Source organism: Providencia sp. R33 (genome assembly GCF_019343475.1).
Lineage (GTDB): Bacteria > Pseudomonadota > Gammaproteobacteria > Enterobacterales > Enterobacteriaceae > Providencia.
This window is the reverse complement of record NZ_CP072453.1, coordinates 3,048,150-3,278,835: the sequence shown is the minus strand read 5'-3', so window position 1 is coordinate 3,278,835 and position 230,686 is coordinate 3,048,150. Positions and strand designations below refer to the sequence as shown.

At 41.6% G+C, this 230,686-nt stretch carries 200 protein-coding genes and 6 pseudogenes (1 of these 206 running past the window's edge); 128 read left to right on the top strand and 78 right to left on the bottom strand.

Annotated features, from left to right (window positions below; translation table 11 throughout):
• A protein-coding gene (locus tag J6836_RS15320) for a hypothetical protein (RefSeq protein ID WP_219244839.1) crosses the window boundary here: on the bottom strand, nucleotides 1–98 show its 5' end (the start). 229 nt of this gene lie to the left of the window's left edge; only the first 98 of its 327 coding nucleotides appear in the window; its start codon is at nucleotides 96–98; its stop codon lies beyond the left edge, outside the window.
• Nucleotides 99–1,158: 1,060 nt separating this feature from the next.
• On the opposite strand from J6836_RS15320, the gene lysC reads away from it, so the two are divergent.
• From lysC to J6836_RS15305, 4 genes and pseudogenes are all read left to right on the top strand, one after another.
• A complete protein-coding gene (gene lysC, locus J6836_RS23360; RefSeq protein WP_442959479.1) occupies nucleotides 1,159–1,404 on the top strand; it encodes an Rz1-like lysis system protein LysC in 246 nt (81 codons plus the stop codon).
• A gap of 432 nt (nucleotides 1,405–1,836) precedes the next feature.
• Entirely contained in the window at nucleotides 1,837–2,859 is a 1,023-nt protein-coding gene (gene istA / locus J6836_RS15315; RefSeq protein ID WP_219244838.1) for an IS21 family transposase, read from the top strand.
• On the top strand, nucleotides 2,856–3,632 hold the full coding sequence (istB, locus tag J6836_RS15310; protein ID WP_166697141.1) for an IS21-like element helper ATPase IstB: 777 nt from the start codon (nucleotides 2,856–2,858) through the stop codon (nucleotides 3,630–3,632). The genes istA and istB overlap by 4 nt, the downstream gene beginning before the upstream one ends.
• A gap of 1,448 nt (nucleotides 3,633–5,080) precedes the next feature.
• Nucleotides 5,081–6,308: pseudogene (locus J6836_RS15305) on the top strand (IS3 family transposase).
• Nucleotides 6,309–6,444: 136 nt separating this feature from the next.
• On the opposite strand, the pseudogene J6836_RS15300 reads toward J6836_RS15305, so the two are convergent.
• The 14 genes and pseudogenes from J6836_RS15300 to J6836_RS15235 all read right to left on the bottom strand — a co-directional run bounded on the left by J6836_RS15300 (nucleotide 6,445) and on the right by J6836_RS15235 (nucleotide 20,451).
• Nucleotides 6,445–7,177 (bottom strand): annotated as a pseudogene (locus J6836_RS15300) (integrase core domain-containing protein).
• A gap of 376 nt (nucleotides 7,178–7,553) precedes the next feature.
• Nucleotides 7,554–7,817 carry a helix-turn-helix domain-containing protein gene (locus J6836_RS23355; RefSeq protein WP_442959478.1) on the bottom strand — a complete coding sequence of 88 codons (264 nt, stop codon included), beginning with the start codon at nucleotides 7,815–7,817 and terminating at the stop codon, nucleotides 7,554–7,556.
• A gap of 97 nt (nucleotides 7,818–7,914) precedes the next feature.
• Nucleotides 7,915–9,009, bottom strand: coding sequence for a hypothetical protein (locus tag J6836_RS15290; protein WP_219244836.1), 1,095 nt, complete (start codon nucleotides 9,007–9,009; stop codon nucleotides 7,915–7,917).
• 32 nt (nucleotides 9,010–9,041) lie between these two features.
• Entirely contained in the window at nucleotides 9,042–11,666 is a 2,625-nt protein-coding gene (locus J6836_RS15285) for a fimbria/pilus outer membrane usher protein (protein ID WP_219244835.1), read from the bottom strand.
• The gene (locus J6836_RS15280; RefSeq protein ID WP_219244834.1) at nucleotides 11,663–12,430 is read right to left on the bottom strand and encodes a fimbrial biogenesis chaperone; all 768 of its coding nucleotides are present in this window, start codon (nucleotides 12,428–12,430) and stop codon (nucleotides 11,663–11,665) included. Before J6836_RS15280 ends, J6836_RS15285 begins: the two co-directional genes overlap by 4 nt.
• On the bottom strand, nucleotides 12,424–13,170 hold the full coding sequence (locus J6836_RS15275; protein WP_255586420.1) for a fimbrial biogenesis chaperone: 747 nt from the start codon (nucleotides 13,168–13,170) through the stop codon (nucleotides 12,424–12,426). Before J6836_RS15275 ends, J6836_RS15280 begins: the two co-directional genes overlap by 7 nt.
• Nucleotides 13,171–13,207: 37 nt before the next feature.
• Complete coding sequence (locus J6836_RS15270) at nucleotides 13,208–13,753, bottom strand: fimbrial protein (RefSeq protein WP_219244832.1); 546 nt, start codon at nucleotides 13,751–13,753, stop codon at nucleotides 13,208–13,210.
• 23 nt (nucleotides 13,754–13,776) lie between these two features.
• On the bottom strand, nucleotides 13,777–14,343 hold the full coding sequence (locus J6836_RS15265; RefSeq protein ID WP_219244831.1) for a hypothetical protein: 567 nt from the start codon (nucleotides 14,341–14,343) through the stop codon (nucleotides 13,777–13,779).
• Nucleotides 14,318–15,046: a fimbrial biogenesis chaperone gene (locus J6836_RS15260; RefSeq protein ID WP_219244830.1), complete on the bottom strand. Its 729-nt coding sequence runs from the start codon at nucleotides 15,044–15,046 to the stop codon at nucleotides 14,318–14,320. Before J6836_RS15260 ends, J6836_RS15265 begins: the two co-directional genes overlap by 26 nt.
• A gap of 70 nt (nucleotides 15,047–15,116) precedes the next feature.
• Complete coding sequence (locus J6836_RS15255) at nucleotides 15,117–15,659, bottom strand: fimbrial protein (RefSeq protein WP_255586242.1); 543 nt, start codon at nucleotides 15,657–15,659, stop codon at nucleotides 15,117–15,119.
• Between the two features lie 1,937 nt (nucleotides 15,660–17,596).
• Complete coding sequence (locus tag J6836_RS15250) at nucleotides 17,597–17,806, bottom strand: helix-turn-helix transcriptional regulator (RefSeq protein WP_219244829.1); 210 nt, start codon at nucleotides 17,804–17,806, stop codon at nucleotides 17,597–17,599.
• A 100-nt stretch (nucleotides 17,807–17,906) separates the two neighbouring features.
• Nucleotides 17,907–18,485: a YagK/YfjJ domain-containing protein gene (locus J6836_RS15245; protein ID WP_255586241.1), complete on the bottom strand. Its 579-nt coding sequence runs from the start codon at nucleotides 18,483–18,485 to the stop codon at nucleotides 17,907–17,909.
• Between the two features lie 478 nt (nucleotides 18,486–18,963).
• Entirely contained in the window at nucleotides 18,964–20,112 is a 1,149-nt protein-coding gene (locus tag J6836_RS15240) for a hypothetical protein (RefSeq protein WP_219244827.1), read from the bottom strand.
• 129 nt (nucleotides 20,113–20,241) lie between these two features.
• On the bottom strand, nucleotides 20,242–20,451 hold the full coding sequence (locus tag J6836_RS15235; protein WP_219244826.1) for a helix-turn-helix transcriptional regulator: 210 nt from the start codon (nucleotides 20,449–20,451) through the stop codon (nucleotides 20,242–20,244).
• Between the two features lie 1,310 nt (nucleotides 20,452–21,761).
• Between J6836_RS15235 and J6836_RS15230 the strand changes: the two genes are divergently transcribed.
• The 14 genes and pseudogenes from J6836_RS15230 to J6836_RS15165 all read left to right on the top strand — a co-directional run bounded on the left by J6836_RS15230 (nucleotide 21,762) and on the right by J6836_RS15165 (nucleotide 32,170).
• The gene (locus J6836_RS15230) at nucleotides 21,762–22,733 is read left to right on the top strand and encodes a hypothetical protein (RefSeq protein WP_219244825.1); all 972 of its coding nucleotides are present in this window, start codon (nucleotides 21,762–21,764) and stop codon (nucleotides 22,731–22,733) included.
• A gap of 482 nt (nucleotides 22,734–23,215) precedes the next feature.
• The gene (locus J6836_RS15225) at nucleotides 23,216–23,947 is read left to right on the top strand and encodes a DUF3944 domain-containing protein (RefSeq protein ID WP_219244824.1); all 732 of its coding nucleotides are present in this window, start codon (nucleotides 23,216–23,218) and stop codon (nucleotides 23,945–23,947) included.
• Nucleotides 23,948–23,993: 46 nt separating this feature from the next.
• On the top strand, nucleotides 23,994–24,683 hold the full coding sequence (locus J6836_RS15220; protein ID WP_219244823.1) for a helix-turn-helix transcriptional regulator: 690 nt from the start codon (nucleotides 23,994–23,996) through the stop codon (nucleotides 24,681–24,683).
• A 16-nt stretch (nucleotides 24,684–24,699) separates the two neighbouring features.
• The gene (locus J6836_RS15215) at nucleotides 24,700–25,197 is read left to right on the top strand and encodes a hypothetical protein (protein WP_219244822.1); all 498 of its coding nucleotides are present in this window, start codon (nucleotides 24,700–24,702) and stop codon (nucleotides 25,195–25,197) included.
• Between the two features lie 71 nt (nucleotides 25,198–25,268).
• Nucleotides 25,269–25,733: a hypothetical protein gene (locus J6836_RS15210; protein ID WP_210834137.1), complete on the top strand. Its 465-nt coding sequence runs from the start codon at nucleotides 25,269–25,271 to the stop codon at nucleotides 25,731–25,733.
• Between the two features lie 66 nt (nucleotides 25,734–25,799).
• On the top strand, nucleotides 25,800–26,018 hold the full coding sequence (locus tag J6836_RS15205) for a hypothetical protein (RefSeq protein WP_004916951.1): 219 nt from the start codon (nucleotides 25,800–25,802) through the stop codon (nucleotides 26,016–26,018).
• Nucleotides 26,019–26,115: 97 nt separating this feature from the next.
• Nucleotides 26,116–26,532, top strand: coding sequence for an antirestriction protein (locus J6836_RS15200; protein ID WP_181480623.1), 417 nt, complete (start codon nucleotides 26,116–26,118; stop codon nucleotides 26,530–26,532).
• A gap of 59 nt (nucleotides 26,533–26,591) precedes the next feature.
• Nucleotides 26,592–27,014: pseudogene (locus tag J6836_RS15195) on the top strand (DUF932 domain-containing protein); the annotation flags it as partial.
• A gap of 142 nt (nucleotides 27,015–27,156) precedes the next feature.
• Complete coding sequence (locus J6836_RS15190; RefSeq protein WP_219244821.1) at nucleotides 27,157–28,434, top strand: site-specific integrase; 1,278 nt, start codon at nucleotides 27,157–27,159, stop codon at nucleotides 28,432–28,434.
• Nucleotides 28,431–29,399 (top strand): tyrosine-type recombinase/integrase, encoded by a 969-nt coding sequence (locus J6836_RS15185; RefSeq protein WP_219244820.1) that lies wholly within the window; start codon nucleotides 28,431–28,433, stop codon nucleotides 29,397–29,399. The genes J6836_RS15190 and J6836_RS15185 overlap by 4 nt, the downstream gene beginning before the upstream one ends.
• Complete coding sequence (locus tag J6836_RS15180) at nucleotides 29,389–30,402, top strand: tyrosine-type recombinase/integrase (protein ID WP_004261448.1); 1,014 nt, start codon at nucleotides 29,389–29,391, stop codon at nucleotides 30,400–30,402. The genes J6836_RS15185 and J6836_RS15180 overlap by 11 nt, the downstream gene beginning before the upstream one ends.
• 120 nt (nucleotides 30,403–30,522) lie before the next feature.
• Nucleotides 30,523–30,927 (top strand): annotated as a pseudogene (locus J6836_RS15175) (DUF932 domain-containing protein); the annotation flags it as partial.
• Between the two features lie 126 nt (nucleotides 30,928–31,053).
• Entirely contained in the window at nucleotides 31,054–31,263 is a 210-nt protein-coding gene (locus J6836_RS15170) for a hypothetical protein (RefSeq protein ID WP_219244818.1), read from the top strand.
• A gap of 178 nt (nucleotides 31,264–31,441) precedes the next feature.
• Nucleotides 31,442–32,170, top strand: coding sequence for a hypothetical protein (locus J6836_RS15165; protein WP_219244817.1), 729 nt, complete (start codon nucleotides 31,442–31,444; stop codon nucleotides 32,168–32,170).
• Between the two features lie 310 nt (nucleotides 32,171–32,480).
• Here J6836_RS15165 and J6836_RS15160 read toward each other — a convergent pair whose 3' ends face one another.
• Nucleotides 32,481–32,987 carry a DUF6998 domain-containing protein gene (locus tag J6836_RS15160; RefSeq protein ID WP_219244816.1) on the bottom strand — a complete coding sequence of 169 codons (507 nt, stop codon included), beginning with the start codon at nucleotides 32,985–32,987 and terminating at the stop codon, nucleotides 32,481–32,483.
• Nucleotides 32,988–33,374: 387 nt separating this feature from the next.
• On the opposite strand from J6836_RS15160, the gene J6836_RS15155 reads away from it, so the two are divergent.
• Nucleotides 33,375–33,554 (top strand): SymE family type I addiction module toxin, encoded by a 180-nt coding sequence (locus J6836_RS15155; RefSeq protein WP_336432741.1) that lies wholly within the window; start codon nucleotides 33,375–33,377, stop codon nucleotides 33,552–33,554.
• A gap of 61 nt (nucleotides 33,555–33,615) precedes the next feature.
• Here J6836_RS15155 and J6836_RS15150 read toward each other — a convergent pair whose 3' ends face one another.
• A complete protein-coding gene (locus J6836_RS15150) occupies nucleotides 33,616–33,960 on the bottom strand; it encodes a DUF6572 domain-containing protein (RefSeq protein ID WP_219244815.1) in 345 nt (114 codons plus the stop codon).
• 331 nt (nucleotides 33,961–34,291) lie between these two features.
• Here J6836_RS15150 and J6836_RS15145 point away from each other — a divergent pair, with 331 nt between their 5' ends.
• The 3 genes and pseudogenes from J6836_RS15145 (at nucleotide 34,292) to J6836_RS15135 (ending at nucleotide 37,453) form a co-directional block, all read left to right on the top strand.
• Complete coding sequence (locus tag J6836_RS15145; protein ID WP_219244814.1) at nucleotides 34,292–35,326, top strand: IS110 family transposase; 1,035 nt, start codon at nucleotides 34,292–34,294, stop codon at nucleotides 35,324–35,326.
• Between the two features lie 305 nt (nucleotides 35,327–35,631).
• Nucleotides 35,632–36,804, top strand: a pseudogene (locus J6836_RS15140) (IS3 family transposase).
• A 361-nt stretch (nucleotides 36,805–37,165) separates the two neighbouring features.
• Nucleotides 37,166–37,453, top strand: a complete 288-nt coding sequence (locus J6836_RS15135; protein ID WP_219244813.1) for a hypothetical protein — start codon at nucleotides 37,166–37,168, stop codon at nucleotides 37,451–37,453.
• A gap of 89 nt (nucleotides 37,454–37,542) precedes the next feature.
• On the opposite strand, the gene J6836_RS15130 is transcribed toward J6836_RS15135, so the two are convergent.
• The 3 genes from J6836_RS15130 to bcsE all read right to left on the bottom strand — a co-directional run bounded on the left by J6836_RS15130 (nucleotide 37,543) and on the right by bcsE (nucleotide 42,811).
• Nucleotides 37,543–39,024 (bottom strand): sensor domain-containing diguanylate cyclase, encoded by a 1,482-nt coding sequence (locus tag J6836_RS15130; RefSeq protein WP_219244812.1) that lies wholly within the window; start codon nucleotides 39,022–39,024, stop codon nucleotides 37,543–37,545.
• A 409-nt stretch (nucleotides 39,025–39,433) separates the two neighbouring features.
• Nucleotides 39,434–41,083, bottom strand: a complete 1,650-nt coding sequence (bcsG, locus tag J6836_RS15125) for a cellulose biosynthesis protein BcsG (RefSeq protein WP_219249526.1) — start codon at nucleotides 41,081–41,083, stop codon at nucleotides 39,434–39,436.
• A gap of 204 nt (nucleotides 41,084–41,287) precedes the next feature.
• On the bottom strand, nucleotides 41,288–42,811 hold the full coding sequence (gene bcsE / locus J6836_RS15120) for a cellulose biosynthesis protein BcsE (protein WP_219244811.1): 1,524 nt from the start codon (nucleotides 42,809–42,811) through the stop codon (nucleotides 41,288–41,290).
• A gap of 430 nt (nucleotides 42,812–43,241) precedes the next feature.
• On the opposite strand from bcsE, the gene bcsQ reads away from it, so the two are divergent.
• The 10 genes from bcsQ to dmsD all read left to right on the top strand — a co-directional run bounded on the left by bcsQ (nucleotide 43,242) and on the right by dmsD (nucleotide 61,080).
• Nucleotides 43,242–43,976 (top strand): cellulose biosynthesis protein BcsQ, encoded by a 735-nt coding sequence (bcsQ, locus tag J6836_RS15115; protein ID WP_102139448.1) that lies wholly within the window; start codon nucleotides 43,242–43,244, stop codon nucleotides 43,974–43,976.
• Nucleotide 43,977: 1 nt separating this feature from the next.
• On the top strand, nucleotides 43,978–46,575 hold the full coding sequence (gene bcsA, locus J6836_RS15110; protein WP_219244810.1) for a UDP-forming cellulose synthase catalytic subunit: 2,598 nt from the start codon (nucleotides 43,978–43,980) through the stop codon (nucleotides 46,573–46,575).
• Nucleotides 46,576–46,618: 43 nt separating this feature from the next.
• Nucleotides 46,619–48,889 (top strand): cellulose biosynthesis cyclic di-GMP-binding regulatory protein BcsB, encoded by a 2,271-nt coding sequence (bcsB, locus tag J6836_RS15105; RefSeq protein WP_219244809.1) that lies wholly within the window; start codon nucleotides 46,619–46,621, stop codon nucleotides 48,887–48,889.
• 5 nt (nucleotides 48,890–48,894) lie between these two features.
• The gene (gene bcsZ / locus J6836_RS15100) at nucleotides 48,895–49,989 is read left to right on the top strand and encodes a cellulose synthase complex periplasmic endoglucanase BcsZ (RefSeq protein WP_219244808.1); all 1,095 of its coding nucleotides are present in this window, start codon (nucleotides 48,895–48,897) and stop codon (nucleotides 49,987–49,989) included.
• Nucleotides 49,990–49,991: 2 nt separating this feature from the next.
• A complete protein-coding gene (bcsC, locus tag J6836_RS15095; RefSeq protein ID WP_219244807.1) occupies nucleotides 49,992–53,498 on the top strand; it encodes a cellulose synthase complex outer membrane protein BcsC in 3,507 nt (1,168 codons plus the stop codon).
• 692 nt (nucleotides 53,499–54,190) lie between these two features.
• The gene (locus tag J6836_RS15090) at nucleotides 54,191–55,891 is read left to right on the top strand and encodes an EAL domain-containing protein (RefSeq protein WP_219244806.1); all 1,701 of its coding nucleotides are present in this window, start codon (nucleotides 54,191–54,193) and stop codon (nucleotides 55,889–55,891) included.
• 566 nt (nucleotides 55,892–56,457) lie between these two features.
• On the top strand, nucleotides 56,458–58,893 hold the full coding sequence (locus J6836_RS15085) for a DMSO/selenate family reductase complex A subunit (protein ID WP_219244805.1): 2,436 nt from the start codon (nucleotides 56,458–56,460) through the stop codon (nucleotides 58,891–58,893).
• A gap of 14 nt (nucleotides 58,894–58,907) precedes the next feature.
• On the top strand, nucleotides 58,908–59,525 hold the full coding sequence (locus J6836_RS15080; protein ID WP_206083314.1) for a DMSO/selenate family reductase complex B subunit: 618 nt from the start codon (nucleotides 58,908–58,910) through the stop codon (nucleotides 59,523–59,525).
• A 1-nt stretch (nucleotide 59,526) separates the two neighbouring features.
• Nucleotides 59,527–60,378, top strand: a complete 852-nt coding sequence (locus J6836_RS15075; RefSeq protein ID WP_219244804.1) for a DmsC/YnfH family molybdoenzyme membrane anchor subunit — start codon at nucleotides 59,527–59,529, stop codon at nucleotides 60,376–60,378.
• 63 nt (nucleotides 60,379–60,441) lie between these two features.
• Nucleotides 60,442–61,080 carry a Tat proofreading chaperone DmsD gene (gene dmsD / locus J6836_RS15070; RefSeq protein ID WP_219244803.1) on the top strand — a complete coding sequence of 213 codons (639 nt, stop codon included), beginning with the start codon at nucleotides 60,442–60,444 and terminating at the stop codon, nucleotides 61,078–61,080.
• Nucleotides 61,081–61,150: 70 nt separating this feature from the next.
• Here the strand turns inward: dmsD and J6836_RS15065 are convergent, their stop codons facing one another.
• The gene (locus J6836_RS15065) at nucleotides 61,151–62,557 is read right to left on the bottom strand and encodes a cytochrome c peroxidase (protein ID WP_219244802.1); all 1,407 of its coding nucleotides are present in this window, start codon (nucleotides 62,555–62,557) and stop codon (nucleotides 61,151–61,153) included.
• A 719-nt stretch (nucleotides 62,558–63,276) separates the two neighbouring features.
• Here J6836_RS15065 and J6836_RS15060 point away from each other — a divergent pair.
• The 11 genes and pseudogenes from J6836_RS15060 (at nucleotide 63,277) to hycI (ending at nucleotide 74,636) form a co-directional block, all read left to right on the top strand.
• A complete protein-coding gene (locus tag J6836_RS15060) occupies nucleotides 63,277–63,894 on the top strand; it encodes a 4Fe-4S dicluster domain-containing protein (RefSeq protein WP_219244801.1) in 618 nt (205 codons plus the stop codon).
• A 1-nt stretch (nucleotide 63,895) separates the two neighbouring features.
• Nucleotides 63,896–65,911 (top strand): hydrogenase 4 subunit B, encoded by a 2,016-nt coding sequence (gene hyfB / locus J6836_RS15055; RefSeq protein ID WP_219244800.1) that lies wholly within the window; start codon nucleotides 63,896–63,898, stop codon nucleotides 65,909–65,911.
• Nucleotides 65,912–65,922: 11 nt separating this feature from the next.
• Nucleotides 65,923–66,873, top strand: coding sequence for a respiratory chain complex I subunit 1 family protein (locus J6836_RS15050; protein ID WP_273803476.1), 951 nt, complete (start codon nucleotides 65,923–65,925; stop codon nucleotides 66,871–66,873).
• Nucleotides 66,874–66,886: 13 nt separating this feature from the next.
• A complete protein-coding gene (locus J6836_RS15045) occupies nucleotides 66,887–68,329 on the top strand; it encodes a hydrogenase 4 subunit D (RefSeq protein ID WP_219244799.1) in 1,443 nt (480 codons plus the stop codon).
• A gap of 12 nt (nucleotides 68,330–68,341) precedes the next feature.
• Complete coding sequence (gene hyfE / locus J6836_RS15040) at nucleotides 68,342–68,992, top strand: hydrogenase 4 membrane subunit (RefSeq protein WP_219244798.1); 651 nt, start codon at nucleotides 68,342–68,344, stop codon at nucleotides 68,990–68,992.
• A 4-nt stretch (nucleotides 68,993–68,996) separates the two neighbouring features.
• Nucleotides 68,997–70,577: a hydrogenase 4 subunit F gene (locus J6836_RS15035; RefSeq protein ID WP_219244797.1), complete on the top strand. Its 1,581-nt coding sequence runs from the start codon at nucleotides 68,997–68,999 to the stop codon at nucleotides 70,575–70,577.
• 1 nt (nucleotide 70,578) lies between these two features.
• Nucleotides 70,579–72,312 carry a hydrogenase large subunit gene (locus tag J6836_RS15030; RefSeq protein ID WP_219244796.1) on the top strand — a complete coding sequence of 578 codons (1,734 nt, stop codon included), beginning with the start codon at nucleotides 70,579–70,581 and terminating at the stop codon, nucleotides 72,310–72,312.
• Nucleotides 72,313–72,326: 14 nt separating this feature from the next.
• The gene (gene hyfH, locus J6836_RS15025) at nucleotides 72,327–72,875 is read left to right on the top strand and encodes a hydrogenase 4 subunit H (RefSeq protein ID WP_219244795.1); all 549 of its coding nucleotides are present in this window, start codon (nucleotides 72,327–72,329) and stop codon (nucleotides 72,873–72,875) included.
• Nucleotides 72,875–73,657, top strand: a complete 783-nt coding sequence (locus J6836_RS15020; protein ID WP_219244794.1) for an NADH-quinone oxidoreductase subunit B family protein — start codon at nucleotides 72,875–72,877, stop codon at nucleotides 73,655–73,657. The genes hyfH and J6836_RS15020 overlap by 1 nt, the downstream gene beginning before the upstream one ends.
• Nucleotides 73,650–74,021, top strand: a pseudogene (locus J6836_RS22795) (formate hydrogenlyase maturation HycH family protein); the annotation flags it as partial. The gene J6836_RS15020 and the pseudogene J6836_RS22795, both read left to right, overlap by 8 nt.
• A 162-nt stretch (nucleotides 74,022–74,183) precedes the next feature.
• On the top strand, nucleotides 74,184–74,636 hold the full coding sequence (gene hycI / locus J6836_RS22790) for a hydrogenase maturation peptidase HycI (protein WP_255586419.1): 453 nt from the start codon (nucleotides 74,184–74,186) through the stop codon (nucleotides 74,634–74,636).
• 52 nt (nucleotides 74,637–74,688) lie between these two features.
• Here hycI and hybG read toward each other — a convergent pair whose 3' ends face one another.
• Genes hybG through hydN form a run of 3 tightly spaced genes read right to left on the bottom strand, consistent with a single transcriptional unit; the run spans nucleotide 74,689 to nucleotide 75,883 of the window.
• Nucleotides 74,689–74,961 carry a hydrogenase maturation factor HybG gene (gene hybG, locus J6836_RS15010; RefSeq protein ID WP_219244792.1) on the bottom strand — a complete coding sequence of 91 codons (273 nt, stop codon included), beginning with the start codon at nucleotides 74,959–74,961 and terminating at the stop codon, nucleotides 74,689–74,691.
• A gap of 21 nt (nucleotides 74,962–74,982) precedes the next feature.
• A complete protein-coding gene (gene hypA, locus J6836_RS15005; RefSeq protein ID WP_219244791.1) occupies nucleotides 74,983–75,324 on the bottom strand; it encodes a hydrogenase maturation nickel metallochaperone HypA in 342 nt (113 codons plus the stop codon).
• 10 nt (nucleotides 75,325–75,334) lie between these two features.
• Nucleotides 75,335–75,883 carry an electron transport protein HydN gene (gene hydN, locus J6836_RS15000; protein ID WP_219244790.1) on the bottom strand — a complete coding sequence of 183 codons (549 nt, stop codon included), beginning with the start codon at nucleotides 75,881–75,883 and terminating at the stop codon, nucleotides 75,335–75,337.
• A gap of 401 nt (nucleotides 75,884–76,284) precedes the next feature.
• Between hydN and J6836_RS14995 the strand changes: the two genes are divergently transcribed.
• The gene (locus J6836_RS14995; protein WP_255586240.1) at nucleotides 76,285–77,901 is read left to right on the top strand and encodes a sigma 54-interacting transcriptional regulator; all 1,617 of its coding nucleotides are present in this window, start codon (nucleotides 76,285–76,287) and stop codon (nucleotides 77,899–77,901) included.
• A 281-nt stretch (nucleotides 77,902–78,182) separates the two neighbouring features.
• On the opposite strand, the gene fdhF is transcribed toward J6836_RS14995, so the two are convergent.
• On the bottom strand, nucleotides 78,183–80,330 hold the full coding sequence (gene fdhF / locus J6836_RS14990; RefSeq protein ID WP_219244789.1) for a formate dehydrogenase subunit alpha: 2,148 nt from the start codon (nucleotides 80,328–80,330) through the stop codon (nucleotides 78,183–78,185).
• 185 nt (nucleotides 80,331–80,515) lie between these two features.
• Nucleotides 80,516–81,337, bottom strand: a complete 822-nt coding sequence (locus J6836_RS14985; RefSeq protein ID WP_219244788.1) for a LysR family transcriptional regulator — start codon at nucleotides 81,335–81,337, stop codon at nucleotides 80,516–80,518.
• Nucleotides 81,338–81,446: 109 nt separating this feature from the next.
• Between J6836_RS14985 and J6836_RS14980 the strand changes: the two genes are divergently transcribed.
• The 10 genes from J6836_RS14980 (at nucleotide 81,447) to J6836_RS14935 (ending at nucleotide 91,290) form a co-directional block, all read left to right on the top strand.
• Nucleotides 81,447–82,178: an SDR family oxidoreductase gene (locus tag J6836_RS14980; RefSeq protein ID WP_219244787.1), complete on the top strand. Its 732-nt coding sequence runs from the start codon at nucleotides 81,447–81,449 to the stop codon at nucleotides 82,176–82,178.
• 97 nt (nucleotides 82,179–82,275) lie between these two features.
• Nucleotides 82,276–83,976 carry a lysophospholipid acyltransferase family protein gene (locus J6836_RS14975; protein WP_219249523.1) on the top strand — a complete coding sequence of 567 codons (1,701 nt, stop codon included), beginning with the start codon at nucleotides 82,276–82,278 and terminating at the stop codon, nucleotides 83,974–83,976.
• A 680-nt stretch (nucleotides 83,977–84,656) separates the two neighbouring features.
• Nucleotides 84,657–84,914, top strand: a complete 258-nt coding sequence (locus J6836_RS14970; RefSeq protein ID WP_219244786.1) for a helix-turn-helix domain-containing protein — start codon at nucleotides 84,657–84,659, stop codon at nucleotides 84,912–84,914.
• A gap of 74 nt (nucleotides 84,915–84,988) precedes the next feature.
• Nucleotides 84,989–85,507 carry a fimbrial protein gene (locus tag J6836_RS14965; protein WP_219244785.1) on the top strand — a complete coding sequence of 173 codons (519 nt, stop codon included), beginning with the start codon at nucleotides 84,989–84,991 and terminating at the stop codon, nucleotides 85,505–85,507.
• A 68-nt stretch (nucleotides 85,508–85,575) separates the two neighbouring features.
• Complete coding sequence (gene pefC, locus J6836_RS14960) at nucleotides 85,576–87,948, top strand: PefC/AfrB family outer membrane usher protein (RefSeq protein ID WP_219244784.1); 2,373 nt, start codon at nucleotides 85,576–85,578, stop codon at nucleotides 87,946–87,948.
• A gap of 4 nt (nucleotides 87,949–87,952) precedes the next feature.
• On the top strand, nucleotides 87,953–88,612 hold the full coding sequence (locus J6836_RS14955; protein WP_425299633.1) for a fimbrial chaperone: 660 nt from the start codon (nucleotides 87,953–87,955) through the stop codon (nucleotides 88,610–88,612).
• Nucleotides 88,613–88,622: 10 nt separating this feature from the next.
• Nucleotides 88,623–89,633: a fimbrial protein gene (locus J6836_RS14950; protein WP_219244783.1), complete on the top strand. Its 1,011-nt coding sequence runs from the start codon at nucleotides 88,623–88,625 to the stop codon at nucleotides 89,631–89,633.
• Nucleotides 89,634–89,645: 12 nt separating this feature from the next.
• Nucleotides 89,646–90,179: a spore coat protein U domain-containing protein gene (locus J6836_RS14945; protein ID WP_219244782.1), complete on the top strand. Its 534-nt coding sequence runs from the start codon at nucleotides 89,646–89,648 to the stop codon at nucleotides 90,177–90,179.
• 12 nt (nucleotides 90,180–90,191) lie between these two features.
• Complete coding sequence (locus J6836_RS14940; protein ID WP_255586239.1) at nucleotides 90,192–90,740, top strand: fimbrial protein; 549 nt, start codon at nucleotides 90,192–90,194, stop codon at nucleotides 90,738–90,740.
• A gap of 13 nt (nucleotides 90,741–90,753) precedes the next feature.
• A complete protein-coding gene (locus tag J6836_RS14935; RefSeq protein ID WP_219244781.1) occupies nucleotides 90,754–91,290 on the top strand; it encodes a fimbrial protein in 537 nt (178 codons plus the stop codon).
• Between the two features lie 62 nt (nucleotides 91,291–91,352).
• Here the strand turns inward: J6836_RS14935 and J6836_RS14930 are convergent, their stop codons facing one another.
• The 4 genes from J6836_RS14930 to J6836_RS14915 form a co-directional block, all read right to left on the bottom strand.
• On the bottom strand, nucleotides 91,353–92,177 hold the full coding sequence (locus J6836_RS14930; protein WP_206083340.1) for a MetQ/NlpA family ABC transporter substrate-binding protein: 825 nt from the start codon (nucleotides 92,175–92,177) through the stop codon (nucleotides 91,353–91,355).
• Between the two features lie 64 nt (nucleotides 92,178–92,241).
• A complete protein-coding gene (locus tag J6836_RS14925) occupies nucleotides 92,242–92,928 on the bottom strand; it encodes a methionine ABC transporter permease (RefSeq protein ID WP_219244780.1) in 687 nt (228 codons plus the stop codon).
• A gap of 2 nt (nucleotides 92,929–92,930) precedes the next feature.
• Nucleotides 92,931–93,929, bottom strand: a complete 999-nt coding sequence (locus tag J6836_RS14920) for a methionine ABC transporter ATP-binding protein (protein ID WP_219244779.1) — start codon at nucleotides 93,927–93,929, stop codon at nucleotides 92,931–92,933.
• 238 nt (nucleotides 93,930–94,167) lie between these two features.
• Complete coding sequence (locus J6836_RS14915; RefSeq protein ID WP_219244778.1) at nucleotides 94,168–95,436, bottom strand: cytosine permease; 1,269 nt, start codon at nucleotides 95,434–95,436, stop codon at nucleotides 94,168–94,170.
• Between the two features lie 557 nt (nucleotides 95,437–95,993).
• Here J6836_RS14915 and J6836_RS14910 point away from each other — a divergent pair.
• The 3 genes from J6836_RS14910 to J6836_RS14900 all read left to right on the top strand — a co-directional run bounded on the left by J6836_RS14910 (nucleotide 95,994) and on the right by J6836_RS14900 (nucleotide 99,449).
• Complete coding sequence (locus J6836_RS14910) at nucleotides 95,994–96,731, top strand: ABC transporter ATP-binding protein (RefSeq protein WP_425299575.1); 738 nt, start codon at nucleotides 95,994–95,996, stop codon at nucleotides 96,729–96,731.
• A gap of 62 nt (nucleotides 96,732–96,793) precedes the next feature.
• Entirely contained in the window at nucleotides 96,794–97,726 is a 933-nt protein-coding gene (locus tag J6836_RS14905) for an ABC transporter substrate-binding protein (protein WP_374446639.1), read from the top strand.
• Nucleotides 97,727–97,790: 64 nt separating this feature from the next.
• Complete coding sequence (locus J6836_RS14900) at nucleotides 97,791–99,449, top strand: ABC transporter permease (protein WP_219244776.1); 1,659 nt, start codon at nucleotides 97,791–97,793, stop codon at nucleotides 99,447–99,449.
• Nucleotides 99,450–99,494: 45 nt separating this feature from the next.
• Here J6836_RS14900 and yghU read toward each other — a convergent pair whose 3' ends face one another.
• Nucleotides 99,495–100,334, bottom strand: a complete 840-nt coding sequence (gene yghU / locus J6836_RS14895) for a glutathione-dependent disulfide-bond oxidoreductase (protein WP_219244775.1) — start codon at nucleotides 100,332–100,334, stop codon at nucleotides 99,495–99,497.
• A gap of 485 nt (nucleotides 100,335–100,819) precedes the next feature.
• On the opposite strand from yghU, the gene J6836_RS14890 reads away from it, so the two are divergent.
• The 7 genes from J6836_RS14890 to J6836_RS14860 all read left to right on the top strand — a co-directional run bounded on the left by J6836_RS14890 (nucleotide 100,820) and on the right by J6836_RS14860 (nucleotide 109,759).
• Nucleotides 100,820–102,337 (top strand): class I adenylate-forming enzyme family protein, encoded by a 1,518-nt coding sequence (locus J6836_RS14890; RefSeq protein ID WP_219244774.1) that lies wholly within the window; start codon nucleotides 100,820–100,822, stop codon nucleotides 102,335–102,337.
• Nucleotides 102,338–102,404: 67 nt separating this feature from the next.
• A complete protein-coding gene (locus J6836_RS14885) occupies nucleotides 102,405–103,973 on the top strand; it encodes an acyl CoA:acetate/3-ketoacid CoA transferase (RefSeq protein ID WP_219244773.1) in 1,569 nt (522 codons plus the stop codon).
• A gap of 26 nt (nucleotides 103,974–103,999) precedes the next feature.
• Complete coding sequence (fabG, locus tag J6836_RS14880; protein ID WP_219244772.1) at nucleotides 104,000–104,737, top strand: 3-oxoacyl-ACP reductase FabG; 738 nt, start codon at nucleotides 104,000–104,002, stop codon at nucleotides 104,735–104,737.
• A gap of 9 nt (nucleotides 104,738–104,746) precedes the next feature.
• On the top strand, nucleotides 104,747–105,931 hold the full coding sequence (locus J6836_RS14875; protein ID WP_219244771.1) for a thiolase family protein: 1,185 nt from the start codon (nucleotides 104,747–104,749) through the stop codon (nucleotides 105,929–105,931).
• 121 nt (nucleotides 105,932–106,052) lie between these two features.
• Entirely contained in the window at nucleotides 106,053–107,393 is a 1,341-nt protein-coding gene (locus tag J6836_RS14870; protein WP_219244770.1) for an MFS transporter, read from the top strand.
• Nucleotides 107,394–107,426: 33 nt separating this feature from the next.
• On the top strand, nucleotides 107,427–108,590 hold the full coding sequence (locus J6836_RS14865; RefSeq protein WP_219244769.1) for a glycerate kinase: 1,164 nt from the start codon (nucleotides 107,427–107,429) through the stop codon (nucleotides 108,588–108,590).
• Between the two features lie 14 nt (nucleotides 108,591–108,604).
• On the top strand, nucleotides 108,605–109,759 hold the full coding sequence (locus J6836_RS14860; protein WP_219244768.1) for a CdaR family transcriptional regulator: 1,155 nt from the start codon (nucleotides 108,605–108,607) through the stop codon (nucleotides 109,757–109,759).
• Between the two features lie 12 nt (nucleotides 109,760–109,771).
• On the opposite strand, the gene narL is transcribed toward J6836_RS14860, so the two are convergent.
• Nucleotides 109,772–110,428: a two-component system response regulator NarL gene (gene narL, locus J6836_RS14855; protein ID WP_219244767.1), complete on the bottom strand. Its 657-nt coding sequence runs from the start codon at nucleotides 110,426–110,428 to the stop codon at nucleotides 109,772–109,774.
• Nucleotides 110,429–110,449: 21 nt separating this feature from the next.
• Nucleotides 110,450–112,177 carry a nitrate/nitrite two-component system sensor histidine kinase NarX gene (narX, locus tag J6836_RS14850; RefSeq protein ID WP_219244766.1) on the bottom strand — a complete coding sequence of 576 codons (1,728 nt, stop codon included), beginning with the start codon at nucleotides 112,175–112,177 and terminating at the stop codon, nucleotides 110,450–110,452.
• 334 nt (nucleotides 112,178–112,511) lie between these two features.
• Between narX and J6836_RS14845 the strand changes: the two genes are divergently transcribed.
• The 5 genes from J6836_RS14845 to narI all read left to right on the top strand — a co-directional run bounded on the left by J6836_RS14845 (nucleotide 112,512) and on the right by narI (nucleotide 120,674).
• On the top strand, nucleotides 112,512–113,909 hold the full coding sequence (locus tag J6836_RS14845) for a NarK family nitrate/nitrite MFS transporter (RefSeq protein WP_219244765.1): 1,398 nt from the start codon (nucleotides 112,512–112,514) through the stop codon (nucleotides 113,907–113,909).
• A 69-nt stretch (nucleotides 113,910–113,978) separates the two neighbouring features.
• A complete protein-coding gene (locus J6836_RS14840; protein ID WP_219244764.1) occupies nucleotides 113,979–117,740 on the top strand; it encodes a nitrate reductase subunit alpha in 3,762 nt (1,253 codons plus the stop codon).
• Nucleotides 117,740–119,281, top strand: coding sequence for a nitrate reductase subunit beta (gene narH, locus J6836_RS14835; protein WP_219244763.1), 1,542 nt, complete (start codon nucleotides 117,740–117,742; stop codon nucleotides 119,279–119,281). The genes J6836_RS14840 and narH overlap by 1 nt, the downstream gene beginning before the upstream one ends.
• Nucleotides 119,278–120,000 carry a nitrate reductase molybdenum cofactor assembly chaperone gene (narJ, locus tag J6836_RS14830; RefSeq protein WP_219244762.1) on the top strand — a complete coding sequence of 241 codons (723 nt, stop codon included), beginning with the start codon at nucleotides 119,278–119,280 and terminating at the stop codon, nucleotides 119,998–120,000. Before narH ends, narJ begins: the two co-directional genes overlap by 4 nt.
• A complete protein-coding gene (gene narI, locus J6836_RS14825; RefSeq protein WP_219244761.1) occupies nucleotides 119,997–120,674 on the top strand; it encodes a respiratory nitrate reductase subunit gamma in 678 nt (225 codons plus the stop codon). The genes narJ and narI overlap by 4 nt, the downstream gene beginning before the upstream one ends.
• Before the next feature lie 120 nt (nucleotides 120,675–120,794).
• Here narI and J6836_RS14820 read toward each other — a convergent pair whose 3' ends face one another.
• Nucleotides 120,795–121,577 carry an IclR family transcriptional regulator gene (locus J6836_RS14820; protein WP_219244760.1) on the bottom strand — a complete coding sequence of 261 codons (783 nt, stop codon included), beginning with the start codon at nucleotides 121,575–121,577 and terminating at the stop codon, nucleotides 120,795–120,797.
• A 252-nt stretch (nucleotides 121,578–121,829) separates the two neighbouring features.
• Here J6836_RS14820 and J6836_RS14815 point away from each other — a divergent pair, with 252 nt between their 5' ends.
• Genes J6836_RS14815 through J6836_RS14790 form a run of 6 tightly spaced genes read left to right on the top strand, consistent with a single transcriptional unit; the run spans nucleotide 121,830 to nucleotide 128,102 of the window.
• The gene (locus J6836_RS14815) at nucleotides 121,830–122,825 is read left to right on the top strand and encodes a 2-dehydro-3-deoxygalactonokinase (RefSeq protein WP_219244759.1); all 996 of its coding nucleotides are present in this window, start codon (nucleotides 121,830–121,832) and stop codon (nucleotides 122,823–122,825) included.
• 32 nt (nucleotides 122,826–122,857) lie between these two features.
• Nucleotides 122,858–123,484, top strand: coding sequence for a 2-dehydro-3-deoxy-6-phosphogalactonate aldolase (locus J6836_RS14810; RefSeq protein WP_219244758.1), 627 nt, complete (start codon nucleotides 122,858–122,860; stop codon nucleotides 123,482–123,484).
• A gap of 18 nt (nucleotides 123,485–123,502) precedes the next feature.
• Nucleotides 123,503–124,939, top strand: a complete 1,437-nt coding sequence (locus J6836_RS14805) for an N-acyl-D-amino-acid deacylase family protein (RefSeq protein WP_219244757.1) — start codon at nucleotides 123,503–123,505, stop codon at nucleotides 124,937–124,939.
• A gap of 12 nt (nucleotides 124,940–124,951) precedes the next feature.
• Entirely contained in the window at nucleotides 124,952–125,347 is a 396-nt protein-coding gene (locus tag J6836_RS14800) for a RidA family protein (RefSeq protein ID WP_206083793.1), read from the top strand.
• A gap of 24 nt (nucleotides 125,348–125,371) precedes the next feature.
• Nucleotides 125,372–126,823, top strand: coding sequence for a sodium:solute symporter family protein (locus J6836_RS14795; protein WP_219244756.1), 1,452 nt, complete (start codon nucleotides 125,372–125,374; stop codon nucleotides 126,821–126,823).
• A gap of 22 nt (nucleotides 126,824–126,845) precedes the next feature.
• Nucleotides 126,846–128,102: an amino acid deaminase gene (locus J6836_RS14790; RefSeq protein ID WP_219244755.1), complete on the top strand. Its 1,257-nt coding sequence runs from the start codon at nucleotides 126,846–126,848 to the stop codon at nucleotides 128,100–128,102.
• Nucleotides 128,103–128,167: 65 nt separating this feature from the next.
• Here J6836_RS14790 and J6836_RS14785 read toward each other — a convergent pair whose 3' ends face one another.
• Both J6836_RS14785 and J6836_RS14780 read right to left on the bottom strand, forming a co-directional pair.
• Complete coding sequence (locus J6836_RS14785; RefSeq protein ID WP_219244754.1) at nucleotides 128,168–128,815, bottom strand: 3-oxoacid CoA-transferase subunit B; 648 nt, start codon at nucleotides 128,813–128,815, stop codon at nucleotides 128,168–128,170.
• Nucleotides 128,806–129,471 (bottom strand): 3-oxoacid CoA-transferase subunit A, encoded by a 666-nt coding sequence (locus J6836_RS14780; protein ID WP_219244753.1) that lies wholly within the window; start codon nucleotides 129,469–129,471, stop codon nucleotides 128,806–128,808. The genes J6836_RS14785 and J6836_RS14780 overlap by 10 nt, the downstream gene beginning before the upstream one ends.
• Nucleotides 129,472–130,787: 1,316 nt before the next feature.
• On the opposite strand from J6836_RS14780, the gene J6836_RS14775 reads away from it, so the two are divergent.
• The 14 genes from J6836_RS14775 to J6836_RS14710 all read left to right on the top strand — a co-directional run bounded on the left by J6836_RS14775 (nucleotide 130,788) and on the right by J6836_RS14710 (nucleotide 142,792).
• The gene (locus J6836_RS14775) at nucleotides 130,788–131,321 is read left to right on the top strand and encodes a fimbrial protein (RefSeq protein ID WP_219244752.1); all 534 of its coding nucleotides are present in this window, start codon (nucleotides 130,788–130,790) and stop codon (nucleotides 131,319–131,321) included.
• 79 nt (nucleotides 131,322–131,400) lie between these two features.
• Nucleotides 131,401–131,952, top strand: a complete 552-nt coding sequence (locus tag J6836_RS14770) for a fimbrial protein (protein ID WP_219244751.1) — start codon at nucleotides 131,401–131,403, stop codon at nucleotides 131,950–131,952.
• 20 nt (nucleotides 131,953–131,972) lie between these two features.
• A complete protein-coding gene (locus tag J6836_RS14765; RefSeq protein ID WP_219244750.1) occupies nucleotides 131,973–134,663 on the top strand; it encodes an outer membrane usher protein in 2,691 nt (896 codons plus the stop codon).
• Nucleotides 134,664–134,697: 34 nt separating this feature from the next.
• On the top strand, nucleotides 134,698–135,450 hold the full coding sequence (locus tag J6836_RS14760; protein WP_219244749.1) for a fimbria/pilus periplasmic chaperone: 753 nt from the start codon (nucleotides 134,698–134,700) through the stop codon (nucleotides 135,448–135,450).
• 13 nt (nucleotides 135,451–135,463) lie between these two features.
• Complete coding sequence (locus tag J6836_RS14755) at nucleotides 135,464–136,045, top strand: fimbrial protein (protein WP_219244748.1); 582 nt, start codon at nucleotides 135,464–135,466, stop codon at nucleotides 136,043–136,045.
• On the top strand, nucleotides 136,038–136,592 hold the full coding sequence (locus tag J6836_RS14750) for a fimbrial protein (protein ID WP_219244747.1): 555 nt from the start codon (nucleotides 136,038–136,040) through the stop codon (nucleotides 136,590–136,592). The genes J6836_RS14755 and J6836_RS14750 overlap by 8 nt, the downstream gene beginning before the upstream one ends.
• 11 nt (nucleotides 136,593–136,603) lie before the next feature.
• A complete protein-coding gene (locus J6836_RS14745) occupies nucleotides 136,604–137,089 on the top strand; it encodes a fimbrial protein (protein WP_219244746.1) in 486 nt (161 codons plus the stop codon).
• Entirely contained in the window at nucleotides 137,086–137,619 is a 534-nt protein-coding gene (locus J6836_RS14740; RefSeq protein ID WP_255586238.1) for a fimbrial protein, read from the top strand. The genes J6836_RS14745 and J6836_RS14740 overlap by 4 nt, the downstream gene beginning before the upstream one ends.
• A gap of 17 nt (nucleotides 137,620–137,636) precedes the next feature.
• Entirely contained in the window at nucleotides 137,637–138,479 is an 843-nt protein-coding gene (locus tag J6836_RS14735) for an MrpH family fimbial adhesin (protein WP_219244745.1), read from the top strand.
• Between the two features lie 14 nt (nucleotides 138,480–138,493).
• Nucleotides 138,494–138,766, top strand: coding sequence for a helix-turn-helix domain-containing protein (locus J6836_RS14730; RefSeq protein ID WP_219244744.1), 273 nt, complete (start codon nucleotides 138,494–138,496; stop codon nucleotides 138,764–138,766).
• A gap of 355 nt (nucleotides 138,767–139,121) precedes the next feature.
• The gene (locus tag J6836_RS14725) at nucleotides 139,122–140,090 is read left to right on the top strand and encodes a siderophore ABC transporter substrate-binding protein (RefSeq protein ID WP_219244743.1); all 969 of its coding nucleotides are present in this window, start codon (nucleotides 139,122–139,124) and stop codon (nucleotides 140,088–140,090) included.
• Between the two features lie 3 nt (nucleotides 140,091–140,093).
• Nucleotides 140,094–141,056, top strand: coding sequence for an ABC transporter permease (locus J6836_RS14720; protein WP_219244742.1), 963 nt, complete (start codon nucleotides 140,094–140,096; stop codon nucleotides 141,054–141,056).
• Complete coding sequence (locus J6836_RS14715; RefSeq protein ID WP_219244741.1) at nucleotides 141,043–142,032, top strand: iron chelate uptake ABC transporter family permease subunit; 990 nt, start codon at nucleotides 141,043–141,045, stop codon at nucleotides 142,030–142,032. The genes J6836_RS14720 and J6836_RS14715 overlap by 14 nt, the downstream gene beginning before the upstream one ends.
• 1 nt (nucleotide 142,033) lies before the next feature.
• A complete protein-coding gene (locus J6836_RS14710; protein ID WP_219244740.1) occupies nucleotides 142,034–142,792 on the top strand; it encodes an iron ABC transporter ATP-binding protein in 759 nt (252 codons plus the stop codon).
• A 723-nt stretch (nucleotides 142,793–143,515) separates the two neighbouring features.
• Here the strand turns inward: J6836_RS14710 and J6836_RS14705 are convergent.
• The 9 genes from J6836_RS14705 to dsdX form a co-directional block, all read right to left on the bottom strand.
• The gene (locus J6836_RS14705) at nucleotides 143,516–144,982 is read right to left on the bottom strand and encodes a hypothetical protein (RefSeq protein ID WP_219244739.1); all 1,467 of its coding nucleotides are present in this window, start codon (nucleotides 144,980–144,982) and stop codon (nucleotides 143,516–143,518) included.
• 42 nt (nucleotides 144,983–145,024) lie between these two features.
• Complete coding sequence (locus J6836_RS14700; RefSeq protein WP_219244738.1) at nucleotides 145,025–146,593, bottom strand: SLC13 family permease; 1,569 nt, start codon at nucleotides 146,591–146,593, stop codon at nucleotides 145,025–145,027.
• Nucleotides 146,594–146,679: 86 nt separating this feature from the next.
• Nucleotides 146,680–147,312, bottom strand: coding sequence for a hypothetical protein (locus J6836_RS14695; RefSeq protein WP_219244737.1), 633 nt, complete (start codon nucleotides 147,310–147,312; stop codon nucleotides 146,680–146,682).
• 10 nt (nucleotides 147,313–147,322) lie between these two features.
• Entirely contained in the window at nucleotides 147,323–147,793 is a 471-nt protein-coding gene (locus J6836_RS14690) for a CYTH domain-containing protein (RefSeq protein ID WP_219244736.1), read from the bottom strand.
• A 165-nt stretch (nucleotides 147,794–147,958) separates the two neighbouring features.
• Nucleotides 147,959–148,930: a LysR family transcriptional regulator gene (locus J6836_RS14685; protein ID WP_219244735.1), complete on the bottom strand. Its 972-nt coding sequence runs from the start codon at nucleotides 148,928–148,930 to the stop codon at nucleotides 147,959–147,961.
• 241 nt (nucleotides 148,931–149,171) lie between these two features.
• Nucleotides 149,172–149,672 carry a RidA family protein gene (locus J6836_RS14680; protein WP_206083380.1) on the bottom strand — a complete coding sequence of 167 codons (501 nt, stop codon included), beginning with the start codon at nucleotides 149,670–149,672 and terminating at the stop codon, nucleotides 149,172–149,174.
• 119 nt (nucleotides 149,673–149,791) lie between these two features.
• Nucleotides 149,792–151,210 carry an NAD(P)/FAD-dependent oxidoreductase gene (locus J6836_RS14675; RefSeq protein WP_219244734.1) on the bottom strand — a complete coding sequence of 473 codons (1,419 nt, stop codon included), beginning with the start codon at nucleotides 151,208–151,210 and terminating at the stop codon, nucleotides 149,792–149,794.
• A 1,084-nt stretch (nucleotides 151,211–152,294) separates the two neighbouring features.
• Nucleotides 152,295–153,629 (bottom strand): D-serine ammonia-lyase, encoded by a 1,335-nt coding sequence (dsdA, locus tag J6836_RS14670; protein ID WP_219244733.1) that lies wholly within the window; start codon nucleotides 153,627–153,629, stop codon nucleotides 152,295–152,297.
• A 12-nt stretch (nucleotides 153,630–153,641) separates the two neighbouring features.
• A complete protein-coding gene (gene dsdX / locus J6836_RS14665) occupies nucleotides 153,642–154,979 on the bottom strand; it encodes a D-serine transporter DsdX (protein ID WP_219244732.1) in 1,338 nt (445 codons plus the stop codon).
• Nucleotides 154,980–155,188: 209 nt separating this feature from the next.
• Between dsdX and dsdC the strand changes: the two genes are divergently transcribed.
• Nucleotides 155,189–156,142 (top strand): DNA-binding transcriptional regulator DsdC, encoded by a 954-nt coding sequence (dsdC, locus tag J6836_RS14660; protein WP_219244731.1) that lies wholly within the window; start codon nucleotides 155,189–155,191, stop codon nucleotides 156,140–156,142.
• Between the two features lie 80 nt (nucleotides 156,143–156,222).
• Nucleotides 156,223–157,245 (top strand): LacI family DNA-binding transcriptional regulator, encoded by a 1,023-nt coding sequence (locus tag J6836_RS14655; protein ID WP_219244730.1) that lies wholly within the window; start codon nucleotides 156,223–156,225, stop codon nucleotides 157,243–157,245.
• A 57-nt stretch (nucleotides 157,246–157,302) separates the two neighbouring features.
• Here J6836_RS14655 and J6836_RS14650 read toward each other — a convergent pair whose 3' ends face one another.
• Genes J6836_RS14650 through J6836_RS14635 form a run of 4 tightly spaced genes read right to left on the bottom strand, consistent with a single transcriptional unit; the run spans nucleotide 157,303 to nucleotide 161,329 of the window.
• A complete protein-coding gene (locus J6836_RS14650) occupies nucleotides 157,303–158,283 on the bottom strand; it encodes an NAD(P)-dependent oxidoreductase (RefSeq protein ID WP_219244729.1) in 981 nt (326 codons plus the stop codon).
• A 12-nt stretch (nucleotides 158,284–158,295) separates the two neighbouring features.
• A complete protein-coding gene (locus J6836_RS14645) occupies nucleotides 158,296–159,576 on the bottom strand; it encodes an MFS transporter (protein WP_219244728.1) in 1,281 nt (426 codons plus the stop codon).
• A 13-nt stretch (nucleotides 159,577–159,589) separates the two neighbouring features.
• Nucleotides 159,590–160,573: a sugar kinase gene (locus tag J6836_RS14640; RefSeq protein ID WP_219244727.1), complete on the bottom strand. Its 984-nt coding sequence runs from the start codon at nucleotides 160,571–160,573 to the stop codon at nucleotides 159,590–159,592.
• 3 nt (nucleotides 160,574–160,576) lie between these two features.
• Nucleotides 160,577–161,329, bottom strand: a complete 753-nt coding sequence (locus J6836_RS14635) for a sugar phosphate isomerase/epimerase family protein (protein WP_219244726.1) — start codon at nucleotides 161,327–161,329, stop codon at nucleotides 160,577–160,579.
• 501 nt (nucleotides 161,330–161,830) lie between these two features.
• Between J6836_RS14635 and J6836_RS14630 the strand changes: the two genes are divergently transcribed.
• Nucleotides 161,831–163,174, top strand: coding sequence for a phosphoethanolamine transferase (locus J6836_RS14630; RefSeq protein WP_219244725.1), 1,344 nt, complete (start codon nucleotides 161,831–161,833; stop codon nucleotides 163,172–163,174).
• A gap of 58 nt (nucleotides 163,175–163,232) precedes the next feature.
• On the opposite strand, the gene J6836_RS14625 is transcribed toward J6836_RS14630, so the two are convergent.
• From J6836_RS14625 to J6836_RS14595, 7 genes are all read right to left on the bottom strand, one after another.
• Nucleotides 163,233–164,708 carry an FGGY-family carbohydrate kinase gene (locus J6836_RS14625; RefSeq protein ID WP_219244724.1) on the bottom strand — a complete coding sequence of 492 codons (1,476 nt, stop codon included), beginning with the start codon at nucleotides 164,706–164,708 and terminating at the stop codon, nucleotides 163,233–163,235.
• An 11-nt stretch (nucleotides 164,709–164,719) separates the two neighbouring features.
• Nucleotides 164,720–165,583 carry an L-ribulose-5-phosphate 3-epimerase gene (locus tag J6836_RS14620; RefSeq protein ID WP_219244723.1) on the bottom strand — a complete coding sequence of 288 codons (864 nt, stop codon included), beginning with the start codon at nucleotides 165,581–165,583 and terminating at the stop codon, nucleotides 164,720–164,722.
• Nucleotides 165,584–165,602: 19 nt separating this feature from the next.
• The gene (locus J6836_RS14615) at nucleotides 165,603–166,637 is read right to left on the bottom strand and encodes an ABC transporter permease (protein ID WP_219244722.1); all 1,035 of its coding nucleotides are present in this window, start codon (nucleotides 166,635–166,637) and stop codon (nucleotides 165,603–165,605) included.
• Between the two features lie 13 nt (nucleotides 166,638–166,650).
• Nucleotides 166,651–167,640: an ABC transporter permease gene (locus J6836_RS14610; protein ID WP_206083400.1), complete on the bottom strand. Its 990-nt coding sequence runs from the start codon at nucleotides 167,638–167,640 to the stop codon at nucleotides 166,651–166,653.
• Complete coding sequence (locus J6836_RS14605; protein WP_219244721.1) at nucleotides 167,633–169,150, bottom strand: sugar ABC transporter ATP-binding protein; 1,518 nt, start codon at nucleotides 169,148–169,150, stop codon at nucleotides 167,633–167,635. Before J6836_RS14605 ends, J6836_RS14610 begins: the two co-directional genes overlap by 8 nt.
• 156 nt (nucleotides 169,151–169,306) lie before the next feature.
• The gene (locus J6836_RS14600; protein ID WP_219249519.1) at nucleotides 169,307–170,299 is read right to left on the bottom strand and encodes a substrate-binding domain-containing protein; all 993 of its coding nucleotides are present in this window, start codon (nucleotides 170,297–170,299) and stop codon (nucleotides 169,307–169,309) included.
• A gap of 213 nt (nucleotides 170,300–170,512) precedes the next feature.
• Complete coding sequence (locus J6836_RS14595) at nucleotides 170,513–171,325, bottom strand: DeoR/GlpR family DNA-binding transcription regulator (protein WP_219244720.1); 813 nt, start codon at nucleotides 171,323–171,325, stop codon at nucleotides 170,513–170,515.
• 454 nt (nucleotides 171,326–171,779) lie between these two features.
• On the opposite strand from J6836_RS14595, the gene araD reads away from it, so the two are divergent.
• A complete protein-coding gene (gene araD, locus J6836_RS14590) occupies nucleotides 171,780–172,478 on the top strand; it encodes an L-ribulose-5-phosphate 4-epimerase (RefSeq protein WP_219244719.1) in 699 nt (232 codons plus the stop codon).
• 198 nt (nucleotides 172,479–172,676) lie between these two features.
• Here araD and J6836_RS14585 read toward each other — a convergent pair whose 3' ends face one another.
• The 7 genes from J6836_RS14585 to J6836_RS14555 all read right to left on the bottom strand — a co-directional run bounded on the left by J6836_RS14585 (nucleotide 172,677) and on the right by J6836_RS14555 (nucleotide 179,056).
• The gene (locus tag J6836_RS14585; protein ID WP_219244718.1) at nucleotides 172,677–173,720 is read right to left on the bottom strand and encodes a tyrosine-protein phosphatase; all 1,044 of its coding nucleotides are present in this window, start codon (nucleotides 173,718–173,720) and stop codon (nucleotides 172,677–172,679) included.
• Between the two features lie 13 nt (nucleotides 173,721–173,733).
• Nucleotides 173,734–174,585 carry a PTS system mannose/fructose/sorbose family transporter subunit IID gene (locus tag J6836_RS14580; RefSeq protein ID WP_206083405.1) on the bottom strand — a complete coding sequence of 284 codons (852 nt, stop codon included), beginning with the start codon at nucleotides 174,583–174,585 and terminating at the stop codon, nucleotides 173,734–173,736.
• Nucleotides 174,582–175,373 carry a PTS mannose/fructose/sorbose/N-acetylgalactosamine transporter subunit IIC gene (locus J6836_RS14575; RefSeq protein WP_219244717.1) on the bottom strand — a complete coding sequence of 264 codons (792 nt, stop codon included), beginning with the start codon at nucleotides 175,371–175,373 and terminating at the stop codon, nucleotides 174,582–174,584. Before J6836_RS14575 ends, J6836_RS14580 begins: the two co-directional genes overlap by 4 nt.
• A 45-nt stretch (nucleotides 175,374–175,418) precedes the next feature.
• On the bottom strand, nucleotides 175,419–175,892 hold the full coding sequence (locus J6836_RS14570; RefSeq protein WP_219244716.1) for a PTS system mannose/fructose/N-acetylgalactosamine-transporter subunit IIB: 474 nt from the start codon (nucleotides 175,890–175,892) through the stop codon (nucleotides 175,419–175,421).
• Between the two features lie 9 nt (nucleotides 175,893–175,901).
• Nucleotides 175,902–176,333: a PTS sugar transporter subunit IIA gene (locus tag J6836_RS14565; protein ID WP_219244715.1), complete on the bottom strand. Its 432-nt coding sequence runs from the start codon at nucleotides 176,331–176,333 to the stop codon at nucleotides 175,902–175,904.
• A gap of 186 nt (nucleotides 176,334–176,519) precedes the next feature.
• Nucleotides 176,520–177,371: a MurR/RpiR family transcriptional regulator gene (locus J6836_RS14560; RefSeq protein WP_219244714.1), complete on the bottom strand. Its 852-nt coding sequence runs from the start codon at nucleotides 177,369–177,371 to the stop codon at nucleotides 176,520–176,522.
• 191 nt (nucleotides 177,372–177,562) lie between these two features.
• Nucleotides 177,563–179,056, bottom strand: coding sequence for a UxaA family hydrolase (locus J6836_RS14555; protein ID WP_219244713.1), 1,494 nt, complete (start codon nucleotides 179,054–179,056; stop codon nucleotides 177,563–177,565).
• A 238-nt stretch (nucleotides 179,057–179,294) separates the two neighbouring features.
• On the opposite strand from J6836_RS14555, the gene exuR reads away from it, so the two are divergent.
• Nucleotides 179,295–180,056 (top strand): transcriptional regulator ExuR, encoded by a 762-nt coding sequence (gene exuR / locus J6836_RS14550; protein WP_219244712.1) that lies wholly within the window; start codon nucleotides 179,295–179,297, stop codon nucleotides 180,054–180,056.
• Here exuR and J6836_RS14545 read toward each other — a convergent pair whose 3' ends face one another.
• The 3 genes from J6836_RS14545 to J6836_RS14535 form a co-directional block, all read right to left on the bottom strand.
• Nucleotides 180,057–180,791, bottom strand: a complete 735-nt coding sequence (locus J6836_RS14545; RefSeq protein ID WP_255586237.1) for a Crp/Fnr family transcriptional regulator — start codon at nucleotides 180,789–180,791, stop codon at nucleotides 180,057–180,059.
• A gap of 159 nt (nucleotides 180,792–180,950) precedes the next feature.
• Nucleotides 180,951–182,261: an MFS transporter gene (locus J6836_RS14540; protein WP_219244711.1), complete on the bottom strand. Its 1,311-nt coding sequence runs from the start codon at nucleotides 182,259–182,261 to the stop codon at nucleotides 180,951–180,953.
• 192 nt (nucleotides 182,262–182,453) lie between these two features.
• The gene (locus tag J6836_RS14535; protein WP_206083414.1) at nucleotides 182,454–183,566 is read right to left on the bottom strand and encodes a mandelate racemase/muconate lactonizing enzyme family protein; all 1,113 of its coding nucleotides are present in this window, start codon (nucleotides 183,564–183,566) and stop codon (nucleotides 182,454–182,456) included.
• Between the two features lie 343 nt (nucleotides 183,567–183,909).
• On the opposite strand from J6836_RS14535, the gene J6836_RS14530 reads away from it, so the two are divergent.
• Entirely contained in the window at nucleotides 183,910–185,226 is a 1,317-nt protein-coding gene (locus J6836_RS14530; RefSeq protein WP_219244710.1) for a polysaccharide deacetylase family protein, read from the top strand.
• A gap of 39 nt (nucleotides 185,227–185,265) precedes the next feature.
• On the opposite strand, the gene J6836_RS14525 is transcribed toward J6836_RS14530, so the two are convergent.
• The 9 genes from J6836_RS14525 to J6836_RS14485 all read right to left on the bottom strand — a co-directional run bounded on the left by J6836_RS14525 (nucleotide 185,266) and on the right by J6836_RS14485 (nucleotide 194,220).
• The gene (locus tag J6836_RS14525; protein ID WP_219244709.1) at nucleotides 185,266–186,369 is read right to left on the bottom strand and encodes a fatty acid desaturase family protein; all 1,104 of its coding nucleotides are present in this window, start codon (nucleotides 186,367–186,369) and stop codon (nucleotides 185,266–185,268) included.
• Complete coding sequence (locus J6836_RS14520; protein ID WP_219244708.1) at nucleotides 186,359–187,483, bottom strand: sterol desaturase family protein; 1,125 nt, start codon at nucleotides 187,481–187,483, stop codon at nucleotides 186,359–186,361. Before J6836_RS14520 ends, J6836_RS14525 begins: the two co-directional genes overlap by 11 nt.
• Entirely contained in the window at nucleotides 187,480–188,091 is a 612-nt protein-coding gene (locus tag J6836_RS23200) for a phosphatase PAP2 family protein (RefSeq protein WP_219244707.1), read from the bottom strand. Before J6836_RS23200 ends, J6836_RS14520 begins: the two co-directional genes overlap by 4 nt.
• Complete coding sequence (locus J6836_RS14510; RefSeq protein ID WP_219244706.1) at nucleotides 188,088–189,365, bottom strand: F390 synthetase-related protein; 1,278 nt, start codon at nucleotides 189,363–189,365, stop codon at nucleotides 188,088–188,090. The genes J6836_RS23200 and J6836_RS14510 overlap by 4 nt, the downstream gene beginning before the upstream one ends.
• On the bottom strand, nucleotides 189,362–190,165 hold the full coding sequence (locus J6836_RS14505) for an MBL fold metallo-hydrolase (protein WP_219244705.1): 804 nt from the start codon (nucleotides 190,163–190,165) through the stop codon (nucleotides 189,362–189,364). The genes J6836_RS14510 and J6836_RS14505 overlap by 4 nt, the downstream gene beginning before the upstream one ends.
• On the bottom strand, nucleotides 190,165–191,166 hold the full coding sequence (locus J6836_RS14500; protein ID WP_219244704.1) for an NAD-dependent epimerase/dehydratase family protein: 1,002 nt from the start codon (nucleotides 191,164–191,166) through the stop codon (nucleotides 190,165–190,167). Before J6836_RS14500 ends, J6836_RS14505 begins: the two co-directional genes overlap by 1 nt.
• A complete protein-coding gene (locus tag J6836_RS14495; protein ID WP_219244703.1) occupies nucleotides 191,163–192,161 on the bottom strand; it encodes a 3-oxoacyl-[acyl-carrier-protein] synthase III C-terminal domain-containing protein in 999 nt (332 codons plus the stop codon). Before J6836_RS14495 ends, J6836_RS14500 begins: the two co-directional genes overlap by 4 nt.
• A gap of 96 nt (nucleotides 192,162–192,257) precedes the next feature.
• Nucleotides 192,258–193,142 (bottom strand): LysR family transcriptional regulator, encoded by an 885-nt coding sequence (locus tag J6836_RS14490; RefSeq protein ID WP_219244702.1) that lies wholly within the window; start codon nucleotides 193,140–193,142, stop codon nucleotides 192,258–192,260.
• A 73-nt stretch (nucleotides 193,143–193,215) separates the two neighbouring features.
• Nucleotides 193,216–194,220, bottom strand: a complete 1,005-nt coding sequence (locus J6836_RS14485; RefSeq protein ID WP_219244701.1) for a nitrilase family protein — start codon at nucleotides 194,218–194,220, stop codon at nucleotides 193,216–193,218.
• A 1,293-nt stretch (nucleotides 194,221–195,513) separates the two neighbouring features.
• On the opposite strand from J6836_RS14485, the gene J6836_RS14480 reads away from it, so the two are divergent.
• The 6 genes from J6836_RS14480 (at nucleotide 195,514) to J6836_RS23195 (ending at nucleotide 201,371) form a co-directional block, all read left to right on the top strand.
• Nucleotides 195,514–195,750 carry a helix-turn-helix domain-containing protein gene (locus J6836_RS14480; protein WP_219244700.1) on the top strand — a complete coding sequence of 79 codons (237 nt, stop codon included), beginning with the start codon at nucleotides 195,514–195,516 and terminating at the stop codon, nucleotides 195,748–195,750.
• A 204-nt stretch (nucleotides 195,751–195,954) separates the two neighbouring features.
• A complete protein-coding gene (locus tag J6836_RS14475) occupies nucleotides 195,955–196,512 on the top strand; it encodes a fimbrial protein (protein ID WP_219244699.1) in 558 nt (185 codons plus the stop codon).
• 83 nt (nucleotides 196,513–196,595) lie between these two features.
• On the top strand, nucleotides 196,596–199,091 hold the full coding sequence (locus J6836_RS14470; protein WP_219244698.1) for a fimbria/pilus outer membrane usher protein: 2,496 nt from the start codon (nucleotides 196,596–196,598) through the stop codon (nucleotides 199,089–199,091).
• A 10-nt stretch (nucleotides 199,092–199,101) separates the two neighbouring features.
• Complete coding sequence (locus tag J6836_RS14465) at nucleotides 199,102–199,830, top strand: fimbrial biogenesis chaperone (protein ID WP_219244697.1); 729 nt, start codon at nucleotides 199,102–199,104, stop codon at nucleotides 199,828–199,830.
• A 10-nt stretch (nucleotides 199,831–199,840) separates the two neighbouring features.
• The gene (locus J6836_RS14460; RefSeq protein WP_255586235.1) at nucleotides 199,841–200,392 is read left to right on the top strand and encodes a fimbrial protein; all 552 of its coding nucleotides are present in this window, start codon (nucleotides 199,841–199,843) and stop codon (nucleotides 200,390–200,392) included.
• A gap of 13 nt (nucleotides 200,393–200,405) precedes the next feature.
• Nucleotides 200,406–201,371: a fimbrial protein gene (locus tag J6836_RS23195; RefSeq protein WP_219244696.1), complete on the top strand. Its 966-nt coding sequence runs from the start codon at nucleotides 200,406–200,408 to the stop codon at nucleotides 201,369–201,371.
• 114 nt (nucleotides 201,372–201,485) lie between these two features.
• Here the strand turns inward: J6836_RS23195 and J6836_RS14450 are convergent, their stop codons facing one another.
• Entirely contained in the window at nucleotides 201,486–203,132 is a 1,647-nt protein-coding gene (locus J6836_RS14450; RefSeq protein WP_219244695.1) for a fumarate hydratase, read from the bottom strand.
• A 989-nt stretch (nucleotides 203,133–204,121) separates the two neighbouring features.
• On the opposite strand from J6836_RS14450, the gene potA reads away from it, so the two are divergent.
• The 4 genes from potA (at nucleotide 204,122) to potD (ending at nucleotide 208,075) form a co-directional block, all read left to right on the top strand.
• Nucleotides 204,122–205,231 (top strand): spermidine/putrescine ABC transporter ATP-binding protein PotA, encoded by a 1,110-nt coding sequence (potA, locus tag J6836_RS14445; protein WP_219244694.1) that lies wholly within the window; start codon nucleotides 204,122–204,124, stop codon nucleotides 205,229–205,231.
• Nucleotides 205,218–206,081 carry a spermidine/putrescine ABC transporter permease PotB gene (gene potB, locus J6836_RS14440; RefSeq protein ID WP_219244693.1) on the top strand — a complete coding sequence of 288 codons (864 nt, stop codon included), beginning with the start codon at nucleotides 205,218–205,220 and terminating at the stop codon, nucleotides 206,079–206,081. Before potA ends, potB begins: the two co-directional genes overlap by 14 nt.
• Complete coding sequence (potC, locus tag J6836_RS14435; protein WP_219244692.1) at nucleotides 206,078–206,863, top strand: spermidine/putrescine ABC transporter permease PotC; 786 nt, start codon at nucleotides 206,078–206,080, stop codon at nucleotides 206,861–206,863. Before potB ends, potC begins: the two co-directional genes overlap by 4 nt.
• A gap of 162 nt (nucleotides 206,864–207,025) precedes the next feature.
• Nucleotides 207,026–208,075, top strand: a complete 1,050-nt coding sequence (potD, locus tag J6836_RS14430; protein ID WP_219244691.1) for a spermidine/putrescine ABC transporter substrate-binding protein PotD — start codon at nucleotides 207,026–207,028, stop codon at nucleotides 208,073–208,075.
• Between the two features lie 70 nt (nucleotides 208,076–208,145).
• Here potD and J6836_RS14425 read toward each other — a convergent pair whose 3' ends face one another.
• Entirely contained in the window at nucleotides 208,146–208,706 is a 561-nt protein-coding gene (locus J6836_RS14425; RefSeq protein WP_219244690.1) for an NADPH-dependent FMN reductase, read from the bottom strand.
• Nucleotides 208,707–209,020: 314 nt separating this feature from the next.
• Between J6836_RS14425 and J6836_RS14420 the strand changes: the two genes are divergently transcribed.
• The 18 genes from J6836_RS14420 (at nucleotide 209,021) to J6836_RS14335 (ending at nucleotide 224,348) form a co-directional block, all read left to right on the top strand.
• Nucleotides 209,021–209,593 (top strand): TetR/AcrR family transcriptional regulator, encoded by a 573-nt coding sequence (locus tag J6836_RS14420; RefSeq protein WP_219244689.1) that lies wholly within the window; start codon nucleotides 209,021–209,023, stop codon nucleotides 209,591–209,593.
• 58 nt (nucleotides 209,594–209,651) lie between these two features.
• Nucleotides 209,652–210,500 carry a transcriptional regulator gene (locus J6836_RS14415; RefSeq protein WP_219244688.1) on the top strand — a complete coding sequence of 283 codons (849 nt, stop codon included), beginning with the start codon at nucleotides 209,652–209,654 and terminating at the stop codon, nucleotides 210,498–210,500.
• The gene (locus J6836_RS14410; protein WP_219244687.1) at nucleotides 210,497–211,015 is read left to right on the top strand and encodes a FidL-like protein; all 519 of its coding nucleotides are present in this window, start codon (nucleotides 210,497–210,499) and stop codon (nucleotides 211,013–211,015) included. Before J6836_RS14415 ends, J6836_RS14410 begins: the two co-directional genes overlap by 4 nt.
• A gap of 616 nt (nucleotides 211,016–211,631) precedes the next feature.
• A complete protein-coding gene (locus tag J6836_RS14405) occupies nucleotides 211,632–211,910 on the top strand; it encodes a BMC domain-containing protein (RefSeq protein WP_004249182.1) in 279 nt (92 codons plus the stop codon).
• Between the two features lie 20 nt (nucleotides 211,911–211,930).
• Entirely contained in the window at nucleotides 211,931–212,215 is a 285-nt protein-coding gene (locus J6836_RS14400; protein WP_042845468.1) for a BMC domain-containing protein, read from the top strand.
• Between the two features lie 14 nt (nucleotides 212,216–212,229).
• Nucleotides 212,230–212,508 carry a BMC domain-containing protein gene (locus J6836_RS14395; protein WP_006658501.1) on the top strand — a complete coding sequence of 93 codons (279 nt, stop codon included), beginning with the start codon at nucleotides 212,230–212,232 and terminating at the stop codon, nucleotides 212,506–212,508.
• 69 nt (nucleotides 212,509–212,577) lie between these two features.
• Entirely contained in the window at nucleotides 212,578–214,191 is a 1,614-nt protein-coding gene (locus J6836_RS14390; RefSeq protein ID WP_219244686.1) for an acetaldehyde dehydrogenase (acetylating), read from the top strand.
• Nucleotides 214,192–214,217: 26 nt separating this feature from the next.
• On the top strand, nucleotides 214,218–214,475 hold the full coding sequence (locus tag J6836_RS14385) for a EutN/CcmL family microcompartment protein (RefSeq protein ID WP_047757248.1): 258 nt from the start codon (nucleotides 214,218–214,220) through the stop codon (nucleotides 214,473–214,475).
• An 8-nt stretch (nucleotides 214,476–214,483) separates the two neighbouring features.
• A complete protein-coding gene (locus tag J6836_RS14380; RefSeq protein ID WP_219244685.1) occupies nucleotides 214,484–215,614 on the top strand; it encodes a 1-propanol dehydrogenase PduQ in 1,131 nt (376 codons plus the stop codon).
• Between the two features lie 59 nt (nucleotides 215,615–215,673).
• Nucleotides 215,674–219,105, top strand: a complete 3,432-nt coding sequence (gene cutC, locus J6836_RS14375) for a choline trimethylamine-lyase (protein WP_219244684.1) — start codon at nucleotides 215,674–215,676, stop codon at nucleotides 219,103–219,105.
• A 77-nt stretch (nucleotides 219,106–219,182) separates the two neighbouring features.
• Nucleotides 219,183–220,133, top strand: a complete 951-nt coding sequence (gene cutD / locus J6836_RS14370) for a choline TMA-lyase-activating enzyme (protein WP_219244683.1) — start codon at nucleotides 219,183–219,185, stop codon at nucleotides 220,131–220,133.
• Nucleotides 220,134–220,146: 13 nt separating this feature from the next.
• Nucleotides 220,147–220,563: a BMC domain-containing protein gene (locus tag J6836_RS14365; RefSeq protein WP_219244682.1), complete on the top strand. Its 417-nt coding sequence runs from the start codon at nucleotides 220,147–220,149 to the stop codon at nucleotides 220,561–220,563.
• On the top strand, nucleotides 220,560–221,204 hold the full coding sequence (locus tag J6836_RS14360) for a phosphate propanoyltransferase (protein ID WP_219244681.1): 645 nt from the start codon (nucleotides 220,560–220,562) through the stop codon (nucleotides 221,202–221,204). The genes J6836_RS14365 and J6836_RS14360 overlap by 4 nt, the downstream gene beginning before the upstream one ends.
• Nucleotides 221,205–221,218: 14 nt before the next feature.
• Nucleotides 221,219–221,908 carry a hypothetical protein gene (locus tag J6836_RS14355; protein WP_219244680.1) on the top strand — a complete coding sequence of 230 codons (690 nt, stop codon included), beginning with the start codon at nucleotides 221,219–221,221 and terminating at the stop codon, nucleotides 221,906–221,908.
• A gap of 53 nt (nucleotides 221,909–221,961) precedes the next feature.
• Nucleotides 221,962–222,384, top strand: a complete 423-nt coding sequence (locus J6836_RS14350) for a DMT family transporter (protein ID WP_219244679.1) — start codon at nucleotides 221,962–221,964, stop codon at nucleotides 222,382–222,384.
• A gap of 22 nt (nucleotides 222,385–222,406) precedes the next feature.
• Nucleotides 222,407–222,733, top strand: a complete 327-nt coding sequence (locus tag J6836_RS14345) for a DMT family transporter (protein ID WP_004907976.1) — start codon at nucleotides 222,407–222,409, stop codon at nucleotides 222,731–222,733.
• A gap of 193 nt (nucleotides 222,734–222,926) precedes the next feature.
• Nucleotides 222,927–223,262 (top strand): tRNA-binding protein, encoded by a 336-nt coding sequence (locus tag J6836_RS14340; RefSeq protein ID WP_219244678.1) that lies wholly within the window; start codon nucleotides 222,927–222,929, stop codon nucleotides 223,260–223,262.
• 384 nt (nucleotides 223,263–223,646) lie between these two features.
• Nucleotides 223,647–224,348, top strand: coding sequence for a helix-turn-helix transcriptional regulator (locus J6836_RS14335; protein WP_219244677.1), 702 nt, complete (start codon nucleotides 223,647–223,649; stop codon nucleotides 224,346–224,348).
• A gap of 2 nt (nucleotides 224,349–224,350) precedes the next feature.
• On the opposite strand, the gene J6836_RS14330 is transcribed toward J6836_RS14335, so the two are convergent.
• The gene (locus J6836_RS14330; protein ID WP_219244676.1) at nucleotides 224,351–224,725 is read right to left on the bottom strand and encodes a DUF1992 domain-containing protein; all 375 of its coding nucleotides are present in this window, start codon (nucleotides 224,723–224,725) and stop codon (nucleotides 224,351–224,353) included.
• 516 nt (nucleotides 224,726–225,241) lie between these two features.
• Between J6836_RS14330 and J6836_RS14325 the strand changes: the two genes are divergently transcribed.
• The 5 genes from J6836_RS14325 (at nucleotide 225,242) to J6836_RS14305 (ending at nucleotide 230,641) form a co-directional block, all read left to right on the top strand.
• Entirely contained in the window at nucleotides 225,242–225,544 is a 303-nt protein-coding gene (locus J6836_RS14325) for a helix-turn-helix domain-containing protein (protein ID WP_219244675.1), read from the top strand.
• Between the two features lie 218 nt (nucleotides 225,545–225,762).
• Nucleotides 225,763–226,296: a fimbrial protein gene (locus J6836_RS14320; RefSeq protein WP_219244674.1), complete on the top strand. Its 534-nt coding sequence runs from the start codon at nucleotides 225,763–225,765 to the stop codon at nucleotides 226,294–226,296.
• A gap of 157 nt (nucleotides 226,297–226,453) precedes the next feature.
• A complete protein-coding gene (locus J6836_RS14315) occupies nucleotides 226,454–228,916 on the top strand; it encodes a fimbria/pilus outer membrane usher protein (protein WP_219244673.1) in 2,463 nt (820 codons plus the stop codon).
• A gap of 9 nt (nucleotides 228,917–228,925) precedes the next feature.
• Nucleotides 228,926–229,648: a fimbrial biogenesis chaperone gene (locus J6836_RS14310; protein ID WP_219244672.1), complete on the top strand. Its 723-nt coding sequence runs from the start codon at nucleotides 228,926–228,928 to the stop codon at nucleotides 229,646–229,648.
• A 9-nt stretch (nucleotides 229,649–229,657) separates the two neighbouring features.
• Nucleotides 229,658–230,641 carry a fimbrial protein gene (locus J6836_RS14305; protein WP_219244671.1) on the top strand — a complete coding sequence of 328 codons (984 nt, stop codon included), beginning with the start codon at nucleotides 229,658–229,660 and terminating at the stop codon, nucleotides 230,639–230,641.
• Nucleotides 230,642–230,686 lie beyond the last annotated feature (45 nt).

The window sequence follows — 230,686 nt, the reverse complement described above, 5'->3', positions numbered from 1 at the left end:
GTATCTTGCCAGCGAGGATTATTTGAGTTTTTCCATGGTCCTGATTGTGCAATCGCAATGATAGGGACTAATAGAAGTAGAGGGAATAACACTTTCATAATCTGACTCCTTATATTTCTAATGAATAGATGCTAGCTTGCCTTATTAGATTACTAAATAACCACTAGGAAAAAATGGAGATATCATGAGATATATTTGAAGATTTTATGATGATAGTTTATCTATGGGTTGCTTAGTATTGCTTTAGTGTATTTCTCATAATGAAAAGCTAACTTCAAGTGATAGGCCTGCGGCTCTTGAAATCCCCCTGTAAAGCTGGGAGTTACCTTTTCATTGTGGGGAGCGATAAAGCTTAGTGTTAACAGTTTTACTTATAATGTGAGTTCAGATTAAGTAATCATCAACTGTGTTCTATATGATATCTTGATTTCATGGAGCAAAAAGAGAGAGAATATGGACTACTATGTTGATACATTGGTTGATAAGATTGGCTTTAATCGAATACACGCTGATGGTTGTAAACACTTACCCAAAGGTGTGAGTAGGCTATTTTTGGGGAATTTTGAGAATATATCTTCTGTTATTGATTTTGCTAGAACGTACTTTTTCCCAAAAGCGATGTCGTGTAGTTATTGCTGCCCTGTTGCTGACAGGTTAGCTCATCCCGAACAACCAAATACCTTACTATAAAGTTCCGGTAGCATGGAACATGCCTGACTGAACTAAACCTGCCAATACTATTACAACAACAAAATACCCCAAAAGATATTCCAAGGGCTGCGCATTGCGTGACCTTTTTCGTATATAGCCCTATCAAATAAAATCCAACGTATTTAATTACGGCAAGTAATTTACTGGCGGTTTTCTATTAACTAAATATCGGAACACTCCGCAAGGGGGATATTGATATGCACGAAAAATACTCTAGTGGCTGTAACGCTTTATGACAACAATGTTTTAGTAAAAAAAGATATTGAGCGATTAGAAAATGAAGCGGCTACAAGTCAATTCATATTGTCCACGGTTTAGAACTATCGGTAACATTCAATGAAATCTCACTAAATAACTTTAGAGAACGCGACGCGGCAGCAGCGGCTTCTGAAACGGTTAAAACTATTATCAAAATCGTTATTGTGGGTGATAGGTGCCCTGCTATTGATGCTCCTCGTGATGCTACTGTCGAGCTGTACAACCACGCGGATAGAATACGTTCAAACGCCGTCAGTGCCCATTCCAGACCATTTACTCAATGATTGTTTGCCTGAGTACATCCCTGAGGCATTTCCTTGGGGTGACTCTTTATTGATAAATGAGTCACTACTAACAGTTATCGAGCAATGTAATTTAGACAAAAAGGCCATTCGAGAGATTGAAGCGGTTAGAAATAATTTAAAATTATATTGAGGTGAATGGCTTGTTAATACCAACCCGCATGCGCTCTTGCAAAAAAAACTAAATTGATTAAAACAAGAACGCTTAATAAGTAGATAGAGAATTTTACAAAAATTGTCATTGTATTTGGCTCTCTTTTGTCTTTAAAAACAGCAAGTAGGATGTATACAAGGATAGGGATGGTTATGAGTAAGACTTTAATTGGTTGATTATACATGTGCATGGGTTCTCAATCTTGGGCAGTAGAAAATTTTTCAACTAGTTAAAGACAATCTTGACAAGAAAGCAATACGGAAAATTGAAGGGAAAAGGGCAAAAAAATGGCCCATACCACCTCCTAGTGGAATATGGGTGTTACTGGCAGTGTAAAAATGACCCCATATTGGCAATTGAATCTTGACCCCTGACGTAATATAGCGGTTTTACTTGTGAGGCCGCTTTTCAATGTTAACTCAGGAGAGGGTTGTGACGATAAAAGTTCTCAAACAACAGGGCAAATCGATCAAAAGGATTGCTCGTGAAACAGGTCTAGCGCGCAATACTATTAAAAAGTATTTGCAACGTACTGATACAAAACCTGTTTATCAGCGTAAAGCTCATCGACCAAGTAAATTGGATCCATTTAAAGATTATATTCAGTCTCGGATTGATGCGGCTCATCCTGATTGGATACCTGCATCCGTTCTTTATGAAGAACTCCTTGCTTTGGGGTATCAAGGAAAACGTCGAATATTGAGTGGATATCTTGCAGCTTTAAAACCTAAAGCATTGCCTGAGCCACTTGTGCGATTTGAAACAGAGCCAGGAAAGCAATTGCAAGTTGATTTTACCATTATTCGGCGAGGTAAACAGGCATTAAAGGCCTTTGTTGCAACGCTTGGTTATTCTCGCGCCAGTTATGTTCATTTTTATGACAATGAACGAACTGATGCGTGGATTGATGGATTGGTACGTAGTTTCGAGTTTTTTGGTGGTGTTCCTCATGAAGTCCTTTTTGATAACGCAAAGGCGATCATCCTTGAGCGTGATGCTTACCGAATAGGAGAGCATCGTTGGAACCCTAAACTTTTATCTCTTGCTCAGGATTATGGTTTTAACCTAACCGTTTGTCGTCCTTATCGCGCTAAAACAAAGGGGAAAGTTGAACGTTTTAACCGTTACCTAAAATCAAGCTTTGTTGTGCCATTACAAGCAACATTAAGGATGTCAGAGTTACAACTCGATGTCCAAACTGCAAATGGTTATATCGGTTACTGGTTGACTCAAGTTGCCAATGCAAGAGTCCACGGTACAACTGGTGAAGTACCGAACCAACGATTAATCACAGAGCAGAATGGCTTACTGCCATTGCCGATAAAGTTTGGCAATGTTTATGGCTATCAGAGGATAAATACAATGCCGATGCCATTTGAAAGTCTACAGCATCCACTTAGCGTCTATGATCAACTTTTACAGGGGGCATTGTGAATTTACAATCTGAGCGGATTACTGATGCTTGTCGACAACTCGGGCTCTACGCATTACCGGAAAGTTGGCCTAGGATTGCTGAAAAACACCTAGCACAAGAAGGGTCGTATGCTGACTTTATTGAAAAACTTCTTACCGAGGAACTCAATGCTAAGATGCAGCGTACTAAGGCAGCATTATTGAAGTTTGCAGGGTTACCCAATATCAAAACACTTGAGGAATATGACTTTAACTTTGCTAGCGGTGTGCCTAAAGCCCAACTGATTGAATTATCAGGTCTCAGTTTTATTGAACGTCATGAGAACGTTGTTATGCTGGGCCCGAGTGGTGTTGGAAAAACACATTTAGCTATCGCGCTGGGTTATAAAGCGATCATGTCCAATGTAAAAACGCGATTTATTACCGCTGCAGATTTAATGTTGCAATTGGGAACGGCCCATAATCAAGGTAAATTAAAAGCTTACCTACAACGGGTCGTTATGAGCCCCAAGCTCCTCATTATTGATGAGATTGGTTATTTACCTTTTGGTCGAGAGGAGGCTAATCTCTTTTTCAACGTAATTGCAAAGCGGTACGAGAAAGGGAGTACGTTATTAACCAGCAACTTGCCCTTCAGTCAATGGGCAGGCGCATTTGCCAATGATACGACATTGACAGCAGCGATGTTAGATAGGTTACTACATCATTGCCATGTTATTCAAATTAGTGGTGAAAGCTACCGTTTAAAAGATAAGCGTAAAATAGGCATTGCACCAATAGTATCTGAAGTGTAGTCAATGGGGTCAATTTTAAATTGCCAACTGGATCCTTAAAGGGGTCAAAATTAAACTGCCATTGACATGGGTTAACTATATGCACATCTATATTTATTATTATGTGTTTTTAAGAATAGTATATTAACAGATAAATAAGTGTAATAAATATTAACGAGATATGACAATCTCGAAATTATGAGGCTTTTTCATATATACAGGATAAATAATATGGCAACACAAGGTTTCGATAAACCAGCTCAATTCCGTTAAGGATTGGATAAAGGTATTCCAAAAGAATAAAAAAAGCCCCTCGTTGGCGCGGGGCGGAAGATTCGATTAATAGAACCAATTTTTTGTTTATGAATACCCAAATGTCAAATGGGTGTGCGCATGGTACCAACATAGGTTAAATAATCTAGGTATAAATTGTTACGAAATACGGAAAAGAATATTGAAAAATGCGTATACAAATAAAAAAAGCCTACACAGAGGTAGGCTAAAGTGTTGCTTTACGATGAATATCAACGTAAAGCCTAGCAGGTTATTTCAAATGCGCAATTATATTGGTGATTATCAAATGACATAAAAAAAGCCCCTCTATAGAAGGGCATATTTAATGGAAATGTATCTTTATCATTATTGTTGTAGGACCAGTCATCCTTAACCAGCGGCAAGATATTATCACTACTTATTACTTAATCCAAATCGGAGTCTTTATTGATGACTAAAATTGAATTTACATCAGAACAAATCAACTCACTTCATGAGTTTGCACAGGAATAAGGACAACCGTCATGTACTATTGAAGTCAGTAAAGTCTTTGATGATGATGAAGTTGTTTATGAAGGTTTGATTACTTATTCAGATTCGTAAGATCATGGCATTCGACAACTGGAGAGCTAAAGATAAAAAATAGCCCATCAAAGATGAGCAAACAACACAGTGATTTCACTATATCCTTGTCACGGGATAGTAAACAATGAGTTAGCATAAATATTATTGTTATTCCCAATGACAATGGGTGTACTGCATGAGGTCAATGACAGTACGTGTTTATTCAAACAATAGCTATCTTATATTTGTAAAGGCTGATTGCCATCACCTAATCACTGATGTTTTTTTGTAAACGCACTTTCTTTATCTATCGCTCAGATGGGCAGCAACAAGACATTAGATTACTATCGTAAAGCGAATGTGTTCATTACAGACTGGTTTGGGTTTACAACGGGCGTAGAAGGTACTGCGTCCCACTGACAACAAACAATACACCTGCTTCACTTTGTATCCAGCCTTTTTCAGCTTCAGTGCGACTTGCTGCCGTTCATTTCCATGGAAAAAAAGCTGACGCTTTTTTTAACAGATCATTGTCACTTTTTAGACTGGCCCCTGAGATCTCCAGACAGCTGGTATCACTTAAATTAGTGATAATCTTAATACTAGTTTTTAGACTAGTTCTTGGAGATAACATGATCGAGATATTAGATCCTGAACGCAGAAAACGACGTTCCCCACAAGAAAAAATGGCCATTGTTCAACAAAGCTTTGAGTCAGGTATGAGTGTTTCCATGGTTGCTCGACAACATAGTGTCGCGGCATGCCAGCTTTTCCTTTGGCGTAAACAGTATCAAAAGGAATCCTGACCGCGGTAACAGCAGGTGAACAAGTGGTTCCTGCCTCTGAGCTAGCCTCTGCAATAAAGCAAATTAAAGAGCTACAGCGGTTGCTTGGCAAAAAAACAATGGAAAATGAACTTCTTAAAGAAGCTGTCGAGTAGGGTCGAGAAAAAAAGTGGATAGCGCTCGTGCCCTTATTACCCAAGGATGGAAAATAAGCTTAGTGAGCAGAACCTTATGTGTATCACGAGCACAGTTATACGTTCTAGCAAAACGGAAAAGTGATTGGAAAGTTAAACTAGGACGACGCCATCAAGATGATAGCGATGCGCTTGCTCGTATACACAACGTGATTGATAAGCTCCTTACGTATGGTTATCGTCGCGTCTGGGCGATGTTACGTCGTCAATCTGAGAATGAAAATATTGCGATGATTAATGCCAAACGTGTTTACCGTATCATGAAGCAATCAGCATTATTACTGGAACGTAAACCCACAATCCCAGTCTCGAAACGAGCTCATACAGGAAAAGTAGCGGTGAATGAAAGCAACCAACGTTGGTGTTCAGATGGTTTTGAGTTCCGATGTGATAATGGTGAAAAACTGCGCGTCACGTTCGCTTTAAACTGTTGTGATCGCGAAGCCCTTCATTGGGCAGCTAGCGCGGGAGGCTTTGACAGTGAAACCGTACAAGATGTCATGATGGGTGCAGTGGAGTATCGCTTCGGTAACGTGTTACCGACAAAATCAGTAGAGTGGTTGACCGATAATGGTTCAGCATATCGAGCCCATGAAGCGCTGTGGTTCGCTAAACAAGTTGGTTTATCCCCTAGACATACGGCGGTACGTAGTCCCCAAAGTAACGGTATTGCAGAAAGCTTTGTAAAAATCATGAAGCGAGACTACATAAGTTTAATGCCAAAACCTAATGGATTAACAGCAGTAAAGAATCTTGCGGCAGCCTTCGAGCATTACAATGAATGGCATCCTCACAGTGCACTGGGGTATCGTTCTCCGCGAGAGTACCTGCGGCGTCTAACTCATAATGAAATAAGTGATAAAAAGTGTCTGGAAATATAGGGTTAAATACACTTTTTAATTGTTCTACTTGGGCTTCCAGTTCCTGAATTCGTTGTTGTTCTGTGGTAATAGCAGATGCTTTAGGGGTTAGCTCCTTCAGATATGCCAAGCTGCGAAGCTATTTCTCGAAGTGATATCACGCCAACTCGGAGTGGGGGCGATGACAATTATAAAATGCCTCCCATTCAGCTAATTTTTCATGTAAATCAACATCATCCTTATAATCGATTAATTGATAAAACTCCTGTTTATCTGTTAAATGAGAACGCTCTACTTTCCCATTCAATCTGGGGGGAGCTGGCTTGATATAAATATGCTCCACTCCTAAATCATGAATATGCCAATTAAATTTCGATTAGAATTCGTGCCCATTATCCGTTCTAATCGTTTTGATTCTAAAGGGAAATTTATTTACAACATAATTAATAAAATCAATGGCATTAGCCTGATTGTGCCTTTCATAAATTTTAAGTGCTCTTATCCGTGTCGCATCATCAATCGCCGTATTTGGGGAAGCTGGTTTAATTTGTTTCTTAGCAATACATAGTAGCAGCCAGAACGTGATATTTTGATATTAGGAAACCGTAGAAGATATCAAGCGATACGTTGGGGACCAAAATGGTAAGTGGTACGCAGATAAATAACTAGCTCTTCAATGTGTTTTGCAACTCTTCTGGTTGGATTTTCAGGGCAGGGTTTATTGTTGATTAATCCTTTCTCGCCATCTCGTTCATAAGCGCTTTTCCAAGTATAAAAAGTTTCTCTACTGATCCCAAAATGACGACAAGTTTTAGTAATGTTTTACTCTCACGGGCACGATTTAAGATTTTTGTTTTATGTGCAATATCTCGTTTAGCTTTAATGTTCATCATATCTGACCTCCGGCTACAATTAGAAAAACTAATTATCAACCGAAGTCCAGACTTTCATACATACCAAATACCAAACAACAATTAGCTATGCTAAAACAGATAGTTAAAGGTAAAATTTAAACCTTACCTAGGACAGCCCCAAGAATTTTTCATCATCTAGCCCCTACTTGAGGGAAATAACTGGTTTCTAATTAAATTCTACTCAGAGCTGTATACATAAAAATATATATTGAATATATGCTCCTATTTTTCAAAAAGATCATCTATTCGATAAAAGTAATTATCATATTTCACATTAAAAATATGAGTATTCCCTGATGCTATAAGTTATTTTTTAAATTTACATCTTATTATAATTTAAAATTCAGACAATTTAGTTATTGTAAAATGCTTCGTATTTTTTAAGATTAAAATTTGGGACGTAAACGTCCTCTTGTTCAATCACCAATAAAAGTAAAACATTGACGTCTAAAATCATACTTATTTTATATAAACAGTCGACGCTAATTTGATTTATACCTCGTTCATATCGCGATATTTGTTGTTGGCTCAGTTGTAGCATTTTCCCAAGTTGTGCCCCCGATATCCCTTTTGATTTCCTAATATTCCTTACTCTCCCTCCAATAAGTACACTCATATTATTATCATTTTTCGACATTAATGTTTGCATAAAATATACCTCTACGACTTGCTACGGATGTGTGACTAAATATTGATACTCACTTTTTAATAAATTAACGTAAAACAATTGATAACTCTGCACTCCCTTTGACTTTACCCGTGATACCCGTCCCGCGGGAATAGAGGCTGTAGGTAATGGGGTAACTGAATGTTGCACTCGAATTACTAGCGTCGATAGTCCCAATATCAATCGGTGTGCGATTAAACGGAATATTGGTCGGCGTTCCATTAATATTAAGAGACATCGTCACATAGGCACCGGCGTTATTCTCGCTGTTGATTAAATTGGCTTGGTAGTTATCGCCCGAAAAATAAATCGGATTAATTCCTGCCGATAGCGAAAGTGTCGCAGACATAGGATTGGTATTTTGTTGACAATTGACCGTCAAATTACCGTCTGATTTTGTGGTTAATAGTTGACCATTTGTCGCATTGGCGGATTGTGGGCCAAAATCAATCACTGTAGGGGTAGTCAAGGTACACCCTAAATCACTTACCACAACCGAGTAGCCACCAGCAGGTATTAAATTGCTAGAGGAATAACCCCCAGCAGATCGAGGATCTCTGATCATTATTTTAAAAGGGTAGTCTAGATACCCTGTTCCTGATTGCTGAGTACCAGTACCATAAATAAGTACCCGTCCAGTCGCACTTACCTCATGAGTCACAAATCCATTATAAAGAGTCGATTGAAGCGGATACCACATACATCCTGCTTCACTGCCTAAATTTTCATTTGTGTTAGCACCATAACCATTCATTTGTCCAACGATGGTATTAGCATATGGTGTTGTACCTATAGTCCATGAACGATTATCTGTAAAAATCACCTCAGGCACTAACATAAGAGTTTTCTCGGCATTTAGCTTAATCCCTTTAACGCCATCTATCTCCATCAGGTAGTTCCCTTCAACTCCACAGTTAGAACCGTCATCATAAAATGTCATATGCACATAAGCATAAGGAAGAAAATCGTCATAATCACTGGTAACATTCATTAATGAAGTAGAAAACACTTCATTTGCAACCCCCACTAATCCACGACCATTTTGGATGATAATCGGTGCAGCATTTGCAGTCGATTGATACCCAATCAATGCAATGGTACTCATCAAACCATATGCACAAACTAGGGCTTTCTCTGTCATTATTTTTTTTATAAATCCAAATAAGTTTAATCTCATTTGTGTGCTCCTACGCGTGAAGTCCCTGTCATTGTATTGCAGGTAATCGTCAATTGACGTATTGAAGAATATGGACTATCAGTGGCCATTGCCAAGTTAAAATTCGCACGACAATATTGAGACGTTGTATTACCCCACTGCACCATCAAGGTTCCAGTCTCCGGTAATCCTGACAGATAAACTTGCCCATTATCCCCCACAATCCCGGTATTCTGATTGGGTGTCTCATCCTCATGATTGACGACAACCACCGCGCCCAACGGAATAACCTCGTCACTTTTTAAGGTCAGCAAGGCTTGATACCCTTTTTTCGTCTGAAAATGGGCTTTAACTACCGCGCCTTTGGTAGGGTAAAGATTGACCGCGGTCTCTTCACTCGCCACATTCTCCGGTAATGTATTCACATCCAAACTGACCACGTTTTTACTGTAATCCATTAAATAAGGTACCACCGCATAACCCCATCCCCCGACTGTGGCACTGCCGCCATTTAAGGTGGCTCCTTTTGCATCCGGGGCGTCTATCAGCGCGACTGAACTGCCCAAAAATCGGCTCAGTGTTATCCCCCCTGAGTGTGCAACAATTCCACCATTTGCACTGAGGTTTATCGACTGCATATCACTACCGTAACTGTATCCGCCCCCAAAATAACCGTTATCGCCCTGATAGCCGACATTCAGCGTGCTGATATTATGCTGAGACTGATTATCCCCACTTTCCGTTAATTGGTAAGTCAATGCATTATCCAACAATCGCCCATTGATCCCGAATTGTTGGTAAGTTCGCCCGTGGTTATCATGCGTCATTTGGTAGCTACTTTGGATATCTTGCAATAGTGGTTGATGACTAAATAAGTCAAAGGGAACATTGATATTCAACGCAATTTGCCGATTTTCGGGCCAATCCCCATCCCCTTCTGCGCGGCTAATACTGTAACTGAGGGCATAGTTCACGCCTTTAACACTTCCGTTGTAGCCAAAACCTAAAGTCGTGATAGTTTGCTCAGTTCCCCAATAATCTTCTCGCATACCCTGTAAAAAAATCCCCCCCCACTCCCCAAATGACTGGTTAATGTAGGTTTGAAAACTGCTGCGCTGACGTGACGTCAGCCAAGGTGCAAATCCTTGCTTCACCTGATAGCCCGCTTGGTTAAAATCCGCAAAACTGTAATAATCTTTCGTGGAATATCTCAGTGCAGTTAAATCAATAGAAGTGCCGGTTTCAAGCAGGTTTTTCGAGTAACGCAGTCGATACGACTGCCCCTCTTTAGTCGCCTCCGATAATTCAGCACGCGTGTGCGTGATATCACTTGACAACGCCCCGAATGGCCCTAACGATATCCCCGTTCCCAGCATCACAGCGTAGTATTGCCTCGCGGCTAGCGCACCTCCGTACAAGGTGATGGACTGCGGTAAACCATAGATAAGGGTCGCCTGCACAAAATCAGCCGCTTTCGAACCCACCGTGATCCCCCCATTATATTGGCCTGCTGTCATTTCATATTTAACACCACCAGGGCGTAACATGACTGGTAAACTGGAAAAAGCTTGGGTAAAAGTGCGGGTCGTACCATCTTCTTCCGTGACAGTGACCTCTAAGTCCCCTGCCGAACCAGTCGCATACAAGTCATTGATATTAAATGGCCCAGGTGCAACATAGGTCTGGTAAACGGTATTACCATTTTGACGGATAGTGATACGCGCATTCGATTGGGCAACTCCGCGGATATCCGGTGCAAATCCGCGTAAACTGCTCGGTAGCATTTGCTCATTGGACGCTAATTTAATCCCTTTAAAAGGTAGGCTATCAAAAACAGCATTCCCCGTACTGCTTTCACCCACTAAAAATTCAGCATCAAAGCGCTGAATATCCCGCATAAGATGCGTATTGTTAAAGTTGGTATGCCGCGCGCGTGTTGTGACCCCCGCCTGAGTGGTACTGGTATCGGTATAGGTCATGGTGCTACGCAGTCGCCATGCCCCTAAATTTAGACCGCCATTCAGGTTGACAAACGCATTATCATTTTGACTTTTAAGCCCATTCGATTTGCCACTCATCCATTGACGCCCACCACTCAATTGGTAATTTAAGAGAAACGCCGTGATCCCTTGATCCAATAACGTCGGGTCAATATAACCACGATAATCTGGACGCATAGCCACTTGGGGCACACTCAGGTTTAAACGCAGCTTTGCCATATCAAACTGCACCTGAGCGGCGGGGATCCATGCCGACAAATCCTCAATTTTGGTGTCAGAGGCTAAAGCGTTTAACTTCGGGATAGCCGCCACATTAACCCCGGATTCAGTGAGCAGTGCAGGGGTAATATCGGGGGTCACTCTTCCTTCAGGCGTTGCCGTAAAGGCAATTTCACGTTGTCCGATAACTTGTTGATTAATGAGCAATGTCACCATATAGCGTCCTGCCGGGATATGGTCCGGTTGACTGAACGTTGATAAATCAATTTGCTGCGGATCAACGCCTGCAGGCAGGTTCAATAACGCAGGGTCAAAATAGGTCTCCGCCTGCCCCCCAATCGATAACCCCATTGACACGCTTAGCGCACAGATATTCAGTAGAGTCCATGGCCTGCGGTTATTTTGCAGATGAAAATCAGTCATTGGGGCTCCTTGGCGGTCAGTCGACCTTGTTCAATTTTCGTGGCCAATCCATATTCATTGAGCGCCCGCCAGAAAACGTCACCTTTTGCATTTTTGGGCAACGGATAACGTTGTTCACTGAAAGGTGAAACCATCCGACTTAAGGCCGTATCCGGAATGGAATAGTCCCCAACTTGCAAACTGGCAAACGTCATCGATAACGGGGTGGGATTATTCACGACCAAGTATTCCCCTTGCCGTTCAAAGCGTAACTGACTGACGACATTATCGATGCGAGTATTCTCAAGACGTTGAGGGCGGTATAACATCTTGAGATAAATCACGGGGCTTAACACAAATTCGCCTGCTTGCCCTCCCTGATTGTTGGTCGTGGGAATGGCCTTTAGCGCGATGTAAAAAACGGATTCTTTATCCACGGGTAACTGCCCTTCATTTACCCGCTGAATGCGCCAACGATAACGCTCTCCCGGTGCTAAACGCGTGAGCGGTGGTGTCACCATAAACGGGGAGTCCATTCCTTCACCTCGTTGTGGATTAGGTAAGCCAGTGTCCGGGTCGACCGATGTTAGCCAACTTTGTATCAAATAAGGTGCTGCTGAACTATTTTCTAACTCTGCATACGCGCCCCCTTTGTCACTTTGTTGATAAACGACGCGGGCGGTAGAAAAGCGTAACCCACTGTCTTGTTGCGCAGATAAAGGCAGACTCACGGCCAAAATCCACATGCCAACCCCCCAAGTCCATCGTTGAAGGCGAATTAACATTTGTTGCCTCCACGTTGTACTTGGGTGTCAAATTGGGGGGTACTGCCGCCGTAATCATTCAGTGTACGCCACTGTATACGTTGAATAGGCTCAGAGACACCCAGTGTATAGCGACTAAATGGAGCCAACATCAAACCAGCCGGAAACGGCAATGGGCGCTCAGCCGTGTGCAGTGTACTGAACGTCAGATAATACGGGGTCGGATTATCAACGCAGAGGGTGTGACCCGATTGAGTAAAGGTGACTTGGCTCGATGCTTGCTCATACGTCATTGGTAACGTCTGTGGTCGATAAAACAATTTGACGACTAAGCGAGTAGCCACCGATATCTGGGCAACGGATGGAGCACCGTCCACCGGTTTGGGTATAGCCGGTAACGCCGTTGCACTGAAATAAAACAGGGATTCGCGATCCGTTGGCAGGCTTTCTATCCCCGCTTGAGGCAATATTTTCACCGATTGCTGGCTGTTAGACGCCAACCGAAATAACGGCGGTGTCACGAGCCATAAGCTCGACACCTCACCGTCAGGCGTTTTATCTCGCACGTTGGTTTGGATCAGATACAGCTTGTCACTGTCATTCTCTATCGTCACGGCCTGTTGCGGTTGATTTGCCTGAACGATGATCCGGCTTTGGTCTAAGCGCAATCCTGCCGCAAATACCGATGGTAGGGATAAGAGACTCATCAGTGCCAGCAGACTCAAACCTAACGTTGCCTGTTTACACAAAATAAAGGGCATCAATTTCACGTGCTTTCTCTCTTAATATCTATTCGCGCTAATACGTCAATACCGTAAACGTCATCGTGGCGCGCATATCGCCCACCGCCATGTCATTAACATTTGTGCAATGACCACAAGAAAGTGCCGCAGTCAACGTACGTGTATCATTTTCGGTACTCGTACTGTTTAATAACCACACTTCATCGCCGTCGGTTTTCGCGATACCATCGGCAAGCAATTGGATACCCACGCCTCCTGCAGTACCACTGGCTTTAAAAAGGGCATGCCCGTTGACGGTCACCGTTGGTCCCGTCACCACCACATGGCTATTCGCTAATGTCCCTGGACCACTGCACTCAGTGAGAGTTAACACGATATCGCGATTAAGACTCTGGGTTGTCCCAGCATCATTTTTGATTATCGTATCTACCTGAACCGACCCGTATTCAATTAAGGCATTAGGGCGAACGTCAATTTTACAGGTCTTGGTATACAAGGAAGCTTCGAACTGAACGGTCACGGAGTTAGTGCCTGCTGGTGCGCATAATGGCAGTAATACCCCCCAAACTCCGACGAAAGCCCGCGCAATTTTTAGAGCCATGTGAGACACTCCTCTTTTCGAAGTTATGGGGTGATATATGTCAAGGTGATAGTCGCGTTGACGTCACCGACGGTCACAGGGACACTGGCGTTTTGCTTCACAAAACCGACCGTGAGGAGCTGAGCGCCTTGTGTGTTGCTGGGTAGAACAAACGTATCGTTTGCCAGCAACGTGGTGCCTGCGGTATAAAACCCCACTAACTGTGAGACCTCGCCAAGTTTGAGCATAAACCCGCTGCCTGCCGCACTTTGACTTTGAGGCGGCGATAAAAATACGTGCGCATCAGCCACAGCCGTTTGCCCTGTCAATTTGACGCTCGGCAATGTTCCTGCAGAAAAACCCGCACAATCATAATTCAGATGAAGAGGGGCACTCTCAACCGCATTACCTGGCTGAAACTCACTGACAATGTGAGGCGATAAAAACGTCACGGTTGTCGGTGATACACTCAGTGCACACGTACCTTTTGTGATCGATGCCGTCATTTCCAAGGTGTCATTGGCAGCACTAACGTACAGTGAAACCATCATGCCGCTCATCAGTGTTAGGCTTAACCTCGCTGCCTTAGCGTGGGACTTGATGAACATCATAGCCCCCTAAATCATTGATTGTGGTCCACGCTATCGCCCCATTTTTTACCGTTGTCGGATAGGTGCGTTCACTGAAAGGAGCCAACATCGCTTCTTGCTGGCGAATAGTAATAGGCTGCATCCCCATCGTTAATCCTGCCAAAGTAACATGATAAGGCGATGGGTTAGTTACTGTTACTCCTCCCGGAGCGACTTCAAACAAGAGCCCGGCTTGTGCTTGCATCGGCGTAGAGGTTAGCCCTTTAGGGCGATAAAACACTTTAATCACATTTTCTAACGCAATTTTAACCGTGCCGTGGTTTTCTTCGTTTGGATTTATCACGTTATGTGCGTTATTCGGAATAGCTCGGGCATGAAAATAAAAAACGGACTCCCGGTCTGTTGGGAGACGCGTTGTCAATCCTGACTTCTTGACTAATCGTACTTCTTGCTGACTATTGGGAGCCATCTTTATCATTGGCGGTAATGCATCAAACGGTGCAGAGGCTGTCGATTCAGTATTATCCGCACTGAGATATGATTGTACTAAGTACGTCTCTTCATCAGTATTGTTACGTAACGTCACCGATGCGGCTTGGCTACCTTGGTTAACAATAATTCGAGTGGTATTAATCCCCACCCCCGCAGCAAACGATTGAGAAAGCCCCGTGAAGAGCAAGAATATAGGGATTAAACGGGTTGCGGAAAATGAAGGGAGCTGCATAATAACCTCAATAAAAAGACCTTCAAAAATACGATGGCATGGGATGATGTCATGCCATCGTCGGATTTAGTTAGTTATAAGCAATTGAAAACGTGATTGGAGCTTCAATTAACTGTGATGCAGGCGTCACAACGGTTGAATAAAGTGAAGCAGTCATTGGAATAGATGCACTTCCGCCAACGCTTAACGTCTTGAGCGAGGTGATGTTGCTCGCCACATTGGGTTCCACAGCCGTGGCGTCTGCCATTAATTTAACACCAACAGTTCCTCCGTCTTTGTTATTAAAGTAAGCGGTGTTAGCTGCTAAAGCGGTGCCTTTTGCATAGAGGTTAACTGGCGATGCAGTCCCGCCAGTGTTGTCATACGCTTTTGTACAATTGGTTAAATTTAAAGTAAAACTCTGGCTGCTGCTCGCAATTTCCCCACTAGTGGAAATGCTTGAGGAGGTATACGTACCTAAATCAATATTGTTTTTAGTCACACTTAAATCACAGGTAGCCGCCGCAATTTGGCCAGTGATAGTCACTTGCGCATCCGTTGCAGCGTGTGCTGTGCTGGCTAAAGTAATGCTGGCTGCGAATGCAGTCAAAAGTACTGTTTTGTTTAAAGACATTCTTTTTATTCCTTTTGGGTTGATGAATTACGCGCAATTGCGCAGGGGTAATACAATAGAAACTAAAATGAGAGGCTAAAATGCGTTATACTACATTCATATTTAAGCGAATTTTATATTCAAGAAATCATCATGAACCTAAAACGTTTAGGACCTAGGATAATTATTCGAATTTTTTATTTAACACAATGAATAATTCACCCTTATTATTTTAAAATTAGGGCTATAAATATTCAAAATTAGACTTCTTCTTAATAATCAATTTAATTCTTAAGACGAATTCACCCAGCTGTACTTAAGTATAGAGTGATGTAAAATTAAAAATCATCACCTACATCATTCATATCACAATAATAATAAATTTAGATTAAGTAAAATCGTTAATGTCGATCGAAAAGCACTCATTTGATAGCCCGTGACTATCGATATTTATTTTATGATCGTTTTAAACGATCGTTTTGGTTATTGACTTTTTATAAAAAAATAAAAATCAACGACTTAAATTGACGGTGAAATTTAAATCACTTAAAGAGTTACCCTAATTAGCTCCAGCGTATTTATATTAAATCATGTTTAAGTATCTCAATTTGGTTATTAGCTTTGATGAAGTGAATCATTTTTAAATATATTCCTTTTTTATACATAATTTAATATTTAAATGGACTCACAAAATACCCCTTCTATACCCAATCTAATTTTTTTGAATAGGTAATATCGATAACTGTATTTAACCAGCTCTTTAGTCGAATCCTAATTAAACTATCAGCTAATAGTATTTCAGCTCTTAATAAACGTTCATCGTTTATGGGAATAAAGACAAGCATTATAGGGATACGAACACCGAAAACACATAATAGGTGTATATTCTTAGCGAAATGTTGTGTTTCGTCAATTTAATATTATATACTCGCCAATATTTTTTACCTTTGTTACAATTAAATTGTGTAGGATATAAAAATCAAATAAAACAATAACTACATACTCATACCGCAGATTGAGTAGTCTTAAAACAATGGTGATTCTCACTAATCTTTACTCAAATAATGATTAAAAAAATTTTTAACTCTAAAAATAGCCAAAAAAAATATTTGGTTACACTTTGTCATAAATTAAACGTTCGAGAACAAGAATGTAAAGTCATACTTAACATTCCCAAATATAATTTCTTTATGGCAATTCGCTACCGAAAATAACTAGCATGAACATATGGATAAAAAGAACAGAAAAATGACTCACAACACCCTGTTTTATATTTATTTTTTAAAACTTCCACTTATTAATTCAAATTAAATAGTACCATATTTGATAAATTTCAAACTATCGCCATGTTATTAAGAATAATAACAAATCATAAATTAAATTAAATTAAATTAAATTAAATTAAAATCGCACTTACGATAACAACATTAATTATAGTTACCATTATCATTTAATTAATTCTCTTAGAGCCTATCTCAATAGGGATTAATTACCACATAAAAAATATATTATCACTGTAACCAAAACCTTATACAGCCTGACTTTTAAACATCGATATGGCTGGGTAAGGTGATGAATTTAGCTCCTATTTAGATAGGCTCTTAAACTTAGATAGAAGTCTGGCTTGTTCGCCTCTTGAGAAACATTAGGAAAATAGATGTTTTTTTGGATTTTTACAGAATGTAGTATTTTACTTATTGCTCAATAAATAAACAAAAAAATAATTTATGATAGAAATTTAGCCAGAATTTTAAAAACCGCAAAAATTAGCAAAGCAACCCATGCAAGATAAATAAAAACAGATTAAAATTCATACAGATAAATGATAACGAAAATCAATACTAACTAAGTAAAAAGCAAGAGACATTAAAATAATTAATTGGTTTCAATTTAAAATAAATTGCGATCAATATTTTAAAAATACAATTTATATATTTTTAACCAGACCTTACCCTATTCTATTTACGAGATAAATTTATTTTATTTTCCAACCACTGTTCAACCTCACTTTTAAACCACCGAGAGCTACGCCCTAACTTAATCGGCTTAGGAAACTCTCCTTCTTTAATTAATTTATAAAACCATTTATCGGTAAGCCCTGTAAATTGGGTAATAAATTTAATATCGACTAATTGATCGTCCAGTAAAGATGTTTTCATATTATTCATTGGGAAACTCCTGTCTTTGAAATAAAAAGGCAGAAGTGATATCGAGATAATTATCGGGATATGACTTCTCAAATCATATCCCCGATATGTAAAAAATTACTTATTGACTATACCCAAAACAACGATAACCATCGTGATAAGTTTTTGTATCATTCTTTGCAAAATAATTTAATGCGTTCAACGCATTTTTATAAGCATAATGATAATACGCCTTTTCTTTTTCTATATGATAGTAACCAGAAAAACGCACCAATCCCTCAGGCGGATCATTCACTAATTCTAATGCACTATTCCAAGCATTAATAATTAATCTAGCTAAATTATTAGCTTCATGATAATGCCCCGTACTATAATAAACATCTTTATTTAGGAATAAGGCAACATGGTAGTAAGTCTTACAATTAATGTCCCCAACTTCTCTTACCCAAACATAATCGACGTTTACGTTTAAATTCCGTTTCCACAATAAACTTTTATTTTTGACATCAGTTTTTATTCTTAACTTTAACGAATCTAAAAATCGAGTAATCACTTTATGGTCATCCTCATAGTCGATTCTTCCATAAGGGGATCGTAAATCAATTCTAAAGATAGATAGTCGTTTAAACTCACAGAGTGATTTATTAACAGCTTGTTCAATTCTTTTTTGGCAATAAGGATTATGAGTCCCCTTCGACATCATTATACCTCTCATATTTAACTGTGATTAGCACTTCATATAAGATGTTTTATATTCATTCAATTACATTATCTATCTAAAGTAATTAGTATTATCATAAATACACTATAATAATTAACATCATGAATATCATTTGTTTAATCACTCTATATATACTTATATACTTATATACTTATATACTTATATACTTATATACTTATATACTTATATACAATATTATATTTCTTTAATAACTGCAGCGTAACCTAGATAAACACGCGCTAAAATACGAGCTTGTATTATGGTAATCACTTAAAATAAATCCAAGTTTGACGTAAAAAAAGAAAAAACTCACCCGATGAAAATGACATTCTATTTTACCTCAATATCTCAACAACACTAAAACACCAATTCCTGCACACACATTGCCCCTCAAGCGCATCGGCTTTCTTTCCTGCCATTTTGTGTCATAAGGCTACTCATGCTCATTAATTGATACTCATTGGCGCTTTGGAAAAGAAAAAAAAGATGCGTAAAAGGCTAAACGCTGAGTCTCTGTTGCAATCTCCGTATCAAAATAAATGGATACATAACTCAAAATTTGTTGAATCCAATCATCTTTAATACGACTTAGGGAAACTTGTTGAAATGTCGTCCTGTCTAACGTATTCACTATCTGATAATCTGACAGCACCAATAATGCCTTTAATAAATCGCCCTCATCCCCCGATAATAGACTGTAGAACAAACAAATCGAAGATATCTCAATAAAATCATAATCAAAAACAAATATTTTTTGGATGAGATGCATTTTAGTCACAACATATGACAACTCGATTCGATGGCATTCATCAAGCAATAATTTGGTGAAAGGCATTTCAAGTAGTGCATGCGATAATGTAACTGGTAAGTTATTTTTCTTTTCTTTATCAAAATGAAATTCGCTCAGTCGACCAATTCGGTGAAATAAGGTCGTCATTTCACTCTCGCTGAACATCTCGATTAATCCATTGAACAAGGTTGTTTCGAGTTTAATCGCACTCTGCATTGACTTTACCCCATTAAGGGGCTCGATATGACTCTTTTTCGGCAAGTGATTTGAGCGTAAACGATTCACTTTTCCCGGTCCGATAAGGGTATTTGCAAGTGTATTCATACCGCCTTTAGAATTAGGGTAACGATGGCACACAGCTAAATCCATAAACGGCGTCAGTACATGGCCTTTTTCATTCTCATCATAATGGACATAGGATTTTTGATATCCTGCCTTTCTCACATATAAGTGAACCATGTCAGCAATATCATTAAGATGATTAATTGACGCCACCCCTTTCGGATTACGTTTAATAAAACGTTCTACATTTCGCCAATATGAGTGATTAATAATCCTGAAAATGACCTCATCATTAATTAATCGAGAAGCGAGATGCCGACATTCATTTGAGCAAAATTTTTGGTTATGCGTCCCTAAGAGGGTTTTATCACACCCCTGTCGTGCACAGTTTTGCGTGGCTTTTAGTAATCTATTTTGTTGATTGCGTAAGCGTGTTGAATAGTGGGTTGCGCACAAATAGGCGCGCCTCGCTTCCGGAATATCTAGCACCCTATTTTGGCAATCATTCCGTTTACACTTGACGAACTTCTTCATTAATAACCCTTTTATATCATCAAAAAAACAATGTTAAACCCACCATTTTCCATGCCATATTTTCATTGACACTTCTAAATTTGATGAGACTGTAAAACAATTTAGCCCGAATAAAAATCCACTGGGTTTTCAATTTCTAGACTCGAAAATTCTGGCTTGTAACCACATTTCAACTTCGCTCTTTAACCAGCGAGAACTACGACCTAACTTTATTGGCTTTGGGAACTCACCGTCTTTAATTAATTTATAAAACCATTTATCCGTTAGCCCAGTCAATTGGGTAATAAATTTAATATCAACTAATTTATCGTTGAGTAATTCTGTTTTCATCGTATTCATTGGATAACTCCTGTCTTTGGAATGGAAAGGCAGAAGTGATATCGAGATAATTATCGGGATATGACTTCTCAAATCATATCCCCGATATGTAAAAAATTAATTATTGACTAAATCCCAAACAACGAAGACCATTATCATGATTTTTACGGCTTATTATAACGAAATAACCCCCCGTTTAAGAGCGTGAGATAATGATATACGCATTCAATACGCAATCGAAGGTAGCAATAATGCGTTATTGCTAGTAAGGATAATAAGGGTATTTCATGATCATAAACTCCGGTTATTTATCGTTTAGCTTCCATTTTTATTCATCTCAATTCAGGATAAATACCCTCATACTAAAAAACTTAATGCCTCTAAATTCAATCTCGAGGATATTACTTAAACCTGTTGAAACTCAAAATCAATAATACAACACCATAAATAACACCTTGGTATATCGCATATCGCATTCTATATCTTTAAGATTAACGTCATTATTATCGACATTTTAAATATCAACCTAGATTACCTTTCGATATTATCATGAGCCACACTACTTACAAAATGAGCATTTTATTATTGAGAATAAATTAAACACCAAAATAGAAAGGCATGTAAATACTAAGCAAGCATTCTTCATTTACTTTAGAATGTGACTCATTGAAATAAATTTCATTTCAATATAAATAATTTCATTCATACCAATTCTCAATCGTGAATATAGGCATATTACATTGCATATACATTATCTAATACACTTCCTTTATTATTACAACACCCACCCAACATAGAAAAAACTATTATTAACTTAATGAATAGCAAGCCTTCATGGTCTTTCATGAAATCGTCTCATATGAACGTTGGAATTCTCAATAATAAAACATACCACCACAAAAATAAAAAATGACAGCAAGAAAATAGACTCATTATGGACGAATGACAACACATTGCTTTATCGATTAACGTAATGAATACGCTACAGGACTATTTTAAACTTCATTATATTGTCTGAGTCATGGACTCATTATCTTCCTGAAATCCTTAGGGACCTCTCTCCTGTCTTCGAATGACAGAGAAAGAGGTTCTGATTGTTCCCATACCTGGTAGATAAAAACACTGTTAAACGTGCCGTATCGAGCAAAAATGATGATATAAGTAGATTTTTTGACAAGAATAAAACCAACAGATAACATTCATCAAACTCAAGTAAAACCGTGTGATGACGACAATCTTTAAAATAAACAGACAACAAAACCATTGACGGCACACGGTATAACTACGAGAATGATGACTATGTAGTTTTTTTATTTTGAGCAAAAATTAATATGAAGACGAATACGCATCAACAAAACATGATTAAAAAATTGGATTTAAGAGCCTGTTTGTTTTATTTAAACTGGTTACAGTCAAATAAAAACATCACCATCAACCGAGTCAATAAACAAGAATGTGAAAGTTGCCGACGAGAAATAAGCCATGCACTCAATTCTTATTTTCCAAATGAACATGAGAGAATGGAAGTCATCGCACTGCTAGAAGCGGCCTATGATGAAAATATTCTGCCTATCGACAGTTTTGATTGGTTAACTAAAAATGAGCGTGCAACTTTTTGGTTATGGGCCTATATCTGTCAGATAGATGACTTTACCTTGTTCGGCTTATTTTTTTCAACCGACCCAGCACGGTATAAAAATTTGTATCATTACTTCACACTCAGCCTTTCCCCATCGAATCATCAGGAAAGACTCGAACTGATTATTCAATTCTTTGACAATGTTTTTATTTCGGCACCGCCAGTAAGTTATGTTAAAAAACACGTGATGGAAAAACTCAAAGAACACTGGAAAAGTATTTACAGTCGACCGATGCCATTAAAATGGTTACCGAATGAAGAGGAGGCAATACGATGGGCATGGGAACATCTCCAAAAATGCCAACAAAAAAAACTCTCCCCACCGGATGAGCTTGTCATCCGCACCCGTATTATTTCTCCGGGGTTAACAACCTGGTTTACGCCATTAAATTCTTCAGAACGCTTACTGGCTTTACGCGCGGCTTTAGATTTATGGGATGACGCACCGGATACAAAACATTTATTTTTATTGAATTTAAATAAGGCCTGGAATCAACAAAAACTACGTCAATCACGAACCGATAAAAAAGCCCTGAATACCTATTTAAAAAATGAAACGAAGCAACGATTAGATTTTATGGCAGCACAGCAAAATATCCGTATCAGTGAGATGCTCGAAAAACTTATTAATGAACGTTATTATACTGACTTTGATAATAGTTAAAAAATGAGGGGCGTTGTGTTAAGTCATATTACCCGCCCTTCTCCATTTATTTGATTTTTCAATCCTCGTTCTGACTGTTTATCATTTCCTATAAAAATGAAGTCATGATACAAATAATCCTATCTGTACTTTTTTGTATTTTTTGATGGATTGGGATTTTTTCTCCAGTCGATATTATGTAACCATACCAACGTGTCAGAGAGGTCAATACACAGAGAGTAGCCCTTATTACCGATTTCGCTTCATCAGTATAACGTTATTATTATATTCCATTATTTTTCACTTCTATATCATCCCCATGAAGTCACCGTGTCTCTTAATACTGAGTGGCTTCTTTTCTTACCTCATCATTGTGATAAAGATCAAAGACACACCTTGACCTGACTATTTATCGTTTTTGCTGAAAATAATTTTTTACGCGACATACCCTGTCCGGTCGGTTTGTTACGCTGTTGGCTCCTTAATTTATTGGAATCAACATCATGCCAAAATACCGTATTGACCCTGATTTAGCTTTTATTGCTCACTGCAATAATGACGACTTAAGCCTTTTAGTTTCCGTTCTGACTCATGACCATAACGATGGCAAAAAACGCTGGAGTGAGCGTTTGACACGGAAGCCGGAATATCAACTCTATTACCCTAACCATCAGCGTTATTGGACAGACATTTGTGCTGAACTACAAACCTATGGAGCCAACAGTTTAGTCAGCGCCGTACGTGGAAATAAAGGCGTGTTATATCGTGAAATTCTGCTTGATGTCTGTAAAAAGCTGAAAGTTAACTTTAATTCCAAAAGCGACATTGAAACACTGGAAATGAATTTGTTAATGACGGTGATGGAGAAAAGCTTAGATAAACTCAGTGAAGAAGAGCTCCGTACTCTTTCCCACGATTTACAACTGAATCTCACTAATCCCACTCCGCAATTGGTCATGATTGCCTTACAAGCCGCCGTTCGCACTTCCGGATTTGCGGCTCTGGAAATTGCCACGGTCGCTGCAATGAGCATCATCGAGCTACTTGGTGGCGTGGCGACATGGGGGACGGTATTTGTCGCTAATCGTGCCTTATCCTTCTTAGCGGGTCCTATTGGATTAACGCTCACCTCCGCATGGCTCATTGCGGACATTGCCGGTCCTGCGTACCGCGTCACGATACCCGCTTGCATCATTGTGGCATATCTGCGCCAAAAGTCCCTTTCACCGGCCTAAGCCCACGCTTAAGCCCTTTTGTGTTATCGCTGGTAGGAAACCGAATATGGCACAACCGTCACCTCGCCATGACCGATTAGTTCATCGGTTGGCGTATATCCTGACCCATTTATTTAAAGGAGAAACCCTATCACCCCGAGTTTTAGCGGCTGAGTTTAATGTATCCCTGCGCACCATACAGCGGGATTTTCATGAACGTTTGGTCTATTTGGACATTGAACAACAGGAGGAAGGCTATCGCCTTGCAGGCGGACAATCCGCCTTACGCACCGACAGTGATATTTTGCAGTTTGCCCAGATTACGGATATTACACCACTTTTTCCGGTGCTTGACCGCAAATTGCTGTCGTTATTACTGAGTCGGCACGCGCAAGGCTCCCCGTATGTGGTCTATCACGCACCGCCCAAAGCTTTGCCGTCCGTGTACGGCGGCTTTGCTTTAATCACACAAGCCATTTTGGATAACCGATTTATTCATTATGAGATTGGGGGAAAAACCACTCATTGTGTCGCACCGTATAAGCTCACCTATTTTAATGGGCATTGGTATGTCTGCGGCGTGATGAATGGCCTTATTCATGCGGTTGAGTTGTTACACCTGCGTGATGTGGGGCTCAGTGCACGGCACTTTAAGCCGGACACTGCCTTGTTACAACGCATGACTGAGCGCGCTTTTATACAAGCGTTACCTCACTTTCAATACATCAAGGGGATATTACATCCCCATCAAACTTAATCATAAAGGAGACACAATGACGTATCCATTAAAAACACGGGTTAACCTCCTGAAGTGGGGAGTGCCCTTTATCACCAGTACCTTACTCTTCTTATCGCCCGCCGCATACAGTCTGATTTTAGATGAAGAGTGGGGCGATTGGTATGGCAGTACCGCGATGGCATGGGCGCTGAACACGCAAAATGAAGCAGGTGAAACCCTGACGTTAACCTGCACGAATAAAGCGTTTCGTGTCCAACTGAACGCGCCGGATTTCACGGAGCCCGTGGGTTCTGATTATTTCGTTCAAGGCATGCAACTGCGTATCAACGATACCGCGTACGATTTTTTTCCTAGCGCATTTGAAGATACCGTTGGACCGGATAAAGCCTTATTCCATGCCCTTAAGCAAACGAAAGACACCGACATCTTACAATTTACATCCTTACCCATTGATTCCGAGCCTTTCTCGGCAAAAGGTCTCGCTGAAGCACTCGCCGATACCGATTATCAGGACTGTGTTGACCATATGTAAGCTTCATCCCTGAGTCAATCATTGCTTTATTAACAACCTCATTCCAATATATTCTAAAAGGAGTTACTTCAGTGATAAGTAAACTAAAATATCCTCTATTATCCAGCTTGTTACTGACCTTCGCCGTCAGTACAGCTGCTCAGGCCGTCCCGTTACGTGGAGAAATACAACCCGACCGTTATACCTACTATCTCACACCGGCTTATGGCAAAACGTTAAAGGCGTTAAATGATAAATCCAATCGCCCTTACTACCCCATTTATCCACATGGTGAGCTTTATCCTTATGGCTCTTACCAACAAACCAAAGATAAACCCGCCCCCACCGCCATGACCTGCGTCAGCAGTGTTTATTACAATCAAGGCGCAGCAGCAAATTGGTTAAAAATTGTCTGTGCCGATAATAACGGATTGGAATATACCGGCAATCAAAAGTGGCCTCCGAAGTCTGTTGCTACCCGCATTTGTAAAGTGGGAGAAGCCCGATGTGATTCCTTCTTGAGCTTAAAGAGTGACGGTTGGTCAGGTCCACAATAATGTGTCGTTAATCATTTATCCACATAAAGCCAACCTCACGGTTGGCTTTTTTCGTTAAGGAAAAACATGTCAATTTTAAAACTCATGGCCACCACCGCCAGTGTTGTATCACTAGTCTACGCGACAAAATATGCACAACAAACCATTGCCGAAAAAATGGCTCAAACGGGGCAGTATTCCGATGCAGAAATACAGGCAGCACGATTAGGCACAATATTGGCCTGTGCTGATTTGCTCGGCGGTGCACTGGATAAACTGCTGAATACCTTCTTTAAAGCACACTAGCCCCTTCGATTTACATTCTATCCAATAGACATACGGCAGGCGAGCGAGTCTGCCGTTTTTTATTCCCTTCAATATCACTAATATCAAGGTTATTTTTATGAATACTGACACAATCGCAGTCACATCGGTTCCTAACCACCAGCGCACGGATTTCTGGCAAACTCATTTTGGCAACGTTAAAGGCTTTTCAACCTTTGAAGTGGTCATTTTTACCACCATGGGCCAATTTTGTGAGGACTACCACGGCGGGTATTGGGAATATTGCACTTTATCTAATGGCGGCGCTTTTGTTTATCCCGATTTGAATCAAGAGGAGCTTACGCTATTCAATCCGCATAACGGCAATGAAGCGAACGTTAGCTGTGAAGCGGCAGGCATTGCTGTGTGTTTGATGATGTACAGCTTATGGTCATTTCAAACAGAAAGTGACACCCTCGTCGATCGCTTTTATCAATTGCGTGATTATGCGGCGCAACACCCAGAGCGTTCCGCCATTTTCCATCTTATCGACTAACTACGCCTTTATTTACGCCTCCGTCTTATCTATCTTTTTTATTTAAAAGGAAATTTACTATGACTCGCTTAGCGTCCCGCTTTGGTGCGGCGAATAGCATTCGCCGTGACCGCCCGTTAACCCTCGAAGAGTTATTTCGCACAGTACCCAGTGTGTTTTCAGAAGAAAAACATGAATCTCGTAGCGAAAAGTACACTTATATTCCTACGATTACCTTACTCGATAGTTTACAGAAAGAAGGTTTTTACCCGTTCTTTGCATGCCAAACCCGTGTTCGAGATGAAAGCCGTCGCGATCATACTAAGCATATGCTTCGCCTCAGACGCCATGACCAAATTACGGGCAGTCAAGTGCCTGAAATCATATTACTTAATAGCCATGATGGATCGAGTAGCTATCAAATGTTACCCGGCTTCTTTAGAGCCATTTGCTGTAATGGCCTCGTTTGCGGTGACACGTTTGGTGAAGTGAGAGTACCGCACCTATGTTGATCTCTTAACTATGTGTAGTTTGTTGTTAATCCGTCTCCATTTAACCTGTTATAGGTAGCTGGCTTAAAATTTCTCCTATACATAGTTTTCATTTTCGAACCAACCTGTTGTCTCCCATTTCAAGGAGATAATCATGAATACCGATCAACCTACTTTATGCAATCACGGTGACCCTACCGGTTATGTTCCATTATTGATTGAATACAGAAAGACATTTCGAGAGTACTTAGCATGTCGTGGATATTCGAACAGTTATATTCAGCGTTGCGGGGAGATCATGGCACAGTTTTCACGTTGGATGTCGGAAATGCGCCTGTCCTTGTGTGATGTAAATGAGACTCTGGTTGAAGAATTTTTGCACCAGCGCGTTCCCGATTATATTGAGCCTGTTTCGGGATATCGGCGCAACCATAGTCGCTCGCCCCTAGGGCACTTGTTAAACATGTTGCGGGCCATAGAGTTAATCCCACCTAAACCTATTGATATGCTCCCAGTGGCTGTAGAGTTACGCCGTTTTGACGACTATTTACTACAAGCCCGTGGATTCGCGCGAAGTACTCGGGAGACTTCCATACGAATTGTTGGCAGATTTCTTCGCGATAAATTCAACGATGGTGCCATCAATTTATCCACGCTCACCCCCGCACATGTTCGTGATTTTCTTGCCTCACAGGCTAATGTCTATAGAACACCGGTAAGCTTTAGCCTCGTTGTGTCCAGTCTGCGTGGCTATTTCCGGTGGCGTATAATGCAAAAGGATGATTTGTATGTTTTGATTGGCGCCCTTGCAAATCCGGCTAACTGGCAGCAGGCATCTTTACCTAAGTCACTCAGCACCGACGAAATTGAACAGCTGCTAAACTCACTTGGGCAAACAGATCCTATTGGATTGCGTGCTGATGCCATGGTGCGCTGTGCTCTGGATCTCGGCCTTCGTATTGGTGAAATCGCCCGCCTGAGCCTGGATGATATTGATTGGGTGAGCGGAACAATCACCCTGCGTCGGACAAAAGGCCGCCGGGACGATGTAATGCCTCTGCCCGTAACTACAGGCAATGCCATCGCTGCCTACCTACAGAACGGCAGACCGAAGACCCTGCATCGGGAGGTCTTTGCCAGCCATAAAACACCTCGTGAACGTCCCATTAGTAGATCGGTAGTCAGTATCGCTATACGCCAGGTATATACGCGTGCCGGGCTTCAGTACACCAGTGCCCATTTACTGCGTCACACGATGGCCAACAGGTTGCTTGCGACTGGTGCGTCGATTAAAGACATTGCTGATATTTTGCGTCACCGCTCGTTAAATGCCACACGCATTTATGCCAAACTCGACAGTCGTAATCTTGCACACGTAGCTCTGCCGTGGCCGGGCTTTTTTGACATGGATACTGCAGGGGGCCAGATATGATGGGCGATCTGACCATACAAGTTGAATGTTATCTTTCTGAAAAACGGTATCTCGGCTTCGAAATGAGTCATGCCAGTTATTGTTTACGTAGCTTTGCACGATACGTACAGCGAGCCAATCATCAAGGGCCATTAACTCTTGAATTGATGACAGAATGGGCATCAAAAGGCCGGTTTACCGAAGCTGTGCCCATTAGCATGGCCCACGGTCGCCTGAAATATTTGCGTACCTTCATGCGCTGGTTGCAATTCTCAGAACCGGAACACGAGGTGCCAGATGGCTCGGTCTGCGGACGAAAACCAGAGCGCGGAACGCCGCATATCTACAGTGAGCAAGAGATCGAGGATCTGTTGGCTGCGGCGAAGAGGTTGGGCCCGCACAACAGCATACGAGGTCTGCTCTACGAGACACTCTTTGGCCTTCTCGCAAGCACTGGATTGCGTATTTCTGAGGCTCTGTCACTTCGCATTAGCGATGTAGACTTACGTAGGAGCATATTGATAATCCGGAGAACCAAGTTTGGAAAATCACGTTCAATCGTGTTGCACCCGAGTACGAGCAAGGCATTACATCAATACCTGAACCAACGTAAATTAACGAGGGCAGCATCAGATGAAGATGCTTATTTTTTCATCGGATTACGCGCCGATGTATTAGGAAAACGATTAGGCGGACAACAAGTTTGTCAGGTATTCCGGGCATTACGCCGGGAATTGGGCTGGGTTAATCATGGTACTCATCATGCACCACGTATCCACGATCTACGGCATTCATTTGTGGTCAGGCGGATTATTCTGTGGCAACAACAAGGGATCGATGTTGCTCATGAGATGCTGTCACTATCGACTTATTTAGGGCATGCCAGCATAGCGGAGACTTACTGGTATCTACAGGCGGTTCCGGAGCTGATGGCGGCTTCGGCAAAGCAATTCGAAATGTGTATGCCGGAGGTGAATGATGCGTAAATCGATGTCTAAGCAATCAAGTTTCCCGGAAATTGTGCAGCAGTTTTTTACTGAATACCTGGTGGCGCAAAGGGCTCTCAGTCCGCAAACAATCGCCTGTTATCGGGATGCGCTCAAGCTATTTCTTGAGTTTGCAACTTCGCAGTTGCACAGACAACCAGTAGCCATGAAGTTGGAAGATATCACGCCAGATCTCATCTTGAAGTTTTTGGATAATCTGGAGTTAGAACGTCAGAATACGGTACGAAGCCGCAACCTTCGCCTGACTGCCCTACGAACGTTTCTCAGGTTTGCTGGCCGACGAGACATTACCGCGTTACACACGGTAGAACGGGCACTCAATGTACCAATGAAACGCTTTGATCAGCCACTAATCGGCCACTTAACTCGCCCAGAAATCATCGCCATACTCGGTGCCCCTGGTGATGACTGGACCTCACAGCGCGATCACTTGCTGTTTACGATTATCTATAACACGGGGGCTCGAGTGTCTGAGGTAATCAATATACGTGTTGTTGATGTCGTGCTTGATGGAAGCGCATGCGTTCATCTGAATGGAAAAGGGCGACGTAAGAGATCGATACCATTATGGAAATCCACGGTTGGAATTATACGGGCATGGTTGCGAACCAATCAGAACATGCACGGTGATGCGGCATTGCTTCCTGCCAGATCGGGGCAACCAATGACGCGAGCTAATGTGGCACAACGTTTAGCACTTGCAGTCAATCGTGCAGCAGCCACTCAACCCAGTCTGAAGACCAAGCGAGTGTCACCACATGTCCTCAGGCATACGACCGCCATGCACCTTCTGCAAAGTGGTGTCTCCTTCAATCTCATTGCTCTATGGCTTGGTCACGAAAGCGTGAATACGACGCATCGCTATGTCGAAGCCAACTTGCAGATGAAGGAAGAGGTGCTTTCTCGCCTTGATGCACCAGACACAACATTCAAGCGATTCCGGGCATCAGATGATCTACTCAACTTTCTGAAAACGCTGTAACTATGCAAATCAATTGTCGGCTCCAGGTCAATAAACTATAGGGGTCGACAATAGCTCCGCGAGCTAACTATACATAGTTGAGAAATTAACATAGATGAGGCTATGAGCATCTATTCATAGCCGCACAAGGGGGATGTGGTAGGTAAGGTAATTGAAGGCGCTTATGAGGTACTGGAAACCTTTGATACGGTAGCTGAAAAGCGCGAACAGATGCAGTCACTATTGTTACCGCCACCAGCACAGCAAGCCTTGGCGCAAGCGGCTTTGACGTATCGTTTTGGTGAGGAACATCAACCTATTACCGAGGAGCAAGTATTACAGCCTCGTCGTTGGGAGGATAAGAAAGATGACCTTTGGACGGTATACCAACGTTTACAGGAGAATTTAATCAAGGGAGGATTATCAGGTAGAAATGCAAAAGGTAAACGCGCTCGTACTCGTTCGGTGAATGGCATTGATGGGGATATTAAATTGAATAAGGCATTGTGGGTGATGACAGAAAAGATGTATGAGCATTTTTTGTAAATAAGATAAATGCTGTGGATTTTCTTTGAATACTTTGATGTGGTGCTAAATGTACGATTGATGCTCTTTGGTTGTTAATCTTTTTAGCATAATTTTAAATAATTATCCTTTATGAAGGGAAAGTTTATGGACAAAATTTATATTGACCGAGTAATCATCTGTGATTTTATTAAAAATCCAAATCTCTATGATTCAAAAACACCAGAAGGAGCTATATTGCGTACAGCATATAGTAATGGTATTAAGTTTCGTCACATAAAGGGGGGATGGACAGAATTTTGTGATAAAACACAAAGATGGATTGTATATAAAGTGTGGGTTTATACCTATAAATGATGTTTTTTAAGTAATTAATTAACTGTCACTTCCAGTAAGTAGGCAATAGCTTGATTCAATGTGTATTTGCCTACTTAATGAATTATTTAAAACCAGAGAGCAACTATTCCACAGTTTAAAAGCTGAGTTATTCACCATATAATCAAATTATTCAATGTGTTAATTTTTAGAGGTCAAGATGTTAAAAGCTATTGTATTCATACTTCAAGTAATAGTTGGTATTTATTGTCTTGGAAATATGGCACGTCAAAATCCTAAATTTGATGCATTTTTAATTTTGCTAGAAGATGGTTATGGGAGAGTTAACGAAAAGGTTAAAGAAACTAACGTTAAGGATGGGGTGGAATTTTTAAAAAAAATTTATGGGTATATGGTTTTGGTTTTCTTTTTACTTCTTTTGATAGGCAATTATTTAGCTTTAAATAATGAACAATACACCTTTATTTTTACTATAGGTTTTTGTATAAGCCTTCTTGGTTTGGGGGGTGTTTCATGGTGCTTTCAACATAAAAAGATGGTTGCAGGTAATCTTAGGATTGTGCTGTTGATAGTGGTATCTCCATTTTTTTTAGCATTTTTAGAGTCCCAGTCTGAAGTTTCATTATTGGGTCGATTTTCAGAACCTTTGCTAAATTTGTTAGAGCAACTCGGTTTTTCTAAAGATCTTAATGTAGAAACTTGGGCTCTAGCCTTTATGATTAGTGCAATATTATTAGGAATGATAATTGTTCAATATGTGTTTGCATGGGGTATATTTATTCCTATCTTGCTGCTCAACATTATAATTGTAGTTTTAATTATAAATTTTGCTAAGTTGGTTAATATATTTGCACCTAAAAAAGCATTTTCAGGGTTAATGGCGGCAATGTTTGTATTCTTAATGTGGCTACAAAATTATGCGCTCTAATCTATTGAGAAAAGGAATTAAAACAGAAAGTTGTATTCTTTCTTCTATTTCATAGTAAGAAAGAGGGCAATGATAGTAAATATAGTCTAATTCACTGAGTATACATTTAAGTATACAAAAAATTAATTATAAATTTATACCAAATAAAAACAATGCATTGCTTATTAAAAGCGAGTCCGGCCTTCGCACCAAAAATTAGACGTTAAGGCCTCTTTTTTATGTCTAAAATTCAGTGTATGTAAGGCTTTTCCCCGTTTTTCATTTTTCTAAGCAATTTGTATTAATTGCCTGAAACTACTTTTTATCAAATTTATTTAGTGTTTAAAATCATTTTTTCTTTAATATCAACAACTCTCTTGTCTAAAAGAATATGGCCTTTTAGTCTGATTAAATGGGCATTTGTATGCTTACTAAATCTAGCGTAATCACCAATGACAGCATGCGGAATTTGATACGCTTCGATGACATTATATTTTTCATCAAATATGACAGCGATTAGGTAGTCAAATTCATGGGCATCATAGTTACGCAATGCGCTCAATTGTTTGGAAGGGTTATCTGGGGTGACTCTGCGAGCTTTAATCTGAACCTTTTGTCCACTAGAATCGATAGCATCTACACCCGGGTAAGAATTATTGAGTAGCTCCATTTTAAAAGCTTGTGAAACTAACCATTCTGCATAGTCACCCACTGGATTATTCTTGGTACGTAAAACATTTCTTGAACGCAATTCGAGCAAAATATCTGAATGTATTGAAAGTAATTCAGTATTACTCAATGCTGGTAGAAGCTTTTTTATTAATTCATTATTGTCCATCGAATAGTTACCGACTTGATAGGTATCTTTAAGATAAAAATATCTAAAAGATAGGAAGTTTGGTTAGATGTTCCTTTGTAACATTCCTCACAGGAATACACCAAATTCCCTCATCACATTTTGGGCAACATTTTTAATTGTTTGTAAAGTATTCACTGACACTGGACACAAAACCAATCCGTGACCTTCAAAATCGGTGAAACTAGGGTGACTTTTTCACCACTGAGCTGGCTGCTTTTGAGGGGGCTGTCTAGCTGGAATCCAGCGTAGGTCAGACCTTTATCGACACTGCAGCCTTACGATGTTTGACGATTAGTGTGATTTTCTTTTTTGGAGTATTTGCTAGAACAGGACGACTAACCAGCCACCCCAACTGTTAAAGAAGAAGTGGTCAAAACCAAACAGTATACAGTGGGTTATTTACCGAACAGAGGAAAACCCAACCCCAGCTCACAACTGACTATTAGCGGTAATTGGTTGAAGGAACAGGGGTTTGAGGTGGGCAGTCACTACACCCTCACTCGCCAAGCCAGACAGTTGATTATCCGGTTGGCTGAGGGGGAGTAAAGCGGTTAAGTAGATCCCTGTGTGGGGCAGGGATCTACTGTTCTTAAAATAGTATAAGCACTTAATCTTTAATGTTTTTTTCTTCATATGTCAGTTGAATTTTAATAGACGACAAAATTTCACTAACTCGATTTATAAACTCAATACATTCATGAGGAATGCTATACTTAAAGTAAATTTTAAACATAACCTCCTTTCCAAAGGCATCTGGATATTTATCTAACATTTCTCCACTTTCAACAAATTCTATATATTTATTAATTTTTTCTTGTAATTTATATAAATGATCATTGGTATATTCTGACCACTGTAAATGATTTGTAATAACTAATATAACTTGTGGAGGCACTATGTCTTCGCAAGTAACTGTAATTAAATCGATTTTATTTAAATCTTCTATAGACATGTAATATCCTTAATTATCAGTTGCTTTTGGTCTAACAACTTCAACTTCTGTCGGTGATATTTTAGTTTCACATTCAAATCCAGGCTTTCCTTTTCCAACAATGGTTCTGCCTTCAGCTTTAAGTTCAGGAAAGCCTTTTTCTTGGTTTTTAGTGAATGGAGCCGTTTAAGAACTCTTACATTCTATACACTTAATATTTCCATTTTCATCTTTAGCCATTATATCAATTCTAACTTTAGTTCCTTTATTTTGTAGTGATGTGATGGACGTCCCTCTATGTAAGTTTTGCCATACTTATGTTGAGCGATTTTATTCACAGAGGTACTACATCATGAACGAGATAAAAGTTATCGGTATCGATCTGGCAAAATCTGTCTTTCAGGTTTGCGTCTGGATGAGTGATGGGAATATTGCATCTAACCGCAAGGTTTCTCGGGCTAAATTGCTGGATACTATTCGTCAATTCCCTCCTGGGTCGATGATTGCAATGGAGGCTTGTGCTACTTCCCACTACTGGGGGCGTACTTTTCAGTCAATCGGTTTTCAAGTCAGACTGATACCCACGCAACACGTAAAAGCATTAACACATCACCAGAAAAATGATGCCAACGATGCTCTCGCTATTTGTGAGACAGCTTTTCGCCCAGGTATTCATTTTGTCGCTATAAAAACTGTTGAACAACAAGATATTAAAGCCCTCAGAGCTGCCCGCCAGTTGATGGTGGAACAGCGCACTGCGCTGGCAAATCAGGCCCGGTCACTGGCGGCAGAACAAGGCGTTGAGATCCCTGTCGGGATTCATATTTTACAGCAACGACTGCCTGATATTATTGAAGATGCAGAACAGTTAATTTCCCCCGTGCTGCGCCAGTTGCTGTTATCGTTGTTAGAAAATATACATTCACTTAATGAACGTATTCTTTCTGTAGAGCACAGTCTTGCGGCTCTTTGTCAGCAACAACCCAAATACAAAGTACTGATGACAATACCAGGTATTGGTCCACTTATTGCCGCTGCATTTCTGAGTGAAGTTAACGCAGCGCAATTTACTAACGGACGACAATTGTCTGCTTGGTGTGGTCTGGTTCCCCGCCAACACAGCTCTGGAGGAAAAAATAGTCTTTCTGCGATGACCAAAAACGGCAATCGTGATCTCCGGACATTGATCATTCATGGTGCGCGGTCTGTTATGCACTGGGCTCATAAACGCGATGACGCACTGGGAATGTGGCTGAAACGGCTTATTGAACGAAGAGGAAAAATGAAAGCCACTGTTGCGCTGGCTAATAAGATGACACGCATTGTCTGGCGGTTACTGACAGAATCCACAAGTTTTAATATCGACAGGGCTTTTGCGATGAACTGACCGTAGTTGTATCCAGAGAAGAAGATTTATCCTGAGTTTGCAGGTACTGATGAGAAAACGGTAAACCGACCCTGTAATAGCCTGAACTATGCCATGGTAGTGACATACCGATGTAGTGATAAGGAAACAGGGTGCGGATGACATCATGGCGCGGGTCATTAGATCCACTAACGACGCCGAATATATGGCAGCAAACCGTATCAACTCAGAGCTTGCACAACACGGGACGTCCATATATGGCATAGTTAATTTGGTCACCAACTCAGAGGTGATATCATCGCCTCACAAACAGATAGGTGACAATTATGGCAAAACGAATAAGACGGCTTTTCAGTGCTGAATTCAAACTTGAAGCGGCTCAACTGGTGCTTGACCAAAACTATTCCGTGGGCGACGCCGCCAACGCGATGGGTGTTGGTAAATCAACTATGGACAAATGGGTTCGGCAACTCAAACTAGAACGCAAAGGTATTTCACCGAAAGCGTCTCCCATGACACCAGGGTAAGTCTAACAACTTGAATTTAAAAAGAAAATCGCACAACTTGAAGGGCGTAATGAGATCTTAAAAAAGGCTACAGCGCTGGTGATGTCGGACTCTCTGAACAATTCTCGCTGATCGTGAAACTCAGCGGCGCTTTAGTATTAAACAACTGTGTAACGTGTTCAGTGTTCATCGCAGTAGCTATCAATACTGGCGTCACCGGAACAAATTCGGCTTCGGGCCCTTGTTCGAGAAGCTCATGAAAGCAGTCACGGTTCTGCGGGTGCTCGTACTATTGCTGACATTGTATCGAAGACAAAACAGGTTCCTTTAACGCGCTATCATGCAACTCAGATTATGAAATCACTTGGCTTGGTGAGTAGCCAAACACCGAAGCATCGATATACAAAATCAACTCAAGAGCACGTTGAAATACCGAATCATCTCGGGCGACAATTTGCGGTCACGGAGCCAAACCAAGTTTGGGTAGGTGATGTAACGTATATTTGGTCAGGTAACCGCTGGATGTATCTTGCGGTTGTGATGGATTTATTTGCTCGAAAGCCCGTTGGTTGGGCGATGTCATTTTCACCCGATAGCCAACTAACGGGAAAAGCATTATCAATGGCTTTTGAATCAAGAGGTAGGCCAAGAAATATGCTGTTTCATTCAGATCAAGGAAGTCATTATACAAGCCGGCAATATCGTCAATTATTACGGCGTTATCAGATAAAGCAAAGTTTATCTCGACGAGGTAATTGTTGGGATAATGCGCCGATGGAGCGATTTTTTCGAAGTTTAAAGACAGAATGGGTACCCATTTTAGGCTACTGTAATTTTATAGAAGCACAGCAAGAAATAACACGATATATCATTGGGTATTATAGTCAGGTTAGACCGCATTAATATAACGGTGGCTTAACGGCCAATGAATCAGAACGATTATATTGGGAAAACTCTAAAACCGTGACCAATTTTTGTTGGCGACTTCAATAACGAAGCCCAAGCGATTGGAGGATTAAAGTGTATTTCAGATATTTTTAGTTTAACAATAAAACGGTCTATTTTAATCGAGTAATATATTACCTTAAGTGCTGGTTTTTATATTAAATGCTAATTCTGATGATTTGTTTTTATTTTGATATTTATACGTCAATGTTTCTTTTATTTTTTAGAATATTATCAATTAAACTAATCATAATATGACTGGTGTATTTAAATATAAAAATTAAATTAATTTAAAAATTGAAGTTGATATTTTTCAAAGGTAAAATGCATTTTTTATTCTGATGAAATTATACCCTCTTTTGTTGTCAGTATTTAGTTTGAAATGAATGAACACAAAGGAACTTATGCTATGCAAAATCCTTTTTCCGTTGCTTTAGGAAAACAGTTTTTTTTAATAAAAAAAGAATATGAAATACCCAATAAAATAATAAGTGAATTAATAGGAATACCCGAAAATGAGGTCATAAATAGTGTCGCTTTTATTGAAAAGCTCAATGCTGAGTCTATTATAAACTTTTTAGCACTATCTAATATTTCAATCGAGGATTTTTTCCATCGCGTCTTGATCTCTTTGAAAGAAATTGACGTAGAGAGCTATGAAAAATATCATTCAACTTTGAGTAAAAATAGCGTTTAAGTTATTCGTGCTCATTTATTCAGAAGGGCTAAGTTAATAGAATAATTGATAGGTTAACGTAGTAACCTATCAATTATAGAAAATAAAGATTATAACGATACGATATTATTTTTACCTGAAGATTTTGCCTTATAAAGTAACATATCAACTTGGCTTAAAATTTCTGATTCAGTTTGCCCTGACCAAGTTAGAAAGCCACCACTAAACGTTACTTTTAATTCACTAATATTAGACCAGTTCATTTTTTGCACGCTTTTTCGCCATGCATTGATGCATTGCAACGCTTCATCATTGGTTAAACTAAGGAAAATAACAATAATTTCCTCCCCGCCATAGCGGAACAATAAATTATTTTTTCCAGCATATTTTTTGCCTTTATCACATACACCTTGAAGGACTAAGTCGCCAATAGCATGGCCATATTGGTCATTAATTCCTTTAAAATCATCAATATCAATCATTCCAATTGAGAATGCTGTTTTAGACTCAATAAGTGATTTTAGGCAGTAATTAAATGCACGTCGGTTATACAGTCCTGTTAGTTCATCTTCTTGAGCAGCTTTTGCCGCAATACTTTTTTCTTGGTGCTGTTTATAAATTTCATCATAGATATTTAGCATTTCTTTTGAGTAATTTGTTTCTTTTTTTTCATAACCATTTTTTATGGAAGAAAGTAACTCACTCATCATGCGCTGGAAGTTTGCATTCCACAACATACTTACAGCGATATACAGAATAAAACTGATAATGCCTATTATGATAAATGAATGGCGATTATCATCTATAAGATTTTGAAATTGTTCATTTTTGACGACCAATAGCATTATCCAATCAGGATCTGTAAACACATAGTAATAGATATAACTCTTTGTGAGTGGGTCATAAAAATAGTTTTGAACAGAGTTAATATTATCTAACCACTTGAGATTTGATATTTCACTGTAAATTTGTTGTTTATTGGCACTCATGATAATACGGCCATCTTTGTGTGCTATGTATAACTCGCCATTCAATGGGACTTTGATTTGGTTTAGAGGTTTGCTCATCTCATATAAGTCAAGATCCATAGAGACAAGCCCATAGTTGTTGCCATTGGTGTCATAAAGATTTTTAGATGCACTGATGATAGGTTTATCAGTAAGGATATCTAAATATGGATAGGTAAAAGTGATTAAATTATTCTTATTGGTATCATTTTTAAACCACGGCCGCGTATGAGGGCGGAAATCCTCATTAGGAATTTCTGGGATACTATTAAATTTTTCGCTTTTGTCCATGAATAAAATATTAGAGATAAAGCGGCTTGAATTTAAGGTATATGAAATTAATTTTTTTAAATCGCCGGAATCTTTGAGTACAAAGTTAGACATCTCTTTCTGATTGGCGAAGCTGGACATAGTGACAATATTATTTTTAATATCACTAATTTGCTGGGTTGTCGACTGTATTGATGCATTATGCACTAATAGCGTAAATGTATCGTGTATATCCTTTTCTGTATTATTTTTGACATATACATAAAACCAGATGTTAGTAAGTAACATCGGGATAGCGAGCAATAAAATGGCCACGTAACTTTGTTTCTTAAATGACCAACCTGTTTTTTTTATATATAGCATATTTGGAATAGATATTTAAAAATAGTTATGTGACTGATTTGTTATATATTTGAAATTTTATAGTTTCATTATGAAACGTAATTACTGATTTAAGAGTGGTTCAACAGTACGAACAGCATCGAATCTTCATTCGTGAGAAAGAAGATGTTGTTAATATGGAGTGTCGGTTCAATTATATCCGTATTTCGTGTGGAAATGAATGTTTAAACTGTAATGACAATCAAATAAGATATAAATTTCAAATTTTTAATTTAGGTGGAGCTATCTATCGGCATTACTCGCTATGCTGAAAGCATCAATCGAATATATTTTATTCTGATGGTCGCATTTGGTCTTTGACCACCAGAATAAGCGTTAAGGGCTACGGTGTCGTTGGATAAGGCACCCATTTTTTGTTACTCATGCGAACATAAGACTTTCCTTTATAGTCTATGACAATGTAATTCGCATTCTCTGCCACCTTGGCGGTGATCGGTAAATTCGCAGTATATTTTGACCAATCTACCGTAGTATCAGAGAAAATTTTTCCATCAACAGCTCTTGCTACTAATTCGGAAATGGCTAAATAGCTGCTTGGCTGGGTTAAAATAATCTCTTCTTTTGGTGGTAATGATTTCATTCCAATAAATTTTATACCGACAGGAACATCCGTAATTGTTGAATTTGGGATATCCCTTAAACCAGATATCTGCATTTTATCTCCTTTTAATGCAGCACCATGTTCAGGCGCAACAATCACCATGACATGACGTTCTGACTTCTCTAATTCATCAAAGAAACTATTGAGTTGATCTAAGAGGATCTTCAAATCAGTATGATAGTTTGCAATTTTTTTATCTTTTACATTTCGATTACCGTCATGTAAGGGGATTAAGTTAAAGAATGTGGCAGTTCTTGGGTTATTTGAGTGTTTTATTGTATTCAACCATTCTCTAAGAATATCTTGGTCATTATATATTGGCGTTCCATCAAAAGCGGTGATTTGATGAGAGAGATTAGCTTGAGATTGCAGTGGTGCTTTTAACCCTGCATAGTCTCTTAGGCCGGATAAATAGTTACCATAATCACCTTTATGATCCATTATCAAATATTCTTCAAAACCAAGATTAGCTAAATTATCCAGCAGCAGGCACTGTTTATCGGCTTCTTCATAAAGACTTTGATGCGGATCTTGCCCACAGCTTGCTCGTAATAAGCGAATCGATGCTGGCCCACTGTAAGTGGTGGCTGAGTTAAAGTTTTTAAATAAGATATCGAACCGTTTCCAAATAGGGTGATTGATAAGCTCTGTATCATCAAAATCATCCCAAGAGAGAGAGCATATGTTTATCATCAATACATCAAAGGGCTGGGCTTCACTTGGTAACGATGTTAAAAACTGCGTTTTTCTTTGCTTTTCATAAAGATGAAATTGTTCTAACCATTTATTGAGTGTTTCATCGGTTGGTTCACCTGTTTGTAGAGGTTGAATATTGCTATTCGTTGTTTGCCTTTCCGATGAACCGATAGTGGTTGTGGCGACAGGTTGGGTAAACGACACTTTAAAATCAATCACATTTGAAATGTTAAGCCAGACTATTCCAATGACAACAAAGGTTGAATAGCGGATCCAATTCGCGGAAAAAATATAGATAACAAGCAGAATAAAAGCAGCCGCTAGCATTTTTACATTAATGAACCTAACGATGAGTTCATATAAATACTCAGCAGAAAAACCGGTAATTTGGTCTTTTTGTTGCCAAATACTCTCCATGCTAGGAAGCCAGCTATCTAAGTAGAGTAATGCTATTCCTATCGGAATTGCTATCCAATAGCGAAGTTTACTTATTTTTGCCCAAGGGATAGGGAGTAATAAGAATGCAATAAATAATAAATTCTCGAAGGCATTAAAATTGAGGTAGCCATACCACAATAGTCCAAATTTAAGAAGAAAATAGAAATTCCAGCCTTTTAAACCATAGTAATATGGACGAGTATCTGTATTTTTAGCGTGTAATGTTGAGTGATTCATTGTTATCTTTTTATTTTTACCCATAAAAATCGGCAGAAATTGATAAAGAGTCCTTTAAATAGTGGTATTGAGTACTCTCTAATCAATTAAATAGCATATTTGGATAAAAATAAGCTATTAAGCCTGCACGTCATGTTTTGGACGTATGATAAATATTAATCTTTTACGCAAGTAAAAGATTACTAATGTTAATCAATCCATGTTTTAGCTGAACTTGAGTGTCACAGGTTTTGGTGTATAAGGCTGTTTTCTTGACACTAAATTAGCGGGTATATCTTGTATTTCTGTATTGGCATTTTCTATAACATTTTGTATCAATTGGCTATTTCTGAAAGCAGTTACGTGTTTTCTGATATCTTTATCTCGATTAAATACCTGTTTATTTTTAAAGATATGTTCAATAGGTAATTGAAAAATATTACTTAAAGCCTTTTGTTCATCCACCAATCGGCATGATGAAAGGAAAAGATATATGTTATTGTCCAAAATAGTGAGTATGTCGCCATGTCGTCTTATCTTACATAACGGTAGGGCTTGTTTAGCTGGTAAACCATTTACGGTCGTAAAAATGAATAATAAACCACGGGCATCTTCAGGTAGAAATTCATTTCCCAAGAGGATGTTGATGGAATCCATAAAATTGTCTGGGGAGACAAAACCTTTGATGCGTAATGCTTTCATTCCTTCAATGACGGGATGAATATCATTAAGTAATGCTTTTGAATATGTTTGATTTTGAATGCTTTCCAATAGCGAAAGAAACTGTGTCAGTGTCGTACCGTATCGTATTACAAGATTAGCTCCGCAAGTCAGTAAAAGCCTTTCATCACTAGAGCGAATGCAAGGGGTGACTTCTGCGACAACGAGTTTAAGGTGTTTTCCTCTAATTGAGCGAATATGGTGTATTTTCTCTGCTAGCTCATCGATATCACCTATTTCATTAATAGATAAAACCAATGTGGCCGAATAGGAATGCTCCGCAATATTAATTATTTCTTTATTAGACTTAATTGATATCCAATTATCAGAATGCAGTATTTTATTAGCCATAACTTTTTCATGGATATAGTAAATATTACTGTCATTTCTATAGTTAATAGTATTTTCTGTTTTATTATCTAACATTAACTTGTTATCTCTAAGTGTTAATGCTAATTGCTCATTAGATAATATTGTATTCACACTGAACCAATAACAAATATCAAGAATGTAGCCTTGAGGGGGATGGGTGAGTAGTGAGAAGCCACTTAACAGCTTGAACTTATTAACTAATAAATCTTTCAATTGATGAGTGCTATTACTGTCACTGATGAAAAGAACGCTACAGTTATATTTAATGCAGGCTAACTTAATGTTTTTTAAGAAAACACCTAAAGATGCAGTGAGGTATTCATTTGGAATAAAAAAGACAACTAATGAGTTTTTATGCATCTTGAGTTGTTTTATATATTCTTTCAAATTTAAAGTATTACTGACTTTTCTACGATTGAACAGATTAATCCTATTATCTTCGTATGCATTATCAACTTTATTTTGATAATAGTTATGCACTTTGCTGTCAATATTAACATTTAATTTACAATCGTTATTAAAAAGCATTACTTGGTTTATAAAGTTTTTTATATCGGTTTTTTTGGTATTTAACCAATATATTTCTTTAGGCTTCATGTTTTGAGCATTGCCATCAAGATAATTGATGCCTAAAGCATAAGTAACGGTATTGTTCATATATTTATTCTTATTGTGACTAAGTGGATATCACTATCATCAATTGCATTTGATAAGCTTTGTAATAATATGTATCATATTTCACGCGTTATGGTAGTAACTGTAACATTATATATCATCGTGCGCAATTGCATGGCAAGTTACTGGCATAGGAATTAACCTGTTTTTTTCCACCCTAAGCTTTATTAATCCATGGCTTTGGTAAGTTTTATTTAACTAATAAAAATCAAAAAATGAAAACAAAAACATTATTAAAAACCGAGAACACATCATTTATCGAATATACGGACATAGAAAATCTAGAACATGAGTTTACTTTTAGTGATTTTGAATACCAAGAGATAAAAGATAATACCACCTATAATATTCTGAAAAGTAAATGGGCTTTATTAGCAGATAGTGCTGATATTTCTTCTCGGAGCTAGCCACGATGCCTATTATTTCTCTGAAAGGCCTTCGGGGGGGCGTGGGGACAACAACATTGTCTTCCGCCTTAGCGTGGGAATTAAATAAGCTTGGCGAAAAAGTTATCGTAATAGATATGTCGCCAGATAACTTGTTACGCTTACATTTTAATAGTGATTTTAGCGACCCTTCGGGTTGGGCGAACGCCATTTACGAAAATAAAAGCTGGGAAACTACGGCATGGGAATATAAGGATAACTTACTGTTTATTCCATTTGGAATATTAAGTAGTAAAGAAAAGGAAGCAATGCTGGTTAATCAGAATATATTTTCTTTTTGGACTTCTAATATTGATAAAATAAAGAACAGAACAGAATATAATTGGGTCGTTATTGATCTCCCAACAAACAGTTATTCTCAATGTTCCCCGATGGAACAAATTAGTGATATTGTTGTTAATATTGCTGTCCCTGAAACTAATTGTCATACCAGAATATTTCAAGAGTCTGAAATTAATGGTTATTTGCTTGCCAATAAGTTTGATGTGCGCAGTGAATTACAAAATGATATTTATCAGTACTGGACACATAGATTAGATAATCTTTTACCTATTGCGATTCATCATGATGAATCAATTATGGAATCGGCAGCATCTAAATGTCCAGTTGGGCAATATCGGCCTGAATCTTTAGGAGCGAGTGAAATTCATGCTCTCGCGATCTGGTGCTTAACACACGCTAAAAAAATGGATATTCAGTAATATGAAAGAAGTTAATTCTGATTTACTGAGCGGATTATCATTTTTTTCGCTTGTTGCACGTTATCGGATTTATCGCACACATCAAAGCTCTGTGCTTGCATCTGTGATGACTTGCCTAACATTATTAATATTGGGTATTTTTTTTAATTACAATTCTAACTCTTGGAAAAAACTAAGGAATAATCATCAAGATTATTATCCTAAAATAAACCCTTTAAGCCCTAAGCCTCTCGATTTTATTCGGTATGTGATCCAGTCTTGCGGGTTACTTGTCTTTAAAACGAATGCTGCACATAGATTACCTAAATGCATGTATCCTTTTTGGAAAAGCATGCAGTGTTACCGTTTGAAGTTTCATCATTGGCTGGCAGAGCTACCCAATAAAATGGCGTATGAACAGCCAGAAGATAAAGCGTTAGATCGAAAAATTGCTCAACCTAGCAGGCTTAGAAAAGTCATGTTATCGGTGATCATTCTTATTTGTACTCTTATTGCATTATTATGTATCACGCAACCTTTTGACCTTTGGTCACAATTTATCTTTGTACTGCTTCTTTGGGGAATTGCAATGGTGATCCGCAGGATCCCAGGGCGCTTATCTTCCCTTATGATGATCGTTTTATCATTAACGATTTCATGTCGCTATATTTGGTGGCGTTATACATCAACACTGAATTGGGATGACCCGCTTAGTTTGATCTGCGGCTTATTGTTGCTAGGTGCGGAAACATATGCATGGTTGGTTTTGGTACTAGGCTTTATACAAACCGTGTGGCCACTGAACCGTAAACCTGTTGCGCTTCCTGCGGATACAACCATGTGGCCATCAGTAGACATCATGGTTCCAACATATAACGAACCTCTTAGCGTCATTAAACCGACGATTTATGCCTGTTTAGGTATGGATTGGCCTAAAGATAAAATAAATATTTATATTTTAGATGATGGTGGCAGGGATGAGTTCCATCAATTTGCAAATGAAGTCGGTGTTAATTATGTTGCAAGGCCGACGCACGAGTACGCAAAAGCAGGTAACATTAACAATGCATTACGCTTTGCAACAGGTGAGTTTGTGGCTATTTTTGACTGTGACCATATACCAACCCGATCATTCCTGCAATTAACCATGGGTGGCTTTTTGAAAGAAAAGCGGCTTGCTGTTGTTCAAACTCCACACCATTTTTTCTCGCCTGATCCCTTTGAGCGTAATCTGCATAATTTCCGAGAAACACCAAATGAAGGCTCATTATTTTATGGATTATTGCAAGATGGTAATGATACTTGGGATGCCACTTTTTTCTGTGGCTCATGCGCAATTATTCGACGTGTCGCGCTAGATGAAGTAGGTGGTATAGCGGTTGAAACAGTCACTGAAGATGCTCATACTTCTTTGAAATTACACAGAAAAGGATGGAGTTCAGCCTATATTAGAATACCTTTAGCCGCGGGGTTGGCAACTGAAAGTTTATCTTCACATATTGGCCAACGTATTCGTTGGGCTAGGGGTATGGTGCAAATTTTCCGTTTAGATAATCCACTCTTTGGTAAAGGATTAAAACTTGTTCAGCGCTTATGCTACGCAAATGCGATGTTACATTTTTTATCTGGGATACCTCGAATTATTTTTCTTGTGGCACCTTTAGCTTTCTTGCTACTCCATGCCTACATTATTTTTGCGCCTGCTTTAGCTATTGCCCTGTATGTCATTCCTCACATGGTTCAGGCCAGCCTGACTAACTCTAAAATACAGGGGAAATATAGACATACTTTTTGGAGTGAAATTTATGAAACTGTTTTGGCTTGGTATATCGCAAGGCCAACGACGGTTGCTTTGTTTAGTCCTCATAAAGGAAAGTTTAATGTTACGCCTAAAGGGGGATTAATTGATGAAGAATATATTGATTGGAATATTAACAAGCCTTATGTCTTTTTAGCCTTATTAAATATAGTGGGGCTTTTGTTTGGAATATGGCGATTAGCGGTAGGTCCAGCAGATGAAATACCTACAGTCATCATGAGTATGTTATGGGTCGTTTATAACATGATTATTCTTGGTGGGGCAGTTGCTGTCTCTTTAGAGGCTAAACAGGTTCGTAATGCCCATCGTGTTGAAATCAATATACCAGCGATCATTATGACAAACTCTGGTCATTTATATCCTTGCACATTATCTGATTATTCAGATGGCGGTATGGGCGTTAAGTTACCTATGAGCAATCCAATTAAAGTTAATGAGAGCCTCCATTTAATTTTAAAACGTGGACAGCGTGAGTTTTCTTTTCCGATTACAGCCGTTCGTTTGAATAAACTCTATATTGGATTTCAGCTTAAAAAGATGTCAAAACAACAACATATTGATTTTATTCAATGTACATTTGCGCGAGCAGATACCTGGGCACAGTGGCAAGCTCAATTTAAACACGATAGACCAATTAGCAGCATGTGGGATATTTTTAAATTAGGATTTAAGGGGTATCAAATACTCTCCGAAAAATCTTCACCGATTGTTAATCTCCCGTTTAAAGGATTCATCAGTACGATTAGCTGGCTTAATAGTTTTGTACCGGAATTCAGTAAACGTAAACATTCAAATAATTAATCTTACTAATAAATTTTACATACCGTATATGATGGTTTTAAACATGAGAAAAACACCTTTATTAATGCTTGCTACTGCTCTGAGCATGACAAATTTAAGTTATGGGGAAACACTTCTAGCTAACGAAGATACAGAGCAAACGCGTATCGAAAAAAGCGTAAATGTTCCCGCTCACATAATCCCAACGCGAGACGTTAACGTAAGTTTTGCAAAAATTTATCCTACTCAGGGACCTATTCATCTAAAAGGTACCCGCCCAGATAGCTATATTGATTTTGGGGTTCGAAGCGATGAGCTGGTTTCGATGGCACGCTTAGATCTTGAATTTACACCGTCACCATCGTTATTGCCTATTGAGTCACAATTAAAAGTTTTTTTAAATGATGAACTTATGGGTGTTGTGGCGATTAAAAAAGAGGATCTAGGTGTAAAAACGCTAGCAAGTCTACCGATTGATCCGCGATTTATAAAAGATTTTAACCAAGTAAGAATGGAATTCATTGGTCACTACCGTGATATTTGTGAAAATCCAACGAATAGTACGCTATGGCTAGATGTTAGCCAGAATAGTAATCTTAGTATGCAAGTACAACCTCTTGTATTAAAAAATGATCTATCTCGATTCCCAGTACCGTTCTTTGATGCTCGAGACTCAGAAGCGTTAACACTTCCTATTGTGTTTAGTCAGTCGGTAAGTACAAAGCAACAAAATGCGGCGGCTATCTTAGCATCATGGTTTGGTTCTAAGGCGCAGTGGCGTGATCAAAATTATCCCGTATTTATGGATACGTTGCCTAAACAGCACAGTATTGTGTTTATGACAAATGAACATAGACCCCGTTTTTTAGCGGATTACCCAGTTGTTAAAGGCCCGATGATTGAGATGATAAGTCATCCTGATGACCCTTCCATTAAACTATTGTTAATTCAAGGGCGTAATGATGATGACTTGATCCAAGCGGTGAAAGGTATTTCACAGGGGGAACTGCTGTTACGTGGTGCTGCTGTCAGTGTTGAAAATGTAGAAACACTTGCACCGCGCGTCCCTTATGACGCACCAAATTGGGTGAAAACAGATAAACCTGTCAGTTTTGCAGAATTGGTTACTTATAAAGGACAGCTGCAATCATCGGGTTTAAATCCTAAGCCAATTAATCTTGAACTTAATTTACCGCCTGATCTTTTTACCTTCCGTAATTCAGGTATTGAGATGCAACTAAATTATCGTTATACAGCGCCAAATATTGAAGATGGTTCAAAGATGATGGTCAATTTAAATAATGAATTGATCCTATCTCAATCTTTAGTACCAAACAAAAAAGAGTCTTCACTGTTAGCTCGTTTACCCTTTACGCAAAGTTTATTTGACCCTGATAGTCAGCTGGCCGTTCCGGCGCTTAAGTTAGGTCAGCGTAACCAATTACAGTTTTCTTTTAATTATGCCAATCCGATCCCAGGTGGCACCGTTGATCAATGTATTACATATCAACCTGTTAATAACACAGTTGTGATAGATGAAAATTCTACTATCGACTTCTCTGGTTATCGACATTATATGGCAATGCCAAGTTTACAAGCATTTAGCAAGTCAGGATTCCCATTCTCTCGGATGGCTGATTTATCTGAAACTGTTGTGTTAATGCCAGAGAATGCATCCGCAGAACATATAACAACGCTGTTAAATACAATGGGAATGATTGGTGCGCAGACAGGATTTCCTGCAATTAATGTCACATTAACGAATGCATTAAATGAAGCAAAAGACGCCAATGCTGATTTACTCTTTATTGGTGAGATGTCTAATGCGTTGACAGATAATGAAAACAATCAGGAACTATTATTAGAGAAAACGAAAAGTTGGATAAAAATGCCGATGCGCCCAGCTTATCTAGATAGTAAAGCGCTAAGTGCGGCAGATAGTGCAGTGAGCAGTAAGACAACAGTCAATTCTCAAGGAAATATTGCGGCAATAGTTGAATTCCAGTCGCCGTACAATGATCAACGTAGTGTTGTTGCATTACTTGCTGATAGTTCCAAAGGGTTCTCTTTATTGAATTCGGCAATTACGGATAGTGGTAAGCGCAATTTTATGTCTGGTAGCGTTTCGGTGATCCGAGATTCAGGTATTAATAGTGTGCAAGTGGGGGATATTTATTATGTTGGCTATCTACCTTGGTGGGAGAAAGTATGGTCAATTTTTGCATCTCATCCTATTTTGTTAACGCTATTAACAGTGGCTATTGTTGTGATCTTTGGTCTCCTATTATGGCGATTAATGAAATCAATTAGCCGCCGACGTCTGCTATCTGAGTAAATAACATGAAATCGGTTAGGTTGTGTCTACAAATATTGTGTTTGATTGCAGGAATAGTATTTCCTGCACAAGCGATGACGGAATGGACTGAATGGGCGCAATTTAAAGCCAGTTATATTCGCGATAGTGGGCGTGTCGTTGATCCCAGCACCAGTAATAAAATAACTACCTCGGAAGGGCAGAGTTATGCCCTCTTTTTCGCATTGGTTGCTAATGATAAGGAAACATTTTCACAACTCATTGAATGGACGGAAAATAACCTTGCTGAAGGTGATTTAACACGGCATTTGCCTGCTTGGCTTTGGGGCCATCGAGAAGATAATTCGTGGGGAGTTATCGATAGTAACTCCGCATCTGACTCGGATACATGGATTGCTTATTCGTTACTTGAAGCAGGCCGTTTGTGGAATATTCGCGAGTATGAGTCGAAAGGCTATTTCCTTTTAAAAAGGATTGCCCAAGAAGAAACGGCAGATATTCCTGAACTCGGTTTGATGTTACTCCCTGGTAGAGTGGGTTTTGTGCATGGTAATCAATGGAAATTAAATCCGAGTTACCAACCATTGCAATTAATGAAGCGTTTTGCTCAAAACTCATCATCTTGGCAAGAAATTGAGAAAAATAGCCTTCAATTATTAGTCGATTCCTCCTTGAAAGGCTTTGTTCCCGATTGGATTAGGTGGCAATCCCCAAATGGTTGGCTGCAAATCGATGGCGTTGCTGGGATGGGAGGATATGATGCGATCCGTTCTTACTTATGGGCTGCCATGCTACCGGAAACAGATCCGAACAGAAAAAAATTACTGGCTCAGTGGCAACCGATTTTAGATGTCGTTATTTCATTAGGCTATCCACCAGAAAGAATTAATATTAATACAGGTAAAACAGAGGGATATGGTAATGCTGCCATTGCTTATGCCTTGTTACCTATGGCATTAGATAATGAAGCCGCAAGAACGATCTTAGAAAAAAAGATCGCGGATTCCCCCCTTAATGATGATGCTTATTATAGCTATGTATTAATGCTGTTTTCTAAAGGCTGGGTAGACAAACGTTTTTATTTTGACTCACAAGGTCAATTACACCCAAATTGGAAATAAGAATGAACAAGTTTGCCACTAAACTCAGCATTTTGACTGTCAGCGTACTGCTAAGTTCATCCTTATATGCTAGTAATTCCGCACAGCAAAATGTTTTATTACAACAAATTAGAAATGCGGAAGTCGCCTATCGGGATGATATTGTTAAGGATGCATTATTTAGGTTAGAACTTATTGATGCAAATAATCCAGACTACCTTTTTGCGAAAATTCGTTATGCCATTCGCCAGGGTGATGCGGCTCAGATTGAGGAAACCTCCGCATTATTGCAAAAAATTGCGCCGAATTCTCAAGCGTATAAAGAAGCGAAAATAAGCCAGTATTTATCCACAATAGAAGGCAGTAATTTATTACAAGAAGCGCGGACTGCCGTTAAAAATGACAATGATAAACTTGCTGTTGAGATTTATGATCGCCTCTTTAACGGTGTTTATCCAACGATTGAGCTGGAAATTGAATATCTCAACGCTTATTTTTATTTGCCTAATAAAAAACAAGAAACACTGAGCAAATTAAAAATGCTTTACAAAGATAACCCAGATAATGCACATATTATTGAAGCATTAGCTAAACGTTATTTTTATTTTGGTCAGCGAGCAGAAGGTTTTAATCTTTTGGCCACATTGAGTCATAAAGGGACTGAAAATGAAGCTATTGGTGCGAATGCTTGGGTTAAGGAAGTTCAAAGCTGGCCTGTTTCGACTGACAGCCTCTCGTATTTAGAGCGGGCGCAAACGGTATTCCCAAATGCGAAGTCACAGCAATCTCAAATTGCGACTCTACTTGCAGAGCAGCGTAATCAGATGAAGGATCCAAGCTTCTTCTCACGAGCAGAAGCTATGAGATCGTTAAAATCTAAAGAAAATAAAATACAAAGACGTGCATTGCCTTTGCTTCTTACAGCATTAAAAAATAATCCTAATGATGCCCAAATATTGGGTGAAATAGGTTTACAGTATTCAGAAAATGGGCAAAGACAATCTGCAATCAATTACCTTTCAAGAGCATTAAAAACGAACCCACAACATGAAGATAGCGAAGATTGGAAACGCAGTTTAGATAATAATCGCTATTGGCTACAGATAAGCCTCGGTGATAAAGACAAAGAGAAAAACGCACTTGAGAGTGCAAAGCGTGCGTATCAAGCAGCACTAAGTCTTAATCCGAAGGGGACTCAAGCGCTCATTGGACTTGGTGATGTTGCTGTATTAGAGAAAAATAATGAGAAAGCAGAGAAATATTATTTATCTGCGCTTAATCAAGAAAAAAATAACCTTAATGCAATGGAAGGGCTTACGCTTTATTATTTGCAGCAATCTCCCGAGAAAGCTTTTCAATATTTAGAGAGCTTATCGGCCTCACAGAAAAAAACGCTTCATAGTCAAGGCCGCTATTTATACAGTAAAACATTGGATGCGTTGGCAACAGAGGCGGAGCAGCAGCAAAATACTCTTCGTTTAATAGATGTTAGGCAAAAAATTGCCAGTTATGATCCAAACAATAAATGGAATATTTATCATTTAGCGAAAGGTTATCACGCACAGAATAATGACCTGCTTGCAGAAAAAACGATCCAATTACTCAATGCTCCTGCCTTGCGTGGAGCTGATTCTCATTATATTCAAGCCTTGTACTATAGCTCGATTGGTCACGCGAAAAAAGCATTGGCTCTGCTTGATGAATTACCCCAAAATCAATGGAATAAAGAGACTGTTGCGCTTTACCAACAATTAAAATTCACGGATGCGTACAATAATGCAATCGCATTGAAGCATGCAGGAAAAGAAAGAGAAGCCACCCTTCAGCTTGAAAATCTTCCAGATACTGAGCAAACGAAGCTCCCTAAGCGTCTACTGCTATCCGATTGGCACTTAGACGCGCATCAATATGCTTTAGCGCTTGAGGGCTATCAGCAAGTTTTATTGCAAGATCCTGAGAATAAGCTGGCGCTGATCGGTGAATTACATTCTTTACAGGGCTTGAATCAAACACAAGCACTGAGTGAGAAACTCCAGCGTTTTAACGATTTACGTCAACTGAATACATACTCCGTATACAGCCAGCGTAATATTGCGAATATATTTGCGCAATTGGGGGAAAATGCACAGGCGGAACGTATCCTGCAATCATTAGTTGAATCTCAGTCGCCATTGAGCGATGAAGAACGTGCTTTGATGTTGCGTGATTTAGCGAGAATTCAGCAACAGCAAGGACATATTCGATTTGCGCTCGATAATTATGCGAAAGGAATGGTCAGCGCTGGAATAACAGATGAATTACCGAAAAATAGAGAGCAGCTCACTTGGTTAACCAAGCACAATGCAGAAGATGGTTGGTTAAAAAGTAGTCTTCGCTCGGATGTTGCAAAGCTGGCAAAGCAAGATGATATTAGAGTAACCCTAGCATACGATTATTGGGGTTCTAACGGAAAAAGTGGCTATTCTAAACTGCGTGCACAGACAACGATGCTACAAGCGGATATGCCTGCTTATGACGGTGGGCTATTTTTTCGCCTTGATAATGTCAATCTTAATGCAGGAAAACTGAAAGGTTCAGACACAGAGAAATTTGGTGTTTGTGATGACTTTGAGTGTGACTCTTTTAAAAAGCAGCAATATAACGGTAATAGCCTCGCTTTAGGTTGGAAAAATGACCGATTTAATTGGGATATAGGTACCACTCCACTGGGTTTTGAGGTAACAGATTGGGTTGGTGGCTTCGAATATAACAATCAATTAGGGGATATTAATTGGGCATTAAATGCACATAGGCGTCCGTTAACTAACTCATTGTTGTCATTTGGTGGGCAAAAAGATCCATTATCCCGAATTATTTGGGGCGGGGTTCGTAAAACAGGTGTGAGCCTAAGCGGCAGTTATGATTTAGGTGGAAATGATGGATATTGGGCGGATATAACAGCAGATCAATTGACAGGAAAAAATGTCCCTGATAACCAAAGTGTAAGATGGATGGGGGGATATTATTATAAAGTTATTAATGAGGCAGACCGCCGAGTCTCTGTTGGACTCAACAATATGCTTTGGCACTACCAAAAAGATTTAAGCGATTACACTTTAGGCCAAGGTGGATACTATAGCCCACAACAATATATTTCATTTGGACTTCCGGTGACCTATCGTCAAAGAACAGAGAATTGGTCTTGGGAAGTTTCTGGCTCTGTATCGTGGTCTTACTCTCATACAAAAAATAGTCGAAAGTATCCGATTTCTCGTTTTTTTGATTCAAATGATGCTATTGAAGATAAAGAATATTTTAGACAAGCCGATAATAAAGGAAGCTATAGTCATGGTGTTGGATACACGACGAATTTATTAATTGAGCGAAAAATAACGCCGCACTGGTTTGTTGGGGCATCTGTTGATATTCAACAAGCAAAAGATTATACCCCAAGCCATGCATTAATTTATCTACGTTATTCCTTCGATGGTTGGTCTGGCGATTTAGACATGCCTCCACAGCCATTAATACCTTATGCTGATTTCAAATAGGATTGTTTTTTTATTCTATATTGATGATTAGGGTGCCCATTGTTGGCATCCTAATTTTTATCGGCAATAGATATATTATTAATACATCAATAAATCATTAATGATTTTACAAAAAAAATGCAAAATGGTTTATAAGTTAAATAAAAACAGGCGCATTTTGATAACAAATGGAATTGCTATGATTTATGATGGTTAATCATTCAATTGATTTATTTTTGTAAGGGTTATTACCTGTTCATGCGAGTGTTTTTTTTGTATTGAGTTGATAACATTGTAATTTTTCACTATATAGTCTACGATGAAGAGTAGGCATTTTTTCAGCTTACAGATAATCCTTAACTGATGTCGACGGCTTTAATAAGAATGGTTGTTTTAAGGAGATAGACTTGCGTGCACATAGATCGCTGACAAAAAAATATATAATAATCATGTCGATCGTATCGTCGATTTTGGTCTGTTTTTTTACGATTATCCAATTTTATGTTTTTATTGAGCAACGCAAAGAAATATATTCTAATAATTTAAAAAACATGTCGTATTTTGCGATACCTATCCTTTTGGATGCAATAGAGACTGACAATGAAGATAAAATTAAGAATCTACTCGCCGATCTAACTAAAATTAACGAAATAGATAAATTAGAAGTTATTGATCTCAAAAATAATAGACAGTATAAAAAAGAAATATCTTCCTTGCCGAAGGAAAAAGCATGGTACCTTACAATTATTGATATTGAGGTCTCAGTAAAATCCCCTATTTATTCTGGCTTGAAAGGCTCGTCGAGTGATGTTATCGGCTACGTCACCTTTTATACTAATACGATGCATGCCTATGAAGTATTTTGGTTTCGTTTTATTTCGCTGCTTTTAAGCTATACCATTCTATCCGCGATCATATTGTGTTTTTTAGCTTGGCAATTAAATAAAAGATTGGTTTACCCATTAAAGTCTATCATCTACCAATTAAAAAGCGTTCCTCAAAACGGTGAACAATTTCATCAGCTCAAGCTAAGTTCAGAAGAAGATAATGATGAACTTGGAATGTTAGTACGTAGCTATAACGATAATCAATTAGCACTGCAAAGAGCCAAAAAATCAATTAGTCAATTGTCAACGCATGATCCGATTTCATTGTTGCCAAATATGACGCTATTTCACCCCGTTTTTGAACAGCACTTGCTCTCTTCTTTTGGGGCATTTAGCAGTTTGATTATTATATCAGTAGATACGTTACAGGAAACAATAGGTGTCCTTAATGCGGAGCAGCAAAAAACCTTGATCCGTAAGCTCGTCGCTCGTATGAAAAGCGTTATTGACCAGACGGATTTGTTGGGTCAGCTTGCACCCGATCGGTTTATTATCTTGCTAAGGGAAGTTGATACCCCTTATCAAGTGATGAATACAGCTCAAAACTTGATGTCTGAAGTGACTGAAATTGTCTCTGTCGATGATATGACACTACGCTCTAGTGCCCGCATTGGCGTTTCCTATCAAAAAAGTTTGTCTGAAACAATTTCGAGTGCGGCTAAATTAGCGGAAAGTATGATTGCTCAGGCTACATCGGCATTGAATACGGCGATGCGTGAGGGGAAAAATCAGATAGTCTTCTTCCAACCAAGTTTAACGGATAAAGCGAAAGAACGATTAGTGCAAGAAGCTGAAATTGTTAAAGCACTTGAGGAGGGCGAATTTTCATTATACTTACAGCCGCAGGTGGATTTAAATACGAATCAGCTCAGTGGCGCTGAAGCGTTAGTCAGATGGACTACACTCGGTGGAAATGTGAACTCACCGGCAGACTTTATCCCATTAGCGGAAGAAATGGGGGGAATTGTGCCTTTGGGTGAATGGGTATTGACTGAATCATTTAAAGTTTTATCAAACTGGCGAATACTCGGAATTAACATTCCAATCTCTTTGAATATTTCAGGGGTGCAGCTTTCTCACGAAAATTTTGCTGCGTCGATAAAGGATAAGCTAGCTCAATTTGATGTACCTGCAGATAAATTGCATATTGAGATCACAGAAACTGCAAGTATTTCAAACCTTGCACGAGCGGCAGAACAACTGAAAGAGCTTCGTTCCTTAGGTATTAAAGTTGCATTAGATGACTTTGGTATTGGTTACGCGGGACTGAATTACTTGAATCAGCTACCTGTTGATATTATTAAAATTGATCGCAGTTTTATTCAGCAAATCCCAGATGAAAACTCACTTATTAAAGTTATTAGCTTAATCGGAAGCGCATTATCTATCGACATTATCGCCGAAGGTGTTGATTCACAAGCTAAATGTGACTGGTTATTAGCGAATGGTATTCATTATATTCAAGGTTATTGGTTCTCGCCTGCTTTACCTGTTGGTGAATTTAACCGTAAATATCAATATAAATGACATTCAATAGATAATGATTTTTAGTGGCGCTATCTTCTGTTTATTCGCGCCACGAGAAAGAGAAAATGATCTTCTTTTTTACTCATTGAATGACATCGTCATTCATCAATTATCATAACAACTTCAAAGCCCCTTTAGAATTTCAAAGACGAGAGGCACTTCATATTTCATCATGATTTCAAATTTAGATTATCTATAAATATTGATTTAATTAATATTAAATAATTACTTTCATATTTAAAGGTAGTTAATTATTTTCATGATGACCCATGATAAAAAGATATTTCAATTTATTGAAAGAACAGTTTTTCTGTCATTCTTTAATAACAAAATGAGGATTTCATACTTTTATATTATTTTGAAAAACAATAAAAAATCTGCCTTTTTTAAGTGAGTTATGAGCACACACAAAACCCTTGTTTTTGTATGGAATAATTGATCGCGCACAATACCTATCTATATGCCCGCTATAAAATAACGATTGAAATCAGAGAAGTGAAAATACCAAAAATAAATTACAAAAAATTATTTTATAACTTTAAGAAGCAATGTTAAGTGAGGCAGATATGGATAAAGCATTATCTGATGGGTTACTCCAATCGGAGATCAGCCGTCGAAAACTAATGCAAACCAGCACTGTGGGCGGGCTTGCGCTTGCTAGCGGTGCATTAAGTTTACCTTTTAGCAATGTCGCCAATGCTACTGAAGCGATGCCAACCCCTGAAGAAAAAATTGTCTGGAGTGCGTGTACCGTTAACTGTGGAAGCCGTTGTCCGCTGCGTATGCACGTGGTGGATGGTGAAATCAAATACGTTGAAACCGATAATACAGGGGATGACGTGTATGGTGATAAGCACCAAGTTAAAGCTTGTCTGCGTGGTCGTTCCATGCGTCGCCGTGTGTATAATCCTGACCGATTGAAATACCCAATGCTGCGTGTTGGTGCGCGTGGTGAGGGAAAATTTAAGCAAATTAGTTGGGAAGAAGCATACGACCTCATTAGCGGCAATCTCAAACGTATTATTAAAGATTACGGCAATGAAGCCGTCTATTTAAACTACGGGACAGGTACCTTGGGCGGTACTGTTGCGCGTTCATGGCCGCCTGCTAACTCGCCAATTGCGCGTTTAATGAACTGCACCGGTGGTTATTTAAACCATTATGGTACATACAGCACAGCACAAATTAGCTGCGCAATGCCGTATACCTACGGCAGTGGCGCGGGTAACAGCGTTTCTGATATCGAAAATTCTAAATTGGTGGTGTTGTTCGGAAATAACCCAGCTGAAACACGGATGAGCGGCGGGGGGATCACTTACCAATTAGAGCAGGCACGTGAGCGTTCCAATGCACGAATGATTGTTATCGACCCTCGTTATACTGACACCGCCGCAGGGCGTGAAGATGAGTGGATCCCAATTCGTCCGGGTACTGATGCCGCATTAGTGGCGGGGCTTGCCCATGTATTGATCACGGAAGATTTGGTTGATCAGCCATTCTTAGACAAATATTGCGTTGGATATGACGAAAAAACGCTCCCTGCGAATGCACCAAAAAATAGCCATTACAAAGCCTATATTTTAGGGCAAGGGGATGATGGCATTGAAAAAACGCCTCAATGGGCAGCAAAAATTACCGGTATCCCTGCCGATAAAATTATCAAACTAGCGCGAGAAATCGGTAGTGCGAAGCCTGCTTATATCAGCCAAGGCTGGGGGCCGCAGCGCCATTCAAACGGTGAGCAAACTGCTCGTGCGATTGCCATGTTACCGATTTTAACGGGGAACGTGGGAATTAGCGGAGGGAATACAGGGGCGCGTGAAGGTAATTACGATATCCCCTTTGAGCGGATGCCAACCCTTGAGAACCCTGTTAAAACCAGTATTTCGGTGTTTTTATGGACGGACGCCATTGAACGTGGCCCTGAAATGACGGCAACCCATGATGGTGTTCGTGGTAAAGATAAACTGGACGTGCCAATTAAATTTATTTGGAACTACGCCAGTAACAGCTTGATTAACCAGCATTCTGATATCAATAAGACCCATGACATTCTTCAGGATGATAAAAAATGCGAAATGATTGTGGTGATTGATAACCACATGACTGCATCGGCAAAATATGCGGATATTCTTCTGCCAGATTGCACCGCATCGGAACAAATGGATTTTTGTCTTGATGGTGCCGCCAGTAACATGGGCTACGTGATTTTTGCCAGCCAAGCCATTGAACCACGTTTTGAAAGCAAAACTGTGTATGAGATGTGTACAGAAATCGCCCGTCGTATGGGGGTTGAAGATAAGTTCACCGAAGGGCGTACACAAGAAGAATGGTTGCGCCATCTGTATGAAATTTCAAGAGAAAAACTGCCTGAGTTACCAGATTTTGAAACTTTCCAGCAGCAAGGGATCTACAAAAAAATGAACCCGCAAGGGCATGTCGTGGCACACAAAGCGTTCCGCGAAGACCCAATAGCGAACCCACTAAATACCCCATCGGGTAAAATTGAGATTTACTCTGACCGCTTAGCGGATATCGCGAAAACGTGGACCCTTGAAGAAGGTGACTTAATTTCGGCTATCCCGATGTATTCCCCGGGCTTTGAAAGCCATGAGGACAAACTGACCGAGCAATACCCGCTGCAATTGAGCGGCTTCCATTATAAATCCCGTGTTCACTCTACGTATGGCAACGTCGACGTGATTAAAGCCGCGTGTTTACAAGAAATGTGGATCAACCCGATTGATGCTGCGCGTCGCAATATCAAAAATGGCGATATGGTGCGTATTTTCAATGATCGTGGTGAAGTGCACATCAATGCCAAAGTGACACCGCGGATCATCCCAGGTGTTGTCGCAATGGGGGAAGGGGCGTGGTATGCGCCAGATGAAAACAAGATAGACCATGGGGGAAGCCTTAACGTTCTGACCACGCAGCGCCCGTCGCCGCTGGCAAAAGGCAACCCGCAGCACAGTAATCTTGTTGAAGTAGCTCGGGTATAGGGAGGGGATAAATCATGACAACACAATATGGTTTTTATATTGATTCAGCCCGTTGTACGGGGTGTAAAACGTGCGAATTAGCGTGCAAAGACTACAAAAATTTATCTCCTGAAGTGAATTTTAGGCGCATTTACGAGTACACGGGCGGTGACTGGCAAGAAGATAACGGCGTCTGGCACCAAAATGTGTTTAGTTATTACTTGTCAATTTCGTGCAACCACTGTGAAGACCCTGCGTGCGTCAAAGTGTGCCCAAGTGGCGCAATGCATAAGCGCGAAGACGGCTTTGTAGTGGTGGATGAAAGTGTTTGTATCGGTTGCCGTTACTGCCACATGGCATGCCCATATGGTGCGCCACAGTTTAATGCCGAAAAAGGGCACATGACAAAATGTGATGGCTGTTATGAGCGTGTGGCTGAAGGGAAAAAACCGATTTGTGCCGAATCTTGCCCGCTGCGTGCGTTGGATTTTGGCCCAATCGAAGAGCTGCGTAAAACCTATGGCACATTGGCAGAAATCGCGCCATTGCCAGAAGCGCATTACACCAAACCGAATATTGTCATTAAGCCGAATGCCAATAGCCGCCCAGTGAACGATACCACGGGCCACTTAGCTAACCCAAGGGAGGTATAAGATGGGCAACGGATTACATGAATGGCCGCTGATCCTGTTTACGGTATTAGGACAAAGTATTGCGGGCGCACTGATTGTCACAGGTCTCGCGTGGTTATCGACGGATGATAAACTACAAAAGCAACGTATTGTGAATGCGATGCTGGCTTTGTGGGTGCTGATGGGCTTAGGGTTCTTGGCTTCCATGATGCATATGGGCTCGCCGCTACGTGCGTTTAACTCAATGAACCGTGTTTTTTCATCGTCACTCAGTAATGAAGTACTGTTTGGCTCCCTCTTTTTTGCATTAGGGGGCTTATGGTGGCTGCTGGCGGCGCTGAAAAAAATGCCTGAAGGACTCGGCAAAATTTGGTTGCTGGTTACGATGGCGATGGGGCTGCTATTTGTCTGGGCAATGACTCGCGTTTATATGATAAGCACCGTCCCGACATGGAACACGCCACACACCACGATTGGCTTCTTTATGACGGCCTTTGTGGTGGGGCCGATACTCGGCACGCTGTTATTACGTATTGCCAAGTTCCCGTGTCACAGTGGGCGACTCGCACTGATTAGCATCGTGGCGTATGTGGTTACGATTGCATTTGTGCTGGTACAAAGTGGTGAAATTGCGCTGATAGCAACGTCGGTGCAAAGTGCGAGTGCATTAGTGCCTGATTTTGGTACGCTGCAAATGGTTCGTTTAGTGGCAACAAGCCTTGGTTTGATGTTATGGATTATACCGCTAATGAAGCAAAACCAGCCATCCGTTATCAGTTTGTTCATCGGCACATTATTAGTGTTGTTCGGTGAATTAATTGGACGCGGGCTGTTCTATGGTCTACATATGACAGTAGGAATGGCAGTCGCCTAATCGGTAAAACATCTCAACGTAGGGAGCCAGTTTCCCTACGTTGAAAACGCAGAGACAATCAATATGCATGATGCGCAATTTCTTGAACACGTTGCTGTAACGGGGCGGGTTTTGGGTTCTTTATTTTATTTTGCTCCAGACAGTGAAAATAACGCGGAGCTTATCGCGATTTTGCGAGAGCCAACATGGCATGAAGAGTGGCCATTTGCGTTGGCATCACTCAATGAAATTAACGCATTATTTGCAGATTCAACAAAACAAAATGAGCCACTTGATGAAGCGTGGCAGCGGTTATTTATCGGCCCCTATGCCTTACCTGCACCACCTTGGGGCTCAGTGTGGTTAGATAAAGAAAATATTATTTTTGGGGATTCCACCGTTGAGCTGCGCCAATGGATGCGTTCAAAAGGTATTGAACCTGCCACAACGCAAAAAGAGCCAGAAGACCATATTGGTTTGATTTTGATGTTAGCCGCATGGCTGGCGGAGCAAGATAGGCACAATGACCTTGAGGAATTGCTAGCGTGGCACCTTTTACCATGGTCAGCACATTTTCTTGATGTTTTCGCCACGCAAGCTAACAGCAATTTTTACCGTGGGCTCGCCATGCTAACGCAAGAAACACTAGCGGGAATTCAAAAGCAATTATCTTTACCCATTATGCAAAAAACGGTGTATTACAAAGGGAATGTGCCTGAGTAACACATCGTCTATCCAAAAAAATAGCACCGTAGCCTAGGCCAACGGTGCTATGCAACGATTATTCAATCAATCATTGTTGCGCTTCGTTTTGTGAGACATACGGTGTGTAAACACCCGTTAAGCTCTTCAGGAAGGCGACAATATCGTCAACATCTTTTTGTGGTAACTCTTTACCCACTTGATAACGCAGCATCAGTTTGACTGCTTCATCTAAGCTTGCTACATCACCACGGTGGAAATACGGTGCGGTTAACTCAACATTACGCAGGGTTGGGACTTTCTGGCGCAGTTTATCGCGTTCCTCAGAGGTGACATTCATGCGGCCAATGTCTTGTGCAGTGACTTCACCAAATTCATAGTCTTTCTTCAAACCTAACGGTTCAAAAGAACGACCACCGAGGATCACGCCACCGTGGCAGGTCGCACATTTATTCTCTTTAAATAATTGGTAACCATGCAACTGTTGCGCTGTCAGTGCAGTGCTATCGCCACGTAACCAATTATCGAATGGTGAATCTGGGGTGATTAAGGTTTTTTCGAATTCCGCGATGGCATCTGTGATGCTGTCGCCCGTAAACCCTTCAGGGTAAACCGCATTGAAATCCTGTTTTAATACCGGGTCTTTATCCAGTTTTACAATGATTTCATCCCATGATTTGGACGCCATTTCGATTGGGTTTAATGGTGGGCCACCCGCTTGTGCTTGTAAGTCAGGGGCACGACCATCCCAGAATTGCTCGACGTTAAACACAGAGTTGAACACAGTTGGTGCGTTGATTGGGCCAACGGCACCGCCAACACCGATAGAGGTTTTACGACCATCAACACCACCCGCGTTTAGTGCGTGACAGTGAGCACAAGAGATGGTGCTGTCCCCTGACAAGCGAGCGTCATGGTACAGGCGAAAGCCTAATGCCACTTTCTTATCATCCACATCCAGTGATTTTGGAATTGGTTGGATTGGCTCATTGCGGTGCTCCGCCGCGGTGTCCTCGGTGGCATAATGCTCTGCGCGTTGCTTCGCAATCCAACCGAGTAATTTATTGCGTTCTTCGTCACTTACGCTACTTGCCCAGTGCAGTGCGACATAGCGTGTTGGTGGCATGGTGTGGTTCTGCATCACCCACTCAATTTTATTCAATTCGCTTTGAGGAACCGGTTCCCCAGCAATTAACGCAGCACGAGCAGCTTCAAGGTTAAAGGACTTATAACCCAGCTGAATATCGTACTCCATCAGTTGTTTAGCAATTGGAAATGAGGCATAAGCAGGTAAGTCAGTTGACGGCGTGTGACAGTAATCGCATCCTTTTTCGGCAAAGAATTGGAGGACTTGATTATTTTCTGCAATTTTAGATGTCTGAATGTCATTATTTTGTCTTCGTTGATCATCGTGGTACCACACATATCCCGATAACCCAAAATAACCGAGTAAAAGCAAAAATATGACAGCGACCGTAATGCGAGTAAGTTTTTTCATTACACTATCCTTGGAAGATTGCGGTCAAATATAATTAAATATTTTTAGTTAATATAATTCTACAGCCGGACTATGATGGGTAAATAAAGCAAAATGGTTCTTGATTTTTATCAATAATAACCATTGGTTTAATCGATTGATGAAATAAGATTTACCTATCAATAAGAATAAAATATATTTTTATCGTTTTTTATTTATCGCAACTAGGTGATTTTATTGAGTTATATTTGTTTTTGTGATTTTATTTTTATTTGAAATTATCATTTATTGCTGACTGGTCATTAATGATGACTTTGCTATTAATTCAAATAAATTAAGTAAATCTAACCAATTTCAATATAATTTAAGTCAGGTTTTATATTTATTGCAAATCAAATGCATATTTAAAAGGAATCAAATAAAGAAATAAATAAAGCATAAATTAAAAATAATGATGTAAAAATAGCGCATTATTTTTATTTTATTACCGTGAAATCGTTAAAAATAATTCAGCCAGTAAATTCTCACCTAAAATTCATTCCCTCCGAAAATATTTTTTGATGTAGATGCGTGTCGATAATGGCCATTTGCCGCCCTCACTTCATCGTCATTAGTGTCGAACCTTCCAAGGTCTTTATTTAATCTATTGATAAATAACAAAAATAATCATGGCATGAAATATGCTAATACAACTCCATCAATATGAATAATTCGACCAATTTGATTGGAGGGTAAGGCGAATGAATCGCTTTGTGATTGCCGACCCGCAACTCTGTATCGGATGTAATACCTGTATGGCTGCATGCTCAGAAACACATAAAGCACAGGGATTACAATCACATCCGAGACTAAGTGTGGTGAAAGTAGGAGAGCTAACCGCCCCGATGCTGTGCCGTCAGTGTGACGATGCACCGTGTGCGCGGGTGTGCCCAGTGAATGCGATTACACATGAAAATGACATGATCGTATTGAATGAGAGCCTGTGCATTGGCTGTAAGCTTTGCGGCCTAGTGTGCCCGTTTGGGGCGATTACGCCATCGGGTAGTAAACCTGTCGATATGCCTGATTTCTTTGAGCAATATGTGCCGAAAGAAATGCTGCTCGATGTGCCAGACAGCTTGCCGACCATGAACCCATTCTTAGCGTGGAATGCGGGTATTCGCAATATCGCCGTGAAATGCGATTTATGTGATTTTAGCGAAGATGGCCCTGCATGTGTGAAGGTTTGCCCAACCGATGCCCTCCATCTGGTTGAGGAAAACCAATTGGAAAACGAAAGTGCGAAACGCCGCAATGCGTCTGTCGATGCGATGCCGCCGGAGTTCGACATTTTTGTCTCACGGCAGGAGAACCTCTAACATGACAGCGCTTCAATTACTTTTGTGGTCAATTGCCTTATATACCGTCGGCGGGTTCGCCTCGCTGCTGTTTAAGCGCCAAGAAAAAATTGCCATTTATGTGGCGGGGATTTCAGCCATTATTGGTGGCTTATTGGGGTTATGCAGCGCCATTCCCGTTTTAATGAATGGCGAAGTGCTGACGTATATGGCACAAGGGCCATTCCCCTTTGCCCATTTTGTGGTGCGAATGGATAGCTTAGCCGCCTTTATGGTGATGGTGATTTCGTTGTTGGTCACCGTCAGCGCCCTATATTCACTGAACTATGTTCAAGAATATTACGGACGTGGGGCGTGGAGCATGGGCTTCTTTCTCAATCTGTTTATCGCCTCGATGGTCGCCTTGGTGGTGATGGATAATGCGTTCTATTTCATTATCTTATTCGAAATGATGTCACTCGCTTCTTGGTTCTTGGTTATTGCTGACCAAGATGACAAATCGATTCGTGCTGGCCTGCTGTATTTCTTTATTGCCCACGCTGGGTCGATTTTAATCATGATAGCCTTCTTCTTAATGTGGCGACAAAGTGGCAGCTTAGATTTCGACTCCTTCCGTCAATTGACTCTTTCACCAACCATGGCATCGGTTGTGTTCTTATTGGGATTTTTTGGCTTTGGCGCCAAGGCAGGGATGCTCCCATTGCACAGCTGGTTACCGCAAGCTCACCCCGCAGCACCGTCACATGCCTCTGCTTTGATGTCAGGAGTGATGGTGAAAATCGGTATCTTTGGGATCATCAAAGTGGGTATCGACCTGCTAGGTGCCACCCAAGGCTGGTGGGGTATTGTGGTGTTGGCTTTCGGCGCGGTGTCTTCTGTCCTTGGGGTGATGTACGCACTGGCAGAGCACGATATTAAGCGCTTACTCGCTTGGCATACCGTTGAAAATATTGGGATTATTTTGATGGGCGTTGGTGTTGGCATGGTTGGTATGGCAAATAACATGCCAGTGTTAGCAACTATTGGCCTGCTCGGTGCGGTTTACCACTTGCTCAACCACGCGGTATTTAAAGGGTTGTTATTCCTTGGGGCTGGAGCGGTGATTTACCGTATTCATACCCGCGATATGGAAAAAATGGGCGGGTTAGCGAAACTAATGCCATTGACGGCAACCGCCTTTTTAATCGGTTGTATGGCGATTTCAGCGTTACCGCCTTTAAACGGTTTTGTCAGTGAGTGGTACACCTATCAATCCCTTTTCTCAATGAGCCACGAAGGCACATTCATCATGCGTATCAGTGGTCCTATCGCTATTGTGATGTTAGCCATCACAGGGGCGTTGGCGGCGATGTGTTTTGTGAAAGTGTACGGGGTCAGTTTCTGTGGTGGCGCGCGTAGCGAACAAGCCACCAAAGCACGGGAAGTGCCTTGGACAATGACCGCGGCGATGCTGATTTTAGCGGCTATCTGTGTGGTTTTAGGTGTGGGTGCCAGCGTGATTGCCCCCGTATTGGCGAATGTGGCGATGTCATTAACCAGCGCCACGGATATTACCGTTGCCCAAGGGGCGATGCTCATGCCAGATAGCGCGGCACAAGCGATGATCTCCCCAGCGATGACCTTCGTTCTGTTGCTCGCCTTACCGCTTATTCCGTTCATTATTTACTTGGCATTCAAAGGCAAACAAATGGGCTTTCGCCGTAAAGGTGATGCGTGGGCATGTGGCTACGCGTGGGAAAAAGACATGTCAGTGTCTGCGGGGGGCTTTACTCAACCGCTGCGTTCTATGTTTGCGCCGTTGTACCGTATGCGTGAGCAACTCGACCCATCGGCGCGGTTAGCACAAACCTTAGAAGTGACGAAAGCAGGGGCGGGGAAAGTTGAGCCTTTCTGGGATGAGAAAATTATTTACCCGTTCGTCCGTTGTATTAATCGAATTGCGAAGCGCATGCAGTGCTTACAAGGCGGGGACTTCAGGTTGTATTGCCTGTATGTCGTTGCTGCGTTAGTGGTGCTGCTCGTCGTGATCGCGGCGTAAGGGGAGAAACCATGACAATTCAAGAAACACCGACGTTGATGATGGGGTTCTTTGCCGTAATTCAAGCCGTTATTTTGCTGCTGTTAACCCCGTTATTCACCGGTATTTCACGGCAAATTCGCGCCAAAATGCACTCGCGCCAAGGCCCCGGTATTTGGCAGGATTATCGCGATATTATCAAACTGCTAAAACGCCAATCCGTTGCGCCTCGTGACTCAGGGGCTATCTTTCGTATCATGCCGTATGTGCTGCTTGGCAGCATGTTGTTGTTAGCGATGGCTTTGCCCGTTTTCACGTTGAACTCGCTGTTTAGTGGGGCGGGTGACTTAATTATCGTGCTGTACATTTTTGCGCTGTTCCGTTTTTTCTTTTCACTCTCAGGTTTGGACACGGGTAGCCCGTTTGCAGGGATTGGCGCAAGCCGTGAGCTCACGCTTGGGGTATTAGTCGAACCGATTTTATTCCTTGGCCTATTGGTGGTGGCGCTGATTGCTGGCTCAACCAATATCGGCACCATTAGCTCGGTGATGAGTGAAGGCTGGATTTCGCCCACCGCCACTTTTTTAGCCTTGTTAGCGTGTGGTTTCGCCACCTTTATTGAAATGGGGAAAATCCCGTTTGACGTGGCAGAAGCAGAGCAAGAGCTTCAAGAAGGGCCATTAACGGAGTACTCAGGTTCAGGTTTAGCGTTGGTGAAATGGGGCATTGGCCTCAAACAAGTGATTGTGGCGGTACTGTTTTTATCCATCTTCTTCCCATTTGGCAATGCCAGTGTGTTGACGGTGGGCAGCTTGCTGATTGCGTTAGTGCTGTTGCTGGTGAAATTACTGGTGATTTTTGTGCTGGCGTCGCTGGTGGAAAACAGTCTGGCGCGTGGGCGTTTTTTACTGACGCACCATGTGACGTGGTTAGGGTTCGGTGTTGCGGCACTCGGATTCGTTTTTTACCTCACTGGCCTATAAGGAGCGACACAGCATGTTAGAAAATATTGCACTCGCCACGCTACTTATTCCCTTTATTGGTGCATTTCTGGTGAGTAGCTTACCCACTCGTATGGCACCGTGGCTGAGCACCGTTGTTGCACTGATTGCCTCAATCGGTACGGGGATACTCGGCTGGTTGTATTTATCCGGTGGCAAAGTGGCCACGACGCTGACCCTGATCCAAGCAGGGGATGTCGAGCTATTCGGCTTCACCATTGACGGCGTTAGCACGTTGATTGCCTTTGCAGTCGTGTTCTTAGGTTTCTTAATCTGTTTATATTCAACGGGTTATTTAACTGAGGGGAACCGCGAGCACGCCCATGGGCCAACTCGTCGTTATTATGCATTCTTGCTGGTATTTATCGGGGCAATGGCTGGTGTGGTGTTATCTTCCACCATTTTAGGCCAGTTAGTCTTCTTCGAAATTACGGGGGGATGTTCTTGGGCATTGATTGGTTATTACCAAACTGAAAAATCCCAACGCAGTGCGATGAAAGCGCTGCTTATCACTCACATTGGTTCGTTAGGGCTGTATTTAGCTGCTGCCACTTTATTTATCAACACAGGGACATTCGCGCTGAGCGCCATTGGCCAGCTCAATGAGTCTGCAAGTTTGATTGTGTTTGGTGGGATTTTATTCGCTGCGTGGGGGAAATCAGCTCAACTGCCTCTGCAAGCGTGGTTGCCTGATGCCATGGAAGCACCTACCCCAGTGAGTGCTTACTTACATGCGGCATCAATGGTGAAAGTCGGGGTGTATATCTTCGCCCGTAGCTTGATGTCCTCGGATCATGTGCCTGAAATCATTGGTTGGGTAGGTGTGGTGATGGCAGTTATCACGCTGGTGTATGGTTTTATGATGTACCTGCCACAAAAGGATATGAAACGCCTGCTGGCATGGTCAACCATCACTCAACTGGCTTACATCTTCCTTGCCCTGTCGTTATCTGTCTTTGGGTCGAAAGAAGCTTTCCAAGGCGGTATCGCCTATATCTTCAACCACGCGTTTGCCAAAAGCTTGTTCTTCCTCGTTGCGGGTGCGCTGAGTTATAGCTGCGGAACACGGATGCTGCCACGTTTACGCGGCTTAGCAAAACGTTACCCGCTGTTGGGTGTTGGTTTCTGCGTTGCCGCACTGGCAATTGCAGGGGTACCACCGCTTAACGGCTTCTTCAGCAAATTCCCTATCTTCGCGGCAGGCTTCGCCCTTTCTGAACACTTCTGGATCCTCACACCAATTATGGTGCTGGTGTTGATTGAATCGGTCGCTAGCTTTGCATGGCTACTGTACTGGTTCGGCAAAGTGGTGCCCGGTGAGCCAAGTGAAGATGTGGCAAACGGCAGTGCTGTGCCATGGGCGATGCAGTGGGTGATCGGTTTACTGATCGTGATGTCCTTCGGTTCGAGCGTGATAGCCGTCATCTGGCTCAATTAAGGGAGAGAAAGTATGACTGGTTCCATGATTGTGAATAATTTAGCGGGATTGATGATGATCACCTCGCTGTTGGTTATCGGGGCGAAGCGTCCTGTGACCTCGTGTTGGTTCTATGCCTTGCAATCGCTGGTGTTAGTGGCGATTTTTGGCACCTTATCCTATACCTTGAATGCCCCTGAACTCGCTATGTGGGCGGGGTCGGCATTTATCACTAAGGTGATTTTAGTCCCTGTAATCTTAGGTTATGCATTTCGCAAGCTGTCAGACCCGTCAGCCAATGGCGGGGTGATTAGCCCTGCATGGTTGATGTTAGCCGCGGCGGTGATTGTGGTGCTGTGCTGGTTTGTGGTCGAGCCTATCAAATTGCCGATTGCCACAGAGCTAAAACCTGCGTTAGCGGTTTCCCTCGGTCACTTTATGTTAGGCCTGCTGTGCATCGTCACACAGCGCAATATCCTCAAACAGGCGTTTGGTTACTGCTTGATGGAAAATGGCTCTCACTTGACCTTGGCCTTACTGGCTTATAAAGCGCCCGAGCTGGTGGAAATTGGTATCGCCACCGATGCGATTTTCGCTGTGATTATCATGGCGGTACTGGCGCGTAAAATTTATCGCACGCTCAACACACTGAACGTGGATCAACTGACCGCGCTGAAGGGGTGATGAGATGAGTCAAAGTATGTTGTTAACGTTATTAATGGCAACGCCGTTGGTGATTTCACTGCTGGCCTTTGCGTGCCGATTGCTAGGCAGCGGCGCAAAACCCGCAGTTACATTGGTGCATACCGTCGGCATTGTGGCGCTATTGGTTTTGTCACTGTGGATGGTCAATACCATCAGTGAGGTCGGTGATTTGCTGATGGCGGGGAACTGGATCCACCTCGATAGCCTTGCAGGGTTATTTCTCGCTATTTTAGGTATTGTCGGCTTCTTAACGGGGTTATATTCCATCGGCTATATGAATCACGAAGTGGCAGATGGCGAGATCAGTGTAGGAACCTTATGTAATTACTATGGTTTCTTCCACCTGTTCTTATTTACCATGCTGTTGGTGATCACCAGTAATAACCTGATTTTAATGTGGGCAGCGGTGGAAGCGACCACACTGAGCTCGGCGTTCTTAGTGGGGATTTATGGGCAGCGTTCGTCACTGGAAGCGGCGTGGAAATACATCATTATTTGTAGCGTGGGCGTGGCATTTGGCCTGTTTGGGACAATTTTGGTGTACGCCAATGCGGTCAATGTGATGCCAAACCCTGAGCTCGCCATTTTCTGGACCGAAGTGCTGAAATACACTGAACTGCTTGACCCAACCCTGATGCATTTAGCGTTTGTTTTCGTGCTGATTGGTTTTGGTACCAAAACGGGCTTGTTCCCAATGCACGCTTGGTTACCCGATGCACACAGTGAAGCACCAAGCCCAACCTCTGCGTTACTTTCTGCGGTACTGCTTAATTGCGCGCTGCTGATCATCATTCGCTACTACATCATCGTAACCTCCGCGATTGGCGGTGAGTTCACTCAAACGCTATTGCTGGTATTCGGCTTGCTCTCAGTGGCCGTTGCCGCATTTTTCATCTTAGTGCAAAAAGACATGAAACGTCTGCTGGCCTATTCCAGTGTGGAAAACATGGGGCTGATTGCAGTGGCATTGGGTATTGGTGGCCCATTAGGGGTGTTAGCGGCCTTGCTGCACACCTTGAACCATAGCTTGGGTAAAACCTTGCTGTTCTGCGGTTCAGGGAACGTTTTACTGAAATACGGCACGCGAGATATCACCGTGGTGAAAGGCTTACTGCGTACTATGCCATTTACGGCAGTGGTGTTTGCCGGCGGCGCATTGGCTCTGGGCGGTATGCCGCCATTCAATATTTTCCTCAGCGAATTCATGATTGTGGTCGCGGGGATCGCCGCTAATCATTTCTGGTTAACCCTGCTGGTTTTGGTGTTGATCACTATCGTGTTAGGCGGGTTGGTGCGCATGATCTCGAAAACCTTATTTGGTGAGCAACCCGACTGTGTGTCTCGTGGTGAGCTGGGTATTTTAACGACATTGCCAATGGCAATTCTCATCGTATTGATGTTAGTGATGGGAACCCACATTCCACAACCGGTTAGCCGCTTACTCGAAAATGCCGCCACTATTGTATTAACCGATAGCGCGGCAACTTCAACAGAATCAACTCAATTACATTACCAATGGCCGTGGGGTGTTAGCGCCTCTACCGCATCAGTGCAGGAGAAATAACGTGAGCTATCAGAACTATACAGATACCCTTCAAGGCGTTCGCAAAGGCGTTGGCTATCTGGCACAAGTGCGCGAGAAATTTCCCCATGCGGTGCTGGATGAAGAGTGGCAAACCGCTAATCAGCTCACCATTACGGTGAAAACGGATATGCTGCCTGAGGTGGTGGAGTTTCTTTACTACGGCTGTGGCGGTTGGTTACCAGTTTTATGGGGCAATGATGAACGCCCACTCAATGGCCAATTTGCCGTGTATTACGCGCTTTCTATGGAAGAAGGGGAAAAATGTTGGGTGACAGTGAAAGCCTTTGTTAGCCCAATTACCCAAGAGTTCCCGTCTGTGACGCCGCGTGTCCCTGCGGCGGTCTGGGGGGAGCGCGAAATTCGCGATATGTACGGCCTGCGCCCCGTTGGCTTGCCCGATGAGCGCCGTTTAGTGTTACCTGATGATTGGCCGGAAGATTTATACCCGCTGCGCAAAGACACCATGGATTATCGCCAGCGCCCTGCGCCAACCACAGACACTGAAACTTACGAGTTTATTAACGACAGCAAAACCCAAAGCCGTGTTGTACCCATTGGCCCGCTGCATATCACCTCCGATGAACCTGGGCACTTCCGCTTATTCGTTGATGGCGAACGTATTGTCGATGCAGATTACCGTATGTTCTATGTCCACCGTGGGATGGAAAAACTGGCAGAAACCCGCATGGGCTATAACGAAGTCACGTTTTTATCTGACCGTGTTTGCGGAATTTGTGGTTTTACTCATAGCGTGGCATACACCTCATCGGTAGAAAATGCCCTTGGTATTTATGTACCGCAACGTGCGCACACCATTCGTAGTGTGCTTTTAGAAGTTGAACGCCTTCACAGCCACTTATTGAATATTGGCCTCGCAAGCCACTTTACAGGTTTCGACACGGGGTTTATGCAGTTTTTCCGCGTGCGTGAAAAATCCATGACCATGGCGGAATTGCTAACAGGCGCACGTAAAACGTACGGCACGAACCTGATTGGCGGCGTTCGCCGTGATTTCCTCAAAGAACAGCGTGTGAAAACCATTCAGTTGGTGCAGGAGATGCGCCGTGATGTAACCCAATTGGTGGACATGTTACTGAGCACGCCAAATATGGAACAACGTACTGTCGGCGTAGGGCGTTTAGAGCCACAAATTGCCCGTGATTACAGCCCTGTGGGGCCGATGATCCGCGCGAGCGGTTTTAAACGCGATGTGCGCTTTGATCACCCATTTGCTGATTATGGCAACCTGCCAAAAACCTTATTCAGCCTTGATGGTTGCGATGTCTATTCAAGGGTGATGGTGCGTATTAAAGAAACGCTGGATTCCTTGTCGATGATTGAATACGCGCTAGATAACATGCCAGAAGGGCCAATCCTCACGGAAGGCTTTACTTATCAGCCCCATAAATTTGCGCTGGGTTATACGGAAGCGCCGCGTGGGGAGGATGTTCACTGGAGCATGTTAGGGGATAACCAAAAACTGTACCGCTGGCGTTGTCGTGCGGCGACCTATGCCAACTGGCCAGTGCTGCGTTATATGTTGCAAGGTAATACGGTTTCCGATGCGCCGCTGATCATTGGTAGCCTTGACCCTTGTTACTCTTGTACTGACCGTGTGACGCTGGTGGACGTGAAAAAACGCAAAGCCAAAACCGTGGCATACAAAGAACTTGAGCAGCACAGCATCGACCGTAAAACGTCGATAATGAAATAGGCGGAGGGCATATTATGTTTAAACTGTTTAAAACCCTTCAAAATGCAGGAACGGCGACGGTGAAATACCCGTTCAAGCCTCTCGAAGTGGCTCACGGGTTTCGCGGTAAACCCGAGTATGACCCGCAGCAATGCATTGCCTGTGGCGCCTGTATTTCAGCGTGTCCTGCCAATGCGTTAACCATGGAGACTGACTTAGCAAGCGGTGAGCGTCGTTGGCAGTTATTCCTCGGGCGCTGCATCTATTGCGCCCGTTGTGAAGAAGTGTGCCCAACTCGCGCCATTCATCTAACGGAAGAATTCGAAACGGCAGTCATGAACAAGGCTGACTTGTACATGAAAGGCACCTTCCGCTTACAACATTGCCGCCAATGTGGCGAAGCATTCGCTCCTAAAAAATCGGTAGATTACGCGATGGCGTTAATGGTGGCGTCAGGTATCGAGGAAAGCGGCATTGAGGCGCTACGCCCGATGTATGAAACCTGCCCATCCTGTAAACAAAAAAACAATTTGCTGAACAATGGCCGCCAAAATTTCCGCTTGCACATTGAGGGAGATAAATAATGAGTCTGCCAGATATTCCTATTAATCATCATGTTAGTCGGCCTATTCAATTGGATGAGCAAGTGGCTAAGCTGAAAAGCACGCTGCTCAAAGACATCAAGCGTTCCGCCTATGTGTACCGTGTTGACTGCGGTGGTTGTAATGGCTGCGAAATCGAAATTTTCTCAGCAATTACCCCCGTTTTTGACGCAGAACGCTTCGGGATCAAAGTGGTTGCCTCTCCTCGCCACGCAGATATTTTGCTGTTTACTGGGGCGGTTACTCGCGCCATGCGCATGCCTGCATTGCGGGCTTATGAGTCCGCACCTGACCCCAAAATTTGTATCTCTTATGGGGCTTGTGGTTGTGGTGGCGGTATTTTCCATGATCTGTATTGCGTGTGGGGTGGCAGCGAACACATCGTGCCTATCGATGTGTGGATCCCAGGTTGCCCGCCAACCCCTGCGGCGACCATTTATGGCTTTGCTGTGGCGCTTGGCTTACTGAAACAAAAATTATCAGCGCAAGACCACCATGAAGCCGACGATGAGCGTGTTGAGCTTATATTGCCATCAATTCCATTAGCCACTCGGGTGATGATCGAACGTGAAGCACGCCGCCAAGCGGGTTATTACCAAGGCCGTGAAATTAGCGACCGGTTTTTATCTTTATTGGAGGGGGCGAGCCCAGCCCAAGTTCAAAGCACGTTACAAACGTGGCTCAACGAAGAGCAAGACCCCCGTTTGCGTGACATTGTTAACCATTTAGTCGCTGTGTTGAAGCAAGGAGGCATTCATGACTAGTCCAGCTTCGGCTAGCTCTTCGCCAACGGAAGGCGAAGTCTTTTTTTGGTCTTTGCGCCAAAAGTTTGTCGACAGTGACGATGACATTCCAGAAGATGCCCAGCAAGTGATGTATTACTCGTTGGCGATAGGCCACCACGTTGGGATGATTGATTGCCTGAAAACCGAGCTAGTCTGCCCGCTAACAGGCTATCAGTCTTGGGTTCAAGCCTTACCTGAGGGGGAGGCTCGTCGTAAGTTACAAGGCTTAATCACCTTTGGTGAAATTAATATCGACTCGACCCATACCAATATGTTGGCGTTGGCATTAGATGGTTTTGCCAAAGACCCGCAGTCCCCTTATCAAGCGTGGAGCAAAACGCTGATCCAGCTTCTCGGCGAAATTGAGCGGGAACCCGCGATTTATTTGATTGTAAAGCGGCAGGGCGTAGGGCATACAACCAGACAAGGTTCCCCATCATTAGACGATGAATTTACTGAAAACAAGGTATTAGCCGAACCAAACCAACCCTCTGTGCAAAACCTGATGTTGGCTGTTGGGAATAGTATGATGGGGGATGACGGTGCAGGGCCGATGTTATTCGATTTAATGGAAGCCAACCCGATTGATGGCTGGCAGGCGATTAACGGCGGGAGCAGCCCTGAAAGTGTGTCTCACCAAGTGCGTGCATTAAAACCCCAGCGCTTGTTGATTGTGGATGCCGCCGATATTGGCTTAGCACCGGGTGAAATACGAATTATTGACCCCGATGATATCGCTGAAATGTTTATCATGAGCACCCATAATTTGCCGTTAAATTTTTTAATCGACCAATTAAAAGAGGATATCGAAGAGATTATTTTCTTAGGTATTCAGCCAGACTTAGTGGGTTTTTATATGCCAATGAATGAGAAGGTGATTTCGGCAGTGCAACAAGTGTATGCCGCGTTACCTCAGTGGCAAGGGTTAGGCGGCTTTACCCTATTTGAGGGGGAATAAATGCCTAGGGGGCGGATCGCAGTGCGGTGAGGCGCTGCGATTTGTCCTCAACTTAAGCATTGCCTCGTAAAAAGTAGCCTACATCTTCCTCGACTTCTTCCATCGCCATGAGTGCGGCAAGGGTATCGTGCGCCTCTTGTTCATCAATGATGCTCATCGCAAAGCCCACGTGGACAAGCACCCATTTGCCAATCATTGCTGCGGTTTCCCCTTCACACACTAGCGCAATATTCACATCGCGTTTGACACCGCAAACTTCAACTTGGGCGGTATCCATCGGGGACTCGCCTACGCTGACCACTTTTCCGGGGATGCCTAAACACATAACAAACTCCTACATAGAATATTATTCAACTTCAATCTGTTTGACCTGCATGCTACTGCTGCTATCCACGTGCAAGTTTCGGCTGCCACAGTGTGGGCAGCCCGCTTCAAATTGGGTGATTTGCACGGTACGTTGGCAATCGCGGCATTGTGCCTGTGCAGGCACGGTAGACACATGGAGCGTAGCACCCTGCGCAAGGGTATTGCGGCAAATAATGTCGAAGCAAAAATGCACAGCAGACTCTTCCACACAAGAGACAGCACTTAATTCGAGCCAAACCCCTGTGACACGCTGGGCATGGTTTTGCTTGGCGTGTTGTTCAATGATTTCAAAAGCATTTTGGCATAATGCAACTTCATGCATAGCACGCTCCTTACAGCAGGATATCCGGCGGAATTTCAAAGGCAGCACGGCGTCGGCGCTCTTTAACGATTTCATCCATACGGTTTCTATCGACAACCATCAACGCTTCCGTTGGGCACACTTCGACGCAAGCAGGGCCACCTTCTCGGGTATGGCATAAATCGCATTTATGGGCTTCTGCACGGTATTGTGGGATGGTATTGAGAGCGGTCACTTGCTGGTCGACTTGTCGACTAATCACTTCCATGGTGCCGTAAGGGCAGGCAATAACGCAGGTTTTACAACCAATACATTTTGATTGGTCAACATAGACAAAATCGTCTTTGCGGCTGATTGCGCCATTTGGGCACACATTAGCACATGGCGCATCTTCACATTGGCGACACACCACTGCCGTACTGACGGTATAGCCTTTTAATACATGAATTCGTGGGAAAAATTCATCTTTGACGACAGTGGCAATCCCCGTTTCTTGTTCTTGGTGGGACACCACACACGCGACTTCGCAAGTATGGCAACCAATGCATTTTTTGGGATCTGCAATGATGAAACGGTTCATCCTACTCTCCTGAATAATAGATGATGACAATACATTCAACGTTCCGATGTACTTGTTTTCAATTTAGATACTCAGGTATAAGCATGGATCGTGCCAAATTGATGGAATAATTAAATTCAGTTAAATCAATATATTAATAAACAATTAGGTATTTCATTTGTAGAAAATAAATATATTCGACACGCTTTCGACAATAATGACGACGTTTAATATTGAATCGTTATATAATAATATATATTACAGTTTAATTTACCGTGAAAAAATAGGGGATTGGATCAAAGTTAAATCAGTCAATGATATTATTTTTCTTTAGAGTCATTACAATAATCTTATTTGGTGTCGTATTGATGTTTAATTATATCAATGGCCATTAGTTTGAGTGTTTATAACATCTCAAGGAAATGATTAAAAAGAATGGGGTATTTGTGGGGATCACTGAAAGTAATGAACGTATACGCCATGAACGCGACCAATATCGAATACTGGTAGATATTACTAATTCCGTTTTATCACATTTAGAAATGGATGGATTAGTTGCCGAAGTTTCCCGGGAAATTTACCGCTTTTTTGGTATTAGCCAAATTAGTATTGCCCTGTGTGATAATTATAGCTCAGCGGTATACCTTTGTTATTCAAGCCATCACCGCCGCGGAAAACCCGTCGAAAAAACTCAATATCATTTAAACGAACTACACCCTGATTTAACGCAAGTGCTTGAAAGTAATCAGTCTATGCGCTTAGCTCTTGACCAATCGACCCAAGACCCACTGTATCAGCACGTGTGTGCTCAAGGAATGACGGAAACACTATTATTGCCGTTGGCATTTAACCATAAGCCCCTTGGCGTTTTAGTCTTATCCCACGAAGATACCCATATTTTCACCGATGATAACTGCAATTTACTCAAACAGATTGCGGCGCGCTTTGCTATTGCGGTAGACAATGCGGCGGCATATGGCGAAATTACTCGCCTAAAAGACAGTCTGAAAAATGAAAACCTCTGGCTCAATGAGCAAATTCACGGTAATGAGAGTTTTAGCGAAATCATTTTTCAAAGTGCCGCCATGCGTAATGTGCTCGACCAAGTGGATTTGGTGGCACGCAGCGACAGTACCGTATTGATTTTAGGGGAAACGGGAACAGGTAAAGAGCTAATTGCCCGCGCTATTCATCGGTTAAGTGACAGACATCGCCGTGCAATTATTAAAATGAATTGTGCGGCGATCCCGTCTGGTTTGTTGGAAAGTGACTTATTTGGTCACGATAAAGGCGCATTTACTGGAGCAACCACTACGCACATTGGCCGTTTTGAAATGGCAGATAAAAGCACGCTGTTTTTAGATGAAATCGGCGATATGCCATTGGAATTACAACCAAAATTACTTCGTGTGCTACAAGAGCGTGAAATAGAACGTATCGGTGGTAACAAAGTTATTCCTGTGGATGTACGGCTGATTGCGGCAACGAATCGTGACTTAAAGGGCATGACGGATGAGCGTGAGTTCCGCGAAGATCTGTATTATCGGCTGAATGTGTTCCCGATTATTATCCCGCCGCTACGTGAAAGGCCTGAAGATATTCCACTACTTGCCACCCATTTTACGCAAAAAATTGCGCAGCGTATGAACCGTAAGATTGAGTGTATTCCCCGTGAAGCACTGGCACAGTTATCATTGTATCCGTGGCCAGGTAATGTCCGTGAGTTGGAAAATGTCATTGAGCGAGCGGTGATTTTAACCCGTGGAAATACTTTGAATTTACAACTACATGAACTCAATATCCCAAAGCCTTCACGCCTTAAAAATGCCTTTGAAAAGCCCAGTGCCATAGAAAAACGCATGCAAACCGCAGCCCCTGAAAGTGACGATGAAGAGAGAGATAGAATTATTGCGGCGCTACGAGCGACAAACGGCGTGGTGGCTGGTGCGAGGGGGGCTGCAACCCGCTTAGGGTTAAAACGCACCACATTATTATCACGTATGCAGCGGTTAGGGATCTCGGTTCAAGATTTATTTTAATTGTATGTTTTTTGATTATATTTATCAGGTTGCTTATTACTGTTTTTATATAATTGATAGTCATATAAAATGAACAATAATAGCCTTAATGAAATTAATTATTATTTATATTTGAAGGTCACGACTGTGATTAAATTTATTCAAATATAATTTAATTTTTTTGAAATCAGACTGAATAACAGATTATCAATATTTTATTAATATACTTATTATTAATTAACTAAATAAAAAAGCCAATGGTTTGACTGGAACCATTGGCTTAGGTGATTATTTAACGAAAATTAAAGGCCTTCGGCCGCCTCACGTAACCGACGTTTAATCCCTGTGTATTCCTGAACAACGAAATACTCAGCTTTTTGTTGGTCTGCAATGGGCTCAACGCGTACCGCACAGTACTTATATTCAGGAGTTTTGGTAATTGGACTGAGGTTTTCTGCTACTAACTCATTACAGGCACCAATCCACCACTGATAAGTCATGTATACCGCTCCTTTATTAGGTCGGTCACTGATATTGGCTCGGGTAATGACTTTACCTTGCCGTGATGCCACCCAAACTAGCTCTTGGTCTTTAATTCCTAACGATTTTGCATCTGCGGTATTGATTTGTACAAAACCTGGTTCATCCGCTAACGCCGCCAAGGCCTTACAGTTACCCGTCATTGAACGGCACGAGTAATGGCCCACTTCGCGCACTGTTGCTAAAACCATCGGGTATTCTGTGCTAACTTGGTCAATCGGTGGGCGCCAATCGCAGGTAAAGAATTGGCCTTTGCCATTTGGCGTGTCGAATTGACCACCTTCGTACAAATATTCCGTGCCGGGGCTGTCTAATGTCTTACACGGCCATTGAATATAGGCTAAGTCCGCCATTTTTTCATAGGTCGCGCCATAATAAATTGGGCACAATTCACGTAACTCATCCCAAATTTCTTTGGTGTTGTTGTAGTGCATTGGGTAACCCATAGCGGTTGACATTAAGCTAATGATTTCCCAGTCTGTTTTTACGTCACCGACAGGCTCAACTGCTTTATAGAAGCGTTGGAAACCACGGTCAGCGGCGGTGTACACACCTTCATGTTCCCCCCAAGACGTGGCAGGGAAAATCACGTCGGCAATGGACGCGGTTTTGGTCATAAAGATATCTTGGACAATCAGCAGCTCGAGCTTATCGAAAGTACGGCGGATAGTAGCAAGGTCAGGCTCCGTTTGTAGCGGGTCTTCCCCCATCACATAGTGAGCTTTTAACACACCTTCATCAATAAAGTGTGGCACTTCGCTCAGGGGAATGCCGTTCTCTGCTGGCATGCTTTCAATGCCCCAGAATTGAGCGAATTTTTCCAGTGCAGCGGTATCCGACACATATTGGTAGCCCGGCAGGGTATTTGGCAGTGCACCCATATCGCAGGCGCCTTGTACGTTGTTTTGACCCCGAACAGGGCCAACGCCAACATGCGGCTTACCTAAATTCCCTGTGAGTAGCGCAAGGCTAGTGAGGGATTGAACAGTTTCAACACCTTGATAGAACTGGGTGACACCCATGCCCCACAAAATCGTCGCGCTTTCTGCTTTGGCATACATGCGGGCTGTTTTGCGAATGTCTTCTGCTTTGATACCCGTGGTTTCTTCCACTGATTCAGGGGTATAGGGCGCGACTAAGGTGCGATATTCTTCGAATTTTTCAGTATGTGCATCAATAAATGCTTTGTCATACAGGTTTTCTTCGATGATCACGTGGGCAAATGCATTCAGTAACGCAATGTTTGACCCGTTTTTCAAAGGTAAGTGAATATCTGCAATGCGCGCAGTTTCAATATAACGCGGATCGCAAACAATAATTTGAGCCCCTTTTTCTTTCGCTTTTAAAATTCGGCGAGCGACAATAGGGTGTGAGTCTGCGGCATTGTAACCGAAGACAAAAATGCATTTGGTATCCTCAATTTCGACAATTGAGTTGCTCATTGCGCCATTACCGACCGAACGCTGCAGACCTGCAACCGAAGGGCCGTGTCAGACACGTGCGCAGCAGTCGATATTATTGCTACCGACGGCTGCACGAACAAATTTTTGCATCACAAAGTTGGCTTCATTACCCGGGCCACGGGATGAACCCGTCGTCATGATGGCTTTAGGGCCATATTTTTCTTTAATTGCCAGTAACCGAGAACTGGCAAATTCAATCGCTTCTTCCCATGAAACCACTTCGAGCTTGCCACCACGCTCACGACGGATCATCGGGTTTTTTAAGCGAGGCGTTAATATTTTCGTATCGTGAATGAAGTCCCAGCCATAATAACCTTTTAGGCAGAGCTCCCCTTCATTGGTGTGACCATTTGCGCCCTCTGCGCCGATGATCTTCCCGTTCTCCACCTTCAGGTATATTTTACAGCCTGAGGCGCAATACGGGCAGACGGTGATGACTTTTTCCATCAACATTGCTCCTGTGTTTTTATGTAGCGGTTATTGCCGCCTTAACACCTAAGCTAATGCAGGGTTTATGCCAATTTTTAAGGTAAATTTATTGATATCTAACTGATTGAATTTATTGTTTTTGATGTGACTAACGCTGTGTTGTGCCGTTTGGCGAACAGCGTGATCGTCAAAAGTGTCGACGGCTATTGACGAGTTAAATGGTTGATAAGCTGCTCTACCGCAGGGGAAGACAATGATTGGATGGCATAACACACGCCGATACGTCGTGACAGTGCATGGACAGGTAAAGGGCGGGAAACGATGTTTGCGTGTTCACTGGCAAGGGATTGGGGCACGATTGCCACGCCTAAGTTGAGTGCTACCAGAGCAAGCGCGAGGGAAAAGGTGCTGGCATGGGCGGAGGGGGAATTTGCTGTCGCGCCGTAAATCGGTAAAAAACGCTGGTGCCAAGTGAGCTCAGGGCACATAACCCAACTCAATCCGTGTAACTCAGCGGATGTCATGGCCTTTTTACTGGCGAGTGGGTGCTCAGGTGACATTACTAAAACAAATGGCTCACTAATGAGTGGAATAAACAGCTCATCTTCACAGCGCATTTCTTCGCAAGCAAGACGGATATCTCCTTTGCAACCTGACTCCAAGGAGATTAATAAATGAAAATCAGGGTCTTGAACTTGTTTTAGGAACGCGCAAATGTGTTGATTAGCGATATCCTCTTCAATGCCAATTTGCAGAGGCTGGCGGTTTTTTTCACGTTTAAAGCTGCTTGCCAGAGTGTCTAACTCAGCCACCATGCGTTGTGCATGCGGGTATAAAATTCGCGCATCTTCAGTGACATCAACGCCTCTTGGTAAGCGCTTAAACAGCTGGGTGCCTAAGCTATCTTCCAGCGTTTTGATCGTCGCTGAGAGCGCAGGTTGTGTGAGGAATAACCGCCGTGCAGCCGTGGTGATATTGCGTTCTTCGAAAACGGCGATAAAGGCGTGAAGTTGGCGATAATCCATAGATTTTTTTGATGTCTGTGAGAAGAATAAACCATTTTAATGTAACTTTCGGATGAAATATAGTCTGCCAATGGTTTTAGATATCAATTAAATTTATATGGGATGCAATATGCAAAACGTAAAATCATTAGTGGTCATTACTGGTGCGAGTTCAGGCATTGGCCTTGCCACGGCAAAAATTTTGTCTAATGAAGGGCATGCACTTTTATTGCTGGCACGGCGCATTGAACCCATGTTGGCATTAAATTTACCTAATACGTTATGTAAGTCTATAGATGTTACGGATAGAACCGCCTTTGTTAATTCCGTTAAAGAAGCAGAGGCACAGTTTGGCCCGGTTGATGGCCTAATAAATAATGCGGGCGTGATGCTTTTAGGTGACATCACAAATCAAGACCCTAACCAATGGGATACTATGGTGGATGTGAATATTAAGGGCGTGTTGAATGGTGTTCATGCGGTTGCTGGTGGCATGGTAGCGCGTAAAAGTGGCACGATTATTAATATCAGTTCAGTCGCAGGGCGAAAAACCTTTCCAAACCACGTGGCGTATGTGGGCACTAAATTTGCTGTTCACGGCATTTCTGAAAATTTACGCGAAGAGCTTGCCCCGCATAATGTTCGTGTGATCACCATTGCACCAGGGGCGGTTGAAACAGAATTACTTAGCCACACGACGGATGAAGGGATTAAATCGGGCTACCAAGAGTGGAAAAAAGAGATGGGCGGTTTAGTTCTGTCTGCGGAGGATGTCGCCAATACCATTCGTTTTGCCTATCAACAGCCGCAATCGGTGTGTATCCGTGAAATTGTTTTAGCGGCAACTCGCCAACAGGCTTAGTTTTCTATCGCTTCATTATTTCGTCATAAAATTGTCATCATGTTGTCACGTATCTGACTTAAGTTCGCAGTAACTCAGCTCGGATGGAGATAACATGATGTTCAGTATCGATGCCTTACTCCACGATATATACCCACATCAAGCCCCACCTGCATGGAAACGCAATGTATTAAAACGCCTTCTTTTCGAAAAAGAATTTAGCCAATTTGCCCAAGATTACCCCCATTTGAAAGGGTTGGATCTTATCGAACAAGTTATTGAGCATTTCAATATTCGCTGTGAATTAATTGATGGTGATTTAGAAAATATCCCCGCAGAAGGCCCTGTTGTTTTGGTGGCAAATCACCCAATAGGCTCGTTAGATGGGCTAGCGTTATTACGCACCGTGGCAACCGTACGCCCTGATGTGAAAATCGTTGCAAACCAGTTTCTTAACTATATTGAACCACTAAAAAGCCTGTTTATTGCCGTCGATAATATCAGCAACCGCACCAATCGCCAGCAAGTGGAAGCCATGCAACAGCACTTGGACAACCGCGGGGCATTGATCGTATTCCCTGCGGGGGAAGTGTCGCGGCTCAGTAGTAAAGGCATTCGCGATAATCACTGGCGCACGGGTTTTTTACGCCTAGCTGCAAAAGCACGCGCCGCGATTGTGCCTATTCATATTCAGGGGCGAAATAGCCATTTATTCTATTTTGCCTCACTGGTTTACAAGCCATTGTCCACGTTGATGTTGGTCAGGGAAATGTTCAAACAGCGGGGCAAAAAACTCAAAATTTGTATTGGGGGGCGGATCCCTTTTAGTCATTGGTATGATGGCCACACCAAAGCCCACGAATTAGCAGAACGTTTTCGCCGCCACGTTTATTTATTAGGAAAGAGTAAAGACGGGTTGTTTACCAGTGAATCGGCAATTGCTTTACCTGAAGACCGGCTTGAACTGAAAAAAGCCTTGACGGCTTGTGAGCGTTTGGGAACATCACCAGATGGTAAAGCCATTTACCTTTATCAACGTCATCAAGAAGTCCGCTCGCCCATATTGCGTGAATTAGGGCGGCTACGTGAGATATCGTTTCGTGCGGTAGGGGAAGGTTCAGGAAAGCGCCGTGATTTAGATAGCTATGATGACGATTATTATCACTTAGTGTTGTGGGATGAAGATGAGCTCGATATCGTTGGCGCTTATCGTTTTATTCCTACAGAAAAGCAAATTAAAACCAAAGGGTTAGCGGGGATCTACAGCGCTAGTTTATTCCACTATGACGAAGGCATGCTTCCCATTCTTGCTCAAGGTATTGAGTTAGGCCGCAGTTTTATTCAACCTAAATATTGGGGAAAACGCGGGCTGGATTATCTGTGGTTAGGCATTGGGGCCTATTTAGCGAAATACCCCCAATACCGTTATTTATTTGGCCCCGTCTCCATTTCGGGCGCGATGCCGATTGCGGCGCGTGATTTATTGATCACGTTTTATCGCTTATATTTTTCCGCTGAACAGTCAATGGTGCAATCCCACAAACCCTATCCAGCTTCTTTACCGCAGGTGTTAGCGCAATTCGCCGGTGATAATTACCAAGAAGACTTGGTGAAACTCAAAAGTTTATTAAATAACATTGGGTGTTCTATTCCCACGCTTTATAAGCAATATACCGAGCTGTGCGAGCCCGGTGGCGTGCAATTTATGGATTTTGGTACAGATCCATCATTCAATGATTGCATCGATGGTTTGGTACTGGTGGATTTAACCAAACTAAAACCCGCACGTTACCAGCGGTATGTTGGGGTGCATCTGTAAATTTTTATTTCTGTACTGTTATTTTGTTGGGCAAATTGTAGTTTTTATTAGTGATTATCATTTAATAAAATGGTAATCACTAATTATATTAATCTTTGCGTAATAACTTAATTTGTTTTCATTATGGAACAAATACTCCACTATCTTATTCCCCTTAAGTTAAATATACTCATTTAATAAGTTAATTTTTTTATTTTTATATTACCCATAAAATGAGTTATGAGGTTGTATATCTTATTGTTATTGAATTTTTTATTTGAAAATATTGTTATTTTATAATGGATAATATGGGTTTAATGCTATTTCAATTTTATTGAAATATTATTATCTTGTCTTGTTTCTATATAAAAATAAATGTAACCATATGTAATATTATATTTCATAATTAATTTAAAATATCAATTCATATGTTAAATTATGTAATTAAAAAATTAAAAATATAACATTAAATATATTGTTAAAAAATAAAATAACCGTTTATTATCAATTGGTTGATTTTGTTTTGCTCACCTTTGTGATCGGTATTTCCGATCAAATATTAAAATGCGATAGGTGGTAACTATCAATATTATATTATCGATCGGCACAAACGTTTTTACTCTAATATCATGTGCCAATATATTATGCGAAATCCTACTTATGTTGAATATTTGAATTTTATAATTAAATAGGGGGTAGGAATGAATGAGCACTCTAGTTTTATAAGACCAAATATTTTTAATAAAAAAATCGGATGTTTTATTAGAAATAAAAGAAAACGCATGGACATAACCGGGAGGGACTTGGGTGTTATGTTAAATGTAAGTCAGCAGCAAGTATCTCGGTATGAGAATGGAATAACAAATATTACCGTTACAATGTTAAATGACATATTGGAAATACTGGATGTATCTTGGGAAGAGTTTTTATCATTTAATGAGTTAAATGATAATGCCTAATATTTAAAATTTGATTACGTAGTTTGACTGTTAATTAAGAAATTATTATGTGTACAAATATGGAGAGTTATTTAATGAAAAAATTATTATTACCATTAATGGTAAGTGGCGTGCTATTCAGTGGATATACTTTTGCTAATACCGGTGAAGTTCAGTTCATTGGCGCAGTGACATCAGAAACCTGTGATATTGATACAGAAGTGGGTGGATTAGTTAAATCAACCATCGATCTAGGTCAAATGACTACAACAGATAAAAACGGTGATTATGTTGAGTTTGATTTAGTCCCTCGTACTGATGAATGCTTGAAAAAAACCAGTGGGCAAGTGGGTTGGCAGAGCGCAGGGTTTACTAACTCAGGCCTTGCAAACATGAAAGGGACTGCGAATGGCGTGTCAATCCAACTGACAGCCACCAACTCGACAACGCCTAACCAGGATGTCACGTATAACAGCCAAACCGTTGATTTTGGTAATGGTACTGATGCTATTGGGAACATGAAATTCAAAGCAAGAATGTTAGCGACGACAGGCCAAACTGTGACTGAAGGTACAGTGATTTCAAGTGCAACATATGCCGTAGCATATAAGTAATTAATATTAATAAATAAAAAGGGTCTTTGACCCTTATTTTAACTTACAAATAGCTATGGATAATATCAATGCGTTTAAAACCGATTAATGCTTTTATGTTATCCCTGTTAGTAAGTCCATTTTACGCAGATGCAAATTTAAATATGGACTTCTTACATGGAGGAGTTCAACCGCAAGCTGCAAGCGTTTTTGATGAAAGTGTTAAGTACCCTGCAGGTCATTATATTGTTGAAGTCATTTTTAATCGCCGTTCTGTTAATCGAAAAGAACTCATTATTTTACCAGAGGATAAAGAGGTCTTATGCTTAAACTCAGAATGGATATCAGAATTATCATTGCCTATCAACCTGACTTTGCTTGCAAATAATTTTGACGCAGCGAGAAATTGCTACAAGATTAGTCAGTACCCAGGTGCCGAGGTTGTATTTGATAATGCAAAGCAGACCTTGTCTTTTAGTGTGCCTCAAATCGCTTTGGATGAAACTAAAAACCAGCAAGAATGGGATTATGGTATTCCAGGCATTAAGGTGAATTATTCAGGATATATATCAAAAACGTCTTCTGCAAAAACCCAAGTTTATGGTGATTTTGATTTATATTCTAATGTTGGCCGATGGGTGGCCTATGTCCGCAGTAGTTATCTTAATGATTCAGGCACTGAAACGTCTGAAGCAACAATATCCACCGCAATTAAGCCAATACAAGGCAGTTTTATTGTAGGTAAGACATTAACGTCTTTATCTATTTTGCCTAATTTTGTTTTTTATGGTCTATCTTTACGCTCAGAAAGGGATATGCGTCCTTGGGAGATGCGAGGCTATGCCCCTATTATTTCTGGTGTTGTTAATTCGAATGCAAAAATTACCATATCGCAAAATGGGTATATTTTAAGCTCACAAGTGGTCCCTGCAGGTGCCTATCAGTTAAAAGATATATCTCCAGTGAGCAATGGTGATATTACGGTAACAGTTGAAGAAAATAACGGAACAAAAACAGTTCGCTATTACCCTGTTGCAACGCTTCCGTCTTTACTGCGTGCTAATGAGATTAATTATAACGTCGCAGTAGGAGAAAGAGAGGTTACGGGAAAGCGAGAAAATCGTTTGTTTTTTCTTGGTGCGTTTGATTATGGACTCACTCACTTTACCTTTCATACCGCAGGTATTTTGCATAACGATTATAAAAGTGCAGGGTTAGGCGCGAGTAAAGACTTAGGGCAATTTGGGGCGATTTCATTTAACTTAAATACAGCTGTTAGCACGTTTCAAAAGCAAACCCCAACCATGTCAGAATCTCGACAGTCTGGGATTAGTTATATGCTTAAATATGCTAACTCATTGTCTAATAATACAAATTTACAGTTATTAGCTTACCGTTATACAGGTAAAGACTATGTTGATTTTAATGAGTTTAACTCAAACGCGTTATATCATCGAAGTAATCGTAAAGAACGTTATGAAACTATCTTATCGCAGAACTTTGATAATAGTTTTGTCAGTGTTTCAGGTTGGGTTCAAACATACCGCAGTCAAATACATAATGAAGTCGGTGCGAATATTACCTACAACACAACTTTGAAAGGTGTGGATTTATCTGTATCGGCAGATTACCAAAAGTTAAATGATTATGACCGTGATAACTATGTTTTATCTGTTGGTGTGAATATTCCATTTAGTTTATTTGATAAAAACCATTATTGGACAAACTCGGTGAATTACGACCGTAGAAATAAATCGAGTTTTAACTCAGGTGTTGCGGGGAATATTAATGAGAAAATCAACTATAGCGTGAATACAAATAAAGATCGTGAAAGTTGGTCTAATTCTGCTTATTTCGGGGTTAATCAAGATATTGTTAATACGGGCTTCGCAATTTCGAAAAATGAGAATAAAACAACAGGTTCAATAAATGCATCCGGAAGTTTACTTGCGACTCAGCAAACGGGATTGTTATTGAGTAATGTTCGTCGCGATACAGTTGCCATTGCGAATATTAGCAATATTAAAAATATTACCTTTAATGATTCACCACCCACGGATAGAAATGGCAACACAGTTATTGGGATATCTCCTTATGTTGAAAATAACTTAAAAATCAATACAGAAGAAGTTCCTAATGACATTGAATTGTTGGATTCCGTACAGGGGTTTGTGCCAACCGATAAGGCAATTATTTATCGTGAGTTTAAATTCTCAACGATTTATAGATATATTTTAAGACTGAAAAAACCAGGCGGTCAATTTGTTTCAGCGGGCAGTTCGGCGAGAACAGAAAGCAATGAATATGTCGGGTTTGTTTCTAATGGTGGAGTGTTGCTTTTAAATTTACTCAACAAACCAAAAAAGATTTTTATTTCTTCCTCAGATAATGAGGTATGTACATTAAATTTGGAAAACATAGAATCAAATGAAAATAAAATTATGGAAGTCGAATGTAATTAATAAAATGGTATCACATTTTATTATACTGATATCGTTATTTGCCAGCGTAAATGCTTATTCTGCATTTACGTTGAATGGGACTCGATTTATCTATGATGAAGGGCGTAAAAATATTGCTATTGAAGTAAAGAATAATAGCGATAAAACTTATGGTGGTCAGGTTTGGGTTGATAATTTAAGTGGCACTGATGTTTTTTTTATACCTGCACCTAATTTATTTAAAATTGAGGGTGAAGAAAAGCAGTTAATTCGCTTACTTTATGTGAATGATATTTTGCCCAAAGATAAAGAATCTTTGTTTTGGTTAAATGTTCAGGAAATACCCCCTATTGCTTCTGCTGATGAAGGTAATGTCCTTGCTGTTGCTTTGAATACACAAGTGAAATTGATTTATCGCCCCAAAGCACTCGCTGATGCCCGTGAAGATGCAGAGAAAAACCTCACGTATTCAGGATCTGTGTTGAAAAACCCAACACCTTATTATTTTGCACTGACTCAAGTATCCGTGAATGGTCGCCCATTGGCTTTATCAAAAGAAATTGAGCAATCAATGAGTTTATTCCCCCCTTTCAGTGAAGTGAATTTACAGAAATCGTTATCTGGGAAAGTCACGGTTGAGGCAATTGATGATTACGGTGCTCGGCGTGTTATTGAGCTTCGTTAAGGACGTTAGCATGAATAAAAAACCTTATTATTTCATCGCATTAATGATTTTTCTTTTTTCCCTTGATGCCTCTGCTGCACGGTGTAGAAGCTTATCGTTGAAATATAACTTTCCAGCGCAAATTGATGTTACGAATAAAAAAGTCGGTGACCAACTCTATTCGTTTGGGAACCCTGGAGCGCCAATTACTTTTGCAGGGCAATGTTTACGGGCATCAAGTGGAGCAGGAAATACAACCGGAAACTTTATTTATATCGTTGATAAATTTGGTGCGTCTCCTAATGACTGTTCTTACGGAACTGTAGATAAAAACTCGACGGATGGTTATTTAAGGTTTCGTTCAACAGGAAGTTGCGGGAATACGGTTTGGTTATTACTGGCTGATTATAAAACAAGCGGAACAGGCTATACCAATTTATCGGGGCCTGGTGGCAGTACAGATTCTGGTGTTGTCTATTTACAAAAGAAGCCACCTCCAGGAAAAACAACCGTTAACCCAACCTATATGTTAACCCGAAATTTTTATTCGCGAATTGGTGAAAATAGCCGGACATTACAAAAAGAAACTGTGGCTTTTAGTGCACCAACATCGATGACACTGATAAACAATGCCTCCTGTGCAGTTTCTGTCAATGATGTTGCTTTTGGAGAGCAAACAGCGAGTTCAGTAAGAGCGAATTCGATTGCCGCTAAAACAATCAATATTGCATTTACCTGTAATGCAGTGCTCCCTGCATACACTTTAAGTTTTTCAGGTAGAGACGGCGTAAACAACGCAACGACTGGGATTATTAATGTGAAAGATAATAGCTCGGTTGGTTATCAATTTACGTGGGGAAATAACACTGTGAAGCCTATTAATAGTGCGGTGGTGATCAATGGCACGGCAATTGCCCCTAATTCAAAACCCACAACCAATAACTTTACGATCCCTGTGACGGTAAAGCCTGTTGCTTTATCAACGCAGCCCATTCCCGGGCTAGCGAATACCGCATTAACGATTAATGTGAAATTAAATTAAAAGGAGTGAATCATGATAAAGGAAACGTTATTTATTTCTCTTGGCTTTCTATTTTCTGTTTCTGCTAACGCGACCAGTTTTGCCTCTAATGTGACTGGTGGAACCGTTACATCAAATTTAAGCATGACCGTAAAAGCGTCTTGCAGTGCAAGCGTTGCGGATGTGGCTTTTGGTGACCAAGCTGCGGGGGATATCAAAAAGGGAACTGTGGCAGATAAAGTGATGACCTTAACAGTGACCTGCGATACAACGCTCGCAAATTATACGTTAGCGTTTACGGCAGCGGATGGCGTGAAAGATGTGGCTAATGGAATAATGAATACAAAAGGGAATGCAACGGTTGGATATCAATTAAAATGGGGAAGTTCTACGGTTAAGCCAGTCGATACCGCTTTAGCGATTAATGGCACTGTGATTACGCCAACCACTAAGCCCACAGCGGCAAGTTTCAGTGTGCCAATTAAAGTAAAGCCTATCGCATTGGGCGATGTTGTTTCTCCCGGGGCAGCAAATACGGCTTTGAATATTAAGCTGACATTTAATTAGTTAAGGGTAACTATGCTCAAGTCTATTTTGCTTGCTGGTTTCTTCATACTCAGTGCGCCACCAAGTTATGGTGAAGTGCCAAAGCAAACATCGATTGTTGGTGAAGCAATTCAATCGCAGTTTAGTATGAATGTGAGAATAGCGACTTGTTTACCTGCAACTGTTGATGATGTGAGTTTTGGATCTCTCGATGCTGCAACGATTTTATCGGGTGAAATTGAAGGGCATTCGATACTTTCATTAGATTGCTCAGGAACGATTAAGCCACAGCGGATATCAATACGGTTTGAGCCAGCAAACCCGCATTTAACAATGGCTTCCTCGGGGTATATTGGCTCAAAAAATACGACACTGGGTTACCTTGTTTCATGGGAAGATGACCAAGTCGGTACTGTTGGCTCGGGGGTTCCTATGGGACAAGAACTCTTTTTTAAAAAAATAGGCGCGTCTTTGATGAAGGTAAAAATCAAGGTAAAGCCTGTTGTATTACCGCTTGGTGGGCAGTCTGTTAATTTAGGCAGTGGGAATACACATATTACAATTAAGATTAAATATATTTAATGTGGATAATAATATGAATAAAAAGATATCAGCTTCTTTAATTGCCACTATTCTGATTGGTTATTCACATTACGTTTTTTCTGATGAAGTGTTACCGGACACAATACTAAAAATTTCACTCGATATCGTGAATATTACCTGCGACATTAATGATGGAAAGGGGTTTAACAAAGTTGTTGATTTTAAAATCATTAATGAAGGGGATTTATTGGCAGGAAAGCAACCTGCGGTAAAGACACAATTTATTGTTGATTGCCAAAAAAGTGGTTTTAAACCTAGTCATATCGATATTAAGTTCCGGCCTGGTAGCCAAGGTGCCCTTAATAATGGGATAGGCGGCGAACTAAAAACAAATTTATCAGGTGTTGGTATTTATTTATCGTGGTTAGATGCAACACCCATTGATTTATCTGGGGCAAATACGCGATTCAGTGCAAATAATAACAATCAGTTTGATATTAGCTTTTATGCAAAGCCTTATGCTCAGGCTCAGAGTATTGAAAAAGGTGTGATGAAAAGCAGTGTGATCATCGATATGCTTTATAAATAAGATTAAGTTGAATGAAGTTTAGCTAAAAGATTTCATTCAACTTAATCAATAGAGTTGGGGAATTAAGGAACTGGTACTGCTTCACCCTTGTAATTATCTAAAATAAATTTCTTCGTTTCATCGCTTTTCAGTGCAGCCATAAGTTTTGTAATTCGCGGGTCATTTTGGTTATCTTCGCGTGTCACCACTACGTTGGCAAATTTGCTGTTAGCCGCAGGTTCACTGTAAATGACGTCTTTCGTTAAATCTAAACCTGCATTAATCGCAAAATGGCTATCAATTGAGGCAACATCAGCTTCGCCATTTTTATAAATTTGTGGCATTAATGGCGCATCATAGGTAAATAAAAACTGTAAATTGCGTGGATTTTCAACAATATCGTCAATGGTTGCATCATCAGGGTCAATATCACTGCGTAATTTAATTAAACCTTCATCTTGGTACAGTTTTAGAATATGACCATGTTGGGAAATATTGTTGCTGCTCAGCACTTTTGCCCCATTGGGTAAATCTTGCAGGCTTTTGTGTTTTTGCGAGAAAAAGCGGTACGGGTGCATATGCACTGCACCAACAGACACGAGTTTCCAATCAGGGTGGTCCGCCAATGTTTTATTTAAATACGGCACATGCTGGAAAAAGTTTGCATCCAGTTCTTTGTCTGCCAGTGCTTGGTTCGGAATAATGTAATCATTAAACACACGGATATCTAAATTAATCCCGTCTTTTTCGAGCTGTGGTTTGACGAATTCTAATATTTCCGCATGGGGTGTTGAAGATGCCCCAATCGTTAGTTTATTACTTTTTTCTTGTTGGTCTGGTTGGCAAGCAGTGAGCGCTAAACTGGTAATTAATAATGCCCCGAAACGCGTTAATAATGATAATTTCATACTGTTATTCCTAATTAGCTGAGTGTAGATAAAATTAATAATTTGTTGGTCTAGGTTGATGTTATTAACGTTTATCAATCCACCGAACTAGGGTGTCTCCTATAACTTGAATACATAAAACAATGGCTAAAATCACTAATGTAGCGACCCAAACGACATCCATATGGCTGCGTTGGAAGCCTTCTAAATAGGCCAGATTTCCTAACCCACCTGCGCCAATCGCACCAGCCACAGCGGTACCACCCACTAATGAAATCAATGTGACCGTTAAACCTGAAATCAAAGCAGGGGAAGATTCGGGTATCAACACATTAAAAATCAAAGTGTGCAGTTTTGCCCCCATGGATTGGCTGGCTTCTATAACCCCTTTATCTACCTCACGTAAGGCAATTTCCACTAACCTTGCATAGAAAGCGCTTGCTGAAATTACCAAGGCGGGAAGCGCAGCATTAACCCCTAAAATAGTGCCGACGATCCATTTGGTCACAGGGAATAATAAAATGATTAAAATAATAAACGGCACAGCACGGAAGATATTCACAATAAAAGAAAGCGTACGGTAAACAGCGATATTTTCTTTTTTACCCTCTTGCGCGGTTAAAAATAAAAAGGTGCCAATTAAAATTCCAAAGATGCCAGATAACGCACCAGAGACTAATGTCATATATAATGTATTGAGGGTTTCAATGCCCAAAACATGTAATTTTAAATAGGGTAAATAGCCACTAACCCAGCGCTGTATTTCATCCATGACTAAATCACCTCAACAACGATATTTCTTTTATTTTTAAGATACGCAACGGCATCCGTTAACTTTTCAGTTTCAGGCAAAAATTGCAGATATAAAAAGCCAGCACCTTGGTTAAATACGCCTTTTATCAATTTAATCGGCTCATTAAATTGTGAAATTAAGTCATACAGTAAATAGTGACTTTGCTTTTCTTCATCTAAAACGACGCGAATAATCGGGCCATCAGCCAATATTGCCTTTAAGTCTTCTTGGTTATCTGCGGCAATCTCACTTTGTGATAAAAACTGCCGTGTAATTGCATGTTGTGGGTTATGAAATACTTGGCTAACCAATCCTTCCTCAACAATACGGCCTTTATCAATGACCGCCACTTTATTGCAGATGCTCTTGACGACCTGCATTTCATGAGTAATTAACACGATGGTGATGTTCAGCTGGCGGTTAATACGCGCTAATAATTGCAAAATAGTTTGCGTCGTTTTTGGGTCTAATGCAGACGTTGCTTCATCACACAATAAAACATCCGGGTTGTTGGCAAGGGCGCGTGCGATACCCACCCGTTGCTTTTGCCCACCACTAAGCATGGATGGGTATTCATCAGCTTTATCGGTTAGCTCAACCAATGCCATTAACTCATCAACACGTGCTTTACGTTTCTTTTTATCGAACCCTGAAATCTGTAATGGAAACTCAATGTTTTCCCGCACTGTCCGTGACCACAGCAAATTAAAATGCTGAAAAATCATGCCAATAGATTGGCGTATTTTTAAAACTGCTTTCTCGTCACTGTGAGTAATATTATGTTGCCCAACAATCACTTCACCACTGGTAGTGTCTTCTAACCGATTTAGCAAACGGATGAGGCTACTTTTGCCCGCACCGCTATAACCGATGATGCCAAAAATATCCCCAGCGGCAATATTGAGGTTGATGTTATCAACCGCCACGGTCTGCTTTTTATTGCGGCTGTAGATCTTGCTGACATTTTTAAGTGTTATCACGCTGATCCCCTTGGATGAATTGGTTATATCATAGATCCAAAGATGGATATCTAGACGTCTATACTGCCAAAGTAATTGGAAATGTGATGAATGTCAAATAAAAGATAGGGATGAGTTAGATGAAAACAGTCTAATTAATAAAAAATATTAATAATCATGTGGTTATTTTTTTAGAGAGGCTTGGGATGAGGGGGCAGAATGAAATTGAGGGAGTAAATACCCCCTCAAACATTAGAAATTATTTCGAAAATTGATGACCAATAAAGTAGATAACAGAGGAAGAAACTAACCCAGCTACGACAACGGAAAGTTCAGGGGCGTAAGCATTCACTATTAACGCAATACCAGAGGCGAGTACCCAAGCAATGAAAGCTAATGGTTGCCAGTTCTTTGTTTCATCATTTTTACGTTTGAGGACTAATTGATCCATGATGATAATCGCTGCAATCGGTGGAACAATAAGACCCAGTAGATTTAACCACGTTTGGAATGCGTTCCAAATGCCAGTGATGGCAACAATAATCCCGATAACACCCAAAATAATGGTTAAGGTTCTCATTTTGCCTTTGGTAATATGAGACCAACCCACCGCACCATTGTATAAACAGTGAGTACAACCCACGCCCAAGTTAACAAACACAAAAATAATCGCGAGAACAGACAGTAATGGGCTTGAATTTGCCAATATGGTGATAAAGTCACCGCCAGTCACTTCAGGGTGTAAAACGACGCCAGTGGCAACAATAATCGCACCGATCACTTCCGCAAAAAATTTGGAAATCGGGAAGGCGGTAAAGGCAGCGAGAAAGCCTTGTTTACCGTTTTTTGCCCAGCGGGTAAAGTCAGCGGTCATGGTGCCAGAATCAGTAAAGGTGGAGAAAATCATCGTGACGGCAACGCCAAATGATAGCGCTCCAGCACCGACGGCAGGTTGATAATTGATAATATCGGATGAACCATTTTCCATGGCAATTATCACAGAAATAACACCTAAAATTAAATACATCGGAGCTGCGATATAGCCGAGGACCGCAAGCGCTTTAATACCGATAAAGGTCGCTGCGACATATAATATTCCGCCGAGTAATGTCATGAACAATAAATTTTGCCCGAATGAACGGAACATCGTATCACCGGTGAGGCCAACCATCAGGGCGAACCAACCGATAACAACGGTAGCAAGTAAACCTGAGACAGCGATATAACCTTGTTTACCAAATGTTTTTTTAGCGGAAATGGCAAAGTTCTCGCCAGTTTTCCCTGCTAAGTAACTTAAAGAACCGATTACTAAACACAGCAATAAATTCCCCACTAAAATAGCCGTCACTCCCATTTTGAAACCTAAAAGTGCAGTGACGATACCGCCAATAACCGCACTGGTTAAAACCAACGGAAAGCTATACCAAACAGCGGAAACCGAGGCAAAACTTTTTCGGTGTTCGAGGGGAACGGGAACATGTTCATATTCAGAATCTAATAAAACATTGTCTTTTTCTTTATTGGACATATTAGGTGAACCTCATTTTAATTAAAATTAATTGGCGTACCTATAAAAATTAATAATAAAATTTTTATATTTTAAATTTTATGGATGTGAGTGAATTAGCGAAAAAAATAAAATAAGTCTCATGGTGAATAAATTATTTTATTAACCTGTAATTTATTGATTTTTTTGGTTTGTTTTTATGGTGTAGCAAGCATAGCAACAGTGAGAGCAGAATAGAATCCATTTAAAAAGCATTCATCAATAATGTGGTCAATTGTTGATTTGTTTTCAATAAAGGCACTTTTATGTGATTGCACACATCGTTAATGAGTGGATTAATGTTGTTTTTAGATGATATTTAGGAAATAAATTTTAAATTTAATTTTTTCATTAAATAATAAATTTGAATTTGTGATTTCAATCAAATTGAATGTTTTATATTTGTTAAAATATTATTTATATAAATATAACGGATTTATTAGGTTGTCATTTTCCATTCACAAAACCTTCATCAAACTGACGTATTACCCCCGTAGCATCATCGGCAACGATTAAGTCCCAAAGAGGATACCAAGATGATGCAACATGCTCTCTCTTCATCGAGTGAGTGCTCGGCTATTTTGCCTTTCAGGCAAGTCGCGAGCGACTTACCCATGATCGCAATACAAAATTTGTCACAGGCTTTTTCACAACAATATGTCCTTAATGGCATCGATTTAACAGTGGAAAAAGGTACGGTTTTAGCGCTGCTGGGGCCATCTGGCTGCGGTAAAAGTACCTTGCTCAAACTGTTAGCGGGCTTATTGCAACCCACTGATGGCACTATCCAATTTGCCGGCAAGACCGTCGCAAGTCCTCACCACCTCGTCCCTCCAGAGAAACGCAATCTTGGCATGGTATTTCAAGATTATGCTTTATGGCCGCACATGACTGTTGCGCAGAATGTCGCGTTTCCCTTGAGAATGCGGGGCGTTGCAGGGCAACAGATTGAAGCTCGCGTGACTCAAGCCCTTGAGCGTGTTGGGTTAATTGATTTTGCCAAACGAAAACCCGCGGATTTATCCGGTGGGCAGCAACAGCGCGTTGCACTCGCTCGAGCCATTATTGCTGAACCTGAAATTTTGTTATTCGATGAACCCCTTTCCAACCTCGATATCGCACTGCGCCAATCCCTTTGTGAGGAAATGGCACAATTGTTGAGAGCTCTGGAAATTACTGCGGTGTATGTCACTCACGATCCCGCTGAAGCCAATACGTTAGCACACCAAATTGCCCATATGCGTAATGGCAAAATTGACCGTTTGACGACCTTATGAAGAGAGAAAATTCCATGCAAAAGTTAACCGCAAAACACGTTTTTTCATTAAAGGGTATTACCATGAGCCTTGGCCTTTCCTGCGCACTATTTTCTGTTTCAACTCAAGCCATTACCGTCTATACCGCAGGGCCTGGCGCGATGGCTAAGCAACTGGCTGCAGGGTTTGAAAAACAAACGGGCACGAAAGTGGATGTATTCCAAGCCACAACGGGCAAAGTGATGGCAAGGCTTGAGGCTGAGCAAGCCAATCCACGAGCGGATGTGTTGATTTCTGCTTCATGGGATACCGCGGTTGATTTACAACAAAAAGGCTGGTTATTGCCTTATGAAAGTCCAAATGCACAGCAAGTCCCTGAGCGTTTTAAAACGCCTTATTATGTCGCCCAAGGAATTTCAGCTCTCGGTATTGTGTGGAACAGTAAAAGTGGTACGCCAAAACCAACGGATTGGCAAGATTTAGCGCAGCCTGCATTTAAAGATAAGGTGACGATGCCAGACCCTGCATTATCAGGGGCATCGTTGGATTTAGTTTTAGGATTACAGAATGCCAAAAAAGAGGCTGCGTGGGCACTTTTTGCTGATTTAAAAGCCAACGGTATGGTGATATCGGGGCCAAATGCGCAGGCGTTAACCCCAGTCTTACAAGGGGCTAAAGCCGCTGTATTTGGTGCGGTGGATTATGTGGCCTATGGCAGCATTGCTAGTGGCGAGTCCATTGAGGTAATTTTCCCGAGTAGCGGTACTGCAATAGCCCCGCGCCCAATGATGATTTTAAAAAGTAGCAAGCAACCTGATGAAGCGAAAGCGTTTATTGACTATGTGCTGTCACCTGAAGGTCAAGAAATCGTTGCCAATGCATGGTTGATGCCTGCTCGTGCAGATATTACGGGGAAACGCCCTGATTTCTCAACACTTACATTATTGCCAGAAGCCACGACAGACAGCGCTGAGCGTAGCGATGTTCTTTCTCGTTTAAGCGCCTTGTTCCGTTAGTTTTCTAGATAATAATTAGCAAACCGCTGGGTAGGTCTCTTACCCAGCAGGAGTGTTGTTTCTAATGATAAAAATTCGTTTTCTCCCTTTAATGGTGGTGATTGCACTAGTCATTTTAGTGGTTATTCCGCTGTGTTTTATTGTGTTACAGGCGCTGTTTCCACAACTAGGACAAGGGCTGTTTTCTCAACCTTTTGAACCGATTATTCATCTAATCAATGAGCCAGAACTCCCCGAACTATTACAAAATACATTATTGCTCGGCGTCGGCGTTGCAATCATCAGTGCTGTGATAGCTATCCCTTTGGGGGCGTTACGTGGCTTATTTAACCTCCCGTTTGCCAAGGTTTGGGATTTACTTTTTTTGATCCCATTTTTGATCCCACCTTATATTGCGGGTTTATCATGGATGTTGACATTGCAGCCGAACGGGTATTCCCAACAGCTATTTGGAGTTAGCCCAGGAAGCGCAATATTTTCCTTAGGGGGAATGATGGGAATTATGGCGCTGAATTTATTTCCAGTGCTGTATTTTGCGGTCTCACGCAGTATGGCAGCGAATGGTAACCGCCTTGCTGACGTGGCGAGGGTACATGGCGCCCCACCTTGGCAGGCCTTTTTCCTCGTTACTCTTCCGTTATCATTACCCTCAATAGCGGCTGGGTTATTGCTCGTGTTTACCTTAGCGATTGAAGAATATGGCATTCCCGCGGCTATTGGCGCGCCAAATGGGATCCGCGTACTCACAACAGACATTGAACAGCGTTTAGCGGATTGGCCGATTGATTTACCCGGTGCGGCATCGTTATCACTGATTTTGGCGAGTGTGGCAATTTTTGCTTATACCTTGCAACGCTCGATAGTTTCGGGGAAAAACGTCGCGACGACGACAGGGAAAGCTGCAGCGTTGGTGACGCGTTCCTTAGGGGTATGGCGCTGGCCTGTTGTCGGGGTATTTGCAGTGGTGAGCTTTTTCGCCGTCGGGATGCCGCTACTGGCAATGTTTGGTACGGCATTTTCGTCGACAGTTTCAGGCGGTCTAGTACTAGACAATTTAACACTAAGGCATTTTTCTGGCTTGGTTGACTCCCAAACTGAAGCGCTAGATGCGTTATTCACCAGTGTGTCATTAGCCAGCGCAACCGCGGTATTGACGGGCGTGTTAGGCTTTTTATCTGCGTGGTTGGTGGTTTCTCAACGTATCCGTGGTGCCGTTATCATTGATGCCTTGTCTTTATTACCTATTTCCATTCCAGGGATCGTGATTGCGGTAGGGATGATTTTAGCGTGGAACCAGCCATTTTGGCCTGTTACTCCATACCATACTTGGGGCATTTTACTCCTCGCCTACAGTTGTTTATTGTTGCCATACCCTGTTCGCTATTGCAGCGCAGCGCTCACTCAAATTGGTGGCAGTTTAGCGGATGCCGCACGAGTACACGGCGCATCTGCAATAACGACATTACGTTTGGTGCTGTTCCCATTAGTTTTACCAAGTTTACTGGCAGCGATGATGTTAGTGTTCGCGGTGGCATCGCGTGAACTCGTTTCGTCACTGTTGCTCGCTCCCGCAGGGATGCAGACGGTATCTATCTTTGTGTGGCGGCAGTTTGAGCAAGGCTCCATCGGTAGCGGCATGGCGATGGCCTGCGTTGCCGTGTTGATCAGTTTAAGCTTGATGCTGTGCGCACAATGGGTGCAGGGGCGTTATAGCAGAGAATAATGTGGAAGAACTCAAGGTGGCAATACGCCACCTTGATGATATCGACTAGCTTATATCACTCGCGTCGTGGCGCTCGCGCACTTGCTGTGCGGGGTCGCCTTGTAAGCGATTGACGCGGCGGCCGCGTTGTACCGCAGGGCGTGCATACACTTCATCTGCCCAGCGAATGACATTTTTGTACTCATGTACCGATAAAAACTCGGCGGCGTCATACAGCCAGCCTTTGACTAAAGCACCATACCACGGCCAAATGGCCATATCGGCGATGGTGTAATTATCACCTGCCACGTATTTATTATCTGCTAAGCGTTTGTCTAACACATCAAGTTGGCGCTTAGTTTCCATGGCAAACCGATTGATTGGGTATTCATATTTTTCAGGGGCGTAGGCGTAAAAATGCCCGAAGCCGCCTCCCGCAAAGGGAGCTGAGCCCATCTGCCAAAATAACCACGATAATGTTTCGGCGCGTTCAGGTTGAGTCGTCGGTAAAAAGACAGAAAATTTTTCTGCTAAATAAGTGAGAATCGAACCTGACTCGAATATACGAATGGGGTCTTTACCGCTTCTATCAACCAATGCCGGGATTTTTGAATTCGGGTTGATATCCACAAAGCCAGACCCAAACTGGTCACCTTCGCCAATATTAATCAACCAAGCATCATACTCCGCTTCTTGAATGCCCAGCGCTAACAGCTCCTCAAGCATAATCGTCACTTTTTGGCCATTAGGCGTGCCGAGTGAATAAAGCTGTAGTGGGTGTTTGCCAATCGGGAGCTCCTTTTCGTGCGTAGCACCAGAAACGGGGCGGTTAATATTGGCAAACTTGCCGCCATTACCTTGCTGCCATTGCCATACTTTGGGTGGAATATACGGTGTATCTGCCATTGATTATCTCCTTAATCGTGTCAAAGGATTTGCTTCAATAATCCCATTATTAACGCTTCCACTGTAGCAATCTGCCATCAATTCGCCACCTTTTTTATCGGTTTTTGCTGTGTTCAGGGATCGAACAGCACAGAGTGGATGAAATATACCACTTAAATAGAGTGAGTCTTTCTCTTTGCATAAAATCTGATTGGAGAGGCTGTGGAAGGATTGTTAATACGCACAATCATTAATTAAAGAATTGCCCTTAGGTATTTATATCTTAAACATTAAGTTGGTAACTAAAGGTAAATATTTATCGTTGAAATCAAAATGGCACGTTTATACGACACTTAAGCAAAAAATATTTAACAAATAGATTATGCAAATAACTAACCCAATTCAAAAAAGGATGTGAACAATATGTGAACATTGGCACTAATTTCATAAGGTGCATTTTATACATTGAATACCAATAAGAGATACCCGTTGGTTGGAGTGTGCCCATGCTTGCGTCAAATTCAAATATTTATCAAAGCCTACTAAACAGGGCAAATACACAGCCTGATGCTGTAGCCATTGTTTTTGAAGAGCAAAATTGGAGTTATCGCCAGTTATTGGTGAAGGTCAACCAAACGATGTTTTGGCTAACATCGACCCTGCAATTACAAAAGGGCGACCGTATTATTTTGGGGTGGGGAAATACCATTGAGTTTTGCCAGCTATTTTATGCGGCGGTGGGACTGGGCATTCAGGTTATTCCGTTGAGCACCAAAATGAAGGAGTTTGAGGGCAAAGAGCACCTTTCACGTATTAATGCCGATGCTATTTTTTGGGATGATAGCTACCAGCCGTGGTTGGGAGCATTAAGTGCGAAGGGGATTAGCCTTTCTCAGTGGAAAACATTAACGCTGGCAGACGAAATGACGTTTGTTAATCAGGTGAGTGAAGAAGACCCAGCCGTAATTATTTTCACCTCAGGCACAACGGGCGCACCAAAAGGTGCGGTCATTACGCATAAAAATATATTGTCAGCCATTAGCGCTTACCAACAAACGTTAAAACTGACTGAAAATGATAAAACAATATTAGCGGTTCCGATTTACCATATTACTGGGCTGTCTGCGATTTTAGCCTTATTTATTCACATTGGTGGAACGATTTTCCTGCATAAAAAGTTTAATGCTAAAGAGATGATTTCAATTATTGCAAAAGAAAAAATTACCTTTTTACATGGTTCACCAACAGTCTTTATTTTATTAATTCAAAAAATAAAAGAAAATAAGAGTATTAATTTAGAGAGATTTAATTCATTAAAAATGATTGCATGCGGTGCTGGGCATTTAAATGAAGGGACTATTAAAGAGCTTTCATATATTTTTTCGAAAACATCAATTCATTCGATATATGGTTTAACAGAAACGTCATCCCCTGCAACGGTATATTTAGACGATATCCGAAATAGCCCCAAAAAAGCCAGTTCAGGGACGCCAGTTCCGGGGCTAAAAGTATCGATTAGAAGCGAAAAAGGTGAAGAGAAATCAGCCAATAAAACGGGGAACATCTGGGTTAAAGGGGATGTTGTGATCCAACGTTATTGGCCTGATAGCCCTGCAAATACCACCTCATTTCAGGATGGATGGTTTTTTACTGGGGATATCGGTTACCTGGATGACGATGGCTTTCTTTATATTCAAGACAGAATTAAAGATATGATTAACCGAGGCGGTGAAAAAATCTATTCCATTGAAGTGGAAGATTTGATTTCTAATTACCCTGGTGTGAATGAAGTTGCTGTGATCCCAATCGAAAGCCCGATTTATGGTGAAGAGCCTATCGCGTTTATTATTCCAGAAAGCCAAGTTTGCTTAACCAGTAAAGAAATTATGGAATGGCTAAAAGAACGTATTCCGAATTATAAAGTTCCTGTGAAAATTATGTTCACCCGTAACTTTCCAAGAACATGGAATGGGAAAATAAGTAAGAAAGATTTAAAACAACGATATTACTCTTTAAATAGCTAACAGCTAATTCGTTTTTAATTCATCAAATAAAGGGCTATGAAAAATTAGCCTTTAGGTAGGTTTTATCATGAATAATAAGTTTATCTCTAAACAAGAAGCCGCTGAATTAATTAATGATGGCGATACGATTTGTACTGTGGGAATGACATTAACCAGCGCAGCAGAATCTATTTTGTCTGCCATTGAACAGCGTTTTTTATCTGAAGGCTCACCGACACAATTAACGTTAGTGCATGCTGCGGGGCAATGTAACCGTATTCGCGGTAATCAACATTTTGCTCACCAAGGTATGGTGAAGCGCATTATTGGCTCTCACTGGGGGCTAGCACCGCGCTGGATGCAGATGATCAACGACAATGAAGTAGAGGCTTACTGCTTACCGCAAGGGCAAATGGTGCATTTATATGGTGCGATGGCAGCGGGCCTTCCCGGTCGTTTATCCAAAGTGGGTTTAGGGACATTTATTGACCCTGACCTAGAAGGCGGCCGAATGAATGCGAAAACGCTAGTGCTGCCACCGTTAGTCGAAAAAGTAAATTTCAAAGGGGAAGATTGGCTGTGGTACCCCGAAATTCCACTGGATGTAGTGGTAATCCGTGGAACGCACGCAGACAGTAAAGGTAATTTGACCACCGATGAAGAAGCGATGTCGTTGGAAGTGTTGCATGCGGTTTTAGCGGCAAAACGCTTTGGTGGAAAAGTTATTGCTCAGGTGAAGTATTGCGTGGAAGAAGGCACTTTGCACCCGAAGCGGGTTACTGTTCCTGCCAGTTTTATTGACCACATTGTGATTTGTGATAACCCAGAAGAAGACCACCGCCAGTCTTCAAGTTGGTTCTTTGACCCAACACTGTGCGGTGACATCCGCACGCCTGTACAGCAAGCCACACCATTACCTCTCGATATTCGCAAGTTGATCGGGCGTATCGCTTGCCGTTACCTCACTGAAAACTGTGTGATTAATTTAGGGACAGGGATCCCGAATGATGTCATCGGTTCAATTATTCAAGAAGAAGAAGCCACCAAACGCGTTGATATCACTGTGGAATCTGGCATTTGGGGTGGTGTGCAAGCGGGTGGTATTGATTTTGGTATTGGGCGCAACCTGTCCGCAATGATCAGCCACCAAGACCAAATGCTGTACTACAACGGGGCGGGGGTAGATATCACCTATATGGGCGCGGGAGAAATGGATGCCAGCGGTCATGTGAATGCCACTTTGCTTGGCAATATCTGCCCAGGAGCAGGTGGGTTTATTGATATCACACAAAATGCGCGTCACGTGGTTTTTTGCTCAACATTTACTGCCAAAGGGTTAGATATTCGCTGTGAAAATGGGCAGTTAAAGATTATTCGTGAAGGGGATATTCGTAAGTTGGTGGATAGCGTTAGGCAGGTTTCTTGGAACGCAGATGTGGCACGCCAGATTAACCAAACCATGCATTTTGTTACGGAGCGCGCGGTATTTACTTTGGGTGGAAAAGTGCCTGTATTAGTTGAAATCGCCCCGGGTATTGACCTTGAGCGTGACATTCTTGCCCATATGGATTTCGTGCCAGAAATCTCCCCTGATTTGAAAGTGATGTCGTCTTCATTATTTGAAGAAGCCCCTTTTGGTCTGGTTTCGTATTTATAGTTTCAATATTAAAGAAGGATTTATTTATGTTAGTCAAAGACAAAGTTGCCATCGTCACAGGTTCTGCAAGAGGTATTGGTTTTGCTATCGCACAGGTGCTGGCAGAAGAAGGCGCCAAAGTCGTGATTTCTGACCTCGCCATGTCCTCTGGCGAAGAAAGCGCAAAACAGTTACAGGAGCAAGGTTTTGAAGCCGTGTTTATCCCGTGTGATATTTCCAAACGCGAACAAGTCAACTCGCTGTTTTCCCAAGCCAAAGAACACTTTGGCGGCATTGATGTGATTGTGAATAATGCAGGGATCAACCGCGATGGCATGCTGCATAAGTTAAGCGATGACGATTGGGATAAGGTTATCGACATTAACTTGAAAGGTACGTTTAACTGCATGCAAGAGGCAGCCAAACTGATGCGCGAGCAAGGCAGCGGCCGTATTGTGAATATCTCTTCAGCGAGCTGGTTAGGAAATGTGGGGCAAGCTAACTATGCGGCCTCAAAAGCAGGGGTTATTGGCTTAACGAAAACGGCTTGCCGCGAATTGGCGCGTAAAGGCGTCACCGTCAATGCTATCTGCCCTGGGTTTATTGATACTGATATGACCCGTGGTGTGCCTGAAAAAGTGTGGGACATCATGATCAGCAAAATCCCAGCAGGTTTTGCAGGTGACCCACGAGATGTTGGGCAATGTGTGGCGTTTTTGGCGTCAGATAAAGCGCGCTATATCAATGGTGAAGTGATTAACGTTGGCGGCGGCATGGTGCTGTAGGAGAACAGAATGAAAAACGCAAATGATATTGTGATTGTTAGCGGTGTAAGAACGGCGATTGGTACCATGGGTGGCAGTTTTGCGAATACGCACCAACACGATTTAGGGGCTGAAGTGATCCGCGAAGCCGTAAAACGTGCAGGGATCGCGCCAGAAGATGTGGACGAAGTGATCGTCGGAAACGTGGGGCAAATCGCAGAAAGCGGTTTTATTGCACGGATCTGTCAATTACGTGCAGGTTTACCAAAAGAAACAACGGCTTACTCCGTTAACCGTCAGTGTGGATCGGGGTTGCAAGCGCTGGCAGATGGCATGATGTTGCTGCAAACAGGTCAGTCAGATGTCGTCGTGGCATGCGGAACAGAAAATATGACCATGCTGCCGTACTACTTACGTAAAGCGCGTTATGGCTACCGTATGGGTAATGATGTTTTAGAAGATGGTTTGACGTCGATTTTAACTTGGCCAGAAGGCCCGTATCACAACGGGATGACGGCGGAAAATGTCGCGGAGCAATTTAATATTTCTCGCGAAGAAATGGATGACTTTGCATGGGATAGCCAGCAAAAAGCATTGAAAGCTATCGAAGCTGGCTATTTTAAAGATGAAATTCTGCCGATGGAAATTCAAGAAGGGCGCAAAGGGACGCGTATTTTTGATACGGATGAACACCCTCGGGATACCCCAAGAGAAAAACTGGCAAAATTACGCCCGGCATTTAAAGCCGATGGTGTGATTACTGCGGCTAACTCTTCAGGGATCAATGATGGTGCCGCGGCATTGGTGATGATGCGCCGCGAAGAGGCCGAAAAACGCGGTTTGAAACCACGCATGAAAGTGGTGGATTGGGCGGTAGCGGGTTGTGAAGCTGCCATTATGGGGTTTGGTCCCGCCCCTGCGACACGCCGCTTGATGGAAAAACTAAAGATGGATGTCAAAGACATTGATCTGATTGAGTTAAATGAAGCTTTTGCTGCTCAAGCGATAGCTGTTATGAATGATTTGTCATTAGATAGTTCACGGGTCAATGTGAATGGCGGGGCGATTGCTTTAGGTCACCCAGTTGGGGCGAGTGGGGCAATTTTACCGGTTAAATTAATGTATGAAATGGAACGCCGTCAGGTTGCTACAGGGTTAGTGACGATGTGTATCGGTGGTGGTCAAGGGATATCAATGTTGTTCGAAAGAGAATAAGAAATACTGCAAGCAAAAAGCCCGACGTGGGGCGTCGGGCTGTTGCTGAGGTAATAACAACAGGTATTGGTAACGCTATGAAGCACCAAATCTGTTTCACTGCAACATGAGGATCTTATCTATGTTTTCTACAAATGCAAAGTTAGATTATGCGGCACAGGGTAAAAAGACCAACGCAAAGATATATCGCAACCTGATGCCGCTATTGATTTTGGCTTATATTATTAGTTTTATTGACCGTACCAATATTGGGATGGCGAAGCATGCCATGTCGATTGACCTCGGATTATCTGCAACTGCATTCGGGATTGGTGCGGGGTTATTTTTCCTGACCTATTCAATTCTTGAGATCCCAAGTAACTTGATCATGGAAAAAGTGGGTGCGCGTTTTTGGATCACGCGGATCATGATCACGTGGGGGCTTTTATCGGCTGCAATGGCATTTGTCACAGGGCCAACGTCTTTTTATGTGTTGCGCTTATTACTAGGCGCTGCAGAAGCGGGTTTATATCCTGGGGTGATCCTGTATATGACCTACTGGTTTAGCCAAGAGGAACGGGCTAAAGCGACGGGGTTATTTTTATTGGGTGTGTGTCTCGCCAATATCATTGGTGCGCCATTAAGTGGTTTATTGTTAAGTATGGATGGCTTATTAGGCTTCCATGGTTGGCAGTGGATGTTTGTGATTGAAGGCTTACCTGCGGTTATTCTTGCGTTTGTTGTTTGGTTTGTTTTACCGAATAAACCCGAAGACGCAAAATGGTTAGATGAAGACGATCGGAATTATATTAAATATAAACACGAGCAAGACCAAAATAGTATCAGCGTCAGCAATAACAAATTCTCATTAAAAGCAGCGTTTAAAAACAAAGCATTTATGATGATTGTTGCGATTTATTTTACTCACCAATTCTCAGTATACGGCTTAAGTTATTTCTTACCGACTATTATTGGTGAATACGGCAAATTAACGCCAATTCAAATTGGTTTATTAACGGCAATTCCTTGGATTTCAGCAGCCATTGGCGGTGTTTTTGTGGCAAGAAAAGCCAACACACCACGCCGTTCATCCCGTATCTTGGTTTCAGGGTATGCCGTGATGGCTGTCGGTCTGGTAATAGGAGCTCTAGGTGGCCCGGTAGTTGGGTTAATTGGTTTTTGCTTAACTGCCTTTATGTTCTTTGTGGTGCAATCCATTATTTTCTCACTCCCACCGACTTATATGAGTGGTAGTATGCTGGCAGGAAGTTTGGCATTACTGAATTGTTTGGGGCTGTTTGGTGGTTTCTTGGGGCCATTTATTTTAGGGTTCTTTGAAGATTACACGGGGACAGCCACCTCTGGATTATGGTTTGGTGTCGGTCTGTTGGTTATTGGCACACTTATCGCTTCAAGGGTAAACACTAACGGTATGAGTAACAGTGAAAAGGTGGAAACGCTAGCATCGGTACAAGCGAAATAACTCAACATCGCCATTTACAATAGGAAAGTTTACATGAAAATTGTTATCGCACTTGATTCCTTTAAAGGAAGTTGCTCAGCACAGCTTGCATGCCAAGCAGTTGCTGAGGGTTTCAAGCGTGTATCCTCCGATTTGGATATGACATTATTGCCCATATCTGATGGCGGAGAAGGCCTGTTGGAGTCACTAGAGCATAGTCCGGTTTTATCTGGTGTAACGCCTTACATATTGACGTGTACTGGGCCCTATGGCAGCAAAGTTGATGCGCGGTTATTAGTGTTGGAAGGAAAAACCGCCTTTATTGAAATGGCTCAAAGTAGCGGTTTAGAGCTTGTCAAACCTGAGCTTCGCCATGCCGAAAAAGCCTCGACATACGGTTTGGGGGAGATGGTTAAATACGCCCTCGATTTGGGGTGCAACCGCATTATTATTGGCATTGGCGGAAGTGCAACAAACGATGGCGGGGCGGGCTTTGCACAAGCACTAGGCGCTCAATTTTACGATGAAAACAATCAATTAATGAGCTCGCCAATAAATGGTGAGAATCTCATTAATATCGCAAAAATTGTGTTGGATAAGTTTGATCCCCGTACGAAGGCCGTTGAATTTAGCGTATCTTGTGATGTAGAAAACCCGTTGCTGGGTAAAAATGGGGCAACGTATATCTATGGCCCACAAAAAGGCGCTGATAGTGCAATGCTCGACCAGTTGGAAGCGGGTATGAGGCACTATGCCCAATTAATGTCGAACACCCTAGGGAAAGACGTCTCTGCCGAGGCGGGTAGTGGGGCGGCGGGGGGCTTAGGTGCTGGGCTACGTTGGTTCGTGGATGCCAAGCTCGAAAAAGGTATCGACCTTGTTTTGGGGTTATTGGGGGCAGAGGCTTATATCCAACAAGCAGATTTAGTCGTGGTTGGAGAAGGGCGAATGGACAGCCAAAGTGCGAATGGTAAAGCCCCTGTCGGTGTTGCTCGAATGGCAAGTCGCTATGGCGTGCCGACAATTGCTTTATGCGGTGGATACAGCGAAGATAGCCGAATTTTGTACCAACATGGCATCACCGCGATGTGGTCACTGTGCCCAGGCCCTGTCTCTTTAGAACAAGCAATGGTTAACGGAGAACGCTACTTGGCGGATACCGCTGAAAACTTGCTAAGAACGGTATTATCAAGCCAAAAGAAGTCAATAAAACAATAAGATGAGGCGGTAATATGCTACTGACTGAAAAATTAGCCAATGATATTGTCATGCGTGCAATGGGGATTATCCACCACAACGTCAATGTGATTAACAGTCAGGGCGTGATTATCGCCTCAGGTGAAAAAAAACGTATTGGTGAAACTCATGAAGCCGCAGTGGAAGTGATCCGTTGCGGCAAACGGATCACCATCTACAATGAAAATGAAGCGCGCGCATATTCCAATGTTGCACCGGGGATCAATCACCCGATCATCGTGGCAGACAAGGTGGAGTTAGTGATTGGTGTTAGCGGCGATCCTGTGGTTATTCAGCGTTATGCTGAGCTAGCCATTCTCACGGCAGAACTATTGATTAAGCAAGAGATTGAACGTCGCAGTATCAATTGGCAGCACCGTTTGCGGGATATGTTATTTGTACAGTTTATTGAAAGTACCACGCCCATTCAGGGGCGAAGTGCATTATTAAAGCTGCATAATTCTGGTTTTTCGTTTTCGCTACCGACTATTCCAGTGATTATTAATATTGAAGCTATACAATATCGCCCTGAAATTCTAGATACCATTATTACCGAATTATCGGCGATGGAAAAAAGTGATGTACTGCTACTCAACAGCCGTGAAGTTTTGATGTTATTTCCCTCAAAACACTATCAAAATGAATCGTTTATCCCTAATTTACATTTTATTTTGGATAGCCAATTGAGCCAGTATTATATTGGCGTTGGCGTGCAAGCAGATAGCGAAGAACATGTACGTGATGCAGTGCATTTTGCGCGCTCAGTAATTGATGTTGGCCGCCAAACCGTCCCTGAGAAACAGGTTTTCTTATTTAAAGAAATGGCCTCATTTTGTTTGTTTAATGAGTTAGAAAACAGTTACTTATTTAATTTCTTTTTGGACATTTGCAACAAGATTTTATTGCATGACTCAGGGGAAAGCTTGTTAGAAACGTTAGAGCTGTTTTTATCGCAAAATGGTGAAATTGGGAATACCGCTTTGCAGCTTGGCATCCACCGCAACACGCTAAGTTATCGGTTACAACAAATCAAAAAGCAAACGGGGCTCGACCCGACAAAATTTACTGATTTAATTCAATTGTCCGTGGCAATGCATGGCTACCGTCGGCGTTATCCAAAACAGCAGCCATGGCTAGATGCATTAACCTAATAAATCAGTCGGTTACTTTTGCTGTAAAACCCAAATCGCGGCTTCAACGCGCGATTTTAAATTAAGTTTTTTCAGCAAATGCTTCACATGCACTTTAACGGTACTTTCCGTAATAGTTAATTTATTGGCAATTTGTTTATTGGATAAACCCTGTGAGATTAAATCCAATATATGGGTTTCTCTTGGGGTGAGCGCCGTTAAATTATGATCTGTCGATGCGCGGTTATCTCTTAATGATTCAGCTAAAACAGAGGCTAACGTTGGGCTGACTACCATTTTACCGCTGGCGGCTTCTTTCAATGCAACAATCAGTTTTTCGGGTTCCATATCCTTTAATAAATAACCATCAGCACCGTGTTTTAGTGCATTAATTAAATCTTCACCATAATTAGAAACGGTGAATAAAATAATGCGGCCAGAAAGTTCGCGACTACGTAAATTACTGAGAACTTCAAACCCGTTCATTCCTGGCATATTTAAATCTAATAGGATTAAATCAGGGTCATATTCTTCGGCAAGTTTAATACCTGTTTCGCCGTTATCTGCTTCTCCTATCACCTGCAAGGTTGGTTCTAAACTGATTAGTTGTTTAACGCCATTGCGCAGCATAGGATGATCATCAATGAGTAAAATAGTGGATTGCCCAGTCGTGATATTTTTGCTTTCCATCAACACGTAACTCCAATTTAATTAAGCCACAGCGAGTGGGAATGTGACGCTGACTATCGTTCCCCCCTGAACGCGAGGTGTAATTTGGTACTCCCCGTTTAAGCTCAGAGCCCTTTCCCTCATGATAATCAGCCCATAATGGTTATTTTTTGTGGGCTGGGGTTGAATGCCATCACCATTATCTTCAATGGTGATGGTGATAACGCCTGAATTTTCGAATAACGAAACTTGCGACCAATTTGCATTGGCATGCTTGAGAATATTACTCAAGGCTTCTCGGATTATCTGTATGATATGAATAGCTTGGTGCGGCGAAATACTTTTCGCTGGAATTTGGTAATTCAAATCTATTTTAAAGCCAACACGTTGGCTAAATTCACTGAGGGTACTTTCCAAAGAGGGTAATAAACCCGGTTCAGTGAGTTTTAACCTAAAGGTGGTTAATAATTCACGTAATTGGCTATAAGCAGAATTAATTTCATTGCGCATTTCATTGAGTAAATCTTGCTGTTTATTAGGCAAGGATTCAGGCTGCATTTGCAGATAACTAATTTGCATTTTTAAACATGATAACGATTGAGCAATAGAGTCATGGAGTTCTCTGGCGATTGCCGAGCGTTCATCCATAATTAGCAATTGTTGTTGCTGCTCTAATTGGTGCGCCATTGCTAACATGCCAGTGATTTGTTTGACCAACATCAGCACTAAATTATTTTGCTCATCAGATAAAGGCCTATCTATTGGGATCTCGGCTAGAATAGCCCCATAGCGGTGTAAATTATCGGAGATATCCCACGATAATACTGTTGAATGTTCCACGCTTTCAGAGGTTGGAAATTCACCACAGTGGATGTCATGAAAATAGGTATCGTTATTTTCTTCATATAGCCGCAAGCTGATATTTTTAAGGGGTGTTAGGTTTTGCAGCTCCACCAGTACTTTTTCCAGTCGTACCGCCAATGGGTCAATGGAATGCAAAGTACGATTCGATTGATACAGGTACAGCAATACTTTGTTTTTATTCTGTAAATCTGCTGTTTTTTCTTCAACGCGAGATTCTAATTGATGGTAACTTTGTGCTAATTCGTCAGACATTTGGTTTAATGTTTGCCCAAGGGCGCTAAGCTCATCGTGTTTTTTATACGTTGGATAACGTTGGCTAAAATCCCGATGGCTAATCGCATTCACCATATTTAACAGTTTCAGCCAAGGGTAATAAATTTTCTTTCTAAAATGGCAAATAGTGAAGAGTAATAATAGGGAAACGAGGCCGATAAATACCATTTGCGTCATGGCAACATAGGTCATTTTACGTTCTGTTTTTTCGTCGATACTTTTTACTAACTCATCGATTTTATTAACAAAAGTGATAACCTCAAAGCGTGCATCATTGGGGGAAGTGGCTTTTGCTAGCGCAGGTCTTAAACCGTTTAGCCAATATTGGTGAAGCTCGCTAAATAGGGGCGTTAAATTTTCAATTTCGACCACTTGGGTTAATTCAGGACTTAATAAATCACGTTCAAGTTCATTCAGATAAACATCCGAATAGGTATTGAGTGGCGTTAATGAAAGCAAGTGATAACTTTGCATTCTTAGCGACCCTGATTTATTTATTGCGTGAGCGTTCCCTTGCACGCTAATAATCATTTGGTTGGAAATTGTCATGCCAATAATACCGAGTACGGCAATCAATAACATTAAGCCAATAACTTGGTTAATGATTGAAAATCGACGGTTCGCAGTTGGCATACATAATCCTTAATTCCATTGCATCATTATTCAATATTTTTTATAACGCTATTATTGTTCCTCTATTCGACAAAATTGAATATGCCACTTCGGTATTACTCCCTAATATCTCACTGAGTATTTTTGCTAAAAATCTCATCAATAAGTGTTTTTAATGATTAATGTTATTTGTTTATATTCAATAAGTTAATTGATACTACCCCTAGTACTCCTCTGGTGGGCTGTCTGAATTTTACGCCAAATTTGATTTAAATCTCCCTTGATTTAGATCAGCTTCATGCAGGCTTATTCGCCACACACTGCGCTCAGAAAATCGTATTTATCGGGGTGAGTTATGTCTCAACGAGAGAGTGTTAATCATACTGCTGTGCAGCCAAAAGGCGTTATTCAGGATTGGCGCCCTGAAGAAAGCCAATTTTGGCAGCAAACCGGCCAGCGAATTGCTAAGCGCAATTTGTGGATTTCAATTCCGTGTTTGTTGCTCGCATTCTGTGTATGGATGTTATTTAGCGCGGTTGCCGTTAATTTAAATAAAGTGGGTTTTAATTTTACCACTGACCAATTATTTCTATTAACCGCACTGCCTTCCGTTTCAGGTGCATTATTACGCGTGCCTTATTCTTTTGTTATTCCTATCTTTGGTGGTCGTCGTTGGACGGCAATTAGCACCGTATTCCTGATTATTCCGTGTATTTGGTTGGGCTATGCGATTCAAGACCCAACAACGCCATACCAAGTGTTTGTGATTATTTCCCTGCTTTGTGGCTTTGCAGGGGCAAACTTTGCCTCAAGCATGGCGAATATCAGTTTCTTTTTCCCTAAAGCTCGTCAAGGTGGCGCACTGGGCTTAAATGGTGGCCTAGGAAACCTAGGCGTTAGCGTGATGCAGCTAGTTGCACCGTTTATTGTCGGCGTAGGTGTGTTCACTTTTGCAGGGGGAACCGGGGCGGTTCAGCCTGATGGTTCAGTGCTGTGGTTGGAAAATGCGGCGTGGGTTTGGGTGCCATTCCTGCTGTTTTTTACGGTGATGGCGTGGTTTGGCATGAACGATTTGGCTGCCAATAAAGCCTCTTTAAAACAGCAACTTCCTGTTTTGAAACGGGGACATCTGTGGATTTTAAGCCTGTTATACCTCTCAACATTTGGTTCATTTATCGGTTTTTCCGCGGGCTTTGCCATGCTGTCGAAAACCCAGTTCCCCGATATTGTTATTTTGAAATTTGCCTTCTTTGGCCCATTCCTTGGCGCATTAGCCCGTCCACTTGGCGGCATGCTGTCTGACCGTTTTGGCGGCGTCAAAGTGACGTTCCTGAACTTTATCGCCATGGCCATTTTCTCAGGTCTGCTGTTCTTCACCTTGCCAGAAAACGGCCAAGGTGGCTCCTTCGGCGCATTTTATGGCGTGTTTATGGTGCTGTTCTTAACGGCAGGGTTAGGCAGTGGCTCCACATTCCAAATGATTGCGGTAGTTTTCCGTAAATTAACCATGGACAAAGCCTTATTAAGAGGCGCTTCAGAGCAAGAAGCGCAAAAAGAAGCAGTAACAGAAAGTGCGGCAGCACTTGGGTTTATCTCTGCCATTGGCGCAATTGGTGGCTTTTTCATTCCAAAAGCCTTTGGGACGTCTTTAACCCTGACGGGTTCGCCCGCTGATGCCATGAAAGTGTTCTTTGTGTTTTATCTCTCTTGTGTGTTTATCACGTGGCTAGTCTACGGGCGTACCCACAAATAATAACAAGTAATAAAAACCCTTTTTAAGCAATGTACGGCGGCGGTCGCCGTCTCTTTGGAGGCAATCCGAATGAGCAAATTTTTAGACAGATTTCGTTATTTTAAGCAGCTGGGTGATACCTTCGCAGGCGGTCATGGGCAAGAGCTCAATGTTAATCGTGATTGGGAAGATGGTTACCGCAGCCGCTGGCAGCACGATAAAGTCGTGCGTTCTACCCACGGCGTTAACTGTACAGGTTCATGTAGCTGGAAGATTTACGTCAAAAATGGCCTTGTGACGTGGGAAACACAACAAACCGACTACCCTCGCACTCGCCCAGATTTACCTGACCACGAACCACGTGGTTGCCCGCGTGGTGCCAGTTATTCATGGTATTTATACAGCGCAAACCGCGTGAAATACCCGATGATGCGTAAGCGTTTACTGAAATTATGGCGCGATGCAAAAGCGGAGCACCAAGACCCTGTCGCGGCATGGTTATCCATCATTAGCGACTCAGAAAAAGCGCAGAGTTACAAACAAGCCCGTGGCCGCGGTGGTTTTGTGCGCTCAAGCTGGCAGGAAGTGAACGAATTAATCGCAGCCGCGAACGTGGCGACGATTAAAGAATTTGGCCCAGACCGCATTGTCGGTTTTTCACCAATCCCTGCGATGTCGATGGTGTCTTATGCATCAGGCGCCCGTTATTTATCCCTCATTGGTGGTGCTTGCCTGAGCTTCTACGATTGGTACTGCGACTTGCCGCCAGCATCTCCAATGACGTGGGGCGAACAAACGGATGTGCCTGAATCCGCGGACTGGTATAACTCATCCTATATTATTGCTTGGGGCTCGAACGTCCCGCAAACCCGTACGCCAGATGCTCACTTCTTTGCAGAAGTCCGCTACAAAGGGACGAAAACTGTTGCTGTCACGCCTGACTACGCAGAAATCACTAAATTCTGCGACCATTGGCTGAACCCAAAACAAGGGACAGACAGCGCAATGGCGATGGCGATGGGGCATGTCATCCTTAATGAGTTCCACGTCAAACGTGAAGCGGAATATTTCCGTGAATATGTTCGCACCTACACCGATATGCCGATGTTGGTAATGCTCGATAAACATGAAAACGGTAGCTATGTTGCTGGGCGCATGCTACGCGCTTCAGATCTGGTTGATTCTTTAGGCGAAGAGAAAAATGCCGAATGGAAAACTATCGCGATTGATGAAGAAACTGGGGCACTGTGTGCACCTCAAGGTTCGATGGGATTCCGTTGGGATGACAGCCAAAAATGGAACTTAGAACCGCGCGCAGGGCAAGATGCGCACCAGATCAAAATGCAACTCAGCCTTGCAGACACGCACGATGAGTTTGTTGAGGTTGGCTTCCCATACTTTGGGGGCTTAGAAAGCGAACATTTCCAAAGCGTTGAACTGAAAGACGTTTTACTGCACAAATTACCCGCGAAACGTATTCAGCTTGCCGATGGCAGCGAGTCACTGGTCACTAGCGTGTATGATTTGATGCTCGCTAACTACGGTATTGACCGTGGTTTCGGTGATGAAAACTGTGCTGTTGATTACGATGATATGAAAGCGTATTCCCCTGCATGGGCTGAAAAAGTCACAGGAGTGAGCCGCCAAGATATCATTCGTATCGCCCGTGAATTTGCGGATACCGCAGAGAAAACGCATGGTCGCGCCATGGTGATTGTCGGGGCGGGTATCAACCACTGGTACCACATGGACATGACTTACCGCGCCATTATCAACATGCTGATTTTCTGCGGCTGTGTGGGGCAAAGTGGCGGCGGTTGGTCACACTATGTTGGGCAAGAAAAATTGCGCCCACAAACAGGTTGGATGCCACTGGCTTTTGGCCTTGATTGGCAGCGCCCACCACGCCATATGAACAGCACATCATTTTTCTATAACCATTCAAGCCAATGGCGTTATGAAACCGTAGGGACGGAAGAATTACTTTCACCTTTAGCGGATAAAAAAGCATTCAGCGGCAGTTTAGTGGACATGAACGTGCGTGCGGAAAGAATGGGTTGGTTGCCATCAGCACCGCAGTTAAGTGTTAACCCAACCAATATTGCTAAACAGGCACAAGACGCAGGGCTTTCCCCTGTGGATTACACCGTTAAGCAATTGAAAGACGGCAATATTCGTTTTGCGGCAGAACAGCCAGATGACCCACAAAACTTCCCACGTAACCTGTTTATTTGGCGCTCAAACTTATTGGGTTCCGCAGGGAAAGGCCATGAATATTTATTGAAATATTTGCTAGGTACTGAAAATGGTATTCAAGGCAAAGACTTAGGTCAACAAGGTGGCGTGAAACCGGAAGAGGTGGAATGGCAAGATACAGCGGCACAAGGGAAAGTGGACTTAGTGGTGACTCTCGATTTCAGAATGTCGAGCACCTGCCTGTTCTCAGATGTGATTTTACCAACTGCCACTTGGTATGAAAAAGACGATATGAATACCTCGGATATGCATCCGTTTATTCACCCGTTATCCGCTGCGGTTGACCCTGCTTGGGAATCAAAAAGTGATTGGGAAATCTACAAAGGCATCGCTAAAGCTTTCTCCGACGTCAGTGTTGGCCATCTAGGCAAAGAAACCGATGTCGTCACATTGCCTATCCAGCACGATAGTAAAGCCGAAATGGCTCAACCTTTTGATGTGAGAGATTGGAAAAAAGGCGAATGCGACCTGATCCCAGGGAAAACGGCGCCGCACATTATTTGTGTTGAACGTGACTACCCTAATACTTACGCGCGTTTTACCTCCCTTGGCCCATTAATGGACAAATTAGGGAACGGCGGGAAAGGTATTAGTTGGAATACACAAGATGAAATTGATTTTCTGAAAAAACTGAACAAAACCCAGCCAGAAGGGGCTAATGCGGGGCGCCCTAAAATTGACACTGCTATTGATGCTGCCGAGGTGATTTTAACCTTAGCCCCTGAAACCAATGGGCAAGTGGCTGTGAAAGCGTGGGATGCGCTAAGCAAAGTCACAGGGCGCGACCATACGCATTTAGCGCGCTACAAAGAAGATGAAAAAATTCGCTTCCGCGATATTGTGGCACAACCACGTAAGATCATTTCTAGCCCAACGTGGTCAGGTTTAGAAGATGAACATGTCTCTTACAACGCTTGTTATACCAACGTTCACGAGATGATCCCATGGCGCACACTCAGTGGCCGTCAGCAGTTATATCAAGACCATGAATGGATGCGTGCTTTCGGTGAAAGCCTTGTGGTGTATCGCCCGCCAATTGATACGCGTGCGGCTCAGCCATTAATGGGTAAAAAATCCAACGGTTACCCTGAAAAAGCGCTGAATTTCCTGACGCCACACCAAAAATGGGGCATTCACTCCACTTATAGTGACAACTTATTGATGTTGACGCTCGGCCGTGGTGGCCCTGTGGTTTGGCTCAGTGAGGACGATGCCCGCGAGTTAGGTATTGAAGATAACGATTGGGTTGAAGCATTTAACAGTAATGGGGCGCTGACGGCAAAAGCGATCGTTAGCCAGCGGATCCCTGATGGCATGATCATGATGTACCACGCGCAAGAACGGTTGATCAATTTGCCGGGGTCAGAAATTACGGCACAGCGCGGGGGTATTCATAACTCAGTAACACGTGTTTGCCCGAAACCAACCCATATGATTGGTGGTTACGCCCATCTGGCCTATAGCTTCAATTACTACGGAACCGTGGGTTCTAACCGTGATGAGTTTGTGGTTGTTCGCAAAATGAAACAGGTCGACTGGCTGGATGGGGAAAACGATGCCTATCAGCAGACCCTGAGCGGAAAGGAGAAAGCATAATGAAAATTCGTTCTCAAGTCGGTATGGTGCTAAACCTTGATAAATGTATTGGTTGCCACACGTGCTCAGTGACCTGTAAAAATGTTTGGACCAGCCGCGAAGGCGTTGAATACGCATGGTTTAATAACGTCGAAACTAAACCGGGTATCGGCTACCCCCATCACTGGGAAGATCAGGAAAAATGGAAAGGCGGCTGGATCCGCACCATTAAAGGTAAGCTGGTTCCACGTATGGGGAACAAAGTCGGCGTACTGTCTAAAATCTTTGCTAACCCTGATGTACCTGCTTTGGATGATTATTATGAGCCATTTAATTATGACTATGGCCATTTAAAAAATGCCAAAGAAGGCAAACATGTGCCAACTGCGCGCCCACGGTCGTTGATCACCGGCGAACGGATGAGCAACGTGAAAATGGGGCCTAACTGGGAAGATGACCTCGGTGGTGAATTTGCGAAGCGTGCCGCAGATAAAAACTTTGAGCACATCCAAAAAGAGATGTACGGCCAGTTTGAAAATACATTCATGATGTATTTGCCACGCCTGTGCGAACACTGTTTGAACCCTGCTTGTGTTGCAACGTGCCCAAGTGGTGCGATTTACAAACGCTCTGAAGACGGTATCGTCCTGATTGATCAAGACAAATGCCGTGGATGGCGCATGTGCTTAACAGGCTGCCCGTACAAAAAAATCTACTTTAACTGGAAAAGCGGCAAGTCAGAAAAATGTATTTTCTGTTACCCACGGATTGAATCTGGCATGCCAACAGTTTGCTCGGAAACCTGTGTTGGGCGTATTCGTTATTTAGGTGTGTTGCTGTATGACGCCGATAAAATTGAATCGGCGGCGAGTGTGGAAAAAGAAACAGATCTGTACCAAAGCCAGCTCGATGTATTCCTTGATCCACACGACCCTAAAGTGATTGAAGAAGCGCAAAAACAGGGGATCCCATTAAGTGTGATCGACGCCGCGCAGAAATCGCCAGTGTATAAAATGGCGATGGAGTGGAAGCTAGCGCTGCCGCTGCACCCTGAATACCGCACATTACCGATGGTGTGGTATGTGCCACCTTTGTCACCTATTCAATCTGTCGCTGATTCGGGTTTATTGGCGAACAATGGTGTATTGCCTGATGTGGAAAGCCTGCGTATTCCAGTGCAGTACCTCGCCAATTTATTAACCGCGGGGGATACGGAACCTGTGCTGTTAGCACTAAAACGCATGTTAGCGATGCGCCATTATAAACGTGCTGAAACCGTAGAAAACCAGTGTGATACCAGTGCGTTAGAGCAAGTGGGGTTAACGGAAGCGCAAGCCCAAGAAATGTACCGTTACTTAGCAATTGCTAACTATGAAGACCGTTTTGTGATCCCATCCAGCCACCGTGAATTAGCGCGTGAAGCGTTCCCAGAAGCCAAAGCCTGTGGCTTTAGTTTTGGCGATGGTTGCCATGGTAGTGATAGCAAAACCAACCTGTTTAATAGTAGACGTATTGATGCCATTGATGTAACACCAAAAACGACACAGGAGAACACACTATGATTACGTTAAGAGTGATTTCTCGGTTGTTAGAGTACCCTTCAGAGGCGCTTTGGCAGCATCGTGATGAGTTAATCGAGGCGTTAGAGCAGGCGGATGAATTACCGGTGACCCGAGCGGTTCAATTGATGATGTTTGTGCGTGAATACCTCAATGAAAACTTGCTGGATATGCAGGCGCAATATTGTGAGCTGTTTGATAGAGGACGCGCGACATCGTTACTGTTATTCGAACATGTTCATGGGGAATCCCGTGACCGCGGCCAAGCGATGGTCGATTTAATGGGGCAGTACCAGCAGCATGGTTTGCAAATTGATTGCAAAGAGCTACCTGACCATTTGCCTATTTACTTGGAGTATCTCACTGTTTTACCACAACAAGAAACTGTGGGGGGCTTGCACGATATCGCGCCAATCTTAGCATTATTAGGGGAGCGATTAAAACAGCGTGAAAGCCGCTTTGCGAGCTTGTTTGAGATATTACTCGAGCTATCCAATAGCGAAATTGCCACTGAGCAACTTAGCGAAAAAGTGGCATCAGAAGCGCGGGATGACACGCCTCAAGCCCTTGATGCAGTGTGGGAAGAGGAACAAGTGAAATTTTTTGCGGATGAGAAAACCTGCGGCGGGGAAGTCACCGCCCATCAACACCGTTTTGCCAATGCCGTCACGCCACAATACTTGGATCTCGGCACGAGCAGCCATGTAGGAGTGCAAAAATGAATTTTCTCAATCAATTCTTCTTCGACATCTACCCATATATTGCGGGTACCGTGTTTATTGTCGGCAGTTGGCTGCGCTATGACTACGGCCAATACACGTGGCGTGCGGGTTCGAGCCAAATGTTAGATAAAAAGAATATGCGTCTGGCATCCAATTTATTCCACTTGGGGATTATTGGGATTTTTGTCGGCCATTTTCTGGGGATGTTAACACCACATTGGATGTATGAATCTTTCCTACCAATGCATATCAAGCAGTTGATGGCGATGATTGGGGGCGGTTCTGCGGGGGTGATGATGTTAATTGGTGGTGCGATGTTATTGAAACGCCGACTGACTAACCCACGTATTCGTGCGACATCTTCCTTTGGTGACATCATGATTATGGTGTTGCTGATGGTGCAAGTCTGTTTAGGGTTACTCACTATTCCATTCTCTGCGCAGCATATGGATGGCAGTGAAATGTTGAAATTAGTGGGATGGGCACAGTCTGTGGTGACATTCCATTGGGGCGCATCGAATTACCTTGAAGGCGTTGGCATCGTGTTCAAGTTACACATCGTATTGGGGATGACGATATTTTTACTCTTCCCATTCTGCCGTTTAGTGCACATTTGGAGTGCACCTATCGAATACCTAAGTCGTCGGTATCAGTTGGTGAGAAATCGCCACTAAGTTCGGGTTTCACAGGGAAGTGAGCCAGTACATTGCTCTTGTGTAATTGATTCTTGTGTAAACAACAAATATGGCTATTTTGGCACCCCATCTAACATGTTAGATGGGGTTTTTTTGTGTTTATTTGCTGACGGCGGGTTCGATATAGCCAAGGCGGCGAGAAATAAGCAAACAGACATGGGCAAGTTCATCATTGACTCGGTCTATTTTGGGCAACATACGGTGTGTCGGGCCTGCAACGCTGATAGCCCCAACAATACTGCCGGTGTAGTTGAATATTGGCCTTGCAACACACGTTAGCCCTTCTTCGTTTTCTTCATCATCTAAAGAAAAGCCTTTTAAACGAATATCGGCCAACAATTCATACAGTTTCATTCTATCGACAACGGTTTTTTCCGTGAATTTCACCAGTGGTTTATCCAGAACCTCATCAATTTCTTCCAAAGGCTGGAACGCTAAAAGCGCTTTCCCAATCCCTGTGCAATAGGCGGGTAACCTTGCCCCTAATTTTGCCGTTGTTTGAATCGATAGGGTGCCTTCGCTTTTATACAGGTACACCACATGCCCACTGTTATAGACTCCCAAAAAGCAGGTTTCGAATGTTGAGCTCGATAGTGTTTTTAAGTAAGGGATTGAAACTTCAACTAAATTAACATTCATTAAGCCTTTAATTCCAAGTTCAAGGCTTTTTAAATCAAGGTTGTAACGCTCTGTAAGGTGATCGATGCTGACATATTGGCGTTCTTTTAACGTCTCTAATATCCGAAACGCCGTTGTTTTGGCGATCCCTGTGTTTTTCACCAATTCTGCCAATGAAATTCCATCGGAATGATTACTTATCTCTTCAAGGATGGTCAGTACTCTATCAATGTTTGATGAGTTTGCTTGGCTCTCTTTCGTCATTGTTGGCTCCTTACCTGCGCTGGGGTCATTGTACGCATAATTTCATGTGAATTAAACGTCGTTCCATTTTCTCCTTACACTCACCACTTTTGTGCGTAGGGACAGGTGATTTGTAATTAATTGATAAGCCTTATCTTTACGTTATTGATTGTGATCTCGATCGTCATTTTCATAAAAACGGAACGACATTCCTATATTTTAATGTATGTTATTAAAAAAGGAATGACGTTCCGTTATTTTAAAGGGATAAATATGTTGATAGTGACCATTGATACAGGGACAACAAATACCCGCGTGAGGGCATGGCGAAACAATACGGTTGTGGGGGAGCTGAGCGCGGAAGTCGGAATTCGGGATTGTGCGAAAAATGGAAGTAATACGCATTTAATTCAATCAATAAAAACGCTTTTGGCACAGCTGTTGGCAAAATTTAGCGATGAAGAAAGGGAAAACTATCGCTTGGTGGCTTCAGGTATGATTACTTCAGAAATTGGGTTGTGCCATTTGCCCCATGAAATAACGCCAGTTTCGATGAAGCAACTCGCACAAAAGGTGAGCGCGTGCGTGATAAATGAAATTAGCGAAAAGCCCATTATTTTTATACCGGGCATTAAAAATAAAACTACGGAGTTAACATTTGATTCCATTGAAAGCATGGATGTAATGCGTGGTGAAGAGGTTGAAATCTTTGGTATTTTGGCACAACAGCCAGATTTAGGCGCTTCGCTGGTTATCTTACCGGGTTCGCATTCAAAGTTTGTTCGCATTGATGACAATAAAAATGTGATTGCATTGGCAACCACGATGGCAGGCGAAATCTTCGATACGCTGACGCATCAAACGATACTCGCCAGCTCATTAGAGCATCAATTTGCTGAACAACTTGATGATGAATACTTACTTAAGGGCGCGGCGTTAAGCCAGCAAGTGGGGATTGCGAGGAGCTGTTTTTCAGTCAGGTTATTAGACCTCTTTACGGAGGCCACACTTGACCAAAAATCAAGTTTTCTATTAGGTGCAATTTTAGCATCGGATTTGCTTGCGATAAAAAACAGCCGAGCTTTGTGTGTGACTAACGATATAAAAATTGTGATTAGTGGAAAACCTATCTTAGCGAATGCACTTCAATTATTAATTAAAAACGATAGCTATTTCACGGGTGAAATCAGCGTATTAAAAGATAAAAAGGAACAGCCATATTCTGGGTTAGGAGCAATTTCAATATTAAACCTCACAGAATATAGATAAACATTTTTAATAATTTGTTATTAGGTGATTGTATGAATCTTGAAAATGAAATTCCTTTAATTGCAATATTGCGTGGAATTAAACCCGAAGAAGTTTTAGACCATGTTTCAATATTGGCTGAGGAAGGTTTTAAATATATAGAAATTCCATTGAATTCCCCTGAATGGGAAAAAAGTATTCCATTGGCTATTCAACATTATGGCAACCAATTAAAAATAGGCGCAGGAACTGTCCTGAATCAACAAAATGTTGAAAAATTAGCAGCAATGAACGCAAAGATTATTGTCACACCAAATATTAATGTTTCAGTGATCAAATCATCTTTAGCAAACAAGATGGAAATATACCCAGGTTGTGCAACAGCCACTGAGGCATTTACAGCGATTGATGCAGGTGCTTGTAATTTAAAAATATTTCCAACCGCACCACTGGGTGCTAACTATATTAAGTCACTGATGTCAGTGATCCCTAAAGAGATAGCTATTTATGCCGTTGGTGGCGTGACGCCACAAAACTTACATGAGTACCTAAGCATTGGCTGTTATGGCGCAGGGCTTGGGAACGACCTTTACCGAGTAGGCCAAACACCAGAGAAAACCAGAGAAAACGCGAAAGCATTTATATCTGCATATATCGCATTTAAAAATCAAAATGATTAAATTAAAAGAGATATTAAAATGAAATTCGATTATGTTTTTAAAAATGCCACTGTTATTGATGGCAGTGGTAAAAATGAATTTATCAGCGATGTGGCAATTAAATATGACCGCATTATTAAAATCGCTGAAAATATTAACGAAGAATCTGAAAAAATAATTGATTGTTCTGGATTGATTTTATCACCAGGGTTTATTGATGTTCATACACATGATGATTTAATTGTTATAGATAAACCTGAATATATTGAAAAAACATCACAGGGTGTTACCACCATTATTGTGGGTAACTGTGGGATTAGTGCAGCATGTGCCACGTTAAAAGGTGAAGTACCTGACCCAATTAATTTATTGGGTGAGTTAAATGAATTTAATTTCTCCGATTTAGCCAGTTATAAACAAAAAATTAATGAAATCGCACCGACCGTTAATGTAGCGACATTGATTGGCCATACTACATTAAGAAATAACTGTGTTTCGGATTTATTAAAACCTGCGACCCAAAGCAATATCGAACAGATGAAGCAAATTTTGAAGTCTGCATTAAATGAGGGGGCTTTAGGGCTAAGCACAGGGCTGTCTTATGGTAATGCCATCAACTCATCCACAGAGGAAATTTGTGAGCTGGCTGAATTATTAGCTGAGCATCAGGGTATTTACACCACGCATATGCGTACTGAATATGATGGGATTATTGATGCAATGCATGAAGCTTTCCATATTGGTCGTCATGCAAAAGTCCCTGTACAAATTTCCCACCATAAGTGCGCTGGAGCAAAAAACTGGGGACGAACTAAAGAAACACTCGCGTTAATCGAAAAGTATCAATCAATGCAAGATATTAACTGTGATTGTTACCCATATAGAGCGGGCTCTTCCAATTTAGATATCACTCAAGTCACTGAGGATTATGACATTTTAGTGACTTGGTCAACGCCATTCCCTGATGTGGCAGGTAAGACACTGAAAGATATTGCCACAATGTGGAATATCGATATTTACCAAGTGGCGGAAAAAATCGTCCCTGCGGGCGCTATTTATTTTCAAATGCATGAGGACGATGTTCGCCGCGTATTGCAGCACCCAAGCAGCATGGTGGGTTCCGATGGCTTACCTCGTGATCCTAATCCACACCCACGTTTATGGGGCACCTTTCCACGCGTTATTAGCCACTACAGCCGTGATGAAAAACTGTTCCCAATGACCACCGCGATTTACAAGATGACGGGCATGTCGGCTCAGCGTTTTTCTTTGAAGGATAGAGGGCTTATCCAAGAAAACTTTTTTGCAGATATCGTCTTATTTGACCCAATAAAAATCAATGAAACCTCGACGTTCCAAGATCCAAAGCAAAAAGCAGATGGTATTGAATATGTTTTTGTTAATGGTGTTCTGACCTATACCGCAAAAGAAATGACTGGGGATAGAGCAGGTAAATTCTTAGAAAGAAATAAATAAAAGAGAGAAATAATAATGATTAAACGATTTGGCGTTGAAGGTTCAAAAGGGACTGGTGGGCAATCATTACCTTTTTCAAAAGCTGTGCTGGCTGACGGCTGGTTATATGTATCAGGGCAAACACCGATGGTTGATGGCGAAGTAATTGATGGCGGCATTATTGCACAATCGAAACTGGCTATCGAAAACTGTTTAAACATCATGAAGGACGCGGGCTTTGAGCGCCAAGATATTGTGCACATGAAAGTGGTTTTGAGTGATGCTCGATACTTTCAGTCCTTTAATAAAGTGTTTCAGCAATTCTTTGCGGAGCATCCACCAGCAAGAGTCTGTTTTGTCGCGGATCTTGTGGTTGATTGCATGGTTGAAGTGGACATCACCTGCTTTAACAGCAAGTTCAAATCTTAATCGCTGAGACGATAGGGGGCTATTATGGAACATAATAATTTCTTAATGTGGTTTTTGTTGTATGCGTTCGTCATGATGTTCATTGGATGGTATGTGACAAGGCATCAAAAGACGGGTGAAGACTTCATTCTTGGTGGCCGAAAATTACCGATGTTACTCACCTTAGGGTCGACTGTCGGAACGATGGTGGGAACAGGGTCAAGTATTGGTGCGGTGAGTTTCGGTTATTCGAATGGTTGGGCCGGTATGTTATATGGTATCGGTGGAGCGACGGGGATTTTACTGACGGCTTGGTTATTTGCGCCCGTGAGAAACTATCGCTTTATGACAATGAGTGAGGAAATTTGTTACTACACAGGCGGAAGCCGCTTAGTTAAAAACCTAGTTGCGATATTAATTTTCTTAGCATCAATTGGCTGGTTAGGGGCGCACATCCTTGGCGGCGGTTTGTACTTGGCGTGGGCCGCAGACATTGATATCACGGTTGCGAAGATCATTATTGCTGTTGGGTTTGTATTTTATGTAGGTATTGGCGGTTATAAAGCTGTGTCATGGATTGATACCTTACAATCTATCGTCTTATTCCTCGGGTTTATTATTCTTGCCGTCGCCTCAGTAAGCTATGTAGGTGGATGGGATGTTGTGGTGCAAAATACGGATCCGAAAGCGTTTACTGTTTTTGGGATTGGTAAGCTTGGTATGCTACCGGCTATTTCACTTGCTATCGTGATTGGCATAGGTGTATTGGCAACACCGTCATATCGCCAGCGTATTTATTCAGCGGCATCGACAAAAGCCATTCGTCAATCATTCATTATTACTGGCGTCTTGTATATGGGGTTCTCGTTCTTGCCTGCCATTATCGGTATGGCAACCCATGTAATGGAGCCTAATCTAGAAAATAGCAGCTTTGCATTCTTATATGCGACCAATGCATTACCGCATGTACTGGCAATGGTGGTATTGATTGCAGGTATGTCTGCCAATATGTCATCAGGTAGCTCAGATGCCATCGCAGGGGTTTCAATAATATTACGTGATATCTATACGATGGTGACAGGGAAAATGCCACCACCAGAGAAAGCAATTAACTTATCTCGGATATTCTTACTTGGCGTAATATTGCTTGCACTGGTATTCGCATTAACCTCAAATGACATCATTGGCTATATCACTAAAATGATTTCAATGATCATGTCAGGGCTCTGTGTCACGGTGTTATTAGGTAAATTCTGGCATCGCTTTAACTGGCAAGGTTGTATTGCCGCGCTGGTGGCAGGAAGCTCGACATCGTTAACGATTATTTTAACACCGGAGTGGTCAACAAAATTAGGTAACCCAGTAATCCCTGCATTATTGATTAGCTTTGTTTGTGCGGTGGTTGTGACCTTAGTAACGCCAAAAAATAAACTCAGCCGTGAAGAAGTTTTAGAAAACATTACTCACGAAAGAGAAAACACCGCGAAAAGTAAATAAATGTTCAAATTGAGAGATGCAAATGACTAAACATAATTTTCTCGAAGCGATAAAGCATAAATCGACGAAGTTGCCTAATTCAGAAAGTGTACAGGTAAACATTCTGCACGAAGATGTGTGTTTACCCGCCGTGGTCGTGAAACAGCGTGAGTTAGAAAACAATATTGCATGGATGCAATCTTATGCGAATACCGCGAATGTGTCGTTATCACCCCATGGTAAGACGACGATGACCCCCGCGATTTTCAAACGCCAAATTGAACAAGGTGCGTGGGGGTTAAGCGTTGGAACGGCTTATCAGGCAAAAGTGGCAATTGAATCAGGTATTCAGAATATCGTGATTGCTAATCAGGTTGTTGGTAAAACCAATATTCGGTTACTTGCCGAACTGGTTAAACTCAATCAAGCTAACCTGTATTGTTGTGTTGATAGTATTCAAAATGCAAAACAACTTGCCGAGGTTTTTTCACACGAAAACCAACAGCTGAATGTTCTGATTGAGCTGGGTGTTAATGGTGGGCGTTGTGGTTGCCGTACAGAAGGTGAGGCGCTATTACTTGCTGAAGAATTAAAAGCGTTACCCTCTTTAGTCATCGCTGGAATTGAATTTTATGAAGGTGTTATTCATAGTGATGATGCAGGAAAAGACATTCATGATGTACAGCAATTTTTGCATCGAGTCCTAGAAACGAGCCAAAAGCTCGATAGCTTAGGGGCGTTTGATAAACATCAAGGTGAAATATTACTCACAGGGGCGGGTTCTGTTTGGTATGACCTTGTGAGTAAAAAAATGGCTGATTTTACCTTTTCAAAGCCTTTTCGCTTTGTCATTCGCCCTGGTTGTTATATTACACATGACCATGGCATTTATGATGAGGCTCAAAAAGCCCTCAAAGCAAGGGACAGTATTGCTTGTCAGTTAGAGGGAGACTTGATGCCTGCAATGGAAATAGTGGCATTAGTGCAGTCGATTCCTGAAAAAGGGCGGGCAATCGTTAATTTTGGCAAAAGAGATGTTGCATTTGATGCTGGATTACCCCAACCGATAGCGCAATATCGTGATAGTAAACAGCTTTCTTTTCAACGAGAGAATGCAAAAACGATAGGTTTAATGGATCAACACGCCATTTTGTCTTTTGATGAAAATTGCCACTTTCAAGTAGGGGACATCTTAGTTTTTGGGACTTCCCACCCCTGTATTACTTTTGATAAGTGGAAAATTATTTATCTAACTGATGATGAATACACGGTGCTAGAAGAGATGCCAACGTATTTCTAAACGATATTTTTCCGATGAATTAAAATCAGCCACGTTTTAAGTGGCTGATTTTTTTAGTTATTGCATTAAGGTATTTTTCGTAACTCATCAGCAACCACAAACTCAGCTTCAGTACAGACTTTGATAGTCTCAATATCTGTATCTGCTGCATGTTCAACTAAAGTCAGCTGCCCATCAATAAAGCGAAAAACAGCTAACTCAGTGACGATTGTTGAGACACATTTTTCTGCGGTTAAAGGAAATTGACACTGTTGCACTATTTTTGCTTTACCTGCTTTAGTACAATGTTCCATCGCGACAATCACATTTTTTGTTCCTGCCACTAAATCCATTGCACCTCCCATTCCAGGTTTCATTTTTTCTGGGATCATCCAATTGGCAAAATTACCGTGTTGGTCGACTTCAAGGCCACCTAGTATACATGCGTCAAGATGGCCACCTCGAATTAAGGCAAAGGAAAATGCACTATCAAAGGTGGCTCCTCCTTGAATAATCGAACAAGGTTGTCCAGCCGCATTTGTTAAATCGGGGTCTTGTATGCCAAAGCTATTATCACAAAGGCCAAGAATGCCATTTTCAGAATGAAATAAAACGTCAATATTATCAGGAAGGTATTGTGCGACGAGGGTTGGTAAACCCGCGCCAAGATTTACGATGTCGCCATCGTGCAGCTCCTGCGCTACTCGGCGGGCAATACGATTTTTTATTTCCACAGTGACTCTCCTTGAAATACGCCTGTCACTAATATGCCAGGTGTCATAATTGAATCAGGGTGAAGTTCTCCAACATCCACCAATTGTTTGGCTTCAGCTAAGACAGTATTAGCCGCTAGGGCTATTAGAGGGTTAAAATTGCGAGTGGTTAAGCGGTATGAGAGATTGCCTGCTTTATCGCTTTTATCTGCATGAATGATCGCTAAATCTGCACGTAAGGGAAGCTCAAGTAAATAGTCTTGATTTTCAATATGGAAGCATTGTTTTCCATTTGCAACTGATGTCCCCACTCCTGTTGGAGTTAAAAAACCGCCTAAACCAGCTCCACCACAGCGAATACGTTCCACTAAGGTACCTTGTGGGATAAATTCTGCGGTAAGTGTTCCTGAGCGGATTTGTTTTGCTGCTTCTGGTAATAACCCTATATGAGAGCTAATAATGTGTTTAACTCGTTTGGCTTCGATTAAACGTGCAACACCGATATTGGGCAAACTGGTATCGCTGCCGATAAGTGTTAGGTTTTTTATGCCAGACTCTAAAATAAGCGAGATGAGTGTATGAGGGGTGCCTTGCCCCATAAAACCGCCATACATCACACTCATTCCATCACTGAGATAGTTTATTATTTTGCCCTTTTCGATGAGTTTGTATTTCATTAGTCACCTTTCGATTAAGAGTGTTATTTCACAATATCGGAGGGCGCGGTTTTCTTATCTACATAAATAAGAGTAGTGGCTAAGATTTTTCGCATAATAAATTAAATATCTTGTCTTATATCGATATGTTTGATCTAGATGAATGCTTGTTTTGATTTTAATCAATAGTTACTTTGTGAAATAGAATAAGTATGTCTTGAAATTAACAATGGGTAATTTCAGTATGCTATAAAAATCTATTTTCTAGTGCGTAATTTTGCGTAGGAATTAGATAAGGAAGAGTTAGTAACATGGCGTGATATTTTAATTTTTGTGGTATGGATCCGTGCTAAAAACCTTTACCTGTTATAGGCTTTATTTGTTCTGTATATAACAATAAAAATGATAATGGTTAAAATTTTAACTGTCTAAATAATTTAAATGGAAGGTTGGCTTTTTTTTTAGTTTCATTTTTTTATCGGTAATATGATGAATTATATTTTTTATACTATGAAGATTACCAGTAATTACATTTTGAAATATTTTGAAATGTATTTTTTTAATTTGTTGAGTAGTTTTGTTTGTTAGTTTCTTTAAATAATCATTAGCTTTTAGTCGGTGAGTTTTCTGTTTGCATTCTTTTCTAAATTGTATGTTGTTTTTTTATCAAATAGTTAATTATATTAATAATTCATTCCGTTATTTTAATTAAGTGCATGTATTTTAATGTGTTTTTTATACTTGCGTGGTTTTCTTTTGCCTGAAGAAATGTAACAAAAAGTAAAATAAGAAACATTGTGACATTATTTAAAAATTAAAATTAAGATATTTCTCATTAAGATTGGAATATAATTGATTGGATTTTAATTAAACATACTTAAAGTTAAATAAAAACATTTAAAGAATAATTTTTTATACTAATGAAAACCCGTTTTATGAGTATAAAAAACTTTATTAATGGCGAATGGGTTTATTTTGTGGTCTTTTGCTAAAAATACAACATATCAATTAGGGTTTATTCTCTTGTTTATCCTGTATTGGAGTATAAGTTTGTGTTGATTTTGTATTTATTATATATATTTCACTAACTTAACGAGTAAGGCTTTAATTATCGGTGCGATTTGACATAACTAAAATGAGATATAATAATGGCTTCGCATTGATACATTATTAATTATCTAGTTTATTGACGGAGTTTGATAAATAGGAATGGTTATAGTATCAATCCTTAATGTTTACTAACCAAACATATTTTAAGAAAAAATTAAAATAATCAGATTAATAATAACTCGTTATTTTAATTTGTGTTGTCTTTTTATCTAATGGAAATGTATAAAATGAAATTAAATAAACTTGCTTTAGTATTAGGTTTAGGTCTGGCAGTTGTTGCAGGTTCAGCAGCTGCTGCAAACCAAGGTTCTGGTACTATAACTTTTAAAGGTTCAATCATTGATGCTCCTTGCTCAATTCCACCAACATCAGAAAAATTTGAAGTTAAGATGGGTGCTATCGCAACTTCTGCATTAAACGGCGGCGGTAAAAGTGTTGCTCGTCCTTTCAATATCGAATTAGAACAGTGCGATATCACTACTCTGAAAACTGTACAAACTACATTCACAGGTACACCAAGTACTTCTGTTAATGGTGGTTTAGCTATCGCTGGTACAGCTAAAAACGCAGGTATCGTTATCACTGACGTTAATGGTGACAAAATTGACTTAGGTGCTAAGTCTCCATCTCAAACTCTGTTTACTGGTGCTAACACACTGCGCTTCACTGCATTCTTACAAGGTGATGCAGATGCAACAAACAAACCTGCTGTTCCGGGTGAATTTGATGCAATCGCAACATTTGCTCTGAGCTACCAGTAATTGGTATCGCCCGTACAAGGATGTATGGGCACTAATTTTAATGAATTGAAATTGGTTATTAAGTTGAAATGGAGTCGCTATGAATCACTTTGGCACAATTGTCATGGTGCTTTCAGGAATAATATTTGCCCCAATAGTTAGTGCGCAAAATCAAATTTCTCGGGCGCAAGGTCCGTTTGAAGGGACTGTCACAATGGGAGGTTCAATTATTGAAACCCCCTGTGCAATTGATGCAGATAGCCGAGATCAATCAGTTAGCATAACTACTGTACCTGTTAGTCAAATAATTCATGATAGAGAAAGTCCTGTTCGTAATTTCTCAATACGTCTCATTAATTGTGTTCTAACACCGGCAACTCCTGGAACCCCTAATTGGCAAACTTTCAATATTACTTTTGATGGCCCGACAGATGGCCGAAATTTTGATGTTTTCGGTCACGCAAATGGGTTGTCAGTAAAAATTTCTGATGCTGATGGAAATGTTGCAATACCTGGTAAGGCGATGCCTGATTTACCCATCAAAGCAGGTGAAACAACACTTAACTATAACGTTCGTGTTGTATCAAATAATAAACGCTTAAAACCAGGGAATTATCAGACCACTATCCGTTTTAAGATGGATTATTACTGAGTTATTACTAAGGGACTATTATGGCTCTGTTATTAAAAAGTAAAAATAAAGTATCTAATAACTCAGTAAGTTATTTTTTAACACCTATAGCTACTATGGTGTTTATTGCAATTGCTCATATAAATTTAGCTAATGCGAATAATGATAGTATTGAGTTTAATACAGATGTTTTAGATCTTCAGGACAAAAGTAATATTTCGCTAAATGAGTTTTCTAGGGCTGGTTATGTGATGCCAGGAAAATACCCATTTAAGATTAATTTAAATAACCGTGATCTCGCAGATAGTTTTGACATTGAATATATCGCGGATCCCAATGATCCAAGCATTACTACGCCATGTTTGACAGCAAACATTGTTGACAGCATTGCTTTACGGGATGAATGGAAAAAAAAGGTTCAGTTTGATAGCAAAGGGCAATGCTTAATACCAGAAAGTATTCCTGGAATGACGGTTGTTGGCTCATTGGCTAAAGAAACAATTACGTTGACCGTACCACAGGCTTATATCGAGTTTACTTCTGATAATTGGGATCCACCATCTCGTTGGGACGAAGGTGTGCCTGCCTTACTTTTTGACTATAACTTGAATGCTAACGTCACAAGACCTGCTGATTCAGCAAATACCCAGTCATTAACAGGGAATGGAACCACAGGTTTTAACCTAGGCGCATGGCGTTTTAGAGCAGATTGGCAAGCAAGTTATAATCGCACTAATGGGCAATCTACAGACCGTCGTTGGGACTGGAGCCAATATTACGCATACCGCGCTGTGAAAGAACTTAACGCTAAGCTGACAATGGGTGAGCAGTTCTTGCGTTCAGGGCTTTTTGATTCATTCCGTTATATGGGGGCTAGCTTGATCTCTGATGAGAGAATGCTACCACCAAATTTACGTGGTTATGCACCTGAAGTAACAGGTGTTGCAAGAACAAATGCCAAAGTCATTGTGACTCAACAAGGACGGGTGATTTATGAAACCCAAGTCGCGCCGGGACCTTTTCGTATCCAAGATTTGAGTGATGCAGTTAACGGTAAGCTAGATGTCCGAGTTGAAGAACAAGATGGTTCTATACAAGAATTCCAAATGAATACCGCATCAATACCGTATTTGACGCGACCAGGTTCAGTGTTATTTAAAATCGCTGGTGGTCGTCCCAACAATATGGATCACAAGACTGAAGGGCAAGGGTTCGTCATGGGCGAATTCAGTTGGGGGGTCTCGAACGGTTGGTCATTATTTGGTGGTGGGCTTGCAGCCGGTGACTATAACGCATTATCGCTCGGTGTTGGTCGAGATTTGTTAGCCTTTGGTGCGATTTCTTTTGACGTTACTGAGTCACGAGCAAAGCTTAAGACAGATAACAAGATTTATACGGGGGCATCGTATCGTTTAAGTTATTCAAAACGCTTTGAAGATTATGATAGCCAAGTGACGTTCGCAGGGTATCGATTCTCTGAACGTGACTTTATGAGTATGAACCAATATTTAGACCGTCGCTACAGAGGCGTGGAATTTGATAACAGTAAAGAGCTGTATACCATTACGTTTAATAAATATTTCACAAGTGCGGATCTGACTGCATATCTGAACTATAACCACGAAACGTACTGGAATAAGCCAGCGGCAAAACGTTACAACCTCTCTATTGCGAAATACTTTGATATTGGTCGTTTTAAAAACATTAACATAAGTTTAACGGCGTTCCGTAACAAATTTGATAATAAAAACAATGATGACGGTATGTATATGAACCTGTCTGTGCCTTGGGCTGATAGAGCGTCCATAAGCTACAACAACATGATCACAAAAGATGGAAACTCGCACACTGTCAGCTATTTTGACACCGTTGATGATAAGACAAATTATCGTGTTGGGAGTGGGGTAAGTAGCCGAGGTCGTGGAACTATCGATGGTTTCTATACTCGTTATGCAGATTTAGCAACAGTGACCGCGAGTACGAGTTATATCAATGGGGATACGTCTTCAGCGGCATTCTCCTTACAGGGCGGGGCAACTGTAACAGGACATGGCGCTGCATTACACCGTATTAATACTCCTGGCGGAAGCCGAGTAATGGTTGGTACTGAAGGGGTAGGGAATGTACCTATTCAAGGGTTTGGGCCAAATACAGAAACCAATATGTTTGGTAAAGCGGTCGTCGCAGATATTAGTGACTATTACCGTACCAGTGCGCGGATTGATGTCACTAATTTGCCTGACAATGTAGAAGCAGTTCGAACATCTCAGCCAATTACACTAACAGAAGGTGCCGTAGCATATCGTGAGTTTGAAGTGCTATCGGGTATTAAAACGATGGTAAGGCTTGCACTTGCAGATGGTAGTTATCCACCATTTGGTGCAACTGTACGAAATGAGAAAAATAGAGAGTTAGGGATCGTTACAGATAATGGCTCTGTGTATATCTCAGGTGTGAATCCAAACGAAGTGTTAGATGTTTATTGGGATGGTAGCGTGCAATGTAAAATTCAGGTTCCTGAAAATATTAGCACGGCGGAGTTTAATTCCCTGTTATTACCATGTACTAACAGTCCGAATGCCAAGCCTGGATATGTGCCGGCAAAAGCAGTACCAGTGGGGAAACCTGCTCCAGCTTATAAGCCTGCACCAATTCAGCAGGGAGTTGCACCTAGTCAGCGTTGGTTATTAAAGCCACCGGATCTTGCTCAGAATATCGATTACACCGAGTAACCGGATTATTAGAGTTTAAAAAGAGTTGGTACTTATGAATATTAAAAAAATTGCGTTTTTTACTACAACAATCACGTTGTCGACTGTGCTGTGTGGTCAAGCATTAGCTGCCATTGCTCTGGATCGAACTCGTGTCATTTATAATGGAGCTGAAAAGACCATTAGTTTAAATATTAAAAATGAAAACACAGAATTACCCTACCTTGCACAAGGTTGGATTGAAGATGCGAATGGCAACAAAATTGAAAGCCCATTAACAGTTTTGCCACCAGTTCAACGTGTGGAAGCAGGGGAAGGGAGCCAAGTTAAAATTCAATCGCTCCCAGATGTATCTGCATTACCACAAGATAGGGAAAGCGTTTACTACTTTAACTTACGTGAGATTCCACCACGTAGTAAGGAAGCTAACGTATTACAAATTGCATTGCAAACGCGCATTAAGTTGTTTTATAGGCCAAAAGCGTTGTATGCCACACGAACAGATCTCGAAAACCCATGGCAGGAAAAAATTACGTTAACACGTAAAGGTGATGCTTATGAAGTCACCAATCCAACGGCTTATTTTGTCACCATCGTGGATGCAAGTTCAAGAGTAGGTGGTGATACGGTTAAACAATTTGAGCCAGTTATGATCTCGCCAAAAAGTAATGGAATGCTAAAAGGCAGTGCAAGTGCAATGGGTGCAAAACCCGTTCTAACGTATATCAATGATTACGGTGGAAGGCCAAAGTTGACGTTCGGCTGTGCGGGCACTACGTGTAAAGTTGAATCTTCGACGGATAGATAACGGAGAATAATGTATGAAAAGGACTCTCCTGTTTAGCGCTATTATATTCAGCGTCGCGCCAGTGTTTACGAGCAGCGCAGATAGTTGGGATATAGAGGGTTTACATGGAAAATTGACAGTCAATGGCATGATGACAGAAGCTCCTTGTACGATGGATGTGACTAATTCAATGCGCCAAGAAGTGTCTCTTGGGGAGATCCCTTCTTATTCACTCCGTAAACCTGGTGATCGAGCGGAACCTGTCTCATTCGAATTAGAATTTAGGCACTGTATTCGTACAGAAAGCAGAATGAGAGATGTGAGAACAGATACGCCGATCTGGGACGCGATGCAGCCTGTCATAACCGTTTCTTTTGTTGCTGTTTCAGATAAGCATTTCCCAGAAATGTTGAGCGTTAAAGGTGTTTCTGGTCTGGCATTAGAAGTCACCGATGCACAAAGGCAGGATATCAGGCTTGGAAGCCAAGGTCGTCCTCAGTTTCTTGATGCACCACAAGGTACCCTTCAATATTTTGTCACGCCAGTGAGAACACCCGAAAAACTAACGGAAGGAAGTTTCAGCGCTGTAATGGACTTTAAGGTGGATTATGAGTGATTTAAATAAGCAGCGGTACCTGCTGGCATTCTGCCTTGCTGGAATATTTTCAACATCAGCTTCATATGCAGGGCTACCCGACTCACGTATTAGCCCTTCAGCAGGTACAAGGGCAACAATAACACCCGGTATGGTGACAGTTCCGATTAAAGGTGTGGTTTTAGCACCGCCCCCTTGCGTCATTAACAACGGTAATATTGTAAAAGTGGACTTTCAAGAAGTGATGAGTACGCGGATTGATGGCTCAGCTTACGCCAAGCCCGTTAATTACAATATAAAGTGCGACAAAAGACCCACAGAACAAATGAAAATGACCCTTGTTGGCATCCCAATATCATTTGATTCAGAGGCAATTGAAACGGATATCCCAGGCTTAGGTATTGCGTTTCGTTATAACGGGAGCAAACTTCGTTTAAATCAAGAAATTAAATTTGTTTATCCAAATGCGCCTCAATTTGAAGCGATACCTGTTCGTGATTTATCGAAAACACTGACACAAGGTGGTGCTTTTCGTGCAGGCGTCACTATCAAACTTGATTATCAATAAGGGGAAGGACAATGCAAAAAATCATAAAAAAACTTCCTTTGGTAATGAGTTTGTTAGTTATACCTACGGGTATGGCTATTGCTGATAATGTGGAGTTTACAGGCACTTTATTAATACCGCCTCCGTGCACTGTATTTGAAGATAAAGTGGAAGTTATTGATTATAAAGATATTGGGTTGCACAAGATTGATGGAACTAACTTCACAAAACCGATTAATTATGCGTTGAAATGTGATGCTAATTTAAAAGGTTGGGATTTGATACTGACCATTAAGGGAGCCGCAACTGATTTTGATAAAGCTGCTCTGCAAACCAATATTCAAGACTTAGGAATGCGCATTACGCAAAATGGCCTCGGTTTTGAAATAAATAAACCAATGAAAATTGTTTATGGGCAAGCACCTGTTCTCGCGGTGGTGCCCGTGAAGAAACCGGGTGTTACGTTGCCGGAAGGAAGCTTTACCGCAACAGGGACATTGCTCGCGGAGTACCAATGATGAACAAATTAATTCAATGTGTAGTTGCTGGTGCTTTATTCATGAATGTGAATGCGGCTTTTGCTGTACCAGATAACTTAAAAATTATCGGTAACTTAGTGGAAGAACCCTGCACAATTTTACCTGGTGATGAAAATGTTCCGATGGATTTTTTTGATACGCCAGAAAAGAACTTTTATGCGTATGGCGAAACGGTGCCGAGGGAGTTTGCGATTAAATTAGCAGATTGTGATACCACAATTGGCAAATCTGTTGAGGTTACCTTTTCAGGAACACCCAATCTCGCATTACCTGGTTTCTTAGCGCTTTCAACAAGCAGTGTGGCATCGGGATTTGCTGTGGGTTTGCAAAATAGCGATAAAACAGCTCTCGATATCGAAAAAAAGGGCGCGAAGATCACACTACAAAATGGGGCTAACCAACTGCGTTTTTATGCCTATTTAAAAGGTGAGCCTGAAGCGATCAAGAACAAGACAATTAAAGTGGGGCCATACAGTGCAGTGGCAACATTTAAATTAGATTATGAATAATAAGGCTGTGAACTAATATGAAAGTTTTCTTATCTCTATTAATTGGTGCAGTCATGTTTTCATCTTCTGCATCGGCATCTATATTCTCCTATATCACAGAATCAAGACCAGGAAGTAGCCCTGCTAATGGGGATGCGGACTATAAATATGTGATAGCACGTTGGGATCCTGAATCACCCAGTGTGATGAACCCTTGTTATGGCTGGTCTCAATGTTACCTCACCGTTAGCCATAAACATACCGCGAGTGGGACACCTGGTGCGGCGACAGTAAATATTGCTGAAATTTCCAAATATCGAACGATGAGAGAGGTTCAGAACATCCCTGGTGTGATGGATAAAGCACTGGCTCCGGCAACACAATGGGCTGTACACACAGGCGTCAGATTACAGAATAACCAAGAGTGTGTAGGGTTATTTTATCAAGCAACGACGGGTGTGACGAGTAGCGGAGGGCTAATCCCTGGCTCACTATGTGGTATTGCGCCACCGCCAATAGGTGCTTGTAAAATTAATAACAGTATTCCCGATATTAACTTTGGTTCGATTAGTGAAGCCGATCTCGCGGGACAATCAAAAGAAGTGCCTATTACTGTGACATGTAACTTAGCGATGGATGTGCTGGTTGTGGCAACAGGAGTGAACGTTACAAATGGTCGAGTTAACTTAAAGTCAGATGGTAGTTTATATGCCAACTTATATTTGGGGAGCAGTAATACTCCAGGAGAAAATGGTTACAAATTTTATGTACCTGCTGGGGGAACAAATACTGTCAACCTGAAAGCCGTGTTAGGGACGAATGGTCGTGTTCAACCCGGCACGTTTGAAGGCGCGGCAGCCCTTATTCTAACTGTACCTTAATAAATGGTGAAAATATGTATTCAGAAAACGGTAGTGAAAAAATCCATTATATGGTCGGTCAAAGGATCTTAGAGAAACGCAGAGAGTTGGGTTATACTGGCTTTCAATTGGCTCAACTGTTAGGCGTCAGCCAGCAACAAATCTCTCGTTATGAAAGAGGGAAGATCAAAATTGACCTGTTCCATCTATTTAAGCTTTCATTTCTGATGGGAACACCGATTGATTGGTTCCTAGAAGATATCAGCTCGCAGCTCACCGAGAATGGGCAGCTAGATGATATTCATTAATGAGGTTTAAATTGGTATTAATGATAAATAGGCTGGGATTATAATTTCTGTCGTTCGTTGTAATTAACCTGTCAGAAAGCAAGTGTAGTTGAAGACTCAGCCTATTTATTTTTGCCCGACATCAGGGGCGTGAGTATCCATCATTTCAATAGTTTCCTTTCGAATAATTCCATAAATATCCTTATCTTTATTGTCCTCCATTCGTGGAATTGGTGATTTTGTGCGTTCAAACACCTTTTTAGCAAATGCAAATGCAAACTAATATCATTAGCGCTTAATAACGTGTAAGATACCTCCTCTTCGAGACGTTGATATTTTATCGTCAGCACTTTTATAGATGGATGGAGGAAATGAGATGTTTGCAAAATCATTAGTTTCAGGCCTTGCCTTATTATCTGCTTTAGTTTTAGCGGGTTGTGATAACACAAAAGAAACGCCAGAGACAACCCAAGCGGCAGAGAAACAAACCATTACGATTGAACATGTGCAAGGCAAAACTGAAATTCCTCGCCATCCACAGAAAGTGATTGTCATGAACATGGAAACACTGGATATCATGGATGCACTAGGTGCGCCAGTGGCAGGTGTTCCACAAACCAACGTCCGCTTTCCTGAATTCTTAACCAAATACAGTGGCGCTGAATATGTCAATGGCGGAACCCTGTTCGAACCTGCTTATGAAACATTAAGTAATGCAAAACCTGACCTGATTTTAGGTGGTAGCCGTGCCCGTGACGCGTACGACAAACTGAGCGGCGTTGCTCCAACAATTTCTTTAGATATTGACAACAAAAACTTTATCGGCAGCTTAACTGAGCGTACTAACGAGCTTGGCGCCCTGTTTGGTAAAGAAGATGAAGCAAAAAAACTGATTGCTGATTTCAATACCAAAATTGATGGTATCAAAACTAAAGCGCCGACTGCGGGTAAAGCAATGGTGATTTTAGTCAGCGGTGGCAAAATTTCAGCCTATGGCCCAGGTTCACGTTTTGGCTTTATTTTTGACGTGTTAGGTTTCGAGCCTGCATATGTCTTTGAAGAAAACACGGGTCGTCACGGTAACATCGTCAATGCTGAATTACTGGTAAAATTAAACCCAGATTGGCTGTTTGTGATTGACCGCGATAGCGCAATTGGCAAAGCAGATGCACAACCTGCTGCGGAAGTTCTCGATAACGCATTAGTGAGAAAAACAGCAGCTTGGGAAAAAGGTCAAATTACTTACCTTGACCCAACAGCGGTATACATCGCAGGCGGTATCCAAACCTATTCCAAATTAATGGATGATATCAATACTGCACTAGAGAAGAGCCAAGCAAAATAACCAATGAAAACGCTTTATCTTTTTTGTGGAATTATCGCGTTATTGGTTTTAGCGGTATTAAGCTTGTTTGTAGGAGCGGGTGACGTGTCACCCGTTTCGCTTTTTACCGACCCAGAGATGCAAGACATCTTTTTTATTAGCCGAATTCCCCGAACCGTCTCCTTAATTCTAGCCGGCAGTGCCATGAGTGTTGCAGGGCTTATTATGCAATTACTCACCCAAAACCGCTTTGTTGAGCCTTCCCTCGCGGGTACCACTCAATCTGCCAGTTTAGGTTTACTGGCCGTAATGATCCTGTTCCCAGCGGCAAGTATTATGACCAAGATGGTCGTTGCCAGCGGATTTGCCTTGGTTGGTACGATGCTGTTTATGATGTTATTGCGTCGTGTCATTTTAAAATCAGCCTTGATAGTGCCATTAGTGGGTATCATGTTAGGTGCGGTTATCAGCGCGCTAACTATTTTCACTGCCTATTCTTTTGATTTACTCCAGTCCCTTGGCGCATGGATGAGTGGTGACTTTTCTAGCATCATTCAAGGCCGCTACGAATTATTGTGGCTGGTGGGCATCCTAACGTTAATTGCCTGCTGGATTGCAGATAGCTTTACCGTTGCAGGTATGGGGCGTGAATTTTCCATTAACGTAGGCCTCAATTATCGCAAAGTCATGACCATCGGTTTATCCATTATCGCTCTGATTAGCGGAGTGGTGGTTGTCGTAGTGGGCGCGTTACCTTTCCTTGGCTTAATTATTCCAAATCTTGTGAGCTTAGTGATGGGGGATAACATTCGCAAAACCATCCCGTGGATATGTATTGCGGGCGGCGGTTTAGTCTTACTGTGCGACATTATTGGGCGTTTAATCCGCTATCCATTTGAAATCCCAGCAAGTGTGATTTTAGGGGTAGTTGGGGCGGTTATTTTCTTATATTTACTGTTGAAGCAACAACGTTATGCAAAAAGTTAACTCCGCAATTGCGTTAGCAAAACCTAAAAAAGGGTTAACGCCACTGCAAAGAATATGGGTCTTGCTGGCTTTATCGCTGCTATCCATTGTGCTTTATATGACAATCAACCTAGGCAATAACCTCGCGTATATTCTGCCGCATCGTGGCTATATTGTGTTGACCATGATTGTTGTGGCGTTTGCTGCGGGGGTATCGACGGTACTATTCCAAACTATCGCAAATAATAAAATACTGACGCCATCAATCATGGGGCTTGAAGCTCTGTTTGTCTTGTTGCAAACCATCTTTATTTTTTATACCGATAGCTTCCCCGCTTCATGGCTGTTAAATATCGGTAAATTCCTGTTGGAATCGACGTTGCTCGTGCTGTTTTCGGTTCTGCTTTATCGCTGGTTATTTGTTTCTGTAAAAATGAATATCAACCTTGTCTTGATGGTCGGTATTATTTTAGGCACCTTATTTCGCAGCGTGGCAACGTTACTCCAGCGTTTAATGGACCCAAATGAGTTTTCCATTTTACAAAGCCGCATGTTTGCAACGTTCACACGAGGCACGCCAGAGCTTATTTTCTTTACCTTGCTGATTACCGTTGTAGTTGGTGTTCTCTTATGGCGGATGCGTTATTGCTTTGATGTTTTGGCATTAGGGCAAGCCAATGCCGTGAATCTAGGGATTAATTACCGCCAGCAAGTTACTGTTATTTTACTGCTGATCTCCATTTTAGTGGCTATTTCAACCGCCTTGGTTGGGCCTTTAACCTTTTTAGGGTTGATGGTGGCAAACCTTGCTTACTTTATTAGCGGTAGCAGTCAACATCGCTATTTATTACCTGTTTCTTTCTTATTAGGTGTTATCGCGCTGATTGGTGGGCAACTTGTTCTTGAATATGGTTTAAATATGGCGGGAACGTTGTCTGTTGTTATTGAGTTTGTTGGCGGAATATTCTTTATTTACATGGTGTTAAGAAGGTTTTAGTATGATTGAAATTAGTCAGATATCGAAAAGTTATCAGGATACTAAAGTCTTAGATAACGTCACAACAACGATCAAAAATAGCGGTATCACCTCGATTATCGGGCCTAATGGTGCAGGCAAATCAACCTTATTGTCGATTATTGGGCGCTTATTAACGCCTGATGAAGGTGGCTATGTTAAGGTCAATGAATTAGATGTTTCGACAACGCCAAGTGATAAGTTAGCCAAATGTTTATCGGTTCTGCGCCAAGAAAATCAGTTTGCGAGCCGTTTAACGGTGGAAGAGCTAGTTGGCTTTGGGCGCTATCCCTATACTAAAGGGCGTTTAAACCTTGAAGATAAACAGAAAATTGATGAATCACTGTCTTTCCTGAATTTATCTGATTTACGCCACCGTTATTTAGATGAATTGTCAGGCGGGCAACGTCAACGTGCTTATGTCGCAATGGTTTTGTGCCAAGATACAGAGTACGTATTACTGGATGAGCCCTTAAATAACCTCGATATGAAACACGCCGTGATAATGATGAAGTTATTGCGCCGCGCTGCGGATGAGCTGGGGAAAACCATTATTTTAGTGATCCACGATATCAACTTTGCATCGGTATACTCAGACTACATAGTGGCGCTAAGAAACGGACGATTGTCTTATCATGGCAAGCCCGAAGAGATTATGAAGTCAGATATTATTGAGGATATCTTTGATACGCCAGTTGAGATTAAGCAGGTGGATAATCAGTTCATCGCCCTCTATTACTAAATTTTCGTCATCCTTCGCGCTGTGGCGGTGTTGGCTTCATTCGGCTACTTGGGTCACATACTTTTGTATGCGCCCAATTTTCGTCATCCTTCGCGCTGTGGCGGTGTTGGCTTCACTCGGCTACTCGGGTCACATACTTATGTATGTTCCCCAAGCTATCCTCATTTTGCCGCCTAGCCACAACACGAATGATTTAGAAAATTAAATGGTTGTTATCCTTAATGCGGTGGCGGTGTTGGCTTCACTCGGCTACTTGGGTCACATACTTTTGTATGCGCCCAATTTTCGTCATCCTTCGCGCTGTGGCGGTGTTGGCTTCACTCGGCTACTCGGGTCACATACTTATGTATGTTCCCCAGGCTATCCTCATTTTGCCGCCTAGCCACAACACGAATGATTTAGAAAATTAAATGGTTGTTATCCTTAATGCGGTGGCAGTGTTGGCTTCACTCGGCTACTCGGGTCACATACTTATGTATGCTCCCCAAGCTATCCTCATTTTGCCGCCTAGCCACAACACGAATGATTTAGAAAATTAAATGGTTGTTATCCTTCATGCGGTGGCGGTGTTGGCTTCATTCGGCTACTTGGGTCACATACTTTTGTATGCTCCTAGGGATTAGCTTCACTAGCCGCCTTGCTACAACCTAAATTAGTTAGAATATTTTTTGTGTTTTGTGTTTTGTGTTTTGTGTTTTGTGCTAATGAGATAAAAGCCATAAATTATGGCGGAGAAATTTCAATATCTTCTTCTGTATTCAGCAAATCTAACGACTGAAGCACTTCCAAGCGCTTAATTCCGTCAGCATTAACGACTAAGCGCGCTAGCTCATTGTAGGTCTTTTTATCCATTGTCACGCGGCGGCATAAGTAAATATGATAGACCTTTTCACTAATCATGGCGGGCTCTTCGTCATTCACCGTTAATTCTTCATAGCTAATATCAATGTATTTTAAAAAATCTGAAATATTAAAGCGGGTGATATCTGCTATCGACGATTGGTTCTTTTCAAACACCGCTTGACGATTGTGCAACAGGACATCTTTTCGGTAGTACAAAATATCTTCCACGCGCTGCACATTCACTAAATTCACCCAGTGGGATTGTTGGCGCATCTCGCGAATATCGGGCGATAACATGGCTTCACTGATAAACCGAAAAGACTCTTTACACACCCCCACAGGGGCTTTGACACCTTCGCGATAAATGCGTAACTGTCTATCAGGTATCCATTTTTGAAAAATGCGATATAGCTGCTCGCGGCCGATTTCTTTTAGTCTATCTTTGAAAATATAACCAATGACCATGGCTAAAAAGAGATTAGCGCTGAGTGCACCATATTTCCCCTGCCAAAGAAACGCAATTAAGGTGGCGAAAATCATCGAAATTGCCGCTGCAATACCATAAATAGAATGCAAAAGTAGCGGTAAGCCTCGCTTATGGCGAATATCCAGATACAAATAGCGATTAATGTACTTTTTGAGTAAGTTGCGGCGGTAAGTCACTAACTCTGCATCGGTTTCGTTACTGGGAAAACAATCTGGGTAATGTTTTTTTAAGTAGCGCATTTCTTGATACCAAAAATGGCGCATCTCTTCGCGTAATGGCAATTGTTTATCTGCCAGTAAATCGTGCAGGTAATTCATGGTGTAGTAGGTCATGAATTCGTCGCAGTACGAAAACGCATTTGAGTGAATTTCAGTTTCAATACTGGCAGTATAAATGGAAAGTGTACGATAGCAGTTAAGGCACTTTTCAATATCAGCAAGTAGATCAGTTAAATACTCAGGCGTTTGTCGCTGTGGGTTTTGGCTCACCATTTTGAGATTCAAACGCACAGTGCGTTTAAAGGTTAATGCGTACCGTTTGAGTTTATTTTCATATTCATCCAGTGACGGAGGGTTTTGCGGTTCGCACTTCTCTAACCACTGTTTAAGCTCATCGAGTTCCCCATTTTCAGTGGCTAATGACGACAGTTTTACTGTGGGTGGGCGCAATCTAATATAGTTTTTTAGACTGCGCTGGAGGCTCGATGCGGTGTAAAGATCTGGATTGACTTGCAGTGAAGAAGGCAAAAAGAAAAACGTTTCAACTTGATAGCGGATCTCCTTAGATTTGCGCGGAAATAAAACCTTTTGTTTGATTTCAAACTGTTTTTTTCCGTGGATCTTGAGAGACTCTTTAATCATATTATTCCTTTATGCTTCTTCACATTAATGGCATTCTCTTTTTTACCAAAGATAACTGTTAAAACCCATGAGTGGCATTACGTAATGAGTCCACAGAATTAGCAGTATCCAGATAAGGACAAGTTGAATCATACCATATTTAAATGAGTCACCAGTTGAATATTGGTCTGTTAAATAGCTGATATTGGCAGGCTTAGAATTAAAATACAGGACATACACTTGGTTAATCATAAACGCCATCGGTAAACAGAAGCCAACTAAATCCCAATCATACCGTTGTGCAATTGCGATAATAATCGGGAATAGAATAATGGTACGGGCGGTTTTACTTTCACTAATCAATGTTGTCAGGGCAAAAACAGCACTTAATATAGCAAAGACGAGCAGCTTTCCTGCACCTTGAGGGTCAATATTCCAATGGTCAAATGCTTTGTGAACATATAAACCTACGATATCAGTTTGGTCCATCATGCCGCCTAAGACGTATGCACCAAAGCTAAACATCAACATATGCCACGGAATATCCGCATCATTCCATTTCATGACGCCCATTGCAGGTAAGCGAGAAAACGATGGCATGAGTACGATACATGCACCAGCAAGAGCGACAACTTCAGCACGTAGACCTGTCCATTTTCCCGTAGACCACAAGAGTAAAACTAAGAGAAAAACGATACCGGCTTTGATTTCACTGATTTTGACTTTCCCAAGCATTTCGTATTCTGTCTGCAGGCGTCCCATACCGCCTTCTAATTTCGGCGTTTTTTCTTCATCTGTAATGCGGAAAATAACGCGTGTACCCGTCCACCATGCAACTAAACACTGGATCACAGCGAGTGGGAAGAGGGCAATAAACCAATCTTGGTAAGTGACTAATGCACCTGCTTTTTCTAACATTGCGGCAGCCAGTAAATTAGCTGCCGAACCAGTTAAAAATGCGCTGGCAGAGACGTTATTTGCTAGCAGGTTTAGTAGCACCATATTCCGGCCTACGTTATTGCGTTGTGCGCCGCCTGTTGCACCATAGATGGCAGAAATTACCATAAAGAGAGGCAATAAAAGGGCAGTTTTTGCTGAGGTTGCACTGATAAATGCACCAAAAATCAGGTTGAGTGCGACAAAACAGAGAAACAGCATGGTTAAGTGATTTTTGGTTTTTAAAACTAACATCAACGAAATTCGTTTTGCCAGCCCTGTAGTGACGAGTGCACTGGCAAGAATAAAGCTCGCGATGTTTAAGATCATGACAGGCTCACCCAACATAGCAAAAGCAGGTCGCATCTTCATGACACCAGTTACAATAACGACCACCACGACAATCAAGGATGTGAGGTAATTTGGAATGGCCTCTGTGAGCCAGAGAATTAATGAGGCAACGAAGATCCCCATTGCGCTATAGCAGTGGGCAGCCGGTACTTTAGTTTGAGATTCAAACACATCAATTGTACCGCACCATTGTAATTCGAAAAAAAGGAATGAGAGAATAGCTAAGGGGACACCAATTAATTTGAGATTTTGCATTAGTGGACCCGCTTTAATATCACGGAATTTTTCTAAGGAATAATTCCGCATATCAAGGGGATCAAAACTTGGCTTACTATTCGCTGACATACCTATCTCCTTTTATTATTATCATTTAAGGGCCGATTGGTAGAGCCGCGGCCCAGTGAGATGAATAACGATATGCATTAACCGAACTACATGCCAACAACCCGTTTGGCGGCTTTTAAGTAATTTACGTTGGGTTGATTTTCAATACCTAAGGCTTTGACTACGCCTTGCATTTTTTCATAGTCTTCACTTTCACAGCAGGCAGTTTCCATTAATGCGCCATTGAACCAAACACGGGCAAATTCACAGATGATGCCATCGACCATAAATCCATAGCGCATTTTTTCGACAGTTACTGCGTTTAATAGAGGGTGTTGGCGAACAAGTTGTTTAAATTCCTCTAGTTCGTATGTCTCTTTCTCAAGAGAAATATCGACTTCAAGGTGTGACAAGATAATGGCGAGCTCTTCTTTTTTTACAGGAAATTGAAACTTGCCACGGGGCTGAAATATTTCATATCCTTCTTTGGTTTCGCCGACTTTGACTTTGATATCTAATAGGCCATCGCGGACTTTTACGTTGGAATTATTTGTTTTTTCAGACAGGAAATAAGTTTCCAGTGGTATTTTTCGCGCAGCGTACAGCGTTGCTTTGACATCCCAAATTTTGGCTTCAAGATTATGGATTAAGTCATGACCGAAAATTCGAAATTCAGCACGAGGAATAATTTTACTGGCCTCTTCTTCAGAGATAGCGACATTTTTTGTGAGCGTATTCATGGGGTTCCCCTTATTTTTTCCAAGTAGTATAAGGATTAGCAACGAGATTAGAGTTAAAGTATTTCGGATCTGACGAAATCTCCTCACCTACCCAATCTGGTTTTTTGAATGCTTGGTTTTCATCGCTAAGTTCAACTTCGGCGACAATTAAGCCTTCATTCACCCCAAAAAATTCATCAACTTCCCACACCAATCCGTCATAAGGTATTTTGTAGCGTTTTTTATCAATAATGGGCTGCTCTGCCAGTTGAGTCAGCATGGCAACACAGTCAGCGTAGGGGATTTCATACTCATATTCTGTGCGAGTGATACCCACAGTGAGTCCTTTAATTGTCAGGAATGCTTTATCATCGATAGTTCTTATTCTAACGGTACGCTCTTTCTGACTATTTAAATATCCTTGGGTATAACGAACTCCTTTTGCTAATTCTCTCCATGAATCACCCGATACTAAAAATTTACGTTCAATTTCTTTAGCCATAATGGTTACTCCTGAGTAGGGCGAGGATTTTAAAATCCTATTTTTGGGATGAATTTTTATTTAAATTCATCTTTGCACACTCAAAGAAGAACCAAAAATCAGCAAGTTGTATGCGTATAATAAGCAATTCTTATTGTTGCGATTATGTTATTCAGTTGCGGTTTTTTAGATATTTTCTGCATGAATAAGTTGCTCAATATCACTGTTTAACCGAATTTCATTCGAGATTTCGCGTAATAACATAATAAATTGAAAAGCAGCAGCAGATAAGGAACGATTGGTTTGATAAGTTAAATAATAATCCGCATTCATATCGAAGCCATTTATTTGTAATTGGATTAATTTTCCTGCGCTAATATCGTCAATAACACTGAGATAAGGTAAAGCAGTGATCCCAAAACCCGTTGCGATAAGCCGCTTAGTTGCTTCTAAATTTGTCACGGTAATGACAGGGGCTGTTGCATCACTTTGTGGCGAATTTATTTTTAACCAATCTTCAATTTTTGCTCGCGTTCGGGTGCCTTTTTCCCGCATAACGAGCGAGGAATTGGTGAATTCATTGATGGTCAAGGGGCGTTGAAGTTGTAATAGCGGTGAGTTTGTTCCTACAACAGCCACATAAGGTTCCCGATGCAAAAACACCTGATTGACGTTTGGTACAATTGGCACTCGGCCAGCTAAACCAATTTCGGCCTCTTGATTAGCCACCCAATCCATCACTTGTTGGGAATTACCGATTTTAATTTTGATATGAATAAGTGGGTAACGTGCATTAAATTTTTTGAGGATATCGGGTAAGTAATAACCTCCCATGACGGCAGTGGCGGCAATAGTGAGAGTGCCTGTTTGCAATAAATTTAGGTCTTGAAAAACGTGCTCAATTTCATCAAATAAAGCGAATAACCTCTCGGTATAACTGTAAAGTACTTTTCCTTCACTGGTTAGAGTGATTTTTTTTCGTGAGCGATCAAACAAGGACACGCGAAGTGAGTTTTCTAGACCTTGAATTTGTTGGCTAACAGCGGGTTGGCTGAGAAATAAAATATGTGCAGCTTGGGTAAAACTGCCACTTTTAGCAACATAATGGAATGTTTTTAGGTGGTCTAAATTCATGCGGCTGACGGTGTTGTGTGTCATGATGATTACCTGCAATGCGATAGTTTTACCGAGCTAAGAGGTTATAAATGATTATAAAGAGCGGGGGTTGGCTTGCACAGAATATGAATGGTAATTTGTGAGCGAAACAAGAGTGTATGCAGTAAAAAGATTAATTAAACAAAGGTGTACATCGAAAAAAGAGGAAGGTAGGAGTGAAATAAAGAATATAACGAGGCATATTGCTATGCCCCATTATCGATTTGCTATTCGCTAGAATAACTTATTTTTTTGCAGCAGGACGAACTGCTGTTACTTCAATTTCCACTCTCCAAGCTGGGTTAGCCAGTTTAGCGACTTGGAAAGTTGAACGAGCTGGCAGATTAGTGACTTTCTCAGACTCATAGAACTTGTTGTAACCAGCCATAAAGCCAGCAAAGTCCATAGTACCTTGAGTTTCTTCACCACCAACTAAGAATACTTGCATTTTAACAACGTCGTTCATGGTCAAACCCATACCTTCGAGGTTAGCTTGGATTTGTTTTAACACGTTGATAGTTTGTGCTTCGGTATTACCGTAAGACTCTAAAACGCCTTCTTTTGCATCTGCAGAGATTTTAGAAGGTACTTTTCCGCTTAGAAAAATAAGGTTGCCCGCGCTGATTTCTACTGATTCAGAGATAGGGAATCCTTTCACTGGAACGCGTTTAACATCTTCAGCTGCATTCGCACTTGCTACACCTAAAATTAAAGGCAGAGAAAGCAATAAAGTTTTATAGCGCATGTAAACTCCTTAACATTATCAAAGTAAACGGGATCTATCGGTTTCACTTAAGACTAAATTTTAGTCTAGTTCCATTGACAGAGAGATCCCAGTAAAAAAAAACGCGACTTTTTCGTTTATTAGTTAAAACGAGAAAGTTTGTACGGCGTTGGGTCGATAAATGGTGTTTCGCCCATCAACAATTCAGCCGTTAAGCGACCAGATGCAGGGCTTTCTGTCATACCCCAACCTGTTGCGGTATTGATGACTAAGCCTGGGTACTGCTCGACTGTTGAAATAATTGGAATTTCATCATCCGTTGGTGCAACGGTACCACCCCAACGTTCAACCACTTTAGACTCTTTAAAGACTGGGAATTCATTTCTCAGTCTTTCCAGAACGCCATCTAAGTGTTCGTTGTTTGGTGTATTGGTTGCAGTACGGAACTCTTCAAATGGTGTCTTCTCATCTAAGTTCCAAGATGTCGACATCATGAAGGAGTTAAATAAGTCTTTACCAAGAGAGAATTCTAATGGTAATTCGCCGCCGCCTAATACGTGCAGGAATCTTGGTCCTAACAGGAAGCTGTCTTTAACGACAGAGCTGGTAAAGATACGTGGTGCAACCGCGTAGGTACCATCAGCTTGTTCACGGAAGTGAATACCGTTAGGTAAGTGGACGTTACCTTTTGGTGCACCCGGAACGCCTGAGATGCGTTGCTGTGACAGGTAGACGTTCAGCGTTGGAACATCAATACCTAAGTTGCCCATAAACAGACGAGACCAAATACCACCAGTCAGAACGACACGAGAGGTTTTGATAGCGCCTTTTTCAGTCACAACATCGGAAATTTTACCGCCCGCTGTTTCAATGCCGCGTACTGCACAATTGGTATAGATACGGATACCGATTGATTTTGCGTAGTTCGCCATTGCTGGGGTAACAGTTTCTGGGTCAAGGCTACCTGAGTCTTCTTCAAATCCACCGATTTTCCATGGAGTTTGAGCATCAACCAGACGATTCGCCAGTTCAGTACCTTCGATCATACGAGTACGTAATGGGGTATCGAAACCTGGGTTTTCAGACGCAGCTTTGATCCAAGCTCTTGAAACTTCTAAATCTTCTTCGCTTGAAGGAACTTCAACACGGCCTTGAACACGGTAGCTAGTATCAGCACCGATTTTTTCGTTCATACCGAGCCATTGGATTTTTCCGTAGTGGTGTAAAGGGAAAATCGCTGGTGAGGTTTTATAGCTGATGATTTGGCTGTATGCACGGCCTGATTGCTCACCGCCGACAACGCCTTTTTCACAAATAACAACATTCAGACCTTTTTCAGCAAGGTTAATTGCTGTCATGATCCCTTGAAGGCCAGCACCGATGATGACTGCATCTGCAGACTCAGGTAATTTGCCTTCAGTGCCAGCAACAGCTGGTACGCGCGATGGTGTAGATTCGAAACGGCCTTCACGACGGATCATCGGAACAACTGTTGCACCCCCTGCCAGAACACCAGCAGCACCAACCCCTAATAATAGCTTTCTTCTCGAGATTTTCATCTATAACCTCAATAACAATCTTGTTTTTTATATAGTAAATAATTTCAAATTGAGATGATGATCTTATCATATATTTTGAAATTGTTAAGTGGGGGTAGCATTTGTTAATAAAAGTCGATGAAATGAATGTGAACGTAAATTGGTGTGGTCAGTGCTGTAAAGGGTTTGTCGAAGATTTCTCTATTTTATTTATTGGCTAATTAATAATTTTGAAATGCAAGTGTCATTAAAAGTGTACGGGTGTAAACTTTATTATTTTGCCTTAAGTATTTTTTTCTGTACTACATTAATGAAAAATAAAAATAATGGGTTTCAGAAGAAAATGCTAAATATGAGTTAAGTCACGCGAGGGGTCTGAAAATATAAAAATAATCTTTTTATTAAAATTTGATTTTATTTCACCCAATTAATGATGAAATAATCAACAAGTTTTATCTTTCTAACTTTAATACACCAAAAGCACGACTTGGTCTTTTTATTTTCAATATAATATTGAAATATATGGTATTTTTATGGTTTTTTTGGTTTGATGAAATAACTTATATTTATTAAGGTTAATGATGATAAATTATTTTAAATTTATTTATTTTAGAGTGAGAAATAAATATACCCAATAAGATGTTTATTTAATTAGGTAAGTAGATATATCAGAATGACAGAGATGTAGAGGAAGTGGGGAAATTAAAAGTCAAATTGTTTCATTAAGTACAATTAATATATCTATACATTAATAATATTCTTGCGAGATGGTTAATAATAAAAATACTGGAATTTTAATTACCTATAAATTAGCTTGTTAAATAACCGCCTAGTAATGGGGTGTATATTATTTAGCTATTTTACTTTATTAGTGAATATACACCGTACTGAGGTCAATTATTAGCGATATATTCATTCTTAGTGGGAATTTGAGCGAAAAAGTTAGCATAATCCTCGGTACGAACCTGTTGAGGAATGGTCATGAGTGTTCTGTTTAGGGACATTAGGCACGCAGGTAAGGCGTTATATTGAAAGGAATTTAGTCCCACTCTCAGGGTAATAATCGATAAAAACCCCCTCCAAAGCTTTGAAGGGGGGAGAGTAATTAACCCAGTTTAGCCTGTGATAAATATTTTTCCATTTCGTCACTCGGCACCATACCGCCGCCTGTTGCCCAAACAAGGTGTGTGGCATTTGCCATCTGCTGCGCACTGAGCGCTTTAGACTGCTGGTAATCGGTGTTTTGTGTGACATGCACGCAGCCCGTCATACCCGCAAGGGCTGACGGTTCTAGTTTGATAGCTTCTGTTTGGTTGAGTAACCCTAACAGGTTATACATTTCTGAGTCATCAAGGGTGTAGTACCCATCGATTAACCGCTCCATCGCACGACCCACAAAACCAGAGGCTCGACCAACAGCAAGGCCATCTGCGGCAGTGATATTATCAATACCAATTTCTTGAACAGAGATACCATCGTGTAACCCAGTGTGGACGCCCAAAAGCATGCACGGTGAATGTGTTGGTTCTGCAAACAGGCAGTGCACTGCATCGCCAAACGCCAGTTTTAATCCAAAGGCGACCCCACCAGGGCCACCGCCTACGCCGCAAGGTAGGTAGACAAACAGCGGATGGTCTTTATCAACAATAACACCTTGTTCTGCAAATTGTTTTTTTAGACGCAGCCCTGCGACGGCGTAGCCTAAAAACAACGTTGTGGAGTTTTCATCATCAATAAAGAAACAGTTTGGGTCTTGTTCTGCTTCTTTGCGACCTTGTTCAACGGCAATGCTGTAATCTTGTTCATATTCAACGACATTCACACCGTGTGAGCGTAGTTTGTCTTTCTTCCACTGGCGCGCATCCGCAGACATATGCACGCTGACGCTAAAGCCTAACTTGGCACTCATGATGCCGATAGACATCCCTAAATTACCCGTTGAGCCTACCGCGATGCTGTATTGGCTGAAAAATTGGCGGAATTTATCAGAAAATAAAACTTCATAATTATCATCAATGGATAGCAGCCCTGCCTCAAGTGCCAGTTTTTCGGCGTGGGTGAGCACTTCATAAATTCCCCCACGCGCTTTGATCGAGCCCGAAATCGGCAAGTGGCTGTCTTTCTTTAATAACATTTTCCCGGTGATTGGCGTTTGGTAACGGGCTTCGAGCGCGGTTTGCATATTGGGGATTGCCACCACGTCAGACTCGATAATCCCTTGAGTGGCTTGCGTTTCTGGGAACGCTTTCATCAAGTATGGTGCAAAACGGTTTAAACGCGCTTCGGCATCTTGAACATTCTCAAGGGTTAATCCCACATAAGGTAAACCTGCTTCTGTGGTGGTGGCATTAGGGTTGAACCACGCCACGTGTTTTAAATTGATTAAGTCCTGAACTAAAGGGTAGTCAGCAATTAACTTATTCACGTTTATCTGAGTCATAATTACTCTCTTCTAAATCACAAATGAAAGTGCAAAGGTGCCTGCCAGCGCAACAAGGGATGCGATAAGGGTGGCGACACTGTAAAAACGGAATGTTTCAGCCAAGGTGGCATTACAATATTGTTTAACCAGCCAGAACAGGGAGTCTGTGACGATAGTACAACCAATCGCGCCAGAACCGATGGCTAATGTCATAATTTCTGGGCTGATATGTGGGTACATTGGCATTAGCGGTGCCACAATGGCGGTGGCGCCCATCATAGCAACGGTGGCGGAGCCGACTGCTGCGTGCAGAATAATCGCCACTAACCATGCCAGTAAGATTGGGTGCATGTCGATACCAGACAGCACCAGCGCAAGGGAATCACTCAGTCCGCTACCTTTTAAGATACCGTTAAATGCACCACCCGCACCAATAATCAGTAAGATATTGGCGATTGAACTAAAGCTTTCTTCGGTTTTACTGAGTAATACGCTCATGCCCATGTTACGGCGAATACCAAGCATGTAATACGCGACAAACGCGGCAATAAACATAGCGGTAATAGGGTTACCGATAAACTGCAGGAAGGTATATAACTGATTGTCTTTGCTCATGTTTAAATCAGCCGCTGTTTTGATTAACATGAGAATAATTGGCAGTAAAACGGTAAATAATGTGGCGCCTAAAGAGGGTAAATCTTTTTCGTCACGCACTTCGAGGTCCGAAAATGCCTCTGGCACCGTTTTGAACGGTAAACGCTCACCTAAGAATTTCAGGAATAATGGCCCACCTACTAATGAAGCTACAAGCCCCACAGCAAGCCCAGCAACAATCACCGTTCCAATATCTGCACCTAGTTCATTGGTGACAAACAGCGCTGCAGGGTGTGGTGGCACGATGCAATGCACCGCCATCAGTGCGGTACATAGCGGAATGGCGAGTTTTAATAACGACGTATTGGTTCTTTTGGCAATGGAAAACGCCAGTGGGATCAATAACACCACACCGACTTCAACAAACAGGGTGATACCGCAGATTAAACCGATTAACACCATCGTGACATCGGGGGTTAACCAGCGGCTTTTTTGTAAGGTGACACCGATACGTTCCGCTGCCCCCGAGATTTCCATCATTTTTCCGAGGATAGTCCCTAGCCCGATAATGGCGGCGAGGAAACCGAGTGTACCACCAATCCCATTTTCAATGGCATTCACCATTTCTAACGGGTTCATTTTCATGGAGATACCGACAAAGAAGCTGGCGAGTAAAAGGGCTAAAAAAGGGTGAAACTTAAATTTAATAATCGAAACGATGATCAGCAAGATACTAATAACCAGCGTGCCGAGCATCCACATTGTAGAGTCCATATCCTACCCCTAATCATTTTGTTGTTGTGCCTCTATTGGATAATAAATATTCAGAGGTGACAAACGATGAAATTGGGGACTTAGATGAATTAAATTAACTCAACGGCGTGATGTTTGTCATAAAAAAGGGCAATTTACCGATTTGCATCATAACAATTCATGTTAAACGCGTTATTCTAGAAAAATGCAGGACACGCCTAGGAGGTTCGATGTCACCTAATCATAATCCCTTTGAACAATCAGGCTTTATTCAATGGCATAAACGGTTGTCGAGCCATCAGCTATCCCGCTTACATACTTTTGAAGCGGCGGCTCGTCATCGCTCTTTTGCCCTTGCATCACAAGAATTGGCGTTAACGCCCAGCGCCGTCAGCCACCGAATCAATACTCTTGAAGAGGAATTAGGGTTTAAATTATTTGAGCGTTTTCATCGACGTATAGAGTTAACCGCAGATGGTGAGCGAATTTATTGGGCATTGCGTAAAAATTTGGATGATATCAACCAAGAAATTTTAGACATTAAAAACCAAGAAATTTCAGGGGAATTAACGGTGTATTCACGGCCTTCTATTGCCCAGTGTTGGCTTATTCCCAAAATTGCTGACTTTACTAATCAATATCCCTCCATTCAGCTCAATTTATTGACGGGGAATGATGATGTTAATTTCCGCGGTTATGGTATTGATGTCGCGATTTATTACGATGATATCACGCGGCCTAATTTGTATTGTGAAGACTTAATGCCTGAATCTATTGTGCCTGTATGCAGCCCACAATACGCCAAACAGCACGATTTGATGGACAATATTCACCAACTCAAAAACTGTACCTTGTTGCATGACAGGCAGGCTTGGAGCAGTAACTCCGACTATGATGAATGGAAAGCGTGGAGTGAACACTACCAATTATCGCTATTTCCGCACCGTCGGAACCTGTGTTTTGACCGTTCAGATTTGGCGATTGTGGCGGCAATGAACCACGCGGGTGTGGCGATGGGTCGTAAACAATTGGTTGAAAAACGCATTAAGTGCCAAGAGCTGGTGATGCCTTTTGGGGATATTGCACTCAAATGCCAACAACGCCATTACTTTGCGATGCTAAATGAAAAACGTAACCCCAAAGCCGATATTTTTATTCAGTGGCTAAAACAGCAAGTTAGGTGAATATGGCAAGTAAATTGCTGTTAATTCGAGTAAGATAAGGCATTAGCCTTTCTTTTCAGCACATGGAAAAAACGCGCGCGATGGCACCGAAAACTCAAAAAGTAGCAACAATTAAAGATGTGGCTGCCAAAGCACAGGCAGGGAAAACCAGTATCTCACGTTATTTAAACGGTGAATTCCATTTGCTGTCAGATAACATGCGCCAACGTATTGAAGTGGCAATCCAAGAACTGAATTACCGCCCAAACCAAATGGCACGCAGTTTAAAGCATGGCCGTACCGGGTTGATAGGGTTGATTATTGCCGATATCGGAAATCCATTTTCGGTAGAAGTGCTCAAAGGCGTTGAGTCAGAGTCCATCAAGCAAGGGTTTATGACGGTGGTGTGCAATGCAAATAATAGCATTGAGCTGGAATGCCAATTTATTCAGTTATTAAAGGGCTATCGCGTTGATGGGTTAATTATCAACTCTGCGGGGGTAAACGCACAATTTATTGATGTGCTGAAGCAAACCACATTGCCTTTTGTGTTACTCGATAGAAAAATCGAAGATTTCCCGTGTGATATGGTCGGTTTAGACAACCCTGCATCGGCTGAAATGGCATTTAACCACTTGATAGAGCAAGGGTTTGAGGCGATTTGCTTTGTGACTGAACCCATCGAATATAACAGCGCGCGTAAAGAGCGCCTGCAAACCTTCCAACGCTTGCTGAACCAGCAAGGCCAAGTCAAAGGTGAGTTTCACCAAATTACCTTACCGAACCCAGCGGAATTAGATTCCATCGTTGCTAACTTTTGCACATCTCACCGCGGTATGCGTAAAGCCATTGTGGCGGCAAATGGCGTGTTAACCTTGCAGCTTGCCTACGTGATGAACCAACAAGGGCTACGTTGGGGGGCGGATATTGGTTTTCTCAGTTTTGATAACCTCGAATGGGCGGCCTTTGCTGGGCAAGGGATCACCTCTGTTTCGCAACCCACCGCTGAAATGGGGCACAAAGCCGTTGAGTGTTTATTAGAAAAGCTGAAAAACCCCGAAAAAGCCCCAACACAGTACCTGTTTCATGGGGAGTTAGTCGTGAGAAATTCAACCACACTATAAGTTAGGGTTGCAAAAAGAGGGGAATTTCAGCTCCCCTCTTTTTGTCTTGTGAAGAAACTAGTGTGTTTGTATCGCGCTTAAATTAGCGCAATTTTCGCTAAAGTCACCGTTTAGTGCGGCAATTAAGTTATCGACTGCACATTCCACCATGGCATAGCGCGTTTCATGGGTGGCAGAACCGATGTGGGGTAGGGCAACAACATTTGGTAAGGTAAGCAGTTTAGAGTCAGCAGGCAGTGGCTCAACTTCAAACACATCTAATCCTGCGCCGCGAATTGTACCGTTTTCTAAGGCGGTTATTAGCGCCGCTTCATCAATAATTTTCCCACGAGAACCATTGATTAAAAACGCACTCGGTTTCATTTTCGCCAATTCGGCTTTACCAATTAGTTTTTCAGTGGATGGCAGCAATGGCACCACGACACAAACAAAATCAGATTCTTTCAGTAGTGTGTCTAAATCACAGCGTCGGGCGTTAAGTTTGGTTTCTGCCTCTGCATGTGCATGGTTACTGTAGTAAAGTACAGGCATACCGAACCCTGCATTGGCTCGCTTCGCTACCGCATAACCAATGCGGCCCATACCTAAAATCCCGATAGTTTTGCCATTCACGTTACTGCCGTAATCACTTTCGCCAATGCTTTTGGTCCATCGACCATTTTTCACCATTTCCGCCATTTCGATAATGCGGCGGGCACTGCAAAGCACTAAGGTGAAAATGGTGTCTGCAGTGGTTTCTGTGAGCACATTGGGGGTGTGCATCAAGGCAATTTTCCGCGCATTCATTGCGTCAATGTCAAACTGGTCAACGCCAACCGAAATGGTTGATGCCGCTTTTAGCTGTGGTGCAAGGGCGAGCTCTTCTGCTGTAATCGGGTAGCTTGCACCAATGATGCCCTCTGCGGTACTTAACGCTTGCAGGAAACTTGCCCTGTTTTCGTCCGTAATTTCATCAAAAACAGTGACATTAAATTGCTGTTGTAAGCGTGCAAGTTGCGTATCGGGGATTGTCTTATACAAAATAACATTCTTTTTCATGGTTGCCCCTTATTAAGCGTGTTTGGCGATAGCGGAACCGCTGCTCGGTTCTTGGTTGGGTTTCACAATTAGCGTAAAGAACACTGAGGCTAACAATGCCAGACCCATAAACATATAGGAAGCGCTTGGGCTACCTGTGGCACCATTGAGGTAACCGACAAACCATGAGCCGAAGAATGACCCCAAGGCACCCATGCTGTTGATCAGCGCCATTGCGCCCCCTGCGACATTTTTTGGTAACATCTCAGGAATGATTGCGAAGAATGGGCCATAAGGTGCGTACATGGCGGCACCCGCAATCACCAGTAAGGTATAGGATAACCAGAAATTTGAATTGCCTAGCATGTATGAGCCAAGGAAGCACACAGCACCGATTAAGAGCATTGGCCAGACAAATAATTTACGGTTATGCATACGGTCTGAAGCCCATGATACCAAAATCATCGCCAACGTGGCGGCAAGATATGGCACCGCAGAGAGCCAGCCTGTTTCCACCATGCCTAAGTTTGATGCACCGCGAATAATCGAAGGCAGCCATAACACAAAGCCATAAACCCCGATACTCCAACAGAAATACTGTGCGCACAGTAGCACAACGTTACGGGATTTGAACGCCTCGCGGTAATTGCGTACGGGCTTGATATTTTTCTGTTCATCACTGAGTATTTTGTCTAAATCCGCTTTTTCTTGCGGACTTAACCAATTGACTTGACTTGGTTTATCACGGGCAGTTCGCCACCAGAAGAAGGCCCATAGAACCGCGGGAACCCCTTCAATAATAAACATTTCACGCCAGCCAAAAGCTTGAATTAAGTAACCCGATAACACTGACATCCATAACACCGTCACTGGGTTACCTAAAATTAAAAAGGTATTAGCACGTGAACGTTCGGATTGAGTGAACCAGTTACTGATGTAGATAAGCATTGCGGGCATAACCGCAGCTTCGACGACGCCTAAACTGAAGCGGATAATCACCAACATCGGTATGTTACTGACCATCCCCGTTAAGCTAGCAAATATGCCCCATAAGAAAATGCAGGCAAAAATCAGTTTGCGAACACTGCGTTTTTCTGCGTAGATAGCCCCAGGGATTTGGAAGAAAAAATACCCTAAGAAAAATAAGGAGCCGAGCAGGGAGGACATCCCCTTGGTAATGCCTAAGTCGGCGTTGATCCCTGCGGCGGCGGCAAAGCTATAGTTAGCGCGGTCGAGGTAAGCAAGGCTGTAAGTGATAAACACGATTGGCATAATGCGCCACCAACGTGACATCGCAGGAGCTCTGGTTGTCATAATCTATTCCTTCTTAGCACGCAGCATCTGCGGTAGTTGAGGGGGAAAATGCCATCATTTCTTGCTGTAACTGTGCTTTCGTCGGTAAGCCTTCACTATCACCAATCACTTGGATAGCTCTAGCACCAATAAAGTTACCTCTTTCAACGGCTTGAGGTAAAGATAACCCTTCAAGAAGCGCGCTAATAACTCCAACGGCAAAGCCATCGCCAGCGCCAACGGTATCCACTACATTTTTGACTAAGCAAGCAGGGACGATACCTTGCTGATTATTCGATGTTTTATAATAAGCACCTTGTTCACCTGTTTTGATGACAACGGCTTCCACCCCTTGAGAGAGGTAAAAATCGGCTATCGCTTCGGGCTGGTCAAAACCAGTGAGAATTTTCCCCTCTTTTAAGCCCGGCAAGACCCAATTGGCGTGAAAGGCTAACTGATTTAATTGCGCCACCATTTCACTTTCACTGCGCCATAACGATGGGCGTAAATTAGGGTCAAAAGATAATGTTTTTCCCGCATTTCGCATCCATTTTGCCGCATATAGTGACAATTGATAGCTGGTGGCAGAAAGCGCTGCGGCGACACCGCTTAAATGCAAGTGGCGGGCAGAGGAAAAATAATCTTCATTGAAATCAGTGAGGTCTAAATGACTTGCCGCTGAGCCCTTACGGAAATACTCCACTTTGGGATCGGTTCCATTTTCAGCTTTAGATTTGAGCTGAAAGCCCGTTGGGTAATTTCTATCGAATTTAACACATTGATGATCAACGTGTTCTTTATCTAATGTACTTTGGATAAAACGCCCAAAAGAGTCATTGCCGAGGCGACTTACCCAACCGCTTTTTAAGCCGATACGGGAAAGGCCTATCGCCACATTCAGCTCTGCGCCTGCGGCACGGCGAACAAAGCTTTCAACCTCATGGAGCTCACCCGTATTGGTCGCCACAAACATCATCATGGCTTCGCCGAGAGTTACAACATCTAATTGATTTTTCATGAATTAAATCTCCTTTAACAGAGAAACATAGTGTTCAGTTACTGCACGTAGGTCATCACCCTCAAGCGGGAATTCAATCCCGCGGGGAACGTTACTAGGAAGTAAGTTTAAGACGGCTTTCCATGACCCGTCGCTATCATCAAGGGCAACAGCAACGCGTTTATTATCTGCACGTAACTGGCAGGCTTTTACGTGGATATAAGCGACTAAAGGGGCAAAGTGCTGTGCGGCAACGACAGGGTCTTCACCGAGCCAGTGCCAATTGGCCATATCGAATGCCATTTTAATTGGCAGCTCTTTTTCCACGACATCCACAAAAAAGCGTTTGAGTGGTGCAATGTGCCCACCAACCTCAGTTTGGTCATTTTCGATAACTAGTTGGGTAGAATAATGCTTGAGTAGGTTGATAACGTTCGTTAAATCATAATGTTCTGGTAGATCACCTAATGAAAGCTTAAGGAAACGGGCATTCAATTTTTTTGCATCGTCGAGGTAATGCTTGAGTTTTGTCATTTCAATCGGTGCATGATGCTGAAATAAGGTATCTGGCACAGAATAGACCGTGCTAAGTTGCCTTGTTTGTAGCCCGTTGGCGATATTATCAAGGTTATCGTTAGGCTGTAATAACTCTTGGCGGATCTCTATGCCATCAGCGTTTGCTCCTTGAATAGCATCAAATAAAGCCTGCTGGCCGCCAAGTTGTTTTACGGTTTGCGCGCCATAGGCGGCGGTGACGACAATAATTTCTTTGCTCATGACTTTCCTCTGTCTTTTTGGAGGGGTGAACCCTATTGCCATTGCGAATGGCTTATTATGGAATCGGTTCCATTTTGGTTTCTAGCGAGGAAAATCGAAAATCAGGGCTATATCACTAATCCATGCTTGGTAAACGCTGAATTACCGATCTCCATCACAACTCTCTATGTAATGAATGAAAGTGAAAAGAATGGTGAATAGGAGGGGGGTATAAATAAATAATTGTTTGTTTAATAAAGAAATTAATAGCTAATTAAAGGCGGTGGTAACACTAACAAGCTCTTTTTTTCTTCCATTTTAGATATTTTTTATTGGTACTTGTATCCCAATTTCTCAACCTAACGCTTTCAATGAAATATTATTTCAATATATTAATTGAATGATGAAATTTTGGTGCATTCTTTTATGGAAAACAGTTATGGAAAAGCGCTATGGAAAAAATTTTATCAGTTTGTTTCACCAGTATAGAAAAAATAAACGATAAAAATGAAGGATCTGGAGATGAAATTAATCAATACCACCGCACTCTACAGCACGCTGTTACTGACCACGGTTTCATGGGCACAGGCGAATACCAGCGAAAATGCAGGGGTGTATACCAAAGCGTGTACGCCTGAACTAATACAAGCAGCAAAATCCAACGCCGACCTTTGTTATGGCGTGAATAGCAAAACGGATATTCAAATTACCAAGAAAAGTGCGGACAAATACAAGATAAAAGTCGTCATCATCGGGGAAAGTACCAATAAAAACTATATGCACACCTATGGTTATCCATTAGAAAACACGCCGTTTTTGTCTTCAGTCAATGGCCGTTTTTTTAACCACTTTATCAGTGCTGCGTCGAATACCGTGCCAACACTGACGCGTGCATTAGCTAAAAATGATCTTAGCACTATCACGGAGCACCACGAAAAGCCGTATTACAACAATAATTCCATTGTTGATCTTGCCAACCAAGCGGGCTATGAAACCTATTATATTGGTAATAACGGTAGCTTTGGGGACGACGAAATCGGCTTCACAAATTACTTTTTAAAAGCCAATTATTTTTTACCTGTAAGGGACAGCAAAGCTGGGTTTGAAAACTTGTTTGTGCAAGAGAAGTTCACGGTTGATGACAGTGTCAATAAACTGACTAATGACTTCAAAATGCTGCCTGCTTTTAAAGCCGCGTTAAATAACCCGTCAGATAAAGAAAAAGTCATTTTTGTGCATATGTGGGGGCCACATCATGATGGCTGGCCAAAAGGTGCATGTGGGCTTATCAAAGAGAATTACAACATCAACCCTGAGCAGTTTGATACTGGATGGGGCAGTCTGGTGAATTGTTATGTATCAGGGATAAAACTCAGTGATGATTTTATTGGTGATGTGTATAACATTTTGCAAGAAAACAATAAAAATGGTGAAAACCCATTCTCTATTTTGTACTTTGCTGACCATGGGCAAGGCTTAGTGAAAGCGAATAAGCAACACGTTGCTGCTTTGGAGGCAGAATATAAAGGCTTCATTAAAGAGGGCAACTTGTATCTACGCCACGGACAACTGGTGAAAGGGGCGTATCAAATTCCATTAGTGGTGATGAATTCGGACGATACACAGCGTGAATTCCGTGATGAAACATTAAGTGAGTGGAATTTATTTGATTACTTCGCGTCTTGGTTAGGTGTTGAAACAAATCTGACATCGCCAGCAAAAAGCATTGTCTCGGGCACCATCACGCCTGAAAAAGACATCGATGTGTTTGTTTTCCCACGAGATGAGTTTGTGAAATATGACAGTTTACCGCAGGATACTGTGCTTTCCCCTGTAACGGTTAATACAAAAGTTGTTGCGGATTAATTGAACAAAAATAAAGGCAGGGCTTAATGTCAGCACTGCCTTTATTATTTTCGTGTATTTAATGACGACTTAATGCATCCGCGACCGCTTTAAAACGGGCGAATTTATCACGTAATTGCTGGTGACCTAGTGCATTAGGTTGATAAGTAGTGATTTTTGGCGTACTCGCTGCAATCGCCGCATCAAAACCTGAATAATACCCCGTTCCCACCGCAGCACACAATGCCGCAGCTTGGCAGCCTGATTGCTGCACGTTCACAACATCTAGCGGCAAGTTACTTGCATCACAGAACATTTGCATCCACAGTGGTGATTGTGTTGGTCCTCCCGTAAAACGAATGGACTCAGTGGCATTATCAAGGCCCACAATGCGGTCTTGGTGCAGTAAATGCGAGAACACGATACCTTGATAAATGGCATACACAATGTCAGCGTCAGTATGGTGTGAGCTCAACCCTAATAACCCGCCATGCAAGTTACTGTGGTAGTTTGAGCCGTACAGCCATGGGAAAAATAATATGTCATTTTTCCGTGTTGCTCCTTCAGCGACGCAATGGTTCAGCACGTCATAGTCTTGTAACCGTTGGTTGAAGAAATGGCGGGTAAACCACGCTAAATTACTGGCTGATGTTGGGCTGCCTTCGTGGACAAAATAGGTGCCTGGAATACAGTATTTACTCCAAACATACGGGTAGTCTGAGGGAACAATTTCGTCGAAAACGCGGGTGGAAATCGTCCATGTCCCTGCAACGGCGCTGAGTTTGTCTTTTTGACTGACACCAGATGCTAATGCCGCACCAACCACATCAAAGAAGCCGCCAAATACAGGGGTTCCTTCCACAAGACCGGATTCTTCAGCGGCTTGGTGTGTGACAGTCCCTGCAAGCTCTGCGGAATTGATTACAGGGGCAAGCTTATCATTCACCTCATCAATGCCAAAAAGTTGACAAAGTTTAGGGTCATAACTCGATTGGATTTGGTTAAACAGCTGGCTGCCTGAAATATTGGTTTCTTCGCAAGCGATTTGGCCTGTTAGGCGGTAACGAATATAGTCGTGCACCATCAAAACATGGCCTGTATCACGGTAGTTATCGGGCTCGTTTTCTTTTAGCCAACGCAATAATGCGACAGGGTGGGAGGCCCACAACTGCTGCAAGCTCAGCGGATAAGCGTTGTCTGCAGTACCATTTTGATGCCATGCATCGACAATGGCTTGAGCCCGTGAATCTGAGGACACAATCCCTTTACGAACAGGTTTGCCGTGTTTATCCAGTAAATACAGGCCTTTCCCGTGTGAGGAAAAACTGACCCCAGCAATTTGGGATGCATTTAATCGGCTGTTTTTGATGGCATCACGGATAACATGGCAAGCGGCTTGCCATAGTTCGTCCATATTCCGTTCGCTGAAGCCCGCTTCAGGGCTTTCGGTCGGGAATGGGTGCTCAGCAACGGTAATTTCTTGGCCTTCTGGTGTGTAGATCCCCGCTTTAATGACTGTTCCGCCGAGGTCAACACCCATAAAAAATGTGCTCATTTTGGGCTCCTTTACGCGTTGTTCCAACCCGCTTGCTGCATTTTATCTTCCATCCACTGACGTGCCTTAATAATTTCGACGAGTGGCTCATCCGCTTTTTCCGTCCACATTTCAATTAAGAAAGTACCACGGTAATTTAGACGTTTTAACAGTTTGAATAAACTCACAAAATCGACACAGCCTTCACCAAATGGCACATCGCGAAATTGCCCCTTGCAGGTTTCAGTAACGGCATAAGTATCTTTTAAATGAATCGCCGCAACATGTTCAATCCCTTTTGTGAATTCTTGCTCCACATCATTGCCCCAAGCGGTCAGGTTGCCAACATCAGGGTAAACGCTGAACCATGGAGAACGAATTTTGTCGGACAATGCTTGCCATTTGCTAATGGAATTCATAAATGGTGTATCCATGATTTCTACCGCACACATCACTTGGGAAGCCGCTGCGATTTCACTGACCCATTGCATACCTTTTTCAAAATTGGCAATGGTTTGGGCATCTTGCTCTTCATAATACACATCGTATCCAGCCAACTGAATAGTGCGGATGCCTAGGTCTTGAGCCAGTTTGATGGCCTTTTCCATTAAGGTATATGCCATTAAGCGAGTGGCTTCATCGTGGCTACCAAACGGAAAGCGGCGATGACCAGATAAACACATACTTGGGATGCGAACGCCAGTGTCTTGCATGGCTTTGACGAGTGCTAGGCGTTCTGCTTGGCTCCAGTCTAATCGGGCAAGGCGCTCGTCAGTTTCATCCACTGACATTTCAACAAAATCAAATCCCGCGGCTTTGGCTATGGCTAACTTTTCTAACCAGCTGCTGTTTTTCGGTAAGGCTTTTTCGTAAATTCCAATCGGATGCTTGCGCATAATAATCTCCCTGAAAAATTTAACTTTGTGACGATGCTTTATTGAGTTTTTGGTTACGGGTCATAGCACGTTTGGCGCTCCATTTTTCTTTGAAGAATTTGAACGCTAACGCCAAGATTAAGGTGATACCCCAAACCGCAAGGTTAAAGTGCAAGCTGATACCGAGCAGGCTTAAACCCGTTGCAATCACCTGCAAAACCAAGAGCGCACAGAACACACGGCTCACCTTACCGACTCCCCCGAATGGGTTAGTTCCGCCTAATACGATGGCAAGGATGGTCAGTAATAAATAAGAATCACCATATCCCATACGCGCCGAGTTAAAGCGCGCCATCATAATCAGCCCTGCCAGTACACACAGCAGGCTCGAAATGGTGTAAATCGCAATCATCACACGGTCAGTTCGAATGCCACTGAACCACGTTGCGTTGATGTTGCTGCCGCTCATGTAGATATTTTTGCCTAAGCGGGTGCAGCCTAAGAACAGCGCCAATAAAATAGCGGTGACAATAAATATAATCATGGCAATCGGCACACCAAAGACGGTATCAGAACCGATAGCGCGTACAATCGGTGGCATCCCACTGAGCGCCGCACCTTTAGTTAGATATACGCCAATACCGCTGATGATGGTCATTGTCCCTAAGGTCACGAGGATTGGGTGGGCACCGATATGGGAAATCATTAACCCCGTTAAGCTGCCGATAATCACCGCTATCACAGTAGCACCGACTAAAGCAATCACGAGCCACATAATCTGCGTACCTGTGCCTGCATCGACAGGGAGGTAATTGATAAACACCCACGCCATAAATAACCCTGTTAAGTTGGCAGTACTGATAATCGCAAGGTTCAAGCCGCCGCTTAACATAGGCACGAACATAGCAAATGTCAGTAAGCCCAACTCAGGGAGCTGGAAGGTAATACTCAAAAAGGTATTTTGAGTGAAAAAGTGCCCCGGCATAGCGATGCTGAAGGCCGCGATAGCCAGTACAAAGATTGAAAGCAGTCCGATAACAGAGCCATCAATTTTAAAAAAAGCTTGTTTTTTCATGGTGATATTCCTGTTAAACAAAACCTACGTCCGTCTCTTTGCGTTTCTTATAGTGGGTAATACAAATCGCAATGAGGATAACCATACCGATGACGATATTGACGAAGTAGTTTGAGACACCAATCAGGTTAAGGCCATTTTTCAAGATACCGATGAGGAATACCCCCATCAGCGTACCGATAACGCTTCCGCGCCCACCCGATAAGCTAGCGCCACCTAATACAGCCGCTGCGAGCACATCTAACTCTCCACCAACGAGGGCGCTTGGTACAACTTCGCTCATACGGTAGGTTTGCAACATGCCACCAATGGCTGCCATTGCACCGAGATAACCGTACGCAAACAGGTAGATAACCCATACCCGAATACCGATACGAGATGCCGATTCTTGGCTACCCCCAACCGCATAAAGTTGGCGGCCAATATGGGTTTTATTCATTAAAATCCACGTTAAACAGGCGATCCCCAACATGACAACTAGTGGTAAACCAATTTGGTAATATTCCCCGTCTACCTCGAAAGGTAAGATGGTCACAGGGTCGACCCACCAATCAGGCAGGTCATAAATGCTGTGCCCGTTGGTTAGCCACATCAACATACCGAATAGCAGTGATTGCATACTGATGGTGATAATGATCGACACCACATTCAGAGAGTAAATCAAAATCGCGTTGATTAAACCGAAAGTGATCCCGATGATAATCGCTAGCGTGATACTTAATGCAGGGCTGGCAATAAAGCCTTGCAGTAGCCACGTGGCAATGACGTATTGAACGACGGAGGCCACAGCTGCGAAGGAAATATCAATCCCGCCCGTGACCAAAACAACAAATAACCCTAAAGCAAAGATACCGGTGACTGCATAGCTTTCACTTAGGTCGAGTAAGTTTTGGATCGTCAGAAATTGTGGGCTCATGGTGGTGAAGAAAATCACCATAATCAATATGACCCACGTTAACCAACCTTCAACAGATTGGGGGCGAAGTTTTTGCCAATTAGCCATTGATGATTTCCTCCAATTGCTGCTCATTGATGGAATCCGTCACAATTTCTTTGACGATAGAGCCTTGTTTCATATGTAAAATTCGGTCGCAGTTGTAATAAGCTTCGGAGGCTTCATCGGTAATTAACAAAATGGAAATACCGACACCGGATAAACGGTGGATCAGTTTATAAATACTGTCTTTTGCACCAATATCGACCCCAACAGTTGGCGAATCGAGAATCAACACTTTAGGGCGTGTTAAAATCCATTTCGCCAGTACCACTTTTTGTTGGTTACCGCCAGATAACGTTGAGAGGGCGTTATTCGGGTCAGTGACTTTGATGTCTAAGTCGGTAATCCACTCTTGCACAATATCTTGGCACTGTTTTTCATCGATTAAATGCAGTGGAGTTTTGAGGCGATCCAGAATTGAAATCACCATATTGTCCGCGATGGATTGCTGCAAAATCGCGCCTAATGTCAGGCGGTCTTCAGACACATAACCAATACCGTGTTTAATCGCATCGGTGTTGTTTTTTAACTTAACTGGCTTGCCTTCAATGTTCATTTCACCGCTATCGGGGTGGGTGATCCCAAACAATGATAAGGCGAGCTCAGTACGGCCAGAACCTAACAACCCACATAAACCCAGTACTTCACCGCGTTTGAGGTTCAGTGAAACATCGCTATATTGCCCCGCACGGCTTAAATTTTTCAGTTCTAACACTGAACGGCGGTCTTCGGCATTATTTGGTGGTTTACGCTCATGGACGATGTCTAAACCTGTCATGAGTTCAGTAATTTTACGGGTAGTCAGGCCTTCAGCAGGCCATGTGCCAATTTTTTGCCCATCACGGATTACCGTAATACGGTCTGAAATTTCTTTTACTTCTTCCAAACGGTGGCTAACAAATACGACCGTAATGCCTTTATCTTTTAAATAGTTAACGGTAGATAAAAGCTGGTTTACTTCGGTACGGGTTAATGACGCTGTTGGTTCATCCATAATCACTAGACGTGCGTCTGCGACTAATGCACGGCAAATTGCCACTTGCTGGCGCTGGGCGATAGGTAAAAACTGCACGGGGGTATCTGGATTGATGGTAAAAGACAACTCGTTTAAGATTTCTAACGCTTTCTCACGCAGTTGTTTTTTACGAAACCAGCCAAAATAGCCTTTGAGATTCAGCTCAAAAGCGATATTTTCCGCAACGGTTAAGTTCGGAAATAACGATAAATCTTGGTAGATAACTTGCACGCCTAATTCACGCGCTTTGTCTGGCGTTAAACGGTTATAGCTTTTGCCGTCTATCTCAATTTTACTACCGTCATCAGGGGCATAGACACCACTAATGGTTTTGATCAGTGTGCTCTTCCCGCACCCATTCGTGCCCGCTAAGCAGTGCACTTCACCTTTGTTGAGCGTCAAATCGATATTGCGTAGCGCGCGGTGGCCGCCAAAGCTTTTGGAAAGGTCGCGCAAGGTAATGAGTGGATCGGATTTGTCAGCTTTTGAGGTGGTTGTCATAAGTACAATTCCTACTGCAAATAAATTGGTGTTGGCTTGTTCTTCAGCGTTCGAGCTGCCGCGCTATTGGGGCAACTCGAACGATTTGAAAACAGAAAATTTAAAATCTGGGTCAATCTTATTTTTTTGTTTTATATGACATTTTATAGATAGTAATTACAGGCCGACTTCAACCAGTTTTTTGGTATTTTCAATATTCAGGTTGACTGGGTTATCGCTTAAAATTGTGTTGCCACTGACTTTAATTTCACCCATATCACCGATTGAAACGCCATCTTTGATCTCTTCGCCATTCATCATTGCGGTCGCAACTTGAACGAAAACTTGTCCTGCCACTTTTGGATTGGAAATATAGCCGCCATCAATGGCGCCTTTTTCCAGTAATTTGATACCTTGGCCTGGGGTGAAAGTACCGAATACACAAGTTTCCGCATTTTTACGGCGTTTATCGATAGCACGGCCCGCACCGATAGGGCCTTGTGAACCGAATGACATGATGCCTTTTAGGTCTTTATGTTTGGATAACAGGTCATTAGCGGTACGCATTGAGTCATCAACGGATTCAGCTACGCCGAAACGGTCATCGACCATTTGCATTTTCGGGTAGTTAGCTTTTTGGTAAGCGATAGCGGCATCTGCCCACTCATTTACCAGAGGAACAGTTAAGCTACCAACAAACATGGCGTATTTACCTTCTTCACCCATACAGGCCGCCATATCTCTCATATGGTTAGCGCCCATGCTTTGGGTGTCGAGTAATTCAAAGTCCCAGTCTGCGTTAGTTTGGTTTGGTGATTCGTGGGTGATAACTTTGATACCCGCTTCTTGTGCACGTTTCAGTACAGGCTCAAGCACTTTTGCATCGTTTGGCACGACACCGATTACATCCACTTTTTTCGCGATTAAATCTTCAATTGCACGAACTTGTTCCGCAGGGTCAGCTGTTGTTGGACCAACTTGGAATGCATTCACACCGAGTTTTTTACCTTCTTCGGTAATCCCTTGTTCCATCACGTTAAACCAAGGAATACCACCGACTTTCACCACAACGCCCATGGTAAATGGTTTTTGTGCTTTTTGAGATTCAGCCATCGCAACATTTGAAAACAGTGCAACGCTCATTAAACAAGGTAAAACTAGCTTCTTCATGTTCATAGTTGTATTCCTTAGTGTAGATGGATACTAAAATCGGCTATCTCATCAACGTAGGGTCAATGGTATTATCGAATTTAGGTATGCCTATAATTAGGTGCTCAGGAATTATGGGTGCATAATATCCCCGCACTTTTTTAATACAGAAAATAAATCAACAATTATTATTTTACTTACATCACGGTTACGGACTTTTTATATTTTAATAAATTACTTATCGCACTCGATAATATTTAAATTCGGAAATTGCGTTTGAAAATTAGTATCATTCAGCTTATTGGTAATGAGTACGTTAATATCATCGAATGTACAAACTTGGCTAAATGCATATTTCCCAAGCTTACTGTTATCTGCGAGCAAAACGGTATTCTCAGATACTTGCAACATAATATTTTTGAGTTTTGAGTTTATTTCGCTGCCATCACGAATACCATTTTCAATATTAAAACCTTGGCATGATAGAAATAATGTTTTTATTTGAAAGCTACGAATAATACTTTCAGCGATTGGGCCATGGAAATCATCATGGCGCTCTGAATATTCACCACCAATCCCAATGACACGTACTCGGTCGCGGCACGCTAAGGCTTGGATAATTTTGACGGAATTTGTGACCACCGTAATATCGATATCTGGAATTTGCCTTGCCAGAAACCAGCATGTACTACTGTTATCTAACATAATACAGTCGCCAGGCTGGATAAATTTCAGCGCAGCTTTGGAAATTTTCATTTTCGCATCAGGGTGTTCTTCAGTTCTTTTGCGAAAAGACTCTGCACCATCAACCATTTGACTGAGTTTGACCGAGGATGGCATTACGTTGACCATCGGCATTTCTTCTTGGTCAATAGCAACGGCGCCGCCGAAGCTACGAATAATCCGGTTTTCACGTTCTAGCACCGTTAAATCGCGGCGAATTGTTTCTTGGGAAACTAAGCATAACTGAGCTAATTCACGCACTAACGCCGAACCATTTTGCACAACATGGGAACAAATTAATTTATGTCGTTCGGCTTGTAACATTTTTAGCTCCTATTCTTTCCACGATATTTATTCTGCCTGCGTTACTTTTTTTTTGTCGTGACTGGATTCAAGTAATCCCTTTTTGAAAAAAACAAAGCATCTGATAGTGATCTAGTCCGCTTATGTTTGAAATAAACATTAATTTGTTACATTAAAATTGTGATTTTAATCTCGTTATTTGCCTTATCTTTCCGCGTTATTCATAAGAAGCAAAAAAGATTGGTCTAACTCGGTCACCTTACCACACGATGAAATTGACTAAAGATGACTAAGCATGCCCGAGTATGACTGATTTGGCCTGAATTGTTGCGAGTTTGTAAATGTGGCTGCTTTTTAAATCAGCAAAATCTGTTTACCTTAATAGGTAGAGACAGGTTATCAACACACAAAACACACCCAGAGAATAAATTTTTGTTGTTGATATTTAAGCAAATTTTATAGCTAGGGGATCATTATGTTAGAAAAACTCAAACAACAAGTCTTTGAAGCGAACCTTGCTTTACCAAAACACAACTTAGTGACGTTCACTTGGGGAAATGTCAGTGGGATTGACCGTGAAGCGGGTCTGATGGTGATTAAGCCGTCGGGTGTGGATTATGAAACTATGCAGGCAGAAGACATGGTCGTCGTTTCATTAGAAACGGGGAAAGTGGTGGAAGGGAAATACCGTCCCTCTTCTGATACAGACACCCATTTAGCCCTTTACAAGGCATTTCCTGAAATCGGTGGCATTGTGCATACTCACTCGCGCCACGCAACCATTTGGGCGCAAGCAGGGCAACCATTAAGTGCGTTAGGCACCACACACGCTGACTATTTTTACGGTGAAATTCCGTGTACGCGTTTAATGACTGAAAGTGAAATTGCCGGTGATTATGAAAGGGAAACGGGTAATGTCATTATTGAAACCTTTAAAGAAAAAGGCATTACAGCAAAAGATGTCCCTGCAGTATTGGTCAATAGCCATGGCCCTTTTGCATGGGGAACGAGCCCTGATAACGCCGTGCATAATGCAGTCGTTTTGGAAGAGATTGCCTATATGAACTTATTTACTCGCCAATTACAGCCTGCGGTGGGCGCAATGCAGCAAGAACTTTTAGATAAACATTATTTACGCAAGCACGGCAAAAATGCGTATTATGGCCAGAAGTAAATCTTTAATAATTCATATTTAAACATAATAAAAATAGTTGATAATATTTCTAGGAATTAAATCATTATCACTATTTTTTAAATAAAAATAGCCACAAGGAATGATCCAGTGTGGCTATTTTGTCATTTTTTGAAAATTAATTTCCCTAGCGTTTAATCAGCTAAATTAATCAATTTTAATTTTTTATTTAAATAGAAATTAATCTAAATAAATGGTTTTCAATTTTTTGATATCGTCATCGGTAAATTTAAGCTCATTTTTAATATAAGCTTCAACTGAGCCTGAGATTTCTTCCATTGCCTTAAAGACCTCAATAATAAACGCCTCTTTGGTATCAATTAATGAAAGCAAATAATCCAAAACATTTTGGTCTTGTGTGATCTTTCGATAGCCTGACATTTTAATTTCATTACGTGCAAGCCGATTAAAATGCGTTACCATATAGTCTTGCACAATGGTTTCCTTGGGTACGCCCAACATTGAAAGGATCAGCAAAGCACCATAACCTGTTCGGTCCTTACCACCTCTACAGTGTTGAATACTCGGACTATTATGTTCATCGAGCAATACTTTAATCATTTGGTGGAAGGCAATTTTAGATTTCTCGCTGATAACAAATTGGCGATATTGCTCCAATATTTGCAGTCCATCACCGTTAACCATTTCTTTGGGAATATGGTGGATAACACTTTCAATTAACGCTTTATCTTCATTGTCTGGCGAGGCCGCAAACTGCGCTGCAAGTTCTGCGGTTTGTGCCGTTGCATCTAAATGATAGGTTTTATCTTCACCAATAGGGCAGTTAGGGAATTTATTGATTTCATTTTGAGTTCGATAATCAATAATACTTTTAATACCGAGGTGAGAAAGATAATTTTTGGCCTGCTCACTTAAATTAAACAGATGGTTCGAGCGATATAACATCCCCCATTTAACCTGTCTCCCTTCCGTTGTGGTATAACCCCCAAAGTCACGAAAGTTATTTAACCCTTCAATGGGCAAGGTTCGTTCAGCGAACAGTTGGCACCCACTTTCGGTTTGCAAGATAAAATAAATACGTTGTTTGGCATTTAAAGGGTCGTGCACGGTCAGTGCGCTTTTCAATTTATCGGTAATAAAATTCTCAGGGCGAATTTGTATATTCGCCTCATCTGTCCAATATAAAGCCGCTGGTGAGCTGGGTATTTCACTGAATTTAATTTCCAGCGTGGACGCGTCAATTCGATTTACTGCGATTTCCATATATTTTCCTTAATCATCCTAAAATTCCAAACATAGAACACACCACGCCGAGAACCATAATGGCCACAATCAGTGCAACTGTATGTTTTCCTTGTAATCGACGTACGAGGAAGAAAATCCCGAGTGCAAATAATAGGGTTAGTAAGTTAGGGATAACTTTGTCAAACATCTCTTGTACTTTGATGGACTGTTCACCCACGGCAATGGTTAGTGGGGTGGAGAGTTTGACGGTGGTGGCTATCAAAGAGCCTAGGACCATCACCCCGACGACGTTCGCTATATTGGTAATACGTTGAATGATATTTGATTTTTTCGACTGCTCGATTAAATCAACCCCTTTGTTATAGCCGTAATGAATAAAGAAATATTTGGTACCGATGTTGACGATGTTAAACAGCAGGAACATCAGTATCGGGCCAATAATATTGCCTTGAAGTGCAAAGGCCGCACCGATACTTCCGCAGATTGGCAGCCACGTAAACTTCAATAAGCTGTCTCCAAGCCCCGCAAAAGGGCCCATGAGGCCTGCTTTTACGGAAACAACGGCTTCTTTTTCTTCTTCGGTAGTTTTTTCTTCTAATGCCGCAGTCACACCGAGGATCAGTGCCCCTGCGTTAATTTGGGTATTAAAGAATTCAAAGTGGCGCTGCATTGCTTTAATACGTGTTTCTTGGTCGGCTTTTTCATACAGCTTATCGAGAACAGGCACCATGCAATGGGCAAAACCAATGGTTTGCAGCTTTTCGTAGTTATAGGAAAATGACATGGTCTGAATTCGCCAAAACATCCCATTTAACTCTTTTTTCGTGAGTTTTTTCTGTTCAGAAGCCGTATCTGAAACAGTATCGGTAGTGATATCGGTCATAGGTCATACTCCTCTTCTTCGTTTTTCTGGGAGGTTTGAGTCGCTTTTTCTTCTGGTGCTTGGCGCATGCCATTAGCGAACGCCATGTCATACAGAACGGCGAAAGCTAGGGCGATAAAAGTAATTGGAATGATTGGCAGTTTTAAATAAGTGGTAAGCATGAATCCGAGTAAGAAAAAGAACCACATTCTGCCTTTGAGTAACATCAATAACAGGATACAAATACCGACGGCAGGGATTAGTTTAGAAGCGACACCCATGCCTGTGAGGATGCTTTCTGGAACGGCATTTAAGATACTGTTGACTAAGTCACTACCGAAGTAGACGGCAATAAAACAGGGAATGGCGCGAATGAAAAACCACAATGGCGTTGAAAAATAATGGACTTTCGTTAAGCCGCTGTAGTTACCATCGAGTATCGATTTACTGGCCCAGACGTTTAAGAAACTGGCAAACGAGCGCCAAATGATCAGTAATTGCTGACACAAAATGGAGACAGGAACGGCGAGGGCAATACCCGCTGCAATCCCTCCATTTGAAGCAATACCCAGCGCAACACCAATAATTGAACCGGCAATAATATCAGGTGCAGAGTATGCGCCGACGTTACCAATACCCATCCACATTAACTCTAATGTGGCACTAATAGCTAACCCTTGAACCATATCGCCCATAATAATACCGGCGACAGTACCCGTTAACAGTGGGCGTCGGAGCATTTGTGGACCAACATCATCCAGCGAACAAATCCCCGCCCAAATTGCGATTAAAATGGCCTCAACCAACATAATAGGCTCCTTGCTTATTAGCCAAAATAAGCATAAATAAATGAATTAATTGAGTAATGTTTTCAATTCAACAATCGGGTCTTTTGGTACCATCTGAATTTCAACGGCCACGTTGTTGTTGATTAACGACTTAAATGCTTGTTCTTCTTCAGGTGTCACCGCAACGGCGCGGGATAAATTGCGGCGACCTTCTTGCATCCGCATGCCGCCGACATTGAGTTTTTCAAGTTTTAAGCCATTCTCAACCAGTTTGTTCACATCGACGCTGTTGGTGAAAAGCAGCATGGTGCGGCGTTTGATTTCGGCTTTTTTCAAGACATCGATAAATTTATCAACACCAAAAACCACTACTTTCAAGTCTGGTGGTGCAGCCATGGTGAGCACAGATTGCTGTACGCTATCGCTGGCAACTTTGTCATTCACGATAATGACTTGTTCAATATCGAAGTTTTTTACCCACGTGGTAATCACTTGTCCGTGGATCAGTCTGTCATCTATACGAGCAACATTAATTGGCATGGTTAACTCCTAAAGTTCGTTTTCATCTTGAATTAAAGGTTTAAGTTGTTCACTTACATTAATGCAGCTGTCTGGGAACACGTCAGTGATAACTTGATGAATTTTATGTAAAGGCAAATCACGGTTACTTAAAATTTCAAGGAAAGTAGGGACGTTGATCCCGCAATACAGCGCAACATCATTTTGTGTTAACACTAGTTCGCTGGCTAAGTTGCATGGCGAACCACCGAGCAGGTCAACTAAAATGAGAACACCATTGCCTTGGTTGATTTGTTGATAGGTATCGAATAACTGCTTTTTGACTTCATTGATATTGCTTTCTCGTTGGATGGATATCACGCTGATATCTTCCTGAGTGCCAATTAGCATTTCTGCACATTCCAGTAACCCTTGTGCAAAAGGGCCATGGCTTGCCAGTATGATGGGTAGTTGAGAGCTCATTTTTTCCCCTTTGTATCTCGTTTTTATTTTAGTAATAAAATTACTTTTATATATTTATTTTTAAGTAACAATATCACAAAAAGGGCGAATGGAAAGAGTAAGCGAGTAAGAAAGGATCAGTTTTGTGAGCGAGATCGAAGTGGCGACATCGCGCCACCTCGAGAAGATAAAGAAGAGAAATAAAAATTAATTGTTGCTATTTAAGCGTGAGAAACGCTCTGCGCGGGTGCTAATTTGCTTTTGGATACGCTCATCATACTGATTAATAAACAGGTTAGTAATCAACATATTAATAACTGTCAGCTGTGAAATTTTTGAGCGAATAGGGATAATTCGTGAGATATTTTCGGTTGATGTGGTATGCAAAATGGTTTCTGCTAAGGAAGAGACTGAGCTTTGACCCATCTTGGTGATAGCAATGGTTGGCACCTGCAATTCACGCGCTAAAGTGAGTAACTTAATGCACTCGTGGTTTTCCCCTGAATGGGAAATCACAATCACTAAGTCGTTTTTATCCAACGTATTTACGATGCTAAATTGAATGCTGTAGTCGAGGTGGCAATTAACGTCTTTTTTGATTTTAATAAGTTGATATTCAAACTCTTTGGCAACTAACCCACTGCTCCCCGCACCGTAAATGACAATTTTTTTGCTTTTGCTAATGAGCTCGTTAGCTTGTGCAAATGCATTGAGATTAACTAAGGCACACGTTTCTTCTATTGACGATTTTTCGATTTGGCTGACTTTAAAATTCACCGTTTCCATCGAGTCATTGATATCAATGTCTTCTTGCAGCAGCGTGCCATATGATTTGTTGTTAATTGATGAAATTAAATCGATTTTAAGCTCGCTAAAGCCTTGGTAACCGAGCTTATGGCACAGGCGTAAGATAGTTGTCGTGCTGACTTTGTTTTCTTGGGCTAGGGATTGAATACTGATGCTTTGCATATTTTTTTTATTAGCAATAATGTATTCAGCGACCTGCTTTTCCTTGGTTGATAGGCTGTCTCTGGCTTCCCTAAGTTTTAGATCTATCATCGTTCACCTTGCTAATAAATTGAAAATCGTTATCTCAGCGTGATCCTACCATATCTTAAAAATAGCGAAATGATGACTTTTCTTTATTGTGCGCGAACGAATAACAATGGCTGATAATTTGTATACAGGGGAAAATACGAAGAGGGATCCCTATTGCCCACATATGTAAAACAATAGGGATGTGCTTGAAATTAAAGCGTGACACCCATTTTAAAAATCGCTAATTCACGAAAATCATTGATTTCATTTTTGGTCTGTTCGCCATTGACGATTTTGACGACGTGCAAAATAAAATCATCCAGTAATTGGTTCATGGATTTACCGTTTAACAGTGCGCCTGCGTTAAAGTCAATCCAGTGGGGCTTTTTAGTGGCTAATTCATTGTTTGTCGCAATCTTTAAGGTAGGTACGAAACCGCCATAAGGTGTGCCACGGCCTGTGGTGAACAACACCATATGGCAGCCTGCTGCACCCAAAGCACTGGTGGCAATGGCATCGTTACCCGGTGCACTCAATAAGTTAAAGCCTGGTGTTGTTAGGCGTTCACCGTATTTCAAGACATCCATGACTTGGCTGGTGCCCGCTTTTTGTGTACAGCCGAGGGATTTTTCTTCAAGGGTCGAAATACCGCCCGCTTTATTTCCCGGAGATGGATTTTCATAAATCGGCTGATCATGGGCGATAAAATACTGTTTGAAATCGTTGATCATCTCGACTGTTTTTTCAAACGTTTCTTCATCATGGCAATGGTTCATTAAAATTTGTTCTGCGCCAAACATTTCAGGCACTTCGGTTAATACAGTCGTCCCGTTATGGCTCACCAAAAAGTCAGAAAAACAGCCTAATAATGGGTTTGCGGTGATCCCCGATAACCCATCGGATCCGCCACATTCGAGGCCAAATTTCACTTCACTGAGTTTGCCTGCGACACGTTTATCTTGCCTAACAACTTGATAAAGTTCGTTAAGATGCTCAACACCTGCTTCAATTTCATCTTCTAATTGTTGGCACACCATAAACTTAACGCGGTCTGCATCAAATTCACCGAGAGTTTCTTTAAAGGCGGCAACTTGGTTATTTTCGCAGCCAAGTCCAATCACTAATACGCCCCCTGCATTCGGGTGCTTTACCATATCTTGCAAAATTGTGCGGGTGGTTAAGTGATCGTCCCCCAATTGGGAGCAGCCTAAGGTGTGGTTGTATAAATACACTCCATCAATATCAGTCGCGTTGCTATTTTGTTTTTGGAAACGGTCGATCATTTTACGGGCGAGGGCGTTGACACAACCTACCGTTGGGATCACCCAGATCTCATTGCGAATAGCCACCTCACCATTGGCACGGCGATAGAGTTGAACGTCAGGATCTGCCACGGTCGCAGAAATCGCATTATGCTCAGGGTGATATTCATAATCATTTAATGCGCTAAGATTCGTTGCGGTATTGTGAGTGTGTACATGCTCACCAATGTTAATGTCTACGGTGGCGTGGCCTATTGGTGCCCCGTATTTCATGATATTTTTGCCTGTTTCAATGGCCGTTAAGGCAATCTTATGGCCGCGGCTCACATCTTCTTTCAATGTAATTGATTGATCTTCAATGGTGAATGTATCTCCAGCCAACCTATCGATTAGTGTGACGGCGACATTGTCATGAGTATGTATTTTAATAATTTCTTTTTGCATGTTTTGCTCCCTGGGCGGTACATCGGACTGAAAAGATCAGTTGGGTGATAATTTTCAATTTTGCTGCCTAATTTTCATGCATTATACGATCTGGTTTATAACTTTAAAAGATATTATACCAATTTTCAGCGAAATTATTCCTTGGTCATATTCTTGCTTCCCCATCATTGGGTAATTTCGTTATACTAAAGCCATCAAAGCGTTGCCAAGTTAGGCCATACTGCAAAAGGAGAAAATCATGAGCTCAGCTGAGAGCGAACCGCGCCTGTACCAGCAAGTGGCTGCACTGGTTAAAGAACGTATTGAAAATGATGAATACCCTGTTGGCACTAAATTACCTGCAGAAAGGTTATTAGCTGAAGAAATGAATGTCAGCCGTACAGTGATCCGTGAAGCTATTATCATGTTAGAAGTGGAAGGCTATGTGGATGTTCGGAAAGGCTCTGGTATACATGTTATCAGTAATCGGTCTAATAACTCTGTCAACACTGAAGGGGGTTTGGAGTTTAGCCGTTGTGGGCCGTTTGAATTATTGCAAGCGAGGCAGTTGATCGAAAGCCACATTGCGGAGTTTGCCGCCACTCAAGCCACCAAAGAAGATATTTTAAAACTTCTTGAAATTCAAAAGAATGCACGCAAAGAAGACCGTTTTCGTGATTCAGCGTGGGATCTGGCATTTCATATGCAAATTGCGGCTTCGACCCATAACAGCGCTATGGTGGTGATTGTTGAACAAATGTGGAGCCAACGGTTACGTAACCCGTATTGGTTAAAACTGCATGAGCACATCGATAACCGCTCGATTGAAAGTTGGTGTGATGAGCACGACCAAATTTTACAGGCATTAGCCCGTCGCGACCCAAAAGGTGCAAGGCAAGCCATGTGGCAGCACTTAGAAAACACCAAAAAGATGTTGTTTAACGCCACCAGTGACGACTTTGAATTTACCATGGATCGCTATTTCTTTGCCGATAGCCCACCGGTTGACCAAAACGACTAACTAGTCTTCATCATCCTCTGAAATTTGCTTTAATGCGGGAAGGTTTACTAAGACAATTTTCCCGTATTTTGCATCAATCCAGCCTAATTTTTCCCATGCTACCAAGCGCTTATTGATGGTTTGGCGAGTGGTATTAATAATCGTCGCAAGGTCATCTTGAGTGAGGTATAAACTCAACTGAGTGCCTTTTTCATGGGGTTCTCCATAGCCTTCCGCTAAACTTAAAAGACGTTTTGCCAGCCTTGCAGAAACTGAAAGCAGGGCGCTGTCATTAATAATCGTGAATGCATTGCGGATCACTTTACAGAGTAGAATATTTAAAAATTGATAGAAAACCGGGTGCTTTTCCAAGATCAGAGAAAGATCTTTTGGGGATATGGTCAGCAAGATTGTTGGGCTAATGGCTTTAGCATCATGGGTGCGTGCTGATTTATCCAGCATGGCTATTTCGCCAAACCAGTTGCCGGGGGAAAGGTAACGAAACACACATTCGCGCCCATCGGTGGAAATAGAACTGACCTTTACTGAACCTTGGATGACCGCATACAACCCGCGAGCAGGATCACCTTGGTAGTGAACCATCTCACTGTCATTATAAAAACGCAGCGTGGCGCACTCCATCAGAGCGTTACTCAAATAATCTGGTAAGTTACTGAACCAGCTATTGGTTTGTAAAACGTCTAGCACTTCAGCATGCGTCATAACCAACTGACTGTTTTGTACAGCAATGTTCATTTGAATGCTCCCTGCATGAGTCATAAGCCTTATCATGGCATTGGGTAGGGTTATGTTCAATCATGAACAACAGCAACAGGTAATTCAATGGGTTTGATCGAAAAATAGAAAATCCCGAGCCACCAATGATGACTCGGGAAGGTTTGACATCAAACGAAATTAGTCTTCAAATTTCTTTTCGATGCCGAGTTTTTTCAATGTGAGGATTAACAGGCCGCCGATAAAGGCGACTAACGCAATGAAATACAAGCCAGCTCGTGCGGATTCAAAGGTGGTTTCTGCCCAGACTCTTAAGTTTGGTGCGACAAAGCCGCCTAAGTTGCCCACTGAGTTAATTAAAGCGATACCTGATGCTGCCGCTGTTCCGCCTAAATAAGCCGATGGGAAGCTCCAGTACAGAGGTTGCATCGCTAAGTGACCTGCAGCTGCTACGCACAGCGCAATGATGGCAATCACTGGAATGCTATCGAATAAGCCTGATACCGCAATCCCTGCAGCCCCTAACATAAAAGTAATGGCAGCGACTTTGCGGCGCTCTTTTAAGCGCTCAGAAATACGAGGCACATAGTAAACCGCGATAGCCGCACACAGTGGTGGAATTGCTGTCACAAAGCCGACTAACACGCCCACTTTACTGCCTAATAATGTCGCGATTTGTGTTGGTAAGAAGAAATAAATGCCGTATCCACACACTTGGACGGTGAACCAAATCAAGCATAGGTAGAGAACGCGCATATCTAGCAGGGCACTCAGCGCACCTTTCGGGCTGTGGCCTTTTTTCGCGTCTTCTTCTAATGCAAGTTTCGCAGCAAGGGCATTTTTCTCGTCATCCGTTAGCCATTTCGCTTTTTCTGGGCGATCATCAAGGTAGAAGAATACCCAGACCCCGACGATGGAAGCTAATAAGCCTTCCACAACAAACATTAACTGCCAGCCGTATAACCCAAAGGCAAAGGATGAGCCTTCTAAGGCAAGTAATGAACCGGATAATGGCCCACCAATAATAAATGCCAGTGGCGCACCAAACAGGAAGTAGCCTGTGACTCGCGCACGGATGTTTTGTGGGAACCAGAAGGTTAAATATAAGATAACCCCAGGAAAAAAGCCGGCTTCACTGACACCGAGTAAAAAGCGTAAGACAATAAAGGTAGTTTCATCATGGGCAAACATCATCGCCGCAGAGATTAACCCCCATGTGACCATGATGCGCGATAACCAAACTCGTGCACCAATGCGGTATAACAAGATATTACTCGGCACTTCAAATAATGCGTAACCGATAAAGAAAATCCCTGCGCCGAATGCATAAGCGGCGTCGCTTAACCCTGTTGTTAGCTGAAATTCTTGTTTAGCAAAGCCAATATTCGAGCGGTCCAAGTAAGCTAATATGAACATTAATACCACCATCGGTATTATTTTTCGTATCGCTTTGCTGGTTGCTGATGATAAGTGGTCAATATTGGTGGACATGGTTCACCCCAGTATTTTTTATAAGGTAATGATGTTATCTATTCATTTTTATTACGTGTTTAGCCCACCACTGAGAAACCAGCAGAGTAGAGTATAGAGCTATTAAATAGGTAATTTAAATGAATAATTCTTGTTATTTATTTCCCTTTCCCTTGCTGTGAATAAGTAAAATATCAGGAAAGGGATTTTTTATTATTTCACGTTAAATTTTGCTAATGCTTCTGGTTTTAACGTTGTGCCCGCGCCTGGTGCGGTCGGGGTGCTGTACACACCGTCAACCACTTCCACTGGGTCAACAAAGCAGTCCAGTGTCCATGGAATAAATTCCAATAATGAACAGGCAGGGTGCGCCATTACGAGATGCAATTGTGCCTGCATCATATCGCCATGGTGCGGTGTGACTGGCAGGTTAAATGCCATACCGAGGTCGGCTATTTCCCACACTGCGGTTAAGCCACCACAACGAGTTGCATCCGGTTGTAAGTAATCAACAGCACCAGCGAGTACAAATTCTTTAAATGAATCATTGTGATACAGCAATTCACCTAAAGCGATTGGCGTATCCATATAAGCCGCTAATTGCTTATGGCTCGCCACATCATCGTGCCACAGTGGTTCTTCAAACCATTTGATATTGAAATCATTCAAACGGTGGCCATATTGCTTAGCGATGCTGATGTCCCATTTACCATTCGCATCAACCATTAAGTCAATATCGTCGCCGATTGCGTTGCGAACGGCTTCGATACGTTGTAAATCTTCCCGTGGATCCGGTTTACCAATCTTCATTTTGATGGCTTTAAAACCTTCTTCGAAGATCATTTTTTTACAGTCATCAACAAGGTCGTCTTGGCTGCGCACTAACCAACCGCAGTCGGTGTTATACGCATTCACTTTATTGTGCTTCGAACCGCCAAATAACTGCCATAGAGGTTGCTGCGCCGCTTTGGCTTTTAAATCCCACAGTGCGATATCAATGGCGGAGATTGCCATTTGCATTAACCCCCCACGCCCTACCCAAATATTGGTGGAGCTACGAGTGAGTTTGCGGTGTAAATAACGCACTTCGTTCGGGTCTTCACCCAGTAACATAGGGCCAAATACATCTTCAATGATGGTGGTAATTAAACGGTCTGTTGTAATGTCTGCATGTGTGCCAGTGTGGCCATAACCGACTAAACCGCACTCTGTTTTAATCATCACACCCGGCATCCCCCAGTGGGTAATGCTGTGGGTTGAATCGCCGATTAGGTCGTTGGTGACCGGTACGTGCATGATAAAGGTGCTAATTTCTTTTATTTTCATTGCTATTCCCAGGTGTTGAAAAGTGACTGAGAGCCAATCTAGCAGTGAGAATTGGAATTAACTGTCAAATGATTTACAGATTGTGCCGACGAGCCGTTTTTTAATGATAAATATGAGCTAGATCTCTTTATTTTGTATGATAACTCATAAATAAATACTTAAATTGGTATAACAACTTAAGTTGGCGAATTTAAATTGAAAGTGAAAAGTTTGAGAAATTAATAATGATATGACTAATCTATTGATTTTAATTAAAAAATAAAAATTTTTATCAAGCTATAGGGTTAATTATTGAGTAGGTTTAGAATAATTGCGGTAAAACTCAGTGGATGATGGATGACAAATGTATAAACGATTTTTTTTACTGTTTTGCGTGTTACTTGTAAACTCAATTTCTCAATCACTGGCGGCTGAGATAAACAGCACCGATGATTGGAAACTTGCCGATATCCCGCCAAAATTAGTGCAGACCAAAGCGTCAGAAATTATCTTTTCACCGATTGCAGGTGAAATGCGAGCAGTTGCTGAGCTAAATGCAGATCACGGTTTTTACGCTTATTCCCCCTCAGGGGATTACTGCGAAATGCAATTTGGCAATGATTATGCCTTTGTGAAAACCTCATCTTTTACCGATAAAAAGCCCCGTTATGTGCCAGAAGTGGATCGACTAAATGATTTGCAGAACCCGATTTATGATTATTTGATCACCCACCAAAAAACCCCTGTTTACCGTACAACCGACAGCAATAGCTCACAAATTGCTTCTTTATGGGATAACTTGCGCTACCCTGTTTTAGCTCGAATGATTAAAACGGACAAAACGGGGGAAAAAACCGCGTGGTTAACCATTCGTCTAGGGGACCGTTTGGGCTATGTTCGATTACAGGATGTGGCACTGGATAAAGGCATTCCTATTTTAACCTATCACCATATTTTGCAAGATAGCGAAAATAAAAACTTCCGCCACACCTCGACCACGACATCCGTTAAGGCATTCAGCGAGCAAATGAATTACCTGAAAGAGGCGGGTTACCAAACACTGTCTCTAGAAGATGTGGAAGATTATTTAAATAAAACGGCCAATCTGCCGGGCAAAGCCGTGGTACTCACCTTTGATGATGGTTTGAAATCGGTTTACCGCTATGCGCTGCCCATTTTAAGGGATAACCAGCAGCAAGCGACGTTATTTGTGATTTCCTCACGGATTAAAACGCAGCCGCAAAAGTGGTCGGCAGACTCGTTGCAATTTATGAGCAAACAAGAAATCAAAAATAGCCAAGATGTCTTTAATATCCAGTCTCATACGCATTTTTTACACCGTTTAGATAACCATAACTCGCCTATTTTATTTAGTCGCAAAGAACACACGATCATGTTGGATTTTAAACGTTCGATGAAGATTTTGAGCAACTTCGAGCCAGATCAGCGTTATTTAGCCTACCCGTTTGGTGGTTATAACGCATCGGCGATGGAGGCAGCCAAAGAGGCTGGGCTGCATATCGCGGTGACGACGATCCAAGGAAAAGTGAATCTAGGAGATAATCCATTTGCTTTAAAACGCTTATATGCGTTTCGTACCGACCCACTGGATAAATTTGCTCAAATGGTGGGCAACAGCGAGCAAAGCGTTGTGAACCAAAACATTATTGTTGATAAGTAACCAGTTTTTCTTAACGCACTGAGTTTTCAAAACGAAAACTCAGTGCTCATCTGCCTGTTTGCCTGATCCCATCTCTTTTAAGAATCGCTGTTGATACACAAATAACTCTTTAGCACTAATACAGTGGTAATCCATTGAAAATTGCTTCGCCGTTTGCTCAATAATTTTAGCCAGAGCAGGGTAATGACGATGATTCCAGTTGGGAAATAAGTGGTGAGTCAGGTGAAGGTTTAGCCCACCAAGCCAATAGGTTAGCCAACGTGGTGTCGTTTGCCAGTCATAAGTGGTTGAAAATGTGTGTGTATAAAAGCCATGGGGCATGTTGCCTTCTTTGGGTGGGGTATAAAAAGTAGCTTTTGCCCAATGGGTGCCAAGTATTAGAACCACAAATATTAATGATGCAAACATTTGGCTGAGTATGTAGGTCAAGAGTAGCGTGCCGAGGCTGATATCGTGCAAAACAATGGCGGGGATCACAATGGCCATCACCAAATGCAGCAGTTTTGCCATGATAAACGCCAATATACCTTGTTGGCCTTGATGACGCATATGGGGGGCTACGCGGGTAAAGTGAAACCTATCCATCCAATCAAAAAACCAAATAAGTGCAGGGAATGTCATTGCTGCAATCAATGGCCAATACAGGTGCTGGGCTCGCATAAAAGGATACCAGCGCTGGTAAGGGGTTTGGCGTAAAACAAAATTTTCTTCAATATCCAAGTCGTAATGGCGAATATTGGTGTGAGCATGGTGAAAAATAATATGCCGCACGCGCCAGCATTCGGGGTCTAAACCAAGGGGAATGGTGACCCAAAAGTTGAGCCAATAATTGGCTTTGGCATGTTTAAAAATTGCATTGTGCGAAGCGTCGTGCACTAAATTAATCGCCAATAATAAGGCGAAGCAGATAAAACTGGGGTAAAAAACAAAAAAGGCCCAAGATGCATTGAAGAATAATGCCGCAAAATAGCTGCCTAAACAGCACAATACCAATACGGCGCTTTTGGCATAAAAGCGCCCGTCAGCAAACCGGTGATCAGCATTATCATGCAAATATTGTTTAGCCGCCTTGTTCAAGGCTTTTTGGAAGTCTTGATCATGGCGGTGCTGGTAACTGAGTGGCCTAAGCGGTTTAAGCGACATTCGCCACCGCTATTGGTTTTCGGCCAATCCCAACTAGCATCAATAAGCTGTGCAGCCACAACGCGCTAGTGAAAATAACCCAGAACGGGGTCGTCCATTGCCAAATGAATATCACACAAATTAGCAGTAAGCAGGCGATAAAAAACCAGCTCATTAACCCTGATTTTCGCCCATCAGAAATCCCTGATAACGCCACGGTTCCCAAGGCTAACAGCACAAATAAAACCACCTGTTGTAGTGTCGTCCCTTGGTAGCCGTAGCCATAAAGGTAGACATAACCTATCACCAACGTAAATAAGAGAAGCGTTCCCATGACCAAAGCCACTTGGTTTACGCGAAATAGTGGGGGCGATTTTTTTGCGGGTTTGCTGGCTCGTTTAACAATTCGCCAGAAAGGTAAGTTGCTGTCAATAAAAGGGTTTTCAGAAGCTGGAGCCCCTTTAATGCCAAAGTGATGTTCAGTTTCAGGGAGTTTGGCAAATGTGCCGAACAGTTTATCCCAAAAAATAAAGCTTCCCGCAAAGTTACGATTGGAATAATGACCTTCTTTAACGTGGTGAACGCGGTGGTGCTGCGGTGTTACCATAAATTTTTCTAGCCAGCCCAAATGTGGGATAAGAGCACTGTGGTTAAAAAACTGGATGGTATAGTGCAAAATGGAGACGGTAAGGAAAATTTCTAATGGGATCCCCATTAATGCTAATAACATAAAGAAAGGTATTGATGTGAGGGATGAATACCAAGAATTTCGCACCCCTAATGACAGGTTATAATGTTCCCCTTGATGGTGAACAACATGCACGGCCCATAATACTCGATAAGTGTGGTGTAATCGATGCAGCCAGTAGAAGCCGAAATCCCATGCTAAAATGGTAAAAATCCAGACTAACGCAGTTGGCCAGCTTTCAACAAGATTGAACGAGTAGTGAGTGACCACAAACCCATAGCAAAAAATCTCTAACCCTCTAAATAACCACAACATAATATGGCCAGAGTTAAGGTTAAAAACCAATTCTTGCCAACTTACCGTGCCCTTTTGTGTTTTGGCGATCACCAAGCCTTCAGCGACAACGATCGCTAACATAAAAATAATGGGAAAGGTTAATTCATTCATGAGCGTTTTCTCTCTAAGCGGTATTTTGCGGCGTGGACAACCCACAGCACGCAACAAGCCGTTATTGCTCCAGTAACAACATCAATAAATAAGTGGCGTTTTAGCACCAATACGGACACGCAAATGGCAGTGGCCCATAAACAATAAAACAGTGTGCGAAATTTATATTTTACTGACCATAATGCATTCAGCACTACAAGAGTCAATGAGACATGTAGAGAAGGTAATAAATTTTGTGGGCTATCGATATCGATTAATGCAGATAATGCATGACCAGAAAATGTCGTTAAATCATATTCGTGGTACAGCATTGTGGTGGGATACAGCAAATAAACCACGCCTGAAACCAATGCGCATAATTGCATGGCGAACATTAATAAACGGGCACGCTCAATCGGGCTGTAAAGATAGCCGAGTGGAATAAATAAAAAGAACGACAGATAAAACCAAACCGCATTAGGGGAAAATTGCACGGCATTATCAATGGTGCTTGGGGTTAAAAAATTGGCATTCTCAACAATTTTCCCCGTGTAGTTGTACACAATGCCAACGGTTCCCCAACCAATTAAACAATAGATTAAGCGCATGAATAAGACGTTGCTTGTCATTGAGGTTCCTTGCGGGTAATGCGGCGTTTTTTGATGGAAAGTGATTGCTCGATGGGTTCGGCTAATAATTCCCAATGTAGTTGTTGAATATCCACTTGTTGATTGGCTAAGTAGCTTTCAAGTTGTTGATGACAATGAGCAAGTTCTTCTTCGCTGCACTCGGCTTGTAAGCACAGGTGATGACCTTGTTGGGTAAGCCGAAAATCAGCGGTGAGGGGCAAATGATTCACAATGACTCTTGCACAAGGGTCTGCAAAGATGGTGATTATATTACCTTGTTGATCAGGCAGTTGAAGTAAATCATCGCAGCGGCCTTCAATACGTTCAATGGCAAGCTCTGGAGAGCCACAAGGGCAGGGAGCTTGCTTGATCACTAACACATCATCAAGTTGATAACGCACAATGGGTTGTGTTTGGCGGGTAAAATCGGTAATTATCGGTGAAAATCGTGTTTCATCCAGCCAATTTGGTTCAATATGTAGGAATGACTCATTTAAGTGCAACGTGCCATGGGAGCAGGTACACCCCAAAAAGCCTTCTGTGGCTTGGTATACTTCACCCACTTGTGGAAAACAGCGCTTAAGTTTCTCTTTGTCTTGTTGTTCAAGGACTTCCGCTACTGAAATCACTTTCTGGGTCGTTAGCTGGATTTGCTGGTGGATAATGGCATCGGCAATGGCACACAACACTTGTGCAGGTGCGACAATAATCGAGGGCTGATAGGCTTCAAGCGCGGCTAATTGCTGTTGAAAATCAGCAAAAAGGTCGTAAAACCGTAAGGATATCCAGCGGTTATTTACGCTTTCATATAAATTATTGTTGGCGCGTAAAAAGAGAGCAACCCGCTCACCGTGAAATAACCCATTGGGCAGCATTTTCGCTAACATACTGCCAGACCAAATATTTTGCTCCTGTGGGCTCACCACAAACAGACCGCGCCGCCCAGAAGTGCCTGAGGACAACCCAACGCTATAACGGCCAACTTTCGGTGCAAAATCTCGGGATTGCTCACTTTTTTGTGCGCATTCGAGAAGTGTTTGGCTTGATAAGCCAGCGGTGTTCATTTGGTCAAAATTTTCCATCATGATGGATTTATTCATGATAGGGAATTCATGTAGAGGGCGGTCGATATAGGCACGAAAATAAGGGCTTTTTGCCAGTGTTTTGCGTTTAAATTTGATTACGCATTTTTTCTGGTAAGCCTCTAAATCTACACGGTTTTTGAATGACAAACGGCGGGCTCGCCAATAGTGCCAGAGCGTCGACAAAATCACTGTAAATCACCTTCATGGCAAAGCTGAATAACAATATTTTGCTTATCAATTTCATGCAATTTATTCAGCGTTTCATAATAGGCTTGTTTGTCATCCATGATGATATTGGCGATAGCCATTGGACCGCGCAATTCACGGTAATTGGTTGGTGACCATGCCGCATCCCCTGCAAGTAGCACCCAGCCAGCCTCTGTAAGCACACATAAACCAATATGACCTGCGGCATGCCCCGGTAGTGGTACGATCAATAAAGTTTTTGATTTATTCACCGTATAGCCTTCACCCAGTATTTGTAATTCGCTGGGTAGGGCAACACGGTCAAAACCTTCATAAAACACGGTGCGCTGCTCAAAATCATCAGGTAATAAACCGCTAACAAAGGCACTTTTGAGGGCCGCAAAGCCCGTTAACGGGCGTGTTTTTGCCCAACCATCACCTGAACAAATGATTGGCATCTCGGGGAAATCCCGCAGCCCTGCGATATGGTCACCGTGGAAATGGGATAAAATCACACCATGAATGTCTTTGGGTTTAAGGCCATCGTTTGCAAGTTGGTTGACTAACGCGTCTTTACTATCGAAATAAACGGGGGTTACTGTGCGGTATAACCGCATGATACCTTTGCGTGTATGGTCATAAAAATGGGTGGCATACCCCGTATCAAATAACCAGCGCTGCTGTTCATCTTCGATTAACCATGCTCGAGCAGGGAATTTGCAGGATTTAAAACTGGCGCCTTTAAGGGCTACACAGCCAGGATGCGTGCAATACCCGACTTCATATTGGTGAATGGTTAGCATCAATTCTCCTGCTGTTTTAGCCAGTTAGCGGTTAAATGAATTCCTTGTTCCATGGAATATAACGGGTAATAACCTAATTCTTGTTGGGCTTTTTGGTTATCAAGGGTCATAGTGAAATAAGCGGCACCAAGGCTATAACGGGTGAGAAGAGGCTCTTTTCCAGTGAGATGCCCAATGCCCTCTAGCAACATAGCAATGGCATATAATAGTGGATAAGGCGCGGAACGAATTTCACACTCGAGTTGAAGCTCATGGAAGAGTTGTTGCAACGTGTGTTTCAGTGCTTGTGGTTGCTGGTTGGTAATATTATATACCGCACCGCTTAGTAGCCCTTCTTTATGGGTAGCAAGTTGCATACTGTGAACCACATTCCCCACATAGGTTAAGTCAAAATGGTTATTCCCCCCGTTAGGAAGCACTAACTTACCATGACGAGATTTGATTTGCGCCAGTAACCTCGGGAGTAACACTCGGTCATAGGGGCCAAATAATCCGCGCGGTCGTAACAGGGTATAACGTGTGTTAGGATATTGCTTAACACATTGTTGAATAACGGTTTCTGCCAAATATTTTGTTTTCGCATATTGGTTGGCGAAACAGCTGTTTTGGGTGGTTTCTGCAATATCACGCTGATGGGTGAAATTGAAATAAATGGCAGGGGTCGAAATATGGATAAAGCGTGTTATCTCTAGCTCCCCTGCTGCGGTGGCCAATATCCGCGTTGCATGAAGGTTAATATTTTCAAAGTCTTGGCGCTTACCCCATGGCGAAGATAGTGCGGCACAATGCCAAATAGCATCACAGCCAATCATCATTTCTTTGGCCTGTTGCAAAGAAAGTTCAGCCAGCTCACAAGGGATAAATTCAGCGCCCATGTTGGCTAATTGCTCTCCCGCTTGCGGGTTTCGGCCACAAGCTATGACATCAAAACCTCGCCCCAGTAAGTACTCACTCGCATTTCTGCCAAGGCCACTCGTGGCACCTGTGACGAGGATTTTCATGGTACTAATACCATGGCGCACAGGGCCAACCCTGCCGCAGTACCAATTAACATTACATTTTGTTTTTCATAAAAACGGCCTGTGATAATCGCCTCGTGCAGTGCCGATGGAATCGAGGCAGCAACTTGGTTACCGCGATGGCGATAAATATCAATGAGTTGATCTGGCGTGACACCAACACGTTGGCGCATATGCTCTAGCGATAAATGACTGGCTTGGTGAGGTACAACTGTATCAATTTGTTCGAGTTGTAAGTTTGACTCGGTGAAGACGCGCTGCATAAATTCTTCAATTAAGGCAGATGCCATGCGGAAAAGTTTTTTACCTTGCATATGGAACAGAAAATCATCTTCAGTCATTCCAGATCGCGGGTTTTTCCGAGTTCCGCCTGCACGGATCTCACAAAAATCAATCCCCTCGACATGCGTAGTGTGAGTGTAAGAGAGAATACCACTGGTACCATCGCCTTTTTCAACGATCACACACGCTGCACCATCACCAAAAATGAGTGAGGATTCTTTATCCTGCCAGTCGATGCCCCGTGAGGCGATATCCGCAGAGACAATGGCAATGCGTTGGAATTGACTGGTCGCTAGCATACCCGCAGCCACTTGCAGCGCTGTAATGAAGCTAATGCAACTTGAATTGATATCAAAGCAAGCAATGCCATCATTTAAATTTGATTGTTCAAGGACATGAGCCGCAGAACAAGGCAATGCTTGAACAGGGATCGCAGAGGCGTTAATTAGCATATCAATACTTTGTGGCAACAACCCATTTTGTTGTAATGCATTTTCAATGGCTTGTGCAGCAAGTTGCGCCTGTGAGTCCGTATAGTTTGCATGGTAGCGATATTCGATACCTGAATGTTTCTCCACAAACCCTTTCGTTTTATTGAGTTTTTCATCGAGCATTGAGGAGTAAATTTTGTTTTCAGGTAAAGCAACGCCAGAAGCGATGATTTTAAGTGGAGCAATTGACCTATTTACGGACATATATAAAGTGCCTATCTAACCAAGATAACAACAATAAATATCAGAGTTCATTTATTTAATATATAGGAATTACGGAGTTATTCTTACCGTCTATTTTCACGGAGTTTCATGAATATTATCAATCAAAGTGTGGAAAATGCTTTGCCATGTTTTCGGTAATGACGTATGCCAAACGACATCAATTTGCCATTTTGCGGCTTCGCAGTGGTGGAGCGGAATGAAATGGACATCCTCTTGAGCGATATATTTTGCACTGTAAGGAACAAGGCTAACACCCACTTTCGCTGCAACTAATGCAATGAGTGTTTGTATATCGCTTGCCTCTTGTAAGGGAGCAATATGCAGGTCTTCCGATTGCAAGTAACGTTGAATTTGTTGATAAAGCCCAAGGCCGCGCTCTGCACGTAACATCAGCAATGGATATTGTGTTAAATAATCCCTTATCGAATTATGTTGTGTGTATTCACGTGATATGGCGAGGGCTAACACTTCAGTTTTTAAAAATTGTTTAATAATATTTTCTGTTGGAGCTTGGGGGACGTGGCGAGTAAATGCAATATCTAATTGATGAGAAAGGAGATTATCCCTCATTGTATGTGAGGGCATATCGTCCAACACAATGGCAACGCTGGGCAGTTTCTCCCGTAAGTGAGCAACAAATAAAGAGGCTTCTTGAAAAGATGAGATCCCAAAACCGACATGTAAAACCTTCGGGGGTTCTTCCTTGAGCACCAATGCTTGGTTTAACAATTCTTGCACGTGGCTTAACACTTGTTTTGCGTATGGGAGCAATGCTATCCCATGCTCTGTTAGCATTGCTCCGTGGCGTCCACGTTCAAACAGCCGTAAATTGAGTTGTTCTTCTAATAACTTAATTTGCTTTGTTAAGGCAGGTTGGCTTATATATAAGCGTGTTGAGGCTTCTTTGTAATTTTTCGTTTCCGCAAGGGTAATAAAGGCACGGAGAAGTCGAGTATCCATATTTACCTCTTACACAAAATGATAAACGCTATAGTATCTAGATAATGAGTAAACCACTATAGCATTCGTTATTTCACTGGCTTCTGATTTCTTTTTTCATAAAAGGTATTGATTGAGACGCGAAACGAACCTGATGAATATCTGTTTCATAACCCATTGAGGTATTTAGGATCTGGTAGAGTTCAGGACGCCGCCCCATTAACCAACGCCGCCCATTGGAGTCAGGAAGCAAGCTAAGGTCTAAATCAGCGATGACCATATCATTTTCAATCGCAGCAGTTTCTTGAATAATTCGACCATAAGGGTCAATTATCATGGCGTTACCTGTTCTAACTTCATCATCATCACGACCAACACCATTACTAAACAGATAAAAAACACCATTATCATGGGCACGTGAAGGTAGCCAACGTAATAGCCAGTCCCTACCATTTTCCCCTTGAAACGCATTCATCAACGCTTGTGGGTTCTGTTTTCTGTTTTCCCATAAATGTAGTGGTATGCGCTTCATGCCATACGGGCTACTGGAGTTCGTCCCGCCAGTTTGATGAGGGGCAAGGATGATATCAGCACCAAGTAATGCAGTAGCTCGCGGATTTTCAATGAGATTGTTATCCCAACAAATCAATATACCGACTTTTACACCCCAAGGAGTATCAAATACGGTGTAGCTATCACCGCTTTGAATCACTGGATGCTCAAAGGCGTGCAGTTTTCGATGTGCATGCAACTGCCCATCAGGCATGCAAGCGACCCATGTATTATAACATTTGCCATCTAGGCCTTTTTCTATTAATCCGACGCCAATAAGCATCCCTAGCTCGATAGCACGCTGGCGGATAGGCGCTAGTGAAGGGCTGTCATGCAAGGTTTCACTGAGTGCATAAACGTCTGTATCAGGCAACTTTGGCACATGCCAATATCCTGTAATACACATCTCAGGTAATGCGAGTATTTTGACCTTTTTTTGTGCGGCTTGTGTAATAAAGCCGTGGATGCAGTCTAAATTGTAGGTTTTATTTCCTGGCTGGTGTTGGAATTGTACAGTGGCAACGCGAAGTAATTGTTGTGTTTTCATCATATCTCCTTAGTTAGGAGAAATAAGAACATGTTGCTTAGATAAAAAATAATGAGTTATTTTTCTTTTCAATAACCATTGGTTATCAAAGTATGTTTTAGATAAAAAGTGGACTACAATTGATGATTTCAGATGAAAAAAAAAGTTGAGATACATTATATTCTTCGAAAAAAAACCTCTTAATAGGTGAAATCTTCTTATATAATCGAAGGGTGAAAAAAGTAACCTATTGATTAATACTTAATTTTTTAATTAAAAAGCCTCAAAATAGCATAATAGGCCTAAATAACACGTTGTATTTGCGCGATTGAATACTTAAATCTCCTCTAAACTAAAAGGGACTGGTTGTCTTATGTTTTGTTGGGAGTAGTGTTTTTGCCTGCAAATTGGTCTAGATGTAAGTATAAGTAACTATTTTACACGTAATTTGTATTATCTTTACATAATTATTGTGTTTTATTTTTGTTAAGAATTATTTTTTTCTTAATTTCATTAATAATATTTATGCTATCGTTACATTTTGTAACAAACACAACTGTATGTTATTTAAGGGGTATATTAATTTCTCTGCGTGACTAATTTGTGCATGAGTTGTCTATTCAATGATATCGTTAACATTGGCGTCTAAAAAGACGATAATATGCTATTTTTACACATTTTAAGTTAGTTTGCTGGTTCTGATATCAGTTTCATATATATCGCACTCGTTTAATGTGTTAACAAAAATTCTTATATCTACCCTATGAATAATTCTTAAAAATGAAAAAAACCACCTATAGTGGTTTTTTTGGTATATAATAAAATAATGTAAATAAAAAATTAATTTACGCATATTTTTTGTAAAAAATGCTTATTAATCAATGCCTCAATAATAGATAATAAATAATTAGAAGCTAATTGCGCTAAATATAAATAGATCGCCATTTATCTGTATTACCATTAATAGTGGTAATATGAGTTTATTTAAAATGAATCAAATAGTTAGTTATTATTTTATGCTATCGATAATAATTTAAATTACAATTTTATTTGATGGTTTTGAGTTATTAACTAATTCAAATTGAATTGCTTTAATTTTGATAGGTTTCGCTGGCTTTAATCTATTTTATTGATCGTTAGAAACAGTTTTACTTTTATATCTTGAAAATTATAATTAACTCAAATTTCGTGTTTTCATTGATTAGCTATATTTTAATTTTCATTCGGAAAGATAAATTTTGATATGCTAAAGGTTTTTGATCTGTTATATAGTTTAGCCGTTTAACATTTTACGTTTTTTTTGGGCTATAGTTGATGATAAATGTAAATCGTATCGTAGGTAGAGAAATAAGGAAAAGAAGAAAGCATTTAGGGCTTTCAGGTATTGAGCTTGCGAACCTTGTTGGAGTGAGCCAGCAACAGATCTCTCGTTATGAAAGAGGCGAGTGCAATATTAATATCGAAAATTTACATGTTCTAGCTAATGCACTAGAAACAGAAATGGTTTGCTTTTTTATTGATGATGTATTCTTAAATAAAGAAACTATTTAAAATAAAACTATTAAGAATTATCTAATTACTAATTTGAAAATCAATTTATTAATATAATAAATGAAATAAAAAATTAAATGGCTATTTATTCTAATTAATAAAATGGCTGTTTTTATTACATCCCCAGCAAAAAATATCAACTTAATAATTATATTGATTATTAGGTGATTGGTACATCTGTCGTCTTTTTATAGGAAAATATAAATGAAATTAACTAACATTGCATTAGCTACAATTATCGCTTCTTCATTTGGTATTGCAAATGCAGCCACTGTAGACCAAGGAAGTGGTGTTATCAACTTCACTGGTAAAGTCATCAATGCACCTTGCTCTATCCCAGGTGATGGTACAATTAACGTTGATCTTGGCCAAGTTGCTAATAAAGTATTAGAAACGGGTAATAAATTTAGCCAAAGCGTTCAGTACAATATTCAGTTAGAAAACTGCGATTTAGGTGAAGTTAAAGATGCTTCAGACAAAGTTATTTTCCCTGCAGTTAGCAAAGTTAAAGTGACTTTCACTGGTACGCCAGATACAACTGCAAAAGAACTGTTAGCAAACACTGGTACTTCTAAAGGTGTTGGTGTTCGTCTGATCAATGCTGATGGTGCAACAATGAAAGTTGGTGACACAAGTGTTGAAATGCCATTAGCTGACGGCCCTAACAAATTAGCATTTAGTGCACGTGTAGAAGCAAATGGTAACAAAGTAGAAACTGGTAGCATCATTTCTCAAGCGACTTACGCTTTAAATTACCTCTAATCTATACCTTAAATAACAGGCATATTATTGCCTGTTATTTTCCCTTTTTATTTTGATTTTTTATCTTTTTGACAGGGAATATCATGTCTTTATTGCCTCAGTTTAAAATGAATAAAATATTATGTTCTATTGTGTTGGCATTTTCCTTTTCAGGAATGTCTAATGCAGTTGAATTTAATATGAATATTATTGATGCAAAGGACAGAGATAATATTGATTTAAGTCAGTTTTCAAATCCTGATTTTATCCCTGCGGGTGAATATCTTACCGATATTACATTGAATGGTAGAAAATTAGCGGGACAACATTTAATTAAATTTATTGAAGAGAGTAAAGATAATTCAACACTCTGTGTTACGCCAGAGATGGTCACCCTTTTTGCATTAAAAAAGAAAGTTCAGGAAGAACTTCTGCAAAATAATAATAACCAGTGTGTTGAACTATCTAAAAAATTAGATATTCACTATCGATTCGATAAAGAGAATCAGAATATCTTATTTTCTATTCCTCAAGCTTGGTTAGAATATGACGATCCGTACTGGGTTCCACCATCCCAATGGGAAAATGGAATTGCAGGCGCATTTCTCGATTACAACCTATTTTTAAATTACACCTCCCCTAAAAACACGAGTGAAACGTTCAGTGGTAGCAGTAATGGTACGGCTGGCGTGAACTTAGGGGCTTGGCGTTTCCGTGCGGATTACCAGTATCAATACAATCGTTCTCAAGGAAAAACAAATGAGCGGTTTGATTGGACTCAGCTTTATGCATTTCGCGCATTACCTGAAATGGGTGCCAAAGTTTTACTTGGGGAGTCTTATTTAAGAACAGATTTGTTTGATAGCTTCCGTTTTATTGGGGCATCGTTATTTAGTGATAACCGAATGCTTCCTCCTTCATTACGTGGTTATGCACCACAGGTGACCGGTATTGCCAAAACCAATGCGATGGTGATTATTTCACAAAATGGACGAGTGATTAAACAAGCTAAAGTGGCCCCAGGTCCCTTTAATATTCAAGATATTACAGAAGCAGTGCAAGGTACGTTAGATGTGACCATCGAGGAAGAAGATGGCTCAAAAACGACTTACCAAGTAACGGCGGCTTCATTGCCATTTTTAACACGCCAAGGTCAGCTTCTTTATAAATTAACGATGGGGCAGTCAGACCCGTTTGGGCGTTCTCAAAAAGTTGAGCCACGGTTTATTGCGGGTGAATTATCTTATGGTTTATTTGGCAATACCTCAATTTTTGGCGGTTTAATTGCCACTGTCGACAATAATAATTATCAAGCCGTCAATCTGGGGATTGGGCAAAATATGAATGTGTTTGGGGCAATATCGCTGGATATTACGCGCACCCATGCAGATTTAGACCATTTTGGTTCTTATTCAGGGAACAGTTATCGTCTGAATTATTCGAAACGTTTCGAATCCACTAATTCACAAGTTACTTTTGCAGGTTATAAATTTTCTGAAAAAGAATTCCTAACCATGCCGCAATATATTGATGCTGCCAATGGTGTTCTTGATTTTAGACGCGATAAGAACGTGTATACCGCATCCTTTAACCAATACATCAGCCCATTGGATTTAACGGTTTATTTGAATGCTTCTCACCACCAGTTTTGGAACAGTGAGTCGACAACCAACTTTGGCATGAGCTTGAGTAAATTGTTTAGTGTTGGGCGACTTAAAAATGTCTCGGGGACATTGTCTCTCAATAAAATTAAATACGAAAAAACGGATGACAACCAAATTTATCTGTCATTTTCGATTCCATTAGAAAATGGCGGGTCAGTCAGTTATGACGCTCAATATGCAGATAATGACCATAATTTTGGGCAATCCGTCGCCTATTACAGCCCTAATGAGCAAAATAATTACTGGAGTATGCGTGTAGGGGGAGATCAGCATCAACTTGGCCGTGCAGAACCTAATATTAGTGGTAGCTATCAACGTTCATCTGCATATGGCGTATTAAACGTTAATGCAACGGAAAATGTGAATAATTATCGTGCGTTTGGTGGTAGCTGGTATGGCTCAATGACTGCAACTAAATATGGTGCAGCAATGCACCGTAATGGCACAAATAATGAACCTCGCGTCATGATTGATAGCGATAACGTTGCGGGGATTTCTATTGATAATGGCGAATCCGTCACTAACCGCTTCGGTATTGGTGTCGCAACAAGCCTGAACAGTTTTTCAAACTCGGATGTATACATTGATATGAATACGTTGCCTGAAGATGTTGATGTGAATGACAACATTATTGGAAAAACGTTAACTGAAGGCTCAATTGGTTATCAAAAAATAAAAGCGAATCAAGGGAAACGTATTTTAGCAGTGATCCGTTTGAGTAATGGCAATTATCCTCCTCTGGGGACGAGTGTCATCGAAGTGAATACAGGTAGGGAGGTCGGCATTATTGCGGACAGTGGTGTTGTTTATTTAACTGGGGTGGATCCAGATGAAAACTACATTGTTAAGTGGGCAAGTGGTGCAAATCAATGTCGCTTGAACTTACCGAATATGACTGAAAAGAATCAAGGTAAAGTCTTGATCCCTTGCCAATAAGGAATGATGTATGAGTAAAAAGTACGTAGTTGCCCTCGGGCTTTCATTAATCTTTGGTGGCATGGAAGTTGCCTCTGCGGCAATCAATATTGACCGCACTCGTATTATTTTTCCGGGCAAAGATAAATCCATTAGCTTAGTCATTAATAACCAAAGTAAAACTATGCCTTATTTGGCGCAATCATGGATGGAAGACGCGAAAGGAAACAAAGTTTCAGAGCCTTTTACCGTTTTGCCACCAATGCAACGCGTTGAGCCGAATGCAAAAAATCAAATTAAAATCATTAAAACTGAAGGGATTGATGCACTGCCCCAAGATAGGGAATCGCTATTTTACCTGAATGTACGTGAAATCCCTCCAGTTTCAGATAAAGAAAATGTGGTGCAAATTGCGATTCAGAGCCGTTTAAAAATGTTTTATCGCCCAGCTCAAATTGAAAATAACAGCGATAAAGTGTGGGCGAAAGAGTTGAAGTTTACGCATTCGGGTAGTCAGTTATTGATTGAAAACCCAACGAAATACTACGTCACATTGGGTTATTTAAGTAACAACAATAAGAATAACTTTCCAGGTTTTGAGAGTGTCATGGTAGCGCCATTATCAAAAGAAAGCGTTTCTGTACCAAGTGCCAGTTTTAGCCAGCTTTACGCCGGATATATGGATGACTACGGCGGAATGAAAATGTTGACTTATCAGTGCGCTGCATCGATATGCCAGCTATCAAAAGAAAACCAATAGGATTTTAGAGATGAGAAATTGTTGCTTTTCAATCGGTTTTTTCATGTTATCCCTGTTTGGGAATCATGCATATGCAGACAGCAGCATGATGCGAGGCGATCTCAATTTTACCGGCAACGTAGTGGCTTTGCCTTGTAAAATCACACTTTCCTCGATTGATCAAAATATTGAATTAGGCCCAATTTCTCTTAATTATTTCAATGAGATCGGGGATAGAAGTCCTAAGCATGAGATCAAATTGAAATTTGACGACTGCATTTTCCCGAAGCGTGATCGTGATGACCGCGATCCTGTCGTTAGGATCATGTTTATTTCAGAACCAACGGCAAGCACGGATCGTAATTTATTTGGTGGTAAAACGATTTTAAATGGTTATGGCATTCGCTTACTGGATAAACAAGGCAATACGATACCGAATGGTGAATACCGTAACTATCCAGTTTATTTCGATGATAATCAACAGATTGTGATCTACTCCATGTTGGAAAGTTATCGTGCAAGAAGTGAATTAACCGTGGGTAATATTAAAACGCAAATTACCTTAAATATTACCTATATATAAAGGTGTATAAATTATGATACACAAATTTATTAAGCAGTATGGGTTCTACTTTTTATTCTTATTTATTTTTATCAGCCCAAAGACTTTTGCATTAGATTGCGTTGAGAAGGGAACGGGGGCAGTAGAAAAACCCGCGGTTCCTGTCGGGCAGTTGGCTATTCCATCAGACACAACGGCTGGGGCAGTTATTTGGCAGTCTAACCCGATGACAGTGACGGTCTATTGTGACAACGTCCTTGGGGATGCAGTTGACGTTGTGCATATGTATTTTAACCCGAAATCCCAAAAGCTGGGAACTGGGTTATTACTTGGCGCAAACTACCAAGGCCAGCAGCTTGAGCAAAATGAACAACGCGTTAATTTAGGAACTAACCCAATTCGTAAAGGACAGGATGTGACTGTAACTGTCACATTTACATTGTATATCAAGGTCACAGGGATTGTTCCACCATCAGGAAATTATACAGGTGATAACCAATTTACCGTTTTCCAATTTGATGGTAGCGGCGGGATAAACCATACCGCGGGCGCTAAGAACTTAAAATATTCAATTACGGGGCTACAAGGTATTCGGTTTTTAAAATGTGGTGCGGATATCAAAGTTTACCCTGAATCCCAGCAAATAGACTTTGGTCAATTGATGATTACAGACCTTAATCAAGGTAAAGAGTTTAAAAAAGATTTTCAAATTCAAGCGGTAAAGCGTGGTTGTTTAGATAATTTCTCGATGAATATTAACTTTGAAACCACTGATCAGCTAAATGGTGAATATGCGATTGATTTGAAAAATGGGATGAACCTAACGATTGCTGACGATAAAGCGAATCGTATCAAATATAATTATTTCCAATTTTTTGGCACATTACCTTTAGGTTTGACCTCAGTCACGCGTGATTATAGTGCGACGGTTAAAAAAGTGAGTGCAATTAAAACGGGACCTTTTAAAGCATCAACAATTGTTCGCATTAACTATTATTGATAGAACTGGTGAATAAAAAAGAGCAGGCATATTGCCTGCTCTTTTACTTGCATGACTTATTAACGATACAAGCTAACCGAGATTAGCGCATTCCGTTGGTATCGATGTGTCCTTTTATTTTACACATTTTTGGCAAGTCGTATTTTGTACTTGCTCAAAGAAGTTGTTTCCTTTGTCATCAACAAGGATAAAGGCGGGTAGGCCTTCAACTTCCATTTTCCAAATTGCTTCCATACCTAATTCTGGATATTCTAAGCAATTCAGGCTCTTAACATATTCTTGCGCTAAGATTGCCGCTGAACCCCCAATGCTGCCTAAATAGAAACCACCGTGTTTTTTACATGCGTCGGTCACTGCTTGAGTACGGTTCCCTTTAGCAAGCATTACCATGCTACCACCGTGGGATTGGAACAGGTCAACATAAGGGTCCATACGGTTACCCGTTGTTGGGCCTAACGAGCCTGATACCATATCTTCAGGCTTCTTGGCTGGTCCTGCGTAATACACCATATGGTCTTTGAAGTATTGTGGTAATTCTTCGCCGTTATCTAAACGTTCTTTGAGCTTAGTGTGTGCAATATCACGTGCGATGATCAGTGGACCACTGAGGGAAACACGAGTCGACACTGGGTGCTTACTCAGCTCAGCCAAAACATCTTTCATTGGGCGGTTGAGGTCAATATGAACCACTTTGCCTTCAGCTTGGGTACGCATAGATTCAGGGATATATTGCGCTGGATTATGCTCCATTTTCTCCAGCCACAAACCCTCTTTGGTAATTTTGGCCTTGATATTACGGTCAGCAGAACACGAAATAGCTAAACCAATAGGGCAAGACGCGCCATGGCGAGGTAAGCGTATAACTCGGACATCGTGAGCAAAATATTTACCACCAAACTGCGCACCAAAGCCAAGATGTCGTGAAGCTTCTAATAACTCATTTTCTAGCTCAATATCACGGAAAGCGCGGCCATACTCATTACCCGTAGTTGGTAAATTATCGTAGTATTTAGCAGAGGCTAATTTTGCTGTTTTCAACGTTGTTTCCGCTGAAGTTCCACCAATAACAAAGGCAATATGATAAGGCGGACAAGCCGTTGTTCCCAGATTGCGCATTTTCTCAATTAAGAAGTTTTTCAACTTAGCTGGGGTTAACGTGGCTTTTGTTTCTTGATAAAGTGCGGATTTATTCGCAGAACCGCCGCCTTTATTGACGAACAGGAAATGATATTCATCGCCTTTGGTGGCAAAAATATCAAACTGTGCTGGTAGGTTAGTGCCCGTATTCACTTCGTTAAACATATCAAGCGGGGCATTTTGAGAAAAACGCAAGTTTTCATGTTGGAAGACGTTGTAAATTCCGCGAGAGAGGTACTCTTCATCATCGCAATCCGTCCAAACTTGTTGACCTTTTTTCCCAACCACAGCAACGGTTCCGGTATCTTGGCAGTTTGGTAAAATGCCTTTTGCAGAAATTTCAGCGTTACGTAGCAATTGCAGTGCGACGTATTTATCATTTTCGCTGGCTTCTGGGTCATGCAAGATGGCTGCAACTTGTTTTTGGTGTGCGGCTCTTAAGAAAAACTGTGATTCATAAATTGCACGCTCAGCGAGCAATGTTAGTGCTTCGGGCTCAACTTTTAAAATTGGTTTTCCTGCGAATTGCTCGACAGAAACATATTTATCAGAAACGTGGGTATATTCAGTTTTATCCTCAGATAGGGGATAAGGTTCTTGATAAAAAAACTCTTTATTAGCCATTTTGCTCACTCACATATTAATTTCAGTGGAATATCCAAAAATAATCGCCCGTAGGCTTATGCTTATTCTTTAATAAATTCAGTACAAAGGAACAAAGTAAAATTTATAAGTGTAATAATGAAACAAAAACTACAAAAGAAATCACGAAAAGTAACAGTTTAGGTTGAAATTATATCAATTTGACCATTATATTCAAAGGGATGCACTTGATAATATGATGTTGGTTAAAGTTATCGAGATAAAACCCACTTCACGATAAAAATTAGATGTAAATCACATAAAATTATATTTGATGATATTTTTCTTTTTTCAATTGTAATTATGAATTATTTACTTTTTAAGTATTTCATTGGGATAAATTACTTTTTAAGCTATTTGAGTAAGTTTAAACGATTCAGTTCTTGATGATTTTATCTTAATCAGAGGGATATTTGATGGGCGAGCAGTAAGATATATTTTTCATATCTTAATTTAAGAAATAATTAATTTTTAGAGTGAAATTAGTTATTAAACTAGTACTGACTAACTTTATGAATTACAAGGTATTTGACTTAAGTTCTGTACTTTGATGTACAAGGGAAACCTATAGATAACGGTAGGGTAACAATATATATCGCTATGTTGCTTATTTTTATCAAAAAACAGTTTTATTTATTGTGAATTCATAATGAAAGGCAAACGAAGTGTCGAAAATGGCTTTCAATTTATAAAAACTGTGTTTATCATGCAGGGCTCAATGAATTTGAAAAATGGCGCTACTGGTTTTGGGCTTTGCTGGGGAAAATTATTTACTCAAAATAATTCCAGTGATATGTAGGCCGCAAACGATGGCACCTCGATGAGCATACATAAGTATGTGATTCGAATGGCAGCGTGAAGCGAACATCCATATCACTTGAAGTATGAAGAGTAAACCTCCGACAAGCTTATACAGTCTTTAACGGTGGCGGTTCTATCTGCATTATTCCTAGGGATAGAGTGTATTATAAATGACTGAGACAACCTCTCTGACACCACTCGTCGAATTAAAATCTTTAAATAAAGGTTTTGATGGCAAACAAATTATTTCTGAACTTGACTTAACCATTCGAAATGGTGAGTTTTTGACTATTCTGGGGCCTTCTGGCTGCGGTAAAACGACGGTTTTACGTCTTATTGCTGGGCTTGAAGATGTCGATGAAGGTCAAATTATTCTTGATGGTCAAGATATTACGGATATTCCAGCGGAACAACGTTTCGTGAATACCGTATTCCAAAGCTATGCTCTTTTTCCTCATATGACGGTCTATGACAACGTCGCTTTTGGCTTGCGTATGCAAAAAACACCTGCTGCCGATATTCAAAAGCGGGTTGATCAGGCACTGCGTATGGTGCAATTGGAAGATTTTGCGCAGCGAAGGCCGAATCAACTCTCTGGCGGGCAGCAGCAGCGCGTGGCAATCGCTCGTGCCGTAGTGAATCGCCCAAAAGTCTTATTACTGGATGAATCATTGTCTGCGCTGGATTACAAACTGCGTAAGCAAATGCAGAACGAGCTAAAAGCCCTTCAACGGAAACTGGGAATTACCTTTATTTTTGTTACCCATGACCAAGAAGAAGCCTTAGCGATGTCTGACAGGATAGTCGTCATGCGTGAAGGGAAAATTGAGCAAGATGGTACACCTCGTGAAATTTATGAGGAGCCTAAAAACCTGTTTGTTGCTCAGTTTATTGGTGAAATTAATATTTTTGATGCGAAAGTATTGTATCGCATTGATGATAAACGTATTCGTGCCAATGTTGAAGGTCATGAGTGCGACATTTTCACTGAGCTTTTGGTCAAAGAAGGGCAGCACCTTAATGTGCTTTTGCGCCCTGAAGACTTACGCGTTGAAGAAGTGAATGATGCAGAAAATCATCCAGGGCTAATTGGTTACGTGCGTGAACGTAACTACAAAGGCATGACTTTGGATTCTGTGGTTGAGATGGAAGACGGCAAAATTGTTATGGTGAGCGAATTCTTTAACGAAGACGACCCCGATGTTGACCACTCCTTGAATCAAAAAGTTGCTGTAACTTGGGTGGAAAGCTGGGAGGTCGTTCTGGATGATCATTCGTAAACACAAGATCCTGCAGAATGTGATTATCACAGGGATTGTCGCTTGGTTGGTCTTGTTCGTTTTCTTGCCAAATATCATGATCATCGGGGCAAGCTTCCTAACACGCAGCGATACCAATTTAGTGGATCTGATCTTCACATGGGATAACTACATCCGTTTATCTGATCCCATGTATGCGGAAGTGATGCTGCATTCACTGAATATGGCGCTGATCGCCACATTCTTCTGCCTTGTGATCGGCTATCCATTTGCCTTTATTTTGGCGAAGTTACCTAAACGTATTCAGCCATTGATGCTGTTTTTATTGATTGTACCGTTCTGGACAAACTCGCTGATCCGTATCTATGGCTTGAAAGTGTTTTTGAGTACCAAAGGCTATTTGAATGATTTTTTGCTTTGGATTGGCATTATCGATAAACCGATACGCTTAATGTACACCCCAGAAGCAGTAGTATTAGGGCTGATTTATATCCTATTGCCTTTTATGGTAATGCCACTGTACTCCAGTATTGAAAAATTGGATAAGTCATATTTAGAAGCAGCTAGGGATCTCGGTGCTAATAAATTCCAGACCTTTGTGAAAATCATTATTCCATTAACGATGCCAGGTATTATTGCTGGGTGTTTATTGGTTCTGTTACCTGCGATGGGGCTATTTTATGTCGCCGATTTAATGGGCGGCGCGAAGAACTTGTTAATTGGTAACGTGATAAAAAGCCAGTTCCTTAATATTCGCGATTGGCCATTTGGTGCAGCAACCAGTATTTTCCTCACCGTGATGATGGGGCTGTTGCTGTATGTGTACTACCGAGCGGCTAAGCTTCTGAATAAAAAGGCGTATGAAGAATGATCGGGCGTACTTTGCGTGGTGGCTTTATGGCCATCGTCTATGCGTATCTTTATATTCCAATCATCATTTTGATTGTTAACTCCTTCAATGAATCTCGTTTTGGTATTCAGTGGCAGGGGTTCTCAACAAAATGGTATGAACTGCTGAGCAATAACGACAGCTTATTAGAAGCGGCGGGGCATTCATTAACCATGGCGGTGTTATCCGCCACATTTGCCACAGTGATTGGCACATTAACCGCAGTTGCGCTGTTTCGTTACCGTTTTCGTGGCAAGCCCTTTGTGGGCGGAATGCTGTTTGTGGTGATGATGTCCCCCGATATCGTGATGGCAATATCGTTATTAGTGCTGTTTATGATCTTGGGCGTTTCACTGGGTTTTTGGTCGTTGCTGTTTTCGCACATTACCTTCTGTCTGCCTTTTGTGGTGGTCACGGTATATGCAAGGCTTAAAGACTTTGATGTGAAGATGCTGGAAGCCGCGCGAGATCTTGGGGCGGGTGAATTTACTATTTTACGTAAAATTATTCTGCCATTGGCGCTCCCCGCGATTGTGGCGGGTTGGTTGCTCAGCTTCACATTATCGATGGATGATGTGGTAGTGTCGTCGTTTGTGACGGGGCCAAGTTATGAAATTTTACCGTTAAAAATCTACTCAATGGTCAAGGTTGGCGTATCGCCTGAAGTGAATGCGTTGGCAACGGTGCTACTGATTATGTCGCTGGTGCTTGTTTGCTTAAGCCAATGGGTAATGCGGGATAAATACGGTAAAAAAGCGCAGTAAAAATAATAGGATGGCACGGTGTTACAGTTTTTCGTGCTTTTTAAATGCCATAAGGCGAGAGGGTGGGCTCCAATTGAGCCTATAAGATATCACCCCTAAATCATTCAAGTTACAGCTTGGTGTAGGCAGGGATAAAAACAGGTTGTTGAGGGAAACTCAGTCATGAAAAAATGGTCCTATCTACTGGCGGCAGGCTTAATGGCTGCAAGTATTGGCACGGCGACTGCCGCTGACGATAACAAAGACGTACTGTATTTCTATAACTGGACAGAATATGTTCCCCCCGGTTTATTAGAACAATTTACCAAAGAAACGGGTATCAAGGTGATTTACTCCACCTACGAATCCAACGAAAGTATGTACACCAAATTGAAAACCTATAAAGATGGGGCTTATGATTTGGTGGTGCCATCTACTTACTTTATTGCCAAAATGAGTAAAGAGGGGATGCTGCAAAAGATTGATCAAAGTAAATTGAGCAACTTTAAAAACCTCGATCCGAATTTAATCCACAAAGAATTTGACCCCAATAATGACTATTCTGTGCCTTATATTTGGGGCGCAACAGGGATTGGCATTAATGGTGAAGCCGTTGACCCAGGTTCTATCACGTCGTGGGCAGATTTTTGGAAGCCTGAATATAAAAATAGCCTATTGATGATGGATGATGCACGGGAAGTATTCCAAGTCGCATTAAATAAACTGGGTTATTCAGGTAATACCACCGACCCGAAAGAGATTGAAGAGGCCTATAAAGAGCTGCAAAAGCTGCGCCCGAATATCTTAGCCTTTAACTCGGATAACCCTGCCACACCGTTTATTGAAGGGGAAGTGGATGTGGGGATGTTATGGAATGGCTCTGCGTTTGTCGCAAGGCAAGCGGGCTTACCGATTGAAGTGGTGTGGCCAAAAGAAGGCGGCATCTTCTGGATGGATAGTCTGGCGATCCCTGCCAATGCGAAAAACGTTGAAGGCGCCCATAAACTGATTAACTTCTTACTACGCCCTGAAATTGCGGCACAAGTTGCTGAATCCATCGGCTATCCAACACCCAATTTAGCCGCTAAAAAGATGTTACCCGCAGAGATTGCTAACGACCCATCCCTTTACCCAAGTGAAGAGGTCTTGAAAAAAGGCGAGTGGCAAAGCGATGTTGGGAATACCAATATTTTGTACGAAGAATATTTCCAAAAGCTAAAAGCTGGCCGTTAATGGTTTGACGAACAAAAAAGGCACCTTATGTAGGTGCCTTTTTTGTTCAATAAGTTACGCAGACGGTAGCTTACTTACTCACAGCATTATGGGCAACAAACTGAGCAAAGGTATCCGCCCACGGTTGCAAGAAATCTTTGCTTTTCGGTGAAATATTGCCTTGCTCATCCACCATACCGTCATACCATTTCAGGTAACATTCAGGTTGGTTCATCGTTGGCATATTCAAAAAGGCGAGGCTGTTGCGCAGGTGTTGTTGGGCAATTGCTGTACTGATATTACCGATGGATACACCTAAAACCCCCGCAGGAATTGCATTCCACGAGTTATCACCCCAAGGGCGAGAGCCTTGGTCAATAGCATTTTTTAATACGCCGGGGATAGAGCGGTTATATTCGGGGGTGGCAAAAATAATACCGTCACAGGCTTTAATTTGAGATTTAAAATTGGCGACAACAGGAGGCACATTTTGGTCTGCATCTTGATTGTAGAGAGGAAGGTCGCCAATGTTGATAAATTTGAATGAAAAATTTGCAGGGAACAACTTAGTCATGGCTTTAGCGACGATTAGGTTGTAAGAATTCGCACGCAAGCTACCCACAATAACACCAATATTATATTGTTTTGACATGGTAAAACCTCTTCTATCGACGGTTGATGACGAATGTGACAAATAATTTGCACTTTGTCAGAATTTTATTTTACACCCATTATTAAACATCATAACCCGAATCGGTGCAAAACTAAGTTAAATGTAAAGTCAGCCAAAACAATAAAATCAAAATACAAAATAATTTTAAATTATCAATTAATTATGGGCTTATAGCTTATCTAAAATGGATATTGTGAGTCCCATTCCACTATTTTGATTTAACCTTGAACAAAACAGGGTTACTTGATTTCGGTCAAAATGAAACATACCGACTGGTCGGTATCATCCATTGCATGAATAAAACAGCGCAGCACAGAAAAAAAGACCCTATCAAACTCCAAGTGGAGCTACTAAAAGCGGCTCGCATCATTGCGGGTAGGGAAGGCATTTCTGCATTATCGCTTAATGCTGTCGCACGAGAAGCGGGTGTCAGCAAAGGGGGGCTGATGCACCATTTCCCGAGCAAACAAGAGCTTATCCACGCGTTATTTCTGCAATTGCTGGGCATTATGGATGAGCGAATTAGCCTCATCATGGAAAATGATACCAATACATATGGGCGTTTTTCTCGTGCGTATTTGCACTATATTGGCGAGCTAAAAGAGTCAGATGAAAGTTTCCAGCTCGCGTTATTGTCTTTGGCCATGCCAAATGAGCCTGTATTGCGTAAATGCTGGCGTGATTGGGTGCTGGGCCACTTAGCTAAAGGTGATGAGTTCGATAACAGCTATTTAGGGGCGCTAGTGCGTTATGGTGCGGACGGCTTGTGGTTGTCATCGTTAACGGAGGGCGAAACGCTATCGCAACAAGAACGTGATGCCATTGTCAGCCGTTTAACGGCGATATCGTTTGAAAAACTGCCTTAATATGGATAAGTAAACACCGAAAATACCGTCATTAATATAATAAAAACATGGGGCGACAGTGAAATATAAAATCAATGCCTTCATTATATATGATGCAGTTGATGGCACTTTGTCTTTGAAAGAAGATGAAGTGGATACGCAATTGTCTATTACCGCCAATGCATTGCTCTATTATTTTATCCAAAATAGGGGAGTGGTATCCCGTGACGATGTCTTAAAAGTAGTATGGGATGATAATGGGTTAGTTTCATCCAACAGTAATTTAAACCAATATTTGAGCTTATTAAGAAAAGCATTTCGCCAGTATGGTATTGAAAATATCATTATTACGGTAGCAAGAGGGCGATTGGAATTTAACTCAGAGGTAACGTTAGAGCGTTTGAATGATGCCAAAATGCACCCCGCGGAATTTATTAAAAGTTTGAGTGAGATAGATGCCGCCGAAGTTGTATTATCACCTGTTAATGAGCCGCCATTAATTAACCCAGAAACAACCACTGTCTTACCCCCCAAGCCATTCACCAAAGCAAAAAGAGAAATGTGCTGGTATTTTGCCAGTGGTGCATTTTTGCTGTGCTCTATCTTATTATTAGTTATGGCTTATTTATCAAATCAGCCATCCCAACCGATTAATATGACTGTGCTGGAACATGCTGGTTGCGATGTGCTTTCAAATGAAAAAATGATTAACGGCACTGTCGCGCAAAATTATGTGCAAAACTTTGACAAGGTGAGAAATAACTTAAATCTTGCCTGTGTAGAAAAAGAGCGATTTGTTTTCTTCTATGGGGATAAATTACAAACCAACGGATTAGGACGTGTGTTTTTAGCCCATTGCGCAGTAAATGAAGATAATCCTTTTAGCTACTGTGATAACTATTTTTATTATTCTTGGAAGCCATCATGAAAATATCTGGGAAAGTATTATGTTTACTGAGTGCTTTGCTTTTTATTGTGGTGGTGATTTACACGCAATCCGTTTTATTTGCTAATAAGCAAGATGGCTTAATGGTTTGTTCGACCAAAGGTATTATGCGTTTTGAAAATATGAAAGATGAAAACGTTAATGGCAATATTCACTTCAATTTTGGGGCGAATGGAAAAGGGTCTATTGTCGTTGAGGGTTATACAGACTCTAAAGCAGGATGGTTGTATTTACAGCGCTATGTGAAATTTAATTATACGACCAAACGCGTTTCCCCAACGGAGCGCCATTATAATATTAGTCAATGGGAATCGAGTGCCTCTTCCATTGATGAATCCCCCGATGTGATTTTTGACTACTTTATGCGAGAAATGTCTGATAGCCATGATGGGTTATTTCTTAACGCCCAAAAGCTGAATGACAAAGCGCTGTTATTAAGTTCAATTAACTCCCCACTCTATATCTGCACATTAAAGCCCGGCAGTAAATTTGATTAGCAAAATGCCTGCCGAGAGTATTAAAGTCGTCCTATTGTTGTAGCGTTTTCCCCTTCTAACTGCCTTTAACTTCCATTGAAATGATGAGCAACTTTAGTGTTATTTGCAGGCTATCTTAGTGTGAATGTCTTGCCCTAGATTGCTGAGCTTTTCTTGTTTTCGTCATGCAGAAAGTTATCTTCGTTTGCGAACAATGCTTATAAGCCAGTGAGCTGTCCCACAATTATCATTGTGTAAATTACCCCTTGGTATCAGCTTAATAATATCCTGTTAACAATCCCCCTCGATTAATCCGTAATCTATTTTTCGTGTTTTTTATTCACCAGACGGATGCGTGAATTTTTCGTTTTTTTAGCATGGTTATGTGAATTGAAGACCTTTGAAATCTAATTTTTAGTTAAATATTCTAAGTATCTACTTATTGTGGATTTATATTTTGTTTTTATTTTTCGTCTCTATAGTGAGTTTGAAGCCAAAGGCTGCGTTCAATTAATCACCGCGCAGACACTGTTGGCGTAAATGATTACCTCGGTTCTGCAAGAAACATGTATTCGGACACATCAACTTAAAGAGCGCGGTAAAGAAAAATGAAGAAGGCTTCTCGGAGGAAACAACAATGGGTGATGCATTAGGTCTTATCGAAACTAAAGGTTTGGTAGCTTGCATCGAAGCGGCTGACGCAATGTGTAAAGCCGCAAACGTTGAGCTAATCGGTTATGAAAATGTGGGTTCAGGCCTCGTAACCGCAATGGTTAAAGGTGATGTTGGCGCAGTCAAAGCGGCGGTTGATTCAGGTGTTGAATCTGCTCAGCGTGTTGGCGAAGTCGTGACGTCTCTGGTCATTGCGCGTCCACATAACGATATCAACAAAATTGTGATTAAACATAAGGCATAACTTTTTCCGGAGGAAAAAACATGGGTGACGCATTAGGTCTTATCGAAACTCAAGGGTTAGTGGCATGTATTGAAGCGGCTGACTCGATGTGTAAAGCCGCAAATGTTGTGCTGATTGGTTATGAAAATGTTGGGTCAGGTTTAGTGACGGCAATGGTGAAAGGGGATGTGGGCGCGGTAAAAGCAGCGGTTGATTCAGGCGTTGAATCGGCTTCTCGCGTAGGCACTGTTGTGACATCTCTGGTGATTGCACGTCCTCACAGCGATATTCAGAAAATCGTCGCCCAGTATAAAGTCACGGAATAAAAAGGAAATTACTTATGAAAGAAGCGCTTGGATTAATCGAAACCAAAGGTTTAGTGGCCTGTATTGAAGCCGCTGATGCCATGTGTAAAGCCGCTAATGTCGAACTGATTGGCTATGAAAATGTCGGCTCAGGGCTGGTGACTGCGATGGTGAAAGGTGACGTCGGTGCGGTTAACGCAGCCGTTGAGTCGGGTGTTGAAGCTGCAAAACGTGTTGGCACCGTGGTGACATCACGTGTGATTGCTAGACCGCATAATGATATCGGCAAAATTGCACAGCAACACAAAGCCTAAGTTGTTGGCTGATAAGTAAATAAAACAACAAGTTAATTAGTTAATTTTGACTCCGATACGGGGGAAGACATGGTTGCATTAGATAAAGATCTGCAATCCAGACAACTGGCAAGAGAGCTAGTTAGAAACGCGAAACAAGCGCAGAAAGTTTTTGCGACATTTTCGCAGGAAAAAATCGACAGTATCGTTAAACACATTGCTATTGAATCCGCCCTTCACGCTGAAGAGCTGGCAAAAATGGCCAATGAAGAGACAGGTTTTGGTAAGTGGCAAGATAAAGTCCTGAAAAACACCTTCGCTTCAATGCGTGTCTATGAACACATCAAAGATCTCAAAACCGTTGGCATCATTAATGATGACAAAATCAACAAAGTCATGGATGTAGGCGTTCCATTAGGGGTGATCACGGCACTGGTGCCATCGACAAACCCGACATCGACCATCATCTACAAAACGTTGATTGCCTTAAAAGCAGGTAACGCCATTGTCTTCTCCCCGCATCCTAATGCCAAAGCCTGTAGTTTCCGCACATTAGACATCGTTAAAAAAGCGGCATTAGAAGCGGGTGCACCTGCAGGGATCGTTGATGGCGTCACGATGCTGACCCTTGAAGCGACCAAAGAGCTGATGCATAGCAAAGATGTTTCCTTAATTTTAGCGACTGGCGGGGAGGGCATGGTGCGTGCAGCCTATGCATCGGGTACGCCAACAATCAGTGGCGGTCCGGGTAATGGCCCTGCCTTTATTGAGCGCAGTGCCAATATCAAACAAGCCGTGAATGACATTATCACCAGTAAAACGTTTGATAACGGGGTGATTTGTGCATCTGAGCAATCAATTATCGTCGAACGTTGTATTTATAACGAAGTGCACCGCGAGCTGTTAGCGCAAGGCGCTTACTTTATGAATGAAGACGAAGCGAAGCGCATGGCGTCAATGTTATTGCGGGCAAATGGCACCATCAACCCTGAAGTGGTTGGGAAAGATGCCATTACCTTGAGCCAACGTGCAGGGTTTAGCGTACCTGCAAATACTCGTGTTCTCATTGCGTTACAAGACACCGTTTCACCGAAAAACCCGTATTCCCGTGAAAAACTGTGCCCAATCTTAGGGATGTATATCGAAGAGGATTGGCAATCTGCTTGCCATCGTGTGGTGGATTTACTGACCAACGAAGGTTTAGGCCACACACTGGTGATCCACACGCAAAACGAAGATGTGATCCGCCAGTTCTCCCTCGAAAAACCGGTTAACCGTATTTTAATTAATACCCCTGCGGCACTGGGTGGTATTGGGGCTACGACCAACATTACGCCTGCATTAACCTTAGGTTGCGGTGCAGTGGGTGGCGGTTCGAGCTCAGATAACGTCGGGCCAATGAACTTGCTGAACATTCGTAAAGTGGGTTATGGCGTGCGCTCTATTGATGATTTAAGACAGCCAGCACAACCGTGCTCAGTTGCTCAGCCTGCGGTTTCAACAACGGTAAATCAACCGCAAATTAGCATTTTAGATGATGACCGTTTTCGCCAGCCAGTGACGGCTTCTGCGCCTGTTTCTAATGCCGCAGACAACCGTTTTAGCACGGCGGCCATCACGGAAGCGGTGGTTTCTCAAGGTGATATCACTGAGGAAAATGTTGAGCAAATCATCAAGGCCGTTCTCGGTCGCCTAAATAAGTAACTCATTGAAATAAGGCGGTATAAACCATGATTTTGGCAAAAGTAATCGGGCATGTTGTCGCAACGCAGAAATGCCAAGAACTTAGCGGAAGCAATTTATTGATGGTTGCTGCGCTGGGGGATGACCTTGAACCGTTGAAAGACCGAACGTATGTGGCGGTAGACAGCGTTGGCGCAGGTATCAACGACATTGTGTTAGCCGAAGCGTACTTCGCGTTGAACAAAGACAAATACAAAGCCATGTCAGTGGTTGCCATTGTCGAAAAGGTTTATACCAAGGAGTAAACAACAGCATGAACCAGTTTCTCATTAAACCGCGAGTGCAATTTGGTGCTAATGCACTGGATTTCATCTCAACGATGCAAGCTCAGCAGGCCTTTATCGTGACCGATAAAGCCATGGTGAAGTTTGGTTTAGCAGAGGAAGTCACTCGTCGGTTAACACACTCAGGCATTGCGTTCTCAATGTATGACGATGTCCTGCCAGACCCTGATATTTCAGCCATCGTAAAAGGCATGAAAATCATGGATGTGCAATATCCCGATGTGGTGATTGCGCTGGGTGGCGGCTCTGTGATTGATGCGGCGAAAGCGATTATTTACTCCTTATGGCACACGAAAAATGACGCCAATCGGGCAAAACCGCAGTTTATTGCCATCCCAACAACCAGCGGCACAGGCTCTGAAGTGACCAGTTTTTCAGTGATTAAGTCTCACTCTGAAAAATTGGTGTTAGTGGATGAGTTTATGCTGCCCGATGTGGCAATCCTCGACCCTGTTTTAGTGAAATCAGTACCTGCTTCAATTACTGCAGATACAGGGATGGATGTGCTTTGCCATGCATTAGAAGCGTATGTTTCCCGCACTGCATCTGATTTTTCTGATGCATTAGCGGAAAAAGCGGTGCAACTGGTTTTCGGTCATTTGATTGACTGCTACCGCGAAGGGGGCAACTTGCTTGCTCGCGAAAAAATGCATAACGCTTCTTGTATTGCAGGAATGGCATTTACCAATGCTTCTTTAGGGATCACGCACAGCTTAGCTCACGCATTAGGCGGTGTGTTTCACATTCCACACGGCCGTGCCAATGCACTATTGATGGCACAGGTAGTGGCATTTAATGCCGAGTTAGAAGGGCGTTGTGATACCGACGCGGCGAAGCGTTATGCGCACCTTGCGAAGAATTTGAATTTACCTGCCTCAAATATACGTGAAGGCGTTGAAAGCCTGATTATGGCAATCAACGTATTGAAAGATGAAATGAATATGCCAAATGGCATTCAAGCTACAGGCATTAACGAAACTGATTTTAACGCCCGTTTAGGGGAAATGGTGGGGCAAGCACTGCGTGATAGTTGCACTCCGACCAATCCACGGGATGTGAACCAAGTGCAACTTGAAACGCTATATCGGCAATCTTTTTAACAGCCGCAAGCTGTTAGGTGATGAACAACAAACGAGAACAAACATCAGGATAGGCTAACATGACTAAATATGCTCTGACCCCACGCGTAAAAATGCTGGCTGAACGCTTAAGTGCCCGCAATAGCTCAATTATTACTGAACGTGCCAACATTTTAGAAGCACTGGAAAGCCAACTTTCGGGTGCACCGCAGGCAATTAAACCTGCTCAACGTTTTTATGAATTTATCCGCCATTTCCCTGCGTTTATCGCGCAAGATGAATTGATTATTGGTAGCCAATCCTCCACACCACGTGGTGCGATTTTCTTCACTGAAAATGAAATTCACAGCAACAGCATTTACACTTTCTTAGCGGGGGATAGCACTGTTGATGCCCCTGACTATTTGGCCGTATTGAACATCGGTTTTTTAGAAATTAAATCCCAATTGGAAAACCGTGTTAGAAACATCGGTAGCGCGGTCAGCCGCAATAGTATTGATGAGGCAAATAACTGCCGCGCCGCAATTTATGCCTGTGATGCGGCTATTCATTTTGCACAATCCCTTGCATCGAAAGCGGAAAGCATGGCTGCGGTGGAATCAAACCAATACCGCCGTTTAGAACTGCAAGAAAGTGCGGCAATTTTGCGTAATGTTCCTGCCAAACCAGCACAGACTTTTAAAGAAGCTTGCCAAGCGTTCTATTTATTGCAGCTTATTTTGCATCTGGAAAATGGTAGCTACGCAGTTAACCCAATGGGCTTTGACAAAGCGGTTTACCCATTCTACCAACGAGACATCGAGCAAGGCCGTTTAACACCCGCCCAAGCATATGAAGTGGTTGAAAGTTTATGGCTAAAATTGGCGGAGCTTTCTGAAGTGCGCTCGACAAAAGTGGTGGATGGTTACCCAATGTTTGATGCATTAAAAGGCGGTGTGTATTTAACCGACCCTCGCGTATGTATTAACGAATTATCCTCCATGATGTTATCGGCTCATGAGAATATCATGGCCATTAATAATGGATTAAAAGTTCGCTTATATTGCGGCCAAGCAAGTACGCAACCACAATATTCGGCTCCAAATGCCAGTTATGTTGCACCGTCTGCACAAGCTGAGACAGAATTTAAAGTCATGGAAGGGTTGACCCCACGTTTACAACGCCTGCGTAATCGCTACTTGGAAGCGCGCCCAAGCGTCTCTATTTACCGCGCTTTAGCTTTTACTGACGTTGTCAAAAATAACCCAGGTTTACCGCCGATTTTACTGCGCGCAAAAGCGTTTCGCCGCGCATGTGAAACCGCACCAATCTTAATCCAACCAGAAGAGTTAATTGTTGGGCATCCATGTGGAAAACCACGTGCAGGTGCATTCTCCCCAGATATCGCATGGCGCTGGGTGGTCGAAGAACTCGACACCATGAGCACGCGCCCACAAGACCCATTTGTTATCTCTGAAGAAGACAAAAAAGTCATTCGTGAAGATATCGCACCGTTCTGGGAAGGCCGCTCATTAGATGAAATCTGTGAGGCGCAATACCGTGAGGCAGGTGTGTGGGAGTTTAGTGGCGAAACATTCGTCAGTGATTTGTCCTATCACCAAATCAACGGTGGGGGCGATACTTGCCCAGGCTACGACGTCTTATTATTCACTAAAGGTATGAATGGGATTAAAGCAGATGCACAGGCGAAACTGGCCGAGCTCAGCATGGAAAACCCGGATGATATCGACCGTATCTATTTCTATAAAGCGTCTATTGAAACTTGTGAAGGCGTTGTGGCTTACGCACACCGCATTGCAGAGCATGCACGTGAATTAGCCGCGAAAGAAACGGACGTAAAACGCCGTGAAGAATTACTGACTATCGCGCAAGTGAATGAAAATGTGCCTGCCAACCCACCAGTGACCTTACAAGAAGCATTGCAAAGCATTTGGACGGTGGAGTCTCTGTTTGAAATCGAGGAAAACCAAACGGGTCTATCTTTAGGGCGCCTCGACCAATATTGCTTACCGATGTATGAAAACGACATCAAAACAGGCCGCCTAACACAAGACCAAGCACTGGAAATGATGCAGGCGTTTATCATCAAATGTGCTGAATTAATGTGGATGTCCAGTGAGTTAGGGGCGAAATATTTTGCGGGTTACCAGCCGTTTATCAACTTAACGGTGGGCGGGCAAAAACGCTCAGGCGGTGATGCCTGTAATGACCTGACCTACTTAATTATGGATGCAGTGCGCTTTGTTAAAGTATACCAGCCATCACTGGCTTGCCGTATCCATAACCAATCACCACAAAAATACATGGAAAAAATTGTCGATGTCGTTAAAGCCGGTATGGGCTTCCCTGCCTGCCACTTCGATGATTCCCACATCAAAATGATGCTGCGCAAAGGCTTTGATTTTGAAGATGCACGTGATTACTGCTTGATGGGCTGCGTTGAACCACAAAAATCAGGCCGAATTTATCAATGGACATCAACAGGTTACACCCAGTGGCCAATCGCCATTGAGTTTGTCTTAAACCGTGGTCGCATGGTGCTATTTGATAGCTACCAAGGTTTAGATACGGGTGATCTGCGTGATTTGAGGACCTTCGAAGACTTTGACCGCGCAGTGAAACAACAAATCGCCCATATCGTCCGTTTATCTGCGGTCGGTACAGTGATTAGCCAACGTGTACACCGTGATGTTGCGCCAAAACCATTAATGTCCTTGCTGGTGGAAGGCTGTATGGAAAAAGGCAAAGACGTTGCGGCAGGTGGTGCGATGGTTAACCACGGCCCAGGTTTGATTTTCTCTGGCCTTGCGACTTACGTCGATTCCCTCGCCGCCATTCGTAAACTGGTTTATGAAGATAAACGCTACACCCTTGAGCAAGTACGTGATGGTCTATTAGCTAACTTTGAAGGTTATGACGAGCTGCGCCGCGATTGCTTAAATGCACCGAAATTTGGTAACGATGACAACTATGTTGACCAATATGCGCTGGATATTACGGAGTGGACAGAGCGTGAGTGCCGTAAATACGACATGTTGTACTCCACATTCAGCCACGGAACCTTGTCGATTTCTAATAATACCCCCATCGGGGAATTGACTGCCGCGAGTGCCAATGGACGCTTGGCGTGGATGCCATTATCAGACGGTATTAGCCCAACGCAAGGTGCGGATAAACAAGGCCCAACCGCCATCATTAAATCTATCAGTAAGATGAATGTGGAAACAATGAACATCGGTATGGTGCATAACTTTAAGTTCTTAAAAGGCTTGTTGGATACGCCAGAAGGTCGCCACGGCTTAATTACCTTACTAAGAACCGCTTCTATTTTAGGTAATGGCCAAATGCAATTTAGTTATGTCGACAATGAAATGCTGAAAAAAGCACAGCAAGAGCCTGAAAAATATCGTGATTTAATCGTTCGAGTCGCAGGTTACAGTGCTTACTTCGTCGAACTCTGTAAAGAAGTTCAAGATGAAATTATTAGCCGTACCGTGATTGAGAAGTTTTAAATCGATATTGGCAGGTATGGCAACATACCTGCCATTTCAGAATAAAAACAATAAGTTTTGTCATTTTTTGAGGTGCAATGATGAGCGCGGCAGATATTAAAGGTCGGATATTTAATATCCAAAAATATTCCATTTATGACGGCGATGGTATTCGCACGCTGATCTTCCTTAAAGGGTGCAATATTCGTTGTCCATGGTGTGCGAACCCTGAAGGGTTAAGTAGCCAATTTCAAGTGATGTTTTCCCACGATAAATGTGTCAATTGCGGTAAGTGTGTGGATGTTTGCCCAACAGGTATTCACTACAAAACAACTAATGAGCAGGGTGAGCAGATTCACCGTGTTAATCGTAGCATTGATTGTATTGGTTGTCGTAAGTGTGAAGAGGTGTGCATTGGCGGTGCGTTAGACATCATGGGCAAAGATGTCACAGTCGCAGAAATGATGGAAATTATTATGCAAGATTATGATTTTTATATTTCCTCTGGCGGTGGTGTCACGATTGGTGGCGGGGAAATGAGTCTGCAAACTGATTTCGCTGTTGAACTGCTGCGTGAATGCAAAAAAATGATGATCAATACCGCGGTAGAAACCCAAGGGACAACATCATTAGCCAACTATGAAAAGCTCGCCCAAGTTGTTGATTTATTTTTATATGACATCAAACACATCGATAGCGCCCAGCATAAAAGTATCTTTGGTATTGGTAACGAGAATGTACGCCAAAACCTTGAAAGACTTATTGAATTAGGTGCAAACGTAGTGGTGCGGATGCCTTTGGTTCGTGGGTATAACGATTCGTACGATGCCATCACGGGCGCTATTGAATACGCGATGGAATTAGCCAAACGCGGAAATGTAAAACGTATCGATATTCTACCTTACCACCAGTTGGGGCGCGGTAAATACGACAAACTGGACATGATTTACCCAGTGAAGCAAGACCCAACTTATAGCGCAGAAGAGCTAGACCAATTGGAAGCGTTCTTTAAACAGTTTGATTTTGATATTCGACTGGTTCGTCACTAAGTAGGAGAGACAGATGAAAAGTTTAGGTGTGATTGAAACTCGGGGACTGACATCCGCAATACAAGCGGCTGATGCAGCGTGTAAAGCCGCGAGTGTTGAGATTGTCGGTTATCGGAAAATTGGATCTGGCTTGGTTTCCGTTTGCTTTCAAGGGGAAATCAGTGCAGTACGTACCGCCGTCGATCACGGTATTGCGGTAATCAGCAATAGCCAATTATGCGTAGGATCACTGGTGATTGCGCGCCCTGAAGAAAGTGTGATTACAAAATTATTAACAGTAAAAAGCAAAAAGGGTGAGTTAGCAAAAAGCGTCGAACAAACTGAAAAACCAAAAGAAAATTTGGTTACCGAGGAAAAAGCTGAACCAGAAGTGACGGAAAATAGCGTTAAAGAGCCCAAAAATGACCTGCGTAAAGGTAAAAAATCATGATGAATGAGCAATTGATGGGCAAAATTTTATCTCGCCTTTCAACTTACAGCCCCGCAAGTGGAATGCAGCCTGCGATTGCGATCCCTGTCGGTGTTTCTAACCGCCATGTGCACCTTTCGCAGCAGGATGTTGAAGCCTTATTTGGTCAAGGTTATCAACTCACGCCGTTTAAGGATCTCAAGCAACCTGGGCAGTTTGCAGCGAAGGAATGCGTAATGGTGGTTGGGCCAAAAGGCTCAATCAGTAAGGTTAGAGTTTTAGGCCCTGTACGCCCAAAAAGCCAATTAGAGGTCTCAAAAGCGGATTGCTTTGCCCTAGGGATTAAAGCGCCTGTGAGGGAGTCTGGGGATTTAACGGATTCTGGTAGTGCACTATTAATTGGTCCAGCAGGGCATGCAAACCTTGAATCTCAAGTGATTTGTGCACAGCGACATATTCATATGAACACGATGGATGCTAGAGCATTAAACGTGGTGAATGGGCAAAAGGTCAATATTCGCACGGAAGGTGAGCGCCGTTTAGTGTTTGATGAAGTTGTTGTCCGTGTGGATGAGCGGTTTTCCCTTGAATTTCATATTGATACTGACGAAGCCAACGCTGCGGGTCTGCGCAATAATGACAGCGTATTTATTGTTGGTTAAAGGATGGTGGCAAGGTGAACGAAAAACAGATTGAGCAGATAGTTGAACAAATTGTATGGCAGCTAAATCAACGCGTTCTTGTGGTGTTATCCCCAGTCGAGGGCTACCAACAGGCGATTTATCAAAGACTAACGCAATTTTCATCGGTTTCTTTTTCACTCTATGCTACGGATTTAATGCCATCAACACCGTATTTCGAGCAGTGGGCAACGCTGGGAACAATGTTTGATAAAAATACGTTGCAGCTAAATGCATTAGGACGTTATCACAGCGTATTTTTGCCTTTTATTGATGCCAAGGTGGTTGGAGAAGTCGCAAACGGCTTATTTACTAGTGAGGAAAGCCAACTGGTCTTGCATGCCCTTGCACAAAATATTCCTGTATTGGCATTAAAACACCATTGTTGCCCTGAAAGTGAACTCAACCAAATTTTAGGTTTAGATAAAAATAAACACTATAACAACTTGATTAAAGAAAATATGACGAAGATTATTTCGTTGGGCGTGCAATTTAATACATTCAATGAAATTGAAAATAAGCTTTTAAAAAATAATGTTAATCAAATTATAGAGCCTAAAAATAACCACTACGAAAGTCGCTATATTACTTTAAATGAAGTAATGAAAAACCCTGGAGGGTATATTGCGAATGATAATAAATTAACAGATTCAGCTATCGATTATTTAAAATCTTTAAAGAAATAAGATATCAAAACTAAATTAATCTAATTTGTCTATTTATTGTAGGAGTATTATCTATGTCCCCTAAAGCAAAATCGTGGCTTTGGATGCTGGCGGTTATTATTTCAGAAACTTCAGCAACCTCTACATTGAAAATGTTTGATAATAGTGAGGGTACTACAAAATCCCTATTATTAGCGCTGATCGTTGTATTGTATGTTATCTGTTATTACTCACTTTCCCGAGCAGTTAAATATATCCCTGTAGGCTTAGCTTATGCAACATGGTCAGGTACTGGGATCCTCATGGTATCCACACTGGGCATGCTGTTTTATGGGCAACATCCTGATACGGCAGCAATGATTGGTATGGCAGTGATCGCAAGTGGCATTGTTATCATGAATCTGTTCTCCAAAATGGGGGCTGAAGAAGAAGTCGAAGCACCCAATAAAGAAACGAAAGAGTCATTATTATCCACCAATAATAAAGCTGTTCATTAATTAAAATTTAAGGGGAAAGATTATGTTTACTGGATTTCTATGGCTAGCACTTTCGATTGGTTCTGAAATAACTGGAACCTCAATGATTAAAAAAACCAATAGCTTTAGCAAATTAGGCCCGTCTGTTTTAGTGATCATTGCCTATTGTTTATGTTATTTTGCTCTGACCCGTGCAATGGGATATATCCCTGTCGGGGTGGCTTATTCATTATGGTGTGGGTTTGGTATTGTCGGAGTGACATTAGTTTCCATGATTTTATATAAACAAAAACCAGATTTCCCTGCGGTATTTGCAATGGGGTTAATTATCTCTGGTGGAATAATTATGAATACTTTCTCAACGATGTAAGTCTTATTTTACTCTTGCTCTTTATCTCGATCATTGTTTGCCCTCAATCGTTTTTTTGTTGAGGGCTATTTTTTGCAAATCATCTGAGACTATTGAGTTTTTTGCAATATAAAATGATTGTTTGGCGATAATGCCTTCTGCGTGTCCTATGCTAATTTAGTGACCAATAATGATTTAGTTTAGGAATGAAGGTATGCAAACTATTGAGTGGGGTGATTTTACCCGTGTTGAAATGCGTGTTGGCACCATTATTAGTGCAGAGCTAAACAGTAAAGCGAAGAAACCCGCGTATGTTATGGAAGTTGATCTTGGGGAGCTGGGTATTAAACGCTCTAGCGCACAAATTACCGTCAATTACACGCCTGAAAGCCTAATCGGCAAGCGTATTCTTTGCGTTTGTAACTTTGAAGTAAAGCGTATTGCAGGGATTAAGTCGGAAGTGCTGATTACAGGGGCACCTGATAAAACGGGGGCTATTGTTCTTGCTGAATTTAATTTGCCTCTTCCAAACGGCGCTTTACTCGCCTAATGCTCAATGCTCGTCATACTTCGTTCTATCACGTTGTTGGCTACACTCACTCGCCCTAGTCACATACTTTTGTATGCTCCTAGGATCTCGTTTGCTTGCCGCCTAGTGATAAAACGAATTATTTAGAGCATTGTTTCTTGGTCGTCATACTTCGTTCTATCACGTTGTTGGCTACACAAAGTTACCCTAGTCACATACTTTTGTATGTTCCTAGGGATAACTGTGTTTGCCGCCTTGCTACAGCACGAACTATTTAGAGCATTTAATTTGATATAATTTTTCGTTATATTTATTTGAATTCTCAAGTGATGCCATATTGGCATCACTGCCATTTATAGGTAAAAAGGTTATACTGCGACTATCTGTATTAGTGGAGTGTTTCCTTTGCGATTACCTGAGCTGCATTTTCGGCAATATTCTGACGAGGTCATTTCTCATCAACATGATGGGCAGTGGCAAGTCGTATTGTCGTTATCTGGGCAAATGGAAATCAATATGTATCGGCAGCATTTTCAATTAGATGCAGGAAAGGGTATCGTGATCCCGCCAAGTGTGAGCCATGCGTTTAGCGGCCAAGAAGGTAACCAAAACTACGTTTTGGAAATGCCAGCCACCGCGCAGTGGGCGCTAGACGAAAAAATGACCCAATTTGCACTTACGCCATCAGCAATTGGTTTACTTCACTGGCTACAAAGCTTTCCCCAGGCATCTGAAAATAATTTTGCTGTGGCACGTTTACTGTTGGCGCAATTAAAACCCGAAAGTCAGTGGATTGATGCGGTTTCCCAGTGGGTTGAAACACGGCTACATCTGCCCATTAGTTGTGAAGATATGGCATTGGCTTTTTGCATGTCAGTCAGTACGTTACAACGAAGAATTAAGGCCGAAACAGATTTAACGGCGATGCAATTTATCCAACAAAAAAGGATGGAAGCCGCGGGGAGTTTGTTGCTCACCAACAGCAGTATAGAAACGATAGGCCTTTGTGTGGGGTATGATTCCCACTCTGCATTTAGCCATGCATTTAAAAAATACTATGGCAAAACCCCGCTTGAATACCGAACACAAGCAATAATACACCGTTAAAGTTATTTCTCAGTCTGTGCCATGTGTGTCGAAATCGCCTGCGAATACTCACCCTGTAAAAAATCAGTATTGACGCCAGCTTGCCTTAATTTTAATTCAAGTAATGCGAGCTGCTTACTCACATTGGCATAATTTGGATCATCAATTGATAGCCCTTGAAGCATATGGCTAAGTGTTAGCGCATCCTTTCTTTGCTGCAACTCGGCAGGCAAATACCCCGAATTCTTTAATAAGCGATATCCAGCTCTTAACTCAGGAGGAACTAAACTGTCATCTTCAAGGTGTAGTGGTTTACCTTCGCCATTAAGCTGTGACAACTCCCCTTTATTTAAGGACTCCTGAATATGGCGTTCAGCCCAGAGGTCAATAATAGACATAATATTTAGACCAGTAATAAAATTTCTCTCATTATATCTTTTTCAATTAGGGCGGTAAAACGAGACTGTTTTCTGTGAACAATCAGTTTTTCTGCTATTTTTGTATAGTTAATAATGATTATTTTTAAACTCCCCTCTATAAATGTTAATGAATTGTTTTGTTTTTTTCACTGTATCGTTTGATAATAGATTGGGCCAATAACACTTGTGCAGTGTAAAAAATTGTATTTTTAGCTTAAGTGTTATAATTCACTATATTTATCAATTGAGTTTACCTGAAAAAAGATATGTTTGTTCATGATTGTTTTGCAGAACTGAACATAAAGACTGAAAAACAAATAATAAAGATCAAAAAAAATCACAATCATTAAATTAAACTGATGAATTGGAGTGGATGTTTACTCGGGCACCAGTTTGTTATTTTTATTTTGTTTAATTACTATTTGCCCACTCGTTAGTGTTGTACTTGTATTGGATTTGGTTTTTAGATGTAACTTTAATAATGGAAGGTAAATAATGCCTAAGTACCCCGTTGCCAAAATAGTAGGGAGTAAAATAAAAAGATTAAGAAAAGAACATGGGCTTACAGGAACAGAATTAGCAGCATACTTACATGTCAGTCAGCAACAATTCTCTCGATATGAGCGAGGCGTTAATCGAATTGATATTGATTCTTTAGTAGTTATTGCAAATTTTTTGAAAGTAAGTATTCATTACTTTTTTGAGGACATATCTTCCTTAGAGTCTATTGATCATTCTTGGCTAAATAGTGATGATTTAAATAGTAATTTACCTCCAGAAGATAAAAATATTTATTAATTAATGAGTTATAACTATTAAGTCTTTTAAGGGTTTCCTTATATTTATTACTCCAATTAAATAATAATCTATTGCACATGTTTTCGGGGACTTAAACGTAATAAGCAAAGACAACATATGAATCTAATTAGTGATATTTGCAATTGCAGATATCACTGTTATCTCACACGAAGAAACTTCTTTGTGTAACAATTATATTATGAAATAAGGATTTAAAAATGAAAAAGACGCTTTTAGCCTCTTCAATTATTGCTTTAACATTCACTGCTGCATCAACTTCATTTGCCGCAGATCTTGGAAGCGGTACTATTGAATTTAACGGTACAGTTAACTCAGGCGCTTGCACTATCGCACCAGCATCAGTTAATAAAGAAGTTCAGTTAGGCTCTGTTCCAGCTGTTTCTTTAAAAACAGCGGGTGCGCAAGGTCCTAATATTGATTTTACCCTAGAGCTGGCTGACTGTGTGTTAGACCCATCAGCAAGCGGTACAGATTACTCTAAAGTCACTGTTAAGTTCACAGGGCAAATGGATGCAGCTGGTGCTTTATGGGCAAACAGCGGTACAGCACAGAATGTTGGTATTTTATTCCAGAATGGTAATGGTACTGACTTAAAAACAGGTGATATTATCACTCAAAATTTAAATGCAGGTTCTAATACGATTAATTTATCTGCTCGTATGCAAGCATTAGGTGCAGCGACAGCAGGTTCAGTGAAATCAACAGTCGCTTACGTTCTAGATTATCAATAAGCATATCTTAGTAATTTAACTGCTATAAATAAATTTTCTATTTAGTTATTAATATGCCGATTATGCTATGTGAAATGAATATTTCATAGCGTTTTCGGCTATTTATAAATAAGAGAATAATAAATATATTAATCACAGAATATTCCGGCTAATGAAAATGGATAATTTTAAAAAAAACATAGTAGCTAGTTTTATATCTAGTCTATTTTTTTATACAAACTATGTTAATGCAGACTCAGTCCAATTTAATCAGGATGCTTTGTCTATTTCTGGTGATTCAGATATTGACTTAAGCGCCTTTGAAAAAAATGCAGTTGTTGAAGGTGCCTATTTTTCAAATGTTTCTGTAAATGGAAAAAGAATTAATTTTTTTGATAAAATTGATTTTTTGAATAAAGAAGGGAAAGCTCAGCCTTGTATTTCACAAAAATTAGTAGAGCTTATTGGGCTGAAAGAAGAATTTATCAATGAAACCCCTACATGGCAAGATGGCCAGTGTTATGATTTATCATCACAGGATAAAAACATTACATCAAGATTTGATGATGAAAAACAAGAGCTAGCATTATCAATACCACAAGCTTATTTTTTGTATGCGGATGATAGTTGGGTTCCTCCTATGCAGCGTGAGACCGGTATTAATGCATTAGTTTTTGATTACAATCTCATCGAGAATTACTTTAAGTATAAAAATAATGAAAGCACAAATAACTTGAGCTCATTCGGTTCCGTGGGCACTAATATTGGGCGATGGAGACTACGCAGTAATTATCAATTCTTGAAAGATTTTAACAATAACCAGAATGATAATTTCAAATGGGTTCAAACTTACCTTTTTACTGATTTACCGAGTCTATCAGCTAAATTTTTTGCTGGAAAATATTATACAGCTAACCAGTTATTTGACTCTGTTCGCTTTAATGGAGTTAGTATTTTCACCGATGATAACATGTTACCTGCTTCATTAAGAGGATATGCTCCGAATGTCTCAGGAATAGCAACAAGTAATGCGACAGTGACAGTATCGCAAAATGGACGGATATTAAACCAAGTTAAAGTCGCTCCTGGACCATTTTCGATTGATAATTTAAGTTCCTCTTTATCAGGTACATTAGATGTTAAGGTAACAGAAGAGGATGGCTCTATTAGGGAGTACCAGATATCTTCGACAAGCATTCCATTTTTAACGCGACCAGGTATGGTTCAGTATAAATTAAACGCGGGTCGGCTCGATCCTATGGGATATAAGAATGTTAAAAATGATTTTATCTCAACAGAATTTTCGTGGGGAATTTTAAATAACTTATCTGCATTCGGTGGGTTATTTGCAACTTCTGATAATGAATACAATGCCTATAGTGTGGGTGTTGGGTTAAATATGGAACGTTTTGGTGCGATGTCATTTGATATTACACAATCTAGAAACCAATTGAAAGATGCTGCTTCGCATACAGGGGAAAGCTATCGAATTAATTATGCTAAACGTTTTTCAAACACTAGCCGCCTTGATTTGACAGGATACCAATTTTCTAATGAAGGCTTTATGTCAGTTAATAATTATATTGATACTAAAGGTAACCCTTCTGGAAATTATTATCGGCAAAAAAATGTATTTACAACATCTTTTACTCAGCAAGTCCCTGATTGGAATGCAGATGTAAGTTTGAGTTATTCAAGAGAAAGCTACTGGAATGAATCTAAAAGTAATGACACATTAAATTTATCTTTTAATAAAACGATTAAAAATGATTTTATCAATAATGCACTTTTATCTTTTTCAATTGGTGAAAGTAGTTATGTAAAAGGAAAACGTTCTAAACAAGCTTATCTGTCTTTAAGCCTTCCTTTGGGAGAGGAACGAGATTCTAGATTACAATACTTTGCTTCTTATAATGACCGAGATAAAAAGTATAGTAATAATGTGAGTTATTACACCAAAATGAATGGTAATAATGTAAATATTGGTTTGTCGAGTAAAGACTTTTTCGAGAATGCCGCCATTAATACCTCTTTATATCGTGATACTCAATATGGCACAGCTCAGTTTACTGGGGCTTATAGCAATGATTACCATACAGCGAGTGGTTCATTAGATGGCTCTTTAACACTCACAAGCCAGGGGCCAGTCTTACATCGTCGAGTTTATGAGAATCAGGCAAGAATGGTTATAGATACAAATAAAGCAAAAGATGTGTCTATTAATAAAAATGAATCAATAACTAATAGGTTTGGCTTAGCTGCAATCAGCAACGTACCAACTTATTACAGATCAACTCAGTATGTAGATTTAAATAATATACCAGCAAATGTCAGTATCGATGATAGCGTTGTTGAGTCAACACTGACAGATGGTGCGGTTGGATATTCAAAACTAAACACTATTATGGGTGAGAAAGCACTATTAACAATTAGTTTCCCTGATGGAAAAACACCACCATTTGGTGCACTAGTTTATGATTCTGATGGTGAGAAAGTATTGGGTATGATTGCTGAACAAGGGGAAGTTTATTTGGCAGGTATTCAACAGAATCAAAAATTAATTGTTAAATGGAATGGAAGTCAGTCTTGCCGAATTGTGCTAGATAACACTAATGTTCAAAATATAAATTGTTATAAATAGTAGAAGATTATGAAAAATTTAAAATTAATAATGAGCGCATTACTTTTAGTAAGCACATATACACATGCATCAATTTCAGTTGACCGAACACGCGTTATTTATGATGAAAAGAGTAAGGGCGTTAGTGTGGTTGTTGAAAATACAGATAGTAAAGATCCATTCTTAGTTCAGTCTTGGATTGAGGATGAAAAAGGTAAGAAAATTACGGATCCTTTAGTGGCATTACCTGTATTACAACGTATTGAGCCGAACCAAAAGAAACAAATTAGGATTAGTACAGCGAATAATAGTCTCAATATCCCTGACGATAAAGAATCATTATTTTATTTTAATGTGCTTGGTATTCCCCCTAAAAGCCAATTAGAGAATGCAGTTGAAATTGTCATTCAGTCCCGCTTTAAGTTGTTTTATCGTCCAAAGGGAATAACTAAGTATGCAGATAATAATTGGCAAAAAGAGCTTAAAATTGAAAAAATGGGAAGCACATTAAAGCTGGTAAACCCGACTGCTTATCATGTGGTTGTAATCAATATTAATGATAATAAAAGTAAGGTTGCTAATTTTGAAGAAATAATCATTAAACCGAATAGTAATACAAATTATTTTTTATCTGATAAACAAAAGAATGCATCTGAAATAGTTGTAACATATATTGATGATTATGGTTCCCCTAAATTATTAACCTATTCATGCAGTAATACATCATGTGTGCTTAATGCAGAAAAAGAATAAGAGGGTTCTATGTTCTATTTTAAAAAAATAGTGTCAGTTATTTTATTCGGTTTTATATTTCTCAGTTTTAATGTATCTGCAGCGGTATCAAATTGCCGAGTAAACTCAGGACCTGATTATATACAACAAGACATCACATTCGAAATTACGAATAGCAATTCGACAATAGCGACTGGCACATTATTAGCATCTGCAGCATCTTCTTTTATATCATTTTCATGTGATTTTACGGGAACGGTAGCTACACCTAATCATGTTTATTTTAAAAATGCCATGCCTGCAGAGATAAAGTCGCTTTTAATTAATAGCGGCGTAACTGTGACACAAAGAAGTGCAATTGGTGGCGGTATAACGGCGACAATTACCAATCCAAGTGTACCTAATATTGACTTAGGCTACTGGAGTCAGCCTGCCGTAGGCGTTACGACGAATATTGGGATAATGTATAACTTTGCGGTTAATAAGGGCGCGAATGCTTTAAAGCCATTTGATACGGGGAATTTTATGCTCGGATATCATGAAGATTACCAAGCAAAGTACCTTGGGGTGCCCGTTTATGCTCATATTGTCGGTAATTTAACACTACTTTGCCCAACCCCAGCGATTAATTTGTCCGTATCACACGGTGGTAGTATTGAGTTTGATACAGTTTCACCAAAGCAAATGAACGCAGGGGATTCAATTAGCCGACCTTTTCATTTAATGATGGCCGTTCCCCCTGATTGTGCAACAGGCTTAAATGTATCTGTTCGTTTTGAACCAAATAATAATACTATTTTGGGTGGTAAATATCTTGATATGGGAAATGGATTGCAAACGATGTTGCAAAGCGGTTCGACCGAAATAAATTACAACCAAAATTATGCGATTGGTGAAGTTTTACCGCAATCATCAGTTAATGTTCCTTATACGGCGATTTTAAATAAAGTCCCAGGGAGTACGATAAGTTCAGGGCCATTTTCAAAAACAATCCGGGTTGTTGTGTCTTACTAAAAGAATAAGTGTTTGTTTTTATTTGTAAAAGTAAAATTGACAGTT

What these genes read in the sequence shown, in the direction of transcription:
- J6836_RS14580 (WP_206083405.1), bottom strand. Translation starts at nt 174,585, where the DNA reads ATGACCGATATCACTACCGATACTGTTTCAGATACGGCTTCTGAACAG.
- J6836_RS15280 (WP_219244834.1), bottom strand. Translation starts at nt 12,430, where the DNA reads ATGTTAATTCGCCTTCAACGATGGACTTGGGGGGTTGGCATGTGGATT.
- J6836_RS14845 (WP_219244765.1), top strand. Translation starts at nt 112,512, where the DNA reads ATGTCTCAACGAGAGAGTGTTAATCATACTGCTGTGCAGCCAAAAGGC.
- hycI (WP_255586419.1), top strand. Translation starts at nt 74,184, where the DNA reads ATGTTGGCTGTTGGGAATAGTATGATGGGGGATGACGGTGCAGGGCCG.
- J6836_RS14410 (WP_219244687.1), top strand. Translation starts at nt 210,497, where the DNA reads ATGAAAATATCTGGGAAAGTATTATGTTTACTGAGTGCTTTGCTTTTT.
- J6836_RS14630 (WP_219244725.1), top strand. Translation starts at nt 161,831, where the DNA reads ATGAAATTAATCAATACCACCGCACTCTACAGCACGCTGTTACTGACC.
- J6836_RS14740 (WP_255586238.1), top strand. Translation starts at nt 137,086, where the DNA reads ATGATGAACAAATTAATTCAATGTGTAGTTGCTGGTGCTTTATTCATG.
- J6836_RS15265 (WP_219244831.1), bottom strand. Translation starts at nt 14,343, where the DNA reads ATGATGTTCATCAAGTCCCACGCTAAGGCAGCGAGGTTAAGCCTAACA.
- J6836_RS15250 (WP_219244829.1), bottom strand. Translation starts at nt 17,806, where the DNA reads ATGAATAATATGAAAACATCTTTACTGGACGATCAATTAGTCGATATT.
- J6836_RS14595 (WP_219244720.1), bottom strand. Translation starts at nt 171,325, where the DNA reads ATGTTACAAGCCGAACGACATAAATTAATTTGTTCCCATGTTGTGCAA.
- narI (WP_219244761.1), top strand. Translation starts at nt 119,997, where the DNA reads ATGAATTTTCTCAATCAATTCTTCTTCGACATCTACCCATATATTGCG.
- J6836_RS14535 (WP_206083414.1), bottom strand. Translation starts at nt 183,566, where the DNA reads ATGAAAATAAAAGAAATTAGCACCTTTATCATGCACGTACCGGTCACC.
- J6836_RS14320 (WP_219244674.1), top strand. Translation starts at nt 225,763, where the DNA reads ATGAAAAAGACGCTTTTAGCCTCTTCAATTATTGCTTTAACATTCACT.
- J6836_RS15230 (WP_219244825.1), top strand. Translation starts at nt 21,762, where the DNA reads ATGAAGACGAATACGCATCAACAAAACATGATTAAAAAATTGGATTTA.
- J6836_RS14820 (WP_219244760.1), bottom strand. Translation starts at nt 121,577, where the DNA reads ATGACGAAAGAGAGCCAAGCAAACTCATCAAACATTGATAGAGTACTG.
- J6836_RS14560 (WP_219244714.1), bottom strand. Translation starts at nt 177,371, where the DNA reads ATGATAGATCTAAAACTTAGGGAAGCCAGAGACAGCCTATCAACCAAG.
- araD (WP_219244719.1), top strand. Translation starts at nt 171,780, where the DNA reads ATGTTAGAAAAACTCAAACAACAAGTCTTTGAAGCGAACCTTGCTTTA.
- J6836_RS15150 (WP_219244815.1), bottom strand. Translation starts at nt 33,960, where the DNA reads ATGTCTATAGAAGATTTAAATAAAATCGATTTAATTACAGTTACTTGC.
- J6836_RS14690 (WP_219244736.1), bottom strand. Translation starts at nt 147,793, where the DNA reads ATGGCTAAAGAAATTGAACGTAAATTTTTAGTATCGGGTGATTCATGG.
- J6836_RS14310 (WP_219244672.1), top strand. Translation starts at nt 228,926, where the DNA reads ATGAAAAATTTAAAATTAATAATGAGCGCATTACTTTTAGTAAGCACA.
- J6836_RS15290 (WP_219244836.1), bottom strand. Translation starts at nt 9,009, where the DNA reads ATGACAGAGAAAGCCCTAGTTTGTGCATATGGTTTGATGAGTACCATT.
- J6836_RS14770 (WP_219244751.1), top strand. Translation starts at nt 131,401, where the DNA reads ATGAATCACTTTGGCACAATTGTCATGGTGCTTTCAGGAATAATATTT.
- J6836_RS14405 (WP_004249182.1), top strand. Translation starts at nt 211,632, where the DNA reads ATGGGTGATGCATTAGGTCTTATCGAAACTAAAGGTTTGGTAGCTTGC.
- J6836_RS14945 (WP_219244782.1), top strand. Translation starts at nt 89,646, where the DNA reads ATGATAAAGGAAACGTTATTTATTTCTCTTGGCTTTCTATTTTCTGTT.
- J6836_RS14425 (WP_219244690.1), bottom strand. Translation starts at nt 208,706, where the DNA reads ATGTCAAAACAATATAATATTGGTGTTATTGTGGGTAGCTTGCGTGCG.
- J6836_RS14685 (WP_219244735.1), bottom strand. Translation starts at nt 148,930, where the DNA reads ATGACACACAACACCGTCAGCCGCATGAATTTAGACCACCTAAAAACA.
- cutD (WP_219244683.1), top strand. Translation starts at nt 219,183, where the DNA reads ATGATGAGCGCGGCAGATATTAAAGGTCGGATATTTAATATCCAAAAA.
- hydN (WP_219244790.1), bottom strand. Translation starts at nt 75,883, where the DNA reads ATGAACCGTTTCATCATTGCAGATCCCAAAAAATGCATTGGTTGCCAT.
- J6836_RS14875 (WP_219244771.1), top strand. Translation starts at nt 104,747, where the DNA reads ATGAAAAACGCAAATGATATTGTGATTGTTAGCGGTGTAAGAACGGCG.
- J6836_RS14305 (WP_219244671.1), top strand. Translation starts at nt 229,658, where the DNA reads ATGTTCTATTTTAAAAAAATAGTGTCAGTTATTTTATTCGGTTTTATA.
- J6836_RS14505 (WP_219244705.1), bottom strand. Translation starts at nt 190,165, where the DNA reads ATGCTAACCATTCACCAATATGAAGTCGGGTATTGCACGCATCCTGGC.
- J6836_RS14940 (WP_255586239.1), top strand. Translation starts at nt 90,192, where the DNA reads ATGCTCAAGTCTATTTTGCTTGCTGGTTTCTTCATACTCAGTGCGCCA.
- J6836_RS15225 (WP_219244824.1), top strand. Translation starts at nt 23,216, where the DNA reads ATGCCAAAATACCGTATTGACCCTGATTTAGCTTTTATTGCTCACTGC.
- J6836_RS14715 (WP_219244741.1), top strand. Translation starts at nt 141,043, where the DNA reads ATGCAAAAAGTTAACTCCGCAATTGCGTTAGCAAAACCTAAAAAAGGG.
- J6836_RS14930 (WP_206083340.1), bottom strand. Translation starts at nt 92,177, where the DNA reads ATGAAATTATCATTATTAACGCGTTTCGGGGCATTATTAATTACCAGT.
- exuR (WP_219244712.1), top strand. Translation starts at nt 179,295, where the DNA reads ATGAGCTCAGCTGAGAGCGAACCGCGCCTGTACCAGCAAGTGGCTGCA.
- J6836_RS15275 (WP_255586420.1), bottom strand. Translation starts at nt 13,170, where the DNA reads ATGCCCTTTATTTTGTGTAAACAGGCAACGTTAGGTTTGAGTCTGCTG.
- J6836_RS14585 (WP_219244718.1), bottom strand. Translation starts at nt 173,720, where the DNA reads ATGGAAATCGCAGTAAATCGAATTGACGCGTCCACGCTGGAAATTAAA.
- J6836_RS14680 (WP_206083380.1), bottom strand. Translation starts at nt 149,672, where the DNA reads ATGCGCTATAAAACTTTATTGCTTTCTCTGCCTTTAATTTTAGGTGTA.
- J6836_RS15080 (WP_206083314.1), top strand. Translation starts at nt 58,908, where the DNA reads ATGACAACACAATATGGTTTTTATATTGATTCAGCCCGTTGTACGGGG.
- bcsA (WP_219244810.1), top strand. Translation starts at nt 43,978, where the DNA reads ATGAAAGAAGTTAATTCTGATTTACTGAGCGGATTATCATTTTTTTCG.
- J6836_RS14870 (WP_219244770.1), top strand. Translation starts at nt 106,053, where the DNA reads ATGTTTTCTACAAATGCAAAGTTAGATTATGCGGCACAGGGTAAAAAG.
- J6836_RS14615 (WP_219244722.1), bottom strand. Translation starts at nt 166,637, where the DNA reads ATGAAAAAACAAGCTTTTTTTAAAATTGATGGCTCTGTTATCGGACTG.
- pefC (WP_219244784.1), top strand. Translation starts at nt 85,576, where the DNA reads ATGCGTTTAAAACCGATTAATGCTTTTATGTTATCCCTGTTAGTAAGT.
- J6836_RS15050 (WP_273803476.1), top strand. Translation starts at nt 65,923, where the DNA reads ATGACAATTCAAGAAACACCGACGTTGATGATGGGGTTCTTTGCCGTA.
- dsdA (WP_219244733.1), bottom strand. Translation starts at nt 153,629, where the DNA reads ATGACTCAGATAAACGTGAATAAGTTAATTGCTGACTACCCTTTAGTT.
- J6836_RS14950 (WP_219244783.1), top strand. Translation starts at nt 88,623, where the DNA reads ATGAATAAAAAACCTTATTATTTCATCGCATTAATGATTTTTCTTTTT.
- J6836_RS14705 (WP_219244739.1), bottom strand. Translation starts at nt 144,982, where the DNA reads ATGATTAAAGAGTCTCTCAAGATCCACGGAAAAAAACAGTTTGAAATC.
- J6836_RS14545 (WP_255586237.1), bottom strand. Translation starts at nt 180,791, where the DNA reads ATGAACATTGCTGTACAAAACAGTCAGTTGGTTATGACGCATGCTGAA.
- J6836_RS14525 (WP_219244709.1), bottom strand. Translation starts at nt 186,369, where the DNA reads ATGTCGCTTAAACCGCTTAGGCCACTCAGTTACCAGCACCGCCATGAT.
- J6836_RS14725 (WP_219244743.1), top strand. Translation starts at nt 139,122, where the DNA reads ATGTTTGCAAAATCATTAGTTTCAGGCCTTGCCTTATTATCTGCTTTA.
- J6836_RS14490 (WP_219244702.1), bottom strand. Translation starts at nt 193,142, where the DNA reads ATGGATACTCGACTTCTCCGTGCCTTTATTACCCTTGCGGAAACGAAA.
- J6836_RS15170 (WP_219244818.1), top strand. Translation starts at nt 31,054, where the DNA reads ATGGACAAAATTTATATTGACCGAGTAATCATCTGTGATTTTATTAAA.
- J6836_RS14340 (WP_219244678.1), top strand. Translation starts at nt 222,927, where the DNA reads ATGCAAACTATTGAGTGGGGTGATTTTACCCGTGTTGAAATGCGTGTT.
- J6836_RS14915 (WP_219244778.1), bottom strand. Translation starts at nt 95,436, where the DNA reads ATGTCCAATAAAGAAAAAGACAATGTTTTATTAGATTCTGAATATGAA.
- J6836_RS14650 (WP_219244729.1), bottom strand. Translation starts at nt 158,283, where the DNA reads ATGAAAAAGAATGTTATTTTGTATAAGACAATCCCCGATACGCAACTT.
- J6836_RS15255 (WP_255586242.1), bottom strand. Translation starts at nt 15,659, where the DNA reads ATGTCTTTAAACAAAACAGTACTTTTGACTGCATTCGCAGCCAGCATT.
- J6836_RS14450 (WP_219244695.1), bottom strand. Translation starts at nt 203,132, where the DNA reads ATGGCTAATAAAGAGTTTTTTTATCAAGAACCTTATCCCCTATCTGAG.
- J6836_RS14485 (WP_219244701.1), bottom strand. Translation starts at nt 194,220, where the DNA reads ATGAAAACACAACAATTACTTCGCGTTGCCACTGTACAATTCCAACAC.
- J6836_RS15045 (WP_219244799.1), top strand. Translation starts at nt 66,887, where the DNA reads ATGTTAGAAAATATTGCACTCGCCACGCTACTTATTCCCTTTATTGGT.
- J6836_RS14655 (WP_219244730.1), top strand. Translation starts at nt 156,223, where the DNA reads ATGGCACCGAAAACTCAAAAAGTAGCAACAATTAAAGATGTGGCTGCC.
- hybG (WP_219244792.1), bottom strand. Translation starts at nt 74,961, where the DNA reads ATGTGTTTAGGCATCCCCGGAAAAGTGGTCAGCGTAGGCGAGTCCCCG.
- J6836_RS14700 (WP_219244738.1), bottom strand. Translation starts at nt 146,593, where the DNA reads ATGTCAGCGAATAGTAAGCCAAGTTTTGATCCCCTTGATATGCGGAAT.
- J6836_RS14565 (WP_219244715.1), bottom strand. Translation starts at nt 176,333, where the DNA reads ATGAGCTCTCAACTACCCATCATACTGGCAAGCCATGGCCCTTTTGCA.
- J6836_RS14995 (WP_255586240.1), top strand. Translation starts at nt 76,285, where the DNA reads ATGATTAAAAAGAATGGGGTATTTGTGGGGATCACTGAAAGTAATGAA.
- J6836_RS14910 (WP_425299575.1), top strand. Translation starts at nt 95,994, where the DNA reads ATGCAACATGCTCTCTCTTCATCGAGTGAGTGCTCGGCTATTTTGCCT.
- J6836_RS15235 (WP_219244826.1), bottom strand. Translation starts at nt 20,451, where the DNA reads ATGAATACGATGAAAACAGAATTACTCAACGATAAATTAGTTGATATT.
- J6836_RS14610 (WP_206083400.1), bottom strand. Translation starts at nt 167,640, where the DNA reads ATGGCTAATTGGCAAAAACTTCGCCCCCAATCTGTTGAAGGTTGGTTA.
- J6836_RS15165 (WP_219244817.1), top strand. Translation starts at nt 31,442, where the DNA reads ATGTTAAAAGCTATTGTATTCATACTTCAAGTAATAGTTGGTATTTAT.
- J6836_RS14625 (WP_219244724.1), bottom strand. Translation starts at nt 164,708, where the DNA reads ATGAGCACATTTTTTATGGGTGTTGACCTCGGCGGAACAGTCATTAAA.
- J6836_RS14395 (WP_006658501.1), top strand. Translation starts at nt 212,230, where the DNA reads ATGAAAGAAGCGCTTGGATTAATCGAAACCAAAGGTTTAGTGGCCTGT.
- J6836_RS14345 (WP_004907976.1), top strand. Translation starts at nt 222,407, where the DNA reads ATGTTTACTGGATTTCTATGGCTAGCACTTTCGATTGGTTCTGAAATA.
- J6836_RS15240 (WP_219244827.1), bottom strand. Translation starts at nt 20,112, where the DNA reads ATGAAGAAGTTCGTCAAGTGTAAACGGAATGATTGCCAAAATAGGGTG.
- potC (WP_219244692.1), top strand. Translation starts at nt 206,078, where the DNA reads ATGATCGGGCGTACTTTGCGTGGTGGCTTTATGGCCATCGTCTATGCG.
- J6836_RS14840 (WP_219244764.1), top strand. Translation starts at nt 113,979, where the DNA reads ATGAGCAAATTTTTAGACAGATTTCGTTATTTTAAGCAGCTGGGTGAT.
- J6836_RS14465 (WP_219244697.1), top strand. Translation starts at nt 199,102, where the DNA reads ATGAGTAAAAAGTACGTAGTTGCCCTCGGGCTTTCATTAATCTTTGGT.
- J6836_RS14975 (WP_219249523.1), top strand. Translation starts at nt 82,276, where the DNA reads ATGTTCAGTATCGATGCCTTACTCCACGATATATACCCACATCAAGCC.
- J6836_RS14815 (WP_219244759.1), top strand. Translation starts at nt 121,830, where the DNA reads ATGTTGATAGTGACCATTGATACAGGGACAACAAATACCCGCGTGAGG.
- J6836_RS14605 (WP_219244721.1), bottom strand. Translation starts at nt 169,150, where the DNA reads ATGACAACCACCTCAAAAGCTGACAAATCCGATCCACTCATTACCTTG.
- bcsG (WP_219249526.1), bottom strand. Translation starts at nt 41,083, where the DNA reads ATGAATCACTCAACATTACACGCTAAAAATACAGATACTCGTCCATAT.
- J6836_RS14795 (WP_219244756.1), top strand. Translation starts at nt 125,372, where the DNA reads ATGGAACATAATAATTTCTTAATGTGGTTTTTGTTGTATGCGTTCGTC.
- J6836_RS14755 (WP_219244748.1), top strand. Translation starts at nt 135,464, where the DNA reads ATGAAAAGGACTCTCCTGTTTAGCGCTATTATATTCAGCGTCGCGCCA.
- narL (WP_219244767.1), bottom strand. Translation starts at nt 110,428, where the DNA reads ATGGAAAGCAAAAATATCACGACTGGGCAATCCACTATTTTACTCATT.
- J6836_RS15200 (WP_181480623.1), top strand. Translation starts at nt 26,116, where the DNA reads ATGAATACTGACACAATCGCAGTCACATCGGTTCCTAACCACCAGCGC.
- J6836_RS14620 (WP_219244723.1), bottom strand. Translation starts at nt 165,583, where the DNA reads ATGCGCAAGCATCCGATTGGAATTTACGAAAAAGCCTTACCGAAAAAC.
- J6836_RS14460 (WP_255586235.1), top strand. Translation starts at nt 199,841, where the DNA reads ATGAGAAATTGTTGCTTTTCAATCGGTTTTTTCATGTTATCCCTGTTT.
- J6836_RS14695 (WP_219244737.1), bottom strand. Translation starts at nt 147,312, where the DNA reads ATGAATACGCTCACAAAAAATGTCGCTATCTCTGAAGAAGAGGCCAGT.
- bcsE (WP_219244811.1), bottom strand. Translation starts at nt 42,811, where the DNA reads ATGAACAATACCGTTACTTATGCTTTAGGCATCAATTATCTTGATGGC.
- J6836_RS14385 (WP_047757248.1), top strand. Translation starts at nt 214,218, where the DNA reads ATGATTTTGGCAAAAGTAATCGGGCATGTTGTCGCAACGCAGAAATGC.
- yghU (WP_219244775.1), bottom strand. Translation starts at nt 100,334, where the DNA reads ATGGCAGATACACCGTATATTCCACCCAAAGTATGGCAATGGCAGCAA.
- fabG (WP_219244772.1), top strand. Translation starts at nt 104,000, where the DNA reads ATGTTAGTCAAAGACAAAGTTGCCATCGTCACAGGTTCTGCAAGAGGT.
- J6836_RS14420 (WP_219244689.1), top strand. Translation starts at nt 209,021, where the DNA reads ATGAATAAAACAGCGCAGCACAGAAAAAAAGACCCTATCAAACTCCAA.
- J6836_RS15260 (WP_219244830.1), bottom strand. Translation starts at nt 15,046, where the DNA reads ATGCAGCTCCCTTCATTTTCCGCAACCCGTTTAATCCCTATATTCTTG.
- J6836_RS14780 (WP_219244753.1), bottom strand. Translation starts at nt 129,471, where the DNA reads ATGAAATACAAACTCATCGAAAAGGGCAAAATAATAAACTATCTCAGT.
- J6836_RS14885 (WP_219244773.1), top strand. Translation starts at nt 102,405, where the DNA reads ATGAATAATAAGTTTATCTCTAAACAAGAAGCCGCTGAATTAATTAAT.
- J6836_RS15145 (WP_219244814.1), top strand. Translation starts at nt 34,292, where the DNA reads ATGAACGAGATAAAAGTTATCGGTATCGATCTGGCAAAATCTGTCTTT.
- J6836_RS14380 (WP_219244685.1), top strand. Translation starts at nt 214,484, where the DNA reads ATGAACCAGTTTCTCATTAAACCGCGAGTGCAATTTGGTGCTAATGCA.
- J6836_RS15135 (WP_219244813.1), top strand. Translation starts at nt 37,166, where the DNA reads ATGCAAAATCCTTTTTCCGTTGCTTTAGGAAAACAGTTTTTTTTAATA.
- J6836_RS14400 (WP_042845468.1), top strand. Translation starts at nt 211,931, where the DNA reads ATGGGTGACGCATTAGGTCTTATCGAAACTCAAGGGTTAGTGGCATGT.
- dsdC (WP_219244731.1), top strand. Translation starts at nt 155,189, where the DNA reads ATGTCACCTAATCATAATCCCTTTGAACAATCAGGCTTTATTCAATGG.
- J6836_RS15215 (WP_219244822.1), top strand. Translation starts at nt 24,700, where the DNA reads ATGACGTATCCATTAAAAACACGGGTTAACCTCCTGAAGTGGGGAGTG.
- J6836_RS14750 (WP_219244747.1), top strand. Translation starts at nt 136,038, where the DNA reads ATGAGTGATTTAAATAAGCAGCGGTACCTGCTGGCATTCTGCCTTGCT.
- J6836_RS15220 (WP_219244823.1), top strand. Translation starts at nt 23,994, where the DNA reads ATGGCACAACCGTCACCTCGCCATGACCGATTAGTTCATCGGTTGGCG.
- J6836_RS14360 (WP_219244681.1), top strand. Translation starts at nt 220,560, where the DNA reads ATGATGAATGAGCAATTGATGGGCAAAATTTTATCTCGCCTTTCAACT.
- J6836_RS14925 (WP_219244780.1), bottom strand. Translation starts at nt 92,928, where the DNA reads ATGGATGAAATACAGCGCTGGGTTAGTGGCTATTTACCCTATTTAAAA.
- J6836_RS14760 (WP_219244749.1), top strand. Translation starts at nt 134,698, where the DNA reads ATGAATATTAAAAAAATTGCGTTTTTTACTACAACAATCACGTTGTCG.
- J6836_RS14865 (WP_219244769.1), top strand. Translation starts at nt 107,427, where the DNA reads ATGAAAATTGTTATCGCACTTGATTCCTTTAAAGGAAGTTGCTCAGCA.
- J6836_RS15285 (WP_219244835.1), bottom strand. Translation starts at nt 11,666, where the DNA reads ATGACTGATTTTCATCTGCAAAATAACCGCAGGCCATGGACTCTACTG.
- bcsB (WP_219244809.1), top strand. Translation starts at nt 46,619, where the DNA reads ATGAGAAAAACACCTTTATTAATGCTTGCTACTGCTCTGAGCATGACA.
- J6836_RS14640 (WP_219244727.1), bottom strand. Translation starts at nt 160,573, where the DNA reads ATGAAAAATCAATTAGATGTTGTAACTCTCGGCGAAGCCATGATGATG.
- J6836_RS14745 (WP_219244746.1), top strand. Translation starts at nt 136,604, where the DNA reads ATGCAAAAAATCATAAAAAAACTTCCTTTGGTAATGAGTTTGTTAGTT.
- bcsC (WP_219244807.1), top strand. Translation starts at nt 49,992, where the DNA reads ATGAACAAGTTTGCCACTAAACTCAGCATTTTGACTGTCAGCGTACTG.
- J6836_RS14900 (WP_219244776.1), top strand. Translation starts at nt 97,791, where the DNA reads ATGATAAAAATTCGTTTTCTCCCTTTAATGGTGGTGATTGCACTAGTC.
- J6836_RS14325 (WP_219244675.1), top strand. Translation starts at nt 225,242, where the DNA reads ATGCCTAAGTACCCCGTTGCCAAAATAGTAGGGAGTAAAATAAAAAGA.
- narH (WP_219244763.1), top strand. Translation starts at nt 117,740, where the DNA reads ATGAAAATTCGTTCTCAAGTCGGTATGGTGCTAAACCTTGATAAATGT.
- hyfB (WP_219244800.1), top strand. Translation starts at nt 63,896, where the DNA reads ATGACAGCGCTTCAATTACTTTTGTGGTCAATTGCCTTATATACCGTC.
- J6836_RS14805 (WP_219244757.1), top strand. Translation starts at nt 123,503, where the DNA reads ATGAAATTCGATTATGTTTTTAAAAATGCCACTGTTATTGATGGCAGT.
- J6836_RS14315 (WP_219244673.1), top strand. Translation starts at nt 226,454, where the DNA reads ATGGATAATTTTAAAAAAAACATAGTAGCTAGTTTTATATCTAGTCTA.
- J6836_RS14965 (WP_219244785.1), top strand. Translation starts at nt 84,989, where the DNA reads ATGAAAAAATTATTATTACCATTAATGGTAAGTGGCGTGCTATTCAGT.
- J6836_RS14570 (WP_219244716.1), bottom strand. Translation starts at nt 175,892, where the DNA reads ATGCCAATTAATGTTGCTCGTATAGATGACAGACTGATCCACGGACAA.
- lysC (WP_442959479.1), top strand. Translation starts at nt 1,159, where the DNA reads ATGCTCCTCGTGATGCTACTGTCGAGCTGTACAACCACGCGGATAGAA.
- J6836_RS15075 (WP_219244804.1), top strand. Translation starts at nt 59,527, where the DNA reads ATGGGCAACGGATTACATGAATGGCCGCTGATCCTGTTTACGGTATTA.
- bcsZ (WP_219244808.1), top strand. Translation starts at nt 48,895, where the DNA reads ATGAAATCGGTTAGGTTGTGTCTACAAATATTGTGTTTGATTGCAGGA.
- J6836_RS14530 (WP_219244710.1), top strand. Translation starts at nt 183,910, where the DNA reads ATGTATAAACGATTTTTTTTACTGTTTTGCGTGTTACTTGTAAACTCA.
- J6836_RS14350 (WP_219244679.1), top strand. Translation starts at nt 221,962, where the DNA reads ATGTCCCCTAAAGCAAAATCGTGGCTTTGGATGCTGGCGGTTATTATT.
- hypA (WP_219244791.1), bottom strand. Translation starts at nt 75,324, where the DNA reads ATGCATGAAGTTGCATTATGCCAAAATGCTTTTGAAATCATTGAACAA.
- J6836_RS14540 (WP_219244711.1), bottom strand. Translation starts at nt 182,261, where the DNA reads ATGTCCACCAATATTGACCACTTATCATCAGCAACCAGCAAAGCGATA.
- J6836_RS14735 (WP_219244745.1), top strand. Translation starts at nt 137,637, where the DNA reads ATGAAAGTTTTCTTATCTCTATTAATTGGTGCAGTCATGTTTTCATCT.
- J6836_RS14470 (WP_219244698.1), top strand. Translation starts at nt 196,596, where the DNA reads ATGTCTTTATTGCCTCAGTTTAAAATGAATAAAATATTATGTTCTATT.
- J6836_RS15085 (WP_219244805.1), top strand. Translation starts at nt 56,458, where the DNA reads ATGGATAAAGCATTATCTGATGGGTTACTCCAATCGGAGATCAGCCGT.
- narJ (WP_219244762.1), top strand. Translation starts at nt 119,278, where the DNA reads ATGATTACGTTAAGAGTGATTTCTCGGTTGTTAGAGTACCCTTCAGAG.
- J6836_RS15185 (WP_219244820.1), top strand. Translation starts at nt 28,431, where the DNA reads ATGATGGGCGATCTGACCATACAAGTTGAATGTTATCTTTCTGAAAAA.
- J6836_RS15190 (WP_219244821.1), top strand. Translation starts at nt 27,157, where the DNA reads ATGAATACCGATCAACCTACTTTATGCAATCACGGTGACCCTACCGGT.
- J6836_RS14970 (WP_219244786.1), top strand. Translation starts at nt 84,657, where the DNA reads ATGAATGAGCACTCTAGTTTTATAAGACCAAATATTTTTAATAAAAAA.
- J6836_RS14495 (WP_219244703.1), bottom strand. Translation starts at nt 192,161, where the DNA reads ATGTCCGTAAATAGGTCAATTGCTCCACTTAAAATCATCGCTTCTGGC.
- J6836_RS14675 (WP_219244734.1), bottom strand. Translation starts at nt 151,210, where the DNA reads ATGAAAATCTCGAGAAGAAAGCTATTATTAGGGGTTGGTGCTGCTGGT.
- J6836_RS14330 (WP_219244676.1), bottom strand. Translation starts at nt 224,725, where the DNA reads ATGTCTATTATTGACCTCTGGGCTGAACGCCATATTCAGGAGTCCTTA.
- J6836_RS14635 (WP_219244726.1), bottom strand. Translation starts at nt 161,329, where the DNA reads ATGAGCAAAGAAATTATTGTCGTCACCGCCGCCTATGGCGCGCAAACC.
- J6836_RS14730 (WP_219244744.1), top strand. Translation starts at nt 138,494, where the DNA reads ATGTATTCAGAAAACGGTAGTGAAAAAATCCATTATATGGTCGGTCAA.
- J6836_RS14905 (WP_374446639.1), top strand. Translation starts at nt 96,794, where the DNA reads ATGAGCCTTGGCCTTTCCTGCGCACTATTTTCTGTTTCAACTCAAGCC.
- bcsQ (WP_102139448.1), top strand. Translation starts at nt 43,242, where the DNA reads ATGCCTATTATTTCTCTGAAAGGCCTTCGGGGGGGCGTGGGGACAACA.
- J6836_RS14860 (WP_219244768.1), top strand. Translation starts at nt 108,605, where the DNA reads ATGCTACTGACTGAAAAATTAGCCAATGATATTGTCATGCGTGCAATG.
- J6836_RS15205 (WP_004916951.1), top strand. Translation starts at nt 25,800, where the DNA reads ATGTCAATTTTAAAACTCATGGCCACCACCGCCAGTGTTGTATCACTA.
- J6836_RS14985 (WP_219244788.1), bottom strand. Translation starts at nt 81,337, where the DNA reads ATGGATTATCGCCAACTTCACGCCTTTATCGCCGTTTTCGAAGAACGC.
- J6836_RS14480 (WP_219244700.1), top strand. Translation starts at nt 195,514, where the DNA reads ATGATAAATGTAAATCGTATCGTAGGTAGAGAAATAAGGAAAAGAAGA.
- J6836_RS14980 (WP_219244787.1), top strand. Translation starts at nt 81,447, where the DNA reads ATGCAAAACGTAAAATCATTAGTGGTCATTACTGGTGCGAGTTCAGGC.
- narX (WP_219244766.1), bottom strand. Translation starts at nt 112,177, where the DNA reads ATGCCAACTGCGAACCGTCGATTTTCAATCATTAACCAAGTTATTGGC.
- J6836_RS23195 (WP_219244696.1), top strand. Translation starts at nt 200,406, where the DNA reads ATGATACACAAATTTATTAAGCAGTATGGGTTCTACTTTTTATTCTTA.
- J6836_RS14575 (WP_219244717.1), bottom strand. Translation starts at nt 175,373, where the DNA reads ATGTTGGTTGAGGCCATTTTAATCGCAATTTGGGCGGGGATTTGTTCG.
- J6836_RS14710 (WP_219244740.1), top strand. Translation starts at nt 142,034, where the DNA reads ATGATTGAAATTAGTCAGATATCGAAAAGTTATCAGGATACTAAAGTC.
- dsdX (WP_219244732.1), bottom strand. Translation starts at nt 154,979, where the DNA reads ATGGACTCTACAATGTGGATGCTCGGCACGCTGGTTATTAGTATCTTG.
- J6836_RS14955 (WP_425299633.1), top strand. Translation starts at nt 87,953, where the DNA reads ATGGTATCACATTTTATTATACTGATATCGTTATTTGCCAGCGTAAAT.
- J6836_RS14935 (WP_219244781.1), top strand. Translation starts at nt 90,754, where the DNA reads ATGAATAAAAAGATATCAGCTTCTTTAATTGCCACTATTCTGATTGGT.
- J6836_RS14890 (WP_219244774.1), top strand. Translation starts at nt 100,820, where the DNA reads ATGCTTGCGTCAAATTCAAATATTTATCAAAGCCTACTAAACAGGGCA.
- potA (WP_219244694.1), top strand. Translation starts at nt 204,122, where the DNA reads ATGACTGAGACAACCTCTCTGACACCACTCGTCGAATTAAAATCTTTA.
- hyfE (WP_219244798.1), top strand. Translation starts at nt 68,342, where the DNA reads ATGACTGGTTCCATGATTGTGAATAATTTAGCGGGATTGATGATGATC.
- J6836_RS14365 (WP_219244682.1), top strand. Translation starts at nt 220,147, where the DNA reads ATGAAAAGTTTAGGTGTGATTGAAACTCGGGGACTGACATCCGCAATA.
- potD (WP_219244691.1), top strand. Translation starts at nt 207,026, where the DNA reads ATGAAAAAATGGTCCTATCTACTGGCGGCAGGCTTAATGGCTGCAAGT.
- hyfH (WP_219244795.1), top strand. Translation starts at nt 72,327, where the DNA reads ATGTTTAAACTGTTTAAAACCCTTCAAAATGCAGGAACGGCGACGGTG.
- potB (WP_219244693.1), top strand. Translation starts at nt 205,218, where the DNA reads ATGATCATTCGTAAACACAAGATCCTGCAGAATGTGATTATCACAGGG.
- J6836_RS14810 (WP_219244758.1), top strand. Translation starts at nt 122,858, where the DNA reads ATGAATCTTGAAAATGAAATTCCTTTAATTGCAATATTGCGTGGAATT.
- J6836_RS14720 (WP_219244742.1), top strand. Translation starts at nt 140,094, where the DNA reads ATGAAAACGCTTTATCTTTTTTGTGGAATTATCGCGTTATTGGTTTTA.
- dmsD (WP_219244803.1), top strand. Translation starts at nt 60,442, where the DNA reads ATGCATGATGCGCAATTTCTTGAACACGTTGCTGTAACGGGGCGGGTT.
- J6836_RS14390 (WP_219244686.1), top strand. Translation starts at nt 212,578, where the DNA reads ATGGTTGCATTAGATAAAGATCTGCAATCCAGACAACTGGCAAGAGAG.
- J6836_RS15180 (WP_004261448.1), top strand. Translation starts at nt 29,389, where the DNA reads ATGATGCGTAAATCGATGTCTAAGCAATCAAGTTTCCCGGAAATTGTG.
- J6836_RS14645 (WP_219244728.1), bottom strand. Translation starts at nt 159,576, where the DNA reads ATGACAACCAGAGCTCCTGCGATGTCACGTTGGTGGCGCATTATGCCA.
- cutC (WP_219244684.1), top strand. Translation starts at nt 215,674, where the DNA reads ATGACTAAATATGCTCTGACCCCACGCGTAAAAATGCTGGCTGAACGC.
- J6836_RS15020 (WP_219244794.1), top strand. Translation starts at nt 72,875, where the DNA reads ATGAGTCTGCCAGATATTCCTATTAATCATCATGTTAGTCGGCCTATT.
- J6836_RS14555 (WP_219244713.1), bottom strand. Translation starts at nt 179,056, where the DNA reads ATGCAAAAAGAAATTATTAAAATACATACTCATGACAATGTCGCCGTC.
- J6836_RS14765 (WP_219244750.1), top strand. Translation starts at nt 131,973, where the DNA reads ATGGCTCTGTTATTAAAAAGTAAAAATAAAGTATCTAATAACTCAGTA.
- J6836_RS15065 (WP_219244802.1), bottom strand. Translation starts at nt 62,557, where the DNA reads ATGAAAAAACTTACTCGCATTACGGTCGCTGTCATATTTTTGCTTTTA.
- J6836_RS15245 (WP_255586241.1), bottom strand. Translation starts at nt 18,485, where the DNA reads ATGTCGAAGGGGACTCATAATCCTTATTGCCAAAAAAGAATTGAACAA.
- J6836_RS15060 (WP_219244801.1), top strand. Translation starts at nt 63,277, where the DNA reads ATGAATCGCTTTGTGATTGCCGACCCGCAACTCTGTATCGGATGTAAT.
- J6836_RS23200 (WP_219244707.1), bottom strand. Translation starts at nt 188,091, where the DNA reads ATGACAAGCAACGTCTTATTCATGCGCTTAATCTATTGTTTAATTGGT.
- J6836_RS14600 (WP_219249519.1), bottom strand. Translation starts at nt 170,299, where the DNA reads ATGAAGAAGCTAGTTTTACCTTGTTTAATGAGCGTTGCACTGTTTTCA.
- istA (WP_219244838.1), top strand. Translation starts at nt 1,837, where the DNA reads ATGTTAACTCAGGAGAGGGTTGTGACGATAAAAGTTCTCAAACAACAG.
- J6836_RS15035 (WP_219244797.1), top strand. Translation starts at nt 68,997, where the DNA reads ATGAGTCAAAGTATGTTGTTAACGTTATTAATGGCAACGCCGTTGGTG.
- J6836_RS14790 (WP_219244755.1), top strand. Translation starts at nt 126,846, where the DNA reads ATGACTAAACATAATTTTCTCGAAGCGATAAAGCATAAATCGACGAAG.
- J6836_RS14775 (WP_219244752.1), top strand. Translation starts at nt 130,788, where the DNA reads ATGAAATTAAATAAACTTGCTTTAGTATTAGGTTTAGGTCTGGCAGTT.
- J6836_RS14475 (WP_219244699.1), top strand. Translation starts at nt 195,955, where the DNA reads ATGAAATTAACTAACATTGCATTAGCTACAATTATCGCTTCTTCATTT.
- J6836_RS23355 (WP_442959478.1), bottom strand. Translation starts at nt 7,817, where the DNA reads ATGAGTGTACTTATTGGAGGGAGAGTAAGGAATATTAGGAAATCAAAA.
- J6836_RS14520 (WP_219244708.1), bottom strand. Translation starts at nt 187,483, where the DNA reads ATGAATGAATTAACCTTTCCCATTATTTTTATGTTAGCGATCGTTGTC.
- J6836_RS15160 (WP_219244816.1), bottom strand. Translation starts at nt 32,987, where the DNA reads ATGGACAATAATGAATTAATAAAAAAGCTTCTACCAGCATTGAGTAAT.
- J6836_RS15270 (WP_219244832.1), bottom strand. Translation starts at nt 13,753, where the DNA reads ATGGCTCTAAAAATTGCGCGGGCTTTCGTCGGAGTTTGGGGGGTATTA.
- J6836_RS14500 (WP_219244704.1), bottom strand. Translation starts at nt 191,166, where the DNA reads ATGAAAATCCTCGTCACAGGTGCCACGAGTGGCCTTGGCAGAAATGCG.